The 224,863-nt window shown below is 65.9% G+C and carries 220 protein-coding genes, 3 tRNA genes, 12 pseudogenes and 1 riboswitch (2 of these 236 running past the window's edge); of the genes and pseudogenes, 108 read left to right on the top strand and 127 right to left on the bottom strand.

Translation table 11 applies throughout. From position 1 onward, the window contains the following. On the bottom strand, positions 1–640 hold the 5' portion of the coding sequence (locus tag QM789_RS17885; RefSeq protein ID WP_420353172.1) for an N-formylglutamate amidohydrolase. 224 nt of this gene lie to the left of the window's left edge; only the first 640 of its 864 coding nucleotides appear in the window; it begins with the start codon at positions 638–640; its stop codon lies beyond the left edge, outside the window. A 130-nt stretch (positions 641–770) separates the two neighbouring features. Between QM789_RS17885 and QM789_RS17880 the strand changes: the two genes are divergently transcribed. From QM789_RS17880 to QM789_RS17870, 3 genes are all read left to right on the top strand, one after another. Continuing rightward, positions 771–845, top strand: a tRNA-Val gene (locus QM789_RS17880). Between the two features lie 68 nt (positions 846–913). After that, entirely contained in the window at positions 914–1,039 is a 126-nt protein-coding gene (gene ykgO, locus QM789_RS17875; protein WP_013069105.1) for a type B 50S ribosomal protein L36, read from the top strand. A 244-nt stretch (positions 1,040–1,283) separates the two neighbouring features. Continuing rightward, the gene (locus QM789_RS17870; protein WP_420353171.1) at positions 1,284–2,156 is read left to right on the top strand and encodes an arginase family protein; all 873 of its coding nucleotides are present in this window, start codon (positions 1,284–1,286) and stop codon (positions 2,154–2,156) included. A gap of 251 nt (positions 2,157–2,407) precedes the next feature. On the opposite strand, the gene QM789_RS17865 is transcribed toward QM789_RS17870, so the two are convergent. From QM789_RS17865 to QM789_RS17830, 8 genes and pseudogenes are all read right to left on the bottom strand, one after another. Continuing rightward, positions 2,408–3,625, bottom strand: coding sequence for a phenylacetate--CoA ligase family protein (locus QM789_RS17865; protein ID WP_420353170.1), 1,218 nt, complete (start codon positions 3,623–3,625; stop codon positions 2,408–2,410). A gap of 11 nt (positions 3,626–3,636) precedes the next feature. Next, a complete protein-coding gene (locus QM789_RS17860) occupies positions 3,637–4,458 on the bottom strand; it encodes an ABC transporter ATP-binding protein (RefSeq protein ID WP_420353169.1) in 822 nt (273 codons plus the stop codon). A 46-nt stretch (positions 4,459–4,504) separates the two neighbouring features. Next, positions 4,505–5,782, bottom strand: a complete 1,278-nt coding sequence (locus QM789_RS17855) for an ABC transporter substrate-binding protein (RefSeq protein WP_420353168.1) — start codon at positions 5,780–5,782, stop codon at positions 4,505–4,507. Between the two features lie 65 nt (positions 5,783–5,847). After that, positions 5,848–6,924 (bottom strand): branched-chain amino acid ABC transporter permease, encoded by a 1,077-nt coding sequence (locus QM789_RS17850; protein ID WP_420353167.1) that lies wholly within the window; start codon positions 6,922–6,924, stop codon positions 5,848–5,850. 1 nt (position 6,925) lies between these two features. Further along, positions 6,926–7,912, bottom strand: a complete 987-nt coding sequence (locus QM789_RS17845; protein ID WP_420353166.1) for a branched-chain amino acid ABC transporter permease — start codon at positions 7,910–7,912, stop codon at positions 6,926–6,928. Positions 7,913–7,938: 26 nt separating this feature from the next. Beyond that, the gene (locus QM789_RS17840; protein WP_420353165.1) at positions 7,939–8,757 is read right to left on the bottom strand and encodes an ABC transporter ATP-binding protein; all 819 of its coding nucleotides are present in this window, start codon (positions 8,755–8,757) and stop codon (positions 7,939–7,941) included. Next, positions 8,754–9,269: a hypothetical protein gene (locus QM789_RS17835; protein WP_420353345.1), complete on the bottom strand. Its 516-nt coding sequence runs from the start codon at positions 9,267–9,269 to the stop codon at positions 8,754–8,756. The genes QM789_RS17840 and QM789_RS17835 overlap by 4 nt, the downstream gene beginning before the upstream one ends. Before the next feature lie 201 nt (positions 9,270–9,470). After that, positions 9,471–10,710: pseudogene (locus tag QM789_RS17830) on the bottom strand (AMP-binding protein); the annotation flags it as partial. A gap of 188 nt (positions 10,711–10,898) precedes the next feature. Here QM789_RS17830 and QM789_RS17825 point away from each other — a divergent pair. The 8 genes from QM789_RS17825 to phoB all read left to right on the top strand — a co-directional run bounded on the left by QM789_RS17825 (position 10,899) and on the right by phoB (position 19,716). After that, positions 10,899–12,809, top strand: a complete 1,911-nt coding sequence (locus tag QM789_RS17825; protein WP_420353164.1) for a PAS-domain containing protein — start codon at positions 10,899–10,901, stop codon at positions 12,807–12,809. Beyond that, positions 12,806–13,507 carry a response regulator transcription factor gene (locus QM789_RS17820; RefSeq protein ID WP_420353163.1) on the top strand — a complete coding sequence of 234 codons (702 nt, stop codon included), beginning with the start codon at positions 12,806–12,808 and terminating at the stop codon, positions 13,505–13,507. The genes QM789_RS17825 and QM789_RS17820 overlap by 4 nt, the downstream gene beginning before the upstream one ends. 106 nt (positions 13,508–13,613) lie before the next feature. Further along, positions 13,614–14,654: a PstS family phosphate ABC transporter substrate-binding protein gene (locus QM789_RS17815; protein ID WP_420353162.1), complete on the top strand. Its 1,041-nt coding sequence runs from the start codon at positions 13,614–13,616 to the stop codon at positions 14,652–14,654. Between the two features lie 54 nt (positions 14,655–14,708). Next, complete coding sequence (gene pstC / locus QM789_RS17810) at positions 14,709–16,169, top strand: phosphate ABC transporter permease subunit PstC (protein WP_420353161.1); 1,461 nt, start codon at positions 14,709–14,711, stop codon at positions 16,167–16,169. After that, positions 16,166–17,500 carry a phosphate ABC transporter permease PstA gene (gene pstA / locus QM789_RS17805; RefSeq protein ID WP_420353160.1) on the top strand — a complete coding sequence of 445 codons (1,335 nt, stop codon included), beginning with the start codon at positions 16,166–16,168 and terminating at the stop codon, positions 17,498–17,500. Before pstC ends, pstA begins: the two co-directional genes overlap by 4 nt. 12 nt (positions 17,501–17,512) lie before the next feature. Then, positions 17,513–18,310 carry a phosphate ABC transporter ATP-binding protein PstB gene (gene pstB / locus QM789_RS17800; RefSeq protein WP_420353159.1) on the top strand — a complete coding sequence of 266 codons (798 nt, stop codon included), beginning with the start codon at positions 17,513–17,515 and terminating at the stop codon, positions 18,308–18,310. Between the two features lie 11 nt (positions 18,311–18,321). Beyond that, on the top strand, positions 18,322–19,032 hold the full coding sequence (gene phoU, locus QM789_RS17795; RefSeq protein WP_420353158.1) for a phosphate signaling complex protein PhoU: 711 nt from the start codon (positions 18,322–18,324) through the stop codon (positions 19,030–19,032). A gap of 3 nt (positions 19,033–19,035) precedes the next feature. After that, entirely contained in the window at positions 19,036–19,716 is a 681-nt protein-coding gene (phoB, locus tag QM789_RS17790) for a phosphate regulon transcriptional regulator PhoB (RefSeq protein WP_420353157.1), read from the top strand. Here phoB and QM789_RS17785 read toward each other — a convergent pair. Then, positions 19,701–20,573, bottom strand: coding sequence for a ribokinase (locus tag QM789_RS17785; protein WP_420353156.1), 873 nt, complete (start codon positions 20,571–20,573; stop codon positions 19,701–19,703). The two genes, phoB and QM789_RS17785, sit on opposite strands and share 16 nt — an antisense overlap. Beyond that, positions 20,570–22,837, bottom strand: a complete 2,268-nt coding sequence (locus QM789_RS17780) for an NADP-dependent malic enzyme (protein WP_420353155.1) — start codon at positions 22,835–22,837, stop codon at positions 20,570–20,572. The genes QM789_RS17785 and QM789_RS17780 overlap by 4 nt, the downstream gene beginning before the upstream one ends. 108 nt (positions 22,838–22,945) lie before the next feature. Between QM789_RS17780 and mutS the strand changes: the two genes are divergently transcribed. Beyond that, positions 22,946–25,561 (top strand): DNA mismatch repair protein MutS, encoded by a 2,616-nt coding sequence (gene mutS, locus QM789_RS17775; protein WP_420353154.1) that lies wholly within the window; start codon positions 22,946–22,948, stop codon positions 25,559–25,561. 22 nt (positions 25,562–25,583) lie between these two features. On the opposite strand, the gene QM789_RS17770 is transcribed toward mutS, so the two are convergent. Then, on the bottom strand, positions 25,584–26,090 hold the full coding sequence (locus tag QM789_RS17770; protein WP_420353344.1) for a nucleotide exchange factor GrpE: 507 nt from the start codon (positions 26,088–26,090) through the stop codon (positions 25,584–25,586). Positions 26,091–26,115: 25 nt separating this feature from the next. Beyond that, positions 26,116–27,180 carry a heat-inducible transcriptional repressor HrcA gene (gene hrcA, locus QM789_RS17765; RefSeq protein WP_420353343.1) on the bottom strand — a complete coding sequence of 355 codons (1,065 nt, stop codon included), beginning with the start codon at positions 27,178–27,180 and terminating at the stop codon, positions 26,116–26,118. Between the two features lie 103 nt (positions 27,181–27,283). On the opposite strand from hrcA, the gene rph reads away from it, so the two are divergent. From rph to hemW, 3 genes are read left to right on the top strand one after another with little or no spacing between them, the layout of a single operon-like run. After that, on the top strand, positions 27,284–27,997 hold the full coding sequence (gene rph / locus QM789_RS17760) for a ribonuclease PH (protein WP_420353153.1): 714 nt from the start codon (positions 27,284–27,286) through the stop codon (positions 27,995–27,997). Continuing rightward, positions 27,994–28,602 (top strand): RdgB/HAM1 family non-canonical purine NTP pyrophosphatase, encoded by a 609-nt coding sequence (rdgB, locus tag QM789_RS17755; protein WP_420353152.1) that lies wholly within the window; start codon positions 27,994–27,996, stop codon positions 28,600–28,602. The genes rph and rdgB overlap by 4 nt, the downstream gene beginning before the upstream one ends. Next, on the top strand, positions 28,599–29,753 hold the full coding sequence (gene hemW / locus QM789_RS17750; RefSeq protein ID WP_420353151.1) for a radical SAM family heme chaperone HemW: 1,155 nt from the start codon (positions 28,599–28,601) through the stop codon (positions 29,751–29,753). The genes rdgB and hemW overlap by 4 nt, the downstream gene beginning before the upstream one ends. A gap of 6 nt (positions 29,754–29,759) precedes the next feature. On the opposite strand, the gene QM789_RS17745 is transcribed toward hemW, so the two are convergent. The 7 genes and pseudogenes from QM789_RS17745 to QM789_RS17715 form a co-directional block, all read right to left on the bottom strand. Then, positions 29,760–30,641: a ParB/RepB/Spo0J family partition protein gene (locus QM789_RS17745; protein ID WP_420353150.1), complete on the bottom strand. Its 882-nt coding sequence runs from the start codon at positions 30,639–30,641 to the stop codon at positions 29,760–29,762. 3 nt (positions 30,642–30,644) lie between these two features. After that, a complete protein-coding gene (locus tag QM789_RS17740; protein ID WP_420353149.1) occupies positions 30,645–31,460 on the bottom strand; it encodes a ParA family protein in 816 nt (271 codons plus the stop codon). Beyond that, a complete protein-coding gene (gene rsmG, locus QM789_RS17735) occupies positions 31,453–32,076 on the bottom strand; it encodes a 16S rRNA (guanine(527)-N(7))-methyltransferase RsmG (protein ID WP_420353148.1) in 624 nt (207 codons plus the stop codon). The genes QM789_RS17740 and rsmG overlap by 8 nt, the downstream gene beginning before the upstream one ends. Then, complete coding sequence (mnmG, locus tag QM789_RS17730) at positions 32,073–33,935, bottom strand: tRNA uridine-5-carboxymethylaminomethyl(34) synthesis enzyme MnmG (RefSeq protein ID WP_420353147.1); 1,863 nt, start codon at positions 33,933–33,935, stop codon at positions 32,073–32,075. The genes rsmG and mnmG overlap by 4 nt, the downstream gene beginning before the upstream one ends. Before the next feature lie 12 nt (positions 33,936–33,947). After that, positions 33,948–35,229 (bottom strand): annotated as a pseudogene (mnmE, locus tag QM789_RS17725) (tRNA uridine-5-carboxymethylaminomethyl(34) synthesis GTPase MnmE). Position 35,230: 1 nt separating this feature from the next. Next, positions 35,231–36,499 carry a transcription termination factor Rho gene (gene rho / locus QM789_RS17720; RefSeq protein WP_420353146.1) on the bottom strand — a complete coding sequence of 423 codons (1,269 nt, stop codon included), beginning with the start codon at positions 36,497–36,499 and terminating at the stop codon, positions 35,231–35,233. Positions 36,500–36,621: 122 nt separating this feature from the next. Then, positions 36,622–37,086, bottom strand: a complete 465-nt coding sequence (locus QM789_RS17715) for a CopD family protein (protein ID WP_420353145.1) — start codon at positions 37,084–37,086, stop codon at positions 36,622–36,624. A 393-nt stretch (positions 37,087–37,479) separates the two neighbouring features. Here QM789_RS17715 and QM789_RS17710 point away from each other — a divergent pair, with 393 nt between their 5' ends. The 4 genes from QM789_RS17710 to dnaQ are packed head-to-tail and all read left to right on the top strand — an operon-like array spanning position 37,480 to position 40,157. Then, positions 37,480–38,076: a Maf family protein gene (locus tag QM789_RS17710; RefSeq protein WP_420353144.1), complete on the top strand. Its 597-nt coding sequence runs from the start codon at positions 37,480–37,482 to the stop codon at positions 38,074–38,076. After that, positions 38,073–38,888 carry a shikimate dehydrogenase gene (locus tag QM789_RS17705; RefSeq protein ID WP_420353143.1) on the top strand — a complete coding sequence of 272 codons (816 nt, stop codon included), beginning with the start codon at positions 38,073–38,075 and terminating at the stop codon, positions 38,886–38,888. The genes QM789_RS17710 and QM789_RS17705 overlap by 4 nt, the downstream gene beginning before the upstream one ends. Then, complete coding sequence (gene coaE / locus QM789_RS17700) at positions 38,885–39,478, top strand: dephospho-CoA kinase (protein ID WP_420353142.1); 594 nt, start codon at positions 38,885–38,887, stop codon at positions 39,476–39,478. Before QM789_RS17705 ends, coaE begins: the two co-directional genes overlap by 4 nt. Then, positions 39,471–40,157, top strand: a complete 687-nt coding sequence (gene dnaQ / locus QM789_RS17695) for a DNA polymerase III subunit epsilon (RefSeq protein WP_420353141.1) — start codon at positions 39,471–39,473, stop codon at positions 40,155–40,157. Before coaE ends, dnaQ begins: the two co-directional genes overlap by 8 nt. Here the strand turns inward: dnaQ and QM789_RS17690 are convergent. From QM789_RS17690 to rsfS, 6 genes are read right to left on the bottom strand one after another with little or no spacing between them, the layout of a single operon-like run. Beyond that, positions 40,154–40,636: an RNA pyrophosphohydrolase gene (locus QM789_RS17690; protein ID WP_420353140.1), complete on the bottom strand. Its 483-nt coding sequence runs from the start codon at positions 40,634–40,636 to the stop codon at positions 40,154–40,156. The genes dnaQ and QM789_RS17690 overlap by 4 nt on opposite strands. Before the next feature lie 39 nt (positions 40,637–40,675). Then, positions 40,676–42,040: a S41 family peptidase gene (locus tag QM789_RS17685; RefSeq protein ID WP_420353139.1), complete on the bottom strand. Its 1,365-nt coding sequence runs from the start codon at positions 42,038–42,040 to the stop codon at positions 40,676–40,678. A 9-nt stretch (positions 42,041–42,049) separates the two neighbouring features. Further along, positions 42,050–43,180 carry a murein hydrolase activator EnvC family protein gene (locus tag QM789_RS17680; protein WP_420353342.1) on the bottom strand — a complete coding sequence of 377 codons (1,131 nt, stop codon included), beginning with the start codon at positions 43,178–43,180 and terminating at the stop codon, positions 42,050–42,052. Continuing rightward, positions 43,177–44,697, bottom strand: a complete 1,521-nt coding sequence (gene gpmI, locus QM789_RS17675) for a 2,3-bisphosphoglycerate-independent phosphoglycerate mutase (RefSeq protein WP_420353138.1) — start codon at positions 44,695–44,697, stop codon at positions 43,177–43,179. The genes QM789_RS17680 and gpmI overlap by 4 nt, the downstream gene beginning before the upstream one ends. Before the next feature lie 59 nt (positions 44,698–44,756). After that, positions 44,757–45,224, bottom strand: coding sequence for a 23S rRNA (pseudouridine(1915)-N(3))-methyltransferase RlmH (gene rlmH, locus QM789_RS17670; RefSeq protein ID WP_420353137.1), 468 nt, complete (start codon positions 45,222–45,224; stop codon positions 44,757–44,759). Between the two features lies 1 nt (position 45,225). Beyond that, positions 45,226–45,588: a ribosome silencing factor gene (gene rsfS, locus QM789_RS17665; protein ID WP_420353136.1), complete on the bottom strand. Its 363-nt coding sequence runs from the start codon at positions 45,586–45,588 to the stop codon at positions 45,226–45,228. Between the two features lie 431 nt (positions 45,589–46,019). Here rsfS and leuC point away from each other — a divergent pair, with 431 nt between their 5' ends. From leuC to leuB, 5 genes are all read left to right on the top strand, one after another. Further along, the gene (leuC, locus tag QM789_RS17660; protein ID WP_420353135.1) at positions 46,020–47,444 is read left to right on the top strand and encodes a 3-isopropylmalate dehydratase large subunit; all 1,425 of its coding nucleotides are present in this window, start codon (positions 46,020–46,022) and stop codon (positions 47,442–47,444) included. A 54-nt stretch (positions 47,445–47,498) separates the two neighbouring features. After that, entirely contained in the window at positions 47,499–48,023 is a 525-nt protein-coding gene (locus QM789_RS17655; protein WP_420353134.1) for an HdeD family acid-resistance protein, read from the top strand. Continuing rightward, positions 48,023–48,628: a 3-isopropylmalate dehydratase small subunit gene (leuD, locus tag QM789_RS17650; protein WP_420353133.1), complete on the top strand. Its 606-nt coding sequence runs from the start codon at positions 48,023–48,025 to the stop codon at positions 48,626–48,628. Before QM789_RS17655 ends, leuD begins: the two co-directional genes overlap by 1 nt. A 30-nt stretch (positions 48,629–48,658) precedes the next feature. Continuing rightward, positions 48,659–49,603 (top strand): endonuclease/exonuclease/phosphatase family protein, encoded by a 945-nt coding sequence (locus QM789_RS17645; protein WP_420353132.1) that lies wholly within the window; start codon positions 48,659–48,661, stop codon positions 49,601–49,603. Between the two features lie 67 nt (positions 49,604–49,670). Continuing rightward, positions 49,671–50,777, top strand: coding sequence for a 3-isopropylmalate dehydrogenase (gene leuB / locus QM789_RS17640; protein WP_420353131.1), 1,107 nt, complete (start codon positions 49,671–49,673; stop codon positions 50,775–50,777). A 39-nt stretch (positions 50,778–50,816) separates the two neighbouring features. On the opposite strand, the gene QM789_RS17635 is transcribed toward leuB, so the two are convergent. Together QM789_RS17635 and QM789_RS17630 are read right to left on the bottom strand one after the other, a co-directional pair. Then, positions 50,817–51,305: a hypothetical protein gene (locus tag QM789_RS17635; protein ID WP_420353130.1), complete on the bottom strand. Its 489-nt coding sequence runs from the start codon at positions 51,303–51,305 to the stop codon at positions 50,817–50,819. Positions 51,306–51,451: 146 nt separating this feature from the next. Beyond that, positions 51,452–52,246 (bottom strand): response regulator, encoded by a 795-nt coding sequence (locus tag QM789_RS17630; RefSeq protein WP_420353129.1) that lies wholly within the window; start codon positions 52,244–52,246, stop codon positions 51,452–51,454. 85 nt (positions 52,247–52,331) lie between these two features. Here QM789_RS17630 and QM789_RS17625 point away from each other — a divergent pair, with 85 nt between their 5' ends. The 4 genes from QM789_RS17625 to QM789_RS17610 are packed head-to-tail and all read left to right on the top strand — an operon-like array spanning position 52,332 to position 55,965. Further along, complete coding sequence (locus QM789_RS17625) at positions 52,332–52,490, top strand: NepR family anti-sigma factor (protein WP_420353128.1); 159 nt, start codon at positions 52,332–52,334, stop codon at positions 52,488–52,490. Further along, entirely contained in the window at positions 52,487–53,044 is a 558-nt protein-coding gene (locus tag QM789_RS17620) for an RNA polymerase sigma factor (RefSeq protein WP_420353127.1), read from the top strand. Before QM789_RS17625 ends, QM789_RS17620 begins: the two co-directional genes overlap by 4 nt. After that, positions 53,041–54,807: a sensor histidine kinase gene (locus QM789_RS17615; RefSeq protein ID WP_420353126.1), complete on the top strand. Its 1,767-nt coding sequence runs from the start codon at positions 53,041–53,043 to the stop codon at positions 54,805–54,807. The genes QM789_RS17620 and QM789_RS17615 overlap by 4 nt, the downstream gene beginning before the upstream one ends. 48 nt (positions 54,808–54,855) lie before the next feature. Then, positions 54,856–55,965 (top strand): hypothetical protein, encoded by a 1,110-nt coding sequence (locus tag QM789_RS17610; protein WP_420353125.1) that lies wholly within the window; start codon positions 54,856–54,858, stop codon positions 55,963–55,965. 96 nt (positions 55,966–56,061) lie between these two features. Here the strand turns inward: QM789_RS17610 and QM789_RS17605 are convergent, their stop codons facing one another. Together QM789_RS17605 and QM789_RS17600 are read right to left on the bottom strand one after the other, a co-directional pair. After that, positions 56,062–56,712 (bottom strand): ATP-binding cassette domain-containing protein, encoded by a 651-nt coding sequence (locus QM789_RS17605; protein WP_420353341.1) that lies wholly within the window; start codon positions 56,710–56,712, stop codon positions 56,062–56,064. 14 nt (positions 56,713–56,726) lie between these two features. Beyond that, positions 56,727–56,912, bottom strand: a complete 186-nt coding sequence (locus tag QM789_RS17600; RefSeq protein ID WP_420353124.1) for a hypothetical protein — start codon at positions 56,910–56,912, stop codon at positions 56,727–56,729. 408 nt (positions 56,913–57,320) lie between these two features. Between QM789_RS17600 and QM789_RS17595 the strand changes: the two genes are divergently transcribed. The 6 genes from QM789_RS17595 (at position 57,321) to QM789_RS17570 (ending at position 62,450) form a co-directional block, all read left to right on the top strand. Continuing rightward, positions 57,321–57,527, top strand: coding sequence for a hypothetical protein (locus QM789_RS17595; RefSeq protein WP_420353123.1), 207 nt, complete (start codon positions 57,321–57,323; stop codon positions 57,525–57,527). A gap of 199 nt (positions 57,528–57,726) precedes the next feature. After that, complete coding sequence (locus tag QM789_RS17590; RefSeq protein WP_420353122.1) at positions 57,727–58,071, top strand: hypothetical protein; 345 nt, start codon at positions 57,727–57,729, stop codon at positions 58,069–58,071. Between the two features lie 908 nt (positions 58,072–58,979). Then, the gene (locus QM789_RS17585; protein WP_420353121.1) at positions 58,980–59,273 is read left to right on the top strand and encodes a YggT family protein; all 294 of its coding nucleotides are present in this window, start codon (positions 58,980–58,982) and stop codon (positions 59,271–59,273) included. Beyond that, positions 59,273–61,333: a DNA helicase RecQ gene (gene recQ / locus QM789_RS17580; RefSeq protein WP_420353120.1), complete on the top strand. Its 2,061-nt coding sequence runs from the start codon at positions 59,273–59,275 to the stop codon at positions 61,331–61,333. The genes QM789_RS17585 and recQ overlap by 1 nt, the downstream gene beginning before the upstream one ends. A gap of 55 nt (positions 61,334–61,388) precedes the next feature. After that, positions 61,389–61,694 (top strand): DUF2218 domain-containing protein, encoded by a 306-nt coding sequence (locus QM789_RS17575; RefSeq protein ID WP_420353119.1) that lies wholly within the window; start codon positions 61,389–61,391, stop codon positions 61,692–61,694. A 120-nt stretch (positions 61,695–61,814) separates the two neighbouring features. Continuing rightward, on the top strand, positions 61,815–62,450 hold the full coding sequence (locus tag QM789_RS17570; RefSeq protein ID WP_420353118.1) for a DUF6778 family protein: 636 nt from the start codon (positions 61,815–61,817) through the stop codon (positions 62,448–62,450). A gap of 98 nt (positions 62,451–62,548) precedes the next feature. Here the strand turns inward: QM789_RS17570 and QM789_RS17565 are convergent, their stop codons facing one another. From QM789_RS17565 to QM789_RS17530, 8 genes and pseudogenes are all read right to left on the bottom strand, one after another. Further along, entirely contained in the window at positions 62,549–62,746 is a 198-nt protein-coding gene (locus QM789_RS17565; RefSeq protein WP_420353117.1) for a helix-turn-helix transcriptional regulator, read from the bottom strand. After that, entirely contained in the window at positions 62,743–63,111 is a 369-nt protein-coding gene (locus tag QM789_RS17560) for a hypothetical protein (RefSeq protein ID WP_420353116.1), read from the bottom strand. The genes QM789_RS17565 and QM789_RS17560 overlap by 4 nt, the downstream gene beginning before the upstream one ends. A gap of 288 nt (positions 63,112–63,399) precedes the next feature. Beyond that, positions 63,400–63,825, bottom strand: a complete 426-nt coding sequence (locus tag QM789_RS17555) for an EAL domain-containing protein (protein WP_420353115.1) — start codon at positions 63,823–63,825, stop codon at positions 63,400–63,402. Between the two features lie 31 nt (positions 63,826–63,856). Then, positions 63,857–64,861 (bottom strand): annotated as a pseudogene (locus QM789_RS17550) (diguanylate cyclase domain-containing protein); the annotation flags it as partial. Between the two features lie 142 nt (positions 64,862–65,003). Next, positions 65,004–65,600, bottom strand: a complete 597-nt coding sequence (locus tag QM789_RS17545; RefSeq protein WP_420353114.1) for a hypothetical protein — start codon at positions 65,598–65,600, stop codon at positions 65,004–65,006. Positions 65,601–65,634: 34 nt separating this feature from the next. After that, positions 65,635–66,003, bottom strand: a complete 369-nt coding sequence (locus QM789_RS17540; RefSeq protein WP_420353340.1) for an SET domain-containing protein — start codon at positions 66,001–66,003, stop codon at positions 65,635–65,637. Between the two features lie 16 nt (positions 66,004–66,019). Continuing rightward, on the bottom strand, positions 66,020–66,346 hold the full coding sequence (locus QM789_RS17535) for a hypothetical protein (RefSeq protein ID WP_420353113.1): 327 nt from the start codon (positions 66,344–66,346) through the stop codon (positions 66,020–66,022). A 122-nt stretch (positions 66,347–66,468) separates the two neighbouring features. Then, positions 66,469–67,665, bottom strand: a complete 1,197-nt coding sequence (locus tag QM789_RS17530; RefSeq protein WP_420353112.1) for an NAD(P)/FAD-dependent oxidoreductase — start codon at positions 67,663–67,665, stop codon at positions 66,469–66,471. A gap of 77 nt (positions 67,666–67,742) precedes the next feature. On the opposite strand from QM789_RS17530, the gene QM789_RS17525 reads away from it, so the two are divergent. Beyond that, a complete protein-coding gene (locus QM789_RS17525; protein ID WP_420353111.1) occupies positions 67,743–68,231 on the top strand; it encodes a peroxiredoxin in 489 nt (162 codons plus the stop codon). Between the two features lie 15 nt (positions 68,232–68,246). On the opposite strand, the gene QM789_RS17520 is transcribed toward QM789_RS17525, so the two are convergent. From QM789_RS17520 to smc, 4 genes are read right to left on the bottom strand one after another with little or no spacing between them, the layout of a single operon-like run. Beyond that, positions 68,247–69,401, bottom strand: a complete 1,155-nt coding sequence (locus QM789_RS17520) for a GNAT family N-acetyltransferase (RefSeq protein WP_420353110.1) — start codon at positions 69,399–69,401, stop codon at positions 68,247–68,249. 31 nt (positions 69,402–69,432) lie between these two features. Next, a complete protein-coding gene (locus QM789_RS17515; RefSeq protein WP_420353109.1) occupies positions 69,433–70,185 on the bottom strand; it encodes a glycerophosphodiester phosphodiesterase family protein in 753 nt (250 codons plus the stop codon). Continuing rightward, positions 70,182–70,640: a RidA family protein gene (locus QM789_RS17510; RefSeq protein ID WP_420353108.1), complete on the bottom strand. Its 459-nt coding sequence runs from the start codon at positions 70,638–70,640 to the stop codon at positions 70,182–70,184. Before QM789_RS17510 ends, QM789_RS17515 begins: the two co-directional genes overlap by 4 nt. Before the next feature lie 51 nt (positions 70,641–70,691). Further along, a complete protein-coding gene (gene smc / locus QM789_RS17505) occupies positions 70,692–74,138 on the bottom strand; it encodes a chromosome segregation protein SMC (protein WP_420353107.1) in 3,447 nt (1,148 codons plus the stop codon). A 174-nt stretch (positions 74,139–74,312) separates the two neighbouring features. Between smc and QM789_RS17500 the strand changes: the two genes are divergently transcribed. Together QM789_RS17500 and QM789_RS17495 are read left to right on the top strand one after the other, a co-directional pair. Further along, positions 74,313–74,672, top strand: a complete 360-nt coding sequence (locus tag QM789_RS17500) for a CidA/LrgA family protein (protein WP_420353106.1) — start codon at positions 74,313–74,315, stop codon at positions 74,670–74,672. After that, positions 74,665–75,378, top strand: a complete 714-nt coding sequence (locus QM789_RS17495; RefSeq protein WP_420353105.1) for an LrgB family protein — start codon at positions 74,665–74,667, stop codon at positions 75,376–75,378. The genes QM789_RS17500 and QM789_RS17495 overlap by 8 nt, the downstream gene beginning before the upstream one ends. A gap of 3 nt (positions 75,379–75,381) precedes the next feature. Here QM789_RS17495 and rnhA read toward each other — a convergent pair whose 3' ends face one another. The 3 genes from rnhA to ispH all read right to left on the bottom strand — a co-directional run bounded on the left by rnhA (position 75,382) and on the right by ispH (position 77,333). Beyond that, positions 75,382–75,837 carry a ribonuclease HI gene (gene rnhA / locus QM789_RS17490; RefSeq protein WP_420353104.1) on the bottom strand — a complete coding sequence of 152 codons (456 nt, stop codon included), beginning with the start codon at positions 75,835–75,837 and terminating at the stop codon, positions 75,382–75,384. A 150-nt stretch (positions 75,838–75,987) separates the two neighbouring features. Beyond that, positions 75,988–76,314, bottom strand: coding sequence for a DUF1330 domain-containing protein (locus tag QM789_RS17485; RefSeq protein WP_420353103.1), 327 nt, complete (start codon positions 76,312–76,314; stop codon positions 75,988–75,990). A gap of 71 nt (positions 76,315–76,385) precedes the next feature. Beyond that, positions 76,386–77,333, bottom strand: a complete 948-nt coding sequence (gene ispH / locus QM789_RS17480; protein ID WP_420353102.1) for a 4-hydroxy-3-methylbut-2-enyl diphosphate reductase — start codon at positions 77,331–77,333, stop codon at positions 76,386–76,388. Positions 77,334–77,515: 182 nt separating this feature from the next. Between ispH and QM789_RS17475 the strand changes: the two genes are divergently transcribed. Together QM789_RS17475 and QM789_RS17470 are read left to right on the top strand one after the other, a co-directional pair. Further along, positions 77,516–79,180, top strand: a complete 1,665-nt coding sequence (locus QM789_RS17475; RefSeq protein ID WP_420353101.1) for an acyl-CoA dehydrogenase family protein — start codon at positions 77,516–77,518, stop codon at positions 79,178–79,180. Between the two features lie 49 nt (positions 79,181–79,229). Continuing rightward, entirely contained in the window at positions 79,230–79,733 is a 504-nt protein-coding gene (locus tag QM789_RS17470; RefSeq protein ID WP_420353100.1) for a GNAT family N-acetyltransferase, read from the top strand. Between the two features lie 19 nt (positions 79,734–79,752). On the opposite strand, the gene QM789_RS17465 is transcribed toward QM789_RS17470, so the two are convergent. The 6 genes from QM789_RS17465 to QM789_RS17440 all read right to left on the bottom strand — a co-directional run bounded on the left by QM789_RS17465 (position 79,753) and on the right by QM789_RS17440 (position 86,915). After that, on the bottom strand, positions 79,753–80,724 hold the full coding sequence (locus QM789_RS17465) for a DUF6925 family protein (RefSeq protein WP_420353099.1): 972 nt from the start codon (positions 80,722–80,724) through the stop codon (positions 79,753–79,755). Then, the gene (locus QM789_RS17460) at positions 80,703–81,470 is read right to left on the bottom strand and encodes an ABC transporter ATP-binding protein (RefSeq protein ID WP_420353339.1); all 768 of its coding nucleotides are present in this window, start codon (positions 81,468–81,470) and stop codon (positions 80,703–80,705) included. Before QM789_RS17460 ends, QM789_RS17465 begins: the two co-directional genes overlap by 22 nt. Further along, positions 81,467–82,447 (bottom strand): FecCD family ABC transporter permease, encoded by a 981-nt coding sequence (locus QM789_RS17455; protein WP_420353098.1) that lies wholly within the window; start codon positions 82,445–82,447, stop codon positions 81,467–81,469. Before QM789_RS17455 ends, QM789_RS17460 begins: the two co-directional genes overlap by 4 nt. Further along, positions 82,444–83,247 carry an ABC transporter substrate-binding protein gene (locus tag QM789_RS17450; protein WP_420353097.1) on the bottom strand — a complete coding sequence of 268 codons (804 nt, stop codon included), beginning with the start codon at positions 83,245–83,247 and terminating at the stop codon, positions 82,444–82,446. The genes QM789_RS17455 and QM789_RS17450 overlap by 4 nt, the downstream gene beginning before the upstream one ends. Next, a complete protein-coding gene (locus tag QM789_RS17445) occupies positions 83,244–85,133 on the bottom strand; it encodes a TonB-dependent receptor plug domain-containing protein (protein WP_420353096.1) in 1,890 nt (629 codons plus the stop codon). Before QM789_RS17445 ends, QM789_RS17450 begins: the two co-directional genes overlap by 4 nt. A 128-nt stretch (positions 85,134–85,261) precedes the next feature. Next, positions 85,262–85,468: riboswitch (cobalamin riboswitch) on the bottom strand. Between the two features lie 52 nt (positions 85,469–85,520). Then, entirely contained in the window at positions 85,521–86,915 is a 1,395-nt protein-coding gene (locus QM789_RS17440) for a short-chain fatty acyl-CoA regulator family protein (RefSeq protein WP_420353095.1), read from the bottom strand. A 139-nt stretch (positions 86,916–87,054) separates the two neighbouring features. Between QM789_RS17440 and QM789_RS17435 the strand changes: the two genes are divergently transcribed. From QM789_RS17435 to QM789_RS17400, 8 genes are all read left to right on the top strand, one after another. Continuing rightward, on the top strand, positions 87,055–87,423 hold the full coding sequence (locus QM789_RS17435) for an acyl-CoA thioesterase (RefSeq protein WP_420353094.1): 369 nt from the start codon (positions 87,055–87,057) through the stop codon (positions 87,421–87,423). Continuing rightward, positions 87,410–88,915, top strand: coding sequence for a 2-methylcitrate dehydratase PrpD (gene prpD / locus QM789_RS17430; RefSeq protein ID WP_420353093.1), 1,506 nt, complete (start codon positions 87,410–87,412; stop codon positions 88,913–88,915). Before QM789_RS17435 ends, prpD begins: the two co-directional genes overlap by 14 nt. After that, positions 88,912–90,078, top strand: coding sequence for a bifunctional 2-methylcitrate synthase/citrate synthase (gene prpC / locus QM789_RS17425; protein WP_420353092.1), 1,167 nt, complete (start codon positions 88,912–88,914; stop codon positions 90,076–90,078). The genes prpD and prpC overlap by 4 nt, the downstream gene beginning before the upstream one ends. A gap of 4 nt (positions 90,079–90,082) precedes the next feature. Then, complete coding sequence (gene prpB / locus QM789_RS17420; RefSeq protein WP_420353091.1) at positions 90,083–90,997, top strand: methylisocitrate lyase; 915 nt, start codon at positions 90,083–90,085, stop codon at positions 90,995–90,997. Between the two features lie 210 nt (positions 90,998–91,207). Continuing rightward, entirely contained in the window at positions 91,208–92,383 is a 1,176-nt protein-coding gene (locus QM789_RS17415; protein ID WP_420353090.1) for an aminotransferase class V-fold PLP-dependent enzyme, read from the top strand. 68 nt (positions 92,384–92,451) lie between these two features. Beyond that, on the top strand, positions 92,452–93,543 hold the full coding sequence (folE2, locus tag QM789_RS17410; protein WP_420353089.1) for a GTP cyclohydrolase FolE2: 1,092 nt from the start codon (positions 92,452–92,454) through the stop codon (positions 93,541–93,543). An 8-nt stretch (positions 93,544–93,551) separates the two neighbouring features. Continuing rightward, on the top strand, positions 93,552–94,451 hold the full coding sequence (locus tag QM789_RS17405) for a DMT family transporter (protein WP_420353088.1): 900 nt from the start codon (positions 93,552–93,554) through the stop codon (positions 94,449–94,451). 56 nt (positions 94,452–94,507) lie between these two features. Then, positions 94,508–96,877 (top strand): ATP-dependent helicase, encoded by a 2,370-nt coding sequence (locus tag QM789_RS17400; protein ID WP_420353087.1) that lies wholly within the window; start codon positions 94,508–94,510, stop codon positions 96,875–96,877. On the opposite strand, the gene QM789_RS17395 is transcribed toward QM789_RS17400, so the two are convergent. After that, complete coding sequence (locus QM789_RS17395; RefSeq protein ID WP_420353086.1) at positions 96,874–97,707, bottom strand: EamA family transporter; 834 nt, start codon at positions 97,705–97,707, stop codon at positions 96,874–96,876. The genes QM789_RS17400 and QM789_RS17395 overlap by 4 nt on opposite strands. Before the next feature lie 223 nt (positions 97,708–97,930). Here QM789_RS17395 and ileS point away from each other — a divergent pair, with 223 nt between their 5' ends. Beyond that, positions 97,931–100,873 carry an isoleucine--tRNA ligase gene (gene ileS, locus QM789_RS17390; protein WP_420353085.1) on the top strand — a complete coding sequence of 981 codons (2,943 nt, stop codon included), beginning with the start codon at positions 97,931–97,933 and terminating at the stop codon, positions 100,871–100,873. Between the two features lie 247 nt (positions 100,874–101,120). Here the strand turns inward: ileS and QM789_RS17385 are convergent. After that, positions 101,121–101,205, bottom strand: a tRNA-Leu gene (locus QM789_RS17385). Positions 101,206–101,388: 183 nt separating this feature from the next. Here QM789_RS17385 and QM789_RS17380 point away from each other — a divergent pair. From QM789_RS17380 to mtgA, 6 genes are all read left to right on the top strand, one after another. Next, positions 101,389–102,375: a complex I NDUFA9 subunit family protein gene (locus QM789_RS17380; RefSeq protein WP_420353084.1), complete on the top strand. Its 987-nt coding sequence runs from the start codon at positions 101,389–101,391 to the stop codon at positions 102,373–102,375. A 2-nt stretch (positions 102,376–102,377) separates the two neighbouring features. After that, positions 102,378–103,178, top strand: coding sequence for an undecaprenyl-diphosphate phosphatase (locus tag QM789_RS17375; RefSeq protein WP_420353083.1), 801 nt, complete (start codon positions 102,378–102,380; stop codon positions 103,176–103,178). Positions 103,179–103,340: 162 nt separating this feature from the next. After that, the gene (locus QM789_RS17370) at positions 103,341–104,774 is read left to right on the top strand and encodes an NAD(P)-dependent oxidoreductase (RefSeq protein WP_420353082.1); all 1,434 of its coding nucleotides are present in this window, start codon (positions 103,341–103,343) and stop codon (positions 104,772–104,774) included. A 2-nt stretch (positions 104,775–104,776) separates the two neighbouring features. Continuing rightward, positions 104,777–105,493, top strand: coding sequence for a hypothetical protein (locus QM789_RS17365; RefSeq protein WP_420353081.1), 717 nt, complete (start codon positions 104,777–104,779; stop codon positions 105,491–105,493). Between the two features lie 13 nt (positions 105,494–105,506). After that, positions 105,507–110,045, top strand: a complete 4,539-nt coding sequence (gene gltB / locus QM789_RS17360; RefSeq protein ID WP_420353080.1) for a glutamate synthase large subunit — start codon at positions 105,507–105,509, stop codon at positions 110,043–110,045. Positions 110,046–110,109: 64 nt separating this feature from the next. After that, positions 110,110–110,847, top strand: a complete 738-nt coding sequence (gene mtgA, locus QM789_RS17355; RefSeq protein WP_420353079.1) for a monofunctional biosynthetic peptidoglycan transglycosylase — start codon at positions 110,110–110,112, stop codon at positions 110,845–110,847. 4 nt (positions 110,848–110,851) lie between these two features. Here mtgA and msrA read toward each other — a convergent pair whose 3' ends face one another. Continuing rightward, a complete protein-coding gene (msrA, locus tag QM789_RS17350; RefSeq protein WP_420353078.1) occupies positions 110,852–111,346 on the bottom strand; it encodes a peptide-methionine (S)-S-oxide reductase MsrA in 495 nt (164 codons plus the stop codon). Next, positions 111,343–111,792, bottom strand: a complete 450-nt coding sequence (gene msrB, locus QM789_RS17345) for a peptide-methionine (R)-S-oxide reductase MsrB (protein ID WP_420353077.1) — start codon at positions 111,790–111,792, stop codon at positions 111,343–111,345. Before msrB ends, msrA begins: the two co-directional genes overlap by 4 nt. A gap of 117 nt (positions 111,793–111,909) precedes the next feature. Between msrB and QM789_RS17340 the strand changes: the two genes are divergently transcribed. The 8 genes and pseudogenes from QM789_RS17340 to QM789_RS17305 all read left to right on the top strand — a co-directional run bounded on the left by QM789_RS17340 (position 111,910) and on the right by QM789_RS17305 (position 116,573). Further along, positions 111,910–112,524 (top strand): ribonuclease D, encoded by a 615-nt coding sequence (locus tag QM789_RS17340; protein ID WP_420353076.1) that lies wholly within the window; start codon positions 111,910–111,912, stop codon positions 112,522–112,524. Continuing rightward, positions 112,505–113,465 (top strand): annotated as a pseudogene (locus QM789_RS17335) (KpsF/GutQ family sugar-phosphate isomerase). Before QM789_RS17340 ends, QM789_RS17335 begins: the two are co-directional and overlap by 20 nt. Continuing rightward, positions 113,465–114,064: an LPS export ABC transporter periplasmic protein LptC gene (gene lptC / locus QM789_RS17330; RefSeq protein ID WP_420353075.1), complete on the top strand. Its 600-nt coding sequence runs from the start codon at positions 113,465–113,467 to the stop codon at positions 114,062–114,064. The pseudogene QM789_RS17335 and the gene lptC overlap by 1 nt, the downstream one beginning before the upstream one ends. Positions 114,065–114,071: 7 nt before the next feature. After that, complete coding sequence (locus tag QM789_RS17325; protein ID WP_420353074.1) at positions 114,072–114,398, top strand: LptA/OstA family protein; 327 nt, start codon at positions 114,072–114,074, stop codon at positions 114,396–114,398. 22 nt (positions 114,399–114,420) lie between these two features. After that, positions 114,421–114,555 (top strand): hypothetical protein, encoded by a 135-nt coding sequence (locus QM789_RS17320; RefSeq protein WP_420353073.1) that lies wholly within the window; start codon positions 114,421–114,423, stop codon positions 114,553–114,555. After that, positions 114,552–115,283: an LPS export ABC transporter ATP-binding protein gene (lptB, locus tag QM789_RS17315; RefSeq protein WP_420353072.1), complete on the top strand. Its 732-nt coding sequence runs from the start codon at positions 114,552–114,554 to the stop codon at positions 115,281–115,283. Before QM789_RS17320 ends, lptB begins: the two co-directional genes overlap by 4 nt. Positions 115,284–115,496: 213 nt before the next feature. Beyond that, positions 115,497–116,072, top strand: a complete 576-nt coding sequence (gene hpf / locus QM789_RS17310) for a ribosome hibernation-promoting factor, HPF/YfiA family (RefSeq protein WP_420353071.1) — start codon at positions 115,497–115,499, stop codon at positions 116,070–116,072. Between the two features lie 33 nt (positions 116,073–116,105). Next, on the top strand, positions 116,106–116,573 hold the full coding sequence (locus QM789_RS17305) for a PTS sugar transporter subunit IIA (protein ID WP_420353070.1): 468 nt from the start codon (positions 116,106–116,108) through the stop codon (positions 116,571–116,573). On the opposite strand, the gene QM789_RS17300 is transcribed toward QM789_RS17305, so the two are convergent. From QM789_RS17300 to fliF, 13 genes and pseudogenes are all read right to left on the bottom strand, one after another. Continuing rightward, on the bottom strand, positions 116,561–117,892 hold the full coding sequence (locus QM789_RS17300; protein WP_420353069.1) for a nodulation protein NodH: 1,332 nt from the start codon (positions 117,890–117,892) through the stop codon (positions 116,561–116,563). The genes QM789_RS17305 and QM789_RS17300 overlap by 13 nt on opposite strands. Before the next feature lie 6 nt (positions 117,893–117,898). Continuing rightward, positions 117,899–118,597: a hypothetical protein gene (locus QM789_RS17295; RefSeq protein ID WP_420353338.1), complete on the bottom strand. Its 699-nt coding sequence runs from the start codon at positions 118,595–118,597 to the stop codon at positions 117,899–117,901. A gap of 232 nt (positions 118,598–118,829) precedes the next feature. Then, positions 118,830–119,498, bottom strand: a pseudogene (locus QM789_RS17290) (beta-1,6-N-acetylglucosaminyltransferase); the annotation flags it as partial. Further along, a complete protein-coding gene (locus tag QM789_RS17285) occupies positions 119,495–120,484 on the bottom strand; it encodes a glycosyltransferase family 2 protein (RefSeq protein WP_420353068.1) in 990 nt (329 codons plus the stop codon). The pseudogene QM789_RS17290 and the gene QM789_RS17285, both read right to left, overlap by 4 nt. Then, on the bottom strand, positions 120,481–121,485 hold the full coding sequence (locus tag QM789_RS17280) for a glycosyltransferase family 2 protein (RefSeq protein ID WP_420353067.1): 1,005 nt from the start codon (positions 121,483–121,485) through the stop codon (positions 120,481–120,483). The genes QM789_RS17285 and QM789_RS17280 overlap by 4 nt, the downstream gene beginning before the upstream one ends. Position 121,486: 1 nt before the next feature. Continuing rightward, positions 121,487–122,474 (bottom strand): annotated as a pseudogene (galE, locus tag QM789_RS17275) (UDP-glucose 4-epimerase GalE). Between the two features lie 6 nt (positions 122,475–122,480). After that, on the bottom strand, positions 122,481–123,374 hold the full coding sequence (gene galU, locus QM789_RS17270; RefSeq protein WP_420353066.1) for a UTP--glucose-1-phosphate uridylyltransferase GalU: 894 nt from the start codon (positions 123,372–123,374) through the stop codon (positions 122,481–122,483). 160 nt (positions 123,375–123,534) lie between these two features. Beyond that, positions 123,535–124,422: a hypothetical protein gene (locus QM789_RS17265; RefSeq protein WP_420353065.1), complete on the bottom strand. Its 888-nt coding sequence runs from the start codon at positions 124,420–124,422 to the stop codon at positions 123,535–123,537. Beyond that, positions 124,419–126,320 carry a glycosyltransferase family 2 protein gene (locus QM789_RS17260; protein WP_420353064.1) on the bottom strand — a complete coding sequence of 634 codons (1,902 nt, stop codon included), beginning with the start codon at positions 126,318–126,320 and terminating at the stop codon, positions 124,419–124,421. Before QM789_RS17260 ends, QM789_RS17265 begins: the two co-directional genes overlap by 4 nt. Before the next feature lie 1,633 nt (positions 126,321–127,953). Then, positions 127,954–128,688 carry a flagellar type III secretion system pore protein FliP gene (fliP, locus tag QM789_RS17255; RefSeq protein WP_420353063.1) on the bottom strand — a complete coding sequence of 245 codons (735 nt, stop codon included), beginning with the start codon at positions 128,686–128,688 and terminating at the stop codon, positions 127,954–127,956. 2 nt (positions 128,689–128,690) lie between these two features. Further along, positions 128,691–128,975 (bottom strand): FliM/FliN family flagellar motor switch protein, encoded by a 285-nt coding sequence (locus QM789_RS17250; RefSeq protein WP_420353062.1) that lies wholly within the window; start codon positions 128,973–128,975, stop codon positions 128,691–128,693. Continuing rightward, positions 128,968–129,567, bottom strand: a complete 600-nt coding sequence (locus QM789_RS17245) for a hypothetical protein (RefSeq protein WP_420353061.1) — start codon at positions 129,565–129,567, stop codon at positions 128,968–128,970. Before QM789_RS17245 ends, QM789_RS17250 begins: the two co-directional genes overlap by 8 nt. Next, positions 129,564–131,174 carry a flagellar basal-body MS-ring/collar protein FliF gene (gene fliF, locus QM789_RS17240; RefSeq protein ID WP_420353060.1) on the bottom strand — a complete coding sequence of 537 codons (1,611 nt, stop codon included), beginning with the start codon at positions 131,172–131,174 and terminating at the stop codon, positions 129,564–129,566. The genes QM789_RS17245 and fliF overlap by 4 nt, the downstream gene beginning before the upstream one ends. Positions 131,175–131,296: 122 nt before the next feature. Here fliF and QM789_RS17235 point away from each other — a divergent pair, with 122 nt between their 5' ends. The 11 genes from QM789_RS17235 to QM789_RS17185 all read left to right on the top strand — a co-directional run bounded on the left by QM789_RS17235 (position 131,297) and on the right by QM789_RS17185 (position 140,638). Further along, positions 131,297–131,776: a flagellar basal body-associated FliL family protein gene (locus tag QM789_RS17235; RefSeq protein WP_420353337.1), complete on the top strand. Its 480-nt coding sequence runs from the start codon at positions 131,297–131,299 to the stop codon at positions 131,774–131,776. 9 nt (positions 131,777–131,785) lie between these two features. Next, positions 131,786–132,145, top strand: a complete 360-nt coding sequence (locus tag QM789_RS17230; protein ID WP_420353059.1) for a hypothetical protein — start codon at positions 131,786–131,788, stop codon at positions 132,143–132,145. After that, the gene (locus QM789_RS17225; protein ID WP_420353058.1) at positions 132,142–132,717 is read left to right on the top strand and encodes a MotE family protein; all 576 of its coding nucleotides are present in this window, start codon (positions 132,142–132,144) and stop codon (positions 132,715–132,717) included. Before QM789_RS17230 ends, QM789_RS17225 begins: the two co-directional genes overlap by 4 nt. A 44-nt stretch (positions 132,718–132,761) precedes the next feature. After that, the gene (gene motA, locus QM789_RS17220; protein WP_420353057.1) at positions 132,762–133,631 is read left to right on the top strand and encodes a flagellar motor stator protein MotA; all 870 of its coding nucleotides are present in this window, start codon (positions 132,762–132,764) and stop codon (positions 133,629–133,631) included. Further along, on the top strand, positions 133,628–133,975 hold the full coding sequence (locus QM789_RS17215; RefSeq protein WP_420353056.1) for a hypothetical protein: 348 nt from the start codon (positions 133,628–133,630) through the stop codon (positions 133,973–133,975). Before motA ends, QM789_RS17215 begins: the two co-directional genes overlap by 4 nt. Further along, the gene (locus QM789_RS17210; protein WP_420353055.1) at positions 133,968–135,827 is read left to right on the top strand and encodes a hypothetical protein; all 1,860 of its coding nucleotides are present in this window, start codon (positions 133,968–133,970) and stop codon (positions 135,825–135,827) included. The genes QM789_RS17215 and QM789_RS17210 overlap by 8 nt, the downstream gene beginning before the upstream one ends. 300 nt (positions 135,828–136,127) lie before the next feature. Further along, on the top strand, positions 136,128–137,414 hold the full coding sequence (locus QM789_RS17205; RefSeq protein ID WP_420353336.1) for an ABC transporter substrate-binding protein: 1,287 nt from the start codon (positions 136,128–136,130) through the stop codon (positions 137,412–137,414). After that, complete coding sequence (locus tag QM789_RS17200; RefSeq protein WP_420353054.1) at positions 137,415–138,293, top strand: branched-chain amino acid ABC transporter permease; 879 nt, start codon at positions 137,415–137,417, stop codon at positions 138,291–138,293. Next, positions 138,293–139,228, top strand: a complete 936-nt coding sequence (locus tag QM789_RS17195; RefSeq protein ID WP_420353053.1) for a branched-chain amino acid ABC transporter permease — start codon at positions 138,293–138,295, stop codon at positions 139,226–139,228. Before QM789_RS17200 ends, QM789_RS17195 begins: the two co-directional genes overlap by 1 nt. After that, positions 139,216–139,956, top strand: a complete 741-nt coding sequence (locus tag QM789_RS17190; RefSeq protein WP_420353052.1) for an ABC transporter ATP-binding protein — start codon at positions 139,216–139,218, stop codon at positions 139,954–139,956. Before QM789_RS17195 ends, QM789_RS17190 begins: the two co-directional genes overlap by 13 nt. Beyond that, positions 139,940–140,638 carry an ABC transporter ATP-binding protein gene (locus QM789_RS17185; RefSeq protein WP_420353051.1) on the top strand — a complete coding sequence of 233 codons (699 nt, stop codon included), beginning with the start codon at positions 139,940–139,942 and terminating at the stop codon, positions 140,636–140,638. The genes QM789_RS17190 and QM789_RS17185 overlap by 17 nt, the downstream gene beginning before the upstream one ends. Here QM789_RS17185 and QM789_RS17180 read toward each other — a convergent pair. Further along, on the bottom strand, positions 140,635–141,447 hold the full coding sequence (locus tag QM789_RS17180; protein ID WP_420353050.1) for a DUF6473 family protein: 813 nt from the start codon (positions 141,445–141,447) through the stop codon (positions 140,635–140,637). The genes QM789_RS17185 and QM789_RS17180 overlap by 4 nt on opposite strands. A 205-nt stretch (positions 141,448–141,652) precedes the next feature. Here QM789_RS17180 and QM789_RS17175 point away from each other — a divergent pair, with 205 nt between their 5' ends. Further along, entirely contained in the window at positions 141,653–142,528 is an 876-nt protein-coding gene (locus tag QM789_RS17175) for a 3-hydroxybutyryl-CoA dehydrogenase (RefSeq protein ID WP_420353049.1), read from the top strand. A gap of 37 nt (positions 142,529–142,565) precedes the next feature. On the opposite strand, the gene QM789_RS17170 is transcribed toward QM789_RS17175, so the two are convergent. Genes QM789_RS17170 through QM789_RS17145 form a run of 6 tightly spaced genes read right to left on the bottom strand, consistent with a single transcriptional unit; the run spans position 142,566 to position 146,883 of the window. After that, positions 142,566–142,838 carry an HPr family phosphocarrier protein gene (locus tag QM789_RS17170; protein WP_420353048.1) on the bottom strand — a complete coding sequence of 91 codons (273 nt, stop codon included), beginning with the start codon at positions 142,836–142,838 and terminating at the stop codon, positions 142,566–142,568. Continuing rightward, complete coding sequence (locus QM789_RS17165; protein ID WP_420353047.1) at positions 142,835–143,233, bottom strand: PTS sugar transporter subunit IIA; 399 nt, start codon at positions 143,231–143,233, stop codon at positions 142,835–142,837. The genes QM789_RS17170 and QM789_RS17165 overlap by 4 nt, the downstream gene beginning before the upstream one ends. Then, entirely contained in the window at positions 143,230–144,156 is a 927-nt protein-coding gene (gene rapZ, locus QM789_RS17160) for an RNase adapter RapZ (protein WP_420353046.1), read from the bottom strand. Before rapZ ends, QM789_RS17165 begins: the two co-directional genes overlap by 4 nt. Further along, the gene (locus tag QM789_RS17155) at positions 144,129–144,542 is read right to left on the bottom strand and encodes an HPr kinase/phosphorylase (RefSeq protein ID WP_420353045.1); all 414 of its coding nucleotides are present in this window, start codon (positions 144,540–144,542) and stop codon (positions 144,129–144,131) included. The genes rapZ and QM789_RS17155 overlap by 28 nt, the downstream gene beginning before the upstream one ends. Beyond that, positions 144,539–146,188, bottom strand: coding sequence for an ATP-binding protein (locus QM789_RS17150; protein WP_420353044.1), 1,650 nt, complete (start codon positions 146,186–146,188; stop codon positions 144,539–144,541). The genes QM789_RS17155 and QM789_RS17150 overlap by 4 nt, the downstream gene beginning before the upstream one ends. Before the next feature lie 2 nt (positions 146,189–146,190). Continuing rightward, entirely contained in the window at positions 146,191–146,883 is a 693-nt protein-coding gene (locus QM789_RS17145) for a response regulator transcription factor (protein WP_420353043.1), read from the bottom strand. 325 nt (positions 146,884–147,208) lie between these two features. Here QM789_RS17145 and QM789_RS17140 point away from each other — a divergent pair, with 325 nt between their 5' ends. Further along, positions 147,209–148,807, top strand: coding sequence for a phosphoenolpyruvate carboxykinase (locus tag QM789_RS17140; protein WP_420353042.1), 1,599 nt, complete (start codon positions 147,209–147,211; stop codon positions 148,805–148,807). A 180-nt stretch (positions 148,808–148,987) separates the two neighbouring features. Here the strand turns inward: QM789_RS17140 and QM789_RS17135 are convergent, their stop codons facing one another. The 8 genes from QM789_RS17135 to QM789_RS17100 form a co-directional block, all read right to left on the bottom strand. Further along, positions 148,988–149,419 carry a molybdenum cofactor biosynthesis protein MoaE gene (locus QM789_RS17135; protein WP_420353041.1) on the bottom strand — a complete coding sequence of 144 codons (432 nt, stop codon included), beginning with the start codon at positions 149,417–149,419 and terminating at the stop codon, positions 148,988–148,990. A 1-nt stretch (position 149,420) separates the two neighbouring features. Continuing rightward, positions 149,421–149,666 (bottom strand): molybdopterin converting factor subunit 1, encoded by a 246-nt coding sequence (gene moaD, locus QM789_RS17130; protein WP_420353335.1) that lies wholly within the window; start codon positions 149,664–149,666, stop codon positions 149,421–149,423. Continuing rightward, positions 149,662–150,291 carry a CDP-diacylglycerol--glycerol-3-phosphate 3-phosphatidyltransferase gene (pgsA, locus tag QM789_RS17125; protein ID WP_420353040.1) on the bottom strand — a complete coding sequence of 210 codons (630 nt, stop codon included), beginning with the start codon at positions 150,289–150,291 and terminating at the stop codon, positions 149,662–149,664. Before pgsA ends, moaD begins: the two co-directional genes overlap by 5 nt. A 9-nt stretch (positions 150,292–150,300) precedes the next feature. Further along, positions 150,301–151,356 carry a lysine-2,3-aminomutase-like protein gene (locus QM789_RS17120; protein WP_420353039.1) on the bottom strand — a complete coding sequence of 352 codons (1,056 nt, stop codon included), beginning with the start codon at positions 151,354–151,356 and terminating at the stop codon, positions 150,301–150,303. Positions 151,357–151,396: 40 nt separating this feature from the next. Beyond that, positions 151,397–153,286: an excinuclease ABC subunit UvrC gene (gene uvrC, locus QM789_RS17115; RefSeq protein ID WP_420353038.1), complete on the bottom strand. Its 1,890-nt coding sequence runs from the start codon at positions 153,284–153,286 to the stop codon at positions 151,397–151,399. Between the two features lie 296 nt (positions 153,287–153,582). Beyond that, a complete protein-coding gene (locus QM789_RS17110) occupies positions 153,583–154,353 on the bottom strand; it encodes an SDR family oxidoreductase (RefSeq protein WP_420353037.1) in 771 nt (256 codons plus the stop codon). An 11-nt stretch (positions 154,354–154,364) separates the two neighbouring features. Further along, positions 154,365–154,529 carry a hypothetical protein gene (locus QM789_RS17105; protein WP_420353036.1) on the bottom strand — a complete coding sequence of 55 codons (165 nt, stop codon included), beginning with the start codon at positions 154,527–154,529 and terminating at the stop codon, positions 154,365–154,367. Beyond that, positions 154,530–155,327: a S49 family peptidase gene (locus QM789_RS17100; protein WP_420353035.1), complete on the bottom strand. Its 798-nt coding sequence runs from the start codon at positions 155,325–155,327 to the stop codon at positions 154,530–154,532. It abuts the gene before it with no gap. 96 nt (positions 155,328–155,423) lie between these two features. Here QM789_RS17100 and fdhD point away from each other — a divergent pair, with 96 nt between their 5' ends. Continuing rightward, complete coding sequence (gene fdhD / locus QM789_RS17095; RefSeq protein ID WP_420353034.1) at positions 155,424–156,188, top strand: formate dehydrogenase accessory sulfurtransferase FdhD; 765 nt, start codon at positions 155,424–155,426, stop codon at positions 156,186–156,188. A gap of 332 nt (positions 156,189–156,520) precedes the next feature. Here the strand turns inward: fdhD and QM789_RS17090 are convergent, their stop codons facing one another. The 3 genes from QM789_RS17090 to ade form a co-directional block, all read right to left on the bottom strand. After that, positions 156,521–156,808, bottom strand: coding sequence for an HU family DNA-binding protein (locus tag QM789_RS17090; protein ID WP_420353033.1), 288 nt, complete (start codon positions 156,806–156,808; stop codon positions 156,521–156,523). 141 nt (positions 156,809–156,949) lie between these two features. Continuing rightward, positions 156,950–158,422: an AMP nucleosidase gene (locus QM789_RS17085; protein ID WP_420353032.1), complete on the bottom strand. Its 1,473-nt coding sequence runs from the start codon at positions 158,420–158,422 to the stop codon at positions 156,950–156,952. Further along, positions 158,419–160,221: an adenine deaminase gene (gene ade, locus QM789_RS17080; protein WP_420353031.1), complete on the bottom strand. Its 1,803-nt coding sequence runs from the start codon at positions 160,219–160,221 to the stop codon at positions 158,419–158,421. The genes QM789_RS17085 and ade overlap by 4 nt, the downstream gene beginning before the upstream one ends. Positions 160,222–160,286: 65 nt before the next feature. Here ade and QM789_RS17075 point away from each other — a divergent pair, with 65 nt between their 5' ends. Beyond that, complete coding sequence (locus tag QM789_RS17075; protein ID WP_420353030.1) at positions 160,287–160,571, top strand: SelT/SelW/SelH family protein; 285 nt, start codon at positions 160,287–160,289, stop codon at positions 160,569–160,571. Continuing rightward, the gene (locus QM789_RS17070; RefSeq protein WP_420353029.1) at positions 160,568–161,359 is read left to right on the top strand and encodes an SDR family oxidoreductase; all 792 of its coding nucleotides are present in this window, start codon (positions 160,568–160,570) and stop codon (positions 161,357–161,359) included. The genes QM789_RS17075 and QM789_RS17070 overlap by 4 nt, the downstream gene beginning before the upstream one ends. Here QM789_RS17070 and QM789_RS17065 read toward each other — a convergent pair. Further along, a complete protein-coding gene (locus QM789_RS17065; protein ID WP_420353028.1) occupies positions 161,332–162,588 on the bottom strand; it encodes an MFS transporter in 1,257 nt (418 codons plus the stop codon). The genes QM789_RS17070 and QM789_RS17065 overlap by 28 nt on opposite strands. Before the next feature lie 137 nt (positions 162,589–162,725). On the opposite strand from QM789_RS17065, the pseudogene QM789_RS17060 reads away from it, so the two are divergent. Next, positions 162,726–163,782: pseudogene (locus tag QM789_RS17060) on the top strand (dipeptidase). Here the strand turns inward: QM789_RS17060 and QM789_RS17055 are convergent. The 5 genes from QM789_RS17055 to QM789_RS17035 form a co-directional block, all read right to left on the bottom strand. Further along, positions 163,783–164,964 (bottom strand): TIGR03862 family flavoprotein, encoded by a 1,182-nt coding sequence (locus QM789_RS17055; RefSeq protein WP_420353027.1) that lies wholly within the window; start codon positions 164,962–164,964, stop codon positions 163,783–163,785. After that, positions 164,961–165,986, bottom strand: a complete 1,026-nt coding sequence (holA, locus tag QM789_RS17050) for a DNA polymerase III subunit delta (RefSeq protein WP_420353026.1) — start codon at positions 165,984–165,986, stop codon at positions 164,961–164,963. Before holA ends, QM789_RS17055 begins: the two co-directional genes overlap by 4 nt. Next, a complete protein-coding gene (gene lptE, locus QM789_RS17045; protein ID WP_420353025.1) occupies positions 165,983–166,477 on the bottom strand; it encodes an LPS assembly lipoprotein LptE in 495 nt (164 codons plus the stop codon). Before lptE ends, holA begins: the two co-directional genes overlap by 4 nt. Then, complete coding sequence (gene leuS / locus QM789_RS17040; RefSeq protein WP_420353024.1) at positions 166,464–169,001, bottom strand: leucine--tRNA ligase; 2,538 nt, start codon at positions 168,999–169,001, stop codon at positions 166,464–166,466. The genes lptE and leuS overlap by 14 nt, the downstream gene beginning before the upstream one ends. 65 nt (positions 169,002–169,066) lie before the next feature. Then, positions 169,067–169,540 carry a DUF3576 domain-containing protein gene (locus tag QM789_RS17035; protein ID WP_420353023.1) on the bottom strand — a complete coding sequence of 158 codons (474 nt, stop codon included), beginning with the start codon at positions 169,538–169,540 and terminating at the stop codon, positions 169,067–169,069. Positions 169,541–169,827: 287 nt separating this feature from the next. On the opposite strand from QM789_RS17035, the gene QM789_RS17030 reads away from it, so the two are divergent. Together QM789_RS17030 and QM789_RS17025 are read left to right on the top strand one after the other, a co-directional pair. Next, on the top strand, positions 169,828–170,841 hold the full coding sequence (locus QM789_RS17030) for a porin (RefSeq protein WP_420353022.1): 1,014 nt from the start codon (positions 169,828–169,830) through the stop codon (positions 170,839–170,841). 80 nt (positions 170,842–170,921) lie between these two features. Next, positions 170,922–171,575, top strand: coding sequence for a YggS family pyridoxal phosphate-dependent enzyme (locus QM789_RS17025; RefSeq protein ID WP_420353021.1), 654 nt, complete (start codon positions 170,922–170,924; stop codon positions 171,573–171,575). Here QM789_RS17025 and QM789_RS17020 read toward each other — a convergent pair. Both QM789_RS17020 and ribA read right to left on the bottom strand, forming a co-directional pair. Then, complete coding sequence (locus tag QM789_RS17020) at positions 171,566–172,075, bottom strand: L,D-transpeptidase family protein (RefSeq protein WP_420353020.1); 510 nt, start codon at positions 172,073–172,075, stop codon at positions 171,566–171,568. The two genes, QM789_RS17025 and QM789_RS17020, sit on opposite strands and share 10 nt — an antisense overlap. Before the next feature lie 2 nt (positions 172,076–172,077). After that, the gene (gene ribA, locus QM789_RS17015) at positions 172,078–173,145 is read right to left on the bottom strand and encodes a GTP cyclohydrolase II (protein WP_420353019.1); all 1,068 of its coding nucleotides are present in this window, start codon (positions 173,143–173,145) and stop codon (positions 172,078–172,080) included. A 140-nt stretch (positions 173,146–173,285) separates the two neighbouring features. Between ribA and QM789_RS17010 the strand changes: the two genes are divergently transcribed. From QM789_RS17010 to QM789_RS16995, 4 genes are all read left to right on the top strand, one after another. Further along, positions 173,286–173,972, top strand: a complete 687-nt coding sequence (locus QM789_RS17010; RefSeq protein ID WP_420353018.1) for a response regulator transcription factor — start codon at positions 173,286–173,288, stop codon at positions 173,970–173,972. 262 nt (positions 173,973–174,234) lie between these two features. Continuing rightward, positions 174,235–174,735 (top strand): molybdopterin-dependent oxidoreductase, encoded by a 501-nt coding sequence (locus QM789_RS17005; RefSeq protein WP_420353017.1) that lies wholly within the window; start codon positions 174,235–174,237, stop codon positions 174,733–174,735. 47 nt (positions 174,736–174,782) lie between these two features. Then, positions 174,783–176,081, top strand: coding sequence for a sensor histidine kinase (locus tag QM789_RS17000; RefSeq protein WP_420353016.1), 1,299 nt, complete (start codon positions 174,783–174,785; stop codon positions 176,079–176,081). Beyond that, the gene (locus QM789_RS16995) at positions 176,078–176,710 is read left to right on the top strand and encodes a response regulator transcription factor (RefSeq protein WP_420353015.1); all 633 of its coding nucleotides are present in this window, start codon (positions 176,078–176,080) and stop codon (positions 176,708–176,710) included. The genes QM789_RS17000 and QM789_RS16995 overlap by 4 nt, the downstream gene beginning before the upstream one ends. A gap of 2 nt (positions 176,711–176,712) precedes the next feature. On the opposite strand, the gene QM789_RS16990 is transcribed toward QM789_RS16995, so the two are convergent. After that, positions 176,713–177,948, bottom strand: a complete 1,236-nt coding sequence (locus tag QM789_RS16990) for a saccharopine dehydrogenase family protein (protein ID WP_420353014.1) — start codon at positions 177,946–177,948, stop codon at positions 176,713–176,715. Positions 177,949–177,995: 47 nt separating this feature from the next. Continuing rightward, the gene (locus tag QM789_RS16985) at positions 177,996–179,090 is read right to left on the bottom strand and encodes a carboxynorspermidine decarboxylase (RefSeq protein ID WP_420353013.1); all 1,095 of its coding nucleotides are present in this window, start codon (positions 179,088–179,090) and stop codon (positions 177,996–177,998) included. Positions 179,091–179,258: 168 nt separating this feature from the next. On the opposite strand from QM789_RS16985, the gene QM789_RS16980 reads away from it, so the two are divergent. Continuing rightward, on the top strand, positions 179,259–179,894 hold the full coding sequence (locus tag QM789_RS16980) for a ribonuclease HII (protein ID WP_420353012.1): 636 nt from the start codon (positions 179,259–179,261) through the stop codon (positions 179,892–179,894). Positions 179,895–180,037: 143 nt separating this feature from the next. Further along, complete coding sequence (locus QM789_RS16975; RefSeq protein ID WP_420353011.1) at positions 180,038–181,141, top strand: site-specific DNA-methyltransferase; 1,104 nt, start codon at positions 180,038–180,040, stop codon at positions 181,139–181,141. 64 nt (positions 181,142–181,205) lie between these two features. Here QM789_RS16975 and QM789_RS16970 read toward each other — a convergent pair whose 3' ends face one another. From QM789_RS16970 to QM789_RS16955, 4 genes are all read right to left on the bottom strand, one after another. Next, entirely contained in the window at positions 181,206–181,640 is a 435-nt protein-coding gene (locus QM789_RS16970) for a MarR family winged helix-turn-helix transcriptional regulator (protein ID WP_420353010.1), read from the bottom strand. Continuing rightward, complete coding sequence (locus tag QM789_RS16965; RefSeq protein ID WP_420353009.1) at positions 181,637–182,479, bottom strand: carbon-nitrogen hydrolase family protein; 843 nt, start codon at positions 182,477–182,479, stop codon at positions 181,637–181,639. Before QM789_RS16965 ends, QM789_RS16970 begins: the two co-directional genes overlap by 4 nt. A gap of 2 nt (positions 182,480–182,481) precedes the next feature. Continuing rightward, positions 182,482–182,730, bottom strand: coding sequence for a glutaredoxin 3 (gene grxC, locus QM789_RS16960; protein ID WP_420353008.1), 249 nt, complete (start codon positions 182,728–182,730; stop codon positions 182,482–182,484). Positions 182,731–182,801: 71 nt separating this feature from the next. Beyond that, positions 182,802–183,569, bottom strand: coding sequence for a ComF family protein (locus QM789_RS16955; protein ID WP_420353007.1), 768 nt, complete (start codon positions 183,567–183,569; stop codon positions 182,802–182,804). Between QM789_RS16955 and QM789_RS16950 the strand changes: the two genes are divergently transcribed. Then, a complete protein-coding gene (locus QM789_RS16950) occupies positions 183,568–184,401 on the top strand; it encodes a methyltransferase domain-containing protein (protein ID WP_420353006.1) in 834 nt (277 codons plus the stop codon). The genes QM789_RS16955 and QM789_RS16950 overlap by 2 nt on opposite strands. Positions 184,402–184,458: 57 nt before the next feature. Further along, positions 184,459–185,475, top strand: coding sequence for a ferrochelatase (gene hemH / locus QM789_RS16945; protein WP_420353005.1), 1,017 nt, complete (start codon positions 184,459–184,461; stop codon positions 185,473–185,475). A gap of 1 nt (position 185,476) precedes the next feature. Here the strand turns inward: hemH and QM789_RS16940 are convergent, their stop codons facing one another. After that, entirely contained in the window at positions 185,477–185,704 is a 228-nt protein-coding gene (locus QM789_RS16940; RefSeq protein ID WP_420353004.1) for a DUF6324 family protein, read from the bottom strand. Positions 185,705–185,817: 113 nt separating this feature from the next. Here QM789_RS16940 and QM789_RS16935 point away from each other — a divergent pair. Further along, a tRNA-His gene (locus QM789_RS16935) sits at positions 185,818–185,894 on the top strand. Between the two features lie 960 nt (positions 185,895–186,854). Here QM789_RS16935 and QM789_RS16930 read toward each other — a convergent pair. Further along, positions 186,855–187,181, bottom strand: coding sequence for a hypothetical protein (locus QM789_RS16930; RefSeq protein ID WP_420353003.1), 327 nt, complete (start codon positions 187,179–187,181; stop codon positions 186,855–186,857). Between the two features lie 99 nt (positions 187,182–187,280). On the opposite strand from QM789_RS16930, the pseudogene QM789_RS16925 reads away from it, so the two are divergent. Beyond that, positions 187,281–188,086 (top strand): annotated as a pseudogene (locus QM789_RS16925) (IS5 family transposase). Positions 188,087–188,193: 107 nt separating this feature from the next. On the opposite strand, the gene QM789_RS16920 reads toward QM789_RS16925, so the two are convergent. From QM789_RS16920 to folK, 18 genes and pseudogenes are all read right to left on the bottom strand, one after another. After that, positions 188,194–189,291 (bottom strand): flagellar basal body P-ring protein FlgI, encoded by a 1,098-nt coding sequence (locus tag QM789_RS16920; protein WP_420353002.1) that lies wholly within the window; start codon positions 189,289–189,291, stop codon positions 188,194–188,196. Next, positions 189,291–189,851 (bottom strand): flagellin, encoded by a 561-nt coding sequence (locus QM789_RS16915; protein ID WP_420353001.1) that lies wholly within the window; start codon positions 189,849–189,851, stop codon positions 189,291–189,293. The genes QM789_RS16920 and QM789_RS16915 overlap by 1 nt, the downstream gene beginning before the upstream one ends. Beyond that, positions 189,781–190,305, bottom strand: a complete 525-nt coding sequence (locus tag QM789_RS16910) for a hypothetical protein (RefSeq protein ID WP_420353000.1) — start codon at positions 190,303–190,305, stop codon at positions 189,781–189,783. Before QM789_RS16910 ends, QM789_RS16915 begins: the two co-directional genes overlap by 71 nt. A 1-nt stretch (position 190,306) precedes the next feature. Further along, positions 190,307–190,402, bottom strand: a complete 96-nt coding sequence (locus QM789_RS16905) for a flagellar basal body rod C-terminal domain-containing protein (protein ID WP_420353334.1) — start codon at positions 190,400–190,402, stop codon at positions 190,307–190,309. Positions 190,403–190,535: 133 nt separating this feature from the next. Next, positions 190,536–191,750, bottom strand: a complete 1,215-nt coding sequence (flgK, locus tag QM789_RS16900) for a flagellar hook-associated protein FlgK (RefSeq protein WP_420352999.1) — start codon at positions 191,748–191,750, stop codon at positions 190,536–190,538. Positions 191,751–191,779: 29 nt separating this feature from the next. After that, entirely contained in the window at positions 191,780–193,057 is a 1,278-nt protein-coding gene (locus tag QM789_RS16895; protein WP_420352998.1) for a flagellar hook protein FlgE, read from the bottom strand. 98 nt (positions 193,058–193,155) lie between these two features. Beyond that, positions 193,156–193,992 carry a flagellar motor protein MotB gene (locus QM789_RS16890; protein WP_420352997.1) on the bottom strand — a complete coding sequence of 279 codons (837 nt, stop codon included), beginning with the start codon at positions 193,990–193,992 and terminating at the stop codon, positions 193,156–193,158. 66 nt (positions 193,993–194,058) lie between these two features. Continuing rightward, entirely contained in the window at positions 194,059–194,784 is a 726-nt protein-coding gene (gene recO, locus QM789_RS16885; protein ID WP_420352996.1) for a DNA repair protein RecO, read from the bottom strand. A 36-nt stretch (positions 194,785–194,820) separates the two neighbouring features. After that, positions 194,821–195,153 (bottom strand): DUF1491 family protein, encoded by a 333-nt coding sequence (locus QM789_RS16880; protein ID WP_420352995.1) that lies wholly within the window; start codon positions 195,151–195,153, stop codon positions 194,821–194,823. Then, complete coding sequence (gene era, locus QM789_RS16875; protein ID WP_420352994.1) at positions 195,153–196,064, bottom strand: GTPase Era; 912 nt, start codon at positions 196,062–196,064, stop codon at positions 195,153–195,155. Before era ends, QM789_RS16880 begins: the two co-directional genes overlap by 1 nt. Further along, positions 196,060–196,747: pseudogene (gene rnc / locus QM789_RS16870) on the bottom strand (ribonuclease III); the annotation flags it as partial. The gene era and the pseudogene rnc, both read right to left, overlap by 5 nt. After that, positions 196,744–197,559 (bottom strand): signal peptidase I, encoded by an 816-nt coding sequence (lepB, locus tag QM789_RS16865; protein ID WP_420352993.1) that lies wholly within the window; start codon positions 197,557–197,559, stop codon positions 196,744–196,746. The pseudogene rnc and the gene lepB, both read right to left, overlap by 4 nt. 52 nt (positions 197,560–197,611) lie before the next feature. Then, positions 197,612–198,013, bottom strand: coding sequence for a holo-ACP synthase (acpS, locus tag QM789_RS16860; RefSeq protein ID WP_420352992.1), 402 nt, complete (start codon positions 198,011–198,013; stop codon positions 197,612–197,614). Then, the gene (locus QM789_RS16855; RefSeq protein WP_420352991.1) at positions 198,010–198,750 is read right to left on the bottom strand and encodes a pyridoxine 5'-phosphate synthase; all 741 of its coding nucleotides are present in this window, start codon (positions 198,748–198,750) and stop codon (positions 198,010–198,012) included. Before QM789_RS16855 ends, acpS begins: the two co-directional genes overlap by 4 nt. A gap of 33 nt (positions 198,751–198,783) precedes the next feature. Further along, complete coding sequence (locus QM789_RS16850; protein ID WP_420352990.1) at positions 198,784–199,422, bottom strand: DUF2062 domain-containing protein; 639 nt, start codon at positions 199,420–199,422, stop codon at positions 198,784–198,786. Positions 199,423–199,450: 28 nt separating this feature from the next. Next, on the bottom strand, positions 199,451–201,571 hold the full coding sequence (locus QM789_RS16845; RefSeq protein WP_420352989.1) for a RelA/SpoT family protein: 2,121 nt from the start codon (positions 201,569–201,571) through the stop codon (positions 199,451–199,453). Between the two features lie 22 nt (positions 201,572–201,593). Further along, a complete protein-coding gene (gene rpoZ / locus QM789_RS16840; protein WP_420352988.1) occupies positions 201,594–201,947 on the bottom strand; it encodes a DNA-directed RNA polymerase subunit omega in 354 nt (117 codons plus the stop codon). Positions 201,948–202,017: 70 nt separating this feature from the next. Then, positions 202,018–202,602 (bottom strand): 2-amino-4-hydroxy-6-hydroxymethyldihydropteridine diphosphokinase, encoded by a 585-nt coding sequence (gene folK, locus QM789_RS16835; protein WP_420352987.1) that lies wholly within the window; start codon positions 202,600–202,602, stop codon positions 202,018–202,020. 158 nt (positions 202,603–202,760) lie between these two features. Between folK and QM789_RS16830 the strand changes: the two genes are divergently transcribed. From QM789_RS16830 to rnr, 3 genes and pseudogenes are all read left to right on the top strand, one after another. Then, positions 202,761–203,327 carry an NYN domain-containing protein gene (locus QM789_RS16830; protein WP_420352986.1) on the top strand — a complete coding sequence of 189 codons (567 nt, stop codon included), beginning with the start codon at positions 202,761–202,763 and terminating at the stop codon, positions 203,325–203,327. A 104-nt stretch (positions 203,328–203,431) separates the two neighbouring features. Continuing rightward, positions 203,432–204,575, top strand: a pseudogene (dapE, locus tag QM789_RS16825) (succinyl-diaminopimelate desuccinylase). 45 nt (positions 204,576–204,620) lie between these two features. Then, complete coding sequence (gene rnr, locus QM789_RS16820; RefSeq protein ID WP_420352985.1) at positions 204,621–206,870, top strand: ribonuclease R; 2,250 nt, start codon at positions 204,621–204,623, stop codon at positions 206,868–206,870. Here the strand turns inward: rnr and QM789_RS16815 are convergent. Then, positions 206,867–207,643, bottom strand: a complete 777-nt coding sequence (locus tag QM789_RS16815; RefSeq protein ID WP_420352984.1) for a uracil-DNA glycosylase — start codon at positions 207,641–207,643, stop codon at positions 206,867–206,869. The two genes, rnr and QM789_RS16815, sit on opposite strands and share 4 nt — an antisense overlap. A 97-nt stretch (positions 207,644–207,740) precedes the next feature. Between QM789_RS16815 and QM789_RS16810 the strand changes: the two are divergent. The 5 genes and pseudogenes from QM789_RS16810 to QM789_RS16790 all read left to right on the top strand — a co-directional run bounded on the left by QM789_RS16810 (position 207,741) and on the right by QM789_RS16790 (position 211,679). Then, positions 207,741–208,704, top strand: a pseudogene (locus QM789_RS16810) (aspartate carbamoyltransferase catalytic subunit). A gap of 8 nt (positions 208,705–208,712) precedes the next feature. After that, on the top strand, positions 208,713–209,333 hold the full coding sequence (locus tag QM789_RS16805; protein WP_420352983.1) for a hypothetical protein: 621 nt from the start codon (positions 208,713–208,715) through the stop codon (positions 209,331–209,333). Then, the gene (gene pyrC / locus QM789_RS16800; protein WP_420352982.1) at positions 209,330–210,607 is read left to right on the top strand and encodes a dihydroorotase; all 1,278 of its coding nucleotides are present in this window, start codon (positions 209,330–209,332) and stop codon (positions 210,605–210,607) included. Before QM789_RS16805 ends, pyrC begins: the two co-directional genes overlap by 4 nt. 12 nt (positions 210,608–210,619) lie before the next feature. Continuing rightward, on the top strand, positions 210,620–211,231 hold the full coding sequence (plsY, locus tag QM789_RS16795; RefSeq protein WP_420352981.1) for a glycerol-3-phosphate 1-O-acyltransferase PlsY: 612 nt from the start codon (positions 210,620–210,622) through the stop codon (positions 211,229–211,231). A gap of 43 nt (positions 211,232–211,274) precedes the next feature. After that, positions 211,275–211,679 carry a DUF805 domain-containing protein gene (locus tag QM789_RS16790; protein WP_420352980.1) on the top strand — a complete coding sequence of 135 codons (405 nt, stop codon included), beginning with the start codon at positions 211,275–211,277 and terminating at the stop codon, positions 211,677–211,679. Here QM789_RS16790 and QM789_RS16785 read toward each other — a convergent pair. The 3 genes from QM789_RS16785 to QM789_RS16775 are packed head-to-tail and all read right to left on the bottom strand — an operon-like array spanning position 211,673 to position 214,319. Next, positions 211,673–213,037: a glutamate--cysteine ligase gene (locus tag QM789_RS16785; RefSeq protein ID WP_420352979.1), complete on the bottom strand. Its 1,365-nt coding sequence runs from the start codon at positions 213,035–213,037 to the stop codon at positions 211,673–211,675. The genes QM789_RS16790 and QM789_RS16785 overlap by 7 nt on opposite strands. A gap of 35 nt (positions 213,038–213,072) precedes the next feature. Beyond that, a complete protein-coding gene (locus QM789_RS16780; protein ID WP_420352978.1) occupies positions 213,073–213,594 on the bottom strand; it encodes a hypothetical protein in 522 nt (173 codons plus the stop codon). After that, positions 213,594–214,319, bottom strand: coding sequence for a 16S rRNA (uracil(1498)-N(3))-methyltransferase (locus QM789_RS16775; protein ID WP_420352977.1), 726 nt, complete (start codon positions 214,317–214,319; stop codon positions 213,594–213,596). Before QM789_RS16775 ends, QM789_RS16780 begins: the two co-directional genes overlap by 1 nt. A gap of 12 nt (positions 214,320–214,331) precedes the next feature. Between QM789_RS16775 and ubiA the strand changes: the two genes are divergently transcribed. The 9 genes from ubiA (at position 214,332) to QM789_RS16730 (ending at position 221,664) form a co-directional block, all read left to right on the top strand. Then, a complete protein-coding gene (gene ubiA / locus QM789_RS16770; RefSeq protein WP_420352976.1) occupies positions 214,332–215,282 on the top strand; it encodes a 4-hydroxybenzoate octaprenyltransferase in 951 nt (316 codons plus the stop codon). A 65-nt stretch (positions 215,283–215,347) separates the two neighbouring features. Then, a complete protein-coding gene (locus tag QM789_RS16765) occupies positions 215,348–215,671 on the top strand; it encodes a hypothetical protein (protein WP_420352975.1) in 324 nt (107 codons plus the stop codon). A 1-nt stretch (position 215,672) separates the two neighbouring features. After that, complete coding sequence (locus QM789_RS16760) at positions 215,673–217,343, top strand: OmpA family protein (protein ID WP_420352974.1); 1,671 nt, start codon at positions 215,673–215,675, stop codon at positions 217,341–217,343. Between the two features lie 13 nt (positions 217,344–217,356). Further along, positions 217,357–217,686, top strand: coding sequence for a hypothetical protein (locus QM789_RS16755; protein ID WP_420352973.1), 330 nt, complete (start codon positions 217,357–217,359; stop codon positions 217,684–217,686). A gap of 148 nt (positions 217,687–217,834) precedes the next feature. Continuing rightward, entirely contained in the window at positions 217,835–218,812 is a 978-nt protein-coding gene (mbfA, locus tag QM789_RS16750; RefSeq protein ID WP_420352972.1) for an iron exporter MbfA, read from the top strand. A gap of 31 nt (positions 218,813–218,843) precedes the next feature. After that, positions 218,844–219,764, top strand: a complete 921-nt coding sequence (locus QM789_RS16745) for an AEC family transporter (protein WP_420352971.1) — start codon at positions 218,844–218,846, stop codon at positions 219,762–219,764. Between the two features lie 10 nt (positions 219,765–219,774). Further along, complete coding sequence (gene fghA, locus QM789_RS16740) at positions 219,775–220,605, top strand: S-formylglutathione hydrolase (RefSeq protein WP_420352970.1); 831 nt, start codon at positions 219,775–219,777, stop codon at positions 220,603–220,605. Then, positions 220,602–221,054 carry a YaiI/YqxD family protein gene (locus QM789_RS16735; RefSeq protein WP_420353333.1) on the top strand — a complete coding sequence of 151 codons (453 nt, stop codon included), beginning with the start codon at positions 220,602–220,604 and terminating at the stop codon, positions 221,052–221,054. Before fghA ends, QM789_RS16735 begins: the two co-directional genes overlap by 4 nt. Continuing rightward, positions 221,047–221,664, top strand: coding sequence for an HAD family hydrolase (locus QM789_RS16730; RefSeq protein ID WP_420352969.1), 618 nt, complete (start codon positions 221,047–221,049; stop codon positions 221,662–221,664). Before QM789_RS16735 ends, QM789_RS16730 begins: the two co-directional genes overlap by 8 nt. Here QM789_RS16730 and QM789_RS16725 read toward each other — a convergent pair. From QM789_RS16725 to QM789_RS16715, 3 genes and pseudogenes are all read right to left on the bottom strand, one after another. Further along, the gene (locus QM789_RS16725; protein ID WP_420352968.1) at positions 221,661–222,209 is read right to left on the bottom strand and encodes a YagU family protein; all 549 of its coding nucleotides are present in this window, start codon (positions 222,207–222,209) and stop codon (positions 221,661–221,663) included. The genes QM789_RS16730 and QM789_RS16725 overlap by 4 nt on opposite strands. A 115-nt stretch (positions 222,210–222,324) precedes the next feature. Further along, positions 222,325–224,226 (bottom strand): 1-deoxy-D-xylulose-5-phosphate synthase, encoded by a 1,902-nt coding sequence (dxs, locus tag QM789_RS16720; RefSeq protein ID WP_420352967.1) that lies wholly within the window; start codon positions 224,224–224,226, stop codon positions 222,325–222,327. 7 nt (positions 224,227–224,233) lie between these two features. Further along, positions 224,234–224,863: pseudogene (locus QM789_RS16715) on the bottom strand (polyprenyl synthetase family protein) (it continues 227 nt past the right edge of the window).

Here is a 224,863-nt window from a genome sequence, read left to right as displayed (position 1 = left end):
CCCGCAGCCCCAGGCCCGCAAAGACCGCATCCACCGCTGCCGTCGTGTCCGCGCGCGACGAAGCGCCATACCGATCCCCCAGCACGATATCGGGCCGCCGGGCACCCATCTGGTCGATCGCCTCGGAGGGCATCGAATGCACGTCGAACAGCACCGCCCGCCCGAACCGCCGCCGCGCCTCGCCGACAAGGCCCGCGAGCGCGATATGCCAGGGCCGCCAGATCCCGGCAATGCGGGCCTCGGCCTCGGCCCGCGTGATCTTGCCCGAATAGATCGCCCGGTTGCCCGCGACCACGCGCGGAATCACCCCCAGCCCCGCCATCACGCGCGGCCCCCGCGGGCCCCGTGGCAGCCCCTCGATCAGCGCGGGGTCGAGTTCGTCCTCCGCCCGGTTCAGATCGACCCAGGCGCGCGGAAATCGCGCCGTCAGTACCGGCGCCCCCGCCTCCGGCGCCGGGGCCAGCAGCCGGTCCACATAGGCATCTTCCGAAGAGCGCAGCCGACGGCTGTCCAGCCCCGAACGGCCGCGCAGATCCGCCGGATACTCCCGGCCGGAATGCGGCGAAGAAAACACCACGCCCGTCGTCACCTTCTCCGGCCGGATCAGCCGGTAGGGCTTGTCATCCTGTGCAGGGGGCATCGCGTCTCCTTCTTCCGGGGCCAGACTACACCGATTTGTTTTCCCGCCAAAAGCCTCTTGCAAGGGAAACCGAGTCCTTTTATAGACCCCCAAACCCAAGTGGTTCCCGTCAGGGGATCGCGAAGGTGACGGGCGGTTAGCTCAGCGGTAGAGCACTACGTTGACATCGTAGGGGTCACTGGTTCGATCCCAGTACCGCCCACCATTCACCGCTCCCTCCGGGGGGCAGATCTGTTTCAAGGCGCACGCGCGCCGCGACCAGGAGGAAGACCGATGAAGGTCCGCAACTCGCTCCGCTCGCTCAAGCAGCGTCATCGCGATTGCCAGATCGTGCGCCGCAAGGGCCGCGTCTACGTGATCAACAAGACGCAGAAGCGCTTCAAGGCCCGTCAGGGCTGATCCGCTTCGGGCAAGCAATTCCAAGGCCGCGCAGGGAAACCCGCGCGGCCTTTTCCATTGCGCCCCACCCGCACGGCGAATCGCCGGTTGCCATGCGGGCATGGGGTGGGGCTTGGCGTTAGATCCCGCTCATTTTGGGATTTCGCGACACATTGCCAAACATCGGCCTCAGATGTGGCGCGGCGCGATCCGGTTCCTATATGTGTCAGGCCGAAGGCCATCATCGTCAGCTATAGGTCACATTATGAGCGACAGAAAATCCATCCGTTTGGTCATCCCTCAATGGCAGGGAGGCGATAACCCGGCATACAGCTTGGGCTCCAGGATGCTCGATTGGCTCGCCCCCGAAACCAACATGCCGGTTTTCCATGTGTCGGTGAGGGAGCCGAATGGGCCTCTCGCTAAAGAGGATGGGATACCCGGCCGGAGCGACATCAACAGCCAGCTTGCCGAAACATGGGACATCCTCAAAGAACAGGAGCCGCAGCGTATCGCGACGTTCGGCGGCGATTGTCTGGTTTCGCTCGCGCCGTTCGCGTGGCTCAGCGAGAAATATGGCGAAAAGCTCGGCGTTCTCTGGATCGACGCCCATCCTGATGTGCAGACGGCCGACCAATATGCGAATGCTCATGCGCATGTCTTGGGCGCGCTGCTGGGCAACGGGGATGCGGACCTGACAAAAATGGTCGCTCGACCGCTGGACCCCAGGAAGGTGATGATCGCCGGTATCCATCACCCCTTGGAGCACGAGCAAAAATTTCTGTCGGAATGGGGCATCCGGACCTGCTCGCCGGAAGACGTCAAAAACGGCGGGGATGCCGTGATGGACTGGATCGAGGCAAACGGGATCGCGTATCTTGCCATACACTTCAACCTCGATGTTCTCGACCCGCGCAATTTCCGCTCTGTCCTGTTCGCGCGGCCGGGGCGTGGCGCGCATGATTTCGGGGACGTGGCCGAAGGCCAGATCGACATTCCCGACGTTTTGAACCTGATTGAGCAGGCTGGTTCCAAAGCCGAGATTGTCGGCCTGACGATTGCAGAACACCTGCCTTGGGACGCCCTCAACCTGAAAGCCATGCTGGAGCGTCTGCCGCTGGTCGGAAGTCGAACGTAGCCGAGGGGCTTGTCGCGAAAATCCTGGAATCCGCGACAGATCGTCGGTGCCCTGAAGATCAGGGCTTTCTGTGCCGCAGGTCTTTGTCGCCTCCGCCACTTGCGACATGATGTGCGACGGGGCTGCCCGGGGTGGGCAACGGCCTGGTCCCGCAAAGCGACGCTGCTTATGGACGATTCGGCATCACCACAAGCCGTTGCCGGTTCAAACCTCCACGGACGCGCGCGAAGGCTGCCACCGTGGCTGGCGCCTCAGTCATAGCGGCGCAGGTCTTCGATCACCTTGCCGTCGTTCGGCAGGCTGCCCGGCGCCACCAGCTCGATCGTGCCCTTGAGCTTCAGCGCCTCGACCACGCCGGGGGTGTAGCGGGCGGGATCCCGGGCCTCGGTCTCGATCCGGATCGTCATCGCATCCATCTCGCCGTCCCGGGTGGCGATGACGCGGGCGCGGGTCACCTCCGGATGGGCGGCAACGAAGGCCGCGACCTGTTCGGGGCGGACGAACATGCCCTTGATCTTCGTGGTCTGGTCGGCGCGGCCCATCCAGCCCTGGATCCGCCGGTTGGTGCGGCCGCAGGGCGACAGACCCGGCAGGATCGCGCTCAGATCCCCGGTGGCGAAACGGATCAGCGGATAGTCCGGGTTCAGCGTGGTCACCACGACCTCGCCCACCTCGCCATCGGGAACCGGATCGCCGGTGCCGGGGCGGACGATCTCGACGATCACGCCTTCGTCGAGGATCATCCCCTCCATCGCCGCGCTTTCATAGGCGATATGGCCCACATCCGCCGTGGCATAGCATTGCCGACAGGCGATGCCGCGATCCGCGTAATCCTGCCGCAGGCTGGGGAACAGAGCGCCGCCGCTGACTGTGGCCCGGGTGATGGCCAGCGCGACGCCCATCTGTTCGGCCTTGTCGAGGATCACCTTCAGGAAATCCGGCGTGCCCGCATAGGCGGTGGTGCCGATATCAGCCGCCGCGCGGACCTGAAGCTCGGTCTGGCCGGTTCCGGCGGGAAGGACCGTCGCCCCCACCGCCCGCGCGCCCGATTCGAACATCATCCCCGCCGGCGTCAGGTGATAGCCGAAGCAGTTCTGCACGATATCCCCCGGCCCCACGCCCGAGGCGAACAGGAACCGGCCCAGCCGCCACCAGTCCCGCGTGACATCGCCCGGTTCATAGATCGGCCCGGGCGACTGGAACACATGGGCAAAACCCGACGCGGGCTTCGCCGTCAGCGCGCCGAAGGGCGGGGCCTTCTTCTGCGCGCCGCTCAGATCCGACTTGCGCAGCACCGGCAGCCGCGCCAGCGCCGCCCGGCTGTCGATCGCCGCCGGATCGAGCGCGCCCAGATGCGCCGCCATCCCCGGCGCCGTCAGCGCCCGTGCCACCGCCTGCGGCAGCGCAACCGCAAGCGCCGCCTCGCGTTCATCCCCCGATCGGGTTTCCAGCGCGTCGTAATGGGTCATTCGCTCTCTCCTCAGGCCAGCCAGCGCTTGCGGCGGCGGTAGCTGCGCACCTCGCGGAAGGACTTGCGCCCCTCGTCCGACATGCCCAGGTAGAATTCCTTCACATCCGGGTTCTCGCGCAGCGCGGCGGCGGGACCATCCATCACCACACGGCCCGATTCCAGAATGTATCCGTAATGCGCGTAACGCAGCGCGACGTTGGTGTTCTGCTCGGCCAGCAGGAAGGTCACGCCCTCGCCCTCGTTCACCGCCTTCACGATCTCGAAGATCTGCTCGACCAGTTGCGGCGCAAGGCCCATCGACGGTTCGTCGAGCAGGATCATTTCGGGCCGGGACATCAGCGCGCGGCCCATCGCCACCATCTGCTGTTCCCCGCCCGAGGTATAGCCCGCCTGACTTTTGCGCCGCTCCTTCAGCCGGGGGAAATAGGCATAGACCATCTCCAGATCGCGCGCGATCGCGGCGCGGCCATCCGTCCGGGTATAGGCGCCGGTGAGCAGGTTCTCCTCGACGGTGAGGTGCTCGAAACAGTGGCGCCCCTCCATCACCTGGATCACGCCCTTGCGGACCAGATCGGCGGGGGCCATGTCCTGCACCCTGTCGCCGCGATAGACGATAGTGCCCTTCGTCACCTCGCCGCGCTCGGAATGCAGCAGGTTGGAGATCGCCTTGAGCGTCGTCGTCTTGCCCGCACCGTTGCCGCCCAGAAGCGCGGTGATCCCGCCCTTCGGCACGGAAAGGCTGACGCCCTTCAGCACGAGGATGACGTGGTTGTAGATCACCTCGATATTGTTCACTTCGAGCAGCGGTTCCGTTTTTGCGGCGTCGAACATGTCATCCTCCCCGGTGGCGCCCCGGCCCGAAGGCCGGGGCCGTTGCTCAGTTGCAGCGCTCGGTGATTCCGGCTTCCTTGGCATAGGCGGCGGAATCCTCGGCGATCAGCGGGTCGAGCACCTCCTTGTCGGGCGCGATGAAGTCGGTGAGGATGGTCCACTTGCCCGCCGTCGCGTCCCATTGCTGGATCATCGCGCCGCCCGGGCCGCCGTGGTCGGCGCAGGTGGCGGCGAAGGCCTGACCGAAGCCCTTGAGGCCCAGCTCCTCCATCCGCGCATCGGTGATCTCCAGCGCCTCGAACCCGTCGCGCAACTGCACCGGGGTGATCGTCGGAGTGCCCGCCATTTCCTGCGCCTTGCGGATCGCCTCGGCGATGACGAGCGCCGCATACATGCCGCGCGAATAGACCACCGAACCGATCTGATCGCCCGCGCCCGATGCCTTGCCCGCGTCATAAACGTATTTCTTCAGGTCGCCATAAATCGGATAGTCCGTGCCGACCCCGTGGAAGGCCAGCGCCTTATAACCGTTCGCGCCCTTGCCCGCGGGTTTCACGTCGTTTTCCGATCCCGCCCACCAGTTGCCGATGAAATGGTCCATCGGGAATTTGATATTCGCCGCTTCCTGAATCGCGACGGAGTTCATCACCCCCCAGCCCCAGAACACAACGTAATCCGGCTTGTCGCGGCGGACCTGAAGCCATTGCGACTTCTGTTCCTGGCCGGGGCTGTCGACGGGCAATTGCGTCAGCTTGAAGCCGTGCTTCTTCGACAGTTCCTCAAGCGTGCGGATCGGCTCCTTGCCATAGGCGGAGTTATGATAGATCAGCGTGACCTTCTTGCCCTCCAGAGAGCCTTCCTGCTCCAGCATGTATTTCACCGCGACAGAAGCGCCGTCCCAGTAATTCGCCGGGTAGTTGAACACCCATTCGAACACCTTGCCATTGGCGGCCGAGGTCCGGCCATAGCCGGGGGTATAAAGCGGGATCCTGTCCTGCGTGACCTTGGGGATAAGCTGATAGGTGATGCCCGTGGACAGCGGATTGTAGACCAGCGCCCCCTTGCCCTTTGTGCTTTCGTAGCACTCCACGCCCTTTTCGGTGTTATAGGCGGTTTCGCATTCCGGAACCTGAATCTTCTCGCCACCGATGCCACCGTCGCGTTCGTTCAGCAGCGTGAAATAGTCGTTGAAGCCATCGGCATAGGGGATGCCCCCCGCCGCGAAGGGCCCGGTGCGGTAGCTGAGGTTCGGCACGACCAGATCCGCAAGGGCCGGCCCCGCCGCGATCGTCACTGCCACCAGTGCCGCGAAAGTCTTCTTCATTTCGGTTCTCCTCCCAGAGACGTATTGGCCAAGGATGTCGGGGTGCCTCCTCGCACCCCGGGGCGTCAGTGCGGAAACGGCCAGAGCCGCAGCTTTTCCTTCGCCACGCGCCACAGTTGCGCGAGGCCATGCGGCTCTGCGATCAGGAACACCACGATCAGCGCGCCGACGATCATCAACTCGATATGCGCCGCAAGGTCGGTGGGCCAGCCAAGCGTGCCGACCAGCAGGTTCTTCAGCAGCACCGGCAGCAGCACGAGAAACGCCGCCCCGGCGAACGAGCCGAAGATCGAGCCCAGCCCACCGATGATGACCATGAACAGGATCAGGAAGCTCTTGTTGATGCCGAAGGCCTCGCCCACCTCCGCCGCGCCCAGATAGACCGCGAAGAACAGCGCCCCCGCGATCCCGATGAAGAAGGACGACACGGCGAAGGCGGTGATCTTGGTGGTCAGCGGGTTCACCCCGATGATCTCGGCCGCGATGTCCATGTCACGGATCGCCATCCATTTCCGCCCCACCGTGCCCCGCGTCAGGTTCCGCGCCACCACGGCGACCAGCGTCAGCATGACGAGGCAGAACAGGTATTTCGCCGCCGCCGTGGTCTGCGCGCCGGTGATGTAGACGCCGAACATCGTGCGGTCGGGCGCGGTGATCTGGCCCGAGGCCGAGTAGTTGTAGAACCACGGCACCTTGTTGAAGAGCCAGACCAGGAAGAACTGTGCCGCGAGCGTCGCCACCGCCAGGTAGAACCCCTTGATCCTGAGGGACGGCAGGCCGAACAGCACGCCCACCGCCGCAGTGATGCCGCCCGCGATGATCACATGGATCATGAACGGCACCTCGGGGAAGGCGGTCATCAGCTTGTAGGCCGCATAGGCGCCCACCGCCATGAAGCCGCCGGTGCCCAGGCTGACCTGCCCGGCAAAGCCCACCAGCACATTCAGCCCGATCGCCGCGATCGCATAGATCAGGAACGGCACGAAGACCGCATTCGCCCAGTAGTCGTTGATCAGGAACGGCACCACCCCATAGGCCACCGCCAGCACGGCATAAAAGCGCCAACGGTCGAACTTGATCGGGAAGGTCTGGTTATCCGCCCGGTAGGTGGTCTTGAAATCGCCGGCTTCACGGTAGAACATCTCAGACCCTTTCGATGATCCGCTCGCCGAACAGGCCCTGCGGACGGAAGACGAGGAAGAGGAGCGCGAGGACATAGGCGAACCAGTTTTCCGTCGCGCCGCCGATCAGGGGGCCCGCGAAGAACTCGAACAGCTTCTCCCCCATGCCGATGATCAGCCCGCCGACGATCGCGCCCGGGATCGAGGTGAACCCGCCCAGCATCAGCACCGGCAGCGCCTTGAGCGCGATCAGCGAGAGCGAGAACTGCACCCCGGATTTCGAGCCCCACATGATCCCGGCGACCAGCGCCACGAACCCCGCGATGGACCAGACCAGAACCCAGATGAAGCGCAGCGAGATGCCCACCGACAGCGCCGCCTGATGGTCATCGGCCACCGCCCGCAGCGCCCGGCCCTGCTTTGAATACTGGCTGAACAGCGTCAGCGCCGCGACCAGCGCCACCGCGACCAGCGTTGCCACCACATCGAGATTGTCGATGAAGAAGCCATAGCCGAACCATCTGTCGGTGACGGCTTCGATGGTTTCGTTGATCCCCTGCGGCAGGCCGACGTCCAGCGTCTTGATGTCGGCGCCCCACATCACATCGCCGAAACCTTCGAGGAAGTAGGCCAGCCCGATCGTCGCCATGAACAGGATGATCGGCGGCTGCCCCACCAGATGATGCAGCACCAGCTTTTCGATCACGATCGCCAGCAGCACCATCACCGCGCCCGTCAGCACGATCGCGATGACCGAGGGCACCGTCCAGCCGAAATGCGTCACATGCAGGCCGGTGACCGCGTTGATCAGATGGGCGAAGGGCACCTGCCCCTGCTGGATCCCCACCAGCGTCAGCGCGGCAAACAGCGCCAGCACCCCCTGCGCATAGTTGAAGATCCCGCTGGCCTTGTAGATCAGCACGAAGCCCAGCGCGACGAGCGCATACATCACCCCGGCCATCAGACCGTTGAGCATGACCTCCAATGCGTAAAGAAGCTGGTCAGGCATCGGAGCCTCCTGCAAACAGAATGAAATCAGCCATGCGCCACCCCCAGATAGGCGTCGATGACGTCCTGGTTGTTGCGCACCTCCTCGGGCGGGCCGTCGCCGATCTTGCGGCCGTAATCCATCACCACCACCCGGTCGGACAGATCCATCACCACGCCCATGTCATGTTCGATCAGAACGATGGTGGTGCCGAATTCGTCGTTCACATCGAGGATGAAGCGGCACATGTCCTCCTTCTCCTCGACGTTCATCCCCGCCATCGGTTCGTCGAGCAGCAGGATCTTCGGTTCCGCCGCCAGCGCCCGGGCCAGTTCCACCCGCTTTTTCAACCCATAGGGCAGCCGCCCGACAGGGGTTTTCCGGATATTCTGAATTTCAAGAAAGTCGATGATCTTCTCGACTTTCTCGCGGTGTTCCTCCTCTTCGCGCTGCGCCCGGCCCCACCACAGCGCCTGCGCGAACAGCCCGGATTTCATCAGCGTCAGCCGCCCGGTCATGATATTGTCCAGAACCGACATCCCGTCGAACAGCGCGATGTTCTGGAACGTCCGCGCCAGGCCGAGCCCCGCCACCTGATAGGGCCGCATCTGCGGGCGGCGCGCGCCGCGGAACCAGACCTCGCCCTCGGTCGGAATGTAAAATCCGGAGATGACGTTGAGCATGGACGATTTACCCGCCCCGTTCGGCCCGATGATCGCGCGGATCTCGCCCTCGCGGATGTCGAAGGAGATGTCCTTGATCGCCACCACGCCGCCGAATTTCAGCGTGATGTTCTGCAACTGCATCAGCACCGGGCCGATCCTGCGGCCGTCCGCCGTCACATAGCCCTCCGCCATGTCCTTCATGCCGCCGCCTCCCGGTCATGCGTCACCGTGGCATCGGCCAGCCGCAGCGTGGCCTTGATCGCGCCCTTGCGGCCGTCTTCGTAGGTGACTTCGGTTTCGGTGTAGATGCTGTCCTTGCCCGCATAGAGCGCGTCGATCAGGTCGGCATATTTCTCGGCGACGATATTACGGCGCACCTTGCGGGTGCGGGTCATCTCGCCGTCGTCGGCATCAAGCTCCTTGTGCAGGATCAGGAAGCGGTGGATCTGACAGCCCGACAGCATCGGATCGCGCGCAACCGAGGCATTCACCGCGTCGATATGGCCCCGGATCATCTCATAGACCTTCGGATGGCCCGCCAGTTCCTGATAGGAGGCATAGGCGATGTTGTTGCGCTCGGCCCAGTTGCCCACCGCCGTCAGGTCGATGTTGATGAAGGCGGTGCAGCGGTCGCGGCCATTGCCGAAGACCACGGCCTCCAGGATCGTCGGATAGAACTTCAGCTTGTTCTCGACATATTTCGGCGCGAACATCCGCCCGTCGGCGAGCTTGCCCACATCCTTCGCCCGGTCGATGATCCGCAGATGGCCCGTTTTCTCCTCGAAGAACCCGGCGTCGCCGGTGGCGACCCAGCCTTCGGGATCCTTGGTCGAGGCGGTGCTTTCGGGATTGTTGTAATATTCCACGAAGGTGCCCGGAGAGCGGTAATAGACCTCGCCATTCTCACCGATCCTGACCTCGACCCCCGGCGAAGGCACCCCCACGGTATCCGAGCGCACCTCGCCATCGGGCTGCTGGGTGATGAACACGGTGGCCTCGGTCTGGCCGTAAAGCTGCTTCAGATTGATGCCCAGCGAACGGTAGAAGTCGAAGATCTCCGGCCCGATCGCCTCGCCCGCGGTATAGCCCACGCGGATCCGGCTGAAGCCCAGCGTGTTCTTCAGCGGCCCGAAGATCGCGAGTTCCCCCAACGCATAGCGCAGCCGCTCCACCGCGCCCACCGGCTTGCCGTCCAGAACCCGCGGCCCGATCCGCCGCGCCAGCGCCATGTAATGGTCGAACAGCCATTTCTTGAACCGGCCCGCATCCTCCATGCGGATCATCACCGAGGTCAACTGCCCCTCGAACACGCGCGGCGGTGCAAAGAAGTAGGTCGGCCCGATTTCACGCAGGTCGGTCATCATCGTCGCCGCGCTTTCGGGGCAGTTCACCGTGAAGCCCGCCCAATAGGCCTGACCGATCGAAAAGATGAAATCGCCCACCCAGGCCATCGGCAGATAGGCCAGAACCTCTTCGCGATGCGTCAGCCCGTCGAAGCCGCAGGTGTTCCTTGCCGTTTCGGATGACATTGCGGTTCGACAGCACCACGCCCTTCGGCTTGCCCGTCGTGCCGGAGGTATAAAGCATGACGCAGGTCGAATCGTAATCCAGTTCCGCGATCCGCGCGTTCAGTTCGGCCTCGTAGCGGTGATGCCCGGCGCGGCCTTCGGCGATCACATCGGCCATCGCGTTCATGCGGCTGTGGTCGTATTTCCGCATGCCCCGCTTGTCGGTATAAATCACATGGCGGATCGCATGCAGCCGGTCCTCGATCTCGACGATCTTGTCCACCTGCTCCTGATCGCCGCAGACGACATATTTCGCACCGCAGTTGTCGAGCACATAGGCCATCTCCTCGGCCACCGCGTCCTGATAAAGCGGCACCGGCACCGCGCCGCACATCTGCGCCGCCACCATCGCCCAGTAGTGCATCGGCCGGTTGCGCCCGATGATCGCGATATGGTCGCCCCGCTCCACGCCCAGGCTGAGGAACCCGAGCGCCAGTGCCCGGATCTCCTCGCTCGCCTGCGCCCAGGTCCAGCTTTGCCAGATCCCGAATTCCTTTTCCCGATAGGCCGGTGCGTTCCCGAACCGTGCGACATTCCGCGCCAGAAGCGCCGGAATCGACTGTTCTGCCGCCGTTGCGTCAGCCATGTGTCCTCCCCCGTGCCGGTCCGCCCCGGCGCCCCGATGCAGCGCGGGCTCCTCTTCCCCCGTTGCGTCGCCCCGAGTCATGGCCGCGAAACTTTGCCTGAGTTTTGCGGGAATCTAACGAATCCTTTCCGCCATCGCCCCTTTGCGGATCGGGGCCGGGGTGCTACCCATGGCCGGGGAGGAACGGGATGGAAGACCAGCGCGAGAGGCTGACGCAGGCCGGGCTGAACCTGATCGGCCAGGCCCTGTCGATCTTTGACAGCGGGCTGCGGCTGGCGGTCTCGAACCGGCCCTATCAGGTGATGTTCGACCTGCCCGATGCGCTGGTGCGACCGGGAACCCCGTTCGAGGAAACGATCCGCTATCTGGTGACCCGGGGCGAATATGGCCCGGTCGAGGATATCGGAGAGGCGATCCGCACCCGGGTCGAAGCCGCCCGGACCTTCGCACCGCATTACATGGAGCGCACGCGCGCGAACGGGCGGGTGATTTCGGTCGAGGGGGCGCCGCTGCCGCAGGGCGGCTGGGTCACCGTCTATACCGACATCACCGCGATCAAGGCGCAGGAGGCGCTGCTGCGCACCCGGTCCGAGGAACTCTCGGGGCAGCTTCTGGCCCATGCCGAGCGGCTGGCGACGGCGAACCGCGAACTCGCCGCGCTGAACGCCGCGTTGCAGGAGGCGCAGCGTGAACTGACGGCGATCGAGGCCCGCACCCGGCAGGTGACCGAGATGATGCCCGCTCATATCGCCCATATCGACCGGGATATGGTCTATACCTTCTCGAACCGGCGGGTGACCTCGGTGATGCCCGGATCGCAGGAGGATCCGGTGGGCAAGACGCTGGCAAAGGCGCTCGGCCACGATACCGCGCGCCGGATCCGGCCGCATCTGGAGCGCGCGCTGGCGGGCGAGGCGCAGGTGTTCGAAATCACCCATACCCCCTCCGGCCGGCGGATCCGGATCGCGCTGACGCCCGATGTCGCGGCGACGGGTGAGGTGAGCGGGGCCTATGTCCTTTCGACCGACGTGACGCATGAGGCACAGGCCCGCGCCGCCATCACCCAATCCGCCAAGCGCGAACTGGCCTCGCAGCTGACATCGGGGCTGGCGCATGACTTCGCCAATCTGCTTACCGTGATCCTCGGCCTTCAGGGGCGGATCGAACGCCGCGCCGACCTGCCCCCGGACGTCACCGAAGCGGTGCGGGCAACGCTGGCCGCGGCGCGGCGCGGGGGCATGCTGCTCGACCGGATTTCCGCGATTTCCGGAAAACGCGAAATCCGCCCGCAGGCGGTGGAGATGCGTCCGCTGATCGAGGATCTGGCCGCGATGGCGCTGCCCGCGCTTGGGCCGAACGTACGGCTGGAAACCTTTGTCGGTGGGCTCGACGCGCCGGTGCTGCTCGACCCGGGGCAGGTGCAGGACTGTTTGCTGAACCTGCTGCTGAACGCACGCGACGCGATGGGCCCGGCGGGCGGCACGATCCGGATCGAGGCGCATGCCCTGCGCGACACCTGGATCCAGATCTCCGTTTCCGACACCGGGCCGGGGTTTACGCCCGAGGCGCTGGCCCGCGCGCTGGATCCGTTCTTCACCACCAAGGGTGGCGAGGGATCGGGCCTCGGCCTGTCGATGGTCTACGATCAGACGAAACTGGCGGGGGGCAGCGTGCGGCTGAAGAACACCGACGAAGGGGCGCGGGTGACGCTGCGCCTGCCGCTGCGGCTCGCCACCGTGCGGGCGGAGCCGCTGCTGATCCTGCTGGTCGAGGATAACGGCGATATCCGCGCCGAGGTGCGAGAACGGCTGCGCGCCCTTGGCCACAGCGTGATCGAGGCGTCCACGGCCGAAGAGGCGCTGACCCTGACCGCACTGCCCGGCATGGGTCCGGCAATCGGCTTCGTGCTGTCGGATATCCAGTTGGGCGGGATGACCGGGCTCGATCTGGTGCGCAGCCTGCCGCCCGGCGTGCCCGCGGTGCTGATGACCTCGCTGCCACCCGGCGATCCGCTGCGGGCGGCGGCGCCCTGCCCGGTGCTGCACAAGCCGTTCTCCACCGCGGAACTCTCCGCCCTGATCGCCGGAGCGCGCGCATGACACAGCCTCTCGTCGCCATTCTCGATGACGAAGCCGAAATCCGCCGGATGCTGTCGGACGCACTCGAAGAGGCGGGCTTCCGCACCACCGCCTATGGCCGCGCGACGGAATTCGAGGCCGGGCTGAAGCGGTGCCAGCCCGATGTCTGCCTCGTCGATCTGGGCCTGCCGGACCGCGACGGGCTGGCACTGGTGCATCGGCTGGCGCTCGAATCAGGGGCGACGATCATCATCATCTCGGGCCGGGCACAGGTGCAGGACCGGGTGACGGGGCTGGAACTCGGGGCGGACGACTACATCATCAAACCCTTCGACCCGGCGGAGGTGGTGGCCCGGATCCGCGCCCGCCTGCGCAAGCCGCGCACCGAGGCCCCGGCGCAGAATGTGGCCGCCTTCGCCGGGATGCGCGCGCAGTTCGACCGCTATGTCCTGATCGACGCGGCGGGCCGCGAAACCCCCTTCAGCCATGCCGAGGGCGAGGTGTTGCGGCTGTTCCTGGAAAGCCCCAACAGGTTGATTTCCCGCGCACAGATGCAACAGACGCTTGGCGGCGTCGCGGGCGAGAGTTTCGACCGCGCGATGGATGTGCGGATCTCGCGGCTGCGCACGAAGCTCGGCGAGGATCCGAAGAACCCGAAGCTGATCAAGACGATCTATGGCGCGGGCTATATCTTCCTGAGCGATGTCAGCTGGTCGTGAACCATGTCATGGAACTGTCACATGAGTTTTGCATAAGCGTCACCGTCGGAGCCTAGCAAGGCGCCGAGGCCGCAGCGGCCCGCTTTTGTCAATTCGGGAGTGATCCATGAATACCGTGAAACTCGGCGTCTCCGCCCTGGCCCTGCTGGCCGTTTCGGCCTCGGGCGCGCTGGCGCGTGATCAGATCCAGTCGGCCGGTTCCTCGACCGTGCTGCCCTATGCCACGATCGTCGCCGAGGCCTTCGGCGAAAACTTCGACTTCCCGACCCCGGTCGTGGAATCGGGCGGTTCGGGCGCGGGCCGCAAGAAGCTGTGCGAAGGCGTGGGCGAAAACACCATCGACATCGCCAATTCCTCCTCGCGGATCTCGCAGTCGGACATCGACACCTGCAAGGCGAACGGCGTCAACGAAATCATGGAAGTGCGCTTCGGCTATGACGGCATCGTCTTCGCCAGCGACATCAACGGCCCGGCCTTCGCCCTGACCCCCGGCGACATCTATGGCGCGCTGGCCGCGAAGGTCGCGAAGGACGGCAAGCTCGTGGACAACACGAACAAGACCTGGAAGGACGTCAAGGCCGACTTCCCGGCGCAGGATCTGCTGCTGTTCATCCCGGGCACGAAGCACGGCACCCGCGAAGTGTTCGACGAAAAGGTGATCGTCGAGGGCTGCAAGTCCACCGGCGCCTTCGACCTGTTCGCGACCGAAAACAACGGCGACGCGAAACAGGCGGCCAAGGCGTGCAACGACCTGCGCAAGGATGGCGTCTCGGTCGACATCGACGGCGACTATACCGAAACGCTAGCCCGGATCGCGGCGAACAAGAACGCCGTCGGCGTCTTCGGCCTGTCCTTCTACCAGAACAACACCGACAAGCTGCGCGTCGCCACGATCGACGGCGTGACCCCTTCGGTCGAGACGGTGGCGAAGGGCGAATACCCGGTCTCCCGCCCGCTCTACTTCTATGTGAAGAAGGCGCATATCGGCGTGATCCCGGGCTTGCAGGAATACATCGACTTCTTCGTCTCGGACGACATGGCGGGGCCCGAAGGTCCGCTCGCTGCCTATGGCCTGGTTCCCGATCCGGAACTCGCCAAGACCCAGGAAGACGTGAAGAACAACGTGGCCATGGGGCCGCTGAACTAAGATCCCCGGGTGGCGCCTTCGGGCGCCGCCTTTCCTTTTGATGCGGAAAGTCCCATGAGTGTCGGTCTCCTTTCCCTGATCGTGATTGCGCTGGCAGTCGCCGGATACATCGCGGGGCGGCAGATTGCCGTTTCCAAGGTGCAAGGCGACGTCCGGCGGCTGCATTCGCTGCCAAGCTATTACGGACAGACGGTCTTCCTGTTCACCGCCGTTCCGGCCCTGCTTCTGCTGGCGGGCTGGCTTCTGGCGCAGCCCACCTTCATCGAATCGCGCATCACCGCGATGATCACCGCCGCGGATGTGCCCGAGGGCTCTTCGGTCGGGCTGGTGATGACGGATGTGCGTCGCATCGCCTCGGGGCTCGACCAGATCCTCGCACAGGGCAAGCTGTCCGAAGCGAACCTGACCGCGATGCGCGCCGATGTCACCGATGTGCGCGGCCGCCTGGCCGAGGTCGGCGTGGCGCTCGGCTCCAACGTGAAGCCCTCGGTCTTCGAGGCGGCGAAATCCTATCGCGCGATGGCGACGACGAGCCACATAGCGATGGTCTTCGCGGTTCTGGCGCTGGCGCTGGCGGGCTTCGTCTTTGCCGTGTCGCGGATCCGGCCGGAGTTCCGCGCGCGCAACGTGTCGGAAACCTTCGTGCGCTGGCTGCTGATCGGGGCGTCGTGCATCGCGATCCTGACCACGGTGGGCATCGTGCTGTCGCTGGTGTTCGAGACGATCCACTTCTTCCGCGTCTATCCGTTCAAGGACTTCTTCTTCAGCCTGACCTGGAACCCGAAATTCGGCGGCGGATCCGACCTCGGCATCTGGCCGCTGATCTGGGGCACGCTCTACATCTCGCTGATCGCGCTCCTGGTCTCGGTGCCGGTGGGGATTTTCGCCGCGATCTATCTGGCGGAATATGCCTCGAAAAAGGTCCGCGCGGTGGCAAAGCCCCTGCTCGAAGTCCTCGCGGGGATCCCGACCATCGTCTACGGTCTGTTTGCGCTGATCACCGTGGGGCCGGCGCTGCGCGACTGGTTCGCACAGCCGCTGGGGCTTGGGTCGTCGTCGTCTTCGGTGATGACGGCGGGCGTGGTGATGGGGCTGATGCTGATCCCCTTCGTGTCCTCGCTGTCGGATGACATCATCAACGCGGTGCCGCAATCGCTGCGCGACGGCTCCTATGGGCTGGGCGCGACGCAATCGGAAACGATCAAGCAGGTAATCCTGCCCGCCGCCCTTCCGGGCATCGTCGGTGCGGTGCTGCTCGCGGCCTCGCGCGCCATCGGCGAAACGATGATCGTGGTGATGGGCGCGGGCGCGGCGGCGAAGATGTCGCTCAACCCGTTCGAGGCGATGACCACGGTGACGGTGAAGATCGTCAGCCAGCTGACGGGCGACACCGAATTCGCCTCGCCCGAAACGCTGGTCGCCTTTGCCCTCGGCCTGACGCTGTTCGTCTTCACGCTGGGGCTGAACATCCTCGCGCTCTATATCGTGCGCAAGTATCGGGAGCAGTATGAATGACTGCCGAAGCCACAAACGTTCCGAAATCGCTTTACGCCGCCGATCCCCGCACCCGCCGCCGCAATGCCGCCGAAGCCCGGTTCCGCACTTACGGCATGGCCGCGGTGGCCTTCGGGGTGCTGGCGCTGGTGGTGCTGCTCAGCTCGGTGCTGGGCTCCGGGCTCGGCGCCTTCCGGCAGACCCGGATGGTGATGCAGGTTCCGGTCGATGCCGCGGTGGTGGACCCCTCGGGCGCCCGCGACCCGGCCGCGATGGGCAAGGTGACCACCATCGCCTATGGCAAGATGCTCGAACAGGCGCTGATCGCCGAGGTGAGGGCGAAGGGCCTTGCCACCGAAGGCATCTCCGACAAGGAAATCGCCGGGCTGATCTCCAAGGAAGCGCCCGCGCAACTGCGCAAGCGGGTGCTGGCGGATCCCTCGGTCATCGGCACCACGATCAGCTTCAACGCGCTGGCGGGTGGCCGGATCGACGGCTACTTCAAGGGCCGGGTGACGATGGAGAGCGCGGAGCTCGACAGCAACGTCTCCCCCGCGCAACTGAAACTGGCGCAGGCGATGCGCGATCAGGGGCTGATCTCCCTGCCGTTCAACTGGGACTTCATCACCGCGCCCGACGCCTCCGAAGTGCGGCCGGAGGCGGCGGGCCTCGGCGTCGCGATCCTCGGCTCGCTCTACATGATGCTGATCGTGCTGGTGCTGTCGCTGCCGCTCGGGGTTGCCGCCTCGATCTATCTTGAGGAATTCGCGCCGAAGAACTGGTTCACCGACCTGATCGAGGTGAATATCGCCAACCTCGCCGCGGTGCCCTCCATCGTGTTCGGCATCCTCGGTCTCGCGGCCTTCATCAACTTCGGCGGCCTGCCGCAATCCTCGCCCATCGTCGGCGGCCTCGTGCTGACGCTGATGACCCTGCCCACGATCATCATCGCCACCCGTGCCGCGCTGAAGGCGGTGCCGCCCTCGATCAAGGATGCGGCGCTCGGCGTTGGCGCGTCGAAGACGCAGACGATCTTCCACCATGTCCTGCCGCTCGCCATGCCGGGCATCCTGACGGGAACGATCATCGGCCTGGCGCAGGCGCTTGGCGAAACGGCGCCGCTGCTGCTGATCGGCATGGTGGCCTTCGTGCGCGACTATCCGGACGCGCCGCCCGAGGGCTTCATGGATCCGGCCTCGGCGCTGCCGGTGCAGGTCTACAACTTCACCCAACGGGCGGACCCCGCCTATATGGAACGCGCTTCCGGTGCCATCATCGTGCTGCTGATCTTCCTGGCGGTGATGAACATCCTCGCGGTCATTCTGCGCCGCAAGTTCGAGCGCCGCTGGTAAGGATTGACGATCATGAACGACATGAGACTGACGGAGAGAGTCGTGGACGCCACCAAGGTCAAGATCGCTGCGAAGGATGTGCAGGTCTATTACAGCACGACCCATGCGCTGAAAGATGTCAGCATCAACATTCTCGACAAGACGGTCACCGCCTTCATCGGGCCGTCGGGCTGCGGCAAGTCGACCTTCCTGCGCTGCCTGAACCGGATGAACGACACCATCCCGGTGTGCCGCGTCGAGGGGCAGATCCTGCTGGACGGCGAAAACATCTACGACAGGAAGGTCGACCCGGTGCAGCTGCGCGCCCGCGTCGGCATGGTGTTCCAGAAGCCGAACCCCTTCCCGAAATCCATCTACGACAACGTGGCCTATGGCCCGAAGATCCACGGCCTGACCCGCAACAAGGCGGAACTGGACGAGGTTGTCGAGGCATCGCTGCGCAAGGCCGCGCTGTGGAACGAGGTGAAGGACCGTCTGGACGCGCCGGGCACCGGCCTGTCGGGCGGCCAGCAACAGCGGCTGTGCATCGCGCGCGCCGTTGCCACCTCGCCCGAGGTGCTGTTGATGGACGAACCCTGTTCGGCGCTCGACCCGATCGCGACGGCGCAGGTCGAGGAACTGATCGACGAACTGCGCTCGAACTTCTCGGTGGTGATCGTCACCCACTCGATGCAGCAGGCCGCGCGGGTCAGCCAGAAGACCGCCTTCTTCCACCTCGGCAACCTGGTTGAGTTCGGCGAGACCGCGACCATCTTCACCAAACCCTCGGACCCCCGGACCGAAAGCTACATCACCGGCCGGATCGGCTGACGGAGGAACACATGGCTCAACACATCCTTTCCGCATTCGACCGCGACCTGGAAACGGTTCAGGCGCTGGTCGTGAAGATGGGCGGGCTGGTCGAGGCGCAGATCGTCGATGCGGCGACCGCGCTCGAAACCCGCGACGACGATCTGGCGCAGTCGGTGCGCAAGCGCGACAGGGCCGTCGATGCGCTCGAAGAGCAGATCAACGCCGAGGCGGCGCGGCTGATCGCGCTGCGCGCGCCGGCGGCCTCCGATCTGCGGGTCGCGCTGTCGGTGATCAAGATCTCGGGCAGTCTGGAACGCGTCGGCGATTATTCCAAGAACATCGCCAAGCGCTCGCAGGTGCTGATGCAGATGCAGCCGATCAACGGCTCCACCGGCGCGATCCGCCGGATGGCGCAGGCGGTCGAAGGCATGCTGAAGGACGCGATCGACAGCTACATCCAGCGCGACGAGAAGCTGGCCGCCGACGTGCGCGCCCGCGACATCGAGATCGACCAGATGTATAATGCGCTGTTCCGCGAATTCCTGACCTACATGCTCGAAGATCCGCGCAACATCACCGCCTGCATGCACCTGCATTTCATCGCGAAGAACATCGAGCGGATGGGCGACCTGGCGACCTCGATTTCCGAACAGGTGATCTATCTGGTGACCGGCGAGATGCCCGACGACGAGCGCCCGAAATCCGACAGCGTGACCCCGTTCGACAAGGTGGAGGACTGACCGATGCAGCCCTGCGTGCTGGTGGTCGAGGATGAATCGGCCCAGCGTGAAGTCCTGCAATACAACCTTGAGGCCGAAGGGTTCCGCGTCGTCATGGCGGTGAATGGCGACGAGGCGCTGTTGATGGTGCGGGAGGAGAAGCCCGACCTGATCGTGCTGGACTGGATGCTGCCGAATGTCTCGGGCATCGAGATCTGCCGCCGGGTGAAGGCCAATCCGGAGACCCGCGCGATCCCGATCATCATGCTCTCGGCGCGGTCGGAGGAATCCGACCGGGTGCGCGGGCTGGAGACCGGGGCGGATGATTACGTCGTGAAGCCCTATTCGGTGGTGGAGCTGATGGCCCGGCTGCGCACGCAGCTGCGCCGTACCCGGCCCGCCACGATGGGCGAGCGGCTGGTGTTTCAGGACATCATCCTCGACGCGGGCGAACACAGGGTCTTCCGCAGCGGCCAGCCGCTGAAGCTCGGGCCGACCGAGTTCCGGCTGCTGTCCACGCTGATGGAGAAACCCGGGCGGGTCTGGACCCGGGACCAGTTGCTGGATCGGGTCTGGGGGCGGGACATCTATGTCGATACCCGCACGATCGACGTGCATGTCGGGCGGCTGCGCAAGGCGCTGATGGCGCATGGCGGGGGCGATCCGGTCCGCACCGTGCGCGGCACCGGCTATTCGCTGGGCTGAGCCGCCAGGAAGGCATCGACCTCATCGCGGGCGGGGATGGCATCGGCCGTTCCCGTCCGTGTCACCTTCAGCGCCGCCGCACCGGAGGCAAGACGCAGCGCCTCCCGCGGCGAAAACCCCTGCGCGAGCCCCGCCAGCAGATAACCGGCGAAAGTATCCCCCGCCCCGGTCGTATCCACCGACCGGACCCGGAACGCGGGCACCCGGATCACCTGCCCGTTTTCGTGCCATTCGGCACCCTGCGCGCCCAGCGTCACCACCATCTGCGGCACTGGCGGCGCGCCCCCGAAATCGCGGCGCAGGGCCTCGGCCTCCCCCTCGTTCACGATCAGCAGCGTGACACCGGGCAGAACCGCCCGCACCGCCGCCGCATCGAAGGGCGCTGCGGAATAGGCCACCCGCAGGCCACGCGCCCGCGCCTCGGCCACCGCTTCGGACAGGGCCGAGGTCTCGTTCTGCGTTACCAGCCAGTCGCCCGGCGCGGCCCCGGAAAGCACGGCCCGGACGGCATCGGGCGCAATCGCCCGGTTGGTCCCGGCGAACAGCAGGATCGCATTCTCGCCCGCCGCATCGACCTCGATGATCGCATGGCCGGAGGCGCCGGGCAGCACCGCGACATGGGTGCAATCGACCCCCGCCGCGCGCATCCGCGCCACCATCCACAGCCCATCCGCCGCAACGGCACCGATATGGCGCACATCCGCCCCGGCCCGCGCCAGCGCCACCGACTGGTTCGCGCCCTTACCGCCCAGGCCAACGGCATAATCCGCTGCGGCCAGCGTCTCCCCCGGCTGCGGCAGATGCGGCAGCCGGTAGAAGTGATCCGCGTTGATCGAGCCGAGGTTCCAGACCGTCACTTGCGCTGACCCATCCGGCAGGCGGCGATCGACGCCATGTTCAGGATGTCGTTCACAGTCGCGACGGTGGAACAGATCTGGATCGGATCCGCCACGCCGGTGAGGATCGGGCCGATCACCGTCGCCCCCGCCATTTCCTGCATCAGCTTGGTCGAGATCGAGGCCGCATGCCGCGCGGGCACCACCAGAACGTTCGCCGGGCCGGTCAGGCGGCAGAACGGATAGCTCTTCATCTGATCCATGTTCAGCGCGACATCGACGGTCATTTCGCCGTCATATTCGAAATCGACACCGCGGCTGTCCAGCACCTTGGGCGCCAGATACATCTTCGTCGCGCGCTCCGACACCGGATAGCCGAAGGTCGAGAACGAGGCGAAGGCCACCCGGGGTTCCAGCCCCAGCCCGCGCGCGACCATCGCGCCCGCCTGCGCGATGTCGGCCAGATCCTCGGGCTCGGGCCATTCATGCACCAGCGTGTCGCCGATCAGCACCACCCGGCCCTTGTGCAGCAGCGCCGTGATCCCCACCGCGCCATCCGAGGGCTTCACGTCATAGACCTTGCCGATCCGTTCGAGGATATGCGCCGATTTCCGCGTCGCCCCCGTCACCATCCCGTCGGCATGGCCATGCGCCAGCATCAGCGCGGCGAAGATGTGCCGGTCGCGGGTGGTCAGCTTATGCACGTCCTCGCGGTCGTAGCCCTGCCGTTGCAGGCGGGCATAGAGGAAATCCTTGTAGCTCTCGACATGCTTGCTGTTGAGCGAATTGACCACGGTCAGTTCGCGATAGGCATCGCCCAGCCCGACGGACTCCAGCTTTTCGCGCACATCGGCCTCGCGCCCGACGACGAGCGCCTGCCCCATGCCGCCGCGCTGATAGGCCACCGCCGCGCGCAGCACGCGCGGATCGTCGCCTTCGGAGAAGATCATCCGCGCCTGCGCCCGCCGCGCCCGCGCCTGTATCCCCTGAAGGATCGAGGCGGTCGGGTCCATCCGCGCCGCAAGACTGCGGGCATAGCCGTCGATGTCGATGATCGGGCGGCGGGCAACGCCGGTATCCATCGCCGTCTTCGCCACGGCGGGCGGGATCACCCGGATCAGCCGCGGGTCGAAGGGTGCCGGGATGATATAGTCGCGGCCAAAGGTCAGCTTGCGGCCATAGGCCATCGCCACCTCGTCCGGCACATCCTCGCGCGCGAGTTCGGCCAGTGCCCGGGCACAGGCGATCTTCATTTCCTCGTTGATCGCGCGGGCATGCACATCCAGCGCGCCGCGGAACAGATAGGGGAAGCACAGCACATTGTTGACCTGGTTCGGATAATCCGACCGGCCCGTGGCCACGATCGCATCCGGGCGCACGGCATGGGCCTCTTCGGGGGTGATCTCCGGATCCGGGTTCGCCATGGCGAAGATCACCGGGTTGTCGGCCATCGAGGCCACCATCTCCGGCGTCACCGCGCCCTTGGCGGACACACCGAGGAACACATCCGCGCCCCGCATCGCATCTTCGAGCGTGCGGGCATCGGTGTCGGCCGCATGGGCGGATTTCCACTGGTTCATGCCCTCGGTACGGCCCTTGTAGATCACGCCCTTGGTGTCGCACATGATGCAGTTGTCATGCCGCGCGCCCATCGCCTTGATCAGTTCGAGGCAGGCGATCCCCGCCGCCCCCGCGCCGTTCAGCACGATGCGCACATCCTCGATCCGCTTGCCGCTGAGCTCCAGCGCATTGATCAGCCCGGCGGCACAGATCACCGCGGTGCCGTGCTGGTCATCGTGGAACACCGGAATGTCGCAGATCTCCTTCAGCCGGCTTTCGATGATGAAACATTCGGGCGCCTTGATGTCTTCGAGGTTGATCCCCCCGAAGGTCGGCGCCATCAGCTTCACCGCCTGGATGATCTCGTCCGGGTCTTCGGTGTCGAGTTCGATGTCGATCGCGTTCACATCGGCGAACCGCTTGAACAGCACCGCCTTGCCTTCCATCACCGGCTTCGACGCCAGCGCGCCGAGGTTGCCAAGGCCAAGGATCGCCGTGCCGTTGGAGATGACCGCCACCATGTTGCCCTTGACGGTATAGTCATAGGCGGTTTCGGGCCGTTCGGCGATCGCCTGCACCGGCACGGCGACGCCCGGGCTATAGGCCAGCGACAGGTCGCGCTGCGTCGTCATCGGCTTAGACGCGATGATGTCGTATTTGCCGGGCTTCGGGTCGAGGTGATAGGCCAGCGCCTCTTCGGGCGTGACGCGGTTCTTCGTGGTCATGGGGCTCCTCCGGGTTACCAGCTTCTTAGCGTTCTGCCGGGCGGGCCTCAATGGATTTGCAGCCGGGGTTGGCCTTTTGTAGGGTCGCGCCGAACACAGGAGACGGGAATGAGCGAGCCGCAAGTCACGCCGATGATGGCGCAATATCTGGCGATCAAGGAAGCGAACCCCGGCGCGCTGCTGTTCTACCGGATGGGCGATTTCTACGAGATGTTCTTCGACGATGCCATCGCGGCGGCGGCGGCGCTCGACATCGCGCTGACGAAGCGGGGCAAGCATCTGGACGAGGACATCGCGATGTGCGGCGTGCCGATCCATGCCGCCGAGGGCTATCTGCTGACGCTGATCCGCAAGGGCTTCCGCGTCGCCATCGCCGAACAGATGGAAGACCCGGCGGAGGCCAGGAAGCGCGGCGCGAAATCGGTGGTGAAGCGCGAGGTGGTGCGGCTGGTCACCCCCGGCACGCTCACCGAAGACAGCCTGCTGGAGGCGCGGCGGAACAACTTCCTTGCCGCCTGGGCCGAGGTGCAGGGCGAAGGCGCGCTGGCCTGGGTCGATATTTCCACCGGCGAATTCCGGGTGATGCCCTGTGCGCTGAACCGGCTCGGGCCGGAACTGGCGCGGCTCGCTCCGCGCGAGGTTCTGGTGAGCGAGGCGCGGGAGGGCGACTGTGCGCCGATCGTCGCCGATATGCGCGCCGCGCTGACCCCCCTGCCGCGCGCCGCGTTCGACAGCCAGGGCGCGGAACAGCGGCTGCTGTCGCTTTATGCGGTCGGCTCGCTGGATGCCTTCGGGGCCTTTGCGCGGCCGGATGTATCGGCAATGGGGGCGATCGTCGATTACCTGAACCTGACGCAGCGGGGGAAACTGCCGCTCTTGCGCCGTCCGGTGCGGGAGGAAGCGGGCAGCCTGATGCAGATCGACGCCGCCACCCGGCGCAACCTCGAACTGACGCAGGCGCTGTCGGGTGGGCGCGAGGGGTCGCTGCTTTCGGCCATCGACCGGACGGTAACGGCGGGCGGCGCGCGGCTGCTGGAGCGGCGGATTTCGGCGCCGTCGCGGGATCTGGCGCTGATCCACGCGCGGCATGAATCGGTGCGTTTTCTGCTGGAACAGAGACGTTTTGCCGAGGATCTGCGCGCCGATCTGAAGCGCGCGCCGGACATGGACCGCGCGCTTGGGCGGATCGCGCTCGACCGGGGCGGGCCGCGCGACATGGTGGCGATCCGCGCCGCGCTCACACAGGCCGGGCGGATCGCGGCCAGCGTTCCGGCGGACAGCCCCGCGCTGCTGTCGGAGGCCGGCCGCGCCCTGACCGGGCATGGCGATCTGGTCGCGCTGCTGGATGCCGCGCTGGTGGCTGAGCCGCCGCTGCTGATGCGCGACGGCGGGTTCATCGCGCCGGGCTATGACGCCGAACTGGACGAAACCCGGCGGCTGCGCGACGAAGGGCGCGGCGTCATCGCCCGAATGCAGGCGGAGTTCATCGAGGAAACCGGGATCGCCTCGCTGAAGATCAAGCACAACAACGTGCTGGGCTATTTCATCGAAACGACGGCGATCCATGCCGAGAAGATGATGGGCTCTGCGCGGTTCATCCACCGCCAGACCACGGCCAATCAGGTGCGGTTCACCACCGTGGAACTGAGCGAGCTTGAGACCCGGATCCTCAACGCCGGGGCGCATGCGCTGGACATCGAAAAACGTCTCTATGACAGCCTGAAACGCGCGATTCTGGCCCATTCCGGCCCGATCGGAGAGGCCGCGCGGGCGCTTGCCGAGATCGACCTGACGGCGGCTTTTGCCGATCTGGCGGCGGGGGATGGATGGGCCGCGCCCGTGGTCGATAATTCCCGCGCGTTCGAGGTCGAGGCCGGGCGGCATCCGGTGGTGGAAGCCGCACTGAAACGGCAGGGCGAGCCCTTCATCGCCAATGACTGCGGCCTGACAAGCGGCACGACCCCGGCGATCTGGCTGTTGACCGGGCCGAACATGGCGGGGAAATCCACGTTCCTGCGGCAGAATGCGATCATCGCGCTGCTCGCGCAGGCGGGGAGCTTCGTGCCCGCCCGGCGCGCGCATATCGGGCTGGTGAGCCAGCTGTTCAGCCGGGTCGGCGCGGCGGATGACCTTGCGCGGGGGCGGTCGACCTTCATGGTCGAGATGGTCGAAACGGCGGCGATCCTGAACCAGGCGGATGACCGCGCGCTGGTGATCCTGGACGAGATCGGCCGCGGCACGGCGACCTATGACGGGCTGTCGATCGCCTGGGCGGTGCTGGAGCATCTGCATGCCACCAACCGCTGCCGCGCGCTGTTCGCCACGCATTACCATGAGATGACCGCGCTGTCGGCAAAGCTGGACGGGGTGGAGAACGCCACCGTGACCGTCAAGGAATGGGACGGCGAGGTGATCTTCCTGCATGAGGTGAAGAAGGGCGCCGCTGATCGCAGCTATGGCGTGCAGGTCGCGCGGCTGGCGGGCCTGCCGGAGAGCGTCGTCGCCCGGGCGCGGGTGGTTCTGGACGCGCTGGAAACCGGCGATCGGGAAAGCGGGTCGAAAAAGAAGATGATGATCGACGATCTGCCGCTGTTCGCCGTGGCGCCACCGCCGAAACCCGCAACCTCGCCCGTCGAAGACCGGCTGCGGGCGATGCACCCGGACGAGATGACCCCGAAACAGGCGCTCGAAGCGCTTTATGACCTGCGGGCGCTGTTGAAATAGCGGGGGGATCACCCCCCGCCGTTCACTTGGGCACCGAACTCACGCCGACCTTGGCCGGGCGCAGAAGCCGGTCGTGCAGCATGAAACCGTCATCCATCACCTGGATGATGTCGCCCGCCGTGGTGCCGGGCACGGGCGCCTCGAACATCGCCTCGTGATGCTGCGGGTCGAACTTGTCGCCGACCTTCGGCATGATCGCGATGATGCCGTGACGCTTGAACACGTTGAGCAATTCGCGCTGCGTCAGTTCCACCCCCTCGATCAGCGCGGGGGCCGCCGCACGGACTTCCTCGCTCGCCGCATCCAGCGCGCGCTTCAGCGCATCGAACACCGGCAGCATGTCGCGCGCCAGCTTCGAGCCGCCATAATTCTCGGCCTCGCGCCGGTCCCGGTCGGCCCGCTTGCGGGCGTTTTCGGCATCGGCCAGCGCCCGTATGAAACGGTCCTTGTAATCATCCCGCTCGGCGCGCAGCGCGTCCAGTTCGGGATCCGCAAGCGGATCGCTCAGCGCGTCCAGATCCTCAGGCATGTCTTCTTTATTCTCAGTCATCTTCCTACCCTTTGCCCCTGCCGGACAGAACCCGTCCGACCAGTTGCGCCGTATAATCCACGATCGGAACGATCCGGCCGTAGTTCAGCCGCGTGGGCCCGATGACCCCGATCGCCCCGATGATCTTGCGTTCCGCGTTCATATAGGGAGAAACGACGACAGAGGAACCCGAAAGCGAAAAAAGCTTGTTCTCGGAACCGATAAAAATGCGCACACCGTCGCCCTGTTCGGCCAGATCCAGGAATTCGGCGATGTCGCGCTTGCGCTCCAGATCGTCGAACAGGCTGCGGATCCGGTCCAGATCGCCCTCGGTATCCAGCAGGTTGGACTGCCCGCGCACGATCAGCCGCTCGGTCGACTCGCCGTGATCGGCCCATTGCGCCAGCCCGCTTTCGACCAGCGCCGCCGCCAGCGTATCAAGCTCCTGCCGCCGGGAGGCGATTTCCGCCGCCACCTGCCCCCGCAGATCGCCCAGCGTGCGCCCCTCGGCAATGGCATTGATGAAATTCGCGGCCTCGCGCAGCGAAGACGGCGTTTGCCCCACGGGCGGGGTGAACACCCGGTTTTCCACCTGCCCATCGGCAAAGACCAGCACCACCAGCGCCCGATCCGGCCCAAGCCCGACGAATTCCACATGGCGGATCGGCGCTTCGCGCTTCGGCGCGAGAACGATGCTCGCGCCATGCGTCAGGCCCGACAGCGCCCCGCTGACCCGATCCAGCAGCGTGCCCACATCGGGTTCGTTCACGCCCAGAACGTCCAGCGCCTGCCGGTCGGCCGCGCGCAATTCGCTGACCTCCATGAAGCCGTCGACGAACATCCGCAGGCCCAGTTGCGTCGGCACCCGGCCCGCCGAGACATGCGGGCTGCCCAGAAGCCCCATGTATTCGAGATCCTGCATCACGTTGCGCACCGTCGCCGCCGACAGCTTTTCCGTCATCTGCCGGGTCAGCGTGCGCGATCCCACCGGATCGCCGGTTTGCAGATAGCCCTCCACCACCCGCCGGAACACCTCGCGGGAGCGGTCATTCAGTTCGGCCAGAAGCCGGTTCTGCGCATTCTCGTCCATCCCCGGAATTAAAGCCCGACCCGCGCGCAGGTCAACGTGCTTTGGGGATTGCATCATGCGGCACGGCGTCTCAAATGACGCAAACTTCAGGAAAGGACCGACCATGCGACCCTCCGGCAGGAAACTCAGCGAAATCCGCCCGATCTCGATCGAAACCGGCATCACCAAACATGCCGAGGGATCGTGCCTGATCAAGGTCGGCGATACCCATGTGCTGTGCACCGCGACGCTTGAGGAAAAGGCACCCTCCTTCCTGAAGGGCACGGGGCTCGGCTGGGTCACGGCGGAATATGGCATGCTGCCGCGCGCCACCAACTCGCGCACCCGGCGCGAGGCGGCGGCAGGCAAGCAATCGGGCCGCACGCAGGAGATCCAGCGGCTGATCGGGCGCGCGCTGCGCGCGGGCGTGGACCGTTCGGCCCTGGGCGAGCGGCAGATCGTTGTCGATTGCGACGTGATTCAGGCCGATGGCGGCACGCGCTGCGCCGCGATCACGGGGGGCTGGGTCGCGCTGCGGCTGGCGGTGAACAAGCTGCTGAAGGCGCGGCTGATCACCTCGGACCCGATCATGGACCATGTGGCAGCGATGTCCTGCGGGATCTATGCCGGTCAGGCGATCGCCGATCTGGACTATGCCGAGGATAGCGAAGCCGGTGTGGACGGCAATTTCATCATGACCGGCGCGGGCAAGCTGGTCGAAGTGCAGATGACGGCGGAGGGGGCGACCTTCTCGCGCGATCAGATGAACGCGCTGCTTGATCTGGCCGAAGCGGGGATCGCGGAGCTGGTCGCGGCACAGAAGGCGGCCGTGGCATGAGGATATTCGACGGGAAAAAGCTGCTGTTCGCCACGCATAACGCGGGCAAAGTGGCCGAGATGCGCGCTCTGCTGGCACCCTGGGGGATTGAGGTGGTCAGCAACGCGGATTTCGGCCTGCCGGAGCCTGCGGAGACCGGGACGACCTTCATTGAGAACGCCCGGATCAAGGCCCATGCGGCGGCGAAGGCCACCGGCCTGCCCGCCCTGTCCGATGACAGCGGGATCGAGGTCGACGCGCTGGACGGTGCGCCGGGCGTTTATACCGCCGATTGGGCGGAAACCCCGAACGGGCGCGATTTCGTCAAGGCGATGACCCGGACCTGGGAAGAATGCGCGGCGAAGGGCGCCGCCCTGCCCTACACGGCACGCTTTCGCTCGACGCTGGTTCTGGCCTGGCCCGATGGTCATGACGAGGTGTTCGACGGCAAGGTCGAGGGTCAACTGGTCTGGCCGATGCGCGGCACGCAAGGCCACGGCTACGACCCGATGTTCCAGCCGGACGGCTACGACATCACCTTTGGCGAGATGGCGCCCGAGGAAAAGAACCGCATCAGCCACCGCGCCTATGCCTTCCGCAAGCTGACGCAGGCGCTGCGCGGATGACCGAAGACTGGCGGCACGGCGGATTCGGGCTCTATCTGCACTGGCCGTTCTGTGCCGCCAAATGCCCCTATTGCGACTTCAACAGCCATGTTTCGGCGCAGATCGACCAAGCCCGCTGGGCAAGGGCCTATCTGGCCGAAATCGACCGGATCGCCGCGGAAACCGGGGATCGGATCCTGAACACGGTGTTTTTCGGCGGGGGGACACCCTCGCTGATGGATCCCGATCTGGTGCAGGCGATTCTGGACCGGATCCGGTCGCGGTGGCGGCTGGCGAATGATCTGGAAATCACATTGGAGGCCAATCCGACCAGCATCGACGCAGGCCGCTTCCGCGCCTATTCCGAGGCTGGCGTGAACCGGATTTCGATGGGGATGCAGGCGTTGAACGACGCCGATCTGAAACGTCTCGGGCGGATGCACAGCGCGGCGGAAGGACGCCGGGCCTTTGACATCGCGCGGCGGCATTTCGACCGGGTGAGCTTTGACCTGATCTATGCCCGGCAGGATCAGGATCTGACCGCCTGGGAAGCTGAGTTGCGCGAAGCGGTGGCGATGGCGGTGGATCACTTCTCGCTCTATCAACTGACCATCGAGGAGGGCACGGCCTTTGGTGCGCGGGCGGCGGCGGGCAAGTTGCGCGGCCTGCCGGATGACGATCTGTCAGCCGATATGTATTTGAAAACACAGGAAATTTGTGATTCGGTGGGGCTGCCCGCCTATGAGGTTTCCAATCATGCGCGGCCCGGAGCCGAATGCCATCACAACCTCGTCTACTGGCGGTATGGCGATTATGCGGGGATCGGCCCCGGTGCGCATGGTCGCCTGACGCTCGGCGGACAGCGGCATGCGACCGAGGCGCCGAAGTCCCCCGCGCTTTGGCTGGATATGGTGGAGCGCGGCTGTGGCGAACTGCCGCGCATGGCTTTGCCGCGCGATGAACAGGCGGTGGAATTCCTGTTGTTCGGGCTGCGGTTGAGCGAAGGGATTGATCCGCTGCGCTATGCCGCGCTGGCGGGGGAAACGCTTCCGGCAGGGAAGATCGAAGATCTGACGGCGATGGGTCTGTTGCGGCAAACAGACGATCGGATCGCGGCCACCGCTCAGGGCCGCGCCGTTCTGAACGGGATCATCCGCGAACTGATGCCCTGAAGCCGCTCAACTGACGCTGAGTGCCTGACAGATCCGGTCCAACTCCTCCAGATCCGCATAGCTGATGACAACCTGCCCGCTCTGCGCCGTCTTCGGCATGATCGAAACCCGCAGGCCGAAGGCGGCGCTCAGATCGTTCTCCAGCGCAACGGTATCCGCATCCTTCGTCCTGGACTGGGCCGGGCGGGCAGCCGGTTCACGCGGTTTCTGCGCCAGACGTTCGACTTCACGCACAGAAAGTCCCTTGCTCACCGCGTCATGTGCGAGTTTGATCGGATCGGCAGAAGTAATCATCGCCCGCGCGTGACCCGCCGTCAGCTTGCCATCGCGAAGATAATCCTGAACCTCGGTTGGCAAGTTCAACAATCGCAACTGATTCGCGATGTGGCTGCGGCTTTTCGACAGAGCTTCAGCCAGCTTTTCCTGCGTATGGCCAAAGCGCTCCATCAACTGGCGGTAGCTCAGTGCCTCTTCCAGCGGATTGAGGTCGGCGCGCTGGATATTCTCGATGATCGCGACTTCGAGGACTTCGGTGTCGCTCAGATCCCGGATGATTACCGGAAGTTCATGGAGTTGCGCGATCTGCGCGGCGCGCCACCGACGCTCCCCGGCGACGATTTCGTAATGCCCTTCCTTATGCGGATGATTGCGCACGATCAGCGGCTGAATCACGCCCTTTTCGCGGATAGAAGCGGCCAATTCCTCAAGTTTTTCAGGTTCGAAGGTGCGCCGCGGCTGATCCGGATTGGGCTCGATGAACTCGATCGGAACATGGCTCTCCGCTCGACGCGGTTCGGAACCCGCCTCCGGCGAAGTCAGATAGGTGTCCGCCATGAGGGCGGAAAGGCCCCGCCCCAATCCGCGACGTTCCGGCTTCCTGTCGTTCATCCCTCAGCTCCGCTGTTTGACCGCCCGGTGGCGGGTCAATAGTTCTTCTGCCAAGGCGCGATAGGCAACCGCCCCGCGCGATGACGAGTCATAATTCAACACAGGCATGGCATAAGATGGTGCCTCCGACACGCGAACATTGCGCGGAATCATCGTCCGAAAGACGAGATCCCCAAGCGTCGCGCGCGCGTCGGCCTCGACCTGTTGGGAGAGATTGTTGCGAACGTCATACATCGTCAAGACCACGCCTTCGATGCGCAAATCCCGATTGGCGCTCTGCCGCACCTCTCGCACCGTCAGCATCAGTTGTGACAGCCCTTCGAGCGCGAAAAATTCCGCCTGAAGCGGGACGAGAACCGAATGAGCCGCAACCATCGCATTGATCGTCAACTGGCTCAACGATGGCGGACAGTCGATCAGGATATAGTCCAGATCGAACTGGTCGATGGCAGGTTGCCGCAGCACATCATGAAGAAGGAAGCTGCGCTTTTCGTTCGAGACCAGTTCCATATCAGCGGAAGACAGATCCGTCGTGGCTGGACAGATAAGAACCCCTTCAATCCGCGTCGGACGAATGACCTGCGCAATCGGCGCGTCGTCGAGGAGCAGATCATAAGTGCTGAAATCGCGGTCATCCGCTTCGATTCCGATCCCGGTCGACGCATTTCCTTGCGGATCGAGGTCAATCAGAAGAACACGGCAGCCGCGCTCCCCAAGCGCAGCTGCAAGGTTGATCGACGTTGTGGTTTTGCCGACCCCGCCCTTCTGGTTCGCCACCGCGATGATTTTGGCCCCGGCGGGCCGGGTCGGATCAGACACGCTGCGCTCCCATAATCTCCAAAACAACGGCATTATCTTCTGTCAGACTGGGCTGGGCCGTATAGTTGAAACGCCAGGCCGCATGCGCAGCAGTGATTTCATCCTGCCAATGCGCGCCTTTTGGAAAAATACAGATCCCGTCCCCCGACAGATGCCGTTCCGCATATTCCAAAAGGACTGAGAGCGGCGCCAGAGCGCGTGCGCTCAGAACATCCGCATTCTGCGGCACGACAGCCTCGATCCGCTTGGCATGAATGGTGACATCGACATCCATCGCACGGGCGGCGGCAGCAAGAAAAGCTGCCTTGCGCGTATCGCTTTCGATCAGTGTCACACGAAGGTCGGGCAGGCTTTCCTTGGCCAGAGCCGCCACGACCAATCCCGGCAGACCGCCCCCGCTTCCGATATCCACCCAAACCCGTGCCGCTTTTGGGCAAAGAGTAAAGATCTGAGCCGAATCAAGAAAATGACGTGTCCAAATCTGCTGCAAACTGGAAGCAGAAACCAGATTAATCGCCCCATTCCACTTTGTCAGGATGGCTTCAAACGTTTCCAGCCGAAGCAATGTTTCACGTGAAACATCCATCTGCTGGCAGAATTTTTCCTTGCCAGTCATGCTGTTGCCGAACGCTGACCGTGACGGAGCTTTGCAAGAACAAGTGCAAGCGCCGCCGGCGTTACACCGTCGACACGCCCCGCCTGTGCCAATGTCCCAGGTCGTGCCCGCGACAGCTTCATCTTCAGCTCATTGGAAAGCCCCGGAAGGGCATCAAAGTCAAAATCCTCCGGAATCGTCCAGTTTTCATCCCGCTTGAGCGCCGCAACATGATCTTCCTGACGCGCGATATAGGTCGCGTAGAGGGCATCATAGGAGAGTTGCATCGCAATATCGGACGGAAGATCGTTCAGTTCCGGAAAAATCGCCGCTATATCCGAAAACGTAATATCGGGGAAAGACAGCAGAGCGAAGGCTGAACGCCTTGACCCATCCTGGTTAACGCGCAAGCCATGCGCCTGCGCCTCCTTCGGGGTCAGAGACAACGAATCCAACAACGCCCGACCACTGTTGAGCGCATCCATTTTTTTCTGAAAGGCTTGCCTGCGCGGCTCAGCAACACATCCCAGTTCAGTTCCCATCGCGGTCAGACGCTGGTCCGCATTATCAGCGCGCAGGGACAGTCTGAATTCCGCCCGCGATGTGAACATCCGATAGGGTTCGCTAACGCCGCGATCGACAAGATCGTCGATCATCACGCCGATATAGCTGCTCGCGCGCCCGAAGATTACCTGATCCCGACCCTGTGCCGCCAGAGCCGCGTTCAGGCCAGCGACCAACCCCTGCGCTGCCGCTTCCTCATACCCCGTCGTTCCGTTGATCTGTCCCGCCAGATAGAGCCCCGGTTGCTCCTTCAGTTCCAGCGTCGCGCGCAGTGACCGCGGATCAACAAAGTCATATTCGATTGCATACCCCGGCTGAAGGATCCGCACCGCTTCCAGTCCCTTGATCGAGCGGACATAGGCTTCCTGAACGTCCTCGGGCAAAGAGGTCGAAATTCCGTTGGGATAGATCGTGTCATCGTCCAGCCCCTCCGGTTCCAGAAAAATCTGATGCGATTCCTTATCCGAAAACCGGACAACCTTATCTTCGATCGACGGACAGTAGCGCGGCCCCACCCCTTCGATATGACCGCCATACATCGCCGAGCGCGACAGATTATCCCGAATAATCTGATGGGTTTGGCCGTTTGTGTGCGTGATGCCACAGGAAATCTGCCGAACAAACGGCTTATGATTCAGAAAACTGAACAGCACGGGGTCTTCGTCACCCGGTTGGCTGTCCAGGACATCCCAATTAATCGTTTTTCCGTCCAGGCGGGGCGGAGTCCCCGTTTTCAACCGGCCCAGAGAAAGGCCCATGTCCCGCATCCGATCCGCGAGCTTGACCGAAGGGCGATCCCCCATCCGCCCGCCGGGAGACTTTTGATCCCCGATATGGATTACACCATGAAGGAATGTCCCGGCTGTCAGCACCACGGCGCCGGCGTCGATCCGCGTTCCGTCGGCAAGGATAGCCCCAGCCACGCGATCACCGTCCATAACCAGATCGGCGACTTCGCCTTCAATAACGTCGAGATTTTGCTGACCTTCCGTCAGTTCGGCCATGGCCTGCCGGTAGAGTTTGCGATCCGCCTGCGCGCGCGGCCCTTGAACCGCCGGACCCTTACGACGATTCAGCAGCCGAAACTGAATACCCGCGCGGTCCGCAGCCCGCGCCATCACACCGTCAAGCGCGTCGATTTCGCGAACCAGATGCCCTTTGCCAAGACCACCGATCGCCGGATTGCAGGACATCACTCCAATGGCATCCCGCCGAAGGGTCACCAGTGCAGTGCGTGCCCCCATGCGTGCCGCAGCATGCGCCGCCTCGGTCCCCGCATGGCCGCCGCCGACAACGATGACATCAAAATGTTTCACGTGAAACACTCCCTACTTGCCGATGCAGAAACTCGCAAAGATCTCATCGAGAAGATGCTCCACATCCACCCGCCCGACCAGCGATTTAAGTGCCCGGCTTGCCTCGCGCAACCCTTCAGACACAAGCTCGGCCCGTTCGGACCCGCGCAATACCTCATTTCGCGCCGAATCCAAAGCATCAAATGCGCGTGACATGGCAATCCGATGCCGTTCCCGCGTCATGACACCGGCGCCGCTGGCCCGCCCTTCAAGCCGCGCCGCAATCGCGGACACCAGCTCATCCAGTCCCGCACCTGTTTTCCCGGAAACCGACAACCCTTCCCCGGGTTTCAGATCGGACTTACCATGAACCACCAGATCCTCAGGCAGAGGCTCGATCAGCGGAACCTCGCCGCCATCGAGAAGGAATATCCGAAGATCTGCCGCCCGTGCGCGCATCAGTGCCCGCTCGATCCCAATAGATTTCGACCTGATCTTCGGTATCGCGCAGACCGGCGGTATCCAGAAGCGTCACCGCCAGCCCGGAAATATCCATCCGGACTTCAATCACATCCCGCGTTGTCCCCGCGACCTCGGAGGTGATCGCAGCCTCGCGACCGGCCAGGGCATTCAGCAATGTCGATTTTCCGGCATTCGGGCGGCCGACGATTGCAACCTCGAACCCTTCCCGCACCCGTTCCGCCACGCCGACGCGGCCAATCTCTCGCCGCAGATCCACCAGTACATCGTTGATCAGCCCGATAACTTCAGGCGTCACATCGACGGGAACATCCTCATCCGCGAAATCAATCGTCGCTTCAACCAACGCCGCCGCGCGGATCAGCTTACGTCGCCAGGCTTCAACAACCTTGCCAACCGCGCCGGACAGAACTGCAAGAGCTTGTTTTCGTTGTGCTTCTGTCTCTGATTCGATCAGATCGGACAGCCCTTCGACCTGCGCAAGGTCAAGTCGGCCATTCTCCAAGGCCCGCCGGGTGAACTCCCCGGGCTCGGCAAGCCGCAATCCCAATCCCGCCAGCGCACGCAGAACCGCGGCAACCGTCGCCATCGCCCCATGAACGTGAAGCTCCGCGACCTGTTCACCGGTGAAACTCGCCCGCGCCTCGAAACACAGCACAACCGCTTCGTCCAGCGTCTCGCCATCCAGCCGCAGGCGGCGCAATCCTGCCTGCCGCGGCGCGGGCAATGTCCCCGCAAGCGCCGACGCGGCCTCCCACGCCCTGGGCCCGGACACGCGGATGACGGCGACACCCGCCTTTCCGCGCGCCGTCGCCTGGGCGTAGATCGTATCCATCTCAGCCGTTCATGGAATCGAAGAATTCGCCGTTCGATTTCGTCTGCTTCAGCTTCGAGATCAGGAACTCGATCGCATCCGTCGTGCCCATCGGGTTCAGGATGCGGCGCAGCAGATAGGTCTTTTGCAGATCCTTCGAATCGACCAGAAGATCTTCCTTCCGCGTGCCGGATTTCAGAATATCCATCGCCGGGAAGACCCGCTTGTCCGCAACCTTCCGGTCCAGCACGATTTCGGAGTTGCCGGTGCCCTTGAACTCTTCAAAGATCACCTCATCCATCCGCGAGCCGGTGTCGATCAGCGCCGTCGCGATGATGGTCAGCGAGCCGCCCTCCTCGATGTTCCGCGCGGCGCCAAAGAACCGCTTCGGCCGTTGCAGCGCGTTGGCGTCAACACCGCCCGTCAGCACCTTGCCCGAGGACGGTACGACCGTATTGTAGGCCCGGCCCAGACGCGTGATCGAATCGAGCAGGATCACCACGTCACGCTTGTGCTCGACCAGCCGCTTCGCCTTTTCGATCACCATTTCCGCTACCGCAACGTGGCGCGAGGCCGGTTCGTCGAAGGTCGAGGACACAACCTCCCCCTTCACCGAGCGCTGCATATCCGTCACTTCTTCGGGCCGTTCGTCAATCAGCAGCACGATCAGGTAGCATTCCGGGTGATTGCTGGCGATCGAATGCGCGATGTTCTGAAGCAGAACCGTCTTCCCGGTGCGCGGCGGCGCCACGATCAGCGACCGCTGCCCCTTCCCGATCGGCGCAACCAGGTCGATGATCCGGGCCGAGCGGTCCTTGATCGTCGGATCTTCGATTTCCATCTTCAGCCGCTCATCGGGATAGAGCGGCGTCAGGTTGTCGAAGGCCACCTTGTGGCGCGCGCGCTCCGGTTCCTCGAAGTTGATCCGCTCGACCGAGGTCAACGCGAAATACCGCTCGTTCTCACCCGGCGCGCGGATGATCCCCTCAACCGTGTCGCCGGTCCGCAGGCTGTATTGCCGGATCATGTCCGGGCTGACGTAAATATCATCCGGACCGGGCAAATAGTTCGCCTCGGTCGAGCGCAGGAAGCCGAAACCGTCCTGCAACACTTCCAGAACGCCATCACCGCCGATTTCCACGCCTTCCTCGGCATGTTCCTTCAGCAGCTGGAACATCATCTCGCCCTTACGCATGGTCGAGGCGTTTTCGATCTCCCAGTCCTCGGCCATCGCCAGCAGGTCTTTGGGGCTCTTCGCCTTGAGATCGGAAAGGTTGAGACGTTCGGTCATGGGCTCACCGCAAATGGCACCCGTTCCCGGGCGCGGAAGTCATCTATGAATGCTGAAACCGGGCGGCCGGACGGCCGGGGCTGACCCCGCAGATAAGCCCTGTGGCCCTGTGAGTCAACGGATCAGTATTTCACGATCACCGCGCTGACGATCAGCACCATCAAAACAGTGGGCAATTCGTTCATCATCCGCCATTGCCGCCCGGTCAGCCGGTTCTGTCCCATGACGAACGCCCGCCGCGCGCGTGCCAGCGCCATGTGAAACACCGTCATGCCGATCACGGCGACCGCCTTGACCCATGCCCAGGCGCTGCCCCAGTCGACGATCCCCGGCGTGGCCACCAGCATCAACCCGAAAATCCACGTCGCGATCATTGCCGGGTTCATGATCGCCCGCAAAAGCAGCCGTTCCTGATGTTGGAACAGCAGATCCATCTCCGACCCACGGGCAACGCCGCGCTTTGCCAGCCCCTCGACATGGTAAACGTAAAGCCGCGGCAGATAGAACAGGCCCGCCATCCAGGCCAGGACCGACATCACATGGAACGCCTTTATCCAGGCGTAATGGATGGAAAGAAACTCGATCATGGCGGCTCCGGCTACTGACATCTTCTTAAAGAATAAAAGAAAAAAGAAAAGATGATGATGATTTAGGGCCTGTGGATATTGTGGATTACGGGTTTTTCCCGGATTTATCCGCAGCCGGGACAATACTTCCACGATTCATGGAATTTCTGTGGATAATCTTAAAAAATTACTTGAAATCAAAAAATTACAAGATCAAACGCAGTGGATACTCCTGCGGATGGTCACGGAATGTTCGTGTGGGATGGGAAAACTGTCCCGACCCTGTGGATAACCGCTTCGACAGGTGTGGAATCCGCTTTCGTTCCTTGACAAACCTGGGTGGAAACGGGGAGGAACCGTTTCTACCGGAGTTGTCCGGCAGTTGATCCTGCTGTTGTCCTAGGAGTTATCCCCATGCCGGATCTGGTTCTTGCCTCGTCCTCCACGATCCGGGCGCAGCTGCTGCGCAACGCGGGCTTCACGGTGGATATGGTCCCCGCGCGGATCGACGAAGAGGCCATCCGCGCCGCCTTGCAGGCCGAAGGCGCCGGGCCGCGCGATGCCGCCGATGCGCTGGCCGAGATGAAGGCCGCCAAGGTCTCCGCCCGCCATCCCGGGGCGCTGGTGCTGGGCGCGGATCAGGTTCTGGACCTGAAGGGCCGGATCTTCGCCAAGCCGGAGACGCCCGAAGACGCCATGGCCCATCTGCGCGCCCTCTCCGGCCAGACCCATCACCTGCTGAGCGCGCTGGTGGTGTTCCGCGATGGTGCCCCGCTGTGGCGCCATGTCGCGGAGGTGCGCCTGACCATGCGTCCCCTGTCCGAAGCCTTCATTAATGAGTATGTGACCCGGACCTGGGACAGCATCCGCTGGTCCGTGGGCTGCTATCAGCTTGAGAATGAGGGCGTGCGGCTTTTCTCGGCGGTCGAGGGGGATTACTTCTCGGTTCTGGGGCTGCCGCTGCTGCCCTTCCTGAACTGGCTGCATGCGAGAGGAGAGCTGAAGACATGAACATTCCTCTGGCGGGGGTGATCGGCGCGCCGATCGGGCATTCCCGGTCCCCTGCCCTGCACGGCCACTGGCTGCGCCATTACGGCCTGCGCGGGCATTACATCCCGATGGAGATCGCCGGAGCGGATCTCGAACAGGTGCTCAGGGCGCTGCCGAAGGCCGGGTTTGTCGGCTGCAACGTGACGATCCCGCATAAGGAAGCGGCCCTGCGCTTGGCCGACCGGGTTTCGGATCAGGCCCGGCGGATCGGGGCGGCGAACACGCTCAGCTTCGATGAAAACGGGATATTTGCCGATAATACCGATGGTTACGGCTTCATCACCAATCTGCGGCAAGGGGCGCCGGGCTGGGATCCGCTGGTCGGGCCGGCGGCGATCATCGGCGCGGGCGGCGCGGCACGCGCGATTGTCGTCGCGCTTATCGAGGCCGGCTGCCCAGAGATCCGCATCACCAATCGCAGCCCCGCCCGGGCCGAGGCGCTTGCCGCCGAATTCGGCCTTGATCCCGTCGGCTGGCAGGCGCGGGGCGAGATGCTGGACGGCGCGGCGCTGGTGGTGAACACCTCGGCCATGGGCATGGTGGGTCAGGATCCCTTCGATGTGCCGCTCGACCGGCTGTCGCCTTCCGCTGTGGTGACCGATATCGTCTATACGCCGTTGCAGACGCCGCTTCTGATCGCCGCCGCCGCGCGGGGTTGCGTGACGGTGGACGGGCTGGGCATGCTGCTGCATCAGGCCGTGCCGGGGTTCGAGCGATGGTTCGGCCTGCGTCCCGAGGTGACGGATGACCTGCGCCGGGCGGTTCTGGCATGAAACCCTTTCTGCTGGGGCTCACCGGGTCGATCGGTATGGGGAAATCGACCACCGCGAAGATGTTCGCGGAGGAAGGCATCCCCATCTGGGATGCCGATGCGACGGTGCATGACCTTTACGCCCGGGGTGGCGCAGCGGTTGCGGCGATCGAGCGCGCTTTCCCGGGTGTCGTCGTTGACGGTGCGGTGGATCGCGCCCGGCTGCGCGCGGCGCTTGGCGGCGAAAAACAGGCTCTATCCTTGCTGGAATCCATCGTTCATCCGCTGACCACCGCCGCGCGCGCGGCGTTCATCGCCGCCCATCCGGAGGCCGATCTGATCGTGCTGGACATCCCGCTGCTTTATGAAACCGGGGCCGAAACACTGTGTGATGCGGTGCTGGTGGTCAGCGCCCCGGCCGAGGTACAGCGCGAACGCGTGCTGTCGCGCGGCACGATGGACGCGGCGCAGCTGGAGTTGATCCTGTCGCGCCAGCTTCCCGATCCGCATAAACGCGCGCGGGCGGATCACGTCGTCGAAACCCTGACCCTTGAGGAAACCCGGGCTGCCGTGCGACAGTTGATCGAGCAGATCAGGAGCCGTGATGCGTGAGATCGTCCTCGATACCGAAACCACCGGGTTTGAACCCTCGGAAGGGCACCGCATCGTCGAGATCGGCGCGGTCGAGCTGTTCAACCACGTTCCCACCGGCAAGACCTATCACCAATACATCAACCCCGAGCGCGACATGCCGACCGAGGCGTTTCAGGTCCACGGCATCAGCGAGGAGTTTCTGCGCGACAAACCGGTCTTCGCGCTGATCGCACAGGAATTTCTGGACTTCATCGGCACGGATTCCAAGCTGGTGATCCACAATGCCGCCTTCGACATGAAATTCCTCAATGCCGAACTGTCCTGGGTCCGCAAGCCGCTGATCGCGGCGGATCGGGCGGTCGATACGCTGATGATGGCGCGGCGCAAGTTTCCGGGCTCGCCCGCCTCGCTCGATGCGCTTTGCCGCCGGTTCGGGATCGACAATTCCTCGCGCACGCTGCACGGGGCGCTGCTCGATTCCGAAATTCTGGCCGAAGTTTATCTGGAACTGATCGGCGGGCGGCAGCCGGGGTTTGGTCTGAACATCGAAACCCGCGCGAAAACCGATGTGGTGAGCGAGGACTGGCGCCCCCGTCCCCGTCCGCAGCCCCTGCCCGCGCGCCTGACCCAAGCAGAGGCCGAAGCCCATGCCGCCTTTGTCGCGAAGATGGGGGAGAAGGCGATCTGGCTGCGTTAACGCAGCCAGTCGCGGAATTCGTCGAACACCTCGGCATAGACCGCGCGCTTGAACGGTACGATGCTGTCCAGCACCTCGGTATAGGGCTTCCACGCCCAGACCGAGAATTCCGGATGTTCGGTGACAATATTCACGTCGCTGTCCTCGCCCAGGAAGCGGAACAGGAACCATTTCTGCTTCTGGCCCTTGTATTTGCCCTTCCACACCTTGCCGAGCAGTTCAGGCGGCAGGTCATAGGTCACCCAATCCCTGGTCTTGGCGATCTTCTCGACCAGATCGGCGCGGATGCCGGTTTCCTCCCACAATTCGCGCAGGGCGGCCTGTTTCGGCTTTTCGCCCGCGTCGATCCCGCCTTGTGGCATCTGCCAGGCGGGCACCGGATTGTCGATGCGCTGGCCGGTGAAAATCAGCCCGTCGCGGTTCAGCAGCACGACCCCGGCACAGGGGCGGTAAGGCAGGGATTCAAGATCCGTCATCATCGTCTTCCGTGAAAAAGGGGGCCCGAAGGCCCCCGCTCCTCATTTCTTCTCAGGCGCGGCCGGGGTATCGGCACTGTCCTTGCCAAGGACCGACATCCCTTTGATGATGTCGATCGCATAGGCCAACTGATAGTCGTCCTGCCGCAGTTTCGCGGCGGCTTCGGCCTTTTCCTGATCTTCCTTGTATTGTTTCTTCTCTTCCTCGGTCATCGAATTGTTCGACAGGATGCCGCGCAGATCGGCTTCGGAGCGGGTCTTCACCGCATCCTTTTCCTGATCCTCCTCGCTCGCCGGGGCGGCTTCGGGTTGCTGCACCACGATGTCGGGTGCGATGCCCAATGCCTGGATCGACCGGCCCGAGGGCGTGTAATAGCGCGCCGTGGTCAGCCGCATTGCCCCTTCACCCTTGATCGGGATCACCGTCTGCACCGAGCCCTTGCCGAAGCTCTTGGTGCCGACGACGATGGCGCGGTGATGGTCCTGCAACGCCCCGGTGACGATTTCCGAGGCCGAGGCCGAGCCGCCGTTGATCAGCACCACGATCGGCTTGCCCTCCGCGAGGTCGCCCGGCGTGGCGTTCATCCGCTCGCTGTCCTCGGGCGCGCGGCCACGGGTCGAAACGATTTCTCCCTTGTCCAGGAAGGCATCCGATACCGCGATCGCCTGCGTCAGCAGGCCGCCCGGGTTGTTGCGCAGGTCGAGCACGATGCCGTCGACCTTCTCCATCCCGCCCGCGTCGGCAACGGCCTTCTTCAGCTGTTCCTGAAGGTTCGGGAAGGTCTGGTCGTTGAAGGTGGTGATTTGCAGCACGACGGTCTTGCCTTCCACCCGCCCCTTCACCGCAGTGAGCTTGATCGTGTCGCGGGTCATGGTCACGTCGAACGGATCCTGCGTGCCCTTGCGCGCGATGGTCACGGTGATCTCGCTGCCGACGGGGCCGCGCATCTTGTCCACCGCCTGGTCGAGCGACAGCCCCATCAGGCTTTCGCCGTTGACCTGCGTGATATAGTCGCCCGACTGGATCCCGGCCTGCGCGGCGGGTGTGCCGTCCATCGGCGACACGACCTTCACCACGCCGTCTTCCTGCGTGACCTCGATGCCAAGCCCGCCGAAGGAGCCGCGCGTCTGCACCTTCATGTTGTCGTAGTCGTCGGGTGGCATGTAGCTCGAATGCGGATCGAGCGAGCTGAGCATGCCGTTGATCGCGGCCTCGATCAGCTTCTTGCTGTCGGGTGCCTCGACGTAATCCTGCCGGATCCGCTCGAACACATCGCCGAACAGGTCGAGTTGTTCATAGACCGAGGCGCTCTTGGCCGCGTCCTGCGCCAGAAGCGGCGCGACCTGCGTCGAGATCAGCACCCCCGCAACGGTGCCGCCAAGCGCGGCCATGACGAATTTTCTCATTCCGAACCTTCAGTCTTTCGTCTGGGTGAACCACTGGGAGGGGTCCACGGGCGTCTTGCCCTTCCTGAGTTCCAAGTAAAGCGTCTCCGTGCGGTCGGCGCCACTGCCATTCTGTGCGGCTTTTACGAAATCCGCTCCGAATTCCTGTGCCGCGGGTTCCGTGCCGCCCATCAGGCCGACGGGCGTGCCCTTGTCCAGCACGTCGCCGACCTCACCATAGACCGCACCGAGCCCCGCAAGAACCAGAAGATAGCCCTGCGCGGGTTCAAGAATTATCACATTTCCGTAGTCGAGCAGCGGCCCGCGGTAGCGCACCGTCGCGGGCCAGGGCGTGGTGACCAGCGTCGCGGGCGCGGTGGCGATCACCAGGCCCGGGCGCCGGATGCCCGCCGCATCGGCTTCGTTGAACTTGCGCAGCACCGATCCCATCACCGGCATCGGCAGCGTGCCTTTCGCCCCGGCGAAATCCTCCATCGGCGCGCCGATGTCACTGTCCAGTGCCGCGATCCCGGTGGCGAACCCTTCCAGCGTATCGGCGCTTTCGACCAGCCGGCGCAGTTCCTCCGGCTGTTCCAGATAGCGTTTCGGCAGGGCGCTGCGGTCGGAAATCGCCTGCGCCAGCGCCGTGCGCGCCGCCTGAACCGAGGCGAGCCCGCCTTCGAGAACCGAGGCCGCGCTGGCCTGCACCGCGCGCAACTGCCGGATCTCCTCCAGCGAGGCGCGCATCTTCTCGGCCTCGGCCTGAAGCGCCGGGGTCACCGCCCCCGTCACCATGCCCGAGCGGGCCGATCCCGCCGCCCCGGCGGGATGCAGCAGCAGCAGCGGCCCTTCGGATTGCTGCATCGTGCTCATCACACCCAAGAGCCGCCCGACCTGCGCGCGCTTGGCATTATAGCCCTTCTCGATCTCCTGTTCGCGGATCGCGGCGCGGCGCAGCCCGTCGCGCAGCGCGGCGAGCCCCTTTTCATAGGCGGTGATCGTGGTGGTCAGCGCGGCCACCCGGTCGCCCCGGGTCCGCGCCGCGTCGAGCTGTGTGATCGCATCGCGCAGCCCGTCCGCCGCCTTCAGCGCCGCATCCGTCGCCGGATTGGCCGCCGCCAGCGTGGCCGACAACAGCCAGATCGCAACCGCCCGCATCAGCGCCGGATCAGCGTCGTGCCGGTCATTTCGGGCGGCACCGGCAGTTGCATCAGGTCGAGCAGCGTCGGCGCCAGATCGGCCAGCCGCCCTTCGCGCAGGGTGACCCCCTCCGGCCCATTGACCAGCGCCACCGGAACCAGGTTCGTCGTATGCGCGGTGTGCGGCTTGCCCGTCACCGGGTCGATCATCGTTTCGCAATTGCCGTGGTCGGCGGTGACGATCATCGCCCCGCCCGCCTTTTTCAGCGCGTCGATCACCCGGCCCATGTCGCGGTCGATCTCCTCGCAGGCCGCAATCGCCGCCGGCAGGCTGCCGGTGTGGCCCACCATATCCGGGTTGGCGTAGTTGATGATGATCAGGTCATAGCCCTTTTCGATCGCGCCGATGAAATGCTCGGTCACCTCGGGCGCGCTCATTTCCGGTTGCAGGTCATAGGTCGCGACCTTGGGCGATTTCGGCATGAACCGGTCTTCGCCCGGCCAGGGCGTTTCCTTGCCGCCGTTCAGGAAGAAGGTGACATGGGGGTATTTCTCGGTTTCGGCACAGTGGAACTGGCTCAGCCCCTGTTTCGACACCCATTCGCCCAGCGTGTTGACCAGATCCCGCTTCGGATAGGCGGTGGTCATGTAGTCGTTATGGGCCGCCGAATATTCGACCATGCCCAGCATTGCCGACCACTCGGGCCGGCCGGAAACGTCGATCTCGTGGAACCCCGGTTCGGCCAGCGCGCGCAGGATCTCCCGCGCGCGGTCGGCGCGGAAGTTGAGGCAGAAGAACCCGTCGCCATCCTCGGCCCCGGCGTAATCGCCGATCACCGTCGGCTGGATGAATTCGTCCATCTCCTTGAGCGCATAGCTTTGCGCCACGGCTTCGGCCGGAGTGTCCGCGCTCAGCCCCTCGGCATCCACGATCGCCTCATAGGCACGTCCCACCCGCTCCCAACGGTTGTCGCGATCCATCGCCCAGTAGCGCCCGATCACCGTGCCCACGGTGCAGCCCTTCGGCATCCGCGCCACGAAATCGTCGATGAAGCCCGCCGCCGAATCCGGCGCCACGTCGCGCCCGTCGGTGATCGCATGGACGACGACCGGCACGCCCGCATCTGTCACCGCCTTGCAGGCCGCAAGGACGTGTTCGATATGGCCATGCACGCCGCCGTCGGAGATCACGCCGAACAGATGCGCCCGGCCCTTTGCCTTTTTCACCTTCGCGATGAAATCGTTGAGCGCCTCGTTCCCGAAGAACGATCCGTCCTCGATCGCCAGGTCGATCTGGCCCAGGTCCATCGCCACCACCCGGCCCGCGCCGATATTGGTGTGGCCGACCTCGGAATTGCCCATCTGCCCGGTCGGCAGGCCGACATCGGGGCCAAAGGTGATCAGCGTGGATTTCGGGCAGGTCGTCCATACCTTGTCGAGGTTGGGCGTATGCGCGAGCGCGGGGGCATTGCCCTCGGTTTCGGCGCGCTCGCCCCAGCCGTCGAGAATGCACAGAACCACGGGTTTCGGACGGGTCATGGGGGGCCTCCTGCGATGCTTTGCCCCCTTTTACGCGCGCCCGCGCCGCATCACAACGGCTACGCGCGATGATAGGGCGTTCCGGCCAGAATTTGCCCCGCGCGGTAGATCTGTTCCGCCAGCATCACCCGCACCAGCATATGCGGCCAGACCATCCGCCCGAAGCTGAGCGACCAGTCCGCCCGGGCGCGCAGGCCCGGCGCGATACCGTCTGCGCCGCCGATGACGAAGGCCACATCCCGCGCCGCATCGCGCCAGCCACCCAGCCGCGCCGCGAAATCGGGCGAGGTCACAAGGTCGCCGCGCTCGTCCAGCGTCACCAGCACCGCGCCCGCCGGAATCGCCCGGTCGAGCAGTGCCGCCTCCGCCTCCATGCCGAGGTTCTTCTTGTCCTCGACCTCGGTGATGGCCGCGGGGCCAAGCCCCATCGACCGGCCCGCCCGGTTGAACCTGTCGAGGTAATCCGCGATCAGCTCGAACTCCGGGCCCTTGCGCAGCCGCCCGACCGCGCAGATCGTCAGCTTCATCTCAGACGGTGCTGCCCGTGGGCATCCACATCTTTTCGAGTTGGTAGAATTCGCGCACCTCGGGGCGGAACACATGGACGATGACGTCCTGCGTGTCGATCAGAACCCAGTCGCCCTGATCCTTGCCCTCGATCTTGCAGTTGCGGCCGAAGTCTTCCTTCAGCCGTTCCACCAGCTTTTCCGCGATGGCGCCGACCTGACGCGACGACCGGCCCGAGCAGATCACCATGTAATCCGCGATCGACGACCGGCCCTTGAGGTCGATCGTGACGATCTCTTCCGCCTTGTCGTCGTCGAGAGAGGAAAGCACGCGCGCGAGGATCTGGTCGCTCGTCGCCTCGACACCCGCCAGTTCGGCCGTCATGGGTGCCGCCTTTGCGCCCGAAACAGCGGACGCGGTTGAGAGATGTGACAGGACATTGTCCTCCAGGTGTTCACCGCGCCGTCTCCACCCCCGGCGCGAGGGATATGCGAAATGTAGCATTGCGCAGGCTGAATCTCAACCGCACAGCCACAAGCGATCCGCCCGCTTGCGCGACCACGCGCCGAATGTCAAGGGCGGCGCGCAGTAGGTCAGCAGCGCTGCCGCGAACAAATCTTGCGCGAAATCGGCGCGCGGCCTATATCCGGCATATGACCATGGTGTTCGATATCGTTGAACGCGTCCGGCTGTCGGAACGCTTCATCGGCGAAAGCCGCTCCGCCCTCGCCCGACTTTGACGTTGTGCGGGGCCCGTGCCCCATGATGCCCGGCCAAGGCCGGATCCCCTTTCAGAGCCATCGAGAGAGAGAGCCATGTCTGCTCCGAAAACGCTTTACGACAAGATCTGGGACGCGCATGTCGTCTCGCGCGATGAGGACGGCACCTGCCTGCTGTATATCGACCGCCACCTCGTCCATGAGGTGACGAGCCCGCAGGCCTTCGAGGGCCTGCGGATGGCGGGCCGCAAGGTGCGCGCGCCGGAACGCACCATCGCCGTGCCCGATCACAACGTTCCCACCACCGAGGGCCGCGAGGATCACATCGACAACGAGGAATCCCGGATTCAGGTCGAGGCACTCGACAGGAACGCCCGGGAATTCGGCGTGAACTACTATCCGGTGAGCGATATCCGTCAGGGCATCGTGCATATCGTCGGGCCGGAACAGGGCTGGACCCTGCCCGGGATGACCGTGGTCTGCGGCGACAGCCACACCGCGACGCATGGCGCCTTTGGCGCGCTGGCGCATGGCATCGGCACCTCCGAGGTGGAGCACGTTCTGGCGACGCAGACGCTGATCCAGAAGAAATCGAAGAACATGAAGGTGGAGATCACCGGCCAGCTGCGCCCGGGCGTCACCGCGAAGGACATCACGCTTGCGGTGATCGGCAAGACCGGCACGGCGGGCGGCACCGGCTATGTCATCGAATATTGCGGCGAGGCGATCCGCGCGCTGTCGATGGAAGGCCGGATGACGGTGTGCAACATGGCGATCGAGGGCGGCGCGCGCGCGGGCCTGATCGCGCCCGACGAAACCACCTTTGAATATGTCAAGGGCCGCCCCCATGCGCCGAAGGGTGCGCAATGGGAGGCCGCGGTGACCTGGTGGAAGACGCTCTTCACCGACGAAGGCGCGCATTTCGACAAGGTGGTGACGATCCGTGGCGAGGATATCGAGCCGGTCGTGACCTGGGGCACCTCGCCCGAGGATGTGCTGCCGATCACCGGCGTCGTCCCCGCGCCCGAGGATTTCACCGGCGGCAAGGTCGAGGCCGCGCGCCGCTCGCTCGAATACATGGACCTGACGCCGGGGATGAAGCTCACCGACATCAAGATCGACGCGGTGTTCATCGGCTCCTGCACCAACGGCCGGATCGAGGATCTGCGCGCCGCGGCCGAGATCCTCAAGGGCCGCCACATCGCGCCGGGCGTGCGCGGCATGGTGGTGCCGGGCTCGGGCCTGGTGCGGTTGCAGGCCGAGGAAGAGGGTCTCGACAAGATCTTCACCGATGCCGGGCTGGAATGGCGTCTGGCGGGCTGCTCGATGTGCCTTGCGATGAACCCGGATCAGCTGTCCCCGGGCGAGCGCTGCGCCTCGACCTCGAACCGCAACTTCGAGGGGCGGCAGGGGCGCAACGGCCGCACCCACCTCGTCAGCCCGGCGATGGCGGCGGCGGCGGCGGTGACCGGCCACCTGACGGATGTGCGCGAACTGATCGGGTCTCCCGAATTCGCGTGACCTCCCCACGGTTTGGCGTAACCTGCGCCAAACCGTCAACGCAGGAGAAAAGCCATGAAAGGCACGACTGTTCTGATCATCTCGGGGGTGCTTGCCCTTCTGGGCGGGTTCGCGGCGCTGGTCTTTCCGTTGCCGGCCTCATTCGCCGTTACCGTTTTCGTCGGCTGGGCGTTCCTGATTTCGGGCGCGCTCGGGCTCTGGGCGGCGTTTTCCGACAAGGACATGCCGCATCGCGGCTGGTCGGGCTTCTTCAGCCTGGTCGACCTGATCGTCGGCGTCTGGATGCTGGCGCAGCCGCTTCCGGCGATGATTTCGCTGACGCTGGTGATCGGCGCGCTGGCCCTCGCTTCGGGGATCGTGCGGCTTTACCTTGCGCTCACGCAGTTCCGCGGCACCGACATGTTCTGGATGATGATCCTGTCGGGCTTGATCTCTGCGGGGCTGGGGCTTTTCGTCATGTTCCGCCTGCCGGAGGCCAGCCTCGTCCTGCTCGGCACGTTGTTCGCGATCGAACTGGTCGTGATCGGCACAACCCTTCTCTCGCTGGGCCTTGCGCTCAGGAAAACCGGAAAATTCTGATGGACAAATTCACCACCCTGACCGGGATCGCGGCGCCGATGCCGCTGGTCAATATCGACACCGACATGATCATCCCGAAGCAGTTCCTGAAGACGATCAAGCGTTCGGGTCTGGGCGTGCATGCCTTCGATGAAATGCGCTATGATGAAAACGGCAATGAAAACCCGGATTTCGTGCTGAACAAGCCGCAGTATCGCAAGGCGGAGATCATCGTCGCGGGCGACAATTTCGGCTGCGGCTCGTCGCGCGAACATGCGCCCTGGGCGCTGGCGGATTTCGGGATCAAGGCGGTGATCTCCACCTCCTTCGCCGATATCTTCTATAACAACTGCTTCAAGAACGGGATGCTGCCGATCAAGCTGCCGCAGGAGCAGGTCGATATCCTGATGAAGGATGCCGAGCGCGGCGCCAATGCGCGGATGACCGTGGATCTGGAGGCGCAGGAGATCACCACCTCCGACGGGCAGAAGATCCCGTTCGAGATCGACCCGTTCAAGAAGCACTGCCTGCTGAACGGTCTCGACGACATCGGCCTGACGCTGGAGAAGGTTTCCGCGATCGACAGTTTCGAGGCCACCGCCGCGCAGTCGCGGCCCTGGGTCTGATGCAAAGGCCGCCTTCGGGCGGCCTTTTTCATGATGAGAGTTCTGGCCCTTCTCCTGTTCCTCCCTTTTGCCGCGCAGGCCGAAACGCTGCGCGTGGCGGTCTGGTCCGCGGATCTGACCCGTTCCGGCCCCGGCCTTCTGCTGCGCGATATCGAGGGCGGGCGGGACAAGCAGATCGCCGCCGCGGTGCAGGCGATCGACGCGGTTCACCCCGATGTCCTGCTGCTGACCGGGTTTGACTGGGATTATCAGGGGGTGGCGCTCGCGGCCTTTGCGGCGCGGCTGGGTCCGGATTATCCCCACCGCTATGCGCCCCGGCCGAATACCGGCATGGCGACGGGGCTCGATCTGGATGGCAATGGCCGCATGGGTCAGGCGCGGGATGCGCAGGGCTATGGCCGGTTCGCGGGCGAAGGCGGGATGGCGCTGCTGTCGCGCCTGCCGCTTGGCGAAGCGCGGGATTTCTCGGCCTTCCTCTGGGCCGATCTGCCGGGGGCGCAGGTGGCGGGTCAGCCGCCCGAGGTGCTGAAGATCCAGCGTCTTTCGACCACCGCGCATTGGGATGTGCCGGTGCTGACGGCCTCCGGCCCGCTGCACCTGCTCGCCCATGCCGCGACCCCTCCGGCGTTCGAGCCGCGCAACATCGCGCGCAACCATGACGAAACGGCCTTCTGGCTGCGGTATCTGGACGGCGCGCTGCCGGTCAAACCCGCGCCGGGGCCGTTTGTCGTGCTGGGGCAGATGAACCTGGATCCGGACAAGGGCGCGGGGGATCGCGCGGCGCTCACCACGCTCCTGTCGCGGGTGCGCGATCCCCTGCCCGGCCGCGATACGGTGGATTACGGCAAGCCGCCCGGCGCGCTGCGCACGGATTACGTCCTGCCCTCGCCGGATCTGACCGTCACCGGCGCCGGAATCGGGCCGCTGGGCGGGTCGCGGCATCATATCGTCTGGGTCGATATTTCCCTGCCCTGATGGGCTGCGCTTGACCCCGCCTGCCCCTTTGGCTACGCCAATCGCGACCCATCCGGAGGAAATACGCATGGCCAACCCTTCCCTTCTCATCCTCGCTGGCGACGGCATCGGCCCCGAGGTCATGGCCGAGGTGAAAAAGATCATCGGCTGGTATGGCGACAAGCGCGGCCTGGCCTTTGACGTGTCCGAAGACCTCGTGGGCGGCTGTTCCTATGACGCCCATGGCACGCCGCTGACCGATGCCGCGATGGCAAAGGCGCAGGCGGTGGATGCCGTCCTGCTGGGCGCCGTCGGCGGGCCGCAATATGACGATCTCGATTTCGCGCTGAAGCCCGAGCGGGGCCTTTTGCGGCTGCGCAAGGAGATGGACCTCTATTCCAACCTGCGCCCGGCGCAGTGCTTCGATGCGCTGGCGGATTTCTCCTCGCTGAAGAAGGACGTGGTGGCGGGGCTCGACATCATGATCGTGCGCGAACTCACCTCGGGCGTCTATTTCGGCGAGCCGCGCGGCATCTTCACCGAAGGCGGCGAGCGCGTGGGCATCAACACCCAACGCTATACCGAAAGCCAGATCGTCCGCGTCGCGCGTTCGGCCTTTGAACTGGCGCGGCGCCGGGGCAACAAGGTCTGTTCGGTCGAAAAGGCCAATGTGATGGAATCGGGCGTACTCTGGCGCGAGGTGGTGACGAAGGTCCGCGATGCGGAATATCCGGATGTCGCGCTGAGCCATATGTATGCCGACAACTGCGCGATGCAGCTGGTCCGCAACCCGAAGCAGTTCGACGTCATCGTGACCGACAACCTGTTCGGCGACATCCTGTCGGATTGCGCGGCGATGCTGACCGGATCGCTGGGGATGCTGCCCTCGGCCAGCCTTGGTGCGCCGATGGCGAATGGCCGTCCGAAGGCGCTTTATGAACCCGTTCACGGGTCGGCGCCGGATATTGCGGGGCAGGGCAAGGCGAACCCGATCGCCTGCGTGCTGAGCTTTGCCATGGCGCTGCGCTACAGCTTCGATCAGGGCAGCGAGGCGGATCGTCTGGAAAAGGCGGTCGAGAAGGTGCTGGCCGATGGTGTGCGCACCGCCGACCTGATGGGCCCCGAAGGCGGCGTGCCGGTCACGACCAGCGAAATGGGCGACAGGATCATCGCCGCGCTCGACGCGAGCCTGTAAGATCAAGGGCGCGGGGGGGCTGCCCCCGCGCCGCTGCCGTCATTTCAGATGGGTGACGACATAATCGGCGAAAGCATTGATCAGCGCCTGATAGTAGACCGGCGCATCCTTGGTCAGTTCGCCCGCATCGGCGCCCTTCGGCACGAAGGCCACAGCATCCGGATAGGCGATCGTCAGGGTGTAATTGTCGAATTTCGTATTATTGGTGTCCGACGTCACGTTGACCACCCCTTTCAGCTTCGACTGAGACAGGTCGGCAAGGTTCGCCCAGGTGCTGGCCAGTTCCACTTCGTCGATGTCGATGTTGATCTTCGATCCGCCCTCCGTCACCAGATGATCCGGCGCAAGGCGCGCGGAGATCGCGGCTTCGAGATCGGCGGGCAGGTTGGCGAAGACGGCGGCCGCCTCGGGATTGTTGATCGCGGTCAGATCGGCGTCGACGTCGATTTCCTGCACCTTCACATCGGCAAAGGCGGCGGCGGACAGGCCGAGCGCCGAAACGCCGGCAAGGATCAGGGTGCGGATCATGTGGTCCTCCATCGTTGATCGCATGTCGCGGGACTGTGGTTCCGCGATCCGCAATGACAACGCGGGCGGGCGGCATGGGTTCCCTGATGCCAAAAAATCCTTTTGTTTTCAGGAAAATACCCCGGCGCCTGGCCGGGGCATCGGGGTCAGGCGGCGAGGGTCTCGGTCGAGGCGAAGAACATCGCCTGGCTGACCGCGGATTGCACCTGCGTCTCCGTATAGGGCTTCGTGATCAGGAAGGCGGGCTCCGGACGCTCGCCGGTGAGCAGCCGTTCCGGGAAGGCAGTGATGAAGACCACGGGCAGATCCTCGAACTGCTCCAGAATGTCGTTCACCGCGTCGATGCCCGAGGAATTGTCGGCAAGCTGGATGTCCGCGAGGATCAGGTCCGGCTTTTCACCCGCCGCCAGCGCCACCGCCTCGGCCCGGGTGCGGGCGATGCCGGTGACGCGGTGGCCCATCTCCTCGACGATCGAGCGGATGTCGAGCGCGATAATCGCCTCGTCCTCGATCACCATGACCTTCCCGGCGACGGAAACCTCCATCTCGCGCAGCGCGATATCGACAAGTGCGCCCGCCTCCGCCTCCTCGACCTGCATGATCCGCGCGACATCCGAGAAGGGGAACCCCTCGATCGTGTGCAGAAGCAGGGCCTCGCGCGTGTTGGGCGTCAGCCCGGCCATATGCGCCTGTGCGCGGGCCGAGAGCGTATCGTCGGGCTCGCCCAGCGGCGCCCCGGCCGAACGCCAGACGAGGTGGAACGCCTCGAACAGCGCGAGTTTCGGATCCGCCGCCTCGAACCCCGAGGGATCGACGAGGATCGCCTCCAGCGTCGCCGAAGCGAAGCGGTCGCCCGTGTCCTGCGACCCCGTGAGGGCCCGCGCGTAGCGCCGCAGATAGGGCAGGTTCGCCCCGATGGATCCTGCAAGATCGGCAACCATGTATTCTCCCCCGGTCCGGTTCTTTTCGTGGAACCCAACGCGGAACGCGGCGTTAGGTTCCCGAAGAGGCAGCGGGACCGGTAACATGTTGGAAGAGTCGCAAGAAGACAGGGCACAGGCAAACCTCCGGGAGCAGATCAACGAAAACCTGAGGCGCGCCTATGAGGATGCGCTGAAGGAAGAGGTTCCGGATCGTTTTCGCCTGCTTCTGGAGCAATTGCGGGAAAAGGAGCGGCGGACATGACGGGATGCGACCCGCGCGACGAACTCCCCGGCCATCTGCCCGCGTTGCGGGCCTTTGCGATGTCGCTGACGCGCGATCCGGCGGCGGCCGATGATCTGGTGCAGGACACCATCGTCAAGGCCTGGAGCAATATCGACCGGTTCCAGCCCGGCACGAACCTGCGCGCCTGGCTGTTCACCATCCTGCGCAACACTTTTTATTCCGACCGGCGCAAGCGCAAGCGCGAGGTGCCGGACCCCGAAGGCGTTCATGCCGCCCGGCTGAGCGAGAAGCCCGCGCATGACGGGCGGCTGGCGATGAGCGATTTCCTGCGCGCCTTCGACCGGCTGTCGCCGGAGCATCGCGAGGTGCTGGTGCTGGTCGGCGCATCGGGCTTTGCCTATGACGAAGCGGCGGCGATGATGGGGGTCGCCGTGGGCACGGTGAAAAGCCGCGCGAACCGGGCGCGCGCGCGGCTGGCCGAATTGTTGCAGCTTGAGGATGGCGAGGAGCTTGTGACCGAGGATGCGAATGCGCTCGCCGTCATCGGGCGCACGGGCATTGCCGCCGCATGACGCGCATCTGGGCGTTGTTCGACCGGCTGGGGGCGCGGCTGGCGCTGGTGCTCGCGATCGCGCTGTTTCCGCTCCTCCTGCTTTCGGTGGTGCAGTCGCGCTCGATGGCCCGCGAGGCGCAGGCCCGTTCCGAAGCCGCCCTGATGGGCGAGACCCTGCGCGCCGTGTCGGTGACCACGCGGCTGATCCAGCAGGCCGAGGCCGAGACCCGGCTTCTGGCTTTCCGCCTGCCGATGATCGCCGCCGATCCGCGAACCTGCAATGCGGTGATGCGCGATGCGAAGGCGGCCAATCCCCACGCGTCTTTCGTGGGCTTTGCCCGGACGGACGGCCTGCTGACCTGCTCGTCCGAGGGGAAGGTGTTGAATGTCGCCGGATCCCCCCGGTTCGAGGCTCTGATCCGCGAGGACGGCCCCGCCTATGCGGTTTCCGAACTGGGCTATGTGTCGGAAACATCGGTGCTGACGATTTCCTATCCGGTGCGGGACAAGGACGGGCAAAGGATCGGAATCGTCGGGATGTCGCTGCCGCATGACGGGATCGTGCGGCTGGGCGAGGCGCCGCGCCTGCATGCCTCGGACAGCGACAAGCCGCTTGCCATTCTCACCTTCGACCGCAACGGCACGATCCTGACCGCTTCGGGCGGGATGGAGGAGGGCGCGAAACAGGTGCCCGTGACGCCTTTGAACAGTTTCCATGGCCGTCTGGCGCGCACCTTCATGGCGCAATCGGTGAGCGGCCAGCCGCGGATCTATTCCGTCGTCGATCTGATCCCCGATCAGCTTTATGCCCTCGGCAGCTGGCCCGCGGATGAACCGCTGCCGTTCGGGCCGGCGGCGCGCTTCCCGCCGAGCCTCGTGCCCGCGCTGATGTGGGCGGCCTCGCTGTTCGTGGCCTATTTCGCGACGCAGAAGATGGTGACCGGTTATGTGAAGCGGCTCGGGCGGGCGCTGCGCAGCTTTGCCTCGGGGAACCGCATCGTGGCCGACCTGGGCGTGGAGGGCGCCCCGCGCGAGATCCGCGATCTTGCCGAAACCTATGAAAAGATGACCGAAACCATCCTGCACGACGAGGCCGAACTGGAGGACACCATCCATCACAAGGAGGTCTTGCTGCGCGAGGTCCACCACCGGGTCAAGAACAACCTGCAACTGATCGCCTCGATCATCAACATGCAGGTCCGCCGCGCCCGGACGCCCGAGACGAAGGCGATGCTGAAGGGGTTGCAGGAGCGGGTGATCGGCCTCGCCACCGTGCATCGCGGGCTCTACATGACCTCGGGGCTGACCGATATCAACGCGAACGAACTGATCCGCGACATCGTGCGCCAGCTCATGCGGGCGACCACCGGCCCCGACCGCAAGATCCTGACCGAAGTTTCGATCGAGCCGATCCAGTTGACACCGGATCAGGCGGTGCCCCTGTCGCTGCTGCTGACGGAGGCGATGACGAATGCGGTGAAATACGCCTCGGCCGATACCGGAACGCCCGCGCTTGCGATCGGGCTGAACCGTCTTTCCGAGGGGCGGGCGCGGCTTGAGATCCGCAACAGCCTGGCGGCTTCGGGTCCGCATCGGGATGCGACCGCGGCGGGCGCGGGGGAAACGGGTCTCGGTTCGCAATTGCTCAACGCTTTCGTTCAACAATTGGGCGGGGTGCTTCGTGTCGATACCTCGGCGGGAACCTATGCCGTGGTGGTCGAGTTCGATATCCGGTCGCTGAAGGAGGGTGAGTTGCGTCATGAGGAGGCAGAGAGTGCCTGATGACGATACCACGGGGCGCGCCGCCGCTCTGTCGGGCAGGCGGTCATCATGGAACGAATGAAGAAAGCCGGGATCATCGCCCGTGGCCGCATCGACTGTTTCACCGAGCGCGCCGCCGGTCTGGCCGTGCTTGAGGAAGCTGTTCTGGATGCGCGCGGCCAGATCCGGGCCGCGCTGACGGATTTCGACCCGGATCTGCCACTCGTCTCGCCACGCGGGCGGCGGATCGGGCGGAGTTGGTTCGACCTGATCCTGCACACATTGGTGCGCGGGGTTTCGGTCTCCCTCACGCTCGGGGATGCCGGCCGGGCGGGGATGCTGGCGGCGCTGATGCAACGGGTCGATGCGGAACCGCAGGCCCGTCGGCGCCGGGGCGCGCTGTCGCTTCAGGCATCGGGGCGGCCGGGGGGCCATCCGTCCTGCCGGATGAATGTCGCCGCGGTGGATGACAAGGTGCTGTTCGTCGCGCGGCAGGGGCTGGTTCCGGGCGCGGCGCGGGATCTGACGATGATCGCGCATGGCCCGGTGGTTGCCGAGGGGGTGAATTTCCTGGCCAGCCATGCGCAGATCTGTGCCGGGACGGCAGAGGCGGCACCGGCGCGCCGGTTGTTGCGCACCCTGTCGCGTCCCGCGCATGGGATCGGTTCGCTGCTCGGGCCAAAGACCATCGCGAATGAAATCGAATCCGCCCATCACATGCTGATCCGCCGCGCCGCGCGTCTGATCTATATCGAGACGCAGCGGTTCGACAGCCCGGCCTTCGCGGAACATCTTGCGCGCCGGGCCGGTGTCGCCCCCGACCTGAACCTGATCCTGATCCTGCCGGGCCCGCCCGAAGGTCGGCGGGCGGTTCAGGGTGTCAGGCTGCTTGGCCGGAGTTTCGGGCCGCGCTTTCTGCTTGGCCTTGCGTCGGGCGGCTGCACGAATGTCTCGGTTTTCGATGATCAGCTGGCGATCGGCGGATCGGCGGATCTGGACCTCTGGGGATTGCGGGTGGATGCTGGGGTTTCGCTTTACCTCCGGGCGTCGGATGGTGTCGCGGCGCTGCGGCAGCGTCTGGCGCAGCACTGGATACCGGGCATCGCCGCCGGGGCAGGGGCGGCGGAGTGGCGCAAGACCCTGCAAGAAACCGTATCGCCCCTGCTGCGGCCGCTTTAGCGTTCCCCGGGCCGGTTCGGCGTTTGCGTCATCCGGAGAGGGCTGGTCGGGCGATCACCTCGCCCGGACTGACGACATCCGCCTGCCGCCGCAGGGCTACGGCGCAGGCATGAATTGGCGGGAAGGCGCGGGCAGGAATGTTGTCCTCGATGACGACCGGCACCCAGGCGAGCAGCGGATCCTCTCCGCCGCCTGCACAAGCACACCGGCGGCATGCGCGCTCAGCGCCGGATTGCGTTTCGCAACACGCTCCAGGGCGGCTCTGGCCACAGGTGAAATGGGTCTCCATGCAGGGATCCGGAACGTGGGGAACCACCTCGCGGATCTCGCAGGTCGGTTCGTTGCGCGCATCGCCGTCGCCGATCGACAGTTCGGCGCTTGACCACGAAGGAAACCGCCAGCCGCGCCTCCGGGCCAGCAGGGCGTGGCGGTGGAGCTGATGAAATCGCGCTCAGACGGATCGGCGAATTGCTCCATCCGCACCAGCGACAGCACCTCCGCGACGGGTGCCGCTGTGTCGGCCTTTGTCCGTCCCCGCGCGCGCAGGCCGAAGGCGAGGTTCCCGGCCACGGTCAGATGCGGGAACAGCGCGTAGTTCTGAAACACCACCGAGACATTGCGCCGGTGCGGCGGCAGGGCGGAAATGTTGCTCACCGACCCGTCATCCGCCGCCATCAGCTTGGTCTTGCCGCCGCCGGACGGGCCCGGGAGCGGGACCAACTCGCCTCTGCCCATCCGGAGGTTCATCCCGTCCATGACGGTCACGCCCCGGAGGGCCTTGCGCGCCGCCACCACGTCCAGAGGCGGCTGTCGGCCTGGCCCGTCATCCCGGCGGGCATCTTCGGCTTCAGCTCGCCCAGCTTGCCGAAGGCGGCATCCACTTCGTATTGCGCTTCGGAGAAGGGCTCGCCGGTGGCCAGCATTCCCGCGACGAACAGCGCCCACATGCCTCCGGTGTTCTGGAGCGACGGAATGGACACCCGGCCCTTCGCCGCAGGCGTCCGGAGATCGGTCCAGGAGGCCAGTTACAGGCCACGGTCCGCCCGGGGCTGTACATAATTCGTCCATATGCACCGCATCGGGGCGCAGCCCACGACCAGTTCGCCCGCATCGGCCCCGCGCAGGATCTGCGGCCGGGCGAGAGTGTCGGCCGCAAGGGCCGGTACCTTGAGCAGGGAGCGGCGGGTGAAGCGGGCCATGTGGGGCTGGGCAGGGTTGGTTTCCCTCTATTTTACCTGCATTGCGAGAGTGGACGGCAACGACAAGGAGCGCGCCCGCCGCATCCGGAAGGATCCCGGAATGGGCGAATTCCTGAGTGCGTAAACGCGCGCATTGCTGAAGTGGAGCGCAGTTCCATGCCGGAAATGGGATTCCGTCCGCAAAACATCCGCCTTCTTTCCGGCGATCCGCTGTTCGGCCCGGTTGTCGATCTGGAACTGCGCGCCGGGTTGATCGCCCGGATCCGGCCGCATGGCATGCCGCCCGAGGCCACGGTGAGGTGCGACGGTCGGGGCGCGCCGGTCATTCCCGGACTGGTGAACGGCCACACCATTCGTCGCTGATGATCGTGCGCGGAATGGTCGAGGATCTGGGCTTCGCCCCGGCGTGCCGACGGGGCACTGGCTGTCGGAGGAAGTGAGCCCGGCCTGGCGTGATGGAAATGCCGATGGCGGGCGCGACGATGATCATCGACTATTCCCGCAGGCCCGATGCGCTGGCGCGCGGCGGTGGACCTGGGCGCTGATCGGATGGGGGCGCTTCGTGCATGACCCCGCGCTGGGCGCGGCGACCTTGGCCGATGCGCGCGATGTGATGGCGCGGCTTGGCCGCAACCGCATGGTGTTGGCACATGCGCCGATCGGCAATGCGGGTTTCGGCGCGCTGGCCGCAGCCGGTGCGCGGATCGCGCTTTGCCCCGACACCAGATCCGCCTTGGCGCACCGCCGGGCGGGGATGGAATTCGTTCTGGACGCGCGGACGGTCTTCGGCTGGGCTCCCACTGCGGGGGCGCGCGGCCACCGGAACCATCGCCGAAGGCGGGCCGGTGGATGCCTGACCCGGAGGCGCCGAACCTGCGCCCGGTCATCGACGGCTACGGCATCGTGATACATTCGGACTCTGCCGCGAATGTGCGGATGGTGGTTTGTGATGGCCGGGGTGGAGCCTGCCGGGGTCATCGCCACGGCGCGGCTTTGGCAAAGGGTGGGGGCGTGATCCTGGCCTTCCGTTTCGCTCGGCCAGCGTCCGGCCCGTATGCCGTAGATGCGTCGTCCAGATCGGCGCCCGCAGGGCCTGCATCGCCCACCGCGCCCAGCGTTCCCGGGCTCATGATCGCCATAGAGCGGCCCCGCCGCGCCATCTGCATGATGGGATGCCCGAGCCGGATCGCCGCAGGCCCGAACGATCAGGTCATGCGCCGCCGAATTGGCTTCGAAATAGGGGGCGATCTGCGAGCGGTGATCGTGGAACAGGATCCCTCCAGCCGACCCATCGCTTCCGTCGGAGCCTGAGTGGCGATCACCTCGAACAGGTCCAGCGCCTCGGTCGGTCACCCGCGCGCCCTTGTTGCATGAGCCCGTCCGCCTGGAGCAGCTTCGGCGCCGCGCACACCGGTGTGCGCGAAACGTCGAGTTCCGCCGATACCCTGCGCTCGACGATCCGCTCGCGCAGAATATTGGCCACCCGGATCGCCGCCGCATGGGTCGTGGCATGCGGGCCCGAAGGATCAGATGTGCTCACGTCAGTGCAGGAATGGCATGCCATCGGACTACATTTCCCCCGCGCGTCAACGCTTCGGCGGCGGATCGTGAGCGTCGACCGAACACCAGCGAGAAACTCCTCGGCGGGGCCGCGATCTTTCCAACCGGGTTTTCGACGGGCTGACCGCCGCGATGGCGGATCTGCGGGCGCCGGGGACCGCGCGGACCCCTGGATGACCCCGGCCGATGTCGCGGCAGGTTGCAACGGGGGCCGGGGTGGCTTACCTCTGGCATCGCACCAACCGGAGGTCCCCCATGGTCACCCTGTATCAGGCGCTGAACCTGATCCTGAACGTCGTCTGGTTCGTCATGATCGTGCAGATCATCATGAGTTGGCTGATCAACTTTCAGGTGCTGAACCTGCGTCAGCCGCTGGTGGCGCAACTGTGGTATGGGCTGAGCAACCTGCTGGAGCCGGTCTATGCGCCGATCCGCCGGTTCTTGCCGAATACGCCGGGGCTCGATCTGGCGCCGCTGGTGATGTTCATCGTCATCATCATCCTGCAACAGGCTTTGCGCAACAACGCAGGCTTTTTCTACAGTTTCTGATGCGCGACACCACCGCCCCAGAGCCGGAGGCGCTGCTCGCCTCGATCTTCGGATTCCGGTCGTTCCGGCCGGGACAGGAGGAGATCGTGCGTGCCGTTCTGGCCGGGCGCGATACGCTCGCCATCATGCCCACGGGCGGCGGCAAGTCGCTGTGCTTTCAGCTTCCGGCGCTGTGCCTGCCGGGGCTGACGGTGGTGATTTCGCCCTTGATCGCGCTGATGCGCGATCAGGTGCGGGCGCTGCGCGAGGCGGGGGTGGATGCCGGGGCGCTGACCTCGGGCAATACCGACGAGGAAACCGAGGCGGTGTTTCAGGCGATCGACGATCACCGGCTGAAGCTGCTGTATATCGCGCCGGAACGGCTGGCCTCGGCGGCGACGGTGGCGCTGTTGAAACGCGCGGGCACCGGGCTGATCGCGGTGGACGAGGCCCATTGCGTCAGCCAGTGGGGCCATGATTTCCGCCCCGATTACCTGCGCATCGGCGAGTTGAAGCGCGCGCTGAACGTGCCCTTGGCCGCCTTTACCGCCACGGCGGACGAGGAAACCCGGGCCGAGATCGTCACCCGGCTGTTCGCGGGGCGGGCGCCGGAAACCTTTCTGCGCGGCTTCGACCGGCCCAATATCCATCTCGCTTTCGCGCCGAAGGACAGCCCGCGCAAGCAGATCCTCGACTATGCCGCCGCGCATCGGGGGCAGTCGGGCATCGTCTATTGCGCCGCGCGGGCGCGCACCGAAAGCCTGGCGCAGGCGCTGCGCGAGGCGGGGCATCCGGCCTGCCACTACCACGGCGGGATGGAGGCCGAGGACCGCCGTCAGGTCGAGGCCCGGTTCCAGCGCGAGGATGGGCTGATCGTGGTGGCGACGATCGCCTTCGGGATGGGGATCGACAAGCCAGATATTCGTTGGGTCGCGCATGCCGATCTGCCGAAGTCGATCGAGGGTTATTATCAGGAAATCGGCCGTGCGGGTCGCGACGGGGCGCCCGCCGAGACGATGACCCTTTACGGCCCCGACGACATCCGCCTGCGTCGCGCCCAGATCGACGAAAGCCCGGCCCCGCCGGACCGCAAGGCCGCCGACCATGCCCGGCTGAACTCTTTACTGGGTCTGGCGGAGGCGACGTCGTGCCGCCGGCAGAAGTTGCTGGCCTATTTCGGCGAAGCGTCTGCACCCTGCGGCAATTGCGACCTGTGCGACAACCCGCCCGATCTGTTCGACGCCACCGATGCCGTGCGCAAGGCGCTCTCCGCTGCGCTGCGCACGGGCGAGAGTTTCGGCGCCGGGCATCTGATCGACATCCTGACCGGCACCGCGACCGACAAGATCCGCCAGCGCGGGCATGATGCCCTGCCGACCTTCGGCGTCGGGCGCGACCTCAGCCGCCCGCAGTGGCAGGCGGTGTTCCGGCAGATCCTGGGTCATGACCTGATGCGCCCGGACACCGAACGCCACGGCGCGCTGGTGATGACCGAGGCCGCCCGCCCGATCCTGCGCGGGGAGGAGCGGATCACGCTGCGGCGCGACCTGATCCAGCGGGCGAAGGCCAAGCCGGTGGTGCGGGCGCTGGTGTCCGAGGAGGATGCGCCGCTGATGTCCGCGTTGAAGGCGAAGCGGCGCGCGCTGGCCGAGGCCGCGGGCCTGCCGGCCTATATGATCTTCCCCGACCGCACCCTGATCGAGATGGCCGAAACCCGGCCGCAGACGCTGGACGAGATGGCGCGGGTGAACGGGGTGGGGGCGAAAAAGCTCGAAAGCTATGGCGCGGCCTTTCTGGCGGTGATCGCCGGGGCGGTCGAGGAGCTTCACCCGGCGCGGCGCAAGCTGGCGGGGCGTGGGGCGGGCGACCTGTTCGACCGGCTGCTGGCGGCGCAGAACGCCTTGGCGCGCGGGGCCGATGGGTTCGACCGTTATCTGAGTTGCACCCACACCACGCTGGCGAAGATCGCGGAAACCAGGCCGCGTGATCGGGACGGGCTTGCGCGGATTCAGGGGATGGGGGAAGCCAAGGTCGCGCGCTTCGGCGAGACATTCCTCGCGCTGATCGACGAATTCCGCTAGCGCCCCTCCGCCTGCGCCGATAGTTTGGCGAAACACTCAGATTTCGGGAGCATCCATGTATATCGCCACGGCCTTTTATCCGACGGTGCATGCCTCCAAATACATCGGGCAGCTGTGCAAGCATTTCGCGCATAAGGTCGAGGTGAGCTGGGACGAGACGACGGGCCATGCCGCGCTGCCCTCCGGGCCCGCGCTGCTGACCGCCACGCCGGAGGGCCTGAGCGTGCGGGTCGAGGCGCAGGACGCCAAGGGCATCATCCACGCCCGGTTCGTGATCGACAGCCATCTGGTGAATTTCGCGCATCGCGAACAGTTCACCGGGCTCGACTGGACCCTGGAGCGGACCGGCGACCCTGTTTAAGCCTCGGCGCTTAAGGCTTCGGCAAGGATAATCGGACAGTCTGCCGAACGGCATCCCTGCCGGGGGCCGGGTTTTTGGCGAAAATGGATTCGCCCGCGCGAGGCGGGCAGGAGGATGATCATGGGTCGGATATCGGGATTCGGGCGCCGCGATGCGCTGCGGATCGGCGTGCTGGGCGGTGCCGTGCTGCTCGCGGGATGCGGTGCCGGGTGGCGGGTGGACTATCCGCAGGCGCTCGATCCCGCTGTGACGCGCGGCTGGCGGGTGGCCGATGTGCGGGTTGCGGTGCCGGAGACGCTGACGACCTCGGATGTGAATAGCTGGACGCCCGATTACGATATCGTCTGGCATGGCGATCCGCCCGGGGACCGGCACGCCCAGGTCAAGGCGGTCATGACCTCGGCCATCGCCGCCGGCGCGGCCGACCTGAAGGGGAAGCAGCCGGTGATCCTGAACGTGACGATGCAGCAGTTCCACGCGATCACGCCCAAGGTCGAGGAATACCTGAATTTCTCGGGCGTGCATGACATTCGCTTCGTGATGCAGATCCTGGACGCCCGCAGCGGCAAGCCCCTGACCGAACCGACGCAGATCGCGGCGGATACCCCGGCTTTGGTGGGCAGGGCAGCGCGGGACGCCCGCGCGCGCGGCTATACGCAGAAGCAGGAGGTCATCGACGGGGTGGCGAAGGTCATCCGCGGGTATCTGGGGACCGGGCCGGACCCGCGCCACAAGTTTTCGCGGATGGGTCGCTGAGGATCTGATACGGCGCAATCAGCGGGGCGAACCCTCGCCGATTGCCTGCTGGTTTTCCACCGGTCGGGCTGTGGCATCGTCGGCTTCGGCTGGGGTCTTCACCCCTGTTCCGGCTGGAAAATCTCTTCGATCGCCCTCCCGAACAGCCGCGCGATGCTGAAGGCGAGCGGCAGGCTGGGATCATACCGCCCGCGTTCCAGGGCGTTGACCGTCTGCCGCGAGACCTTCAGATGGGCGGCGAGATCCGCCTGCGACCAGCCTCTTTGTTGCCGGAGTTCCTGAATGCGGTTGTTCATTTGAAGCGGAGCCGCTGGAGCATGACGCCGATGAACCAGAGCGCCCCCATCAGCGGCCACACGGCAAACATCGAGATTCTGGGAAATCCTTCCCCTTCGAGAAAGCCATACCCGAAGGTCACCAGGGCCGTTCCCGCAAAGGACAGGGCAAGCGCTTCGAACTGAAGCCTGCGTTGCATTTCGTCCAGATGCCGGAGGCTGCGAACCACCACCGCGCAAATGAACGCGGCGGGCAGCATCGGGCCGAGAGCGATGAGAATCCGGAGGGGTCGGGCTTCGATCCCGCCCGCGAGGATCCGCTGAGAAACGATCAGAGTTGCGGCATAGGCGGTCAACCCGGCCAGGAAGAGAAGAAATCCACGCATCGCTGCCCCCATCGACATGTCAAGATCGCTTTACATTTCGTCGGAAGACAGCCTTATGCCAAGCACACTTTACACCCGTGGGGAAATGGCTTGTCGGATTGCGGGAAAGATCATGATTCCGCTTCCGCCGGAACACCTTCCCTGATCAGGCATCGAAACGACGCCTGTCGCGGGGAATTTTCTGGCGGAGGGAGAATATTCCCCAACTGGCGACGGGAAGGCCGCTTTTTCAGTCGCCTGTTGATACTCTCCCGGTCCCGGAAGATCAGGCGCAGGTGGGTCGCGTCGTCACGCCCCGCGGCGTGTCGCGGAAGCGATCCATGTCATGTTGCTCTCGTTGACCTGGACGGTTTTCGGCGAGGGACGGTCAAGATCGAAGCGCAGCGCAAGGCTGCCGACCCGTTCGGGCCGCCCGAACAGGAAGCCCTGCACATAGCGGCACCCGATCGAGCGCAGCCAGGCCAACTGGCGCTCCGTCTCTACCCCTTCGGCGATGATTCCCTTGCCCATCGAATCGGCCAGCGACACGATTGCGGACACAAGACAGTAATCGTCCCTCAGCACCTCGCTGCCCGAAATGAACGATTTGTCGATCTTGATCGCGTTGAACGGAATCCGGCGGATATAGCTGAGCGACGAAAACCCGGTGCCGAAATCGTCGAGCGAGATCGAGAAACCATAGTTCTTCAGCCGACGAACTTCGTCGATTGCCATCGAAATCGCCGGAAATGGCCAGTGTTTCGGTCAGTTCGATGTCGACCCGGCTGCAATCGACGCCATGCGCGCTCACCCGCGCGAAAAGCTCGTCGACGAAGCCCGGCGCCACAAGCTGGACCGGCGACACGTTGATGCTGACATTCAGGCCGGGGAAGGCGGCCAGATCCTTGCAGATCAATTCAACCAGAAGCCAGCCCAGGGACACGATCAGGCCGGTCTGTTCGGCCACGGGGATGAACCGGCTGGGTGAAACGTCGCCCAGCAGCGGGCTGTGCCAGCGCGCCAGCGCCTCGGCCCGGACCATCGTCTCGCCGTTCGCGCAGTCGATGATCGGCTGGTATTCGATGAAGAATTCGTCGGTGTTGCGCAGGGCGTAGCGCATCGCCTTTTCAATGGCGTTGCGGGCCTGATCCCCGGCGGACATCATTTCGTCATAAAGCACGAAGTCCGAAATCTGGTGTTGCTTCGCGTGATACATCGCCCGGTCGGAACGCCAGACCACATCCTCGATCGGGTCGTTGGGCGCGGTTTTCAGCGCGACCCCGATGGAGGCCGACAGGTCGAAATAGAGCCCCCCGCAATGGACGGGATTCAACAGCATCTTTTCCAGTTCGCGCAGCTTGGCCCGCCAGAATTCGCTGCCCCCCGCGGTGCTGGAACAGATCACGACGAATTCGTCCCCGCCGACGCGCGCAACGAAGGTGTTCGCATCCTTCAGCTTGGCCAGACGTTCCGAAAACTGGCAGATCAGTTCGTCGCCGCCCGCATGCCCGATCACGTCATTGACCTGCTTGAAGCGGTCCATGTCGATCTGGATCACCGCGACGTCGATATTCTTCCTGCGGTCCATCTCCTCGCAATATTCCGCAAAGGCCAGGCGGTTCGGAAGCTGACTCAGGTGGTCGGTGCGGGCCAGACGCGTGGCCTCCGCCTCCTTGCGGATCAGGGTCGCCGCATTCACATGCGCCTGTCGGGCGATGAAAATCCCGGCCGACAGGAAGAGCGCATTGACGGCCAGCAGGATCGGCAGCATGCGCGTCAGCAGGTCTGAGCCGGGCTTCGCCGGGCTCCAGACAAGATAGGCGATCGGTTTTCGTTCGTAGTCGAGCAGCGGGATGCTCGGCTCAGCGGAATCCGGCGCCTCCTTTTCCAGCCGCAGGCTGCTCAGGCTCAGTTCATGCGCAACGGCGTCGAGCTTTGACTGCTTCAGGATCTTGCCGATGGCGGAGGCGGGGAAATTCGAGATCGGCGTGCCGCGCACCTTCGACACATCCTCGGGCAGCAGCAGCGATGCGCTGAACATCACCAGTTCGTCGTTGACCTCGGCCACGAAATCGAAGGTGCTGCGATAGCCGATCGGCAGAAGTTCCGATTCCGCGCGGATCTTTTCCAGGGCATCCAAGGGAAGGAAGCATTCGACGGGGTTGAGCCCGACGGCCCGCGGACCAGGCGATCGGCTGTCTGAAGGGGCCGTCGAAGATCACCGCATATTCAAAGACATCGCCCCGCGCGGCGGTGATGCCGTAGTTGTCCGAGATGAACTGGATATCCTCGTTCTCGACCGCCCAGTAGACGTCGTTCCAGTTGTTGTAGTCCGAGGTGATGAGCCGGACCTGTTCCTTGAGCGAGCTCACCCGGCTTTCGACGGCGGCGACCGAATCGTTGAAGGATTTCCGGTTCATTTCGTCGATGACGGAAATCACCGAGGTCCAGAGGACCGCAGAAAACAGGAGGACGCCGCCGACGGTAAGGCCGATGATCTGATAAAGCACCCGTCTTCCGCGCATGATCGCTCCAATCCCCCCGCTAACCACCGGAGAAGCCGAGAACCTTCACCACCTGATAGTCGCAGGTGAGTTCCTCGCCCGGCAGAATGGTTCGGGCCGCATACATCGCGGTGCCCGCATCAATGAGCGATGGCTGATCGCTGTGGTTCATGAAGATGTCGGCATCATTTCCCAGAATGAAGGAATTGCTGGAGGCGACATATTCGGCATGATTGAAGACCGTTTCGCGATCGGCCTCCACGAAATGTTCTACCAGATCGAAGGGGATTTCGACGTCGAACTGTGGATCATAGCGCCAGACGAGTTCATCCTTCTCGATCTTGCGGGAGGCAAAAACTCCCAGGCCGTGAATGGCGCTTCTTGCGACGAAATGAGGAACGACGAGCATCACCACCGAGTCCCGGTCAGGTCACGAGCCAGATCGACGCGATCGCTGCGGCGATTCCGGCAAGCTGCTTTGGATTCACCTTCTCCCCGAACATGAAGACGCCGAGCGCGGTCAGGATGAGGATCGTGGCCGAACTGTAGATGACGCCGATCTGGGCGAGGGAATATTCCCGCATCAGCAGCAGCCATCCGATGGCGGGCAGCCCATAGAGGATGATCCCCGACAGGAACTGCCAGGAGGTGAAGGGATCCGCTCTTCCGGAGGCATGTTTGATCGCGAAATCACCGGCTGCGGTCAGGGCGATGATCGCTATGAGGATCGCGGTCCTCTCCGCCAAAGTCATAATTCCCTCGTGGATGTGTGGGCGAATAATCGCGTTAACACTGCGCCCAAGAGGTTAACATTCTATTAATAAACGTTAGCCCGGCCCGGTCTTTTCGCGTTATGGGCGAGTGCCGCGGCGGGTCACCGCAGCAGTGCCTTCAGGTCCGCTGCGCCCGCAACCTGCTCTGGCGTCACGGATTTTTCGCTCTCGATCAACCGCTTGCCGACCATATAGGCGCGTGGATCGTTCAGTGCGTCCACGGCCAGAAGCGCGCCCTCGCGGAAATACCAGAACGACTCGCCCTCGCCCGCGCGGCTCACCACCCTGTCGTAGCCGGTGTTCAGCCCGGCGATCTGCAACTTGGCGTTGAACTGATCGGACCAGAACCAGGGCCGTGCCTGATAGGCCCGCCCGGCGCCGAGCATGTTGTCCGCCACGGTTTCGCCCATGTCGATCGCATTGCCGACGCTTTCGAGCCGCAGCCGCTCCCGCCCCCAGGGGAAGGCGGCGCAATCCCCCGCCGCCCAGATCGCCGGGTCCGAGGTCCGGCAGAAGGCATCGACCGCGATCCCGTTCGCGATCGTCAGCCCCGCCGCCTGCGCAAGCCCGGTTTCCGGCGCGACGCCGATGCCGACGATGGCGAAATCGGCGGCGATCCGGCGCCCGTCCATCAGCTCCGCGCCATCGACATGCGCCGTGCCGGTCAGCCGCCGCAGGCCGGTGCCCTCAAGGATCGTCACCCCATGCGCCGCATGCAGCCGGCGGATCGCATCGGCGGTTTCCGCACAGGCAACCCGGCCGAGGATGCGCGGCGCCGCTTCGATCAGCGTCACCTCCAGCCCGAGTTTGCGCGCCACCGCCGCCGCCTCCAGCCCGATATAGCCGCCGCCGATCACCGCCAGCCGCCGCCCGGCGCGGAATTCGGGCGCCATCGCATCCACATCGGCCAGCGTGCGGACGGTGAACACCCCCGCGAGCGTGCCGCCCACCGCCTCGGGCAGGGTGCGCGGCGTGGCTCCGGTGCACAGCGCAAGCTGGTCATAGCCGATCTCGCCCCCCGCGAACCGCACCCGCCGGGCGGAACGGTCGATCGCCTCGACCCGCGTGCCGGTCCGCAACGTGATGCCGTTTGCCGCCCACCAGTCATCGCCGCGCAGCGTCAGCCGGTCGAGCGGCATCTCTCCCAGCAGGTAGCCCTTCGACAAAGGCGGGCGCTGATAGGGCGGCACCGGCTCCGCGCCCAGAATCGTGACCGCGCCCACATAGCCCGATGCCCGCAGCCTGGCCGCCATCGAGGCCGCCGCCTGCCCGCCACCGACAATCACGATCCCCGCCATGTCATTCCTCTCTGGTCGTCCCGCGCCATCAGCCTATATCCTGCGCGCAATCCTGTGCAACGCGAGAGGGACAAGACATGAGCGTGGAAAAGGGAGACGTCCTGCCGGGGGCGACGCTGCTGCGGCTGGGCGACAACGGGCCGGAGGCGGTCAGCCTCGGCGACAAGATGAAGGGCCGCAAGATCGTGATCTTCGCCGTGCCCGGCGCCTATACCGGCGTTTGCACCACGGCGCATGTGCCGAGCTTCATCCGCGTGATCGACGCGCTGAAGGCGAAGGGCGTTGAGGAAGTGATCTGCATCGCCGTCAACGACCCCTTCGTGATGAAGGCCTGGGGCGAGGCGACCGGCGCCACCGCGGCGGGTATCACCATGCTGGCGGATGCCGAATCGGCCTTCACCACGGCGCTCGGGATGAATTTCTCGGCCCCGCCCGCGGGCCTGATCAACCGCTCGCAGCGCTATGCGATGGTGGTTGAGGATGGCGTCGTGAAGGTGCTGAACAAGGAAGAGACCCCCGGCGTCTGCGACATTTCGGGCGGCGAGACGATCCTCGAAGCCGTTTAAATCGGCGGGCTGGGCCTATCCGCCGCGGCGGAACGGGCCCAGCTCCTCCAGCGCGGCGACCTCTTCGGCCACGGCGCGGCGTTCCTCCTCCAGATAGCTGGACACTGCGCGCCGGAACGACGGGTTCGGGATCCAGTGCAGCGAATGGGTCACCACCGGCAGATAGCCGCGCGCGAGTTTGTGTTCCCCCTGCGCGCCCGCCTCGACCCGGCTCAGGCCATGGGCGATCGCCCAATCGACAGCCTGATGGTAGCACAGTTCGAAATGCAGGAAGGCGTGGTCTTCGAGACAGCCCCAGTAACGGCCGAACAGCGTATCGCGTCCGATCAGGTTCAGCGCCCCGGCCACCGGTTCCCCGTCGCGTTCGGCAAGGATCAGCAGCACATCGCGGCGCATCCCGTGCAGCGTATCGAAGAACCCCCGCGTCAGATAGGGCCTGCCCCATTTGCGGCTGCCGGTGTCCTGATAAAAGGCCCAGATCGCATCCCAGTGCCGGGGCTCGATCTGATCGCCGCTCAGCGCCCGGATCGTGCCGCCGAACCCCTGTGCCCGGTCGCGTTCCTTGCGGATCGCCTTGCGCTTGCGCGAGGCGAGATCGGCGAGGAAATCGTCGAAGCTGGCATAGCCGCGATTGGTCCAGTGGAACTGCTCGCCCTCGCGCAGCAGCCAGCCCCGGTCGCGCGCGGCGGGAATTTCCTCCGCCGGGCAGAAGGTGATGTGGGCCGAGGACAGCCCGGCCTGTTCGGTGACCTGCGCGATGCCGTCGAGCAGGGCGGCGCGGCCTTCGGTCTCATGCCCTGGGCGGATCAGCAGCCGCCGCCCGGTCACCGGGGAAAACGGCACCGCGCATTGCAGCTTCGGATAATAGCGCCCGCCCGCGCGCTCCCATGCCTCGGCCCAGCCGTGATCGAAGACATATTCGCCCTGGCTGTGGGATTTCAGGTAGAGCGGCGCGACCGCGATCACCTGCCCGGCGCGTGTGGCCACCATCGGCCGCGGGGTCCAGCCGGTGCCCGGCCCGACCGAGCCGGAGCGTTCCAGCGCGCTGAGGAAGGCATGGGTGGTGAACGGGTCCACCGGCCGGCCCGGCTCCGGGCAGGCGCAGGCGTTCCAGTCGGCCGGGGCGATGGCGGCGACGCCCTCGGCCAGGGTGATTTCGATGGCGCTCATGGCCCGCATGGTGCCGCGCCGCGCCGGGACGTCAAGCGGGGATCGCGGCGGGATAATTTTCGAAGGTCACATTCACGGCAACCTCGCGCGCCTTTGCCTCGGCCTCGGGGGAGCGGATCGTCCAGCACAGGATCGCCGCGCCCTGCGCCTTTAGCGCCGCGATGCGGGGGGAGTGCAGGTCGGCCGCCTCGTGCGAGACGAAGGCGCAGCCCAGCCGGTCGAAATCCGGGATCCCGCGCAGTCGCTCCCGGATCGACGGGGTGAGAGCCGTCCAGTCCGGGCCAAAGGCGGAGGTGGTCAGGCCGACCGTCACCCCGGGGGCGGCGCGGCGGAAGGCCTCGACCGCATGGGGGTTGAAGGACATCACCGCCACCAGGCCGGGGTAGGCGGCGATGACCCGCGCGGCGGCGGCCTCAAGCCCGCCGTCCGTCGGCCCCATGCCGCCGTCCTGATCCTTGATCTCGATCAGCAGCGGCACCCGCCCGGCGACCAGATCCAGCGCCTCGGTGAGCGTCGGGATCCCCTCGTCGCCGCCCAGAAGCACGGTTCGGCGCAATTCGTCCGCCGTGCGGCTGTTGATCTTGCCCGCATGCCCCGTCAGCCGCCGCAGGTCGTAATCGTGGAACACCATCGGCACGCCATCCGATGACGGCTGAATGTCGCATTCGATCGCATAGCCCGCCGCGATCGCCGCCCGCATGGCGGCGAGGCTGTTTTCGGGGGCGCCCGCGCCGTGATAGCCGCGATGGGCGACGGGCAGGCGCAGGAAATCCGGGTGCATCATTCGACCTCGAAGATCGCCTCGATTTCCACCGCGACGCCGAAGGGCAGCGAGGCCGCCGAGACCGCCGAGCGCGCATGCCGCCCGGCATCTCCGAAGACATCGACCATCAGGTCCGAACAGCCGTTCACCACCTTCGGCTGATCGCCGAATTCCGGCGTGGAATTGACGAAGCCCACCAGCTTCACCACCCGCTTGATCCGGTCGAGGTCGCCCACCGCGGCCTTCGCCTGTGCGATCAGCGACAGCCCGCAGCGGCGTGCGGCGGCGGCGCCCTCTTCCGCGCTCAGCCCGGCGCCGAGCTTGCCGGTGATCAGCCCGTCCGGCCCCGCCGAAACCTGGCCCGACACGAAGAGCTGCGCCCCCGTCAGCACATAGGGCACATAATTCGCCGCCGGGGCAGGGGCGGCGGGCAGTTCGATCCCCAGTTCCTTCAGGCGTGCTTCGATCCGGCTCATCTCGACCTCCATCATGGTTCGGACGGAGGCTAGGCCGGGCCGGGCCGCGCTTCAAGCCACCAGTTGCTCCGCCCGCTTCAGATCGACGGAAACCAGCTGGCTGACGCCCTGTTCCTGCATCGTCACGCCGAACAGCCGGTCCATCCGGCTCATCGTCACCGCGTGGTGGGTGATGACGAGGAAGCGCGTGTCGGTGCGGCGGGTCATTTCGTCCATCATGTCGCAGAACCGGGTGACGTTGGCGTCATCCAGCGGTGCGTCCACCTCGTCCAGCACGCAGATCGGCGCCGGGTTCGCCAGGAACACCGCAAAGATCAGCGCCAGCGCCGTCAGCGTCTGTTCCCCCCCGACAGCAGCGAGAAGCGTCGACAGTTTCTTGCCCGGCGGCTGGCACATGATTTCGAGCCCGGCTTCCAGCGGATCGTCGGATTCGACCAGCATCAGCTTCGCCTCGCCGCCGCCGAACAGATGGGTGAAGAGCGTGCGGAAATTCTCGTTCACCTGCTCGAAGGCGGTCAGCAGCCGTTCGCGTCCCTCCTTGTTCAGCCCGGCGATGCCGGAGCGCAGCTTGCGGATCGCTTCTTCGAGGTCGGTCTTCTCCTGCGCCAGCGTATCGTGTTCGGTCTGCACCGCGCGGGCGTCTTCCTCGGCGCGCAGGTTGACCGCGCCAAGCGCCTCGCGCTGCCGTTTCAGGCGGGCGACCTCGGTTTCCAGATCGGCGACCGAAGGCGCGATCCCGCTGTCGCCCAGTTGCGCGCGCAGCTTTTCGGGTGTCATCTCCACCGCCTCGCGGATCCGTTCGGCGGCACTGTCCTGCGCCGCGCGGGCGGCTTCCACCCGGGCCTCGGCGCGGGCGCGAGCCTCGCGCGCGTCACCCGCCAGCCGTTCGGCCTCGCGTTCGGCGAATTGCGCCTCGCGCAGCGCGGTTTCGGCCTCGGCCAGCCGGTCGGCGGCCAGCTCACGCCGGGCTTCCGCGGCCTCGATCGCCTCGGCGAGTTCCTCGCGTTTCGCGGCGAGCTCCTCGGGCGCCTCGGCGGCCTCCGCCAGTTCGGCGATCGTCTCCGTCCGGCGTTCGGTCAGTTCGGCACTGCGCTTTTCGGCGGTCTCCAGCCGGTGACGCCAGCCCGAAAGCTCCTTCGTCACCTCCTGCCGCCGCTTCGTCCGCGCCTCGCCCTCGCGGCGGATTTCGTCATGCACGGAGCGGCGGGTGAGCATGGTGATCCGCGCGGCCTCGACCGTCATCTTCACCGCATCCACCTCGGCACGGGCGCTGTCCAGATCGGGCAGGGCCTGCAACTGCCCCTCCGCCTCGGCCAGGGCCAGCCGCGCGGCACTGGCCGCTTCGGCGTGGCGCTTCACCGCCAGCCGTGCCGCCTCCAGCCTGCCGCCGGAAATCGACCGCTCCGCCTCGGCGCGCGACAGCGCCCGCCCGGCATCGGCCAGCCGCTGATCCGCCGCCCGGCGGGCCTCGCGCGCCCGGGTATCCGCCGCCGTCGCATCCGCGAGCGCCCGGCTCAGCGCCTCATGTGCCGCGCGCCCGGCCTCGGCCCGGGCCTCGGCCTGCGCCAGATCGCGGCGCAATTCGGCCAGCCGGTTGCGCTGTTGCAGCCGCAGCGCGGCGGCCGAGGGCGCATCCTCCGCCCCGGCGCGGAACCCGTCCCACCGCCACAGGTCGCCGCGCAGCGACACCAGCTGTTGCCCGCGCCGCAGGAGCGGTTGCAGCCGCGCCGCCTGTTCCGGCTCCACCAGTCCGATCTGCGCGATCCGCCGCGCCAGAACCGGCGGCACGGTGACATGATCCGCCAGCGGCGCCGTCCCTTCGGGCAGGGGCTGCGGCGTGTCGTAATCGGGCAGCCGTGCCCAGCCACTGCCTTCCTCGGTTTCCGGTGCGCGCAGATCATCGGCCAGCGCCGCGCCGAGCGCCGCCTCATAGCCCGGCGCCACCTCGACCTGATCGAGCAGCTGCGCCCCCCCCGACGCATCACGCTCCACCAGCCGGGTCAGCGCCGCCACTTCGGCGCGCAGGGCCCCGGCCTCGCCCTCGGCCTCGGAACGCGCCGCGCGGGCGGCGGATTCGCGGTCCTGAATTTCGGCGCGGGTGTCCTCGGTCGCGGTCAGCGCCTCATCGGCGGCCTCGGTCCTCTCCTGCGCCTCTTCCTGCGCGGCCCGCGCGGTCTCGAAGGCCTCGGCGGCCTGGTCCAGCGCTTCGCCCGCCTGATCGGCAGCCTCCTGCGCCTTTGCCGCCTCGGCCTCGGACCGCTCCGCCGTGGTGCGGCTGTCCGCCAGCAGCCGTTGCGCCGCGCCGTGGCGGGCGGCCAGCCGCGCGACGTCCTCGGTCATCTCCGACAGCATCGCCTCGCGTGCGCGCAGCACCTCCGCCGCCTCGGCCGAAGCCTCCGCCGCCGCGCCCAGCTTGTCCTCATGCCCCTCGGTCGCCTTCGCCAGTTGCTCCAGCTCCCAGTCCAGCCGCGCGATCGTTTCCCCCGCATCGCGGTTCAGCCCGGCCTCGCGCTCCATGTCGCGGTCGAGTTGCGCGATCCGGCCCTTCAGCGTCCCGATCCGCGCCAGCGCCACGCGTTCCTGATCCGACAGGGCGTCGCGCTGGATCGTCAGCCGTTGCAGGATCGCGCCCGCAACCGCCTCTTCCTCGCGCAGCGGCGGCAGGGCGGTTTCGGTCGCGGCGCGGGTCTGTGCGGTGGCCCGGGCCTGCGCCTCGGCCTGCGTGGCGGTGGACGCCAGTGCCTGCAACGCGGCCTCCGCCTCGGCGCGCAGGGCCTCCGCCTCGCGCCAGCGGGTGAACAGCAACAGCCCCTCCGCCCGGCGCAGATCGTTGCCGATCTCGCGGTAGCGCGCCGCCTGCTTCGCCTGCCGGGCGAGCGTGGTCAACTGCCCGGCCAATTGCTCCAGCACGTCATCGACCCGCAGCAGGTTCTGCTCCGCCCCGTTCAGCTTCAGCTCCGCCTCGTGGCGGCGCTGATACAGGCCGGAAATCCCCGCCGCCTCCTCCAGAATGCGCCGCCGCGCCTTGGGCTTGGCGTTGATCAGTTCCGAAATCTGCCCCTGCCGCACCAGCGCCGGGCTATGCGCCCCGGTCGAGGCATCGGCGAACAGCATCTGCACATCGCGCGCCCGCACGTCCTTCGCGTTCACCTTGTAGGCCGAGCCCGCGTCGCGGGTGATCCGGCGCACGATCTCCACCACGTCCTGATCGTTGAACCCGGCGGGGGCCAGCCGTTCGGTATTGTCGATGCTCAGCGACACTTCGGCGAAATGCCGGGCGGGCCGGGTGGCGGCGCCGGCGAAGATCACATCCTCCATGCCCCCGCCCCGCATCGCCGAGGCGCGCGTTTCGCCCATCACCCACCGCAGCGCTTCGAGCAGGTTCGACTTGCCGCAGCCGTTCGGCCCCACGACACCGGTCAGCCCGTCATGGATGACCAGATCCGTCGGATCGACGAAGCTCTTGAAGCCGTTCAGGCGCAGCCGGGTGAAACGCAATCGGGAACCTTTCCGCGAAAAAGACCGGGGATTTTCGGCCGAAGCCGGGGCCAAGTCAACCGCGCGCCCCCGCCGGGCGGGATTCAGCCATGCCCTGACAGCGCTTGCACCCCCGCGCGATCCGGGTAGGTTCCCGCAATCCAAGCCGCCGCAATCCAAGCCAAGGAGGCCGTGATGCTCGTTCCGGCTTTTGCCATCATCCTGTTGTTCCAGCTCGTCGGCGAGGTGATCTCGCGCGCGCTGCATCTGCCGTTGCCGGGGCCGGTCCTCGGCATGATCGGCATGGTCGTCGCGCTGACGGCCTTTCCCAGACTGTCCGCCATCGTCGCCCCGGCGGGGCAGGGGCTGTTGCGCAATCTGTCTTTGCTGTTCGTGCCGGTGGGCGTCGGCATCGTCGCCAACCTGCACACGATCGAGGAACACTGGCTGGCGATCTCCGCCTCGGTGCTGATCTCGACGCTGTTCGCCATCGTGGTGGGGGCTTTCACCTTCACCTGGGTCGCGCGTCTGACCGGGAGCAAGGCCGATGACTGACGCCTTTCAGATCTGGTCCTATCTGACGCAGCAACCGCTGCTGTGGCTGTGCGCCACGCTCTTCGCCTATTGGATCGGCGAAACGCTCTTCGTGAAATCCGGGCGCAATCCGCTGGTCAATGCGGTGGTGATCGCGGTGGCGTTGCTGGCCGCGATGCTGGAACTGACCGGGACGAGCTACGAGAAATATTTCGCCGGGGCGCAGTTCGTGCATTTCATGCTCGGCCCGGCGACGGTGTGCCTGGCGATCCCGTTGCAGGCGAACATGATGGCGATCCGGCGCGCGATCCTGCCGATCGCGGCGGCGCTGGTTGTGGGGTCGGTGGCGGCGATCGGATCGGCGCTCGGGATCGCCTGGCTGCTGGGCGCGGATCACGCGCTGCTGGCGACGCTCGCGCCGAAATCGGCGACGGCGCCGGTGGCGATCGGGATTTCGCAGGGTCTGGGCGGGCAGCCCACGCTGACGGCGGTGCTGGTGATCCTGACGGGCATGGTGGGGGCGATCTTCGTCACGCCGATGCTGAACCTGCTCGGGCTGACCGATTGGCGCGCGCGCGGGCTGGCGACCGGGGTCGCGGCGCATGGCATCGGCACCGCGCGGGCGTTCCAGATGAACGACACCGCGGGGGTCTTCGCCTCGATCGGGATGGGGCTGAACGCGGTGCTGACGGCCTTTCTGGCGCCCCTGGTGATGAGCCTGTTCTAGGGCTCATTTCCCCTTGAAGGGCGCCATGCCCTCGCGTGCGAGTTCGTCGGCGCGCTCGTTCTCGGCATGGCCCGCATGGCCCTTGATCCATTTCCACGTCACCCGGTGGCGGGCCTGCGCGGCATCCAGCCGCTGCCACAGGTCCACGTTCTTCACCGGCTTCCTGTCCGCCGTCTTCCAACCGTTCTTCTTCCAGCCGTGGATCCAGCCGGTGACGCCGTTCTTCACATAGGCCGAGTCGGTGGTGATGGTGATCGCCGTGTCCCGCGTCAGCGCCTCCAGCGCGTTGATCGCGGCCAGAAGCTCCATCCGGTTGTTGGTGGTGTCGGGCTCGCCGCCGTTCAGGGTGCGCTCCTTCAGGACGGCCTCGCCCTCCATCGCGCGCATCAGCACGCCCCATCCCCCCGGCCCGGGGTTCCCCGAACAGGCCCCATCCGTCCATGCGTAAAGTTCAGTCATCAAGCCCCACATATCCCGGCAGCGTAGTCCAGCGGGCAATGCCCGGGATGGCCCCGTTTGCCCACCGTATGGGTATAGCCATACAGGCGGGGATCGGCGAGGTTCATCGTATCCCCCGCCGGTCATGCGCCGAAAGCCGCCGCTCTCGGCTCAGGGTTTGCCCAGATAGGGGATCGCCCCGGCCAGGTCGGTGTCGTCGATCAGGCGGAAGTGGCTCACCGATCCGGCCTGCCGCGCCTGCGCAAAGCGCGCATAGGCGGGGTCGTTCACGAAGGCCAGCGCATCGGTGCGGCTGGGAAACTGCACCAGCGCGATCAGTGTCACATCGGTGGGTGCGCCTTCCAGCGTCTCGATGGCCCCGCTGCGCGACAGGTAGCGCCCGTTGTGCCGGGCGGCGATGTCATGCACATGCGCGGCGTAATCGGGGATCCAGGCGTCATCGGTAACCTTCACCTCGGCGATCAGATAGACGGTCATGTGGTCCTCCCTTTGCTGTGGGGAAGCGTAGGGGCGACCGATCCTTTGGGCAATGCGCCGAAGGTCGGGGGTCAGCCAGCTTCCCGCAGCACCTTGGGAACCTTGAATTCGATGTCCTCGCGCGCGGTTTCCACCAGGTCCACGGTGACCTCGTAGCGGTCGCGGAAGGCGTCGATCACCTCGTTGATCAGCACCTCGGGCGCCGAGGCCCCGGCGGTGACGCCGACGGCGCGGATCCCCTCGATCGCGCGCCAGTCGATCTCGTCGGCGCGGCCCACCAACTGGCTGTAGGCGCAGCCCGCCGCGCGGCCGACCTCGACCAGACGACGTGAATTGGAGCTGTTCGGCGCGCCGATCACCAGAAGCGCGTCGATCTTCGGCGCGATCGCCTTCACCGCCGTCTGCCGGTTGGTGGTGGCATAGCAGATATCCTCGCGCCCCGGCCCGATGATGAAGGGGAAGCGGTCGCGCAGCGCCGCGACGATCCCGGCGGTGTCATCGACCGAAAGCGTGGTCTGGGTGATGAAGGCGAGCTTTTCCGGATCGCGCGGGGTGATCTGCGCCACATCCGCGACCGTCTCGACCAGAAGCACCTCGCCCTCCGGCAGTTGCCCCATGGTGCCCAGCGTCTCGGGGTGGCCGGCATGGCCGATCATCACCATCTGAAGCCCGTTCGCATGGTGGCGCGCGGCTTCGTTATGGACCTTGGTCACCAGCGGGCAGGTGGCATCGACCTGGATCATGTTGCGCCGCAACGCCTCGGCCGGAACCGCCTTCGGCACGCCATGGGCGGAAAAGATCACCGGCCGGTCGTCCGGGCACTCGTCCAGTTCCTCGACGAAGACCGCGCCCTTTTCGCGCAGCCCGTCGACCACGAATTTGTTGTGCACGATCTCGTGGCGCACATAGACCGGCGCGCCCCATTTTTCGAGCGCCATCTCGACGATCTTGATCGCGCGGTCCACACCGGCGCAAAATCCGCGCGGGGCCGCGAGGTAGAGTGTCAGGGCAGGTTTCATCGCGCTCTCCTTGGCCCTTTCCACCTAATGCGCCACGGCCCGCGCGTCCAGTCCACAGCGGGGCGCAAAATCAACGCGGACATATTCGGTCTTGCGTTGTGCTTTAGACGAATTTTTATTGCGCAACGGATTGCGATGTCCTAGGCACGATGCAACCGCAGCATAACCGAGGGAGCCGACTCATGGCCCACGACGGCGCCGATCTGTCCGCCACTGTCCTTCTGCCCGATCTCCTGTCGCTGACGCAGGCGGCGCTGCCCGAGGTGGCGGCGCTGGTCGCACAGGCGACGGCGGCGCTCAGGGCGCGTGTCAGCCGCGAGGGCAAGGTGTCGGCCCGGGCGCTGGAGGCCGATCAGTTCGCGGCCCATGCGCTTTCGTGGCTGGCGACCTATGAGCAATCGCTGGCGCAGTTGCGCGGCTGGGCGGGGCGGGTGGCGGAAGCCGGGAATTTCGGCGCGATGGAGGGGCTGATTCTGCAAATCGGCTTCGGCGAATACCTGAACCAGATCGCGGGCGGCATCCCGATGTCGCAAGGCGAGATCGCGCGGCTGTCGGACCTTGGCCTGAGCTGGACGCCGGGGCCGGAGGCCGCCGCACTGATGGCCGAGGGCAATACCCCGGCGGCGCGGATGGCGCTGGTCGCGCTGATGCAGGACAATCAGGGCCGGGCGCTGTTCGGGGCCTCGGGGCTGGACGAAGACCTGGAAATGATCCGCGACCAGTTCCACCGCTATGCGGAGGAGCGGGTGATCCCGAACGCTCATGAATGGCACCTGAAGGACGAGCTGATCCCGATGGAGATCATCGAGGAACTGGCCGAACTCGGTGTCTTCGGCCTGACGATCCCGGAGGAATACGGCGGGCTCGGCCTGTCGAAGGCGTCGATGGCGGTGGTGACGGAGGAGTTGTCGCGCGGCTATATCGGGGTGGGCTCGCTCGGCACGCGTTCGGAAATCGCCGCCGAACTGATCCTGTGCGGCGGGACCGAGGCGCAGAAGCAGAAATGGCTGCCGGGCCTTGCCTCGGGTGAAATCCTGTCCACGGCGGTGTTCACCGAGCCGAACACCGGCTCCGACCTCGGCAGCCTGCGCACCCGCGCGGTGAAGGAGGGCGACGACTGGCTGGTGACCGGCAACAAGACCTGGATCACCCATGCGCAGCGCACCCATGTGATGACCCTGCTCGCCCGGACCGAGCCCGAGACGACCGATTACCGCGGCCTGTCGATGTTCCTTGCCGAAAAGACCCCGGGCACCGACGACAACCCGTTCCCGACGCCCGGCATGACCGGCGGCGAGATCGAGGTGCTGGGCTATCGCGGCATGAAGGAATACGAACTCGGCTTCGACGGTTTCCGGGTGAAGGGCGAGAACCTTCTGGGCGGCGAGACCGGCAAGGGGTTCAAGCAGTTGATGGAGACCTTCGAGAGCGCCCGGATCCAGACCGCCGCCCGTGCCGTCGGCGTGGCGCAGGCGGCCTGCGAGATCGGCATGCGCTATGCCATCGACCGCAAGCAGTTCGGCCAGCCGCTGATCGCCTTCCCGCGCGTGGCCGGGAAGCTCGCGATGATGGCGGTGGAAATCATGATCGCGCGGCAGCTGACCTATTTCTCGGCCTGGCAGAAGGACCACGGCACGCGCTGCGACCTTGAGGCCGGGATGGCGAAGCTCCTGGGTGCGCGCGTGGCCTGGGCGGCGGCGGACAATGCCTTGCAGATCCACGGCGGCAATGGCTTCGCGCTGGAATACACGATCAGCCGGGTGCTGTGCGATGCCCGGATTCTGAACATCTTCGAGGGCGCTGCCGAGATTCAGGCGCAGGTGATCGCGCGCCGGCTGCTGGGCTGACTTGCATCCGCCGCGCGTTGGATCATGGTGGGCGAAAACAGGAGCCCCCATGATCCGAGACGCCACCCCCGAGGATGCCGCGGCCATCGCCGCGATCTACAACGATGCCGTGGTCCATTCGACCGCGATCTGGAACGATGTGCAGGTCGATGCGGCGAACCGCGTCGCCTGGATGCAGGCGCGGCAGGAGCAGGGCCTGCCGGTTCTGGTGCTGGAGGAGGCGGGCGAGGTCACGGGCTATGCGAGCTACGGCCCGTTCCGCGCCTTTGACGGCTACCGCGAGACGGTGGAGCATTCGGTCTATATCCGCACCGACCGGCGCGGCGGCGGGCGGGGCCGGGCGCTGATGGAGCAACTGCTGGCCTATGCCCGGGCGCGCGGGCTGCATGTCATGGTGGCGGCGATCGAGGCGGGGAATGCCCCGTCGATCGCGCTGCACCGCAAGCTGGGGTTCGAGGATATCGGCGTGATGCCGCAGGTCGGGCAGAAATTCGGCCGCTGGCTGGATCTGGCGCTGTTGCAGATCGTGCTGGACGACCGCGCCGCGCCCTGATTTTGCGACAGGCGCCGCATTAGCCGCCTTCGGCGCCCTCCTCGGTCTTGTCGAAGGTCTGGCGGTAGCGGTCGAGCAGGGCGGAGGGATTCGTCCGGGCCGCCTGCCGCAGGGCGACGCGCAGCGCGACCCGGCCGAAACGGTCGCCGGGCGGGGTGAAATCCTCGGGCGCGATCCTTCGGGCGAGCGCGTCGCGGGTGGCGGTCTTGACCGCCAGCGTCTCCGGATCGCCCCATTGGTCGAGCAGGGCGGCGAAGGCATCGAACCGCGCGCGGTCGAAGGCGCGCGGCTGGCCGAGCGGATCGCTCACCGCGCTTGCCGGATGGAGCCCCGCGACCGGGATCCAGCCCGCCGGGATCGGCGTATTGGCGGAATGGGTCCGGCCGCTGCGCATCAGTTGCGGCAGCAGATGGGTATGCGGGCCGATGGGCGAGGCGCCGCCCGTCTCCGGCCCGCCGATCTTCTGATAGACCTCGATCCGGCCGATCCGGCTCAGCGCGATCCGCGCCGGGTGACGGGAGAGGATCGCGGGCATCGCCGGGCAGCCCGGCGCGAAGACCGAGGTGCCAAGCGCGCCGCGCAGCACCGCGATCAGATCGGGATCGTTGGTGCGGATGCAGAAATCGACCTGCGCCTGAGCAAGGCCGAGGTCGAAGAGGATCGCGCCGCGGTCCGTGTCGCGCAGCGCGCCGTCATCGGGGCCGAGTTCGGTCAGCACGTCGCGCGTGGCCATCGCGTAACCGCCTTCGGGCAGGCAGAGCGACACGCCCTGTTGCCAGCGGGTGGCGTCGCGGCTCAGCGCCTCCCAGGCGACGGGGCGGACCTCCTCCAGCCGGTCGAGCCGGATCCCGCCGCGCGCGGTGACCATGCGGCACCCCGGCCCGGCGGCGGGCATCGGGTCGCCCGCGACATGGTGGAACTCGCAGATCGCGCCGAAGGAGCCCATCGACCAGCCGGCCTCGGGATCGGTCAGGAAGGTGTCGAGCTGCATGGCGGTCTCCTCAGGGTGTCGAGCGGTTGGAAGATGAAGCCCTCGGGCGTCAGCGCGGCATGGGCGGTGATGCCAAAGACCCGGGCCATGTTTTCGGCACACAGCACCGGGATCGGCGGGCCGTCGGCGACGATCCCGCCCTCGTGCAGCAGGATCAGCCGGGTGCAGTGCCGCGCCGCAAGGCCGAGGTCGTGGAGCGAGGCCAGCACCGCGCCGCCCCGTTCCGCCAGCCCCGCGAACAGCCGCATCGTCGCGATCTGCGCGGCGGGATCGAGCCCGGCGGCGGGTTCGTCGGCGATCAGCAGCGGGGCTTCCTGTGCCAGCGCGCGGGCGATCAGGACGCGGGTCTGCTCGCCCCCGGAAAGCGCGGTGGCCGGGCGGTGGCGGAAGGGTTCCAGATCCAGCGCGGCGATGGCGCGGTCCACCGCGGCGCGGTCGGTCGGGCCGGGCCAGGGGGTGCGGCCAAGCGCCACCAGCGCCTCGACCGGCATCGGCCAGGCGATGTCACGCCCCTGCGGCAGGAAGGCCGCCGCCCGCGCCCGGGCCGTGGCGGAGAGGGCGGCGAGGGAGGAATGACCGCTCGCGGGCAGCAACCCGAGCGCCGCGCGCAGCAGCGTCGTTTTCCCCGTGCCATTGGGGCCGAGCAGGCCGATGAATTCGCCCGGCCGCACGGTCAGGTCGATATCCTTCAGGATCTGTCGCCCGTCACGCCGGACGCCAAAGCCGCGCAGGTCGAGCAGGCTCACCATCCACCCCTCCGCGTCCTGACGATCATGTGCAGGAAGAAGGGCGCGCCAACCAGCGCGGTGACCACGCCGAGCTTCAGATCCCGATCCGGCAGGATCAGCCGCACCGCGATGTCGGCCGCGAGGATCACCGCCGCCCCGCCAAGCGCCGAGGCGGGCAGGAGCCGCACCGGATCCGCCCCCACCGCGCGGCGCAGCAGATGCGGCACCACCAGCCCGACGAAGCCCACCGCACCCGCCACCGCCGTCGAGGCACCCACCAGCGCCGCCGTGCCGCACACCAGCATCAGCCGCAGCCGGGGCAGCCGGACGCCCATCGTCGCGGCGGCATCCTCGCCCAGCGTCAGGGCGCCAAGGCCGCGCCCGCAGGGCAGGATCAGCGCCGCGCCGAGCACGATGAAGGGCAGGGCGGTCCAGACATGCACCATCGAGCGGTCGGCGAGCGAGCCCATCATCCAGAACACAATCTCGTTCGCCGCGAAGGGGTTGGGCGAGAGGTTCAGCACCAGCGACGTTGCCGCCCCCGCGAGCGCCGAAATCGCCACCCCCGCGAGGATCAGCGGCAGCGCCCCGCCGCCCGCCCCCGCCAGCGCGAGGATCAGGAGCACCGACAGCATCGCCCCCCCGAGCGCCGCCAAGGGCAGCGCGAGCGGAGCCAGCGCCGCAAGCCCGGTATGGATCGCCAGCACCGCGCCAAGCGCCGCCGAGGCCGATGTCCCGATCAGCCCCGGTTCCGCCAGCGGATTGCGCAGGAATCCCTGCATCGCCGCGCCCGCAAGGCCAAGGCTCGCCCCCACGATCACGCCGAGCAGCGCGCGCGGCAGGCGCAGTTCCTGCATCACGATGGCGATCAGGGTGTCGCGCGGGCCGAACAGGGCCTTCAGGCTGGTGATCGGGTCGAGCGCGGCGGGGCCGATCAGCAGCGAGGCGGTGAACAGCCCCAGCACCAGAACACCAAGCGCAAGAAACAGCTTCATCCGAGGCTCCCGGCAGGTGGCACGGCGCGGATCGCACGCAGGATATGGGGCGTGCCGCAGACCCAATCGCGATCCGTCATCGTGCCGGTGGCCGCGTACTGGCGCAAGGCCGCGATGGCGGGATGGTCGAGCACCTCCTGCGCCCGGGCCGCGCCGGGATAGCGCCGCCCGAGGATCAGCAGATCGGGACCGGCCAGCACCAGTTGCTCGACCGGCAGGATACCGCCCTGAGGGATGCCCAGTTCGGTGGCGATATTGGCATAGCCCGCGGCGGCAAGGATCTGCCCGGCAAGGCTCTGGTCGCCCGAGGTATAGCCGTTCGCGGAATACAGCGCGGCGCGCGGGCGCGTCCTGGGCGGCGGGGGCAGGGCGGCCAGATCGGCATCGAATTGCGCCACCACCGCCTCGGCCTGCGCCGCGCGGTTCAGCACTTCGCCCATCCGGCGCAGATTGGCGCGAATGCCGTCGAAATCGCTCTCCGGATCGAAGACGACGACGGGAATGCCGAGCCGGCGCAGCATGGCGACGGTGGTCAGCGTGGTGTAGCGCCCGGCCAGAACCAGATCGGGGCGCAGCAGGTAGATCTCCTCGGCCAGCCCATGGTTGACCGGCAGATCCGTCACCATCGGCGCGGTCGCCGGATCGTGGGACAGATAGGAGACCGAAACCAGCTGCCCCGGCGCCGCCAGCATCAGCGCCAGCTGATCGGTGCACAGGTTCATCGACACCACCCGCGCGGGCCCCGCCATGGCGGGAAGCGCCAGCCCGAGGGCCAGCGCCAGCCCGAGGGCGCGGATCACCACTTCGCCTCGACCCCGGCATAGACGGTGCGCCCCTGCGAGGCATAGCCCCAGACGTCCGAATAGCCCTTGTCGAACAGGTTCACGACCCGTCCGGTCAGGCGCAGGTTCTCCGTCAGGTCATAGCCCGCCGCGAGGTTGAGGGTGGCATAGTCGGGCAGTTTCGCCTTGGCGTAGCTGCCCCACCACTGGCTGTCGTAGTTGTCCGCCACATAGCGGACATCGGCGGACACCGTGCCGCGCCCGTCCATGAACCCGAGCGATGCCGTCAGGCCCAGTTCATGGCGCGGACGGCGCACGGCAACCGTCTTGTCGGCGTTCTTCGCATCCAGATAGGTGTAGGTGCCGCTCAGCAGCAGGTCGTCCGTCGCCTGGAACCGGCCCGAGACCTCGACCCCCTGACGCGGGCTGTGGCCGTGCTGGTTGCGATAGGAGAAGGTCGAGACCCCGCCCTCCGCCGAGGCAAGATAGCTGGTGATCTCATCCTCCAGCTTCTGGTTGAAATAGGTCACGTCGACCAGTGCCCGGCCGTCAAGGAACTCCGCCTCGACGCCGATGTCATAGCCGCGGTTCTTCTCTGGCTTCAGATGCGGGTTGCCCTTGTAGACGCTCGACCCATAATCCGCATTGGCGTAAAGCTCGAAATAGGACGGGTTCACGACGCCCTTGCCCGCCGAGGCATGGAGCCGCAGCCCGGTTTCCGGGATCCGCCAGGACAGGCCGAGGTTCCAGCTGTTGTCATCCTCGAAGACCTTGTTGTCGTCATGCCGGATGCCCGCCTGCACATCGACGCCATTCGGCAGCGACCCCCGGTATTCCAGCGCAAGGGAGGTCATCTCGCGTTCGTAATCCGGCGCGCTCGACGAACTGTCCTTCTGCTTTTCCGCCAGCAGGTTGAGCAGATGCGCGCTGTCCGCCACCGCCCGGCCATCGAGCCCGTAGCTCAGCCGGTATTTCAGCTTCTCGGTCTCGCCCCGGGTATAGTCGCCGTCGTTGTAGTTCTGCTTGAAGACCGAATCCTGATAGTCCAGCCGATGCGTCAGCCGCCCGTCGAGCATGGCGAATTCCGCCCAGAGGCCGCCGGTGAACTCCTGCCGGGTGCTGTGCGGGAAGCGGTCGTCCACCACATAGCTTGCGGCATCGGTCGCCATGTAGCTGGTGGAATCGTGGCGGTATTTCTCCTTTGCCCGGCGCAGGGTGAAGCCGAGGGTCAGATCCTCGGTCGCCTTCCAGTCGCCCGAAAGGGTCGCGGTGCGCCGGTCGGTGCCGTCGCGCTCGCCGCCGTCGCCCGACTCGTCATAGCCCTTGTCGTGCCGCCCCGAGAGGTTCAGCGCGATGCTGCCGCGTTCGCTGCGGTGCGAGGCATGACCCGAGACGGCGAAGCCGTTGCCATATTCGACCGAACCGCCGTAATGCGTGCCGATTTCGCCCTTGCGGGTGATGATGTTGATGACCCCCGCCGAGGCGTTCGAGCCGTAATAGACCGATTGCGGGCCGCGCAGCACCTCGATCCGGTCGATGTTCGCGGTCTCCAGCCCGCTCAGGATATATTCGTCCGCGCCGCCGGTGGCCTCGATCCCGTCGATCAGGATCAGCGTGTGGTTGGCCTCGCCGCCCCGGATCCGGACCTGGGTATAGCTCGACCCGGAGCCGTTGACCGATACCCCGGGCACCGCGCGCAGGGCGTCCTGCACCGTGGCGATGCCGCGTTTCTCGATCTCTTCGCCGGTCAGCACGGTATAGGCGCCGCCGTAGGCGCCGGATTCGATCGGCGTCAGCCCGCCCGAGACGATGATCGTGTCGAGCGTCACTTCGTCCTGCGCCAGTGCAAGCGAGGGCAGCAGCGCCGTCAGCGCGAGAATGGAGATATGCGTGGGCCGGATCATGCCGTGGCCTCCCGTAGGCAGGCAGCGCCCGCCGATTGCAGATCGGGTCCGGCGGAAGGCCATCGCCCCCGCAGACCAATGACGGTCACCGCTGCGGGGATGCCGCTCCCCTGGCGCGCCCCGCACCGGGAATGGGTGAATGCCTCGGCAGGTCTCCTGACTTGCGGGTCATCGCTCGGGCCGGTCTTCCCGGGGGAACCCCAGTGACTACGGTCGGCCGTCGCTCGCCGCTTACAGTTGCGGGGGCAGCCGCGGATTCGTCCCGGATTGCCGCGACTCACCGCTGTTCCCTTTTCATCCGGCGATGGGCCGGAACCGAAGCCCCCTTGGCTTGCCGTGCGGGGGAGCCGCTGTCAAGCGCCTTGATGCCGGAAACGTGATCCGGGATCAGGCGGTTTCGGCGCCGGGGGAATAGGGCGCGAACCGGGCCTCGGTCTCGCGGATCGCAAGGGGGCGGCCCACCATCGGAAAGGCGCGCTGCGGGCAGCCGTTGCGTTCGCAGACCTTGCAGCCCGGGCCGATCCTGATGGCAAGATCCGGGCCGCGCAGGTTCAGCCCCCGGCCATAGACCAGCCGCTCCGCATGGGCGAGGTCGCAGCCGAGCGCGACGGCAAAGGTCTTGTCCGCCGCGCCGAAACCGCCCAGCCGGTGGCGCACCATCCGCGCGATCCACAGGTAGCTGCGCCCGTCCGGCATCTGCGCCACCTGGCGCAGGATTTCGCCCGGGCGGGCGAAGGCTTCGTAGACGTTCCACAGCGGGCAGGAACCGCCGATCCGGGCAAAGTGGAAATCCGTCGCCGATTGCCGTTTGGAGATATTCCCCGCCCGATCCACCCGCACGAAGAAGAACGGCACGCCGCGCGCCTCGGGCCGTTGCAGGGTCGAGAGCCGGTGGCAGGTGGTCTCGAAACCCACGCCGAAGCCGCGCGCCAGAAGGTCGATGTCATAGCGCAGTTCCTCGGCGGTTTGCAGGAACCGGCCATAGGGCAGGATCAGCGCTCCGGCGAAGTAATTCGCCAGCCCGATCCGCAGCAGCGCCTGCGCCTCCGGCGCCAGTTCCGCATCGCCGGAGAGCCGGTGCAGGATCTCGCCCTGTTCCAGGAAAGCGATCTGGGTGGCGATCTGGAAACATTGCTGGCCCGGCGTCAGATGCCCCGCCAGCCGCAGGATCCGGTCCGACGGGTCGAAGCTGCGCAGCGCCTCGCCGCCGGTGCTGCGGGCGATGCGGATGCCGTGGCGCCCGGCCAGCCGGTCGATCAGCCCGGGCAGCATCCGCCCGGGCGGCAGCGCGGCGCCGATCGCCTCGGCGGCCTCGTCGAGTTCGGCGACATAGTTGCGCCGCTCGTAGAACCAGTCGCGCACCGATTCAAAGGCCGCCGGCGCGCTTACCGGCGCGGCGGTCAGCCGCCCGGCCAGAAGGTCCGCCCGTTCGGCGGTGTCGCGCAGGCGGCGGTGCATGGCGACGATCCCGCCCGCGATGGCGGGCATGTTGGCGGCCAGGTGGCGCACCTCGGCCAGCGTCGCCCCGGTGCCCTGATCGGCCAGCGCGGCGCGCAGGTCGGTGATCAGCCGCGCCTCCTCTTCGTCGGAGAACAACTGCACGTCGAGGCCGAAGACGGCGTTCAGCCGCAGCAGTACCGGCACCGTCAGCGGGCGTTGGTTGTGCTCGATCTGGTTCAGGTAGCTCGGGCTGATGTCGAGCGCGCGGGCCAGATCCGCCTGGGTCATGCCGCGATCCTCGCGCAGCCGCCGCAACCGCAGGCCCATATAGGTCTTTGCCATCTTCGCAACCTTCGCAATTTACACGGCGATCCTTAACAAGATACCGCAATTTCAGTGGTTTATGATGATCTCGGCCTGTGAATATCTGGTTTTGCCAATCTTGTGAAGCCCACGGTCCCCGATGCAGCCCGATGTTGTCATGGTCGAAATGATCTTTCCCGAACAGGCGAACCATTACGGAACGCTGTTCGGCGGCAATGCGCTGTCGCTGATGGCGAAGGCGGCCTTTGTCGCGGCGACGGCGCATGCGCGGATGCCGGTGGTGATGGCGCGCTCCGAGCGGGTGGATTTCGCGACGCCGGTGAAGGTGGGCGAGATCCTCGAACTCCGGGCCTCGGTGATCCGCACCGGGTGCACGTCGATGACGGTGGAGGTCAGCGGCGTGGTGGGCGCCGGGCGGCGCGCGCTGAACGGCCGGTTCGAGATGGTGGCGGTCGATGATGCGGGGCGTCCGCGGCCGGTCGCGCGTGAATTGCAACAAAAGGGAAGAGACGATGAAAACGCATGAGGTGCGGACGTATAAATCCGCCGAACACCTGCCGCGCGAAGACCAGTTGGCGTGGAAGATCGCCGAGGTGGCGGCGGATCCTGTGGCGGTGCTGCCCGAGGTGACGGAGATGATCATCAACCGGATCATCGACAATGCGGCGGTGGCGGCGGCCTCTGTCGCGCGCCGTCCGGTGGCCTCGGCCCGGGCGCAGGCTTTGTGCCATCCCTACACGCCCGGCGCGACGGTCTTTGGCGTGACGGAGCGGGTCAGCCCGGAATGGGCGGCCTGGGCGAATGGCACGGCGGTGCGGGAGCTCGACTTCCACGACACGTTCCTTGCCGCCGAATATTCGCATCCGGGCGACAATATCCCGCCGATCCTGGCCGTGGCGCAGCATTGCGGGCTGTCGGGCAACGATCTGATCCGGGGGCTGGCGACGGGCTATGAAATTCAGGTCGATCTGGTGAAGGGGATCTGCCTGCATGAACACAAGATCGACCATATCGCGCATCTCGGGCCGTCGGCGGCGGCGGGGATCGGCACGGCGCTGAACCTGCCGACCGACATCATCTATCAGGCGGTGCAACAGGCGCTGCATGTCACCACCACCACCCGCCAGAGCCGCAAGGGCGAGATTTCGTCGTGGAAAGCCTATGCCCCCGCCTTCGCGGGCAAGATGGCGGTGGAGGCCGTGGACCGGGTGATGCGCGGCGAAGGCGCGCCGAGCCCCGCGTGGGAGGGCGAGGATGGCTTCATCGCCTGGCTGCTCTCCGGCCCCGAGGCGCGCTATTCCGTACCGCTGCCGGAGACGGGCGAGCCGAAGCGCGCGATCCTCGACACCTATACCAAGGAGCATTCGGCGGAATACCAGAGCCAGGCCCTGATCGACCTTGCGCGCAAGATGGGGCCGATGATCGGTGACCTGCGGCAGGTGGACAGCATCGTCATCCACACCTCGCATCACACGCATTATGTGATCGGCACCGGCGCGAACGATCCGCAGAAGATGGACCCGAAAGCCTCGCGCGAGACGCTGGACCATTCGATCATGTATATCTTCGCGGTGGCGCTGGAGGATGGCGGCTGGCACCATGCGAAATCCTATGCCCCCGACCGCGCCGCGCGGCCGGAAACCGTGGCGCTGTGGCACAAGATCAGCACGCTGGAGGATCCGGACTGGACCCGCCGCTACCACAGCCGCGATCCGAAGGAGAAGGCGTTCGGGGGCCGTGTCGTGGTCACGCTGAAGAACGGCCGGGTGATCACCGAGGAACTGGCGCTGGCCGATGCGCATCCGGACGGCGCCCGGCCGTTCCGGCGCGAGAACTACCGGCAGAAGTTCCTGACGCTTTCGGAAGGGGTGATCGCCCCGGTGGAGCAGCAACGGTTCCTGACGGCGGCGGAAAGCCTGCCGGATCTCGCGGATCTGACGGAGCTGAACTTCGTGGTGGATGCGGGCCTGCTCGGCGCGCCGCGTCCGCATGGCATCTTCGACCGGGGGGCGAAATGAGCGACGTCAGGAAACCGAAGAAGTCGGTGGCGCTGTCGGGCGTGGTCGCGGGGAATACCGCGCTGTGTTCGGTGGGCCAGAGCGGGAACGACCTGCATTATCGGGGTTATGACATCCTCGACATCGCGGAGACCTGCGAATTCGAGGAGATCGCGCATCTGCTGATCCACGGCAGCCTGCCGACGGCGGCGGAACTGAGTGCCTACAAGGCGAAGCTGAGGGCGCTCAGGGGCCTTCCGCAGGCGGTGCGCGCGACGCTGGAGGCGATCCCGGCGGCGGCGCATCCGATGGATGTGCTGCGCTCGGGCGTCTCGGCCATGGGCTGCGCGCTGCCGGAGGCCGCCGACCACAACACCCCCGGCGCGCGTGACATCGCCGACCGGCTGATCGCGGCGCAGGGCTCGATGCTGCTCTACTGGTATCATTATAGCCAGAACGGGCGGCGGATCACGGTCGAAACCGACGACGACAGTATCGCGGGGCATTTCCTGCATCTGCTGCACGGCCACCCGGCCACGCCCGCGCATGTGAAGGCGATGCACACGACGCTGATCCTCTATGCCGAGCATGAGTTCAACGCCTCGACCTTCACCGCGCGGACCATCGCCGGCACGGGGTCGGATGTCTATTCCTGCGTCGCAGGTGCCATCGGCGCCTTGCGCGGGCCGAAGCACGGCGGCGCGAACGAAATGGCCTTCGAGATCCAGAAGCGCTACCCCACCCCCGACGCGGCCGAACAGGACATCCGGCGGCGGGTAGAGGCGAAGGAGGTGGTGATCGGCTTCGGCCATCCGGTCTATACCGTCGCGGACCCGCGCAATGTCGTCATCAAGCGCGTCGCGCGGCAACTGGCCGAAGAAGCCGGGTCGATGAGGATGTTCGACGTGGCCGAGCGGATCGAGGCCGTGATGTGGGACGCGAAGCAGATGTTCCCGAACCTCGACTGGTATTCCGCCGTTTCCTATCACCTGCTGGGCGTGCCGACGGCGATGTTCACGCCGATCTTCGTCATCTCCCGCACGGCGGGCTGGGGCGCGCATGTGGTGGAACAGCGGCTCGACAACAAGATCATCCGGCCCTCGGCCCATTACATCGGGCCGGAGGATCGCAAGTTCCTGCCCATCGCGCAGCGCGGCGGCCTGCTGACCGCCCATCCGGAGTGAGACCATGCCCTATCTGATCGGTTCCGATCTTCCGAACGTCCCGGCGGGCCAGCGGTTCAGCAATGCGCTGTCCCGCCCCGGCATCCTGAAGCTGCCCGGCGCGCATAACGGGCAGGCGGCGCTACAGGCGAAGGCCGCCGGGTTCGATGCGCTTTACCTCTCCGGCGCGGCGATGACGGCCAGCATGGGGATCCCGGATCTGGGGATCATCACGGTGGACGAGGTGGCCTTCTTCATCCGGCAGATCGCGCGGGCCTCGGGCCTGCCGCTGCTGGTCGATGGCGATACCGGCTATGGCGAGGCGCTGAACGTCATGCACATGGTGCGCAGCTTCGAGGATGCGGGCGCGGGCGCGGTGCATCTGGAGGATCAGCTCCTGCCGAAGAAATGCGGCCATCTGAACGACAAGAAGCTGGCCCTGGCCAGCGACATGGCGGCGAAGGTGGCGGCGGCGGCGCGGGCGCGGCGCGATCTGGTGATCATCGCGCGGACGGATGCGGCGGCGCGCGAGGGGATCGAGGGCGCGGTGGCGCGGGCGCGGCTGTATATCGAGGCCGGGGCCGATGCGATCTTCCCCGAGGCGCTGACCTCGGTCGAGATGTTCAGGGAGGTCCGCGCCGCGCTTCCGGGGGTGAAGCTCCTCGCCAACATGACCGAATTTGGCCGGACGCCCGCGCTCACGGCACAGGAGTTTCAGGATCTGGGCTATGACATGGTGATCTGGCCGGTGTCGTCGCTGCGCGTGGCGAACAAGGCGCAGGCAAGGCTTTATGCCACGCTCGCGCGCGACGGCGCCACCACGGCGATGATCCCGGAGATGCAGACCCGGGCCGAGCTTTACGACACCATCGGCCTCAGTGCCTTCGAGGCGCTGGACAGTTCGATCGCGGCCTCCGTCGCGCCGGACTGGACGGCCTGAGCCGGGGCGGGCCAGCCACGGCTCCGTGGCGCGGGGCGGCCCTCTCCCCGCGCCACGTTCCGTCCGTCTCGCGGCATTGCTGCGGTTGCGTCCAGTTGGCCCAAGCCAGCCGGGCGGTTCATTCGCTTTGTTGAATGGAAACGCCCCCGGTTGACTTTCGGGCGCGCGCGGCGCTAGGCCGGGTCACCTTGCAGCCAGGAGGCAGTTCCAATGACCCAGGATTGGAAAACCCGGACGAAGCTCGTGCATGAAGGCATCCGCCGCAGCCAGTATGGCGAAATGGCGGAGGCGCTCTTCCTCACCCAGGGCTTCGTCTATCCTTCCGCCGAGGTCGCCGAGGCGCGGTTCGTTTCCTCGGGACCGGACGAATTCATCTATGCGCGCTACGGCAACCCGACGACCCGGATGTTCGAGGACCGGATGTCCGCGATCGAGGGCACCGAGGATGCCTTTGCCTGTGCCTCCGGCATGGCGGCGGTGAACGGGGCGCTGATGTCGCAGCTCAAGGCGGGCGATCATGTCGTCGCCGCGCGGCAGATGTTCGGCTCCTGCCTGCATGTGCTCAAGGTGCTGGGCCAGTTCGGCGTCGACGTCACGCTGATCGACGGCGCCGTGCCCGATAACTGGGCGCGCGCGGTGAAGGCGAACACGAAGGTCTGCTTCTTTGAAAGCGTGTCGAACCCCGGGCTTGAGGTGATCGACATTGCCGCCGTGGCGAAGGCCGCGCATTCGGTCGGCGCGAAGGTGGTGGTGGACAATGCCTTCGCCTCGCCGATCTTCTCGAAGGCGGCGGAACTGGGCGCCGATGTCATCGTCTATTCGGCGACGAAGCATATCGACGGCGGCGGGCGCGCACTTGGCGGCGTCGTTCTGGGCACGCATGAGTTCATCCGCGGCCCGCTGGAGACCTATGTGAAACATACCGGCGGCGCGATGAGCCCGTTCCACGCCTGGATCATGCTCAACGGGCTGACCACGCTCGACCTGCGGGTCCGGGCGCAGGCGGCGAATGCGCAGGCGGTGGCCGAGGCGGTTCAGGGTCATGCCAAGGCGCGGGTGATCTATCCGGGGCTCAAGACGCATCCGCAGCATGATCTGGCGATGGCGCAGATGGGCTCGGGCGGCACGCTGTTCTGTCTGGACCTTGCGGGCGGGAAGGAAGCCGCGTTCCGGTTCCTGAATGCGATGCGGGTCATTTCGATCTCGAACAACCTCGGCGATGCCAAGTCGATCGCGACGCATCCGCCGACCACGACGCACAAGAACCTGACCGAGGAAGAGCGCGCCCTGATCGGCATCACCCCGGGCATGGTGCGGGTGTCGATGGGGATCGAGGATAGCGCGGACCTGATCGGCGATGTGCTGGGCGCGCTGGACGCCGCCTGATTTCCGCTTGGAAAACGAATGCGCCCGGCCCATATGGTGCCGGGCGCCGTCTTTTCGCGAGGATCCCGATGAACATCCGCACCCGCCTGCCCGACAGCGACGAAGCGAAAGCGGCGCTTGAGGTGCTGCGGGCCTGGGCCGAGGCCGCCGATCCGGCCGAGGTGGCGCGGCTGGATCCGGCGATCGCGCGGCTGCTACCGGGGCATGTGCTGTCGAATTATCCGGACCTCAGCCGGCAATATGACCCGGATTTCCCGGTCGATGAAGCCTATCGCGCCACGCTGCCGGATTTGCAGAACGGCCCGGCCTCGCTGATCGTCGGCGCGCGGACGCGGATCGAACATGTCGGCATCTCGAACTTCCGCCTGCCGATCCGCTACCGGACGCGGGACGGGGGGGATCTGACGCTTGAAACCTCGGTCACCGGGACGGTGAGCCTTGATGCCGGGAAGAAGGGCATCAACATGTCGCGGGTGATGCGCTCCTTCTACGCCCATGCCGAACAGCGGTTTTCGTTCGAGGTGATGGCGGCGGCGCTTGACGACTACAAGGACCACCTGGACAGTTTCGATGCCCGGCTGATGATGCGGTTCTCCTTCCCGACCCGGATCGGCAGCCTGCGGTCTGGCCTGTCCGGCTGGCAGTATTACGACATCGCGCTGGAAATCGTGGATACGGCGGGGGCGCGGCTGAAGGTGATCCATCTGGATTACGTCTATTCCTCGACCTGCCCCTGTTCGCTGGAACTGTCGGAACACGCCCGGCGCACACGCGGGCAGCTTGCGACGCCGCATTCGCAGCGGTCGGTGGCGCGGATCTCGGCGGTGCTGAACGAAGACGGCGGGCTGCTGTGGTTCGAGGATCTGATCGACATTGCCCGCGCCGCCGTGCCCACCGAAACCCAGGTGATGGTGAAGCGCGAGGACGAGCAGGCCTTCGCCGAACTCAACGCCGCGAACCCGATTTTCGTCGAGGATGCGGTGCGCGCCTTTGCGGGCGGGCTTCTGGCCGATCCGCGGGTGGGGGATTTCCGCGTGGTGGTGAGCCATCAGGAAAGCCTGCACAGCCATGACGCCGTGGCCCTGCTGACCGAGGGGCCGACCTTCGCGAGCCAGAGCCTCGACCCGCGGCTGTTTGCCTCGCTGGTCCATGGGGGCTAGGTCATTTCATGACACCCACGCGGCCGGTTTTCGGCGTTCTGGCGGGGCTGGTGACGCTGGCGATCTGGACCAGCTGGATGGTCGGCACCCGGGTCGCGGTGGGCGGGCCGGGGTATTTCACGCCCTCGGTGCTGATCCTGATCCGGTTCGGCTTTACCGCGCTGCTGTTGCTGCCGGTGCTGTGGCGGATGCGGCTGGTGCCGCGCGCGGTGGGCTGGCCCGCGCGGATCGGACTGTTGTTTTCCGGCGCGCCCTATATCTTTCTGGTGGGCGCCGGGTTGCGCCATGCGCCGGTTGCCGATGTCGGGCCGCTGTTGCCGGGGACGGTGCCGCTGTGGGTGGCGGGGCTGTCGGCGCTGATCTTTGGCGAGCGGTTCGCGCCCGCGCGCAGGCTGGGCCTTGCGCTGATCGCGGCGGGGGTGGTGCTGATCGTCGCCACCGGTACGGGCGGCGCGGGGAACCGGCTTTTGGGCCATGCGCTGGTTCTGGCGGGGGCGCTTTCCTGGGCGGTCTATACCATCAGCCTGCGCGCCAGCGGCCTGAGCGGGATCGAGGCCACCGCCTATGTCGCCTTCTGGTCGCTGGTGCTGGCGCTGCCGGTGATGGCGCCGGGGCTGCCCGACGATCTTGCCCGCGCGGCGCAGGCGCCCCTGCCGCTCTGGATCGCGCAGATCCTGATTCAGGGGGTGCTGGCGGGCTTCGTCGCGCTGCTGACATTCGCCATGGCGGTGCGGATCATCGGCCCGTCGAAGACCGCGGCGATCACCGGGCTGTCGCCTGTCACCGCGATGCTGGTGGGGATTCCCGTCACCGGCGAGGTGCCGGGGCCGTTCCAGATCATTGCCTGCATCGGCATCGTTGTGGGGGTGGCGCTGGTGACCGGGGCGCTGCCTCTGGGGCGGAAGTGATCGAACGGAAAGGGAACATCCTTGGCTTCCGTGCTTTGGGTGGCTAGATTGCGCGCATGAGTGATTTTGACGATCCTTTCGAAGGGGCGGTGAGCCTCTCGCAACGCGCGATGGCGGCGCGGCCCGCGCCCTATCTGGACGGGCTGAACGAGGCGCAGCGCGCGGCGGTCGAGGCGCTGGATGGCCCGGTCTTGATGCTGGCGGGGGCGGGCACGGGCAAGACCCGGGCGCTGACGGCGCGGATCGCGCATCTGATCCACACCGGCAAGGCGCGCCCGAACGAGATCCTTGCCGTGACCTTCACCAACAAGGCCGCGCGGGAGATGAAGGACCGCATCGGCCGCCTGCTGGGCGATTCGGTCGAAGGGATGCCGTGGCTCGGCACCTTCCACTCGGTCTGCGTCAAGCTGCTGCGCCGCCATGCGGAGCTGATTTCGCGCGATGTGGGCGGGCGGGCGGATGATCTGGTCGAAACCGGCCATACCGCCACGCTGCGGCCGAATTTCACCATTCTGGATACCGACGACCAGATCCGGCTGATGAAGCAGTTGATCGTCGCCGCGAATATGGATGAAAAGCGCTGGCCCGCGCGCACGCTCGCCGGGCTGATCGACGGGTGGAAGAACCGCGCGCTGACGCCCGAAAAGGTGCCGTCATCGGAGGCGGGGGCCTTCAACCATCGCGGGACCGAGCTTTATGCCGCCTATCAGGACCGGCTGATCACGCTCAATGCGGTCGATTTCGGCGATCTGCTGCTGCATATGGTGACGATCTTCCAAAGCCGCCCGGATGTGCTGGAACAGTATCAGCGCTGGTTCCGCTATATTCTGGTGGACGAATATCAGGACACCAATATCGCGCAATACCTCTGGCTGCGGCTGCTGGCGCAGGGGCATCGCAACATCTGCTGCGTGGGGGATGACGACCAGTCGATCTATGGCTGGCGCGGCGCCGAGGTGGGCAATATCCTGCGCTTCGAGAAGGATTTTCCCGGCGCCAAGGTGGTCCGGCTCGAACAGAACTACCGCTCGACCGAGCATATCCTCGCGGCGGCGTCCCGGCTGATTTCGGCGAATGCGGGGCGGCTGGGCAAGACGCTCTGGACCGAGGCGAAGGGCGGCCAGAAGGTGCGCCTGATCGGCCATTGGGATGGCGAGGAAGAGGCGCGCTGGATCGGCGAGGAGATCGAGGCCCTGCGCCACGGCGCCCATGGCCTGCCGCCGATGCGGCTCGACGATCAGGCGATTCTGGTGCGCGCCTCGCATCAGATGCGGGCGTTCGAGGACCGCTTCCTGTCGATCGGCCTGCCCTATCGGGTGATCGGCGGCCCGCGCTTCTACGAGCGGTTGGAAATCCGCGATGCCATGGCCTATTTCCGGCTGGCGGTCTCGCCCGATGACGATCTGGCCTTTGAGCGCGTGGTGAACACGCCGAAGCGCGGCCTGGGCGAAAAGGCGCAGCAGGCGATCCAGCGCGTCGCGCGCGAGGCGGGCGTGGGGCTGGTCCTCGGCGCGCGGGGCGCGGTGCAGCAGGGCGTGATCTCGGGCAAGGCGGCGGGGCATCTGCGCGGCCTGGTCGAGGGGATCGGGCGCTGGCACGCGGCGGTGCTGGAGGGGGAAGACCATATCCGGCTGGCGGAGACCATTCTGGAGGAATCCGGCTACACCGAGATGTGGCTCAACGACAAGACGCCCGAGGCGCCCGGCCGGCTCGAAAACCTCAAGGAGCTGGTGAAGGCGCTGGAGCAGTTCGAGAACCTTCAGGGCTTTCTCGAACATGTCGCGCTGATCATGGACAATGACAGCGGCGAGGGCGAGGACAAGGTTTCGATCATGACTTTGCACGGGGCGAAGGGGCTGGAATTTCCGGTGGTCTTGCTGCCCGGCTGGGAGGATGGCCTGTTCCCGAGCCAGCGCGCGCTGGACGAGGGCGGGCAGAAGTCTTTGGAGGAAGAACGGCGGCTGGCCTATGTCGGCATCACCCGGGCGGAGCGGCTGTGCACCATTTCCTTTGCCGGTAACCGGCGGGTCTATGGTCAGTGGCAGTCGCAGATGCCGTCGCGGTTCATCGACGAACTCCCGGCGCGGCATGTCGATGTGCTGACGGCGCCGGGGCTTTATGGCGGGGGGATGCGGTCGAGCGGGATCGAGGAGCGCGCGACCCAGGCCGATGTCTACAATTCGCCGGGCTGGAAGCGGATGCAGTCGCGCGGCCCCGCCACGCCCGCGCGCAAACCCGTGGTGGTCGATGCCGAGCCGGTGCCGTTCCAGATCGGCGACCGAGTGTTTCACGTGAAATTCGGCTATGGCGAGGTGATGGAGGTCGATGGCGATACGCTGGTGATCGAATTCGACAAGGCCGGGCCGAAGCATGTGAAGGCCGGGTTCCTGAAACCCGCCGATCATGCAGATGACGTGCCGTTCTAGACCCGTGTCATCATCACCCCCGCCACGATCAGCCCGGCGGCCAGCGCCTTGCCGGGTGTCATCCTCTCGCGGAACACCAGCCAGCCGATCAGCACCGCGAACAGGATCGAGGTCTCGCGCAGCACGGCGACCAGCGCGATCGGCGCCCGCGTCATCGCCCAGACCGGCACGGCATAGGCGATATAGGAGATCAGCGCCGCCCCCACCGCCATCACCCATTCTCGCGGCACGGCGCGCAACAGGGTGGGGCGGTGCAACGCGGTGGCGGCGGAAAAGCTCGCGCCGCTGAACAGCAGAAGCCAGCCGACATAGCCGATGACATCGCCCGACACCCGCCCGCCGATCCCGTCGATCAGCGTATAGCTGGCGGTGGCGACGGCGGAGCCGAGCGCGAAGGGCAGCATCCGCAGACCCTCGCCGGTGCGGAAACTGTCGCGCGCCATGAACAGCAACCCGATCCCCAGCAGGCCGATCCCCAGATACCCCCCGGCCGAGATCTGGTCGATCGCGAACAGGGCGGAGACCAGCGCGACCAGCATCGGCGCCGTGCCGCGCGCCAGCGGATAGACCCGGCTGAGGTCGCCGCGCTGATAGGCCTGCGCGAGGCAGAATTTATAGGCCATCTGCGCGACGGTGGTGGCCGCGAGCCATTTCCACGCCGCCGGATGCGGCAAGGGCCGGCTGAGCGCGATCGCCGCGCCGATGCCCATTTCCGCCACCGACATCAGCGCCATCGTCCGCACCTTCGACCCGCCCCGGCGCAGGAGCGCGTTCCACACCGCATGCAACAGCGCGGCGCCCATCACGGCAAGAAAGACGGGAAGCGACATGACCCCTCCGGGACGGTGGATCCGTCTTCGCTATCCGGGGCGGGCGCGGCAGGCAAGAGCCCGCTTGCCGCGCACCGGCCCCTTGCCTATAAGGCGCGCATGATCCGGCACGCGCATATCCATCGAATTACCGGCCCGGCGCTCTGACGCGTCAGGGTTGCCGGGAGATGTGAGCCAGAAGCCAGGGGCGCCGGATTGCGCCCGTTCCCTACAGGACCATCCGATGACCAGCGAAACCACCACTGAAACGGGTGTCGACTACCGCGACACCGTTTTCCTGCCCGAAACCGATTTTCCGATGCGTGCCGGTCTGCCCGTGCGCGAACCCGAATGGCTGGCCCGCTGGGCGCGGCTCGACATCTATGGCCAGTTGCGCGCCAAGGGCGGCGCCCGCGCGCCCTTCGTGCTGCATGACGGCCCGCCCTATGCCAACGGCAACCTGCACATCGGCCATGCGCTGAACAAGACGATCAAGGATATCGTCGTGCGCTCGCATCAGATGATGGGGCATGATGCGCGCTATGTGCCGGGCTGGGACTGCCACGGCCTGCCGATCGAATGGAAGATCGAGGAGCAGTACCGCGCCAAGGGCCTCAACAAGGACGAGGTGGACAAGGTTGCCTTCCGGCAGGAGTGCCGCGCCTTCGCGCAGAAATGGGTGGGGATCCAGCGCGAGGAATTCAAGCGCCTGGGCGTGATCGGCAACTGGGACGATCCCTATCTGACGATGGACTACCACGCCGAGGCGGTGATCGCCGGGGAGTTCATGAAGCTTTTGATGAACGGCGCGCTCTATCAGGGCTCGAAGCCGGTGATGTGGTCGCCCGTCGAAAAGACCGCGCTGGCCGAGGCCGAGATCGAATATCACGACCACACCAGCCACACGATCTGGGTGCGGTTCAAGGTCGCCTCCGCCGGGACTTTCCCGGAACTGGACGGCTGCATGGATACGCAGCTGCTGCAATCCTCGGTGGTGATCTGGACGACGACGCCCTGGACCATCCCGCAAAACCGCGCGGTGGCCTATAGCGCGGGCATTGCCTATGGCCTGTATCGCGTCGATGCGGTGGATGAGAAATCCACGGCGGTCGTGGGCGAAACGCTGGTTCTGGCCGATGCGCTGGCCGAAAACGTCAAATCCGCGGCGAAGGTCACGGAATGGACCCGGCTGCGCGACGTGTCGCCCGCGGAATTCGAGGGCACCATTCTGGCGCACCCCTATCGCGGGGTGGAAGGCGGGAATGGCGAATGGGATTATGACGTGCCGATGCTGCCGGGCGAGCATGTGACGGATGATGCCGGGACGGGCTTTGTCCATACCGCGCCGTCGCATGGCGATGACGACTATCAGCTTGGCGTCAAATTCCACCTGCCGATGACCTATAACGTCGAGGCCGATGGCAGCTATCGCAAGGATCTGCCGATCTTCGGGGGCGAGGCGATCCTTGACCAGAACGGCAAGGAAGGCCCGGCGAACGTCTCGAACATCAAGCAGCTGGCCTATGCGGGTGCCCTGCTGGCGAAGGGCAAGATCAAGCACAGCTACCCGCATTCGTGGCGCTCGAAGGCGCCGGTGATCTATCGCAACACGCCGCAATGGTTCGCCGCGATCGACTTCGGCCTGCATGACGGCAAGGGTGAATACGGCGACACGATCCGCAAGCGCGCGCTGCGCTCGATCGAGGAGCTGGTGAAGTTCACCCCGCAATCGGGCCGCAACCGGCTGCATTCGATGATGGAAACCCGGCCCGACTGGGTGCTGAGCCGTCAGCGCGCCTGGGGCGTGCCGCTGGCCTGCTTCACCAGAAAGGGCGCGAAGCCGACCGATCCGGACTTCCTGCTGCGCGATGAGACGGTCAATGCCCGCATCGTCGCCGCCTTCGAAAAGGACGGCGCCGATGTCTGGTATGTGCCGGGCTTCAAGGAGCAGGTGCTGGCGGGTGTCGTCGATCCGGCGGGCTATGAGCAGGTGTTCGACGTGCTCGACGTGTGGTTCGATAGCGGCTCGACCCATGCCTTCGTGCTGCGCGACCGGCCCGATGGCACGCCGGACGGGATCGCGGATGTCTATCTTGAGGGCACCGACCAGCATCGCGGCTGGTTCCATTCCTCGATGCTGCAAGCCTGCGCCACGATCGGCCGCGCGCCCTATCGCAATGTGGTGACACATGGCTTCACGCTGGACGAGAAGGGCATGAAGATGTCCAAATCGCTTGGCAATACCGTCGCGCCGCAGCAGGTGATCGACGAATACGGCGCCGATATCCTGCGGCTCTGGGTGGCGCAGACCGATTACACCGCCGATCAGCGGATCGGGCCGAAGATCCTGAAGGGCACCGCCGACAGCTACCGGCGGCTGCGCAACACGCTGCGCTTCATGCTCGGCGCGCTGAAGGATTTCGACGAAGCCGAACGCCTGCCGGTGGCCGGGATGCCGGAACTGGAACGCTGGGTGCTGCACCGTCTGGCGGAGCTGGATGCGCAGGTGCGGGCGGATTACCGGGCGTTCAACTTCGCGGGGGTGTTCCAGGCGCTGTTCAACTTCTGCACGGTGGATCTGTCCTCCTTCTGGTTCGACGTGCGCAAGGATGCGCTGTATTGCGATGCGCCCGACAGCCCGCGCCGCCGCGCCGCGCGGACGGTGATGGACCTGCTGTTCCACCACCTGACGACCTGGCTCGCGCCGATCCTGCCCTTCACGATGGAAGACGTCTGGCTCAGCCGTTTCCCGTCGGAGGATGGCTCGGTGCATTTGCAGGATTTCGTCCCGGTTCCGGCGGAGTGGCGCGATGCCGCGCTTGCCGCGAAATGGGAGGGGATCCGCCGCGCCCGCCGCGCCGTCACCGCCGCGCTGGAGGTACAGCGCACGGCCAAGGTCATCGGTGCCTCGCTTGAGGCCGCGCCGGTGGTGCATGTCGAGGATGCCGATCTGGCCGGGGCGCTGCGGTCGGCGGATTTCGCCGATCTGTGCATCACTTCGGGCCTGACGCTCAGCACCGATCCCGCTCCGGCGGAGGCCTTCCGCCTGCCCGAAGTGCCGGGAGTCGCGGTGGTCTTCGAGCCCGCGCAGGGCGAGAAATGCGAGCGCTGCTGGAAGATCCTGCCCGATGTGGGCACGCACCGGCACCCGCATACCTGCGCGCGCTGCGACAGCGTGCTGGGCTGATCCTTCGCGAACGGGCGCCCCTGCGGCGCCCGTTTGATTTTGGCGCATCGGTGACACCCTATCCCCGCCCGTGGAACACCAGCCGGGGCGACCGCTCCCGATTTTCAATCCCCGCGCCTGTGGGCGGCGCGGCCCGTAGTCGGGCAGGCGAACGCCATGCGGGGCGGCGCTATTGTCGGGGGCGATGTCAGGGCCGGAAAAGACGAAGGCCGCCCGACCCGAGGGTCGAACGGCTTTTCGCGGGATTTGGTGCCCAGAAGAGGACTCGAACCTCCACGCCTTGCGGCACACGGACCTGAACCGTGCGCGTCTACCAATTCCGCCATCTGGGCGTCTTCGTGAGCCGGGGTTTACCGGGGCGCTTGGGGAGTGTCAACAGCCATACCGACGATTTTTGCGCAATCTTTTCGCGCCTTCGGAACGCGATCGTGCGAATTGTCCCATCCCCCTTGTTCCAACAGGGGGTTGGCGGTAATCAGGGAAGGATTTCAAGGCGACCGAGGGGTCCGGAACCGATGTCCAAACTTGTCACGATCTACGGCGGCAGCGGCTTTCTGGGCCGCTACATCGCGCGGCGGCTGGCCCGGGAGGGCTGGCGCATCCGCATCGCCTGCCGCCGTCCGAACGAAGCCCTGTTCACGAAGCCCTATGGCGCGGTCGGCCAGGTCGAGCCCGTGCTGTGCAACATCCGCGATGCCGCAAGCGTGCGCGCCGCGATGCAGGGGGCCGATGCGGTGGTGAACTGTGTCGGTATCCTGGCCGAAAGCGGCAAGAACCGTTTTGACGCCGTGCATGTCGAGGGCGCGCGCCTGATCGCGCGGACCGCGGCGGAACTGGGTGTCGCGCGGCTGGTCCATGTCTCCGCGCTCGGCGCGGATGCGGAGTTGTCCAGCGCCTATGCGCGGTCCAAGGCGGCGGGCGAGGCCGCGGTGCGCGGCGCCTTCCCGTCGGCGGTGATCCTGCGGCCTTCGGTGATGTTCGGCACCGAGGACCATTTCTTCAACAAGCTCGCCGCGCTGTCCCTGATCGGGCCGGTGATGGCGGTCGTGGCGCCGAAGACCCGGCTGCAACCGGTCTATGTCGATGACGTGGCGCGGGTGGCGGTGCTGGCGCTCGACGGCGGGGTCGAGGGCACCTGTGAACTCGGCGGGCCGGATGTGGATACGATGCGCGGCCTGGCGACCCGGATGCTGGGTGTGATCGAGCGGCGCCGTGGCGTGATCGGCCTGCCCGGTTTTGTCGCCGCGATCATCGCGACCCTCGGCGACACGGTGCAGGGCGCGACCTTCGGGCTGGTCAGCAACAAGCTGCTGACGCGCGACCAGCTCCGCGGGCTGAAGGTGGACAACATCGTCTCGCCCGATGCGCAGAGCTTCGATACGCTCGGCATCGTGCCGACGGCCATGGGCGCGGTGCTGCCCGATTATCTGTGGCGGTTCCGCAAGAGCGGCCAATATGAGGCGATCAAGGCCTCGGCGAAAAACCTGCGTAAGACACTCTGATCATGAACGATACCATCGTAGCGGGTATTCTGGGGCTTCTTGAAGGCCTTACGGAATTCCTTCCCGTCTCCTCGACCGGCCACATCCTGTTGGCCGGTCATTTTCTTGGCTTCCATTCGACCGGCAAGACCTTCGAGGTGGTGATCCAGCTCGGCGCCATCTTCGCGATCGTCGGCGTCTATGCAAAGCGGCTGGCCGCCGTCTTCGCCGCCGCGCCGCATGATCCGCAGGCCCGGCGGTTCATCCTGTCGATCTTCCTGGCCTTCCTGCCGGCGGTGGTGATCGGCGTGCTGGCGCATGGCTTCATCAAGACGGTGCTGTTCGAGACGCCGATGCTGATCGCGGTCATGCTGATCCTGGGCGGTTTCGTGCTGCTGTGGGTCGACCGGATGAAGCTCACGGTGCGCCATGACGATGCGATGCGGCTGCCGATTTCGGCCGCGGTGAAGATCGGCTTCTTCCAGTGCCTCGCGATGGTTCCGGGGGTGTCGCGCTCGGGGTCCACCATCGTGGGCGCCATGCTTTTGGGCGTTTCAAAGCGCGCTGCCGCGGAATTCAGCTTTTTCCTGTCGATGCCGACGATGGCGGGCGCTTTCGCCTATGATCTTTATAAAAACCGTGATGCGCTGAATGCGGGCGACATGAACCTGATCGCGGTCGGGTTCGTTGCGGCCTTCATCGCGGCGGTGATCGTGGTGCGGGGGCTGCTCGGGTTCGTCAGCAAGCATGGCTACGGCCTGTTCGGCTGGTGGCGAATCATCGTCGGAACGATTGCGCTGTTCGCACTTCTGGCGGGCTACTGACAGATAGGTAATACAAGCTGTCCTACATTTCCGATCCGCCGGATGCAATTCTTCCGGCGGATTTGTTTTTTACCGTATTTGGGTCAGTATTGATGACTTTTAATTGGTTTTGAAGCGGTGTAGGTGTGTCGCACCCACACAGGCATCCTGGGAGGCGCAGCCATGGCTCAGCAACGCATGCTCAAATTCGTTCACACCGCGCGGGAAACCCCCGAAAAGCGCGATGCCACGGCGAGGTCGCATGATTTCCATGAGATCTACCGCGAATTTGCGGATGCGAAGGCGGCCGAGCAGGCCAGCCGGTGCAGCCAGTGCGGCGTGCCCTACTGCCATACGCATTGCCCGCTGCATAACAACATCCCGGACTGGCTGCGCCTGACCGCCGAGGGGCGGCTGGAAGAAGCCTATGCGATCAGCCAGGCGACGAATACCTTCCCGGAAATCTGCGGCCGGATCTGCCCGCAGGACCGGCTGTGCGAAGGCAATTGCGTGATCGAACAATCGGGCCACGGCACGGTGACGATCGGCGCGATCGAGAAATACATCACCGATACCGCCTGGGACATGGGTTGGGTCAAGCCGATCCGGCCGGGTGTCGAGCGTGCGGAGAGTGTCGGCATCATCGGCGGCGGCCCGGGCGGCCTGGCGGCGGCGGATGTGCTGCGCCGCGCGGGGGTGCAGGTGACGGTCTATGAACGGTCGGACCGCGCGGGCGGGCTGCTGACCTATGGCATCCCCGGCTTCAAGCTGGAAAAGGACATCGTGATGAGCCGCGTGAAGCAGCTCGAAGAGGGCGGTGTGGAATTCGTGCTGAACTGCAATGTCGGCGTGGATCTGTCCTTTGACGCGATCCGGGGCAAGCATGATGCGGTGCTGATCGCGACGGGGGTTTACAAGACCCGCGAGCTCACCGATCCGGGTGCGGAGGCGGCGGGGATCGTGCGCTCGATCGACTATCTCACCGCGTCGAACAAGAAGAGCTTCGGCGATGACGTGCCGGAATTCGAGGATGGCACCCTGAACGCCGAGGGCAAGCGCGTGATCGTCGTCGGCGGCGGCGACACGGCGATGGACTGCGTGCGCACCGCGATCCGGCAGGGCGCGACCTCGGTCAAATGCCTTTACCGCCGCGACCGGGCGAACATGCCGGGTTCGCAGCGCGAGGTGCAGAACGCCGAGGAAGAGGGCGTCGAATTCGTCTGGCTCGCGGCGCCGAAGGGGTTCAGCGGCAATCCGGTCTCGAAAGTGTCGATCCAGAAGATGCGCCTTGGCGCGCCGGATGCCTCGGGCCGCCAGTCGCCCGAACCGATCGAGGGCGGGATCTACGAGGAAGAGGCCGATCTGGTGATCAAGGCGCTCGGCTTCGAGCCCGAGAACCTGCCGCAGATGTGGGGCGTCGATGCGCTGGAGACCACCCGTTGGGGCACGGTCAAGGCCGATTTCGGCACCCATGCGACCTCGCTGCCCGGCGTTTACGCGGTGGGCGACATCGTGCGCGGCGCTTCGCTGGTGGTCTGGGCGATCCGGGACGGTCGCGAGGCCGGAGCGGAGATCGTCAGATACCTCGACGGCGCGGGACGCGTCGCGGCCGAGTGAGGATGGCGATGCTTGTGCGCGCGGCACTGATTGCGATCGTGGCGGGGGCCGGCCCCGCCGCAGCCGGGGCGGCGTTTCAGCCGCCGCGCGGCTGCACGCTGGACGTCACGGTTCAGAGCCATTCCTGCCAGGTGGCGAATCTGTATCGCTGTTCCGGCGATCCGGCGGGGGACCGCTGGATTTCCTATGCGGATGGCGAGGGGGAATATTTCCGGACCCATATCGACCGCGAAACCCGCTGGCTGGAAAGCATCGACCTGAATACCGGAACGGTCGATCTGCTGGATCCGGCGAGCTCTGCGGATGCGGCGTCCTTCTCCACGCTGCTGGCGACGGGGCGGGACGACTATGATTTCGTCACCCTGTCGAACATGGGGGATGTGCGGCGCTATGTCGGCCATGACCGGCTGACGGGGCGGGTGCAGACCATCGACAAGGTGCCGCTGGAACAGACGGAATTCGAGCTGAAGGTGCTGGATGCGGAGGGCAACCTGATCGCCACCCGCACGGGCACGCAGTTCATCAGCCGCGAGATGCGGGTGTTCTTCGGCGACCGCGAGACGTTTGAAAACGCGCAAGGCGACAGCGTTTCGACCTTCGAGGCGCCGGTGAGTTTCGCCTTTCCCGGCGACAAGGGTTTTGGCGCGGCCAAACCCGACCATGACTGCGACATGATGATGACTGGCGTGTCGCCCATCCCGACGCAACCCACTCTCTGAGGAGGCACTAGACATGACGAAATACGACGAGGCCTGGGTCGCCGCAGAGGAAGCCAAGCGCAAGTGGATGGCGGAGCATTCGCTGTTCCGCGAGGAGGACGAGCATGCTTCCTGCGGTGTCGGGCTGGTGGTGTCGCTCGACGGCAAGGCGAGCCGCAAGGTCGTCAATTCCGGGATCGAGGCGCTGCGCTCGATCTGGCACCGCGGCGCGGTCGATGCGGATGGCAAGACCGGCGACGGCGCGGGCATCCATGTGCAGATCCCGGTGCCGTTCTTCTACGATCAGGTTCGCCGCACCGGGCATGAGCCCGACATGGACAAGCTGATCGCGGTCGGTCAGGTCTTCCTGCCGCGCACGGATTTCGGCGCGCAGGAACGCTGCCGCACGATCGTGGAAACCGAAGTGCTCCGCATGGGGCATTACATCTACGGCTGGCGCCACGTTCCGGTGAACACCGACGTTCTGGGCGAAAAGGCCAATGCCACACGGCCCGAAATCGAACAGATCCTGATCCGCTGCGAAAAGGACATCGACCCGGAGGCCTTTGAGCGCGAGCTTTACATCATCCGCCGCCGGATCGAGAAGGCCGCCATCGCGGCGCAGATCTCGGGGCTGTATATCTGTTCGCTGTCCTGCCGCAGCATCATCTACAAGGGGATGATGCTGGCCGAACATGTGTCGGAATTCTATCCGGACCTGAAGGACGAGCGGTTCGAGAGCGCCTTCGCGATCTATCACCAGCGCTATTCCACCAACACCTTCCCGCAATGGTGGCTGGCGCAACCGTTCCGCATGCTGGCCCATAACGGCGAGATCAACACGCTCAAGGGCAACATCAACTGGATGCAGTCGCACGAGATCCGCATGGCCTCGACGGCCTTCGGCGACATGGCCGAGGACATCAAGCCGATCATCCCCTCGGGTTCGTCCGATACCGGCGCGCTGGATGCGGTGTTCGAGGTGATGGTGCGCTCCGGGCGGTCCGCGCCGATGACGAAGACGATGCTGGTGCCCGAGGCCTGGTCGAAGGCCACCACCGACATGCCGAAGAAGTGGCAGGACATGTATGCCTACTGCAATTCGGTGATGGAGCCCTGGGACGGCCCCGCCGCGCTGGCGATGACGGATGGCCGTTGGGTCTGCGGCGGGCTCGACCGCAACGGGCTGCGGCCGATGCGCTATGTCATCACCGGCGACGGGCTCCTGATCGCGGGGTCGGAGGCCGGGATGGTTCCGGTCGACGAAATGAACGTGCGCGAAAAGGGCGCGCTCGGGCCGGGGCAGATGATCGCCGTCGACATGCGCGAGGGCAAGCTCTACCACGACCGCGAGATCAAGGACCGGCTCGCCAACAGCCAGCCCTTCGGCGAATGGGTCGAGAATGTGGTCGATCTGAACGCGATCATGCGCGACGTGCCGGAGAAGCACATCTTCAGCGGTGCCGAACTGCGCAAGCGGCAGATCGCGGCGGGCTATTCGGTGGAGGAACTGGAACAGATCCTCGCGCCGATGGCGGAAGACGGCAAGGAGGCGATCGCCTCGATGGGCGACGACACGCCGCCCGCGGTACTCTCGAAACAATACCGCCCGCTGAGCCATTTCTTCCGGCAGAACTTCTCCCAGGTCACCAACCCGCCGATCGACAGCCTGCGCGAAAGCCGGGTGATGTCGCTGAAGACGCGGTTCGGCAACCTGAAGAACGTGCTCGACGAAGACAGTTCGCAGACCGAGATCCTGATCCTCGAATCGCCCTTCATCGCGACGGCGGAATACGAGCAGATGCTCAAGGTCTTCGGCGAGGCGGTGACGGTGATCGACTGCACCTTCCCGGCGGGCGAGGATAACGAATCGCTGCACCGCGGGCTGGAACGGATCCGGGCCGAGGCGGAGGATGCCGTCCGTTCGGGCGCGATGCACCTTGTCCTGACGGATGAATTCCAGTCGCCGGAAAAGGTCGCGATGCCGATGATCCTCGCGACCAGCGCGGTGCATTCGTGGCTGACGCGCAAGGGGCTGCGGACCTTCACCTCGGTCAACGTGCGCTCGGCGGAATGTATCGACCCGCATTATTTCGCGGTGCTGATCGGCGCGGGGGCGACCACGGTGAACCCCTATCTGGCGCAGGATTCGATCGCCGACCGGATCGAGCGCGGGTTGCTGTCGGGCTCGCTCGTCGACAACATGCGCCGCTACCGCGATGCGATCGACGCGGGCCTGTTGAAGATCATGGCGAAGATGGGGATCTCGATCATCTCCTCCTATCGCGGCGGGCTGAACTTCGAGGCGGTGGGCCTGTCCCGCGCGATGGTGGCGGAATATTTCCCCGGCATGCATTCGCGGATTTCCGGCATCGGCGTGCATGGGATCCAGCACAAGCTGGAGCAGGTCCATGCCAAGGGCTGGAAGGGCGGGCAGGACGTGCTGCCGATCGGCGGCTTCTACAAGGCGCGGCGCACCGGCGAAAAGCACGCCTGGGAAGCGCAGACCATGCACCTGTTGCAGGCCGCCTGCGACCGGGCGAGCTATGACCTGTGGAAGCAGTATTCCGCGCTGATGCGGGCCAATCCGCCGATCCATCTGCGCGACCTTCTGGACATCAAGACGCTGGGCAAGCCGGTGCCGATCGAGGAGGTGGAGAGCATCACCTCGATCCGGAAGCGGTTCATCACGCCCGGCATGTCGCTCGGCGCGCTGTCGCCCGAGGCGCACAAGACGCTGAACGTCGCGATGAACCGGATCGGCGCGAAATCCGATAGCGGCGAGGGCGGCGAGGATCCGGCGCATTTCGTGCCCGAACCGAACGGCGACAACCCGTCGGCGAAGATCAAGCAGGTGGCTTCGGGCCGGTTCGGCGTCACGGCCGAATACCTGAACCATTGCGAGGAACTGGAAATCAAGGTCGCGCAGGGGGCGAAGCCCGGCGAGGGCGGCCAGCTTCCGGGCATGAAGGTGACCGAACTGATCGCGCGGCTGCGGCATTCGACCAAGGGCGTGACGCTGATCTCGCCGCCGCCGCACCACGACATCTATTCGATCGAAGACCTCGCGCAGCTGATCTATGACCTGAAGCAGATCAACCCGCGCGCCAAGGTCACGGTGAAGCTGGTGTCGATGTCGGGCGTCGGTACCATCGCCGCCGGGGTGGCGAAGGCGAAGGCGGATGTGATCCTGATCTCCGGCCACAACGGCGGGACGGGGGCCTCTCCGGCGACCTCGATCAAATTCGCGGGGCTGCCGTGGGAAATGGGCCTGACCGAGGCGCATCAGGTTCTGGCGATGAACAAGCTGCGCGAGCGGGTGACGCTGCGCACCGATGGCGGGTTGCGCACCGGGCGCGATATCGTCATGGCGGCGATGATGGGGGCCGAGGAATACGGCATCGGCACCGCCGCGCTGATCGCGATGGGCTGCATCATGGTGCGGCAATGCCAGTCGAACACCTGTCCGGTGGGCGTCTGCGTGCAGGATCCGGTGCTGCGGGCGAAATTCGCCGGCACGGCGGACAAGGTGGTGAACCTGATCACCTTCTACGCGCAGGAGGTGCGCGAGATCCTCGCCTCGATCGGCGCGCGCTCGATGGACGAGATCATCGGCCGGGCCGATCTGCTGACGCAGGTCAGCCGCGGGTCCGCGCATCTGGACGATCTGGACCTCAACCCGCTGCTGATCACCGTCGATGGCTGGGACAAGATCGTTTACGATCGGTCGAAGCCGCGTAACTTCGTGCCCGACACGCTGGATGCCGAAATCGTCAAGGACGGCGCGCGGTTCTTCGAGGATGGCGAGAAGATGCAGCTGTCCTACGCCGTGCGGAACACCTCGCGCACCATCGGCACCCGGGCGTCGAGCCATATCGTCAAGAACTTCGGGATGCGCAACGCGCTGCAACCCGACCATCTGACGGTGAAGCTGACGGGCTCGGCGGGGCAGTCGCTCGGTGCTTTCGCGGCGCCGGGGCTGAAGATCGAGGTCTCGGGCGATGCCAACGACTATGTGGGCAAGGGGCTTTCGGGCGGCATCATCGTGGTGCGTCCGGCAATGTCCTCGCCGCTGGTGGCCTCCGAGAACACGATCATCGGCAATACGGTGCTTTATGGCGCGACGGATGGCTATCTGTTCGCGGCGGGCCGGGCGGGGGAACGCTTCGGGGTGCGGAACTCGGGCGCCAAGGTGGTGATCGAGGGCTGCGGCACCAACGGTTGCGAATACATGACCGGCGGTGTCGCGGTGATTCTGGGCCGGATCGGCGCGAATTTCGGCGCCGGGATGACCGGGGGCATGGCCTATCTCTATGATCCCGAAGGCGTCGCCGTGGATTACATGAACCTGGAAAGCATCGTCACCAACCCGATCGGCCATCCGCATTGGGAAGCGCAGCTGAAGGGCCTGATCGAGCGCCACGCCAAGGAAACCGGGTCGCGCAAGGCGCAGGACATCTTGCAGAACTGGGAGGCGGAGCGGGCGAATTTCCTTCAGGTCTGCCCGAAGGAAATGCTCGCGCATCTGCCCTTCCCGCTCAGCGATGCGCCGCAGGCGGTGCCCGCGGAATGATCCGGGGGCGGGGCCACGCGGCCCCGCCCTTTTCCGTTTGACCTGCCCCGTCCCGGCATGACTTATGGCCCGCATGGCAGAGCGCAAGACATCCCCTTCCCGATCCCCCGTCCGGGCCGCTGCGGCGGGCCTGCTGGCACCGTGGCGCTGGCTGCTGCGCCGGGTGGCGCGGGTTGCGCTGATCGCGGCGGCGGTCGTGCTGGCGCTGGTGCTGCTGTTCCGCTTCGTCAACCCGCCGATGAATTACTACATGTGGTCGGAATCGCGCCGGCTGGGCGGGATCGACCAGAACTGGGTGGGGATGGAGGATATTGCGCCGGTGCTGGCGCGTTCCGTCGTGGCCGCGGAGGACGCGAATTTCTGCCGCCACTGGGGGTTCGACATGCGGGCGATCCGGCAGGCGATGGAGGCGGGGGGCGAACGCGGCGCCTCGACCATCACGCAGCAGGTGGTGAAGAACGTCTTCCTGTGGCAGGGCCGAAGCTGGCTGCGCAAGGCGGTGGAGGCGGGCCTGACCCCGGTGGTCGAAATCCTGTGGCCGAAGCAGCGGATCCTTGAGGTCTACCTGAACGTCGCGGAATTTTCCGAAGGGGTGTTCGGCGTGGATGCGGCGGCCTACCACTATTTCAAGACCTCGCCCGACAAGCTCACGCCCCGGCAGGCCGCGCTTCTGGCGGCGCTGCTGCCCGATCCGAAGGGGCGCTCGGCGTCGAAGCCCTCGGGCTTCGTCAGCCGCCGCGCCCATGCGATTCAGGATGGCGCGGCGACGATCCGGCGCGATGGCCGCGCCGGCTGTTTCTGACCGCTCAGCGTTTCGGCAGCACCCAATCGGGCCGGATCCGGTGGCAGGTATAGCCGTCGGGGATCCGCTCCAGGTAATCCTGATGCTCGGGTTCGGCCTGCCAGAACGGCCCCGCGGGGGCGAGCTCGGTCACCACCTGCCCGGGCCAGAGGCCGGAGGCATCGACATCGGCGATGGTATCCTCGGCCACCGCCTTTTGCGCATCGTCCGTGTAGAAGATCGCCGAACGGTAGGAGGGGCCGATGTCATTGCCCTGCCGGTTCGGCGTGGTCGGGTCGTGGATCTGGAAGAAGAATTCCAAAAGCCGCCGGTAGCTGATCCGCGCCGGGTCGAAGGTGATCTCGATCGCCTCGGCATGGGTGCCGTGGTTGCGGTAGGTGGCGTTCGGAACCTCGCCCCCGGTATAGCCGACGCGGGTCGCAACCACGCCGGGCAGCTTGCGGATCAGATCCTGCATGCCCCAGAAGCAGCCGCCCGCCAGAATCGCCTTTTCCATCATTCATCCTCCAGAAGCGGCAGGAATTCGCCGTAACCCTCGGCCTCCATCCGGTCCTTCGGGACGAAACGCAGGCTGGCCGAGTTGATGCAGTAGCGCAGCCCGCCGCGTTCCGGCGGCCCGTCCGGGAAGACATGGCCCAGATGGCTGTCGGCGAATTTCGAGCGGATTTCGACCCGGTTCATGCCATGGCTCAGGTCGCGATGCGCCGAGACCATCTCCTGTTCGATCGGCTTCGTGAAGGAGGGCCAGCCGCAATGGCTGTCGAACTTGTCGGCGGAGGTGAAGAGCGGCTCCCCCGACACGATATCGACATAAAGCCCGGGGGCGTGGTTGTCGGTATATTCCCCGGTAAAGGCGCGCTCGGTGCCGCTTTCCTGGGTGACATGATACTGCTCGGGCGTCAGCTTCGCCAGCGCCTCGGGGGTTTTCGCATAGGTCTTGGCCATCGCGCCTCTCCGTAAGGGTCCGGACACACATTTGGCCTGCCGCGCGGAAAAATCCAGATGGTGGCAAAGCCCGGAGGGAGAGCGTATATGACGGCAGGACCACAGGGAAGGGCGCGCATGACCATCCATCTGCACAGGGGCGACCTGCCCGAAGGGCTGGATCTTGGCCCGATCGTCGCGATCGACACCGAGACGATGGGCCTTGATCCGCGACGCGACCGGCTGTGCCTGGTGCAGCTTTCGGCCGGGGATGGCGATGCGCATCTGGTGCAGATCGCGCGGGGGCAGCGCGAAGCACCGAACCTGTGCCGCCTGCTCGCCGATCCGGCGGTGGAGAAGCTGTTCCATTTCGCGCGGTTCGACATCGCCGCGCTGTTCAATGCCTTTGGCGTGGTGACGGCGCCAGTGTTCTGCACCAAGATCGCGTCGAAAATGGTGCGCACCTATACCGACCGGCAGGGCCTGAAATACCTGCTGTCGGAACTGATCGGGGTGGATATCTCGAAGCAGCAGCAGACATCGGACTGGGGCGCGCCGGAATTGACGCAGGCGCAGCTCGAATATGCCGCCTCGGATGTGCTGTATCTGCACCGAGCGCGGGCGGTTCTGGCCGAGCGGCTGGAGCGCGAGGGCCGCAGCGCGCTGGCGCGGGCCTGTTTCGATTTCCTGCCCGCACGGGCGCAGCTCGATCTGCTGGGCTGGGAGGAGCCGAATGACATCTTCCACCACTGAGAACTATCTGGATACCGCGCGGCAGGTGATCGCCGACGAGGAAACCGGCCTGCGGCTCTTGCGCGAGGGGCTGGGCAACAGCTTCGTCGCCGCGGTCGAGGTGATCCTGAAGGCGCGGGGCCGGGTGATCGTCTCGGGCATGGGTAAGTCGGGCCATATCGCACGCAAGATCGCGGCGACCTTCGCCTCTACCGGCACGCCCGCGCAATTCGTCCATCCGGCCGAGGCCAGCCACGGCGATCTGGGCATGGTGACGCCGGAGGATGTGGCGCTGGTGCTGTCGAATTCGGGGGAGACGCCGGAGCTTGCCGACCTCATCGCGCATACCCGGCGGTTCGCGATTCCGCTGATCGGGGTGGCGTCGAAGGCGGAGTTCGACGTTGCTGCGGCAGTCGGACGTGGCGCTGGTCCTGCCAAAGGCGCCGGAGGCGGATGGCTCGGGCGTGGTGCCGACGACCTCGACCACGATGACGCTGGCGCTTGGCGATGCGCTGGCCGTCGCGCTGATGCGGCATCGCAAGTTCACGCCCGAGGATTTCCGCACCTTCCATCCGGGCGGCAAGCTGGGCGCGCGGCTGTCGAAGGTCTCCGACCTGATGCACGCCGACATGCCGCTGGTATCCGAGGCCACGCCGATGTCTGAGGCGCTGCTGGAAATCAGCCGCAAGGGCTTCGGCGTCGTCGGCGTGACGGATGCCGGGGGGCGGCTGATCGGGATCATCACCGACGGCGACCTGCGGCGCCATATGGAGGGGCTGCTCTCCCATACCGCCGCCGAGGTGATGACCCGCAACCCGCGCTCCATCGCGCCCGATGCGCTGGCCGAAGCCGCCGTCGCGGTGATGAACCAATACAAGATCACCTCGCTTTTCGCCGTTACCGATGGCCTGCCGCGGGGGATCGTCCATATCCATGACTGTCTGCGCGCCGGGGTGGTCTGATGGTCTATGACAACCGCCATTCGCGTCTGGTCGCGCTGGCGAAGCTGGTGCTGCCGCTGGCGGCGCTGGCGCTGTTGTCGACGCTGTTTCTGGTGTCCGAACGGGTCGATCCGTCGCTGGCCTCGCTTTATGCCGATGTCGATGTGGACGAACTCGCGCGCGAACAGCGTATCGGCACGCCGCAATTTGCGGGGATGACCGAGGATGGCGCCGCCGTGATGGTGCGCGCGAGTGCCGCCCTGCCCGATGTGGACGCGACCGGCGCCACCGCGCGGGACATGGTGGCGCGGATCGAGGCGAAGGACGGCCTGAGCGCCGACATCATCGCGAAGACCGGGCGGATCGACCCGGCCGGAGGGCAGGTGCTGCTGTCGGGGGGCGTGGCGATGCAGACCTCGACCGGCTACCGGATGCACACGCCGGAGATGACGCTCCGGACGGATCGCAGCCGGGTTACCGCGCCCGCGAAGGTCCGGGCGGAGGCGCCCTTCGGCACGATCGACGCGGGGGCGATGGAGCTTTCCCGCCCGTCGGCGGAAACCCCTTACGATCTGGCCTTCAAAGATGGTGTGAAGCTGATATATCAGCCGCAGGAATGAGGTTTTCATGCGCTTCTCCCCAATTCTCGCCCTCTTCGTCCTGCTGGCCGCGCCGGCCCTTGCGCAGCAGGTGGCCTTTGGCGGGCTGAAGGCCGATGCCAAGGCCCCGGTCGAGGTCACGGCGGACAGCCTCAACATCAATCAGGCCGATGGCACCGCCGTGTTCAGCGGCAATGTGCTGGTGGTACAGGGCGGCATGCGGATGCAGGCGGCGGCGATCCGCGTGGGCTATGCGCTGGACGACCGCACGAAGATCCAGACGATGACGGCGACCGGCGGCGTAACGCTGGTTTCTCCGACCGAGGCCGCCGAATTCGAAGGAGGCGGTCTATGACGTCGCGGGCGGGTCGGTGGTGATGACGGGCGATGTGGTGCTGAAACAGGGGCCGAATGTGATGTCGGGCCAGAAACTGATGGTCGATCTGCGCTCGGGCACCGGGCGGATGGATGGCCGGGTGCGGACGATCCTGCAACCGGGATCGGCGCGATGAGCAGCGGCGGGCTGCGCGTCACCAAGCTGCGCAAGAGCTACAAGAAGCGCATGGTGCTGCGCGATGTCGGGCTGGAGCTGAACCGGGGCGAGGTGGTGGCGCTTCTGGGCCCGAACGGGTCGGGCAAGACCACCTGCTTCTATGCGATCGCCGGGCTGATCCAGCCCGACGCCGGGCAGGTGCTGATCGACGGGGTGGAGGCGACCGGCCTGCCGATGTATCGCCGCGCGCGGCTCGGCATCGGCTATCTGCCGCAGGAGGCGTCGATCTTTCGCGGGCTGACGGTCGAACAGAACATCATGGCGGTGCTGGAAATCGCCGTGCCCGAATCGCACCGCCGCCGCGAGCGGCTGGAGGAGTTGCTGGGCGATTTCTCGATCGAATACCTGCGGCAGGCGCCCGCGCTCGCGCTTTCGGGCGGCGAGCGGCGGCGGGTGGAGATCGCGCGCTGCCTGGCGGCCGATCCGAAATACCTGCTGCTCGACGAACCCTTCGCCGGGGTCGATCCGATCGCGGTGAACGAGATCCGCACCCTGGTCAGCCACCTCAAGGAACGCGGCATCGGCGTGCTGATCACCGACCACAACGTGCGCGAGACGCTCGATATCGTCGAGCGCGCCTATATCCTGCACGATGGCCATGTGCTGATGTCGGGCACCGCCGAAGAGGTGGTGCGGGACGAAAACGTCCGCCGCGTCTATCTGGGCGAGAACTTCCGCATCGGCTGAGTGCCGCAGTGCAGCGACAGTCCCCCGTTGACTTCCGCGGCAATCCGTTCCCACACTGGCACATGCGTAAACACCGCCCCCTTCCCCGGACGACCGCGCAGGCTGCTTTCGTGGCCCCGCCGTCCTGTGGCGGTGGTGCGCGCAAGGCCCATTCCCGAAAGGGTCAACCAGCCTGCCGCCTTCGCGGCGGGTCTCTGACGTGAAGGAGAAGTCATGCGTTACCAGATCAGCGGGAAACAACTCGACATCGGTGAGGCGCTGCAAAGCCATGTGAAGACCGCGCTTGGCGAGACGGTCGACAAATACATGCAGCGGCCGACGGATGCGACGGTCGTCTTCTCGAAGAACGCGCATGAATATGTCTGCGAAGCGACGGTTCATCTGTCGACCGGGCTGACGGCCTCGGCTTCGGGGCGCGCGGGCGAGATCTATCCCGCCTTTGAAGCCTGCCGCGAAAAGATGGACAAGCAGCTGCGCCGCCACAAGCGCCGCCTGAAGGACCATTCGCGCGAACGTTCGCAGCCGGTTGAATTCGGCTCCGCCGACCTGTATGTGCTCGCCGCGGACGAAGACGAGACGCAGGATCAGGCCGACAGCCTTTCGCCGGTCATCGTCGCCGAGATGGAGACGCGGGTGCCCACGCTCTCGGTCGGCGAGGCGGTGATGCAGATGGAACTGGCCGGCAAGCCGCTCCTTGTCTTCCGCAACGAGAAACATGGCGGGGTGAATGTGGTCTACAGCCGCGATGACGGGCACGTCGGCTGGATCGACCCGCGCAACAGCAAGTGAGCGTCTGACATGGCGGACGCGGAAAAAGGACAGATGGATCTTTCCAACCTGCTCAAGCCGGATGCGGTGAAGGTGCTCTCCACCGTGACCAGCAAGAAGCGTCTGTTTCAGGACCTCGGTGACATCGCGCATTCAGCCTACGGGCTGGATGCGATCCAGACGGTCGATGCGTTGCAGGAGCGCGAGGCGCTCGGGCCGACCGGCGTCGGCCATGGCGTCGCGCTGCCGCATGCGCGGCTGCATGGGCTGAAATCGGTGGTGGGCGTGTTCCTGCGGCTGGAAAAGGCGCTGGATTTCGATGCGGTCGACCGGCTGCCGGTGGATCTGGTCTTCGCGCTGTTCGCGCCGAAGGATTCGGGCGTCGATCACCTGAAGGCGCTGGCGCTGGTATCGCGCACGATGCGCAACGCCGAAGTCTGCGCCAAGCTGCGGGCGAATACCGATCCGGCGGCGCTGCATGCGGTGCTGACCGCGGCGGCGGGCGGCGTTCAGGCCGCCTGATACTCCCCGAAACCGAACTGCATGAAGTCGCGCGGGTAAGCCTCCCGCGCGGCTTTTTGCAACGCGGGCGTGGGGATCAGCGCGGGTACCGGATCGGGCAGGGGGGTGAAGGCGGGCGCCCCGGGGGCGAGCCAGCCCAGATCGCGCGGCAGATCCTCTTCGCGTGCGATCAGGTCGGGCGTCGCGAATTGCCCGAGCCCCTGCATCAGCGCCGATTGGCTCGCCCAGAGCGGCGAGACCGGCAGGCTGGTCTGCCCGTTCAGGTTCGCCTTGATCCAGCCGAGGAACGGCTCCAGCGCCTCCGGCCCCAAGGCCAGGCGGTAGCTTTCGCGCAAGACGTCGCGCACATGGCCCATGTCGTCGCGCGTCAGCACCGCATGCAGCGCCAGATGCGCGCGCAGCAGCGGATGGCGCAGCACGGTGAAGCTGCGATGGCCGGGATGGCGGCGCTTCCACTGCCGCAGGGTCTTTTGCGAAAAGCCGCGCTCGACCGGGCCGAGCCCCGCCAGCCACTCCGCCACGCCCGGCACATCGGGCCGCAGCGGCATGTAGAGCAGCCCGCCCGCCGCGAGGAAGCCGGGCACGTTCGGCCCCCGGCGCGGCTCGAAATTCGGGGTGCGCGACAGGTTGAACCGGTCGAGCCGCGCCAGCGCCGCCGACATCTGCGCGAAATTCCCGACCTTGGCCTCGATCGGCTCGGGGTTCTGCACCACCAGCGAATCGGGCAGCGCCGCGAGCCGCCCTTCCACCCCCAGCCAGGCGGCGAGACCGTTCAGCACCTCCAGATCCTGAAGGTCGTCGTAATCGACATAGAAGGCCGACTGGCCCGAGGTCTGAAGCCCGTGCAGGATGTGGATCTGGAACCCCTGCACCGCGGCCAGATGCGCCTCGAACCCGGCGGGGTCGAACTCCGCACGGACGGATTTGCGGTTGCGCGCATCGCCCAGCTTCCACTGCCCGGTGGCGCGGGCGATTTGCAGGCTGACATAGCTTTCGACCGGATTGCGGGTCAGTACGATCTTCGCGCAGGCCGGATCCGCCAGCATCGGCGCCAGCAGGCGGGGGTCATGGTCGTGGAAATAGCGGCAGCCGTTCAGCCCCGGCGCCGCCTTGATCCGCGCCCAGAGCGCCAGCGGATCGGCATCCCGTTCGGCCCGCGTCATGCCCAGCAACGCGCTCCGCTTCGGATAGCCGATCAGCGCGGGGTTGAATGCCTCGCCATGGCAGGTCACGCCGGGGAGCGCGTTCAGCGCCGCCTCCAGCAGGTTCGACCCGGTGCGCATCCCGGCCAGAACGACGAAACTTTCGAAATGCGGCATGGTCCCTTACCCGATGCGGCCAGCGCCGCCCCTCTCTTCGATGACATGGAAATCCGGCTGCATCCCGGCATCGCGCAGATCTTCCAGAAACCCGGAAAGCCCCGCAAGATCAACCGGCTCCGGCAGCGGCTGATCCGTGATTTCGGCCAGCGGCGCGGGATCGGCAGCGGCTTCGGCCAGCGTCCAGATCCGCACCCGCGCCCGGACATGGGGCGAGCGCAGGATCTCCAGTTGCTGCCGCTCCGTCCGCTGAAGCCGGGCGGCGGTTGACCGCAGCGATGCGGCGGGGATACCTGCGCGGAACAACGGCACCGCCCAGGCGCCGCTGATGACGAAGATCCGCGCATTCGGATCGCTCGCTACGGCCCAGTCGATCAGCGGCCGGTCGCGGGCCGAGGACATCAGGCATTGCTCCACCCCGCCCGCATTCCAGAGCAGATTGCGCAGGAAAGCCCGTGGGTTATAGTCGCGCAGCGGGGCCGCATCGCTCAGGCAGCCCGCCGCCATCGTCGCGCCATCGGCGAATTCGGCCCGTTCGGGCGCGAACAGGTGCCCATGCACCGGCCCCGGCATCTGCTGCGCCAGCCAGCGCTGGAAATTCGGGAACAGGTCGGTGAAGCCGTGAAAGATCGTATAGGGGCCGCGCGTGCCCTCTCCGGGAAAGCGGCTCTGCATCTCCAGACCGGCGCGGCCCCTGCGCCGCAGGTGGTCGGCGCGGTCGAACAGGCGGTTCAGCGCGGCAGGTTGCGGCGCGGCCCCCCCCCCGCCCCGGCGCGGGGGCGAGAAAGGCGCGATACAGCCCCTCCGCCCGGGGCCAGATCTTGCGGGCGACGAAACAGCCGGACTCGCGCAGGAGCGTTTCGTGATCGTCGAAGAACATCTGGGGCCGACCGCTGTCGTTGAAGCGCGAGAAGGTCAGCGACTGGCTGCGGATCTTGCGGGCGTGGCGGCGGGCGAGGGTCTGGAAGTAACTTTCATCCGGAATCCAGGTGCTGCGGAAGTAGCGGTCGAATTCGCGCCGCCGCGGATCGTTCAGGATCGCGGTGAGGGTTTCGCGTGTCAGGCACCACCACTGGCTGCCCAGATGCGGCTCGATCCCCTCGGGCAGGCTGCGGGAAAGGCCCAGGCGCCGTTGCAGCGCGACCCAGCCGTCGAACAACCCGCGTTGCGTCCGCCACGAAAACGGGAAGCGCAGGGTGAACCGCTCCATCCCCAGCCCGCCGACGGTCCAATCCGCATCGGCGCAGGCGACGCTTTCGATGAAATCGGTACCGGGCTGCGTGGTCAGAAAGGCGTTCAGATCGGCGACCGGGCGCAGGGGCAGGCAACTGCCCGAAGCGAGAAAGACATGGCTCACCTCGGGCCGGGCCAGCAGCATCGCCGCCGCCTCCTGCGTCGCGGCGACGAGCGACCATTGGCCCCAGGTGCAGCGCCGCCTGCGGCAGAAGGCGACGTCGAGCCCCGCCAGATCCGCCCGCAGATCGGAAGCGGGCACGCGCGCATCGAGATGGATCACCACCGGCGCCCCGCCCTCGGCCCAGAACCGCGCCACCTGTGCGGCGCGGTCGAGCGCGGTGTGGCACAGCAGGACAACGCCGACGCTCATGCCCAGCCGCCGCGCGACATCAGGCCCAGCTCCTCCAACTGCCGCCAGTCGCGGTAGCGGGTGGAGAATTCGGTCCACAGATCCTCTCCGGCCAGATCGCCATAGGCCCGGTATTCGCGGGACTGCGCATAATGTTCGCCCCGGTGCAGTTCCTCACCGATCTTCGCGGCAAGAGGCGACAGGAACTTTGCATGCAGCAGACAGCCCGCCGCGCCCTCGCCACCGTCATAGGTGATGTTGAGGTGACGCGGCAACAGCACATGCGTCGAGGACCGATAGACCGTCCCGCGATCCCACCGCACCAGCGGGATCTTGTTCAGGGCGGGCGCCGCGCGGGGGTCATCGGCGAAGAAACACCGCGCCCGGGGTCCGCCCTGAATCCACAGGTTCTTCAGCCAGGGATTGCGGCTGATGGTGTAATTCCCGGCGTCGAACCAGCAGGCGATCTCGAACGGATCCTGCCCGGCGCGATAGGGCTGCGCGCCGATCGGCCCGCGCGGATACATGTCGAGCAGCATCGCCGGAAACGTCCGCGCGCCGTCATTGTCGAGCCAGTCGGTCAGCGCCCGCAGCGGCCGGATGTCGCAGAACGGATAGACCAGGAATTCGTCCGGATCGACGGTCAGCACCCAATGCCCCGAAGCGTTGTGGCGCAGCACATGGTTCTGCCAGTCGATGCCGAACTGCGCGGCGCGGTAACTGCCCCGGGCATGCCACAGCGTCACATCGGGTTCGGACCGGAGCAGATCCGCCGAACCATCCGTAGACTCATTGTCGATCATCAGGAAATGATCGACGCCCAGCCGGCGATAGTAATCCAGAAAATACGGCAGGCGGACGGCTTCGTTGCGCAGCGTGACACAGGCGAGAATCGCCCCGGGCGCGATTGCGCGCCGGTCGGAAATCCGCCGCAACTGAGGCGAGCGGATCAGGCCGCGCAGCTGTTGCAACCGGCGCTCGCGCCTCAGGCGGAGCCGGGTGATCATGTCCAGCCGCCCCGGGTCATCAGGCCAAGCGCCTCCAACTGTGCCCAGTTTTCATAGCGCTGCGACTGCGGATGCCACAGGACCGGATCGGCGATTACCCGGTCATAATAGCTGTCATACAGATCGACCTCGGTGAAATGTTCGCGGCGGCACTTTTCCTCCCGCGCGTGGGGGATCGGCTGGTCGAGGAATTTCGTATGCAGCAGCACCCCCGTCGGCTGGTTGCGGCGGGCGTCGAACCCGGTGTTCAGGCGCGGCGGCAGGGCGATATGGGTCGAGCTGACATAGACATGGCGGCGGTTCCAGCGGATCAGCGGCGTCTTGTGCAGATGCGGCGCCTGCTGTGGCCGGTCGGCGAAAAACACCCGCTGCCGCGGCCCGCCCCGGATCGAGATGTTCCCGAACCGTGGCTGATATTGCCAGTCGTAACCCCAGGGGTCGAACCAGCTGTCGGTGAGCGGATCCAACCGCGCCGTGGACAGGGGGCCCTGTGGGTAAAGGTCGAGCATCAGGGCGGTGACCGCTTCGATCCCCCGGCTGTCGAGCCATGCCGTCAGGTCACGCAGCCCCCGGGTTCCGTGATGCGGCAGGACCAGAAGTTCATCGGCATCGACCGTCAGGCACCAATGGCCATGCCCGTGACGGATCATCAGCCACGTCAGCCAGTCCATCCCGAACCGGGAGTCGCGATAGCTGTGCCCCGTGGTCCAGAGCGAGACATCCGGCTGGGTGGCCAGCAGTTCCGCCGTGCCATCCCGGCTGGCATTGTCCACGATCAGGAAGTGATCGACCCCAATCTTCCGGTAATGCTCCAGAAAAGCGGGCAGGCGGCGGGCTTCCGCCCGCACCGTCGCGAAGAGCAGGATGGCCCCGGGCCGGATCTGCCCGGAGCGATCGGCCATGGGCGTCAGATCCCGACGGTGCCGGAAGGCGCGCAACAGCAGCAATTGCCGTTTGCGGCGGAGCCGATAGCGCGCCTTCCAGTCCGTCAGGAACGCCATCTCAGCTGTCGTAGTGGCCCGTCTGGTGCCAACGCCAGGCATCGGCGATCATCGTCTCCAACTCCGGCCGTTTCGGTTTCCAGCCAAGCTGTTCCACCGCCTTGGTCGAGCCGCAGACCAGAACCGCCGCATCGCCCGGGCGGCGTTCACCCTCGACGATCGGAACCTCGCGGTTGGTCACCGCACGGGATTTCGCGATCACCTCGCGCACCGAGAAGCCGGATCCGGTGCCCAGGCAGAACACGTCCGAATCCTTGCCCGCCAGCAGCGTTTCCAGCCCCAGCACATGCGCATCGACCAGATCCGAGACATGAACATAGTCGCGGATGCAGGTGCCATCTTCCGTCGGATAGTCGGAGCCGAACACCGTCAGCGCCGGGCGCCGCCCGTCGATCGCATCGAGCATCAGCGGAATCAGGTGCGTTTCGGGGCGGTGGAATTCGCCCACTTCCGCATCCGGATCACAGCCCGCCACGTTGAAATAGCGGAAAATCACCGATTTCAGGCCATGACTCGCGCCGAAATCGCGCAGCATGTCTTCGATCGCGCGTTTCGAGCCACCATAGGCGTTGATCGGCATCTGCCGGGTGTTTTCGTCCAGCACGACGCCGTCCTGGTCGCCATAGGTTGCGCAGGTCGAGGAGAACACGAAGTTCATGCAGTTGGCCGCGATCGCCGCCTCGATCAGGTTCAGGGCGCAATTGACGTTGGTGCGCCAGTATTTGCCCGGATCCTTCATCGAATTCGCCGACAAGGCTCAGCGCCGCGAAATGCATCACCGCAACCGGCTTCCACTTCGCGAAAACCTCGTCCAGCCGGGCCCGGTCGAACAGATCGCCTTCCTCAAGCGGGCCGAATTTGACCGCCTCGCGCCAGCCGGTGTTGAAGTTGTCGAACGTCACGGGAACATATCCCGCGTTCCGCAACGCCTTGCAGGCGTGCGAGCCGATATAGCCCGCACCCCCCGTCACCAATACATGTTTTGTCATCTGCCCTTATTCCGCCGCCGCGCGCATCGCCATGATATCGCCGAGGAAATGCTCGAACTCGTCGCGCAGATCCTCGCGGCCAAGGCCGAAGGCCACGGTCGCCTGAAGGAAGCCCGCCTTCGAGCCGCAATCGTAGCGCTGACCCCGGAAGCGGCAGCCGTAGATCGGGTTGCCCTTCGTCAGCTCTTCCGCGATCGCATCGGTGAGCTGGATCTCGCCGCCGGCGCCGGTCTTGAGCTGGTTGAGGTTTTCCATGACCGCATTGGTCAGGATGTAGCGGCCGATCACGGCGAGGTTCGAGGGCGCATCCTCGGCCTGCGGCTTCTCGACCATCCCCTTGACGGAGACGAGCGACCCCATGTCTTCCTTGACGTCGAGGATGCCATAGGAGGAGGTCCGCTCGCGCGGCACTTCCATCGCGGCCACGACATTGCCGCCGGTTTCCTCATAGGCTTCCATCATCTGCGCGAGGCAGGGCTTGTCCGCCATGATCACATCGTCCGTCAGCAGCACGGCGAAGGGTTCGTCCCCGATCAGCTTGCGCGCGCACCATACCGCATGGCCGAGGCCGAGCGGGCGGTTCTGGCGCACATAGGCGATCTCGCCCGAGTGCATCTTCGTCATCTCCAGCAGCTTCAGCAGATGCGCCTTCGACGGCTTGTTGAGGGCTGCTTCGATTTCGGGCGCGTCATCGAAATAATCTTCGAGCGCCGACTTCCCGCGCGACGTGACAAAGATGAAGTCGGTAATGCCCGCAGCGCGTGCCTCATCCACCGCATACTGGATCAGCGGCCGGTCGACCAGAGTCAGGATTTCCTTCGGAATCGCCTTGGTGGCGGGCAGGAATCGGGTCCCGAGTCCGGCGACAGGAAAAATCGCTTTCGTGACCTTGCGTTTCATAAAGCACCTTTGGTTGTGAGCCTTTTGGCTCGTTTGTGGGCGTCGGGCATTCTCCCCCGAAAACGGGGCGGGCTCAAGCACTGTGCCTCTGATCCGTAAACCTTCGGTATAAAATGGCACAATTGCGCCGAGAACCTCACAAATCTACCTTGAATTGCATTCAAACGCTGCGATTCACGCATCGTTTTCGCGGTTGCCAAGCAGGGCACGCAGGGTATCCGCATCTTCGGCAGGCAGCGCGGGCAGGATTCGGCGCAGTCGGCCCGGGCTGTAACGCTGTGGATGGCCGCTGTCCGCCTGCGCGCGGATGCGGTCGAACACCTCGTCCCGGCTCAGGACCGGATGGGCCACGCAGCCCGTGCGCCCCTCCATCGCCTCGCGTAGAATTCGGCGGATTCGTCGCGAACCAGTGCGGCGAAAACACCTCGGGCGCGACCGTATAGAGATCCGCCATCATCCAGCCGGACGCCGCGCCCAGATTGGCCACCATCGCCTCGTCGTTCGGCATCTTGCGCTTCTGCCCCGCCAGGGCCGCGACCACCGCGCGCCGCGCCGTCCGCAGCGCCGCGATCCGCCCTCCCGCCAGCCGGTTCAGCGCGAAGATACAGCCCCATTCGGCGGTGGGCAGCACGAGCGTCACCGCCTCGGCGATCGGCTTGACCTTCTTGCGGCGCAGGTCGCAGGCCAGAAAATCGGCCTCGATCGCGCCCAGCCGGGTAAAAATCTCCGCCGCATCGGGGGGCAGATAGACATCGCTTTCCACCAGCCATTGCCGCGCTTTCGGCCCGAAACTCTCCGCCACCGCCATGTGGCACAGATCACCCATCCGCCAGCCCCAGTCGGGCGGCAGCGGCCCGCCCACCAGCGCCTCCGCCCGCGCGGGGGTCAGCGCGGTCTTCGGCCAGCGCCCGGTGCCCACCGGCCCCCGGCTTTCATCGACGCAAACCGCCACGTTCCCGGCGCCAAAGGTCCGTTCCAGCCGCTGCGCCAGAAGGTCTTCGGCGGGGCCGAAGCGGGTGGTGCGGATGAAGGCGAAATCCCCGGTCACTGAAGCCGCTTCAACCGCATGGCGGTGCGGAGATCGAGGGGACGAAGCTCCTCCATCTGTTCCGCATACCCCGGCATAGCCCGCAGCCGCACCAGCTTTTCCTGCCGCCGCTCCTCGACCAGCGCCAGCGCGGCGCCCACCCCGGGCAGGGCCGCCAGCCGCGCCATACAGGCCCGCAGCCCCGTGACCCGCGGCGGATCCGCCACCTCGTTGCGGTCGAACAGGCCGAAATATTCCGCATCATATTTTGAATGATTGTCCAGAACATCGCCCCGCATCCGGCGGAACAGATATTCCTCGCGCGACTTCACGCCGTAGTGGTTCAACTGCACCAGCGCATAGCCCGTCTCCCCCGACCGCAGCCGCCAGCGGATGTTGCGCCCGTTGATCGGCAGGCCGCTGCCGTTGAGCCAGGGCAAGGGATAGTCCTGCCCCTCCGGGCTGCGCGCGAACCGCATCCGCAGATAGGGCCGGTGGATCGCCATCTCCAGATTCGGATCGTTGCGGTAAAGCGTCTTGATCCCGTAGCCCTTGGCGTAATCCTCGGGCGCGGCGCGGGTCATGCGTTCGGTCACTGGCTCGGGCGTGAATTCCCTCAGCCCGTTCGAGCCGAAGAACCGCCAGGTGCAGCAGATCGCCGTCGCCCCCCGCGCCGTCACCGTGTCGAGCAGATCATCGACCCCGCCGTCCCGAATGCTCAGGAATTCGTCGAAATCCATCACCATCAGCCAGTCGGACGCCCGCACCAGCGGGTTCTCCGCCGCCCAGTGCAGCGCGCGCGACTGCGGCGGCTTGTCCTTCCACGGCGCATTCTCCAGCCGCGTCACCAGCCCATGCGCGGCCAGCGCGTCCAGCAGTTCATCCGTGCCATCCGTGCAATCGTTGGTATAGACGAGAATATCGGTGAAGCCGAGCAGGTGGTGCCAGGCCACCCATTCCAGCACATAGGGCCCTTCGTCCTTGGCCATGGTGACGATCGTCACCCGCCCGTGGCGCGACACATTCGGCCCGCCCGGAACCCGGGTGCGGCGCTGTTCCAGATCCGCCAGGAAATCCCCCTTGTCGCGCGGCGGCGTATCGTAATTCCCTATGCCATGTGCCGCGCACCACCGGCCCAGCCAGCTGTCGCGCGGCGGCCAGCCATCGGGCGTGCGGGCGCAGGCCTTGCGCAGCCAGCGGGAATAAAGGTGGACGCAAAGGCTCTGCGCGGCTTCGATCGTGGCGGCGACCTCATCGGCGCGCTTCGGGTCGATCAGCGCCTTGCGGTCCTGAAACGACACCGGGAAGAAGGTGCCGGTCGGCTGCGCCCGGTTGATCTCGCCCGTGGTTTCGGCAAACTGGGTCAGCGCGCGCGGGCCAAAGGTACCCCAGGCCATGTCCCCCGGCGCGACGGGCTGCCCGGCCCCTGCCTGACGGCGCAGCTTCTCCTGCTGCTTTTCGGGCCACCACGGCGGGATCGGCGCCGGATCGGTCAGGAAGGCATGCAGCCCCGCAAGCGTGCGCGACTCCGGCGGCAGGCCGAAGATCGCGTAGCCCAGTTCCAGCTTGTCCGTCCGTTCATGCCCGAAATACCAGCCCAGATCGCGGCGAAAGGGGCGCAGCGCGATGATGTCCGTATCGGCCCAGACCCGACCCGTTTGCTGCACCATCCGCACACGGAAGAGGTCGGAATGGAGCGCCGGGCTGCCCGATTTCTGGTGGGTGACGATGCCCGGGCTGTCCCAGACCTCCCGCGCGTCGGCCAGCCGGGCGCCTTCGGGCAGGTTCGGCACTGGATCATAGCTGTAAAGCACATAATCATGGCCGAGATCGACAAAGCTACGGATCGAGGCGATTTCCAGCCACGACAGCGGGCCGCCGATCCAGAGGGAGCCGATGGGCATCAGGTCGCCGTTCATCCGAATGTCCCGCCACAGGCCCCCGCGAAGTTACCTGAGACTAGGCAACGGCGGAATCTGCGTCAAGGAAGGCGCGTGGAGGGGCGCGGATTTCTCCCCAACTCCGGCGGAAAATACAAAGAATGCCCGGTATTTCGTTGAGCGTCACCGCGTTCGGGCGGAAGATCGTCGCGGCGTTCTGGGATTCTCTGCCCGTCTTGGGCGCGCGGTGCCCGGGGGGCGGTGAAAAAGTTGTGGATGGCGACGGGTCGGAATCCGCCGTTCTGCGGATGGTGGGATGAAATGGCGGCTGGGCATGGCCCGCCCACTTTGCCTGTGAACGAAAGGAACCAGCGATCCGCCGCACCATGTCCCGCCAATTCGAGTGGGGACTTCCGCTGAAGCGGAGACGGATTTCAAGCCGCCGACCGATCCATGCCGCCAAACAAGGGAGCACGGCGAAATGGGGATAGAATTGCCCGGTTTGTGGCCCCTGTTCGCGCCGTCCTGTTCGGCGAGAGCCGTTGATCGGGCCGGATTCGACGGATTTTCTGGATCCTTGACGGAAGCGGTCTTCCGCATCCCGCCTGGCGGCGGGGGCGGATCCGTTTGCCAAGGAGCAGGGCGCGCTCGGGCCGTCTTGGGGTAACTGTGGCGGGTCGGGCAATGTTCAACGATTTCGTCGGGCGGAATCCCATGTCCGGCTGCGTGGCCCGCCGGTCGATTGGCATGATGGTAGTCTTCGCCGGGTGCGTGCCGCGGTTTTCGGGGACGGGATTCTGAGGATCCGTTACTCACGAGGCTCGAACGGGCCCGCTTCCCGGAACGGGCGGCCCCGCCGGAGCGGAAAACTCTCTACGGAAACCGCGAAGCTGAGGCGGCGAAGCGTGCGGGCGGTGGTCCTGCCGGTACCGTTTCCACGCCTGACGACGGAACGCGGGTCTTCGGGGCGCCCAATCCGTTTTCGGTCAGCAATGCGGCAGTGTTCGATCCGAGGATGTTCCGGATCATCGGGCGCGCGGGGAAGATCGGGGTCGCGGCGCTCCGGGGTTTGGCCGCCCGGGAGACTGTCGGCATTCTGGCGCGGAATCCGGCACTTGCCAACATGCTTGCGGATCCGATTGCCGGGAGCAGGCTGTTTGGCCTTTATACGGATCCTGAACTGTCTCGGTTAGCGCCCGGCGCGCTTTCCGCCGCGGTTACTCGCGAGGGTGCGAGGAAAGGCGGTGTCCCTCCGGACCATCGGCGCCATCGCTCGCCGAACCGGGCATGTTTGAGCCCGGACAGGGAGCGAACCCCGGTCCTTGCCGCCCGCTGCGTTCGGAGGCTCCTGTCCGGATTTTCGTGTCATCGGGCATAGACAGGATCCGGCTGGCGGAGGGTGGAGAGGTCTCGCGCTCCTCTCCGAAGCGCGGTTGAGGGTGCCGCAGAGATTCCCCCGGCGCGGTGGCTGGAAAGGCTGGCGTAGATGCAATGGCGACCGGAGTGGCGTTGGCGGACAGTGCCCGCAGGATCTGCGGGCGGGGGGCGAGCACTGGCAAGATGAACGGCCTCGCGATGGGCTTTCCGTGGGGTGTTGTCCTGGCAGTATCGCGTAAGGGCGGCGATTTCAGATCATGGGGGCCTACCGGTGTTGAAACGGAGGGATCGTTTTTCACATGTAGCTTCGGACCAGAGCGCCCGAAACCAGCGACCAGCCATCCGCGACAACGAAAAATGCCAGTTTGAATGGCAGGGCAACCGCCGCCGGCGGCACCATCATCATACCCATCGACATGAGAATTGCCGAGACGACGAGGTCGATGATGAGAAACGGCAGATAGACCAGGAAGCCGATCTCAAAGGCGCGCGACACTTCGGAAAGCATGAAGCTCGGAACCAGCAGGGAAAGCGGAGCGCTCGCGATCCCGCCTTCATGAACAGAATTCGGGCGCAGCGCTGCCATCTGGTCGAACGTGGCCGGGTCGATTCGGGCCGCCATGAAGAGCCGGAACGGGTCCACGCTGCGGGCGAAGGCAATCTGGACATCGAGCTGCCCGTCGAGAAAGGGGCGAATACCGTCATTCCAGCTCTGCATCATGGTTGGTTCCATCACGAACCAGGTCAGGAACAATGCCAGGCTGATGATCAGCATGTTGGGGGGCGCGGCCTGCAAGCCGAGCCCCTGCCGCAGGATGGACAGGACGGTCACGATGAACGGAAAACAGGTGACCATGATCGCGAGGCCGGGCGCGAGGCTCAGCAATGTGATTGAGGCGAGAAGCAGCATCGACCTGCCGGCAAGGCTTTGGTCACCGCCCAGATCCAGGGATATCTGTTGCGCGCAGACGGGCCCGGCGGCCAGCAGCAAGAATGCCGATAGGAGCGTGACCTGGCGACTGCGACGCATGTTTACAATCCGTTCTGAAGGTCGACCACTTCGGTCAGGCGCACCGCGAGCGTGCCGTTCGCATCGTCGCCGGTTTCGGTCAATTCGCCGCGCGCGATCAGCTTGTCGCCCACATAAAGCTCGACGGGATCCTCGACGCGGCGATCGAGCGTCAGCACCGAATCCCGCTTGAGGCGCAGCAGGTCGCGGACAAGGGGGCGCGCCTTGCCCACCGAGATCGTGATCTCGATCGGAACGAGCGAAAACGGATTCGAGGCCTGAGCTTCGGCCGGGGTCGGGTCATCCATGGGTGGCCTCCTGAGGGTTTGCGCTGAAATATGTGTCGACAGCCGAAGCGATGCGCGAGATCACGTCGTCGAGATCAATCCGCGTCTCCGTTTCGGGGAATTTGATATAGGCCTGCCCTTCGCTCAGCGCCGGATCGGCAAGGAGAGTCACAGGCAGACCGGCCCGATCCTCCAGCATGGTGTGGATCGCCGTCATGCAGGCAGGATTGGCCGATACCGTGATGGGAAGGTCGGTAAGGGTCTGCGCGGTTTCGCGGATTTGCTCCGCGATCAGCTGCGGCAAGGAGGCGCGGGCCGCGGAAGGGAGGATCTTTTCGACCATCGCGACGATGAGCGGCCGGAGCGATTCGAGCAGGTGATGGCGCGCTTCGTGATATGTGAAGGACATCTCCTGAAGCGACTGGCCCACCGCCGCCCTGAGCCGGGCCTCTTCGGCTTCGCGCGTGGCGCTCGAATCCTCCCACCCGGCGGAGTAGCCCTTCTCGAAGGCCGTCAGCCGATCTTCCTCAAGTTCCGCGAGGGTCTTCACGATATGTTCGGCACGTTCAGACGCGGTTTCAAACGATTCGAGTTGCAAGCGGCTGTATTTCACGTCCGGCCCTCGCTCTTTTCCATCCAGTTCCGCAAGATCTCGACCGATTCGCCCTGACGTTGCTCGATCAGGCGTTTGAGGCGGGTCACCGGATCGGTGGTCTCACCCTCCGCCGCAGCATCGGTTTCTCCGGGCATCTGAATGTCATAGGGGGCGACGACCGGAACGATGGTCGGCGTCGGGGCGGGTTGCTGGACATCTGTCGGCAGCGCGATCGTGTTTTCGCCGGGCAGCGCGGGCACGGTTTCTCCGGCAGGTTTATGACGTTGCGACAGAAGCGGCCGCATCACGAACAGGCCGAGAATCAGGGCCACGACCACCAGCGATGCAAGCTGCGCCAGCTTCATCACGTCGATTGCCTGGCTCGCGAAGAGGCCCGCGCTGACTTCCGTGCCCCCCTGGGTGGCGACCTGCTGGAATGGCATCGACCGGATCGTCACCACATCGCCGCGCGACTCGTCGAACCCGACGGCCGAGGCCACGAGTTCCTTGAGCGATTCCAGTTCCTCCTGCGACCGCGGCACCATCGCCGTCTGTCCTTTCGCATCCGTCCCCTCGACGCCATCGACCAGGACCGCGACGGTGATCCGTTTGATGTCGCCGGGATTCCTGACGATCTCCCGCGTGGTTTCGGAGACTTCGTAATTCGTGCGTTCACGCGATTCGGTGGCCTGGCTTTGCGATTGCCCGCTGTTGTTCGCGGCGTTTCCATCGGGAAGGTTCGAGGCGACGGTGACGGAACTGCCGCCCTTGGTCGAATCGGCCTTCTTTGACGTTTCGGTGGAATCGACCGAGATCGCGACGCGGCTCTGCGGATCGAAGCGCCGTTCCGTGATTGCCTCGCGCTCCGAAACGGTCTGAACCGACACCTCGACAACGGCATTGCCGTAACCGACCCGCGCTTCCAGAAGCCGTTCGACATTCTTGCGCAGGTCCGCCGACCGATCCTCTCCGATCTGGCCGGGCGCGGTGCTTCCCGTGCTGATGAGCCCTGCCGCACTGTCAATCACGGACACATCTTCGGCCTTCATGCCGGCGACCGCCGAAGCCACGAGAAACTGAAGGGCTTTCGCCTGCGATGGGGTCAAGGCGCCCTGATTCATCGTGACCGTCACCGAAGCGGTCGGCCGTGTGTTTCCACGAAAGGACGCCCCGCTCTCCGCCGCGATATGCACGCGGGCGGAACGAATCGCCGAATTCGAGAGGATGGTCCGGGCAAGTTCGCCCTCCTTCGCGCGCCAGTAAGCGGCGTCGAACATCTGCGACGTCGTGCCGAACCCGGACAGCGAATCGAGCAGTTCGTAGCCATTCCCACCGCTTTTCGGGAGGCCTTCGGACGCCAGGGTCATCCGCAGCTGGTCGCGCTGCGCCGCATCGACATAGAGCGAATCGCCCCTGACCTCATAGGCCGCGCCGCGCTGATCGAGCGCGGCAATGATTTCGCCCGCCTGCGACGGGTCCAGACCCGCATAGAGCAGGGCCTGGGTGGGCCGTGATGCCATACCGGACAGCGCCAGTATCGCCGCGAAAACGAGTATTGTCGCTCCGGCCACGATAGTGCGGCGACGTGTATCTAGTGCCCCCCACGAGGCGAGGATCTGTTGCAAGGTGCACCTCCAACCGTTGGACTTCTGCCCGGTCTGCGATGTCGATAATTCCGGTTTCCGCTTAAGAAACGGTTAGTCGAATTGGGCCTATAGCTTTTTCATCGAAGAACTCGGTGACGCTCATGGCTCAAATGGACGCGGCGCTCGAAGCGCCGAAGAAGAAATCTCTGCTGCCCCTTCTGATCGGGATCGTGCTGATGCTCGTTCTTGGCGGTGGCGCATTCTATGCGGTCTACTCCGGCCTGGTGCTTGGCGGGCACGAATCCGCCGCCGGGGAGAGGCCCAAGGCACAGAACGGACAGCCTCCGGTCAGTTTCGTCGCGCTGGATCCCATGGTGATCTCGCTTGGCGAATCGGGAGCGCGGCATCTGCGCTTCTCTGCGCAACTCGAAGTCGAGCCCCGGCGCGCGGCCGAGGTGGAACTGCTGAAACCGCGGGTGATGGATGTACTGAATGGATACCTGCGGGCGGTGGACATCACTCAGCTGGAGGATCCCTCCGCGCTGATTCGCCTGCGGGCGCAGATGCTGCGGCGAATCCAGATCGTTACCGGAGAGGGGATCGTGCGCGACCTCCTGATCATTGAATTCGTTATGAACTGAGGATTCTCCATGCAGATTTTCGCCGACGCCTTGATGGGAATGGCCACGCTTGGGGCCGCAATCTACTGCTTCGTCCTCTCGCGCAGGCTGAAGCGGTTCAATCAGCTGGAAAGCGGCATGGGCGGGGCGATCGCGGTTCTGTCCGCACAGGTGGACGACATGACCAAGGCGCTCAACCGGGCGCAGGCGACCGCGGCCGGATCGGCGCAGCAGCTCGGCGCGGTGACGGAGCGTGCCGAGCAGGCCGCGCAGCGTCTGGAGATCATGCTGGCCTCGCTCCATGACCTCTCGGACGAAGATGCCGAGGCCCGCCGTCACCGCACCGTGCGGCGCCGCGCGCGTCCGGCGAATGTGGAGGCTGCGGAATGACGGCCAGCCAGGATCGTCCGCGGCGCAAGCGCGTGCGCGGCAGCCTGTTGCTGATCGCGGGGCTGTTCGTGGTTTCGGCAACCATTCGCTTCGGCGAGGGAATCAGCCTGGCCTTCGCCGCGGTTGGAGAGGGGAGTTCGGCGCCCGAATCCTGTGCCCCCTCGGAGGATACGATCGCGCTGCTGCGCGCGGTCCAGGAGCGCGAGCGCGGGGTTGCCGAGCGGGAAGGGAAGCTGGCCGATCGGAAGCAGGCGCTTGATCTCGTGGAGAAGCGTATCCAGGACCGCCTTGCCTCTCTGGTCGCAGCCGAGAACGAGCTGTCGAAAACCGTCTCGATCGCGGACAAGGCCGCCGAACAGGATATTCAGCGCCTGGTCACCGTCTACGAGAACATGAAGCCCAGGGAAGCCGCTCCGCTTTTCGAGGCAATGGCGCCCGACTTCGCCGCGGGTTTTCTGGCCCGCATGCGTCCGGAATCCGCGGCCGCCGTCATGGCCAACCTGAATCCAGAATTCGCCTATTCCATCAGTGTCATCGTTGCGGGCAGGAATGCCCGTGCTCCCTCCAACTAGGGCCTGACGCCTGGGCTTTGTAAAAAAGTTACCGGAGATCTCGAATGATTGGTATCATCGGCATTATCGTCATTTTTGTCATGGTTTTCGGCGGTTATGTCGCTGCTGGCGGCCATATGGGCATCATCCTGCATTCGCTGCCGTTCGAGATGATGATGATCGGCGGGGCGGCGGTGGGGGCCTTCGTGCTGTCGAACGACATCCCCGCGATCAAGCACACGATGCGCGACATGAAGAAGGTCTTCAACGGGCCGAAATGGAAGCCCGCCGACTATCGGGATCTGCTGTGCCTGCTGTTCGAGATCATCCGTCTGATGCGCCAGAACCCGGTCGCGATCGAGGAGCATATCGAGGATCCGGAAAAATCCTCGATTTTCGGGAAATATCCGAAAATCCTGAAAGATCACGATGCGGTGGACATGATCTGCGACACGCTGCGGTCTGCGTCGATGAACTACGACGACCCTCATCAGGTCGAAGAGGTTCTCGACAAGCAGATCGAGGCGAATTACCAGCACGCACTGCACCCAAGCCATGCGATGCAGACGATCGCCGATGCCTTGCCGGCCCTCGGGATCGTCGCGGCGGTCCTCGGCGTGGTGAAAACGATGGGGGCGATCGACCAACCTCCGGAAATCCTGGGCAAGATGATCGGCGGCGCGCTCGTCGGCACCTTTCTGGGCGTGTTTCTGGCCTATGGTTTCGTCGGCCCCTTCGCGACGCGGATGAAATTCGCGGTCGATGAGGACAACCACTTCTACAAGCTGATCCGAGAGGTGCTGGTCTCGAATCTTTACAACCACGCGACGAATATCTGTATCGAAGTCGGCCGCCAGAACATGCCGCACCATGTCCGGCCGAGCTTCACGGATCTTGAGGAGGCCCTGAAGGGCGTCCGGTCGGAGGCCGCATGAAGGTCCGGTTCGCGCTGACGGCGCTGCTGTTCCTTTTCCCGGCGCAGGTCGGTTGGGCGCAGCAGCTCATAGTTCGCTCCGGCGAGCATGGCAGTTTTTCTCGCCTGGTCATCCCTTATCCACAGGGCACGGTCTGGAAAGTCGACCAAGGCCCCGAGGGCATCGTCCTCGCCCCCGAGGGCACGACGTTCCAATATGACGTGGCGGAAGTCTTCCGCTTCATCCCGAAGGGCAGGATCACTGCGGTACGCACACAGGTCGGCACTTCGGATCTGATCATCGAAACGAGCGGCACCGTGCATCCCAAGAGCTTCCAGCTTCTCGAATGGGGCCGTCGTGCTTGATGTGGTCGACGGGCCGGGAGAGGCGGGGTCGAGCCCGGTGGTCACCCGCAAAGACAGCCAGGACGCTTCTGCCATGCCGTCCCTTGGAGCCTATTGGACCAGCAAGGTGCTTGAGGAAGATCGGGACGGGCGGCAAGCCCCGCCGGACACTGTACGCGTCCCGGCGGTGCCCGCGTCCCGGGTTGCGGAGGCCGAGCAGAAACTTCTGGAAAGCCTCAGCCGTGCCACCGCGCAGGGGATCTTCAGCGTGGACATGACCCGGAAGGGCGCGCGCACCCCGGGGAACATCACGCTGACGGCGCGGCCCGCCGGAGAACCTTCTGACGAAGAGGAATTGGCCGTCCGGTCGCAGACTGTCATTGACCGCGATCTCGATCTTTCCGGCGACGAGCCGCGTATTCTGCTGAGCGGTCAGCGCTGCATGCCGGACGCGCTGTTCGACCTGCAATCCTGGCGCACGGATGCCCCTGTCCCCGATCAGATCGCGGCGGCGCGCGCTGCGCTGGTTGGTGAATTCGACCGGCCCGATCCGGATGCCGCAGTCGCGCTGGCGCGGCTCTATCTGGCGCTCGGCTTCGGAGCGGAGGCAAGGGATGTGTTGCGCGGGTTCGATCTGCCACCACGCACCGCCGCCGCATATGCTTATATTGCGGGGCTTCTGGAGGAAACCGGCCCCACCGGGGAGTCCCCGATAACCGCCATGACGGGATGCAACGGCAAGGTCGCGTTGTGGGCGTTGCTGGGTGCCACGCCTTTGCCTGCGATGGATCAGATCGACCTGCAAGCGGTTCAGGCTGCATTCTCCGGCCTGCCGCCCGACATTCGCAATATGCTGGGGCCTGATCTGGTGGATCGCCTTCTGGCCGTTGGTGCGCGCGATGCGGCCCATGCCGTGGTGAACTCTCTTGGCAGAAGCCCCGATCCGCGCGGCGCGGCGCTGGCGATCGCGCAGGCGCGCATCGACCTGGACCGGGGGCAGCCGGAGGCGGTCGAAAAGGGGGTGATGCCGATCGCACGGTCGAATGATGCCGCGGCGGCGCGCGCGCTGATCATGGCGATCGACGCGCGACTGGAGCGAAATCGCCCTGTCGATCGCGAAAGCGTGGAGAATGCCGCTGCTCTGGCACAGGAACTCGGGGCGAGTCAGGAAGGGCTTCTGTTGCGCCGGGCCACCGCCTTGGGCGAAGGGTCTGTTGGCGCGTTCAACCCCGCCTTCGCGGCATTGGACAACTGGCCTCGGGATGCGTCGCCGGATTTGCAACTCAAGGCCAGGCGCGAGCTTTATGCGCAACTGGCTCTGGTCCCGGATGATGAAATTTTCCTGAAGCAGTTCCTGCGTCGCGAAGCCGATGCGATACAGGTGGGGCTTCCGCCGAAACTGCAACTCGCTCTGTCGGCGCGGCTTGCGGCGGCGGGATTCGCCCGTCAGGCCGCGGCGATCCTCGCGGATACGACAAAGGCCACGGCGGATGGCCGGTTCGCGCTCGCCCGTGCGGCGCTTGCCGAACCGGATCCGGCGGCGGCGGTTTCCCATCTTGAGGGGCTGGACGGCGAACAGGCGGAACGTCTGCGGGCCAAGGCGCTGGCCCGGCTTGGGGAACATGCCGTGGCGGCGCAGATCCTGGCCGCGAGCGGGGACGCTCAGGGCGCGGGGAGAGAGGCATGGCGTGCCGGCGATTGGTCCCTTGTCGATCAATATGGCTCCGAGGTGCAGAAACAGGCGGCCCGGCTTCTGGCCCGTGCGGGGGATGGGGATGCCGCTGTCCCGCCGGGATTGCTCGCCCGCTCAAACCAGTTGCTTGAGCGCAGCCAGGAGGAACGGCGCCTGTTCGACGCGTTGCTGTCCCAATAGGCCGAGGCGTCATCCCAAGGGGGCAGGGCATGCAATTCCGTCTCGACACGACAGGCAAATCCCACTTGCGGCATTTCGGTGATTGAAACCGACGCCTTCGCAAGCTACCAGCCATAGGCGGGGACTGGCGCGCATGGCGTTGAGACAGCCCAGATCCCCGAAACGGGACGCAGGGAGACGTGGCAGCCATGTATGGGTGCATCCCCTTTTCTCTCGCGGTTTGCACCCCGCGCTGCGGCGCCCGGGGAACCCGTTGGTTGCCTGCCGCAATATGGCTTTTGATCACACGACAGGGAATGCCTGATGAAACAGACTGCCCTCCCCCTTCCGCGCCGCGTGGTTCTGCGCGGCCTGACCGCGGGCGCCGCGCTGCTGACCGCGCCCGGTATTGTCGGCCGGGCCCGGGCGCAGGCCGGTGACGCGATCCGCCTGGGCGCGCCCTTCCACCGCACCGGCATCGGCGCTTCCTATGGCCGCTGGTATGAACGCACCGCCAATGCCGCGCTGAAGGTGATCAACGACCGGGGCGGCATCAACGGCCTGCCGGTCGAGTTGATTGTCGAGGATGACGGCACCGACCCGAAGCGCGGCGTCGAGGTGATCGAGAAATTCGCGACCGAATACAAGGTGGATGCGGTCTTCGGCCATCTGTTCTCGCATGTCGTGGCCGCCTGCGCGCCGCGGGTGGGGGAGCTGAAGATGCCCTATTTCCTGTGCTCCGAAGGCCATGCCCTCGCCGCCGGGAGTTTCAACCGCTACTGCTTCCAGCCCTCGATCACCGATGTCAAAAGCCAGATCCGCTCGATGGGCCCCTGGATCGCCGCGAACCTCGGCAAGAAGGTGGCGCTGGTCTATCCGGACTATGCCTTTGGCTACGACCACCGCGACAACATGACCGCCGCGATCGAGGCGCAGGGCGGCAAGATCGTCGCCTCCATCGCGATTCCGCCGACGGAGACCAGCTTCACCCGCTACCTGCCGCGCATCCCCTTCGATACCGAGGTGATCTATCACGTCATGGTCGGCCCCTCGGTGCTGACCTTCGTGAAGGAACTGGGCGAGCATCTCGGCTCGAAACGGCCGGAGATTTTCGGCTTCATCGACAGCCTTGAGGCCGTGGACATGAACCAGCCGCAACTGGCCTTTCTGGAGGGCACCTATTTCTGGGAGGCGATGCCGCGCTATGCGCAGCCCGACCAGACCGATTTCGACAAATTCTATCGCGCACAGATCGGCATCGACGAGAATGGCGCGGCGGTCGGCGACCGGAAGGATGTCTCGACCTATTCGCACATGTTCTGCGTCTGGGAGACGCTGTTCGCCATGAAACAGGCGATGGAAATGGCGGATTACCGCGGCCCGGCGCAGAAGATCGCGATGCTGGAGGCGATGGAGTCGATCACCGGCTTCGCGGAATCGAACGAATTCCCGCAGGGCGCGAAGATTTTCAACGGCAGGACGCACCAGTCCTTCGGCCATCAATATGTCTCGAAGTTCGAGGGCGGGCGGCTGAACGTGCTGCACAAGACCTCGATCGAGGACACGTTCTATCCCGACGAGACCGACTACACCAAGATGTCGTTCTGAATGGACATCGCCCCCTACCTTCTGCTCGCCACGCTCGAAGGACTGGTGCAGGCCTCGGTCTTCATGCTGACCGCGCTTGGCCTGTCGCTGGTCTTCGGCGTGATGCGGGTGGTGAATGTCGCGCATGGCGAGTTCTTCACGCTCGGCGCGGTGGGGGCCTGGGTCTGCGCGGGGCTGATCCCGGATCCGGCGCTCGCCTTCGCGGCGGCGCTGGTGCTGGCGCCACTGGCGGTGGGGGTTCTGGCCTGGGTGGTGGATCGCGGAATCCTCGCCCGGATCGGCTATGACCCGGAGGCGACGATCATCAGCACCATCGGCCTGATGTATATCCTTCAGCAATTGGTGCTGATGGGCTTCGGCCCCGATGCGCGGGCGGTCGATCCGCCGTTCTGGGTGACACTGCGCTTTCCGTGGTTCGGCTGGTCGGGCTACAAGCTGTTCATCATCGGCGTTGCGGTGGTGCTGGTCGCCGCGCTGTGGCTCGCGATGACGCGCACCCGCTTCGGCCTGATCATGCGCGCGACGCAATGGGACCGCGAAACGGCGCAGAATTTCGGCATCCCGGTCGGGCGGGTCTATGCGGCGGTCTTCGCGGTCGGCGCGGGGATGGCGGCCATCGCCGGGGTGCTGGTGGTGCCGAACCAGCAGGCGCATTACCTTATGGGGCATGACCCGCTGCTGATGTCCTTCGTCGTGGTCATCGTTGGCGGGCTCGGCTCGCTGCCCGGCACGGTGGCGGCGGCGGTGCTGATCGGCATGTCGGACGGCTGGCTTTCGGTCTTTTTCTCGCCGACGCTGGCCAAGATCTTCTCGACGCTTCTGGTCGCGCTGGTGCTGGTGTTTCGTCCGGCGGGGCTGTTCGGCAAGGTGCGGGCCTGATGCGGGCGGGGCTGTGTCTTGCGGTGCTGGCCGTTCTGGCGGTGGTGCCCTTCGTGATCGGCGGCTATCCGGTTCTGGCGCTGACCCGGGTGCTGATTCTGGCCGTGTTCGCAATGGGTTACAATATGCTGATGGGCTACACCGGCCTTGTCAGCCTGGGCCATGCGCTGTATTTTGCAGCGGGCATGTATGCGGCGGGATTGGCGAGCCATTATGGCGGGGTCAGCCTGCCTTTGGCCTTTGGCCTCGGCATTCTGGGGGCGGCGGCGGTGTCGCTGGTCACCGGGCTGCTGGCGCTGCGCACGCAAACCGTGTCCTTCATGATCGTCACGCTGATGTTCGCGCAGGTCGGCTATCTGACCACGCTGCATTTTTCCCCCATCACGGGCGGGGATCAGGGGCTGAGCCTGAAAAGCCGCAGCTTCACCCTGTTCGGCCATGTCTTTGACATGACACAGGAAAGCACCCGCTACGGGCTGGCGTTCGGGCTGTTTGCGGTGGCGCTGGCAGTGACCTTCGCGCTGACGCAGGGGCGGCTCGGGCGGCTGTTCGCGGCGGTGCGCGGCAATCCGGAACGCACCCGCATGCTGGGCTATGACGTGGACCGGATCCGGCTGGCGGCCTTTACCGTGTCGGGCACGCTGGCGGGGGCGGCGGGGGCGCTTTACGGGCTGATGTTCGGCTTCATCGGTTCGTCCTTCGCGGAATTCCGCACCTCGATCGAGGCGCTGCTATACACGCTGGTGGGCGGCCCCGGCACGCTGCTCGGCCCGCTGCTCGGCACCGCGCTGATGACCGCGTTGATCGACCGGCTGAGCGGCGTGACCTCGGCCTATCTGGTCATCGTCGGCGTGCTGCTGGTAGTGCTGACCCTGTGGTTTCCGAAGGGCATCCTCGGCACGATCCGCGACAGGTGGGCGCCATGGCTGAGGTGATTCTGGAGACGAAGGGGCTGTCGCGCCGGTTCGAGGGGCTGATGGCCGTCGATGCCGTGGATTTCCGGCTGGAACAGGGCGAGATCCGGGCGATCATCGGGCCGAACGGAGCGGGCAAATCCACCTTCGTCGGGCTGATCGCGGGCCGGATCGCGCCCACCTCCGGCACCGTGGCCTTCCGGGGGCGAGACATCACCCGGTTGTCGGCCCCGGCGCGGGTGCGGCTGGGCATTGCCTATACGTTCCAGATCACGAATATCTACGCCGAAATGACGGTGGCCGAGAACATCGCCATCGCCGCGCAGAGCCGCCGCGGCCTGTTCGGGCCGGAGGCCGTGATCCGCGAGGCGGTGGCCCGCGCGGCGCAGACGGTCGGCCTGTCCGACCGGCTGAGCGACACGGCGGGGGTGCTGTCCTATGGCCATCAGCGGCTGCTCGAAGTGGCGATGGGGCTGGCGCTGGATCCGGAGCTGCTGATCCTCGACGAGCCGACACAGGGCCTGTCGGACGGCGAGATCGACGGTTTCGTCACGCTGGTGCGGCACCTTGCGGAAACCGCGACGGTTCTGCTGATCGAGCACAATATGGATGTGGTGATGGCGCTGGCCCGCCGGATCACGGTGATGGAGCGCGGCCGGATCCTGGCCGAGGGCACGCCCGCCGAGATCACCGCGAACCCCGCCGTGCAGGACGCCTATCTGGGAGGCATGAGTGACCCTTCAGGTTGAAGCGCTCGACGTTTTCCACGGCGCGGTCCGGACCCTGCGCGACGTCAACCTGAGCGTCGCGCGGGGGGAGATCCTGTGCCTGATGGGGCGCAACGGCGCCGGGAAAACCACGGTGCTGCGCACGATCATGGGGGTGCTGCGGCCCGCCGCCGGGCGGGTGCGGCTGGATGGGCGCATCCTTTCGGACCTGCCCGCGCATGACATCCCGCGCCTTGGCATCGCGCATGTGCCGCAGGGGCGGCGGCTGTTTTCCGACCTCACCGTGCGGGAGAATCTGGAGATCGGGCTGATGGTCCGCAACAGTCCGCAGCGGGTGCTGGATTTCGCGCTCGGCCTGTTTCCGCTGCTGGCGGAGCGGATGGGGCAGCGGTCGGGCACGCTGTCGGGGGGCGAGCAGACCATGCTTGCGGTCGCGCGGGCGATCTGCGCCGAACCCTCGGTGATCCTGCTGGATGAGCCGACGGAGGGGTTGATGCCTTCGGCCATCGCGACGATCCGTTCGGCCTTGCTGCGGCTGCGCGGGGAAGGGGTCGCGGTCCTGCTGGTCGAACAGCGCGCGGAGGCGGTTCTGGCGATGGCGGATCGGGTGGCCTTTCTCGACCGTGGCCATGTCGTCGCTGAAACGCCGGTCGACGGGCTGCGCGCCGACCGGACTTTGCTGCGCCGCTACGCCGGAATTTAGGCCAGAATCTTGCGCATCGCGGGCAGCAGCGCCGCGGCGATTTCGGCATGCACGCCCGGCCCCGGCATCGCGGCGGCGGCGGGCGCCTCCATCGGGGCGAACTGCATCCCCTCGGTGCCCTGCGCCCGCACCTCTGCCGAAGGCGTGACCCGGACCAGCCCCGCCGCATGGCGCGCCACCTCCGCGATCATCTCCGGCGTGACAAGAACGGGTTCGTATCCAAGCGCATCGTCGCGCGGCATGTCGATCCACAGCAGCAGCACCCGCCCGCCCAGCCGTTTGACGAAGCGGGTCATCTGCCGCATCCAGACCGCCTTGAGTTCGGCCTCAAGCACCCTGAACGCTTCCCGATCCCGCGCGCGCAGCAGGCCAAGCATGTGCCAGGTGGAGGTGAATTCGCTGAAATCCACCTTCGGGAACAGGTCGCGCATCCGCCCGGTTTCGGTCAGGAAGCGGTCGTTGCGGCGGGGGTGGACGTAGTAGAAGCTGTTCGACAGATTCGCCGCCCCGACCATCTGCACCACGGAGACCTTCGCCATCCGGCCCAGTCGCGCCAGAACGTCTTCCTGCACGAAGGTATCCGCCCCGGCATTGAGGCAGCCGAAATTGATCACGGGCAGATCCAGAGAGGCTTCGAGCCGACCCGGCCAGGGATCCGGCACGAAGCGGCCATAGGTCTCCGACCCGCCGAAGGCCGCGATATAGTCGCGGTCCAGAGCGCGCGACGGACCGCGGAACATCAGCCGCGAACCGCCATAGCGGCAGGGAGAATAGTCGAGGGCGCCGTTGCCCGAATCTACGAACGCCATCGGCGGCCCCGAAAACGAATTGTTGCAGAACGATTTCACGCCATGTTGCATGGCAACCCTTGCCAAATGGCTAATACCGCCCGCCGGGGGCGCCGCGACACGATCCGCCTTTGGTCTTGCGCCATTCGCTGCGGCGCAGCATAGTGGCATCGGCCATTTCGGCCTCGGGCGCCTGACATTCTCCGGGCAGTCAAGGGAAAGCGACATGACGATCGAAACAGTCGGGATCGTGGGGGCCGGGCAGATGGGCAATGGCATTGCCCATGTGTTCGCGCTTGCCGGTTATCAGGTGCTGTTGAACGATATCAGCCAGGACAGCCTCGACAAGGCGCTGGTGATCATCGGCAAGAACATGGACCGGCAGATCTCCCGGGGCAAGCTGACGGAGGCCGACAAGGCCGAGGCGCTTGGCCGGATCAAGACCACGCTGTCGCTGCCCGATATCGGCCCGACCGACCTGATCATCGAGGCCGCGACCGAGCGCGAGACCGTCAAGACGGCGATTTTCGACAGTCTTTTGCCGTATCTGAAGCCGGATACGATCCTTTCGTCGAACACCTCGTCGATCTCGATCACGCGGCTGGCATCGCGCACGGACCGCCCCGAGAGGTTCATGGGCGTCCACTTCATGAACCCCGTGCCGGTGATGCAACTGGTCGAACTGATCCGCGGCATCGCCACCGACGACGCGACCTATCAGACGATGCTGGCGATCGTCGAACGGCTGGGCAAGACTGCGGCTTCCGCCGAGGATTTCCCGGCGTTCATCGTGAACCGGATCCTGGTGCCGATGATCAACGAGGCGGTCTATGTCCTCTATGAAGGTGTCGGCAGCGTGCAGTCGATCGACCTGGCGATGAAGCTCGGGGCGAATCACCCGATGGGGCCGCTGGAACTGGCGGATTTCATCGGTCTCGACACCTGCCTTGCGATCATGAACGTTCTGCACGACGGGCTTGCGGATACGAAATACCGGCCCTGTCCGTTGCTGACGAAATATGTCGAAGCGGGCTGGCTGGGCCGCAAGACCGGGCGCGGTTTCTACGATTACCGTGGCGAAAAGCCGGTTCCGACGCGCTGATTTCCCCGGCGGTTGCCCCCCGGGGGTGGCCGCCGCGCTAGTTTTCCTCGCCGAACCTGTCGCCGACCAGATCCTGCAACGCATCGGCCAGCGCACCAGCCTGTGCGCCCGAGGTCGTGACCTGGATCGAGGTTCCGCGCGAGGCGGCCAGCATCAGCAGCCCCATGATGGAATCGCCGGACACCGCCATACCGTCCTTTTCCACCTCGGCCCGGGCGTCGAACTGTTCGACCACCTCCACGAAACGCGCCGAAGCCCGCGCGTGCAGGCCCTTTTCATTGACGATTTTCAGGACTCTGGTGACGCTCACTTGTCGCTTCCGTAGACTGAGTAGCTGTTGATGTATTTTCGCCCGGCGTCGAGGGCGGCGGCCACGGCGGCATGCACCCCGAGGCTGCGCGATTTCGCGAGCTTGATCAGCAGGGGGAGATTCGCGCCATAGATGATTTCGCGTTCGCAGGTCTCGCAGGCGAGCAGGCTGAGGTTCGAGGGCGAGCCGCCGAACATGTCCGTCACCACGACCACGCCGTCCCCCGAATCCACCGCATCCACGGCGGCCCGGATTTCGGCCTGCTTGGCGCTCCGGTCATGGTCATCTTCGATGGTAATGGCGCGGATGCCATTTTGCGGGCCCACGACATGCTCCACCGCGGCGAGATACTCGCGCGCCAAGCCCCCATGTGCCACGATCACGATTCCGATCACGCGCCGCTTCCCGTTTTCACCCCGGGCGGGACAATTGCCCGCCGTTCCAGTTCCCTATGACGTTTAGACACTTGCCAGCCCGCATCCGCAAGGGCTTTGGTAACTACTTCGTTAACAGCGACCGAACGGTGTTGCCCGCCGGTACAGCCGAAACCCACAGACAGGTGGCTCTTGCCCTCGGCCACATGTGCAGGCAGCAGGAACAGCAAGAGCCCCGTCACCCGCTCGATGAATTCGCCATAGCGCGGATCCGAGGCGACATAGGCCGCCACCTCCGGGTCCAGCCCCGTCAACCCACGCAGCGCAGGCACCCAATAGGGATTGTTCAGGAACCGGCAGTCGAACATCATGTCGAGCCCGCGTGGCACGCCGCGTTTGTAGCTGAAACTGTGCAGCGACACCGCCAGCCGGGCGATGTGGCTCATGTCGAACCAGCGCGCCACCTCCGCGCGCAGGTCATGCGGTGTCATCGACGAAGTGTCGATCAGCACATCCGCCCGCGTCCGGATCGGCACAAGAAGGTCGGTCTCCAGCCGGATCCCCTCCAGCGGTGCATCCTCCGGCGCCATCGGGTGACGGCGGCGGGTTTCGGAATAACGCCGGATCAGCACGTCGGGCTGCGTGTCGAGATAGAGCAGGTCGAGCTTCAGCTTCGGGTCGCGGGTCAGCCGGTCGATCAGTTCGATCAGGCGCGCGGCCGAGAAATCCCGGTTGCGGACATCGACCGCCAGCGCCAGCGGCCGGTCCAGCGGACCATCCAGCAGGCGCGGGACAAGGCTCAGCGGCAGGTTGTGGATCGTCTCGTAACCGAGATCCTCCAGCGCCGCGAGCGCGGTCGTCCGCCCGGAGCCCGAGGGCCCGGTCACCAGAACAATGCGGCTGGCCCCCGTTGACGTCACGCTACCCTCCCGCCTTTCAGCCATTGCAGGACTGCCACGTCAAGATGACCACGTTGCAGCCGCAGCACAAGGGGAAGGCGCACGCCCAGCAGCTCATGGACGCGCTGCGGTGGCAGGCGTTCGGTCTCGGTCCGGTCGAGATCCACGACCAGGACGATCCGCGCCGAGGGCAGGGGATCCGCGCGCAGGATGCCCACGCCGCGCATCTCGATCATGCCGGAAATCGTGGCGGGCGCCCGGGCCCATACCTCGCCGTCGCGCGCGGTCAGGTCCACCCGGTCATCCGCCACGAGCCGCGCGCCATAGGCCATCAGCCGCAGCGCCAGTTCGGATTTCCCCGCGCCGGCGGCCCCCAGGATCAGCACCGCGCGCCCCGGATTCAGCGCCACCGCCGTCGCGTGAATATTCATGCCGGCAGCCCCACCACGAAACGCGCGCCGAGTGGCGGCGACAGGGGATCCGCGTCCGGCGGGCGGATGTTTTCGGCCCAGATCACGCCGCCATGCGCTTCGACGATCTGCTTCGAGATCGCGAGGCCGAGGCCGGAATGGTCGCCGAACTGCCCCTCCGGCCGTTGCGAATAGAAGCGGCGGAACACGCGGGTCAGCGCCTCTTCGGGGATGCCGGGGCCGGTATCCTCGACCACGACGACCACCCGGTTGTCGCGCCTGCGTACCCAAACCCGCACCGTGCCCCCCGCATCGCAGAAGCTGAGCGCATTGGTGATGAGGTTGACGAAGACCTGCGCCAGGCGCCCCTCCAGCCCGCTGATCCCGATCCTGTCTTCGGGAAGGTCAGCGATGAAGGAAATGCCGTGGTCCTGCGCCTGTTCGGCGAAATAGGCGCACAGGTCCGAGACCATCCGCACCAGGTCGAAGATTTCCTCCTCTTCCTTGACCAGTTCGCTGTCGAGCCGCGAGGCATTGGAAATGTCGCTGACCAGCCGGTCGAGCCTGCGCACGTCGCTGTCGATCACCTGTAGCAGGCGCGCGCGCTGATCCTTTCGCGTTACCCGGTCGAGGGAAGCCACCGCCGAGCGCAGCGAGGCCAGCGGGTTCTTGATTTCATGCGCGACATCGGCGGCGAACTGTTCGTTCGCGTCGATTCTCTCGTAAAGCGCATCGACCATTCTCCGCATCGCCTCCGACAATCGCCCGATCTCATCCGCGCGGGCGCGCAGATCGGGGATCCGCACCCTTGCCGATGTCATTCTGCGGGCCTTCGGATCCTGTCCCGCCTCCGCCGCCCGCGCCAGTTCGGCAAGCGGGGTGGCGATCGCGGAGGCCAGGATCAGGCTGAGCCCGATGGATACGATGATCGCGATCACGAAGACCTGCAACACCTGCTCGCGCTCGATCCGCACCAGATCGTCGATCTCGCCCGCCGCGCTGGTCAGGGCGAGAACCGCGATGATCTGCCCTTCCCGCTCGATCGCGCGGGCGACGGAGAAGATCGTCGCCCCCGAGGCATCGCGGCTGGTCGTCGCCGCGGCGCCCCCGTCCTGTAGCATATCGGCCAGCGCGCGCGCGACGGAGAGCGTATCGCGTTTCGGCAGCTCCTCCCGCCGCAGCAGATGTTCCGACAGCCAGCCCCAGATTCCGGTCAGGAAATCCATCATCACCGTGGAGCGGTCCTGTGTCGGCAGCCGGGCAGGAGGCTCGGCATTCTCGCTCTGCCCCAGCAGCCGCCCCGCCGGGTCAAAGGCATAGAGCGCCGCCCCCGCCGACAGCCGCACCCCCTGGATCGCGGCCCCGGCGCCGGACCCGCCATCGGCCAGCCGCGCCTCCGTCAGGTCGGAAATCAGCACCATTTCCCGCAGCATGGCGGTTTCGCGCTGGATCACCAGGCTGTCGCGGAACGGGTTGAGATGGAGCACCCCCGCGACCATCACCAGGATCGCGGTGATGTTCAGGACGATGATCTTGCGGGCCAGCGGCGAATGCCCGAAGGAGATCTGGATCCGGCCGCCCCGGACGCGCCAGAAATCCCCGCCCCGCAGCCCCCGCGCCCGGGCCGAGGCGATCGTCGCCTCCGCCCCTTCAATCCTGTCCGCCATGGCTATTCTTCGTTGTAGCGGTAGCCGATGCCGTAAAGCGTCTCGATCGCGGCGAAATCCTCGTCCACGGCGCGCATCTTCTTGCGCAGCCGCTTGACGTGGCTGTCGATCGTGCGGTCGTCGACATAGACCTGATCGTCATAGGCGACATCCATCAGCTGATCGCGCGATTTCACAAAGCCCGGGCGCTGCGCGAGCGCCTGCAACAGCAGGAATTCGGTCACCGTCAGCGTGACCTCCCGGCCTTTCCAGACGACCGAATGGCGCATCGGGTCCATCGACAGGTTGCCGCGCACGATCGCCTTGCCGCTCTCCGCCTCCGCCCCGGTGGCATCCTGACGGCGCAGCAGGGCGCGGATCCGCTCGACCAGAAGCCGCTGGCTGAACGGTTTTTTCACATAGTCATCCGCCCCCATCCGCAGTCCCAGAACCTCGTCGATCTCATCCTCCTTCGAGGTCAGGAAGATCACCGGCATCGTCGCGCTGCGCTGCCGCAGCAGGCCGAGAAGCTCCATCCCGTCCATCCGCGGCATCTTGATGTCGAGCACCGCCATATCGGGCATCCGCTTGCCGAAGGCGTCAAGGGCGGATTGCCCGTCGGTAAAGGTCTCGACCGCGTATCCCTCCGCCTCCAGCGTCATCGCCACGGAGGTCAGGATATTGCGGTCGTCATCGACCAGTGCGATTCTGGACATGGAGGAAATCCTTTCCATCAAGGGTTGCCGGGGCCGAATCACCCCCCGCATTGCCACACATCCAACCCGGAAAAGGCGAAGGATTGCCTAATTTTCATGATGCGGGCACAATTCGGCGTAACCCCCGGTTAATGACGATTGGAATGGTTGCGCTAAAGACCGCCGTGGTTGCGCTAACTGCGACATCGGCGCCTGTTCCTTCACGGAATCGTCGTGCTATAGGGGCGCATCCGACGCGGCCCGCTGCGCCGGATCGGCATTCCTATTGGTCCGGGATGCCGGGAGGAACCCACAGGACGCCGACATTCGGCATCGGGAGCGACACATGAGCATCGGACGCGTGAACCCGGCGAAACGCCTGGAAGATCAAGGCATCACTGGTCTCGGCACTGTCTATTACAACCTGCTGGAGCCCGCGCTGATCGAAGCGGCGCTGAAGAACGGCGAAGGCACGCTGGGCAAGGGCGGCGCGTTCTACTGCACCACCGGCAAGCACACCGGCCGTTCGCCGAAGGACAAGTTCGTCGTCCGCACCCCCTCGGTCGAGGATTCGATCTGGTGGGAAAACAACAAGCCGATGGACCCGGCGAAGTTCGACGTGCTCTATGCCGACATGCTCGAACACATGAAGGGCAAGGACTACTACGTCCAGGACCTGTTCGGCGGCGCCGATCCGGAGCATCGTCTGGACGTGCGTCTGGTCACGGAACTCGCCTGGCACAACCTGTTCATCCGGCACCTGCTGCGCCGTCCCGAGCGCCATGAGCTGGACAGCTTCGTCCCGGAATTCACGATCATCAACTGCCCGTCGTTCAAGGCGGATCCGGAGCGGCACGGCTGCCGTTCGGAAACCGTGATCGCGCTGAACTTCGACAAGAAGATCATCCTGATCGGCAACACCCAATATGCGGGTGAAAACAAGAAGTCGGTCTTCACGCTGCTGAACTACATCCTGCCCGGCAAGGGCATCATGGCGATGCACTGCTCGGCCAACCACGCGATCGGCAATGTCGAAGACACCGCGATCTTCTTCGGCCTGTCGGGCACCGGCAAGACCACGCTCTCGGCCGATCCGTCGCGCATCCTGATCGGTGACGACGAACACGGCTGGTCGGACAAGGGCACCTTCAACTTCGAAGGCGGCTGCTACGCCAAGACGATCAACCTGTCGAAGGAAGCGGAGCCGGAAATCTACGCGACCTGCTCGATGTTCGGCACCGTGGTCGAAAACATGACCTTCGATCCGGAAACCTTCGAGCTGAACTTCACCGACAACTCGATCACCGACAACATGCGCTGCGCCTATCCGTTGGAGTATATCTCCAACGCATCGCCCAGCTCGCTCGGCGGCCAGCCGAAGAACGTGATCATGCTGACCTGCGACGCCTATGGCGTTCTGCCGCCGATCGCGCGGCTGACCCCGGCTCAGGCGATGTATCACTTCCTGTCGGGCTTCACCTCGAAGACCCCGGGCACCGAAGTCGGCGTGACCGAACCGATCCCGACCTTCTCGACCTGCTTCGGCGCGCCCTTCATGCCGCGTCGTCCGGAAGCCTATGGCAAGCTGCTGCAAGCGAAGATCAACGCGACCGGCGCGAGCTGCTGGCTCGTCAACACCGGCTGGACCGGCGGCGCCTATGGCGTGGGCAAGCGGATGCCGATCAAGGCAACCCGCGCGCTGCTGACCGCCGCGCTCGACGGTTCGCTGAACAACGTCGAATTCGTCAAGGATCCGAACTTCGGCTTCGAAGTTCCGGTTGCCGTGCCGGGCGTCGACACCACGCTGCTGAACCCGCGCGACACCTGGGCCGACAAGGCCGCCTTTGACGCGCAGGCGGCGAAGCTGGTGAAGATGTTCGCGGACAATTTCGCGCAATATGTCCCCTATATCGACGAGGACGTGAAGGCCGCCGCGATCGGCTGAGTCTTCGGACAGTGAATAGGCCAGGGCCCGCCGTTTCGGCGGGCCTTTGTCATGGGGCCGCTCTCCGTTTTGACCGGCGGGATATCCTAAAGGGCTTCAGCCCTGTGTCGGATGGAATGACGCAGAAAACGCCGTCCCTTGCAGAAGAAACAGCCCCCATTGCGGGCCGCCATGGTGGCGTTACCAGCGCTTCAGCGCCTCTTCGTCGGCCTGCCTTGCCGCGACCCAGCTTTCGCCCTCCGGACCGATTTCCTTCTTCCAGAACGGCGCGCGGGATTTCAGGTAATCCATCAGGAACTCCGCCGCGTCAAAAGCCGCCTGCCGGTGGCGCGCGGCTGTGGCCACCATCATGATCGCCTCGCCCACCGGAATCCGGCCATGGCGGTGGATCACGGTGACATCCGTCAGGGCAAAGCGGTGCAGCGCGTCGCGCGTGATTTCGGTCATCGCGCGTTCGGTCATGCCGGGGTAGTGTTCCAGTTCCAGAGCCTGCATCCGGCCGCCGTCGTCGCGCACGATCCCGGTGAAGGTGACGACGGCGCCGGAGCCCGCGCCGAAACCGTGCAGTTCCGCGGCCATGTCGAAGGGCTCGGCCTGCACGATCACGCGCATCTCAGCCCCCGGTCATCGGCGGGAAGAACGCCACCTCGCGCACCCCCGCGAGCGGCGCGTCGAAATCGGCCAGCTCCTGATCCAGTGCGACGCGCAGCGCGGAAATATCGGCGAAGGCGGCGGCATAGCGCGGTTCCCGCGCGCTCAGTTCCGCAACCAGATCCCGCGCTGTCCGGGCCGATGTCTCCACCCGTTCGCGCGGCAGCCCGATGCGCTCGCGCACCCAGGCGAAATAGACCACCTCAATCACGCTCGTGATCCCGCAGGAAGGGCAGCGCCTTGCGGAAATAATCCCAGCCCGTCACCGCCGTCAGCACCGCCGCCACCCAGATCAGTGCCAGCCCGACATGATTCGCCATATCGGCCAGCCCCACTCCCGTGGGCAGATCGCCTTCGCCCGCCCGCGGCGCGCGCCCCTTTTCCAGATAGTCGAGCCCGGTGCCCAGGAACAGCACCGCAATCGCCACCATCTGCGCCGTGGTCTTCCACTTGGCGAGCTTGGTGACCTTCAGCAGCTTCGCATCCGCGCCCAGATACTCGCGCAGGCCGGAGACGAAAACCTCCCGGAACAGGATCACCGTCGCGGGCAGGATCAGCCAGGGGTTCATGCCGGAATAGCCGGTCAGCACCATGATCGCGATCACCACCATCGCCTTGTCGGCGATCGGGTCCAGCATCGCGCCGAATTTCGATTCCTGCTTCCATAGCCGCGCCAGATAGCCGTCGAAATAATCGGTGATCGCGGCGCCGATGAACAGCGTCAGCGCCAGCCAGTCGGCCCAGGGGCGGTGGAAATACAGAAACATCACCGCTACGCCCGGAGCGGCGAGCAGTCGGAGCACCGTGAGCGTATTCGGCAACGTCCATTTCATGCCCGCACCCTAGCCGCGCTCAGGCACAAGGGGAAGGGGGTCGGCGTAATCATGCACGCGGTCCTGCCAATCCGTGACCTTCCAGGTGCCGGGCGTGGGGCCGGGGGTGAAATGATCCGCCGTGACCGGCACCTTGCCGAAGCCGCCGGGAATATCCAGCACATAGGTCGGCACCGCCGCCCCCGACAGATGTCCGCGCAGCCCCCGCATCAGCGCCCGGCCCGCCGCGATCGTGGTGCGGAAATGCGAGGTGCCGCGCGCCAGATCGCAATGATGCAGGTAATAGGGCTTCACCCGGTTGTCCTGCAACGCGCGGAACAGATCGACCAGCGCCTGATGACTGTCGTTCACCCCGCGCAGCAGCACGGATTGCGACAGCATCGGAATACCATGGTCAACCAGCCTGGCGATGGCGGCGCGCGCGGCTTCGGTCATCTCCTGCGCATGGTTCGTATGCAGCACCACCCAGACCGGCAGCCGCAACCCCGCCAGCAGATCGGCCAGTGCCGGGCCGATGCGTTCGGGCGCCACCACTGGCACGCGGGTATGGATGCGCAGCGTCGTCACATGCGGGATTTCCGCCAGCCGCCCCAGCACATCCCCCAGCCTGCGTGGCGAGAGCGTCAGCGGATCGCCCCCGGTCAGGATCACCTCCCGGATCGCGGGGGTGCGGGCGATATAGGCCAGCGCCTCGCTCAGCGCGGCCTCGGGCAGGGGGCCGGTCTCGCCCACCGTTTCGCGGCGGAAGCAGAAGCGGCAATAGACGTCGCAGGTCTTGGTGACATGCAGGATCACCCGGTCCGGGTAGCGATGCGTCAGACCGGGCACCGGTGAGCGCACGACATCGCCGATCGGGTCGAGCATCTCCTCGGGCCGGGTCAGCAGTTCGGCCAGGGTCGGCACGAATTGCGCCGCCACCGGATCGCCCGGCGCCGCGATCGCCGCCTGCATCGCCGGGGTCACCCGGATCCGGAACTCCGCCGCCACCGGGGCCAGCGCCCCGGGCGTGTCGGGGCTCAGCCCGGCGGCACAAATCTCGGCGGGGGTGGTCAGGGCATGGCGCATGGGCGTGCTATCCTCCCGTCCGGGTGGCCTGTCAATCGGCTCAGCCCTTGTCGTTGAAGAAGTTCCAGATCGTTTCGGCCATCGCCGCCGAAATACCGGGCGCCTCCATCAGGTCCGTCACCCCGGCGCGGCTGACCGCCTTGGCTGAGCCGAAATGCTGGAGCAGCGCGCGCTTGCGGGTGGCGCCGATGCCGGGGATCTCGTCCAGTGGGTTCGCCATCTGTGACTTCGCCCGCTTCGCCCGATGTGCGCCGATCGCCCAGCGGTGCGCCTCGTCGCGCAGCCGCTGGATGTAATACAGCACCGGATCCTGGCGCGGCAGGGCAAAGGGCCGCTGGCCGGTGCGGTGGAATTCTTCCTTGCCCTGATCGCGGTCGATCCCCTTGGCGACGCCGACCATCGGGATGTCGACGCCCATCCTGTCCATGATTTCCCGCACCGCCGACACCTGCCCGGCGCCGCCGTCGATCAGCAGCAGGTCGGGCCAGTTTTCGCCCCTGTGCTCCGGATCCTCCTTCAGCAGGCGGGCAAAGCGGCGGGTCAGCACCTCTTTCATCATGCCGAAATCGTCGCCCGGGGTCAGTTCGTCGCCGCGGATGTTCCATTTGCGGTATTGGCTCTTCAGGAAGCCCTCCGGCCCCGCGACGATCATCCCCCCCACCGCATTCGTGCCCTGAATGTGGGAGTTGTCATAGACCTCGATCCGCGCGGGTGGGGCGGGCAGGTCGAAGGCCTCCGCCACACCCTTCAACAGCCGCGCCGTGGCGGCGGATTCCGACATCCGGCGCCCAAGGCTTTCGCGCGCGTTGCGCAGCGCATTTTCCACCAGTTCGGCCTTTTCGCCCCGCTGCGGCACGGCGATCTCTACCCGGTGGCCCGCCTTGCCCGCCAGCGCCTCCTGCATCAGGTCGGCATCCTCGATCGCATGGCTGAGCAGGATCAGGCGGGGCGGTTCCTTCGTATCGTAGAACTGGCCGAGGAAGGCTTCCAGAATCTCCGGCTCCTCCGCGCCCGATCCGGTCTTCGGGTAAAAGTCGTGGTTGCCCCAGCTTTGATGCGCGCGGATGAAGAAGACCTGCACGCAGGCCTGCCCGCCCTCCATATGCACCGCGATCACATCCGCCTCGGACACGCCGCGCGGGTTGATGCCCTGCGATTGCTGCACCGTGGTCAGCGCCTGGATCCGGTCGCGCAGCGCGGCGGCGCGCTCGAATTCCAGCGCCTCCGACGCGGCCATCATCTCCTCTGCCAGTTCCTTCTGGATCGCCGTGGTCTTGCCCTGAAGGAACCGTTCCGCATCATCCACCGTGCGCTGATAGTCCGCCTCGCCGATCTTGCCGACGCAGGGCGCCGAGCAGCGCTTGATCTGATATTGCAGGCAGGGGCGGGTGCGGCTGGCGAACATCGCATCCGAACAGTTGCGCAGCTGGAACACCCGCTCCAGATGGTTCAGCGTCCGGTTCACCGCCGAGGCGCTGGCGAACGGCCCGAAATAGGCGCCCTTCACCGTGCGCGCGCCGCGATGCTTGCGGATTTCCGGAAAGGGCGTGGTCTTGTCGATCAGGATATAGGGGAAGCTCTTGTCGTCGCGCAGCAGCACGTTGTAGCGCGGCTTCAGCTGTTTGATCAGGTTCTGTTCCAGAAGCAGCGCCTCGGTCTCGGTGCGCGTGGTCAGGAACATCATATGGGTGGTTTCGTGGATCATCCGCGCGATCCGCGCCGAATGCCCGGTCGGGCGCGCGTAATTCGACACCCGCGCCTTCAGGTTGCGCGCCTTGCCGACATAGAGCACTTCCTGCTTGTCGTTCAGCATCCGGTAGACGCCGGGCGAACTGTCCAGCCGCGAGACGTAATCCGCGATCAGCGCAGCGCCGCGCAGGCGCCGGGGCGCCGGGTCTTCGGTCTGCACGGGAGGCTGGGGATCAGTCATCGCTGCGGCTTGATTCTTAACGGTTGCTGCACTCTTGGCGGCGGGAGTTCAAGGGTAAAGGCATCCACCGTTTCTGTGGATAACTCTGTTGGAAAGTTTTGGAGAGATCGGATTTTTCCTTGGATTCTGAGGTCTTCCTTAATCGGCCCATTTTTTGGGCACTTTTCCAAACCTTTGAAATTTCTTGGAAAAAATAAATCGTTAAAACAAACCCCTGAAACCATTGGAAGATTCCTGACAGTTTTGCGACGGTGCGGCGGCAAGTGGACAACTTGCCGCGCCCAGGGCCCCGGGCGCTACTCGATTCCCAGAACATCGGGGGTTTTCCAGCCCAGATGCTGGCCGCCATCGACACAGATCAGCTGCCCCGTCACCGCCACCGCATCCAGCAGATAGCCGAGCGCGGCGCAGATGTCCTGCGGATCCGCGCCGCGTTCCAGGATCGTCGCCGCGCGCTGCCGGGCGAAATGGCTGTCGCTCTGGCGCGCGCCTTGCAGCGTTGGCCCCGGGCCGATCGCATTGACCCGTATCTCCGGCGCCAGCGCCTGTGCCGTGGTCCGGGTCAGCGCCCAGAGCCCGGCCTTCGCCAGGCTGTAGGTGATGAATTCCGGCGTCGGCTTCAGCACGCGCTGATCGACCATGTTGACGATCAGCGATGTGGCGCGCGGCTCGCCGGTGCTACGGTCGGCCTTCGGCGCCTGCCGGGCGAATTCCTGCGTGAGCACGAAGGGCGCGCGCAGGTTCGATCCGATATGCCGGTCCCAGCTATCGCGGGTCGCGGTGCGGATATTGTCATAATCGAAGATCGAGGCGTTGTTGATCAGCACATCCAGCGGCCCGCCAAGCGCCTCGGCCGCGCGGGGGATCAGCGCGGCGGTCTGCGCCTCGTCCAGCAGATCGGCCCGCAGCACAGCCGCCCGCACGCCCAGGGCGCGCGCTTCGTCGGCCACCGCTTCGCCCTCGGACCCGTGGCAATGGATCGCCACATCATGGCCCCGCCCCGCGAGATAGAGCGCCATCGCCCGGCCAAGCCGTTGCGCCGATCCGGTCACCAATGCCCGCGCCATGCTCTTCCCCCTCAGCGTTTCCGGCCGCAGGGGCAGGGCCCCGGCCCGATCCTTGGCCGCCCGCAGGCGGGACAGGCCCCCTTCGCGCGGCGCCGCGCGGGCGGATACCAGAACCGCGCAAAGACCGCGAGCCCGGCCATCGCCGCCAGGAACAGGATCATGATCTTGATCAGCATCTACAGCCCGTAACGTGCCCAGAGGGCGCGCTCCTCGATCGTGTCGACCATCGCGCCCGCGGCCTCCGCCCCGAACCGGCGCAGCAGGCCGCGGCGCGGGCCATAGGGGATCACGCGGACCTTCGCGCCGTAGATCTCCTTCAGCGTGGGGATGGCGTGGCCGATCCCGTCGATCAGCCCGGTCTCCACTGCCTGCCGCCCGGTCCAGACCTCGCCGGTGAACAGATCGCCCGACAGATGCGGGCGGCGGCTGCGCACCCAGTCCTGAAAGGTGACGTGCATGTCTTCGAGCAGCCGGGTCAGGCGCGCGACATCCTCGGGCTTTTCGGGGCGGAACGGGTCGAGGAAGCTCTTCGAGCCGCCCGCGGTATGGACGCGGCGCTCGATCCCGTGCCTGCCGATGAAACCGTCGAGCCCGAAGCCCGCCGAAATCACCCCGATCGAACCGACGATCGAGGTGGCATCAGCGCGGATGTCATCCGCCGCGCAGGCCAGCCAATAGCCGCCGGAGGCCGCGACATCTTCGACAAAGGCATGGACGGGAAGGTTCCGTTCCACAGCCAGCCGCCGGATCCGCCCGGCGATGAGCGAGGATTGCACCGGCGAGCCGCCGGGCGAATTGATCAGCAGGGCGACGGCGGCGGGGCGGCCCTTGCGGAAGGCGCGCTCGATCACCGGTGCCAGCGCGGCATCCGACAGGCCCGCGCGACCGGTGCCGATCATGCCTTGCAGGCGGATCAGGGCGACGCGCGCCGGGCGGCGCAGGAACGGGGCGGGGAGCAGGCTGCGGAGATCCATGCCTCCGATGTAGGCGGCTGCGGCGGTGGGGGCAAGGGCGGCTCGACTTTCGCGGCAAAGGGCGGCAGGGTCTGTAGCGAAACAGGAGGTTCGCCGATGTCCCTGCCCGCCGGAGCGATTGCTGTCACCCTGCCCGATGGGGCCGGGGAAATCCTGCCCGAGGAAGTCCCCGTCGCGCTGGTCTATGACGGGGTGACGCAGGCGGTGATGATGGCGACGCCCGCTGATCTGGAGGATTTCCATCTGGGCTTCGCGCTGACCGAGGGGCTGATTTCCGATCCGGCAGAGGTTCAGGGCGTGGAGGTGCTGCGCCAGCCCCGGGGGATCGAGGTGCGCGGCTGGCTCTCGGCGCCCGCCGGAGCGCGGTTCATCGAGCGGCGGCGGCTGATGGCGGGGCCGGTCGGCTGTGGGCTATGCGGGATCGACAGTCTGGAACAGGCATTGCGCCCGCTGTCGCGGGCGCCCGCGGGCGCGGCGGGTGCCGGGCTGACGCCCGGCACCGCCGCGCGGGCGCTCGACGATCTGCGGGCGGGACAAGTGCTGAAGGATGCCTGCCGCGCGACCCATGCCGCCGGGTTCTGGGCCGATGGCGCGATGGTCGCGGTGCGCGAGGATGTCGGGCGGCACAATGCGCTCGACAAGCTGGTGGGGGCGCTGTGGCGGGGGCAGGTGGATCTGGCGCAGGGCGCGGTGGTCATGACCTCGCGCGTGTCGGTCGATCTGGTGCAGAAGGCGGTGCTGGCCGGGGCCGCCTGCCTGATCGCGCCTTCGGCGCCGACGGCGCTGGCGGTCGAACAGGCCCGGGCGGCAGGGCTGCGGCTGATCGCGCGGGCGGGGCGGGAGCTGGCGGTCTACGGCTGAGGCCCGGGCGGCCTGCGGTCAGCTGCGCGGGGGCGTTGAGGCTCAGCGGCTGCGGCGCGGGACCGGGTGGTTTATGGCTGGGGCCTGCATCTGTCAGGGCAGGGGGTGTGTGGGGGCGACGCCGTATGCCCTTCGCGCCGGGGGGGGCAGAGTGGTGAAAAGCCGGTGCGGGCGATGCCGCTTGTATACTGTTCCCCGGATGAATTCCCGGGATGACTCCCGCCCGCCGGGCCTTTCGGAACGGTGCCGGGGGCTGCGCTCCTCTGATCCGTGAAACACAAAGGCCGCCGCGATCTCTCGCAGGCGGCCCGGAACGATCGAACGGTCGGAGATCAGACGTTCACGCTGTCCTTCAGAACCTTCGCCACGGTGACCTTGACCTGCTTGTCGGCGGGCTTGGTCATGGTTTCGCCGGTCGCCGGGTTGCGGACCTGACGCTCCGGACGGGCCTTGCACGAAACCTTGCCGATCCCCGGCAGCGTGACGGCGCCGCCCTGAGCCACTTCCTTCGCGACGACTTCGGCAATGGCATCGAGCGCGGCATTCGCGGTCTTCTTGTCCGAGCCCATGACCTCGGCGAGGGCCGCCACGAGTTGGGTCTTCGTCATCGGTTTCGACATCTCAAATCCTCTCATACGCCCCGGTGGCCCAGGGTCATTGTCCGCCGCAGCGGTTTTCAGACTGCCTTCTAACACACGCTTTTGCCTAACAAGGCAAGAGGCATCGTGAACAATTGCAGGCAGACGGCGGGTTTTCACCCGTCACAGGAAAGCGGTCTCCTCGAAGCTGCGCAGCTTGCGGCTGTGGATCCGTTCGAGCGGCATCGCGCGCAGCTTCTCCATCGCGCGGATGCCGATCCGCAGGTGGTTCGCGACCTGCGTGCGGTAGAATTCCGTCGCCATTCCGGGCAGCTTCAACTCGCCATGCAGCGGCTTGTCCGACACGCACAGCAGCGTGCCATAGGGCACCCGGAAGCGGAACCCGTTCGCCGCGATCGTGGCGCTCTCCATGTCCAGCGCCACCGCCCGCGACAGGCTGAGCCGGTGGACCGGGCCGGACTGGTCGCGCAGCTCCCAGTTGCGGTTGGCGATGGTGGCCACGGTGCCGGTGCGCATGATCCGCTTGAGTTCGTAGCCTTCCAGCCGCGTGACCTCGGCCACTGCCTCCTGCAACGCGATCTGGATTTCCGCCAGCGCCGGGATCGGCACCCAGACCGGCAGGTCGTCGTCCAGAACGTGATCCTCGCGCAGATAGGCATGGGCGAGGACGAAATCCCCCAGGCTCTGCGAATTCCGCAGCCCGGCGCAATGCCCCACCATCAGCCAGGCATGGGGCCGCAGCACGGCGATATGGTCGGTCGCCGTTTTCGCATTGGACGGGCCGACGCCGATATTGACGAGCGTGATCCCCGCCCCGTCCGGCCGCTTCAGGTGATAGGTCGGCATCTGCGGCAGCTTGGCCAGCGGCGGGATCGGCGCGTCGGAGGCGGTGATTTCCACATTCCCCGGCGCGACGAAGCTGGTATAGCCCGAGGCCGGATCGGCCAGCATCTCCCGCCCGATCTTCTCGAACTCGTCCACATAGAACTGATAGTTGGTGAACAGGACGTGGTTCTGGAAATGCTCCGCCGCCGTCGCCGTGTAATGGCTCAGCCGCGCCAGCGAATAATCCACCCTCTGCGCGGTGAAGGGCGCGAGATGCCCCGATCCATCCGGATTCGGCCCCGCCGTGCCGTTGACGATATCGTCGTTCATCGTCGCCAGATCCGGCACATCGAAGACATCGCGCAGGCTGAAGTCCAGCACGCCCTCCTGCGGCACCATCACGCCGGGCTGCGCCGCCACCGCGAAATGCACCGGGATCGGCGTGGCGGAGGGGCCGATGCTCACCGCGACCTGATGGTTTTTCATCAGCAGGCCGATCTGCTGCACCAGATAGTTGTGGAACAGGTCGGGACGGGTGATCGTGGCGACATAGGTGCCGGGCGTCGAGACATGGCCGAAACTCAGCCGGCTGTCGGCCTTGACATGCGAGGCCACGGTGATCCGCACCTCGGGGTAAAAGGCACGGTAGCGCGCGGGCGCCCGACCCTCGGCCAGAACGGTGTTGAAATGCTCGATCAGATAGCCGGTCGCCTCGGCATAAAGCGCTTCGAGCCGGGCGACGGCGGCTTTGGCATCGGTGAACAGCTCCGGCGCCGAGGCCGGGCTGAGCGTGACAAGAGGGGCGTTCATTCAAACAGATCCGTCAGTTCAAAGCGCGTCACATCCACCAGCCCAAGGTCGGAGATCCGGATTTCCGGGATCACCACCAGCGCCAGCAGGGAATGCTGCATGTAAGCGTTGTTGAGCGTGCAGCCGCACTCCGCCATCGCCTGTACCATCCGCGCGGCGCGGGCGGCGACGTCGGCTGCCGGGTCGTCGGACATCAGCCCGGCGATGGGCAGCGGCACGCAGGCGATTTCAGTGCCGTCCTTCCACACCGTGATGCCGCCGCCGATCTCGCCCAGCCGGTTCGCCACGGCGGCCATGCTCTCGCGGTCGGTGCCGACGACGATCATATGGTGGCTGTCATGCGCGACGGTCGAGCCGATCGCCATCCGGCCGCTGTAGCCAAAGCCCGAGACGAAGCCGTTCACCACATGGCCGGTGCCGCGGTGCCGCTCGACCAGCGCGATCTGGGCGAGGTCGCGCGCCGGGTCAGCGGGGACCAGCCCGTCCACCACTGGCATTTCGGCGGTGAGGGCCTTGGTCGGCGCCTGGTTCTCGATCACGCCGATGACGCGGGCGGTGACGGTATTCGCCCCCTCGGGCGCGCGGATCGCGAAATCCGTGGCCGTCAGCGCGCGGCCCAGGTTCACCGTCCGCCGCGCCCGCTCGGGCCAGTCGTAATGCGGGCAGTCCACCAGCAGCGCGCCGTCCCGCGCCACCAGCCGCCCGCGCGCGATCACCTGTTCGACCGGCAGCGTGACCAGATCCGAAGTCAGGATCACATCTGCCCGCCGCCCCGGCGCGATGGAGCCGAGTTCGCGTTCCAGCCCGAAATGCGTCGCCGTATTCACCGTGCACATCTGCAACGCCACCAGCGGATCACAGCCGCAGGCGACCGCATGGCGATAGACCCGGTTCATGTGGCCTTCGTGCACCAGCGTGCCGGAGTGGCAATCATCGGTGCACAGGATGAAGTTGCGCGGATCCAGCCCCCGTTGCGTCACCGCGGTGATCTGCGTCTCGACATCATGCCAGGCCGAGCCCAGCCGCATCATCGAGCGCATGCCGTTGCGGACCCGGGCGATGGCGTCTTCCTCGCGCGTGCCTTCGTGATCATCCGCCGGGCCGCCCGCCAGATAGGCCCGGAACGGCGCGCCCTTGTCCGGGCTGGCGTAATGGCCGCCGACCGTCTTGCCCGCCGCCTGCGTCGCGGCGATTTCGGCCAGCATCTGCGGATCGCCCTGAATCACGCCGGGGAAATTCATCATCTCGCCCAGGCCGATGATGCCGGGCCAGGTCATCGCCTCGGCCACATCCCCGGCGCTGATCTCGTATCCCGTGGTCTCCAGCCCCGGCGCCGAGGGCGCGCAGGACGGCATCTGCGTATAGATGTTGACGGGCTGCATCAGCGCCTCGTCGTGCATCATCCGCACCCCCTCAAGCCCCAGCACATTGGCGATCTCATGCGGGTCGGTGAACATGGTGGTGGTGCCGTGCGGGATCACGGCGGCGGCGAATTCGGCCGGGGTCAGCATGCCGGATTCGATGTGCATATGGCCGTCGATCAGGCCGGGGATCATGTAACGGCCCCGGGCCTCGATCACCTCGGTCTGCGGCCCGATGGCGGCGGAGAGGTCCGGCGCGATGGCGGCAAAGCGCCCCTCCGCCACGGCGATGTCGTAGCCGTCCAGCACCTCGCGCGACTGGACGTTGACCCATCTGCCGCCCCGGATCACCAGATCGGCGGGCGCCCGCCCGGCGGCGACGGCGATCAGGCGCGCCGCGGCCTCGGGCCATGATTTCAATGCGTTGACCTTTTCCATGGCTCAGCGTGCCATTCCCCGCCCGGCCTTGCAAGTGACGTTGTGATGACCGTATCCTGCGCACCATGGAAAACGACGGCAAACCCCAGGTGACGATCACCTATTGCACCGGATGCAACTGGCTCCTGCGGGCCGGATGGATGGCGCAGGAACTGCTTCAGTCCTTCGGCCAGTCTCTGGGGGCGGTGACGCTGATCCCGGGCTATGGCGGGGTTTACGAAATCCGGCTGGACGGCGCCCTGATCTGGGAGCGCAAGCGCGACGGTGGCTTCCCCGAGGCGAAGGAGATCAAGCGCCGCATCCGCGACGTGATCGAACCGGGCCGCGACATGGGGCATATCGACCGATGATCCTGCTGTCCATCGGCCACGGCTATTCGGCACAGGCGCTGGCGCGGCGGATCGCGCCCGCGCGGGTCATCGGCACGTCCCGTTCGGCAAAGAAGGCGGGGGCCTTCGGCGGGCTGGTCTGGCCGGGGCAGGATCTGCCGATCGAGGAGGCGACGCATCTGCTGTGCTCGGTCGCGCCGGATGCGGCGGGGGATCCGGTGCTGCGGGCATTCGGTGAACGGATCGCGGCGCGGAACTGGGACTGGATCGGTTATCTGTCCACGGTCGGGGTTTACGGCGATACCGGCGGTGCCTGGGTCGACGAAGACAGCCCGACCGATCCCGGCACGCAGCGCGGGCAGGAGCGGCTGGCGGCGGAGGCGGAGTGGCGCGCGCTTGGCGCCCATGTGTTCCGGCTGGCGGGAATCTACGGGCCGGGGCGCGGTCCGTTCGAAAAGGTGCGCTCGGGTCAGGCGCGGCGGATCGTCAAGCCGGGGCAGGTGTTTTCGCGCATCCATGTGGAGGATATCGCGCAGGTTCTGGCGGCCTCGATGGCGCGGCCCGATCCGGGCCGGGTCTATAACGTCTGCGACGATGAACCCGCCCCGCCGCAGGACGTGCTGGCCCATGCGGCGGATCTGCTGGGCCTGCCGCGCCCGCCGGAGGTGGCCTTTGACGAAGCCGAGATGAGCCCGATGGCGCGCAGCTTTTACGCCGCCAACCGCCGGGTGCGGAACGACCGGATCAAGACCGAACTCGGGGTGCGGCTGCTGTATCCGGATTACCGCGCTGGGCTGGCGCTGGGCTGAAGCCCCTCGACCAGCGGGCGTTCCCGCACCGGCAGGTGGATGATCGCCGAAAACGCCCCCACCGCGACGCCGACCCACCACACGGCGGTGTAATTGCCGTAAAGGTCATAGAGCCGCCCGCCGAGCCAGACCCCCAGAAACGCGCCGATCTGATGGCTGAGGAAGACGAAGCCATAAAGCGTGCCCATGTAGCGCAGCCCGTAGATATAGGCGACCAGCCCCGAGGTCAGCGGCACCGTGGCGAGCCACAGCGCCCCCATCACCAGCGAGAACACCAGCACGCTGGCGGGTGTCATCGGCAGCATGATGAAGACCGCCGCCGCCACGGTGCGCAGCACATAGATCCCGGCCAGCAGATATTTCTTCGTCCAGCGCCGCCCCGCCCAGCCCGCCAGGATCGACCCCGCGATATTCGCCAGCCCGATCACCGCGATCGAGGCGGCGCCAAGCGCCGATTGCGTCCTGATTCCGATCGCGGCCAGCATGCCGGACGGGTCGATCGCGCCGCACATCTCGGTCACCATCGCGGGGAAATGGGCGGTGATGAAGCCCAGCTGATAGCCGCAGGAGAAGAAGCCGAGGAAGATGAAGGTATAGGTCGGGTCGCGGAAGGCGCGGGCCAGAACCGTGCCCATGCTTTCGGCAAGCTCCGCCCGCCCGATATGCGCCGTGCCGCGCAGCAGCGGCAGCGCCAGCAGGCTGGCCATGATCAGCGCGGCGAAAATGACGAACACGCCCTGCCACGGGAACCAGACGAGCAGCAACTCCGCCAGCGGCGCCCCGAACACCTGCCCCGCCGATCCGGCCGCCGTGGCCACGCCGAGCGCGAGGGAGCGGTTCTCATCCGTCGCCGCCCGGCCGACCACCGCCAGCACGACGCCGAAACCGGTGCCCGCGATGCCGAAGCCCACCATGAATTCCAGCAGGTCGTGCTGCCACGGATGCACCGACAGCGCCGACAGCACCAGCCCGAGCGCATAAAGCACCGCGCCCAGCACGATCGCCTTGCGGTCGCCGAACCGTTCCGCCAGCGCGCCGAAGATCGGCTGGCCGATGCCCCAGGCCAGGTTCTGGATCGCGATCGCCAGGCTGAACTCGGCCCGGGGCCAGCCGAATTCCTGCGCGATCGGGATCTGGAACACCCCGAAGGACGCGCGGATCGCGAAGTTCAGCAGCAGGATGATACAGCCGCCGACCAGGATCGGCGTGAACAGGCGGGCGTTCTGCATGGGGCCTCCTTCGGCACGGGCGATCAATTCGCCACGGCGCGGGGGCGGCGTCAATCACGGCTTTGTGCCGGGAACAATCCCTTGCACCCGCCGGGGCGAAGTGGTCCTGTCGCGCGGTCAACATGCGAGGGACAGACATGGGCACGCAAGTTCCCGTCTTCGACGGCCATAACGATTTTCTGCTGCGCCTGCTGCGGGCGCCCGAACGGCGCGCGCAGATCTGGCTGGAGGGGGACGGGACGGGGCAGCTCGACCTGCCGCGGATGCGGGCGGGGGGCTTTGCCGGTGGGTTCTTCGCGATCTGGGTGCCCTCGCCCGGGCCGGACGATCTGGCGGAACTGGACCGGCAGATGCGAAACCCGCCCTTCGTCATGCCGCTACCGCCCGAAATCCCCTGCGCCGAGGCGCTGCCGGTGGCGATGGCCGAGGCGGGGCATCTGTTCTGGATGGAGCGCACGGGGCATCTGAAGATCTGCCGCTCGGTCGCCGATATCCGCGCCGCGATGGCCGAGGGCAAGATTGCCGCGATCCTGCATATGGAGGGGGCCGAGGCGATCGCGAACCTCGATGCGCTGCATGTCTGGCACGCGGCGGGGCTGCGCTCGCTCGGGCCGGTGTGGTCGCGCCCGACGGCCTTCGGTCATGGCGTGCCCTTCGCCTTCCCGTCCGCGCCCGATACCGGAGACGGGCTGACCCCGGCGGGCAAGGATCTGATCCGCGAATGCAACGCGCTGCGGATCATGGTCGATCTGAGCCACCTGAACGAAAAGGGGTTCAACGATGTCGCGGCGATTTCCGATGCGCCGCTGGTGGCGACGCATTCGAACGCCCATGCGGTCACGGCCTCGTCGCGCAACCTGACGGACCGGCAGCTTGCGATGATTTCGCGACAGTGACGGCATGGTCGGGCTGAACTATGCGGTGGGGTTCCTGCGTCCCGACGGGCTGGGCACGCCGTTCACCGGCTGGGATCCGGTGCTGCGCCATCTGGATCACCTGATCGGGCAACTGGGCGAAGACCGCGTTGGGCTGGGCTCGGATTTCGACGGGGCGGAGATGCCCGCCGATCTGGGCGATGTGGCGGGCCTGCCGCGGCTGCTCGATGCGTTGCGGGCGCATGGGTTCGGCGAGGAACTGGTCGAAAAGATCGCCTGGCGGAACTGGCTCGCGCTGCTCGGGCGGGTCTGGGGCTGATCAGCCCAGCCGCCGCGCCGCCGCCAGCCCGGCATGGCGGCCGGTGGCAAGGCAGCCGGTCAGCAGATAGCCGCCGGTCGGCGCCTCCCAATCCAGCATTTCGCCTGCGACGAAAGTGCCGGGCAGGGCGCGCAGTTCGAGGTCATCCGTCACCGAACCATCGGTGACTCCGCCCGCCGAGGAGATTGCCTCCGCCAGCGGGCGCGGGCCGCCATGTGGCACCGGAAGCGCCTTCAGCCGCCGCGCCAGCGCCAGCGAATCGGTGGGCAGGGGCCGCGCCCATTCATGCAGCAACGCGAGCTTCACCCCGTCGAGCCGCAGCGCCTTGCGCAACCGGTTCGTCAGGCTTTCGCGCGCGGGGCTGCGGGCAAGACGGCGGGCGATTTCATCCGTGTTCAGCCCGGGCGCAAGGTCGAGGGCCAGCGGGCTGCCGTCACGGACATCGGCGGCCACGGCATAGACGCCGCCCCCCTCGATCCCGGCGGCGGAAAGCACGAATTCCCCGCGCGAGACGGAGCGGTCCGTGACCAGGGCCGCGCCTTTCACCGGGGTGCCGAAATGTTCTTTCATATGGTCTGACCAGGTGATCCGGAAGCCCATGTTGGCGGGGCGGAACGGCGCCACCTCGACGCCCTTGTCACGCAGCCACGGCACCCAGGCGGCATCCGAGCCGAGCCGGGGCCAGCTTGCGCCGCCAAGCGCCAGGACCGTCACATCGGGCCGCCCCTCGGCGCGGCCGTTCGGGGTGTCGAACACCAGTGACGTGCCGGAAAACCCCTGCCAGCGCCAGCGGGTCCGGACCTCTACCCCAAGACCCGCCAGCCGGGCGAGCCAGGCGCGCAGCATCGGCGAGGCCTTCATGCCGACCGGAAACACCCGGCCGGTCGAGCCGGTGAACAGGTCCACCCCGAGGCCGCGGCTGAAGGCCATCACCTCCGCCGGGCCGAATTCCGCGACGATGCCGCGGATCCTGTCGCTGCGATAGGCGGCCAGGAAATCTGCGGGCGCCTCGTCCCGCGTCAGGTTCAGCCCGCTTTTGCCCGCCATCAGGAACTTGCGCGCGGGGGTGGGATTGGCCTCGGTCACCACGACGCGGTGCCCGGCCTGCGCCAGTTGTTCCGCCGCCATCAGGCCCGCCGGGCCCGCGCCGACCACCATCGCAAGGGTGTCGTGCGCCGTCATGTATGCCGCGCCATCATCGCAAGGCGCAGGAAGGCGCGCTCCACCAGCGCCATCTGCGGCGCTTTTGATGCTGAGCGCAGCGTCAGATCGGTTTCGACCAGCACCTTCAGCGCCTCCTCCAGCCGGAACATGCCCCATTTCGACGCTTGCGCCTGCATCCGGTCCCGCCTTGGGCCAAAGACCGGCGGCCGCAGCCGGCCCAGCCCCGCGCCCGGCCCGCCGGGATCCGAGGCCGCCGCGTGCAGCGCCCGGAAATGGCGCAGGACGGAAATCGCCAGCGCGACCGGCTGCACGCCCTGCCCTTCGATCCGCCGCATCATCGGGCCCAGCTCCTGCGCCCGGCCCTCGGCGACGATGTTCAGCACGTCATCCACATCCGCCTCGATCGTGACGGGGGCATTCGCCGCGACCTCGGTGGGTGTCAGCGGTGCGGAATCGCCCCATTTATACAGCGCGATCTTCTCCACCGTCTGGCGGAAATCGCCGGGGTCCAGGCTGCGGGCCAGCGCCAGCAGGTCGGTCATCGCGGCGGGGGCGATGTCGCGCAGCCCGGCGCGGTGCAGGATCTCCTCGATCTCCTCGCGGCTGGGCGGGTCGTCGTAGATGCCGATCGCATAGGCATTCGGATGGGCCTCGAAGATCTTGCGCAGGGCGGATTTCGCGGTGAGCGACCCCGCCGTCACCACCAGTTGCGCATCCCCGGGCCGCCAGTCCTTCAGCGCCGCGGTCACGGCGGGGGCGGCGGTGTCACTCGCATCCTCGACGAAAACCACGCGCGCGCCGGGGAAGAACCCCACCGCCTTCATTGCATCGGCCAGCGCCGCCGGATCCTTGCGCAGCCCGGCGGCGGGAAGGCGGGTCAGCCGCATCTCGCCCTCGCCCTCCGGGCCGATCAGCGCGGCGATCACCTCCTGCCGCCGCAGCGCGACCCGCATCCCGTCGGCGCCAAAGATCAGCAGCCCGGTGCGATCCGGCTCGGGCCGGGCGAAATAGCGGCTGGCGGCGATGCCCGACAGTTTCATTGCGGCAGCGAAGCCGCCTGTGCGGTCAGCTTGGTCACGATCTGATCGGCAAGGATCGTCATCAGCCGGCGATGCGCGTCTTCCTCGGCGGTATCGGTGGCGACGACGGTGCCCGAGGCGGACCAGGAGGTGAAGGACGCCACCCGCCCGGTCAGCAGCACCGCATCGCTGTCGATGGCGCGCAGCGTGTAGTCGACGTTCCCGGTCAGTGAATAGCGGGTCGTGGCATTGTCCGGCGTGATCGCCTGCCCGATGGCTCTGGTCCGGACCTGATAGGACAGCCGGTAGCGCGGCGTTCCGACCGGGCCGAGCCTTTCGCTCAGCCTGCGGGTCAGGGCGAATTCCTCCCGTGTCGTCGGGGTGTCGGTCTGGACCCCGTTCAGGAATCTTGCCGCCCCGCCCGAAGGCGCATAGGCCGGGGTGAAGCCACAGCCCGCCAGCGCCGTAAGCGCGGCGAGCCGCAGGAAGGTTCTCCGGTCAGATGACCACATTGACGATACGCCCCGGCACGACGATGAGTTTCTTCGGCTGACTGCCCGCCAGCACCTTGAGAACAGTCTCATCCGCCAGCACCAGCTTTTCAACCTCTGTGGCAGGCATATCTTTCGGAACCGTTACCTCGGACCGTTTCTTGCCGTTGATCTGGATCGGCAGGGTCACCGAATCCTCGGCCAGAAGCGCCGGATCCGCCTTCGGCCAGGGCGCGCGCACGACGAAGCCTTCGCCGCCCAGTAGGTGCCAGATGTCCTCGGCCAGATGCGGCACCATCGGCCCCATCAGCTGCGCCATCAGCTTCATCGCGTCGCGCCGCGCCGCGTTCGACGCCTGCGTCCGCGCGAGCGTATTCGCCAGGCCATAGATCGCCGCCACCGCCTTGTTGAAGGCGAAACCGTCGATGGAGCGGGTCACCTCATCCACCGCCTTGTGCACGGCCTTCATCAGCGCCAGATCCTGCGCCGCATCGCCATCCGCCCCTTCGGCGATTTCCGAGGCGATCCGCCAGACCCGCGCCAGGAACTTCGACGTGGCCTCCGCCCCGGCGGCGGTCCATTCCACGTCGCGCTCGGGCGGGCTGTCCGACATCACGAAGAAGCGCGCGGTATCGGCGCCGAAGGACGCGATGATATTCATCGGATCGACCACGTTCTTCTTCGATTTCGACATCTTGGCCGAGGGGATGATCTCCACCGGCGTGCCGTCGGCCAGCTTGCCGTCCGTCACCTCCTCGGGCAGGTGATAGACCGGGCGGCCGTTCGCATCCCGGGTCATGTAGATCTCATGCGTCACCATGCCCTGCGTGAACAGCGCGTTGAACGGCTCGACCGCCTTCGCGGGAAGGTGGCCGGTCTTCTGCATCGCCCGGGCGAAGAAGCGCGAATAGAGCAGGTGCAGGATCGCATGTTCGATGCCGCCGATATACTGGTCGACGTTCATCCAGTAGTCGGTTTCCGCCGGATCGGTGGGCGTGGTCGCGCGCGGCGCGGTGAAGCGCGCGTAATACCAGGACGAATCGACGAAAGTATCCATCGTATCCGTCTCGCGCAGCGCCGCCGCCCCGCAGTTCGGGCAGGTGGTGTTGCGCCAGGTCGGATGCCGGTCCAGCGGATTGCCCGGCTTGTCGAAGCTCACATCATCGGGCAGGCGGACGGGCAGGTTCGCCTTCTTCTCCGGCACGACGCCGCAATTCGGGCAGTGCACCACCGGAATCGGGCAGCCCCAATACCGCTGGCGGCTAAGCCCCCAGTCGCGCAGCCGGTAATTGGTCACGCCCCGGCCGATGCCCTTCGCCTCGCAGAACGCGATCGCGGCGGCGATGGCCTCTTCGCCAGTCTGCTCTTCGGCTCCGGCATAGTCGCGGATGTAGCGCACCTTTTCCGTCTTCGGCGGCACGAATTCGCCCGCCTCCGCCTCGCCCGACAGCGGCACGAAGACCGGGTTGATCGGCAGGTGGTATTTCGTCGCGAATTCATGGTCGCGCGCGTCATGCGCGGGGCAGCCGAAGATCGCCCCGGTGCCGTAATCCATCAGGATGAAGTTCGCGATATAGACCGGCAGTTCCCAGGCCTCGTCCAGCGGATGGCGCACCCGGATGCCGGTATCGCGGCCCAGCTTCTCGGCGGTCTCGATCGCCTCTTCGGTGGTGCCGCCCTTGCGGCATTCGGCGATGAAGGCGGCCATCTCGGGGTCCGTCTTCTCCAGCGCCTTGGCGATCGGGTGATCGGGCGAAATGCCGACGAAGCTCGCCCCCATCAGCGTGTCGGGCCGGGTGGTGTAGCATTCGATCCGGTCGAATCCCTCGGGCGCATTCACCGTGCCAAAGGCGAATTGCAGCCCGCGCGACTGGCCGATCCAGTTCGCCTGCATCAGCCGCACCTTCTCGGGCCAGTCCTTCAGCCCGTCCAGCGCCTCCAGCAGTTCCCCCGCGAAATCCGAGATCCGGAAGAACCACTGCGTCAGTTCCTTGCGCTCGACCAGCGCGCCCGAGCGCCAGCCGCGCCCGTCGATCACCTGCTCGTTCGCGAGAACCGTCATGTCCACCGGGTCCCAGTTCACCACCGCGTTCTTGCGATAGACCAGCCCGGCCTCCAGCATGTCGAGGAACATCGCCTGCTGCTGGCCGTAATATTCCGGGTCGCAGGTCGCGAATTCCCGCGTCCAGTCGAGCGAGAATCCCAGCGGCCGCAACTGCCCCTTCATCTCGGCGATATTGCCATAGGTCCAGTCCTTCGGATGCCCGCCGCTCTGCATCGCGGCGTTTTCCGCGGGCATGCCAAAGGCGTCCCAGCCCATCGGATGCAGCACCGAAAACCCGCAGCTCATCTTGTAGCGCGCGACGACATCGCCCATCGTATAGTTGCGCACATGCCCCATGTGGATGCGCCCAGACGGATAGGGGAACATCTCCAGCACATAATATTTCTGCTTCGAGGGATCGTGCTGCGCGGTGAAAACACCGGCCTTGTCCCAGGCGGCTTGCCACGTCTTTTCGGTTTGGGCGGGTGCATACGGCGTCATGGCGTCCCTCTGGCGGAATTCTGCGAGAGGCTTGCTACACCGTCAGGGGGCGCAAGGCCAGCGTATTACCGCTGGGAATCGGCAACGCGCAGCTGCCGCGCGCGGGTCAGGATCGCATCCTCCACCGCCTTCACCGTCTCCGGCGAGACCGCGCCACCCTTCGTCTCCAGCGCGACCTTCAGGCTGCGCGCGTCGAGCGCGGGATCCGTGATGTGGATCGACGCGCGATAGGCGCGCCCGCCGCCCGGCGGCGTGCCATAGCCCGTCACGATCAGGCCGGAGAACGGATCGACAGACTGCACCGGCAGGAAGTTCAGCACTTCGAGCGAGGCATTCCACAGGTATTTGTTGACCGCGATCTTCACGTTCGGGTCTTGCCGGTTGGAAAACAGATCCCACACCGATGTGTTCCGCGCCGCCGTCTGGTTCGGCGACTGGTCCATGGCAGAGACGTTTTCCTCACCGCTTATATGCGAATACTGAGTCGCGTCGGGATAGGCGCGCTTTTCGGTTCCGCCGCAGGCCGCCAGCACGATCATTCCGCAGATCAGGCTTCCTGTGCGCACAGAGTGTCGGATCGTCATTCGGAACTGTCCCCGGGGCCTGCTTGAACTCCCTCCGTCTCTATCCGATGCCCCGCGAAGCGACAAGGCATTTCCCCCGCGCCGGGCGGGGAAGGACTGTGGCAAGACTGCACCATGCGCCCGGTCAATCGGCGGGGTGGGGCCGATTCCGTTGCAATGCGGGGCGTCCGGCGCGAAATATCCACCATACCCAATTCGGATTCCCCTGAGTTGGGGCTCCTTAGATACAATGAGGGAAAACGATGAAAAAGGTTCTCTTCGCGACGACCGCCCTGGTCCTCTCGGCTGGCGTTGCCGCTGCTGAAGTCGCGGTTTCGGGCACGGGTCGTCTGGGTGTCGTCTACAACGGCGAAAACACCTGGAACTTCAACAGCCGCGCTCGCGTGATCTTCGATCTGTCGGGCCAAACCGACAACGGTCTGGAATTCGGCGGCTCGTTCCGTGCTGACCAGTCGGGCAAGGCCAACAAGGGCGGCGCTGGCTCGGTCTTCATCTCGGGCGCCTTCGGCAAGATCGAAATGGGTGATACCGTTTCGGCTCCGGAAGCTCTGTTCGGCGACCTGCCGGAAGTCGGCTACTCGGATCTGACCGCCTCGGAAGGCGACGTCAAAGGCTTCGCCGGTCTGAACGGCCAAGGTCTGCTCGAAAACGACATCCCCTACCTGACGGGTGATGACAGCGGCGTTACCGGTGAGAACAACCCGGTCGTTCTCTACACCTACTCAACCGGTCCGTTCTCGATCGCGACGTCGTTCTCCTCGGGCGTCAAGTCCGATACCGACAACGCCTATGGCGGTCACGACAAGAACGCCGATCAGGAATATGCGCTGGCCGCGGCCTACACCTTCGACGCTTACACCGTCGGTCTGGGCTATGAAGTCAAGGACTACGCGAAGGTTAACGGCGTCGCTCCGGAAAAGGCTGCGCAAGGCGAACTCGCCGGCACCGCGACCTTCGGCAACACCGACCTGAAGGCCTACTACGCCTGGGGCAACCAAGGCAACCCGGTGGACAAGGCTTACGGCCTCGGCTTCGCGTCGAAGTTCGGTGCGACCTCGGTCATGGGCTATGTCCAAAAGGTTGACTTCGAGAATGATCTGGTTGTCAACAATGTGACCGTTGACGGCGCTGTGTGGTGGGGCCTCGGTGCTGCCTACGATCTGGGCGGCGGCGCCTCGGTTGTTGGCGGTATCTCGGATGCCGACCTGGATGGCTCGGACGTCACCGCCGACTTCGGTGTGAAGTTCAAGTTCTGATCCTTCGGGACTGGAATGCGAAGAGCGGGCCTTGCGCCCGCTCTTTTCTTTTGGCTTTCTCGCAGCCGATGGAGGATGCCATGCCGCTCGAAGACATCGCGCGCCGCGTCGCGCAGGCCGAGGCCGCCGCGGGCCGCGCCCCCGGTTCCGTGCAACTGATCGCCGTTTCAAAGGTTCAGCCCGCCGTGCGGGTCGAATCCGTCCTGCGCGCCGGGCACCGCCTGTTCGGCGAGAACTATGTGCAGGAAGCCGCCGGAAAATGGCCCGCCTGGCGGGCGGAGTTTCCGGGCGTTGCCGTCCACATGATCGGCCCGCTGCAAACCAACAAGGCCAAGCTGGCGGTGGATCTGTTCGACGCGATCCATACCGTGGACCGCCCCTCGCTCGCCGAAAAGCTGGCCCGTCTGGCACAGGCCCGTGGCGCCAGCCCGGACCTGTTCGTGCAGGTCAATACCGGCGCCGAGCCGCAGAAGGCCGGGGTGCTGCCCGAGGGGGTCGATGCCTTCGTCGCCGCGCTCCGGGCGATGGACCTGCCGCTCGCCGGGCTGATGTGCATCCCGCCCGAGGGCGAGGATCCGGCGCCGCATTTCGCCCTGTTGGCCGCGATGGCCGGGCGCAACGGCCTCACCGGTCTGTCGATGGGCATGAGCGCCGATTTCGAGACCGCGATCGCCCATGGCGCCACCCATGTCCGCGTCGGTTCCGCAATCTTCGGCGCGCGCAGCTACGCCTGAGCGCCCCGGAACGCGGCCAGCGGCGGGATCAGGATTTCGTCGCCCTTCCGCACCCGCCGCGCCAGCCGGATCAGATCCGCCCGCCGGAGCGCGAGGCACCCCGCCGTCGGCGCGCCGAGCCGCCGCCGCTGATGCACGAAGATCGCCGATCCGCGCCCGGGCGTGGCCTTCGGATAGTTCCAATCCGTCACCAGCACGATGTCATACAGCGGATCGGCGCGGCGCATCCGCTCGTGGCTGGCGGCAAAGGGCGCGCGCACGGGCTGATTATAGGCCGGATGGTCGGGCGCGTCGCACCACAGGTCGCGCGGCCCGATCGGACGCGCCCAACCGGCAGGGCGGGGCAGCCGGTCCGCGCGCCACAGCAGGCCAAGGATCCGCAGCCGCCCGACCGGCGTCGCCCCGTCGCCCTCGCGCTTGTCGCGCGCAAGGCCGCCGCGCCCGATCTGCACCGGCAGCCTGCGGCCGCGCACCAGCAACCCGCCCGGAGTCAGCCGCATCTTCACAGGATATGCCCCGACTTCGCCGCCTTCGTCGCCAGATAGGCGGCGTTGTGGCGGCTGAGCCCGACCTTGAGCGGCACGCGCTCCACCACCTCGATGCCGTGGGATTGCAGCATCCGCACCTTCGCGGGGTTGTTGGTCAGAAGCCGGACCCGCGAAAACCCGAGCCGCCGCAAGAGCGCCGCGCCGATCCGGAAATCGCGCTCGTCATCCTCGAACCCCAGCCGGTGGTTGGCCTCCACCGTGTCGAACCCCTGATCCTGAAGCGAATAGGCGCGCATCTTGTTGGCAAGGCCAATCCCGCGCCCTTCCTGATTGAGGTAAAGCAGCACCCCCGCGCCTTCGTGCCCCATCTGGGTCAGCGCGGCGTCAAGCTGCGGCCCGCAATCGCATTTCAGCGAGCCGAGCACATCGCCGGTAAAGCAGGCCGAATGCAGCCGGGCCAGCACGGGCAACGACCGGTCGGGAGAGCCGATTTCGACCGCGTAATGCTCTTCGCCGCCATCCTCGGGGCGAAAGACATGCAGCCGCCCGCGTTCGGCCGCGCGCATCGGCACCCGGGCGGCGGAAACCGGCAGCAGCACCCCTTCGGCCGACATTTCGCGCAGCGCCTCGGCGGCATCGAGACAGGTCAGCCCCTCGGGCGCCGGGCCGGACACGGCCACCAGCAGCGCGGCGGGCAGCAGATGCGCCGTCTTCGCCAGCCCGATCGCCGCGCGCGCCACGGTGGCATCGCCCTCGCGCAGGGTGGCAAGCGGCCCCTTCATCGGCATCCGCAGGTCATCTGCCGGATCCGCCAGCGCCCGCAGCCAGGCCAGATCCGCCCCCTCCGGCACGCGGATCCGGGCGAGGTCGGTGTCATAGACCCGGGCCTTCAGCGTTTCGGCCCGCCACGAGGTCAGCACGATCACCGGCGCGCCGAGCCCGCGCAGCGCCGCCAGCCGCTCGGGCGTGAGGGTCTCGACCGCCGCGGCCAGATGACCGGACAGCACGACGGGCAGGCCCATGCGCAGATCGGCACGGGCGCGGTTCAGACGTTCGGCGGGGGTTGGGCCAAGCGGTTCCATGGCCCACAGATAGCGATGCCTGAAACAAATTGAAACACAGCGCCGCCTTCCGACACGTCCGCGTGAGAAAGATTTCACCCGCCTTGCCGGGCGCGTGATGGCGCGCCAGCTTTGGCCGAGCAACGCACGGAGGCCCCCAAATGGCTGGATTGAAGAAAATTCTTCTGGTGGATGACGAAGAGGACCTGCGCGAGGCGCTGGCCGAGCAACTGGTCGCGACCGAGGATTTCGAGGTGTTCGAGGCCGGTTCCGGCGCCGAGGCCGTGGAAAAGGCGAAGGCGGGGCTGTTCGATCTGGTCGTTCTGGACGTCGGCCTGCCCGATACCGATGGGCGCGAGCTGTGCAAGAAGCTGCGCAAGCAGGGCGTGAAATGCCCGATCGTGATGCTGACGGGGCATGACACGGATGCGGATACCATCCTGGGGCTCGATTCGGGCGCGAACGACTATGTGACGAAACCGTTCAAGTTCCCGGTTCTGCTGGCGCGTCTGCGGGCGCAGTTGCGCACGCATGAACAATCCGAGGATGCGGTGTTCCAACTGGGGCCGTATACGTTCAAGCCGTCGATGAAGATGCTGATCGACGCCAAGGACCGCAAGATCCGCCTGACCGAGAAGGAAACCAATATCCTGAAGTTCCTGTATCGGGCGACGGATGGCGTGGTGCCGCGCGATGTGCTGCTGCACGAGGTCTGGGGCTATAATGCCGGGGTCACGACGCATACGCTTGAAACCCATATCTATCGGCTGCGGCAGAAGATCGAACCCGATCCGGCCAATGCCCGGCTGCTGGTGACCGAATCGGGCGGCTACCGGCTGGTCGCCTGACAGCCGGACCCCCCTAGTTTTCGGGAATGGCCTGCGGGGCCGGGAGGCGGCATGATCTGAGGCGGGGAAAAGGAAATGGGTGGGCTTTCGGTGCAGGATCCCTTTGGGGCAAGCATCGGCACTCTCTTCAGACCCGTTTTAGGTAATGAGTTTATTGGCCAACCGGCAACAGTCATTTTATTACGGAAGGCGCGGGTGCCCCAGGTGCCCGCGCTGACTCTGTTGCCGAAGGGACGAAGCGACCGTGTGAGGAGGCCACTGCATGACGCATCTGCCGGATCTGCGCCGCCGGGGTCTCCTGATGTCGCTGGCCGCCATGGCCCTGCCGGGGCGGGCGGGGGCCGAAGGGCCCGTGATCCTGACGCTGGTCGGTCCGTCGGGGCAGGTTCACGCCCTGGACGAAGATGCTTTCGCCGCCCTGCCGCAGCATGAACTGACAACCCACACCGTCTGGACCGATGGCGCCCAGACCTTCGCGGGCGCGCGGCTGTCCGATGTTCTGGCCCTTGCCGGGACGGAGGAGGCGCTGCGCGACCGGGATCTGCTGCTCAAGGCGCTCAACGACTATACCATCCGGATCCCCGCGGCGGATGCCTGGGACTATGGCGCCCTGCTCGCCCGCCGACAGAACGGAACGGCGCTGCTGCGGCGGGACAAGGGGCCGCTGTGGCTGGTCTATCCGCGCGACAGTTTCGATACGCTGCACGACCAGCGCTATGATTCCCGCTGGGTCTGGCAACTGTCAGAGATCGTTATCAGGTGATCCGCTCCCGCGCCGTTTTTCTGGCCGCTGTGTCGATCGGGTGCTTTGTGCTGTTGTTCTCTTATGCGGTCGTGCAACTGGTCATGATCGACCGGGTGCTGCGCTTCAACGTGGGGGAGAACATGCTCTGGGCGGTGACCCAGGCGAACCGCGAGGCGCAGCGGCTTCTGCTCGGCATGGCGCGGGACGATGCGCCCGAGGCGCTTTCGCTGCGGTATGACATTCTGCACAGCCGGGTTCTGCTGCTGACCGAGGGGCCGCAGTACAGCTATTTCGCCATGCTGGGGCTTGAGGATCAGACGCACAGGATCACCGCCCTGCTGGACCGCATTGGTGCGATGATCGACCGGGACACGCCATCGGATGACGCCACGCTACAGGCTGCGGTGGCGGAGCTTGACGAGGCCTTGCGCCTGATGTCGAATGATACCGTCGTGGCCGAACGCATGCTGCGCGGCGAGAAGCACGATCTTCAGCGCGGGGCGATGCAGATCCTGCTGCTGGCGGTGCTGGGGGCGGCCTGTTCGGGGGCGTTCATGTCGGGGCTGCTGCTGCGCACGCTGCAACAGTCGATACGGGCGCAGCGCGCGCACCGGGCCCTGCTGGAAGAGACCGTCGCGCAGCGGACCCGCGAATTGCAGGACGCGCTGGCCTCCGAACGCCGGGCGAAGGAGGTCTATCGCAGTTTCATCGTCACCGTGCCGCATCAGTTCCGCACGCCGCTGTCGGTGATCCTGATGATCGCACAGCGGCAGTTACGCAGGCCCGACCTCGATTCGCAGACCTTGCAGCGCAAGTTCCGGCGTATCGTCGAGGCGGCGCAGCGGCTCAATCGGCTGTTGGGCGGCGTGATGTCCGTGGTGACCATGGATGCGCGCGAACTCACGCGGCACCGGGTCGATCTGAACGCCGTGGTGGGGCCCGCCTTGCAGCAGGTGCGGGAGGAAAACCCGGATCGGGAGATCCGGAGCGACCTGTCCGAGGCGCCGCTCTGGATCGAGGCCGATGCGGTGCTGCTGGAACAGGTGGTGCTGAACCTGCTGACGAATGCGGTGAAATATTCGGGCGCCGAATCCCCCGTCGTCCTGCGCACGGGCCGGAAGGGCAGCGGCGTTTTTTGCAGCGTGACCGATTACGGGGTGGGCATTCCGGATCAGGCGCAGGCCACGATCTTTGAACGGTTCTACCGCGCGCCCAATGTTCACCATCTTCCGGGCATGGGCGTCGGGTTGAGCTTGTCACGCGATATCGTCACGATGCACGATGGCACGATCGACTTCACATCCGCCGAGGGACAGGGATCGGCCTTCACGATCACTTTCCCCGCCAGGGAGGAAGGCCAATGACGGAGGGCATACCGGCTGGAACGATCCTGTGCGTCGAGGACGAGGAAGCCCTGCGCGAGGAGCTGTGCGAGGAACTGAGCAGCATGGGCTATGCCGTTCACGGCGCGGCCGACTGCGCCGAGGCGCAGGCGCTGCTGTCCGGGGTGCGCCCCGATGTCATCCTGTGCGATGTGATGATCCCCGACATGAGCGGGTTCGACTTCCTGCGCCGGCTGCGCGATGACGGCAAGCTGCCACGGACGACGGCCTTCATCTTCATGACGGCGCTGTCCTCGCGCGATATGCGGCTGGAGGGGCTGAACAGCGGCGCGGATGATTACCTGACGAAGCCGGTGGACCTCGACCTGCTGCATCTGAAGATCCGCAACCGGCTGGACTTCGTGCGCCGGGTGCAGTCGTCCGGGGCCGCGCCGATCACCGCGCATCTGTCGCCGCGCGAGGAACAGGTTCTGACCCATCTGGGGCTGGGGGCGCGGACCACGGCCATCGCCCATGCGCTGAGCATTTCGGAATATACCGTCAACCAGTATATCAAGGACATCTACCGCAAGCTGGGAATCAGCAACCGGGCCGATGCGGCGCGCGCGGCGATCCGCATCGGCCTCGTGCGGCCGGACCAGATGGGCTAGGTTCAGATCGCGTGTTCGACGCCCTGCGGATCGACGACGAAGGACGGCAGGCCGATCTTGCCCAGCAGTTCAAGGAAGGGCCGGGCGGGCAGTTCCTCGACATTCGCCATCTTCTTCACGTCCCAGGTGCCCTCGGCGATCAGGATCGCGGCGGCCACGGGCGGCACGCCGGCGGTATAGCTGATGCCCTGCGAGCCGACCTCTTCATAGGCTTCCTTGTGATCGGCAACGTTGTAGACGAAGACCTCGACCTCCTTGCCGTCCTTCGTGCCCTTCACGAAATCGCCGATGCAGGTCTTGCCGGTGTAGCCGGGCGCGAGGCTCGCCGGATCGGGCAGCACTGCCTTCACCACCTTCAGCGGCACGACCTCCAGCCCCTCGGCGGTCTTCACCGGCTGCTCCGACAGCAGGCCGAGGTTCTTCAGCACGGTAAAGACATTGATGTAATGGTCGCCAAAGCCCATCCAGAACCGGATATCGGCATCGGGGTAATTCGCCGACAGGCTGTGCACCTCGTCATGGCCGGACAGATAGGCCTTCTGCTTGCCCACGACGGGCAGATCCCATTCCTTGCCCACCTCGAACATGGCGTTTTCCTGCCACTTGCCGCCCTGCCAGGAATAGACCGTGCCGGTGAATTCGCGGAAGTTGATCTCGGGGTCGAAATTCGTCGCGAAGTACCGGCCATGCGAGCCTGCGTTGATATCGACGATATCGACCGAGGTCACCTTGTCCAGATATTCATCTGCCGCGAAGCGCACATAGGCATTCACCACGCCCGGATCGAACCCGGCGCCCAGAATCGCGGTCACCCCGGCGGCTGCACAGGCATCGCGCTTTTTCCATTCGTAATTGCCATACCACGGCGGGGCTTCGCAGATCTTGTTCGGTTCTTCGTGGATCGCGGTGTCGATATAGGCGACGCCGGTGTCGATACAGGCATCGAGAACGTATTTGTTCACGAAGGCCGAGCCCACATTGATCACGATCTGCACACCGGTTTCACGGATCAGCGCGGCCACCGCGGCACTGTCCATCGCGTTGACCGCATGGGCCTTGAACGTGCCCGGCACCTTCATCGCATCCTTTTCCAGAACCGAGGCGATGATCGCATCGCATTTGGCCTTCGTGCGCGACGCGATATGCAGGTCACCCAGGATGTCGTAGTGTTGCGCGCATTTGTGGGCGACCACTTGCGCCACACCGCCGGCACCGATGATGAGCACGTTCTTTTTCACTTCAACTGGCTCCTTTCACGAGCAGGGGAAGGGGGGCGTTCAACCCCTCAGGACAGGGACGAGGCGTAATCCTCATAGGAAAATTCGCGGATCAGGTCGATTGCGCCATCCGCGCGGCGAATCGCGATCGACGGCATCTGGACGCCGTTGAACCAGTTTTTCTTGACCATCGTATAGCCCGCCGCGTCGCGCACCGAAATCCGGTCGCCGACCCTGAGCGGCACCGGAAAGCGCGCATCACCGAAGACATCGCCCGCAAGGCAGGATTTCCCGGCGATCTGATAATGATGATCGCCCTCCTGCGGCAGTTTCGCGGTCTCGCGGTAGATCAGCAGGTCGAGCATATGCGCCTCGATGCTGCTGTCGACGATGGCGATCTGCTTGCCGTTGTCGAGCAGATCCAGCACCGAAACCTCCAGCGTGGTGGATTGGGTGATCGCGGCCTCGCCCGGTTCCAGATAGACCTGCACGCCGAACCGGTCCGAGAATTTGCGCAGCCGTTCGGCCAGCGCCTCGATCGGATAGCCCTCGCCGGTGAAATGGATGCCGCCGCCCAGGGAAACCCAGTCGAGCCGTTGCAGAAGCGGCGCGAATTCCTCTTCGATCCGGCTCAACTGCTGATCGAACAGCGAAAAATCGCGGTTCTCGCAATTGTAGTGGATCATCACGCCGGAGATCAGATCGCCCACCGCCAGCAATTTTGAAATATCCCATTCGCCCAGCCGCGAGAACGGCCGCGCCGGGTCCGCCAGGTCGAAACCGCTGGTCGAGAAGCGCGGGTTCAGCCGCACGCCGCGCCGGATTTCGGCCGATTGCGCCTCGAACCGCTGCAACTGGCCCACGGTGTTGAAGATGATCTTGTCGGCATAGCCACAGGCTTCGTCGATCTCCCGGTCGGACCAGGCGACGGAATAGGCGTGGGTTTCCTTGCCGAATTTCTCATGCCCCAGCCGCAGCTCGAACAGCGACGACGAGGTGGTTCCGTCCATATGGGGACGCATGATGTCGAAGGCTGACCATGTTGCGAAACATTTCAGCGCCAGCAGCGCCTTCGCCCCCGACGCCTCGCGCAGAAAGGCGATCTTGCGCATGTTCTCCAGAAGCCGGGCTTCGTCGATCAGGTAGAAGGGTGTCGGAATCATGGGCCCCCCCAAGCGGCAAAGTGAAGCCGCGATATAGGCCCCCCACCTGCGCAAGGCAAGGATGCTTCTCCGGAGCGCAGCGCATCGCAGGCTAGGACCGGAATGTGAAGCGTGCATGACGATCGGCTTTTCCGTTGCACGCCCGCGCGGGCGCAGGCACAGGAAGGCATGACACAGATCCCGGACTTTTCCTTTGAACGCGCCGCGCTGAGCCGTGGCCTGACCCGAATCGCAGGCGTGGACGAGGTGGGCCGTGGACCGCTGTGCGGGCCGGTCGTCGCGGCGGCGGTGGTGCTGGACCCGGCGCGCATCCCCGAGGGCCTGAACGATTCGAAGAAGCTCAGCCCGAAACGCCGCGCCGTGCTCGAATCGCTGATCAAGGACAGCGCCGACTGGTGCGTGGCCGAGGCGAGCGTGGCCGAAATCGACACGCTGAACATCCTTCAGGCCAGCCATCTGGCGATGTGCCGCGCCATTGCCGGGCTGCGCCGCCCGCCGGATCACGTCCTGGTGGACGGCAACCGCCTGCCGAAGGCCCTCACGGTCAGCGCCGAGGCGGTGGTGAAGGGGGACGGGCGGTCGGTGTCGATCGCGGCGGCGTCGATTCTGGCGAAAGAGGCGCGCGACCGGCTGATGGTGGATTTGGCGCAACAATATCCGGGCTACGGCTGGGAGAAGAACGCCGGGTACCCGACGCAGGACCATCTGAGGGCGCTCCTAAATCTGGGGATAACCCCTGTGCATAGGCGTTCGTTTCGCCCCATCCACAACATCTTGTGCCAAGGGGTTTCTATAACCCGTTGATTCAAAAAAGAATTTGACGACGACTCCATCCTGACTCATTTTAACCACCACGAGATCGGCACAAGCCGGCACGAAACGAGCAGTCAACGACCAGACCCGAAAACGGGCGGTTTCCGGATCAAACCGGGCAGAACGAGGCAGAGATGACGAAAACGACTACGCGGGCTGCGCAGGCGGCACTGCCGCTCAACCAGATTTTGGCAGGCGATTGCGTCGAGGTGATGAACTCCCTTCCGGAGTCCTCCGTCGACCTGATTTTCGCCGACCCGCCCTATAACCTGCAACTGAAGGGCGAGTTGCACCGGCCGGACAATTCCCGCGTCGATGCGGTGGATGATGCCTGGGACCGGTTCGGCTCCTTTGCCGAATACGACCGCTTCTGCCGCGACTGGCTGGCGGCGGCGCGGCGCCTGCTGAAGCCGAACGGGGCGATCTGGGTGATCGGTTCCTATCACAACATCTTCCGGCTGGGCGCGGAGTTGCAGAACCAGGGCTACTGGATCCTGAACGATGTGGTCTGGCGCAAGTCGAACCCGATGCCGAACTTCCGCGGCAAGCGGCTGACCAATGCGCATGAGACGCTGATCTGGGCGTCGAAGGCCGAATCGTCGAAATATACCTTCAACTACGAGGCGCTGAAGGCGCTCAACGAGGGCACGCAGATGCGCTCGGACTGGGTGCTGCCGATCTGCACCGGGGGCGAGCGGCTGAAGGATGCGGCGGGCGACAAGGCGCATCCGACGCAAAAGCCGCAATCGCTGCTGCACCGGGTCATCGTCGGCACGACCAATCCGGGCGATGTGGTGCTGGACCCGTTCTTCGGCACCGGCACGACGGGCGCGGTGGCGAAGATGCTGGGCCGCGATTTCATCGGCATCGAGCGCGAGCAGGATTACCGCGAGGTCGCGCAGCGCCGGCTGGACCGTGTGCGCCGTCTGGACCGGGAGGCGATCGAGGTCACCGGCTCGAAACGCGCCGAGCCGCGCGTGCCCTTCGGCCAGCTGGTCGAGCGCGGCATGCTGCGCCCGGGCGAGGAGCTGTATTCCATCGGCAACCGCTTCAAGGCCAAGGTCCGCGCCGATGGCACGCTGATCGGGGATGATGTGAAGGGCTCGATCCATCAGGTCGGCGCCCGGCTGGAAGGCGCGCCGTCGTGCAACGGCTGGACCTACTGGCATTACATTCGCGAAGGCAAGATGGTGCCCATCGACATGCTGCGCCAGCAGATCCGCGCCGAACTGAACTAAGGTTTCCGCCAGTGCCCGGGCTGCCCGGGCACCCCTTGCCCCGCCGGTCTCCGGCGGGGTCTTTTCAATTGGCGTCAAGGCGTTGGCGCAACTCGCGCAGCACCGGCAGGGTGGTGCGCACCCGGTCCGGCCCGATCGCGCGCACGACATCGGCGATCACCGGCATGAAGGAGGCGAAGGCCGCATCGCGGGCCTGTCGCCCGGCGGGCGAGATCGAGACGAACTTGCGCCGCGCATCGTCCCAGTCCGGGCGGATATGGACATGCCCGGCCCATTCCAGCTTCGACAGGGTGTTGGTCATCGCGCCCCGCGTGACATGGAACGTCGCCGCCAGTTGCGCGGGCGTGCGTTCCTCGCCGATATGGGCGAGGTGGTTCAGCACCGAGAAATGCGAAATCTCCATGCCTTTCGGCAGCGCCCGGCTGACCAGGTTGCGGGCCAGCTGATCGACCATGAAGACCTCGGCAAACAGGCTTGCGGCGAGGGGGTCGGTGCTCATGGCCCCTCGAAATCGCGGTCGTGGGTCAGCGACGGCACACGCCCGCGCGCCTGCGCCACGCGCGCAAGGTCAATGTCCACCACCGTCACCCCGGGCTCCGTGCCGCCATCGGCCAGAATTTCGCCCCAGGGCGCAACCGCAAGGCTGTGGCCCCAGGTGCGGCGGGGCCGTTCGGGCGCGTTCGGGCTGTGGGCCACATGGGCGCCGCATTGCGCGGGGGCCAGCACGAAGGCCGTGTTCTCGATCGCGCGGGCGCGGATCAGCGTCTCCCAATGCGCGGCGCCGGTGGTGTCGTTGAAGGCCGCGGGCTGCGTCAGGATCTGCGCCCCGCCCTGCGCCAGCCGCCGGAACAGATGCGGGAAGCGCAGGTCGTAGCACACCGCCATGCCGACCTTGCCGAACTCCGTATCCGCCACCACGGCGCGGTCGCCGGGGCGATAGCCCTCGGATTCGCGGTATTTTTCCGTCTCGGACACCGTGACATCGAACATATGGATCTTGTCATAGCGCGCGGCGATCTGCCCCTTCGGCCCGATCAGGAAGGACCGGTTGGCGAAGCGCCCGTCCGCGTCATGCGTCTTCAGCCCGATCGAGCCGATCAGCAGCCAGATCCCCAGTTCCTGCGCCTCGGCACGCAGGTCGGCCAGCGTGGGATCGTCCTCCTCGTGGTAAAGAACCTCCTGCTGATAGGCGCGGTCCGAAGACAGCAGGTTGGTACATTCCGGCGTCAGGACGAAACGCGCCCCGCGCCCCGCCGCCTCGCGCAGGAAGGCCACCGTCACCGGCAGGTTCTTTGCCGGATCGTCGGTCACGTTGAGCTGAACCAGTGCCGCCTTCATGATCAATCCTCCAGCATCGCGTCGAGCCTGCCCGCCGCGTCGAGCGCGTGCAGATCGTCGCAACCGCCGACATGCTGCCCGCCGATGAAGATCTGCGGCACCGTGCGCCGCCCGCCCGCGCGCGCCATCATCGCGCTGCGGTCGCCCGAAACGTCGGTTTCCTCAAAGGCGACGCCCTTCTTGCGCAGCAGCGCCTTCGCGGCCAGGCAATAGGGACAGGTGGGCGTGGTGTAGATTTCGACGGTCTTCATGGCATTCCCCTTGGCTCATCCGACTATAGGGATTTAGGGCCGCGGCGCGACCTGCGCCAGTGTTTTGACGGTCAGACGTCGCGTGACACCCGGGCGAGCGCGGCCACATGGACATGGCTGGCCCCGGCCGCCAGTGCGGCCTCGGTCGCGGCGGCGAGCGTGGCGCCCGAGGTGAGCACGTCATCGACGATCAGCACCGGGCGGCCGAGGATCTCGGGAACCCGGCGCGGGTTCACCCGCAGCGCGCCGGAGAGGTTGGCGAAACGTTCCTCCCGGTCCTTGCCCTCCTGGCTCGGGGTGGCGCGGATGCGCTCGAACAGGTCGGGGATATGGGGGATCCGCGCGCTCCGCCCGATCTGCCGCGCGAGCAGGGCGGATTGGTTGTAGCGCCGTTTCAGCAGCCGCAGCCGGTGCAGCGGCACCGGGGCGACGACCATGCCTTCCTCGATGATCGGCGCCACCGCGCGGGCGAGCCACTCCCCCAGGGGCCGCGCCAGATCGAGCCGGTCGCCATGCTTGAATGCCAGCACCAGTTTCCGCCCGGTCCCGGCATAGCGGATCGCGGCGCGGCCGCGCTTCCACGGGCGGGGCGTGTGCAGGCATTCGTCGCAGATCGCGCTGTCGTCCTCGCCGGGCAGGGGGGCGCCGCAGCAGTCGCAGGCGAGGCCGGTGATGAAGCCGGTTTCGCGCCAGCACTCGCCGCACAGGCCGAAATCCGTGCCGACCGGCGCGCCGCAGCCGATGCAGCGCGGCGGGAACAGCACATGCAGCGTCTGCGTCGCGACGAGGTTCAGCACTTCTGGCGCCCGCCGCCAAAGCGCCCTATCTTCGCCGATCATGAGCACGCCCCCGAAACTGACCGATACCGAAGCACTGGCCCGCCACCGCGCCCGCGCCGCCCGCAACCCCGCGCTGTTCCTGCATGAGGACGCCGCGGATGAGCTTCAGGAAAGGCTGCTTGAGGTTAACAGAACGTTTACGAAACCGGCCCTGGTGACGAATTTTCCCGATCCCTTCGCCGCCGTGCTGCCCGGCGCGAAGGTGGTGGCGGATTCCGAGGTGCTGGATCTGGAACCCGGCGCGCATGATCTGGTGGTGCATGCGATGTGCCTGCACTGGGCGAACGATCCGGTGGGGCAGATCGTGCAGGGCGCGCGGGCACTGGCGCCCGACGGGCTGTTCGTCGCGGTGCTGTTCGGCGGGCAGACCCTCTCCGAGCTGCGCGCCGCGCTGGCGGAGGCGGAAATCGCCGCGACCGGGGGGCTTAGCCCGCGTGTGCTGCCGATGGGGGAAATCCGCGATCTGGGCGCGTTGCTCGCGCGGGCGGGGCTGGCGCTGCCGGTGGCCGATGCGGTGCGGCGCAAGGTGACCTATGCCGATCCGCTGCGGCTGATGGCGGATCTGCGCGCGATGGGCGAGGCCAATGCGCTCGACACCCGGCTACGGCGGTTCACCCGGCGGGGCGTGATCCTCGATGCCGCGCGCCGCTATGCCGAGGGCTTCGCCGAGCCCGATGGCCGGATCCGGGCGACCTTCGACATGGTATGGCTGACCGGCTGGAAACCGCATCCGAGCCAGCAGAAGCCGCTCAAACCCGGCAGCGCCGCGCATCGGCTGGCCGATGCCCTGCATACGGTCGAAACCCCGGCGGGCGAAAAGCCGGGCAGATGACGCATTGACCGGCGGCGCAAAAGCGTTACCTCGGGGGCAGTCAGAACAGGATCCGCCATGACCGAACGCCCAGACCAGCCCGCGCCGAAGATCGGTCTCCTTTTTGCCAATCTAGGCACGCCCGACGGCACCGATTACTGGTCGATGCGGCGCTATCTGAACGAATTCCTGTCCGACAAGCGGGTGATCGACTATCCGTCCTGGAAATGGCAGCCGATCCTGCAACTGATGGTGCTGACGAAGCGGCCGTTCACCTCCGGCGCGAATTACCGCTCGATCTGGAACACCGAGCGGAACGAAAGCCCGATGATGACCATCACCCGGGCGCAGGTCGCGGCGCTGGCCGAGGCGGCGGCCCGGCAGTGGGGCGACAGGGTGATGGTCGATTTCTGCATGCGCTACGGCAACCCCTCGACCTTCGATGTGGTGGACCGGATGGCGGCGGCGGGCTGCGAACGGATCCTGTTCGTGCCGCTTTATCCGCAATATGCGGGCGCGACGACGGGCACCGCGAACGATCAGTTCTTCCGCGCGCTGATGCGGCTGAAACGGCAGCCGGCGGCGCGCACGGCGCCGGAATATTACGCGCGGGTGTCCTATATCGACGCGCTGGCGCAATCGGTCGAGCGGGTCTATGCGGGGCTGGAACGGCGGCCCGATGTGCTGGTCGCCTCCTATCACGGCATGCCGCAGCGCTATGAGCGCGAGGGCGACCCCTACCATGGCCAGTGCCGGGAAACGACGCGGCTGCTGCGCGAACGGCTGGGCTGGGCCGAAGGGGCGATCGACACCACCTTCCAGTCGGTCTTTGGGCCGGAGGAATGGCTGCGGCCCTATACCGTCGAACATGTCGCCGAACTGGCGAAGGCCGGGAAGACCAATATCGCCGTTATGTCCCCCGCCTTTTCCGCCGATTGCATCGAGACGCTGGAAGAGATCAACGGCGAGATCCGCGAAGCCTTCCTGCATGCGGGCGGCGAGAGCTTTACCTATATCCCCTGCCTGAACGACGATCCGGCGCATATCGCCGCGCTGATGGATCTGGTCGGAGAGAATCTGGCGGGCTGGGTCTGAGCTATTTCTTCGGGCGCTTGGGCTTTTGCGCCCGGGCGCCGCGGTCGGCAATCTCGCGCGCGGCTTCGGCGGCGGCCATCAGCTCCTCGGCAATGTCCTCGGCCTCTTCCGGCTCGAAATCGAACGGCAGTTCAAATCCGTCGCCCGTGACGTAGATCCGCACCATCCCGATCGAGGTCGGCCCGATCTGGAGATCGCCGGTGACGTCGCTTTCCTTGTCGATGCTCATGCCTGCCTCCGGATGTGAGAGGGCTGGGTAACCCGAAGCGCCCCCTGAGGCAACGGGATTCGCGCGTTTCACCCTTGCATTCCCGCCGTCATACCGCTAAATGCCCCCTTAGTGCCGCCTTAGCTCAGCTGGTTAGAGCACCAGATTGTGGATCTGGGGGTCTCCCGTTCGAACCGGGAAGGCGGTACCATTCATCGTTTCTTTGGTTCTTGATCTGCCGCTCGGGGAGCAGCGGCGTGCAACAGCCGTTTCCGCTGTGGTCAACGCAGAATCGTGGCCCTCGATGGCCCTGGGCTGGACCGGATAATGCCGGTTGCAGGGACAGGGGGTTACCAGGTTAGGGTAGTCCTCGAACCGGATGGGGCTGATGCCCGGGTTTGGAATGCCGTCTGCGCAGGTGGTCGAAACCCTCTATGTCGTTGAGCACATCGACAACGGGCTCCATCGCGGGTTCGATAAACCTTGCGGGCCTGGCGTTCTGGCTTCAGCGCGGAATTGTCCCACATGTTGCCTGTCTGGCCCAGGCAACGCTCTGTCAAGCGGATCGGCTGCGACATGACCTGCCACGGGATTTTTCCTCCTGCGTCGATTAGAGCGTTTTACCGTCAATCGGCCTGCTATCCTTCGGCCTTGAAGTCGTTCCGGTATTCGTCGGGATCGACGATGTGCCAGACTTGGCCGTCGGCTGCCGATAGGTGATCGCAGGTTCGCTTTCCTGCTCAGCGACTTCCGTTCTGAGAACGCCATTTCCGTGGGTTCAGCGGCTGTATGGCGGCAGGAAGACGACGCTGCGGCATCGGGGTTCCTGTGGCTGGACAGGGGGCCGAGAATGATCACATCGCCGGGACGCAGGATCGGCGCAAACCGGGTTACGATATAACTAGCAACATCTCGGCGTGCATCGCTCCGTCGATGACCCAAGGGGTATCGGTCATGGCGCAGGGCCGCGACAAAGGTCTGGGGCCAGTGGCCGGACGGCGCGCGATCGACAAGGCGTTGGCCGCAGGGCGCCCAACGGATGGGCTTGGCTAGGTGGGTCTTGACGGATGTTTTGTCTATAAATATTAATCTTTCCAATGGTATTGCCATGCAAGGCTGACGTTCCGCGATCCCGATGCGCCGTGGATCGGCCACATCCTTGTGCTTCCGCTCAAGCGCTTGCAGGTCTTTTGTGCATCAGCCCGAGGCCGCGCAGGACGGTGCTGTCATAGGTCTCGGAGAACTCTGCTGCCAACTCATCAAGCGTGATTCCGCTCGTCACATCGACCAGCCCGCCGCCGTTGCCTTGGCGCGGCGCCAGCGATCCGGTTTCACGCCGCAACCTGACCAGACCGTTGACGAATTTCGGTGAAACACGGAAGTGACGCGCTGCGATGCCCTCGTCAACAGACGCAACGACCCGCGTCCGAAGCTCCGTCGGATGCGGCCTGACCATCTCGCCCCCCATAGCTGCCTCAACAGCCGGGAGGCACAGCATGACAAATTCCGGAACCCTCTAGCGGATGGCTCGGTCATGTTAAAAATAAGGATTTCCCTGCGCGGTCGGCTGTGTTTCAAGGCCATCCCTATGTGGGATGTGACCTTGGCATGCAACCTGATGTCCGGCGACGAATGGGCATTCCTTGGGGGCTTCATCCGAGCCGTCCGGCATTCGAACGGGCGCAAGCCTGCGGACCATCGACTCGTTCTGTGGCATTTCTGGGTCGCGCGGAGCAGTGCACCCTGGCGGGACCTGCCAGAGGAGTTTGGCAGGTGGTCCTCCGTCCTCCGTCCGCCGGCAGTTCCGGCGCGGGGCGCTCGCCGGGCTGTGGGGGGACACCTGGATGCTTTGAACCACGCTGGTGTTGCGCCCGACAAGCTCCAGGTGATCGACAACCCCGTGATCAGGGCCCACCCTCATGCGGCCGGCGCAGTTTGAGGCAAAGAAACGCCCGGTGGGCGCTTCGACCCGATAACGGGGATTCCGAAAGAGGCTCTTGGCCATTCAAGAGGTGGGTTCTCGACCAGGATCCATCTCCGCGTCAACGGCGCGGACCTCCCGATGAGGACCGAGAACACGCCCGGACAGGATTCCGACTACACGGGCCATGACCTGGTGATGGCCGGAAACCTGCCGTGTTGGTCGCCGGCAGGGGCTACGCCGCTGCTGAAATTCGAGAAGACATCGAGAGCCGTAATGCACTGCCCATGATCCCGATGCAAAAGAACCGCAAGGTGATCGACATGACGATCTATACGCCGCGCAACATGGTCGAACGGTGCTTCAACAAACTCAAGAACAGTCGCCGCCTGGCAGCCCGCTATGACAAAACCTCAGACAGTTTCCTTGGCTTCATCGACATCGCCTGCAGTAGGCTATGGCTTCGAAATTGGTCAAAATGACCTAGGCGAAGTTTCTAGGATCTGTATCCTGCCAAGGAATGCCACAGATCGGGTGTTCCGAGTAATTCCCGCAGCCCGAAAGGTTTCCATAATTGTGGAGAATAGATTTAATTTACAATAAATTCAGCATGCAGGGCCCCTGCGGAGTTTATTGACTTTAAGATGTCAATCATATCGCGTGGGCTAACGCCGAGCGCGTTAAGTCCAGCCACCACATCCGATAATGAACTTGTTTCCGCTACTTCTGCCATTTTCAGCCCAGGTTCGTTTTCCAAAGATACCCCAGTCCTTGGAACAACAACTGTATCTCCTCTCGAAAATGGATTTGGCTGAACGGCCATCGGTTGCTCTTGAACTCTCAACGTTAGATTTCCTTGACTTACAGCCACCCTCGAAATCCGCACATCTTCTCCCATCACGATAGTGCCGGAGCGTTGATCGACAACGACGCGGGCACGCTGTTCGGGCTCAACATCCAGATTTTCTATCCGGCCAAGAGCATGCGCGGTTGATGCGATATTTGCTGTGGCTAGATCTAACGTTACGGTTCCTGAATCATTCATCGTTGCGATACGAGCGCCAAATTCACGATTGATTGCTTTTTCAATGCGGCCCGCCGTTGTGAAGTCCGGATTCTTGAGTGCCAAGCGAACCGTGCGTAAGCTGCTAAGATCGAACGCCACTTCACGTTCGACTCTGGCGCCGGCCGGAATTGATCCTGATGTTGGCACGCCCTGAACAATAGACGCAGCTTGGCCCTGAACAGAAACGCCTCCGGAAAGAATTGTGCCTTGAGCTACGGCATAAATCTCACCGTCCGCAGCATTTAACGGCGTCATGACAAGTGTGCCGCCCAGTAGGCTTTTTGCATCACCAATTGCTGAGACGGTGACGTCAATTTGGCTTCCTGCACGTGAAAATGGCGGAAGGGTCGCTGTAACGAATACTGCGGCAACATTCTTGGGGCGTAACTGCTCACCCGATACGTTTACGCCCAGCCGCTCCAAGACGTTGGACATTATTTCTTCAGTGAAAGGGGTATTCCTAAGGCCATCACCTGTTCCGTTTAGCCCAACGACCAAACCATAGCCAACTAGATCGTTGCCGCGAACGCCATCAAAATCAACAAGATCTTTGATGCGGATCGCAGCAGCTGATGTGAGGGATGGGAAAATTATTAATATTAGTATCCAGAGAATACGCATCAGATGTAATCCGTCAAAGACAGGTCTGAAAGACGTGCTGTCAGCGTATATAGGGTCTTCATTTGAGATTCGACAGCTTTGAGTGCAGTAGCCGTCTCATATTCGTCGACGTTGACCAATTCTGCTCTGGCCAATCCAAGTGCCGTCTCTTCGTTCTTGTTTGCTGTTTGTGCGTTAGAGATTTTCGCTTCGGTGACACCTACGCTCGCCCTGAGATGAGACAGGTCATCGTCAGACGCGAGAAGCTGTGTGCCGGCAGTTTTGACCAGAGATTGCCGTAAGGCTGGATCGGTTGGCACTAGATCGCGTGCGATCAGAGCCGTGATAGCAAATCCTTTCAGCGTGTTTCGCAACGCGTCATCTGCGGCAGTAGCGGGCAGGGTTACTTGTTCGTCATCCGAGACGATCAAACCGGAGAGATGCTCGATGCTGCCCGAGTATGCAGTATCAAGAAATCCGCCGGAGCCCTTTCCTGCAGAAAACCATACATCAACAGCCGAAACAATATCTTCGGCAGTCGTCTTTCCACTTACGACAGCGGAAAGCTCCGACAGGATCATGTCGCCAGATCCGACAGGCTGCGTCGTCGCCGCTATTCCTGAAAAGAGATAACGACCGGAGGTTTTTGTATTGAGAAGAGAGATGATAGAATTCGAAGTTCTGCGACGCGGTTTCGGTCGCAGTATCAATGGATGCGGAGGCGATGTTCGATGATGCTGTCAGTAGGGCACTGCTGGAGCTTCTAACCTTATTTTGTATTGCTTCAAGGACCGCTTGCGTGGATGAAGTAAAAATAGAGGCCAGATTCGAACTTTGCGAGTAGCTTTTGAGGCGTGTCAGAGATGAATCAATTGACGTCAGTGCACGAAAGTCACCGTTCACCGCTTTGCCAAGGTCGCTCTTGATGCCTGTCGTCGTTTCCTCAGTCAGGGTTGTCATCATTTTCTTGATTTGTGTGCTATGGCGACGCAGTTGGTAGGTTTGAGCCATGTCACCGACGGACAGATAATTCATCTCACAACTCCAGAATCTCTTGAAGCATTTGATCTATGGCGGAGATAACTTTGGCATTCGCGGTGTAGGCCGTCTTGACCTGTAGAAGTATCTCCATCTCCCGGTCAGTATCGACGCCTTGCGCCAAGAATTGCTGCGAAGCTGTTTCCTGTCTGGCTGCGGCGTAGCTCTCCGTAGCTTCCGCGCTTTGTCGGGCCGTAGACGCGATGGACAGAAGTTGAGCGGCAAAATCACCTGCTCCAGCAGGCGTGGAGCCGTAGCGTCCTGTCACAGCTACGATATCGGCATTCAATGCATTTTTGTAGGCATTGAGAAGGGTTGCGTTCCCTGCCGTTCCCTCTGTTGCTGCTCCAATTCCGTCGCGCAGCCGCCACGCGTGGCCACCCGTATTCGGATCTACGGCCGCATTGATACGTATGCGTCCAGCGAGTTCCCACCTCTTTTGCCGGATCTGACACCTTCCCATTGTCAGTGAAAAGGCCTGCGTCACCTGCCGCCACGCTCTGATCGACGGCAGATCCCTCGAAACGCTCAATCAGATTGCGAGCCAGAGCATCGACATCTGCCTGTGCCGTCGGTGCCAGCTCGTCGCGAATCGCAAAGGTTGCCCCAAGCGTTCCGCCACCCATCATATCGTTGTCTTGGGTCGATACCATTAGGCCGTTCACCGTCAGCCCGGACAGAGCGCCTGATTGCAGCGTCATGTCAGGAGTAATCGTGCCGACAGCCGAAAAGCCGACTTTGGCCGCAGTGCGGTCAAGTAATGCCAGGCCTCCCGTGGTATAAATGGCGACTTGATTGCCATCGCGCGAGACAGTTTGCACTGGCACGATCGTGGCGATTTCGTCGATCAGGATCTGCCGTTGATCCTGTAATGCGTTGGCATCGCCCCCTGTCGAAATCGTACGCGTTATCGACTTGTTCAGGTCTCCGACGCGAGACAATGCCTCGTTCAATTGGTCAACTTGCGACGCAATCGACTGATCTGCATCCTGTCGCGTCTTTTGCAGGTCGTCAGAAATGGCGTTCAACTTCTCGCTGACGGATTTCGCCGCCGAGACGGCGGAATTCAATGCAATGGTATTTTCCGGCGAAGCCGACGCAGTGATCAACGCGGCATCGAAACCTGAAAGCGCGTAACCCAGCGATCCGGCCTTGTCCGCTGTTCCGATCATTTTTTCCAGTCGCGAATGGAATTCGGTTCGCGTGGAAGCATTGGCGGCCGCGGCTTCGGCAAGCCGGTTCTCCTTTACGAGGGCTTCGCTCACCTGCCGCGCGACGCCATTGACGCGAACGCCACCGAATGGCGACGACGACAGGGAAACCTCGCGTCTTGCATAGCCATCGGTCAGGGCATTCGCGGTATTGGACGATACCGTTTCGGCCCTGCGCGATGCCGCGGACAGGCCGGAGACTGCGTTGTTCAGCGCGTTCGTGATACTCATTCAGGCAGCCTCCTTGTGCGGCGATTGTCTCAGCGCTTGATATTCGTCGTTTCCTGAAGCATCTCGTCGACGGTCTGAATGACCTTCGCGTTCGAAGAATAGGCGCGCTGCGTCTGGATCAGGTTGGTCAGTTCTTCGGCGACATCCACGGTCGAGCCTTCCCGGGCATTGCCCTGGACGGTGCCGGTGGGGCCGTCACCCGCGTTCCAGAGATAGAACGAACCGGATTTGGCAGAAATCTTGAAGGTTTGGCTGTCCAGAGACGTCAGGCCGTTCGGGTTGGCCATATCGACAAGTGGGATCTGATATAGGGTCTTTACGAAGCCAGTGTCATAGGTGGCCTGTAGGTAGCCGTTCTCGTCGATTGCCAGGCCACTGAGGTTCCCCACCGGCGAACCATTCTTGGCGATTCCCTTTGGATCGTAATTACTCGACAGTTGGCGCATCGGGGTCTGAGATCCGGGTTTGCCGATGTTGATCGTCAGCGGGCTCTGCGCGTCTCCGCCGAGGTTGAAGGTCAGGTTCCCGGTGCCTGCGTCGTAGCCGCCCCCGCTGGCCGATGCGAGGTTACCGCCGCTGCCACGTGTCGAATCGAAAGTCAGGTTGCAGGTCGCGGTTGTCCCGGAGGGATCCGTGATCGTCATTTGCCAGGCATTCGGGGTCGTCGCCGACGGAACGTAATTGATCGTCAGATTCTGCCGGGCGCCCAGGTTGTCGTAATACTCCACGGTGGTGGTGTAGCCGCCGGGTTTAGGATCCTCCGCAGGCAATGTAACGCCAAGCGTGATGGCCGTTGTCGGATCGGCCGCCGTCTGGTTGGCGTTGATCACCACCGGCTGCAATCCACCAACCGAGTCGCGAATCTGTGTGGATTCCTCGATCTTGCCGTCGGCATTGGCGGGCCAGCCCAGCAGCACGAGCCCCGATTTCGTTCGCAGAACACCATTCTTGTCGGTCTCGAACGAACCCGTCGTGGTCATCAGCAGATCGTCATTGTCATTGGCCATCGAGGTGCTGGTGGTCACCGGCAGGAAGCCGCGGCCGTTGACGGCAATGTCCGTTGCGTTGGACGTGGGCACGAGCGGACCGTTTTCGCTGATCATTCGCCCCGTCTTCGCGATCACGCCTCCGGCCGAATAGGTTCCGGAGCTGCGGTTCTGGTTCAGCACCATGCTCTCGAATTCGGTCGTGGCCTTCTTGTAGCCGTATGTGCTCGAATTCGCGATGTTGTCGGAGATGGTGGCAAGACGGGTCGAATTCGCCGCGAGCCCGGCCACACCGGCACTGAGCGAAGAGGAGATGGACATATGAGCGCCTTTCTGCTGCTGGTGTCCCGATGTACAGAGCATGGGACAGGTGTTGTTAAAATCAGCCTAACGACGGCAGGACAGGTTCCGCCGCGGGCTCAGCGATCCCGCCGCAGCAGGATCACCTCGATACGATTGTTGCGAACGGACATCGGCGCCTGCGCGGCGGGTTTGCGATCCGCATATCCGGTCACCCGCTGCACCCGCTTTCGGTCGAATCCCTCTGATTCCAGGAGTTCGCGTACCTTTTGCGCGCGTTTGGCCGACAGATCCCAGACCGGATCGACCCGCAGCACCTCGGGGTAGGAGCGCACATATCCATTGATCGCAACCTGGTTGTCGACAATGGCGAAGACCCGAATCACCATCTTGGCGATCTCTTCCATCACCGGCTCGGGATCGGCGGAATCCGGGGCGAACAGCGGCTCATCCTTCAGATCGAAGAATTCGACGATCAATCCCTCATCGGTGACGCGGGTCACGATGCGCCGCGCAAGGCGGTCGCTGGCCATTGATTCGCCCCCGAATCCGCTCAGCGTGCGGTCGATTTCATTCGCGACGGCGCGCAACTCCTCCCCGGTCTGCGCGCCATCCTCCGCACCGCTGGACTGGTGCTTCGGGGACGCGTTCCGGAAAACGGCTCCGGTGCCGGTCTGGGACAACTTGTCCTCCGAGAACATCGAATCGCCGCCAAAGGCACCATCGCCGCCACCCGAGATCCGGTTTATCGGAATGGTCGGGTTGAAATAATCGGCAATGCCTTTGCGTTGCTTTTCCGTGGTCGCGTTCAGCAGCCACATCAGCAGGAAAAAGGCCATCATGGCTGTCACGAAGTCCGCATAGGCCACCTTCCACGCGCCGCCGTGGTGACCGCCGCCCTCGATAACGGTCTTGCGCTTGATGATCACCGGCGCCGCATTGTCGTTCTTTGCCATCCGTCCACCCGCTGTCTGGGCCCGTTGTCTCTCATCGGGATATAGCGGCAGGGGCTTAATGTCGGTTTAAGGCGAACCCTCCCGCGCGATGGCGTCGATCAGGCGGTTGCGCGCCTCGGGCAGACGGCGATGATGGTCCCGGGCGAAGGCCGCCAGGAAATGGCCCGTCAGGCGCAGCCCCGCCACGATGTCATCCCAGCTCGCCGGCCCCTGTCCCAGCAGGCACACCGGTAGCGGCAGCAGCCGGGGCGCCCAGTCGCCCGCGCCCGCGCGGCTGACGGCGCGGCCGGTGCGGGGGGAGACATAGGCCAGATCGTCGCGCGTCCCGGTGACGGCGCAGCGGCTCAGGTCCAGCCCGTAGCCGAGTTCGTCGAGCAGCGAGACCTCCCAATGCAGATAGTCGAGCGGCCAGCCCTCCACCGCCTGCCCGATCACGTCGAACAGCGGCTCCGTCGCGGCATAAAGGCCGGGCTGCGGCGCGCGCTCGGGCAGGGCAAACCCCACCATCGCGCAGACCGCGTTCAGCCCGAGCAGCGCCATCCGGTCCGCCATCGCCCCCGCGCGCGAGGCGAGCGGCTCGACGGTAAAACTGCCCAGATGGTCCTCCAGCCGCGCGCGCCAGCGCAGCGCCACATGGCTGCCCGGTTGCAGCATCGCCGCCATCCGGCGCGACACGCCGCCCCGCACCACGCCCGCCTGCCGCCCATGCCGCGCCGTGAAGGCATCGACGATCACCGAGGTTTCGCCATGGGGTCGGGTGGAGAGGATCGTGCCTTCGTCTTGCCAGTCCATCGCCATCCTCCCCGGCCAGACCCGGAGCCGGAATGCTCACGACAGCCCCGGTTCGTCCAGCAGCGTCCGCCCGCTGCGCGATTCGATCTCCACCACCCAGAGGTCGGGATCAAACCCGCGCTGCCTGCGGATCGAAGCGTCGATCTCGGCCTCCGGCCCGTCATGCAGCACACGCCAGAGCCGCGTGCCCGTGGTCAGGTCATAGCCATGTTCCCACAGCGCGGCCCGCCCGTCGAGCGTCGCGCATTTCACCATCACCGCACCCGAGGTCGCATCGCCATGCGCGGTGACATAGGCCGGGATATGCGCCAGTTCCAGCCGTTTCAGATAGGCCCGCACCCACAGATCGGTGGCAAGCCGGGCCTGCATCAGTCGCCGTCCTTGAAGTCGAGCCCCATTTCCGAATAGCGCTCGGCTTCCTCAAGCCAGTTCGGCCGCACCTTCACCTGTAGGAACAGATGCACCGGACGGCCCAGGAATTCCGCCATCTCGGCACGGGCGGCGGTGGAGATCGCCTTGATCGTCTCGCCGCCCTTGCCCAGAACGATGCCCTTGTGGCCCTCGCGCATCACATAGATCAGCTGGTCGATCCGGGTGGAGCCGTCCTTGCGGTCCTCCCATTTCTCGGTCTCCACCGTCAGTTGATAGGGCAGTTCCTCATGCAGACGCAGGGTCAGCTTCTCGCGCGTGATTTCCGCCGCGATCTGGCGCATCGGCAGGTCGGCGATCTGATCCTCGGGGTAATACCACGGGCCCACCGGCAGTTCGCCCGCCAGCCAGTCGCGCAGATCCGCGACGCCATAGCCCTTTTCGGCGGAAATCATGAAGGTCTTGACGAAAGGATAGGCCTCGTTCGCCTCATGCGCCAGCGCGAGCAGACGTTCCGCGGGCAGCTTGTCGATCTTGTTGATCGCCAGCGCGACGGGCTGCGTGCCCTCCCGCGCCTTCAGCGCCGCGATGATCGCCTTCGCCCCCTCGGTCAGGCCGCGGTGCGCCTCGATCAGCAGCACGACGATATCGGCATCCGAAGCCCCGCCCCAGGCCGCCGTGACCATCGCGCGGTCCAGCCGGCGCCGGGGCCGGAAGATGCCCGGCGTGTCGACGAAGACGATCTGCGTCCGGTCCGCCATGCAGACGCCCCGGATCCGCGCCCGCGTGGTTTGTACCTTATGCGTGACGATCGAGACCTTCGCCCCCACCATCGCATTCAGCAGCGTCGATTTCCCGGCATTCGGCTCGCCGATCAGGGCGACGAATCCGGCGCGTGTGGTCTCGGTCATGGCGTGCCCTCCAGGCGTTTCAGCAGCGCTGCGGCGGCGGATTGCTCGGCCTGGCGCTTGGCCCCGGCCTTGGCGCGTTCGCTCTCGCCCGAGGCGAGCCGCACCTCGATGGTGAAGACGGGTGCATGGTCCGGCCCCTCACGCGCGATCGTCTCATAGCCGGGCGGCGGCAGGCCACGGCCCTGTGCCCATTCCTGCAACGCGGTCTTCGCATCGCGGGCGTCTTCCTCGACCTGATCTATCCGCGCGCCCCAGAGCCGCAGCACCAGCCCGCGCGCCACCTCGAACCCGGCGTCCAGATAGACGGCGGCGATCACCGCCTCCATCGCATCGCCGAGCAGTGCCTCCTTGCGGCGCCCGCCCGACATCATTTCCGACCGGCCGAGCTTCAGCACCGCGCCCAGATCGATCTGCCGCGCGACATCGGCGCAGGTCTCCTTGCGCACCAGCGCGTTGAACCGCGGCGCCAACTGGCCTTCGGAGGCGGCCCGGTCGGCCTTGAACAGCGCCTCTGCCATCGACAGGCCCAGAACCCGGTCGCCCAGAAATTCCAGCCGCTGGTTGTCGGGCCGTGTCGCCGAGCCGATCGAACTGTGGGTCAGCGCGCGCAGCAGCAGTTCGGGCTTCTCGAACCGATGTCCGAGCCGGGTCATGAAGGCGTCTATGTCGGCGCCGACCTTCACTGGATCGCCTTGAAGAAGCGGTCCGCCCGCCAGGTCCAGAAGTAGAACAGCGACTTGCCCGCCGAGGAGAAGATCACCCGATCCGCCCGCCCGACCAGCATTTCCTTCGGCACGAAGCCAAGGCCCCCCGCCGCCGCCGGGAAGCGGCTGTCCTCGGAATTGTCGCGGTTGTCGCCCATGAAGAAATATTCGCCTTCGGGCACGGTGAAGACGGGCGTGTTGTCCACCACCCAAGCATCGGTGATGTTCAGCGTCGAATGGGTCACCGGCGGATCATTGGGCGTGTTGCCGGGCAGGGTTTCAAGCTGGCGTTGCTTGATGCAGGTGCCGCCGAGGCCCACCGGATCGTTCGTGCAGCGCGGCATCAGGCCCTGCGAGCCCTGCGGCTCCTTGATCTCCTCGAAGGTGCCGCCATCGGCGATCTTGATCGGCGTGCCGTTGATGTTCAGCACGCCGTTGACCATCTGGATCCGGTCGCCCGGCAGGCCGATCAGCCGCTTGATGAAATCGACATTCTTCGTCGGATGGCGGAACACCACCACGTCGCCGCGCTGCGGCTCCGACCCGAACAGCCGCCCCTCGATCGGGCAGGGGCTGAACGTGGACGAGGAGAACGGGCAGGAATAGCGCGAATAGCCATAGGCCATCTTGTTGACGAACAGGAAGTCGCCGATCAGCAACGTGTCCTTCATCGACCCCGACGGGATCCAGAACGGCTGGAAGAACAGCGTGCGGAACACGCCCGCGATCAGCAGCGCCCAGAAGATGGTCTTGAACGTCTCGACGATGCCGCTTTCGGATTTTTGGGCCATGATCCGCCTTTTCATAGAATTCTGCCTTCCTTGGCGCGGGGGGACGCACAAGTCAAGGAATCGGACGCGCCTCGATCACCACGAAGGCCTGTGCCCAGGGGTGATCGTCGGTCAATGTGACGTGAACGACCGCCTCGTGCCCCGCGGGCGTCATCTGCCGCAGCCGTTCCGCCGCCCAGCCGGAGAGCGCCATGACCGGCTGTCCGGTGGGCAGATTCGTCACCCCCATGTCCTTCCACGAAATCCCCATCCTGAGCCCGGTGCCGAGCGCCTTGGAACAGGCCTCCTTCGCAGCCCAGCGTTTCGCATAGGTGCCGGCCTTGTCCGCGCGCCGCTCCGCCTTGGCGATTTCCGTGTCGGTGAAGACCCGGGTGCGGAAGCGGTCGCCGAACCGGTCGAGCGTTTCCGCGATCCGCTCGATGTTGCACAGGTCGCTGCCGATGCCGAGGATCATCGTGCCGTATCCATCAGCGCGCGCATCTGGATGATCGCGTCCTTCAGCCCGAGGAATACCGCTTCCGCGATCAGGAAATGGCCGATGTTCAACTCGCGGATTTCCGGGATCGCGGCGACCGGGGCAACGGTCTCAAAGGTCAGCCCATGGCCCGCATGGACCTCCAGCCCGAGCGAGCGGGCATAGGCCGCGCCCGCGCGCAGGGCATCCAGCTCCAGGTCGCGTTCGGCAAAGCGGCCTTCATAATGCAGGTCGCAATAGCGCCCGGTATGCAGTTCCACCACCTGCGCACCCACTGCGGCCGAAGCCTCGATCTGCGCCGGGTCGTGGCCGATGAACATCGACACGCGGATCCCGGCCTGTGCCAGCGCGCCCACATAATCGGTCAGCCGCGCGGCATCGGTTGCCACGTCCAGCCCGCCCTCGGTGGTCACCTCCTCGCGCCGCTCCGGCACCAGGCAGCAGGCATGGGGCCGGGTGGCCAGCGCGATCCGGGCCATTTCATCCGTCGGCGCCATCTCGAAATTCAGCGGGATTCTCAGCCCGGCCTTCAGCTCCGCCATGTCGGCATCGCGGATATGGCGGCGGTCTTCGCGCAGATGGGCGGTGATGCCCTGCGCTCCGGCGGCTTCGGCCAGCTTCGCCGCGCGCAGCGGCGAAGGATAGGCCGTGCCGCGCGCGTTGCGCAGCGTGGCAACGTGGTCGATATTCACACCAAGACGGATGGGATGGGGCATTCTCGGTCTCCGGTCGAAGGCACGGAACGGGGGTCAGGACGCGGCAATCCGGGCCCGCGCCGCATCGAGCCGCGCCCGCAGCCGGGCACGACGCCGGTTTTGATAGGCCGAGATCAGCGGCAGGGCAAGACCGTAGCCCAGCAGCCCGCACACCGTGCCCACCGCGAGCCCGCCCACCAGATAGGGCAGGAACAGCCCCTCGAAGAACCGTTCCAGCCCGGCCCAATGCGGCGTGTCCCCGGTGAACAGCGCCATCAGGTTGTGGCCAAGGTCGCCAAAGGCGCCGGAGAAGGTGGCGCTCAGCCCCTCGACCTGCGCCGGCGCATAGCGGCTGCCCAGGAGCCAGTGCCCGAGCCGGATCGAACTCAGCGCGATCAGCGGAAAGGTCAGCGGATTGCCGACGAAGGTCGCCAGCAGCGCCGCGACGAGATTGCCGCGCAGCACCCAGGCCAGCCCCGCCGCCAGCAGGAAATGCGCCCCGAACAGCGGCGTGAACGACACCAGGATCCCCACGAAGATCCCCCGCGCGATCCGCTCCGGCCGGTCCGGCAGGCGGTTCAGCCGCAGCCGCAGATAGGACAGCGCGCGCGACCAGCCACCGCGGGGCCACAGGGCCTCGCGCAGGGCCACCGGAAGGGGCCGTCTATCGCGCCGCTTGAATACCACAACCATCCTTCCGCCCGGCGGCGAAGGGATCGCCTCAGGGCTTGCGTGAAATATCCCGCCATCTCTCGACCTGCGCAACATCGCTCTCGGCTTCAAGGGCCGTCAACAATGTGTGAAGGTGCTCCACATCCCTTAGCTCGACTTCGACAACAATCGAATAAAAGTCGGGCTTCCGATCCATGAAATGCAGGTCGGAGATATTCGCCTTCTGATGCCCGATCAGGGTGCAGATATGGCCCAGAACCCCGGCGTCGTTCGAGATCGTCACCTTGAGCGAGGCGGTATAGACCGGTGGATGCTCCCCCGGCTGCCAGTGCAGATCGACCCAGCGTTCGGGCTGATCCTCGAATTCCTCCAGCGCGGGGCAGTCGATCGCATGGACCACCACGCCCTTGCCGCGATAGGTGATGCCGACGATCCGCTCGCCCGGCAGTGGCTGACAACAATCCGCGCGGCGGAAACTCTGGTCGGCCTCAAGGCCCAGCACCGCCTGTTCGGGCTTGATCGTCACCAGACCGGGCTTCTTCGCCAGTTCCGGATAAAGCACCGCCACCATGTCGCGCGCCGTCAGTTCCGCAGAGCCCAGCCGCGCCAGCAGTTCCGTCTCGTCCGGCAGGCCCATCGTCTTCGCCGCGGTGCGCAGCGCCTTGTCCGAGACCTTGCGCCCGACATGTTCGAATGCCACCCGCGCCAGTTCCGCCCCCAGCTTGACGAAGCGCGAGCGGTCCTCCTCGCGCAGGGATTTGCGGATCGCGGCCTTCGCCCGCCCGGTCTGCACGATGTCGAGCCAGGTCGCCTGCGGGCGCTGCCCGGCGGCGGTGATGATCTCGACCGACTGGCCGTTCTTCAGCCGGGTCCAGAGCGGCACGCGGATCCCGTCGACCTTGGCGCCGACGCAGCTGTTGCCGATCCGGGTGTGGATCGCATAGCCGTAGTCGATCGGCGTCGCACCCTTCGGCAGCTTGATCACGTCGCCCTTCGGCGTGAAGCAGAAGACCTGATCGGAATACATTTCGAGCTTCACGTTTTCGAGAAACTCGTCGTGGTCGCCCTCCGCGAACCGTTCGGTCAGCGAGGCGAGCCATTTCGCCGGATCCACCGCAAAGGGGTTCTCCGCCGGTTCGCCGTCCTTGTAGGACCAATGCGCGGCCACGCCCGCCTCGGCCACCTCGTTCATCTGCCGGGTGCGGATCTGGATCTCCACCCGTTTGCCGTCGCGCCCGGTGACGGTGGTGTGGATCGAGCGGTAGCCGTTGGTCTTCGGCTGGCTGATGTAATCCTTGAACCGCCCCGGCACCGCGCGCCAGCGGCCATGGACGAGGCCCAGCACGGTATAGCATTCCTCGACCGTGCCGGTGATGATGCGGAAGCCGTAGATGTCCGACAGGCGGGAGAAGGCGAGCTGCTTCTCCTCCATCTTGCGCCAGATCGAATAGGGGCGTTTCGCGCGGCCGAACACATCGGCGTCGATACCGGCCTTTTCCAGCAGGGTGCGGATGTCGGCAGTGATCTTCGAGATCACATCCCCCGATTCCTTTTGCAGCGACACGAAGCGGCGGATGATCGAGGTCCGCGCCTCGGGGTTGAGAACCTTGAAGGACAGATCCTCCAGTTCCTCGCGCATCCACTGCATGCCCATCCGCCCGGCCAGCGGCGCGAAGATCTCCATCGTCTCGCGCGCCTTCTGCACCTGCTTTTCCGCGCGCATCGACTTGATCGTGCGCATGTTGTGCAGCCGGTCGGCGAGCTTGACCAGAAGCACCCGCAGGTCCTTCGACATCGCCATCAGCAGCTTGCGGAAGTTCTCGGCCTGTTTCGAGGCGGTCGAGGCCAGTTGCAGGTTGGTCAGCTTGGTGACGCCATCGACCAGTTCGGCCACGTCATGGCCAAACAGTCCCTCGACCTCGGAATAGGTCGAGCGGGTGTCTTCGATCGTGTCGTGCAACAGCGCGGTGACGATGGTCGCATCGTCCAGACGCTGCTCCGTCAGGATCGCCGCCACCGCCACGGGATGGGTGAAATAGCTCTCGCCCGATTGCCGGAACTGCCCCTCGTGCATCTTCATGCCGTAGGCATAGGCCCGGCGGATCAGGTCGGCATCCGTATGCGGATTGTAATTGCGGACCAGCGCGATCAGGTCTTCGACGTCGATCATCAGCGGTGGCCCCGCGCGCTTCTCAATCGCGGCCCTGCGCGTCCATGAGCGCGCGCAGCATACGCTCCTCGTCCATGTCGTCGGCCTTCGGACGATCCACATCCCCGGACATCAGCAGGGCCATCGAATCTTCTTCGGGTTCATCGACCTCGATCTGCGTCTGGTTCGATTCGATCAGCCGCTCGCGCAGGTCATCGGTCAACTGGGTTTCCTCGGCGATTTCGCGCAGCGCGACGACGGGGTTCTTGTCGTTGTCGCGGTCCACGGTGATCGCGCCGCCGGCGGCGATCTCGCGCGCCCGGTGCGCGGCCAGCATCACCAGCTCGAAGCGGTTCGGAACCTTGTCAACGCAATCTTCAACCGTCACGCGGGCCATCGGCATCTCCAGTCAGACATGGGAGGTGTGAGCCGCCTGTGTATTCCCTGCGGCGCCCCTTGACAAGCGCTCAATCTTCGCTGAACGGCGCGTCAAGCGGCACCAGCGCCCGTTTTTCGGCCTCCGGCAGCATGTCGGCCAGTTCGGCGACAGTCTGCCCCAGCACGGGATGACGCCAGCCGGGCGCGATCTCGGCCAGGGGAATCAGCACGAAACCGCGCTCGTGCATCCGCGGATGCGGCACAATGGGCTGCTGCGGCGCCTCTTGCAACTGGCGTTCCGGCGGCAGCGCGGCCCAGTGCCGCCAGCCCTCCGGTCCGGGCAGCACCTCCTGCCCGAAGGCGATCAGGTCTAGGTCGATCCCGCGCGCCTGCCAGCGCCCGCTGCGCACCCGGCCGAAGTCACCCTCGACCCGGTGCAGCGCGTCCAGGACCGCGCCCGCCGCCATCCCCGGAGCGGCGATCCGGGCGCAGGCGTTCACATAGTCCGGACCCGACCCGGCGGGGAAGGCCGGGGAGCGGTAAAACCGGCTCGCGGCCAGGACGGAAAGCCCTTCGGCGGAAAGTCGCTCAAGGGCGGCGGCAATCGTCCGGGCCGGAAAACCGAACGAAGACGGGAGGTTTGCCCCCAGAGCAATCAGGATTATGTTACCCATAACATGCCTGCGATGAATTCAGTCCACTTCACACTATACTCTTATCCGCCCCGACGGATTAATGGGCAGCGTGACGTATTAGGCAATTGATGTCGGCGTCACAACCACTCACGAACCGCTCTTGATCCCGGCCGCAAGGCCGGTGAAAGGAACACCCTATGTTTTACAAGGACGAACGGCTTGCGCTGTTCATCGACGGATCGAACCTCTATGCGGCTGCGAAGGCGCTCGGGTTCGATATCGACTACAAACTTCTCAGACAGGAATTCGAGCGCCGCGGCAAGCTGGTGCGGGCCTTCTACTACACGGCCCTGTTGGAGAACGACGAATATTCCCCGATCCGGCCGCTGGTCGACTGGCTGCATTACAACGGCTATGCGATGGTGACGAAGCCCGCGAAGGAATACACCGATGCGATGGGCCGCCGGAAGGTGAAGGGCAACATGGACATCGAGCTTGCGGTGGATGCGATGGAACTCGCGCCGCGGCTGGATCATGCGGTGCTGTTCTCGGGCGATGGCGACTTCCGCCCGCTGGTCGAGGCGCTGCAACGCGCGGGCGTGCGCGTTTCGGTGGTGTCGACGATCCGGTCGCAGCCGCCGATGATCGCGGATGAGCTGCGCCGTCAGGCCGACAATTTCATCGAACTCGACGCTTTGCGCGACGTGATCGGCCGTCCGCCCCGCGAAACCCGCGAAGTGGAACACGGCAAGGTCGAGGCCTGAGCCGCAGGGGCATGGGCCGGGGAAATTTCCGCCCCGGCCCTCGCCGCCGCCATGGATTTCGGGGAAAGATGCGTCTAAGCCTTGCGCAAACGCAGGAGCTTTCGATGACGCTCGACCCCGTGGACCTTTCCGCCCGCCTGATCCGCTGCCCCTCCGTCACGCCCGAGGAGGGCGGCGCGCTTGCCCTTCTGGCGGCGGAACTCTCCGCTGTGGGGTTCGCCTGCACGCGGGTGGACCGCAACGGCGTGCCTAACCTCTTCGCCCGCTGGGGCGCGAAGGGGGCGAAGACCTTCGGTTTCAACGGTCATACCGATGTAGTGCCGGTGGGCGATCCGGCGGACTGGAGCCACGACCCCTTCGGCGGCGAGATCGCGGAGGGTATCCTGTGGGGGCGCGGCGCGACCGACATGAAGACGGGCGTCGCGGCCTTTGTCGCGGCGGCGGTGGATTTCGTGCGCGAGACCCCGCCCGAGGGTGCGATCATCCTGACCCTGACCGGCGACGAGGAGGGCCCGGGCCGCGACGGCACCCGCGCGCTGCTCGACTGGATGGCGCAGGAGGGGGAGGCGATGTCGGTCTGCCTCGTCGGTGAACCCACCAGCCAGCAAACCCTGGGCGACATGATGAAGATCGGGCGGCGTGGCTCGGTCACGCTCTACATCGCGGCGCAGGGTGTGCAGGGCCATGCCGCCTATCCGCACCGGGCGAAGAACCCGCTCCATGCGCTGATCGGCCTGTTGTCGCGGATGACGGATGAGCCGCTCGACACCGGCACCGCGCATTTCGACGCGACGACCCTTCAGGTCACCACGATCGACTGCGGCAATCCGGCGAACAACGTGATCCCGGCGCGGGCCACGGCCACGGTGAACATCCGCTTCAACGATGCCCATGACGGCGCCGGGCTGATCCGCTGGGCGCAGGGTCTGGCCGATGCCGTCACGGCGGAGACGGGCGTCACCTTCACCCTGCGCGGCGAGATTTCGGGCGAGAAGCTTCCTGACCCCGCCCGGCGCCTTCGTCGATCTGGTCGCGCGCGCGGTGCAGGCGGAAACCGGGGTGGCGCCGGAACTCTCCACCTCGGGCGGCACTTCGGACGCGCGCTTCGTCAAGGACCATTGCCCGGTGCTGGAATTCGGGCTGTGCGGCAAGACGATGCACAAGGTCGATGAACAGGTCGAGGTGGCGCAGATCATCCGGCTGAAGGCGATTTACGCCCGGATCCTGCGGGACTATTTCGCCGGGTGATCCGGCCCGCTAGGAAAGCCCGCGCGGGCGTGGTAGGCAGGGGCCATGAACCAGATCCCCACCAAGGAACAGATCCTCGCCTGGCTCGCCGATCATCCCGGCGCCGGGGCGAAACGTGACATCGCCAAGGCCTTCGGCATCAAGGGCGCGGCGAAGATCGAGCTGAAGCGCCTCCTGCGGGAGATGGCCGAGGATGGCCTGGTGGAGAAGCGCCGCCGCAGCTTCCGCGATGCGACGAAGCTGCCACCGGTCTCCGTGCTGCGGGTGACGGGGCCGGACGGGTCGGGCGACCTCTGGGCACAGGCGCTGGAATGGGAGGGCGAGGGTGAAGGCCCGTCGATCCTGATCGTGCCGAAGAAGGGCGATCCGGCGCTTGGCGAAGGCGACCGGATCCTGGCGCGGATGACCGAGGTCGGCACCGGTTACGAGGCGCGGCTGATCCGGGTGATCGGCCAGTCGGCGCAAAAGATCGTCGGCATCTTCCGCAAGACGGCGGAGGGCGGGCGCATCCTGCCGATCGACAAGGGCGACAGCAAGGAATGGCTGATCCCGCCGGGCGCCACGCTCGACGCGCGCGATGGCGAATTGGTCGAGGCCGAGCAGCAGGGCCCGAAGGGGCGGCTTGGCCTGCCCCGCGCGCGGGTGGTGGAGCGGCTGGGCGATCCGACGGCACCGCGCGCGGTCTCGTTGATCGCGATCCATCAGCACGGCATCCCCGACGATTTCCCCGATACGGTGATGACCGAAGCCGATGCCGCGCGGCCCGCGCCGTTCGACCATCGCGAAGACCTGACCGCTCTGCCCTTCGTCACCATCGACCCGGGTGATGCGCGCGACCATGACGACGCCTGTCTGGTGATCCCGGATGACGATCCGGCGAACGAGGGCGGGTTCCTGCTCTGGGTCGCCATTGCCGATGTGGCGCATTACGTCACGCCCGGCTCCGCGCTGGACCGGGAGGCGCGCAAGCGTGGCAATTCCACCTATTTCCCGGATCGCGTGGTGCCGATGCTGCCCGACCGGCTGTCGGGCGACCTGTGTTCGCTGCACGAAGGCGTCAGCCGCCCGGTGATCGCGGTGCGGATGAAGATCGGCTCGGCGGGCAACAAGATCGGCCATCGGTTCACGCGCGGCATGATCCGGTCGGTCGCGTCGCTGGAATATGGTCAGGTGCAGGCGGCGCAGGATGGCCGGCCGGACGCGCAATGCGAACCGCTCATGGCGGAGGTGATCGCGCCGCTTTACGCCTGTTACGATGCGCTGACCCGGGCGCGGGCGGCGCGGCAGCCGCTGGACCTCGACCTGCCGGAGCGGCAGATCGTGATCGGCGAGGATGGCAAGGTCGCCTCCGTCCGGTTCAAGGAGCGGCTGGATGCCCACCGGCTGATCGAGGAATTCATGGTGCTCGCCAATGTGGCGGCGGCGGAGGAGCTGGAACGGCTGCGCCGCCCGCTGCTTTATCGCGTCCACGAAGAGCCGAGCCCCGACAAGATCGAATCGCTGCGCGAGGTGGCGCAGGCTTCGGGCTTCACGCTTGCCAAGGGGCAGGTGCTCAAGACCGCGCATCTGAACCGGCTTCTGGCGCAGGCGGAGGGGTCGGAGTTCGACGACCTGCTGAACATTTCCACCCTGCGGGCGATGACGCAGGCCTATTACGCGCCGAACAACCTTGGCCATTTCGGGCTGGCGCTGCGGTCCTATGCCCATTTCACCAGCCCGATCCGGCGCTATTCCGACCTGATCGTGCATCGGGCGCTGATTCTTGGCCATCACTGGGGCAAGGACGGGCTCAGCCCGGCGGATATCGAGATGCTGGACGAGACCGCGCAGCATATTTCGGACACCGAACGGCGCAGCATGACGGCGGAGCGCGACACCACGGACCGCTATCTGGCGGCCTATCTGTCGGAGCGGGTCGGGGCGGAATTCGCGGGCCGGATCAGCGGGGTGCAGAAGTTCGGCGCCTTCGTGAAGCTTGATGAAACCGGGGCGGACGGGCTGATTCCGGTGCGTTCGATCGGGCGGGAATTCTTCCATTTCGATCCGGACAACCAACAGCTTGTCGGCGCCGACAGCGGCATGGTGATCGGCATCGGGCAACGGGTGCGGGTGCGTCTGGCGGAGGCGGTGCCGCTGACCGGGGGGCTCGAACTCGAACTGCTGGAGGTCGAGGGCGCCACGATGCCCGCGCCGGGCAAGGGCAAGCGCAAGGGCTTCAAACCCGGGCGGCGGATGGCGGCGCTCAAGGCGCGCGAACGCGGCGTCGCGCGCAAGGTGAAGCGCACCCGCCGCTAGGCCAGCCGGTCCAGCCGCGCGCGCAGCGACAGCAGATCCGCCCAGGCCTCGCGCTTCGCCTGCGGCTGGCGCAGCAGATAGGCGGGGTGGGTCATCGGCAGGGCGGGGCGCCCGAACGCCTCGGCCCATTTGCCGCGCAGCCGCAGGATTCCGCGCTGACCAAGCGCCGCGGTGCAGGCCGCATTCCCCATCAGCACCAGCACATCCGGATCGGCGAGTTCCACATGGCGTTGCAGGAACGGCAGCAGCATCGCGATCTCGGCGGGTTCCGGATCGCGGTTGCCGGGCGGGCGCCAGGGTAAAACGTTGGTGATGTAGAACGCCCGGTCCGGGTCCGGCGTGGTGCGCGACAGGCCGATCGCGGCGAACATCCGGTCGAGCAACTGCCCCGCCCGGCCGACGAAGGGCTTGCCCTGAAGGTCTTCGTCCCGGCCCGGGGCTTCGCCGATGATCATCACCCGCGCCTTTGGATTGCCATCGGCAAAGACGGTGTTGCGCGCGCCCTTCTTCAGCTCGCACAGGTCGAAGGCGGTGACCGCATCGCGCAGATCGTCCAGCGTTTTCGCCGCATTGGCCGCACCGCGCGCCACCGCCACCGGATCCGTCACCTCCGCCACCGGGGCCGGGGCGGCGGGTTTTGGCACGGCCAGATGATCGGGCAGCGCATAGGCATCGACCGGCGCATCGCCCACGGCCGCATCCACGCCCAGCTCGATCAGCCATTCGAGCGCGGCGCGGGCGGCATCTGGGTCAAGATCGGTGTCGGGCGTCATGGCGCAGACCCTATGCCGCGCCGCGCGCCGGGTAAAGCCGCTGGACGCGCGCCCGCCCGTTTGTCATAACGCGCGCGGACAACATCGGGGGCAGGTCATGGCGTTCCGCGCGCGGCATCTTCTGGGCATCGAACATCTGGCGCCGGAGGAGATCGTGACCGTTCTCGACCTCGCCGACCGTTACGTCGAACTGAACCGGCGGACGGTGAAGCGCACCGATGCGCTGGCGGGGCTGACCCAGATCAACATGTTCTTTGAAAACTCGACCCGCACGCAGTCGAGCTTTGAACTCGCGGGCAAGCGTCTGGGCGCCGATGTGATGAACATGTCGATGCAGACTTCCAGCGTGAAGAAGGGCGAGACGCTGATCGACACCGCGCTGACTCTGAACGCGATGCACCCGGATCTGCTGGTGGTGCGGCATGCGTCGTCGGGGGCGGTGGACCTGCTGGCGCAGAAGGTGAACTGCGCGGTGGTCAATGCGGGCGACGGCAAGCATGAACATCCGACGCAGGCGCTTCTGGATGCGCTGACGATTCGCCGCGCCAAGGGCCGGATCCAGGGGCTGACCGTGGCGATCTGCGGCGATGTCGCGCATAGCCGGGTGGCGCGGTCGAACATGCTGCTTCTGGGCAAGATGGAGAACCGCATCCGTCTGGTCGGGCCGCCGACGCTGATGCCCTCGGGGATCTCCGAATTCGGGGTCGAGGTCACGGACGACATGCGCGCGGGGCTGAAGGGCGCCGATGTGGTGATGATGCTGCGGCTGCAAAAGGAACGGATGGACGGCGGCTTCATCCCCTCCGAACGCGAATATTTCTTCCGCTACGGGCTCGATGCCGAAAAGCTTCTCGCATGCCAAACCCGATGCGATCGTGATGCACCCCGGCCCGATGAACCGCGGGGTGGAGATCGACGGCACCATCGCCGACGACATCACCCGCTCGGTGATCCAGGAACAGGTGGAGATGGGCGTTGCCGTGCGGATGGCGGTCATGGACCTTCTGGCGCAGAACCTGCGCGTGGAACGCGGCCGGGCGGCCGTGGGCACATTGATCTGAGGCCGCCCGTGAGCGACAGGCCGGACAAGGATGCGCTGCGCGACGAAGACCCGGTTCAGCTGGACCGTGGCACGGAGATCCCTTCGGTGCGCCGCGAACCGCCCCGCCGGGAGCCGCCCGCCTTCTGGCAGGGAATCATCGGGCCGGGCGAAACGGTCCTGTGGTTCGGCGCGCCGGATCCGGCGCTGGCGCGGGAGATCGGGCGCAAATGGCCGCCGCTGATGCTGGCGCTGTTCGCGCTCGGTGTCGTGCTGGGCATGGGGCTTCTGCTGCGCGAGGGCGAGTTTCCGCAAAAGGTGCTCGGCATGGCGATGGTCGTGCTTTGCGCCATGCAGATCGTGCGGGCATTTCAGCCACCCCGGCGCGACATCGGCTATCGCCATTACCTGCTGACCGACCGCGCCGCCTATGAAGCGCTCGTCCGCCCGGGCGCGACCCCCCGGGTCCGGCGCGAGGAAATCACCGCGCAGATGCCGCTCAGCGCGACGGAGACCTCCGTCACCCTCCGGGTCCGTGTCAGGACCAGCCGGGACCGTGCGGATGAGCCGGTCCTGTTTGCATTCAACCATATCCACGACGCGGCTCAGGTGCGCTCGCTGATCCGTGGCATCCAGAAGGCGAATCCATGACCCTGTTCCTTGCAAACGCCCGCCTGATCGACCCCGCCGCGCAGACGGAAACGCGCGGCAATCTGCTGGTGGAGGACGGCCTGATCCGCGAAGTCGGGCTGACCGAAGTGCCCGAGGGCGCGGGGGTGATCGACTGCGGCGGCATGTGCCTCGCGCCCGGGATCGTCGATTGGGGTGTGAAGATCGGCGAGCCGGGCGAGCGCCACAAGGAGAGCTTCCGCTCCGCCAGCCTCGCGGCGGCGGCGGGGGGCGTGACCACCATCATCGCGCGGCCCGATACGCTGCCCGCCATCGACGCGCCCGAATCGCTCGAATTCGTCACCCGGCGGGCGGGCGAGGCGCAGGTGAACATCCGCCACATGGCCGCGCTCACCAAGGGCCGCGCCGGGCGCGAGATGACCGAGATCGGCTTCCTGATGGATGCGGGGGCGATCGCCTTTACCGATGTGGATCATGTCGCGACCGATGCCAAGGTGCTGAGCCGCGCCTTCACCTATGCGCGGGCCTGCGGGGCGCTGGTCGTCGGCCATCCGCAGGAGCCGGGGCTGAGCCATGGCGCGGCGGTGACCTCGGGCAAGTTCGCCGCGCTGCGCGGCCTGCCGGGGGTCAGCCCGATGGCTGAACGGATGGGGCTGGAGCGTGACCTCGCGCTGGTCGAGATGACGGGCGTGCGCTACCACGCCGATCAGGTCACCGCCGCCGCCGCGCTGCCCGCGCTGGAACGGGCGAAGGCGGCGGGGCTCGATGTGACGGCGGGGGTGTCGGTCCATCACCTGACGCTGAACGAATTCGACGTGGGCGATTACCGCACCTTCTTCAAGTTGACCCCGCCCCTGCGCGCGGAACAGGACCGGCTGGCGGTGATCGCGGCGGTGGCCTCGGGGCTGGTCGACGTGATCTGTTCGATGCACACCCCGGCGGATGAGGAATCGAAGCGGCTGCCGTTCGAGGAAGCCGCCGCCGGGGCCGTCGGGCTGGAGACGCTGCTGCCCGCCGCGCTGCAGCTGGTCCATGCGGGGCATCTGAGCCTGCCGCAGCTGTTCCGGGCGCTGTCGCTCAACCCGGCGCGGCGGCTCGGCCTGCCGCAGGGGCGGCTGGAGGCGGGGGCGCCGGCGGATCTGGTGCTGTTCGATCCGGACGCGCCCTTCGTGCTGGACCGTTTCGCGCTGCATTCAAAATCGAAGAATACCCCCTTCGACGGCGCCCGGATGCAAGGAAAGGTTCTTGCCACGATCGTCGCGGGCGTGCAGGTATACAATAACAACAACAAATAAAACGAGGCAAACATGCCGGGGGCAGAGAGCGGGGCCATCATTCTGGCCGCGGTGGCGGTGCTGGGCTATCTGCTCGGCTCCATTCCTTTTGGCGTCGTGCTCACACGGATGCTGGGGCTTGGGGATCTGCGCCAGATCGGTTCGGGCAATATCGGCGCGACGAATGTGCTGCGCACCGGCAACAAGGCCGCCGCGCTGGCGACGCTGATTCTCGACGGGGCGAAGGGCGCGGTGGCGGTGTGGCTCGCGCGTGCGCTCCTCGGCAACGAGATGGCGGCGGCCATTGCGGGCGGGGCGGCCTTCATCGGGCATCTCTATCCGGTCTGGCTCGGCTTTCGCGGCGGCAAGGGGGTGGCGACCTTCCTCGGCACGCTCCTGGCGCTGGCCTGGCCGGTGGGGGTCGCGGCCTGTCTCGCCTGGCTGCTGACGGCGGTGGTGTCGCGGCTGTCGTCGCTCTCGGCGCTGGTCGCGGCGGCGGCTTCGGTGCCGCTGGCGATGATGCTCGGCCACCGCGAGCTGATGCCGCTTTTGACGATCATGGCGGTGCTGATCTTCTGGCGCCACCGGAGCAACATCCAGCGCATCGCCCAGGGGCGCGAACCGAGGATTGGCCAGAAGGGTTGATTTTCGCGGCCCTCCGGCGCCTGATGGCGCAAAGGAGTTCACCATGGGTTTTCAGGACGCCGTTCGCAAATGTTTCCGCGATTTCGCCACCTTCCGGGGCCGCGCGCCACGGTCGGAATTCTGGTGGTTCATGCTGTTCATTTTTCTGGGCCAGATCGTCTGCGCGGCGCTGGACCGGATGATCTTCGGCTCCGGCACCTTCGTCACCGGCACCGGATTCGCCTATTACGCCAGCAACGGCGGCCCGCTGGGGACGATCTTCACGCTGGTCTGCCTGCTGCCTTCGATCTCGGTGGGCGTGCGGCGGCTGCATGACACCAACCGCTCCGGCGGCTGGCTGTTCATCACGCTGATCCCGCTGATCGGGTCGCTGATCCTGCTGGTCTTCTTCACCCAGAGGGCGCCCGACGCCCCGCGCGAGCCGAATCGCTTCGGCCCGGCTCAGTAGCTGTAATCGCCGTAGATCCGGGACAGATCGCCCTGCCAGTCGCCTTCGTAGCGGGCAAGGAGTTCGTCCGCCGGGGTGCGGCCCGATGCCAGCGATTCGGCCACCGGATCCAGGAAACAGCTTTCATCCGCGATCACGCCATCCGCGCGGCCCCGCGCCACCAGACCGGCCCGCGCGATCTCTACCGCCTGTGCCGCGAGGTCACGCATCCGCACGCCGTTCGCCTCTCCGGCCAGCGCCTGTTTCGCCGCGACCCGGCGCAGGCCCTCGCGCGTTTCCGCATCCCAGCCCTTCACCAGATCCCAGGCCGCATCCAGCGCGCCGCCGTCATACATCAGCCCGACCCAGAACGCCGGAAGCGCCACCAGACGCCGCCACGAGCCGCCATCGGCGCCGCGCATCTCGATGTATTTCTTCACCCGCGCCTCGGGGAAGACGGTGGTCATGTGGTCCGCCCAATCCGAAAGCGTCGGCTTTTCGCCGGGCAGGGCGGGGAGTTCGCCCTTCAGGAAATCGCGGAACGACTGCCCGAGCGCGTCGATATATTTCCCGTCACGGTAGACGAAATACATCGGCACATCGAGAACATAATCCACATAGCGCTCATATCCCGCGCCGTCTTCGAACAGGAAGGGCAGCATGCCGGTGCGCGCAGCGTCGAGGTTCTGCCACACATTCCCGCGCCACGACCGGAAGCCGTTCGGCTGGCCGTCGAGGAAGGGCGAATTGGCGAACAGCGCCGTCGCCACCGGCTGCAAGGCCAGCGCGACGCGCATCTTCTTCACCATGTCCGCCTCGGAGGCATAGTCGAGATTCACCTGCACCGTGCAGGTGCGATACATCATCGTCTTGCCCATGGTGCCAACGCGGTCCATGTAATCCGTCATCAGCCGGTAGCGACCCTTCGGCATCATCGGCATCTGGTCCTGCGTCCAGATCGGTGCCGCGCCAAGGCCGAGGAACTTCGCCCCGAGCGGATCGCCAATCGCCGCCACCTCGCGCAGATGCCGGCCCAGTTCGGCATTCGTCTCGTGGATCGTCTCAAGCGGCGCGCCCGACAGTTCGAGCTGCCCGCCGGGTTCCAGGCTGACATTCGCGCCGTCGCGGGTCAGGCCGATGATATGGCCCTGCTCCAGCACCGGCTCCCAGCCGAACCTGTCGCGCAGCCCTTCGAGCATGGCGCGCACCGAGGTCGCGCCTTCATAGGGCAGGGGCAGCAGGGTCCGGGCATCGTAGCCGAATTTCTCATGCTCGGTGCCGATCCGCCAGTCCTGTGCGGGTTTCTCGCCCGAGGCGATATACTCGGCCAGTTGCTCGAACCGCTCGATCGGGCCGCCGCCCTGCTGGGGAATGGACATGTGCCCTCGCTTGGTTGTGGCGCCCACAGGTGGCGCTATCGTGCGTCCCTGTCAAGATGGCCCGGCCCGGGACGGCTCCACAGGCTCTGTGCGACCTCTTCGCGTTCCAATGCGTCGGCGAGGCGGCGCATGTCGATGCCGGGCAGGCTGGCGAAGGCGTCGAACAGGCTCTCCGCCCCCGAAGCGCCGGTCGGGATCAGGATTGCCTGCCCGTCCCCGGTCTTCAGCCGCCAGTAGCGGGCCGAGCGCAGCCGCAGCATCCGGATCTCGCTCAGATCATCGAGCGCGACATGCCCGCCAAGCGCCGCCCCCGCGCCGAAATAGGCGATCCGGCGTTCGTCCACCTCGACCAGACCGGGATCGGTGACCGGGCGGCTGAACCGGGTCCGGCGTAGCGCGGTGGCGCCCCAGACCAGCGCGACCATGGTCAGGCACAGCCCCACCGCCAGCAGGAACCACCCGCCCAGCACCGCGATCCAGATGCCGAGCGCCGCCGTCAGCCCCGCCGCGATCGTCTCGCCATGGCGGTGCAGCGCGGCGCGCAGCTCGGGCCGCATCAGCGCCAATCCCCAAGCGCCGCCTGCCACAGCGTGATCGCCGCGCAGGCCGCCGTATCCGCCCGCAGGATCCGGGGGCCGAGCGACACCGGCGTGACGAACTCCAACCCCCGCAGCCAGGTGCGTTCCGTTTCGGAAAACCCGCCCTCCGGCCCGATCAGCACCGCCCATGGCCCCGGCGCCAGCCCCGCCAGCGTTTCCGCCGGACCGGCAAGGCTTTCATCCGCCCACAGGATCCGCCGTGCCGGATCCCATCCGGCGATCAGCCGCCGCAGCGGGGTCAGGTCGGTGACTTCGGGGACATAGGTGCCCAGGCATTGCTCCGCCGCCTCCAGCGCATGGGCCTGTAGCCGGTCCTGCCGGATCCGCTGCGAATTGGTGAACTCCGTCTGCACCGGCACGATCCGCGCACAGCCCAACTCCGCCGCCTTTTCGACGATGAAATCGGTGCGCTCCTTCTTGATCGGCGCGAAAAGCAGCCACAGGTCCGGCGGGTCCAACTGCGGCGCGGCCTGTTCCAGACAGGCGAGCGTGCCGCCCTTCTTCGCCGCCGCCGCCACTTCGGCGGTCCATTCGCCATCGCGCCCGTTGAACAGCGCGACGCGCGTGCCCACCCCTTCGCGCATCACCGCGAACAGGTAATGCGCCTGATCCGGCGTCAAAGGCACGGCTTGCCCCGGGCGCAGGGGGTGGTCTACATGAAGTCTGATCTTGGCACGTTCCATGAGGCGCAGGTTATGCAAGGCACCCGTCAAACGCCAGAGGGCACCGTGGCCGATGCGGTTCGCGGCAATTGGGTGGACCGGCTGGCCCCGCCCGCAACGCGGCCCTATCTGCGGCTGAGCCGCGCGGACCGGCCGATCGGCACCTGGCTGCTGCTTTTGCCCTGCTGGTGGGGGATCGCGCTGGCGGCGGCATCCGATGCGCCGCGGTGGGTGGATCTGTGGCTGGTTATCGGCTCCGCCGCGGGCGCGTTTCTGATGCGCGGGGCGGGCTGCACCTGGAACGACATCACCGACCGCGACATTGACGCGGGCGTGGCGCGCACCCGCTCGCGGCCGATCCCCTCGGGGCAGGTGTCGGTGAAACAGGCGCTCGGCTGGCTGGTGGCGCAGGCGCTGGTCTCGGCGCTGATCCTGTTCAGCTTCAACGCGGCGGCGATCTGGCTTGGCGTGGCCTCGCTGATCCCGGTGGCGGTCTATCCCTTTGCCAAGCGGTTCACCTGGTGGCCGCAGGTGTTCCTCGGCATCGCCTTCAACTGGGGGGCGCTGCTGCTCTGGGCGGCGCACAAGGGGTCGCTGGGCTGGCCCGCCACGGTGCTGTGGCTGTCGGGCCTGATCTGGACGCTGTTCTACGATACGATCTATGCCCATCAGGACAAGGAAGACGACGTGCTGATCGGGGTGAAATCCACCGCCCGGCTGTTTGCCGAAAAGACGCCGCAATGGCTGGCGGGGTTCCTGGTGGTTTCCGTCCTGCTGATGGAGCTGGCGGTGTTCCTGGCGGTGCCGGCGGGGCCGGGGCTGTGGGTGGCGGCGCTGGCACCGCTGGCCTTTGGTGCGCATCTGGTGTGGCAGATGACCCGGCTCGATATCGACAACCCGGACACCTGCCTGAGGCTGTTCCGCGCGAACCGCGATGCCGGGCTGATCGCTGCGCTGATTCTCGCCGTTGCCGCGATCGTGTGATTGCCCCCTGCCGTCGGCCCGCTTAAGACGTCCGGAACCTGAACGGCCGTGAGGAGCCCCGACGCATGAGCGCCCGCACGAAGATCCTGACCACCGTCGCTTTCGCCTCCGCCGCCGTCATCGCGGCCTTTGTGGCGGGGGGCGCATCGACGGTGATCGAGGTGCGCTCCCGCAAGGCGCTGCAACTGGCGATGGAGACCTATGGCCATAGCTGGGTCGAGGTGCAGACCGATGGCTTGCAGGCGATCCTGCTCGGCACCGCGCCTTCGGAGGCCGAACGTTTCCGCGCCATCACCCGCGCCGGAACCGTGGTCGAATTCGAACCGAATCGTCGACAATACCGATGTCGAGAACACGCAGACCGCCGCGCCGCCGGAATTTTCGCTTGAGATGCTGCGCAACGATGACGGGATTTCGCTGATCGGGCTGGTGCCCGCCACGACCGACCGCGAAAAGCTGGTCGCTTCGCTGCGCGCCGCGATCGGGGGGACGGTTGTCGATATGCTGGAGACCGCCGATTACCCGGCCCCCGCCGGTTGGGACCGGGCGATGAACTTCGGGCTGGAGACGATCCGCACGCTGCCGCGCTCGAAGATTTCCGTCGATCCGGGACGGGTCGCGGTGCAGGCGATCGCTGACAGCCCGGCGGACAAGGTGCGGATCGAAACCGCGCTCGCCCGTCGCCGCCCCGCCGATCTGGAACTCGCGCCCGAGATTTCGGCGCCGCGCCCGGTGATCACCCCCTTCACCCTGCGCTTCGTGATCGACGGGGAGGGCGCGCGTTTCGACGCCTGTTCCGCCGATACCGAGCGCGCCCGCGACCGGATTCTGACCGCCGCGCGCGAGGCCGGGGCCGAGGGCGCGCAGGGCTGCACCATCGGCATGGGCACGCCCTCGCCGCAATGGGCGGATGCGGTGGTGATGGCGCTCGGCGCGCTGAAGGGGATGGGGCAGGGCACGCTGACCTTTTCCGATGCGGACATCAGCCTGGTGGCCGCGCCCTCGGTTGCCGCCGAGGTCTATGACGATACGGTCGGCAGGCTGGAATCGAACCTGCCCGCGGTGTTCTCGCTGAAGGCCGAACACGAAAAGCCGGAGCAGGAAGCCACCGCCCAGCCGCAGTTTTCGGCGCTGCGCGGCGAGGATGGCAAGGTCGATCTGCGCGGCCGCCTGCCCGATGCGCGGGCGCGCACGGCGCTCGAAAGTCTGGCGCGGGCACGGTTCGGCGCGGATGCTGTCCGGGGCGCGACGCGGCTGGACGAAACCTTGCCGAACGGCTGGCAGGTGCGGACGATGGCCGCGCTGGAGGCGCTGGCTGCGCTGTCGCGGGGATCGGTCACCGTCACGCCCGACCTCGTGCGGGTCAGCGGCGTCACCGGTAATCCGCAGGCCTCGGATACCGTCGCGCGCCTGCTGGCGCATCGGCTGGGAGAGGATGCGCCGATCTCGCTCTCGATCCGCTATGACCGGCGGCTGGATCCGGTTCTGGGCCTGCCGGACGGGCCGGAATGTGTCGAGCGGCTGAACGGCGTGCTCAAGGCGCGCAAGATCACCTTCGAGCCCGGCTCCGCCGTCATCGACAAGGGCACCAGCGGCACGATGGATGCGCTGGCCGCCGCGATGAAGGATTGCGAGGATTTCGGCATGGAGATCGCGGGTCATACCGACAGCCAGGGCCGCGACGAAATGAACCTCGCGCTCAGCCAGAGCCGGGCGGATGCCGTTCTGGCGGGGCTGGCCGAACGGCGCGTGCTGACCGGCAACCTGACCGCGAAAGGCTATGGCGAGACCCAGCCGATCGCCGACAACAAGACCGAAGCCGGGCGCGAGGAGAACCGGCGGATCGAATTCGTCCTGCTCGACGCGAACCCCGTGGTGACCCCGCCGCCCGCGGACCCGCCCGAAAACCCCAGGGAGGATGAACCGACCGGGGCGCCGATGGGCGAGGAGGGCGAGCTTCCGCCCGAGCAGGATCCGGCGATCGCGATTCCCGTCGCCCCGGCGCAGGAGTCCCCCGCCCAACCCGAACAGCGCCCCGACGGGCTCCAGACCCAGCCCTGAGCCGAGGACCGATATGAACCGCACCGAATTCATCACCGCCACCGCGATCATCCTGTTCCTGTTCTTCTGTCTGGGCTGGTTCGCCTGTTGGCTGATGCACCGGCTGACGCGGGTGTCGAAGGCGGATATGGGCGAACTGGAGCAGATGGCGCAGGCCCTGCACGAGGCCGAGGAGGGCCGCGACGAGGCGCTGGCCTATCTGGAAAGCCGGGAGGGCGCCCTGGGCAACCAGCTCGCGCAGACCGAGGCGGAATTGCGTGCCGCGATGGACGGCCTGCGCGTGGCCCGGCGCGAGGCGACGGAACTGCGCGCAGAGCTGGAACGGGCGCGCTCCGGGCACTGACCCCTTCGGTCCCCCGCAGGTTTGCGGAAGGAACCCCGCCGCCTGTCTTCGATCGGCGCCCTGTTGCGTGGGCGGTTTCATCCGCGCGGCATTGAAACTGCCTGGCGAAGGGTCTAGTTTAGAACTGTTCTAAATTCTAGGTATCCCGATGTTCTCCGCCCTCGCCGCGCGCCGCCGTTTCTCCGATCTCAGCGAACAGGAAGTGCTCGCGCTGGCGATTTCATCCGAGGAGGATGACGCCCGGATCTATCGCACCTACGCGGAGCGCCTGCGGGTGCAGTATCCGGCCACGGCGGCGGTTTTCGAGGGCATGGCGGCCGAGGAGGACGAACACCGCCGCATGCTGATCGAGCGTCATCAGGCCCGGTTCGGCGAGGTGATCCCGCTGATCCGGCGCGAACATGTGGCGGGGTATTACGCGCGCAAGCCGGTCTGGCTCGCGGCGAATCTCTCGCTCGACAAGATCCGGGCCGAGGCCGAGGCGATGGAACGCGATGCGGCCAGTTTCTACATCCATGCCGCGCAGCACACGCAGGATGCGGCGACGCGCAAGCTTCTGGGCGATCTGGCCGAGGCGGAGCAGGATCACGAAAAGCGGGCCGAGGAACTGGAGGCCACGAACCTTACCCATGATGCAAGGGACGAGGAAAACCGCGCCGCCTATCGGCAGTTCATCCTGACCTGGGTGCAGCCGGGGCTGGCGGGGTTGATGGATGGGTCGGTGTCCACCCTCGCGCCGATCTTCGCCACCGCTTTCGCGACGCAGAACAGCCATACCACGCTGCTGGTGGGGCTGGCTTCGGCGGTGGGGGCGGGGATTTCGATGGGCTTCACCGAAGCCGCGCATGACGATGGCGTGATCTCGGGCCGTGGCAGCCCGATCAAGCGCGGGCTTGCCTCCGGGCTGATGACGGCGGCGGGGGGGCTTGGCCATGCGCTGCCCTATCTGATCGCGGATTTCTGGACCGCGACGATGGTGGCGGTCATGGTGGTCTTCGTCGAACTCTGGCTGATCGCCTGGATCCAGAACAGATACATGGAAACCCCTTTCCTGCGCGCCGTGGTGCAGGTGGTGATCGGCGGCGTTCTAGTTTTCCTCGCGGGCACGCTGATCGGTGCCGGCTGACAGCGCGCGCCGGGCGTGCTAGCCCTGCGTCATGCTGGCGATCTTTCTCAGGACACTTCCCTTTTTCGCGCTGATCGGGCTGGGCTATGGCGCGGGCCGGGCGCGGTTCTTTCCGCCGCAGGCGACCGCCGCGCTGACGAAATTCGTGTTCTACTTCGCGCTGACGGCGATGCTGTTCCGGTTTTCGGCAACGCTGCCGATCGGGGAGCTGTTCGATCCGGCGTTTCTGGCGGCCTATCTGACGGGTTCGGTTCTGGTCTGGGCCATTGGCTTCGCGGTCGCCCGGGCGCGGGGCCTGCCGCTCGCCGAAGCGGCGATGGAGGCGCATGCCTGCATGACCGGCAACACCGGCTTTCTGGGCGTGCCGATGCTGGTGGTGCTGCTCGGGCCACAGGCGGCGGGGCCAGTGCTGATGGTGCTGACGGCGGATATGGTGGTGTTCTCGACGCTGATCACCGTGATCGTTACCGCCGCGCGGCAGGGCAGGGTCGCGCCGGGGCCGATCGCGCTTGGCCTGTTGCGCAATCCGATGATCGTGTCGATGGCGGCGGGGCTGGCCTGGTCCGGGCTGCACCTGCCGATGCCGCAGGCTTTCGCGGATTTCCTGGCGCTGCTCGGCGCGGCGGCGACGCCCGGCGCGCTGTTCGCGATCGGCGCCTCGCTCGCGGCGACCTCGGCGGAACGGCCCGGCCCGGCGGCCTGGCTGTCCTTCGCCAAGCTCGTGCTGCATCCGGCGGCGGTGGCGGGGATGGCGCTGTGGCTGTTTCCGGTCGAGCCCTTTGCCGCGGGGGTGATGATCGCCGCCGCGGCCTTGCCCGTGGCGGGGAATGTCTACATTCTGGCGGCGTATTTCGGGATCGCGATGCAGCGGGTGTCTTCCGCCATCCTGATCTCGACGGCGGTCAGCATCCTGACCATCCCAGGCGTCATCGCTTGGGTCACGCATCACTAAGGAGGGCGCCATGCGCACGATTTCGGAAAACAGGTGCTTCGGCGGGATGCAGGGGGTCTATGCGCATGCGTCGGAGGTCACCGGCTGCGAAATGACTTTCGGCCTGTTCCTGCCCGCCGAGGCGATCGAGCGCCCGGTGCCGGTGCTGTGGTATCTGTCGGGCCTGACCTGCACCCATGAAAACGCGATGGTGAAGGCGGGCGCGCAGCGGTTTGCCGCCGAACAGGGCATCGCGCTGGTCTTCCCCGATACCTCGCCGCGCGGGCCGGGGGTGGCGGATGACGCGGCCTATGACCTCGGTCAGGGGGCGGGGTTCTACGTCAATGCCACGCAAGATCCGTGGGCGCCGCATTTCCGGATGTGGGATTACCTCGCGCAGGAGCTGCCCCGCGTCGTCACCGCGGGCTTCGAGATCGCCGAGGACCGGCAGGCGATCACCGGCCATTCGATGGGCGGGCATGGCGCGCTGACCCTCGCGATGAGCCTGCCGGGGCGGTTCCGCTCGGTTTCGGCCTTCGCGCCGATCGCGAATCCGACGGGCAGCGACTGGGGCCGCAAGCAGTTCGCGGCCTATCTGGGCCCGGACGAAAGCCGCTGGCGGGCGCATGACGCCTCGGTGCTGATGGCGGAGAGGGGCTTTGACGGCGAGGTGCTGATCGACCAGGGCGCCTCGGATCAGTTCCTCGACCTGCTCCGCCCCGAGGCGCTGGCACAGGCGATGGCGGTGCGGCGGCAGCCCGGCGCCTTCCGGATGCAGAAGGGCTACGACCACAGCTATTTCTTCGTCTCGACCTTTATCGAGGATCACATCGCCTTCCATGCCGAGGCTTTGTGGCGGTGATTTGGGTCGATGCCGATGCCTGCCCGGTGAAGGACGAGGCCGAGCGCGTGGCCACCCGGCTGCGCGTGCCGCTGTCCTTCGTGTCGAACGGCGGGCTGCGGCCTTCGGCCAATCCGTTGGTGAGCATGGTCTATGTCGCGCAGGGCCCGGACGAGGCGGACAAATACATCGCCGACCGCGCCGGGCCGGGCGATGTTGTGGTGACGAATGACATCCCGCTTGCGGCGAAATGCGTGGCGGCGGGGGCGCGCGTGCTGCGCCCGGATGGCGAGGCGCTGACGCCCGCGAATATCGGCAACGTGCTGGCGACGCGCGACCTGATGGCGGATCTGCGCGCGGCCGATCCGTTCCGGCAGGGCGGCGGGCGGGCGTTCAGCCGCGCCGACCGCTCGCATTTCCTGGATGCGCTGGACCGCGCGGTGCGCGCGGCGGGGAGGGAGAATGGTTGAGGCGGTGATCTTCGACATCGGCAATGTGCTGATCGAATGGCAACCCGAACGGCATTACGACAGCATCATGCCGCGTGTCGCGCGGGAGGCGATGTTCGCCGAGGTCGACCTGCATGCGATGAACGACGTGATCGACCGGGGCGGGCCGTTTCGGGAAACCGTCGCCGCCTGCGCCGCGCGCTATCCGCGCTGGCGTGACGCGATCCTGCGCTGGCACGACGACTGGCTGCACATGGCCGCGCCAGAGATTCCGCAGTCGGTCCGGCTTCTGCGGGCGTTGCGGGCGCGGGGCGTGCCGGTGTTCGCGCTGACGAATTTCGGGGTCGAGACCTTTGCGCTGGCACAGGAGCACTACCCCTTCCTGCGCGAATTCGACCGGGCCTTCGTGTCGGGGCATCTGCGCATCGCGAAGCCCGATCCGGCGATCTACGAGCGGGTCGAGGCCGAGACCGGCCTGACCGGTGCGCGGATCCTGTTCACCGACGACCGGGCGGACAATATCGCCACCGCCCACATCCGGGGTTGGAAGACGCATCGGTTCGAGGGGCCGGAGGGTTGGGCGGCGCGGCTGGTGGCCGAGGGGTTACTGGCCGCGCAGGACGCAGATTAAGCGACCCAGTTGCCCTTGATCGGACGGCCCAGATAGGCGAGCACCGCGATCATGCAGACCTCGATCGACACCGACCAGTAGATATGGCCGAGGATCTCGCTCGACAGTTCCGCCGCGTTCAGGTTCCAGATCCAGCCCTTCGCGCCATCGGCATACACCGGGTTGCGGAAACCCAGCAGCGGGATCAGGAAGCCGTGCATCACCACCGCGATGACCAGCCCGTAAAGCGCGCCGAACCACAGCCGGATCTGCGGCCACCAGATCGACCCCGCCACATAGACGAAGGCGAAGGCAAAGCTGAACAGCCAGTGATAGAGCGTGATCGCCCCCGAGACCGTCGCGCCCTGATAGACGTAATCGAGCGAATGCGAATTGACCCCGAGCCAGCCGAGCCAGGCGTCGATATGCGCGCCGGGCGGGGAGACTTCGCCCGGAACCCGCGGCGGCATGTTGACCTCGGATCCCCATTTGACCAGCGAACTGAAGAATCCGCCGACAAGGGTGGTCCAGAGGATGACCTGGCGGTTGACCTTGTTTTGCAGCATTTCCGTTTCCTTTCGAGAGCCAGGCGACTCACCCGGCGGTGGCAGCGTTAACGCAAACCGTCGGAGGAAACAGGGGCTATGGATTCAGGTTTGCGCGCCGCGCATGACGGGGTTGTCAGGCCCGCCGCGCCACCGCCACGCCAAGCAGATCAAGCACCTTCGCCTCGATATCCGCGGCGTTCATCCGGGCGGAGGCATACATGTCCTCGGCATTCGCATGGTCGATGAAGGTGTCGGGCAGGATCATGGAACGGAACCGATAGCCCCGGTCGAACACGCCCTGATCGTGCAGGAACTGCTGCACATGGCTGCCGAAGCCGCCGATGGCGCCCTCTTCGATGGTGATCAGCGCCTCGTGCTCCGCCACCAGTCGCAGGATCAGATCGGTATCCAGCGGCTTGGCAAAGCGCGCATCGGCGATGGTGGGGGTGATGCCGCGCGCGACCAGCGCCTCGCGCGCCTTCAGCACCTCGGCCAGACGGGTGCCGAAGGACAGGATCGCGACGCGCGTCCCTTCGACCACCACCCGGCCCCGGCCGATTTCCAGCACGCGGCCTTCATCGGGCATCTCGACGCCCATCCCCTCGCCGCGCGGATAGCGGAAGGCGATCGGCCCTTCGTCATGCGCCGCCGCGGTGGCGACCATATGGACCAGTTCCGCCTCATCCGCCGCTGCCATCACCACCATGCCCGGCAGCGAGGACATGAAGCCGATGTCGAAGGCCCCGGCATGGGTCGCGCCATCCGCGCCCACCAGCCCGGCCCGGTCGATCGCGAAGCGCACCGGCAGGCGCTGGATCGCGACATCATGCACGACCTGATCGTAGCCGCGTTGCAGGAAGGTGGAATAGATCGCGCAGAACGGTTTCATCCCGCTCGCCGCCAGCCCGGCGGAAAAGGTCACCGCGTGCTGTTCCGCAATGCCCACGTCGAAACAGCGGCGGGGGAATTCCTTGGCAAACAGGTCGAGCCCGGTGCCATCGGGCATCGCGGCGGTGATCGCGACGATCTTTTCATCGCGCTGCGCCGCGCGGATCAGGCTTTGCGCAAAGACCTTGGTATAGCTCGGCGCGTTCGACGGCGCCTTGACCTGCGCCCCGGTCGCCACGTCGAACCGCGCGGTGGCATGGCCCTTGTCGGCGCGGGCCTCGGCGGGGGCATAGCCCTTGCCCTTCTTGGTCAGCGCATGGATCAGCACCGGCCCCTTCGCCCGCGCCTTGAGCGTGCGCAAGAGCGGCAGCAGCGTGTCCAGATCATGCCCATCTACCGGGCCGACATAGGTGAATCCCAGCTTCTCGAACAGCGTGCCGCCGACCGCCATGCCCTTCAGCAGATCCTTCGCCCGGCGTGCGCCTTCCTGGAACGGTTCGGGCAGCAGGCTCACCGCGCCCTTGGCGACGGCCTTCAGATCCTGCATCGGCGCCTCGGCATAAAGCCGGGTCAGATAGGCCGACAGCGCGCCGACCGGCGGGGCGATCGACATTTCATTGTCGTTCAGCACGACGAAAAGCCGCTTGCCCAGATGGCCTGCGTGGTTCATCGCCTCGAACGCCATGCCGCCCGACATCGCCCCGTCGCCGATCACGGCAATCGCATCGCCGGTTTCCGCGCCCAGTTCGCGCCCCATCGCAAAGCCCACCGCCGCCGAAATGGAGGTGGAGCTATGCCCCGCGCCGAACGGGTCATAGGGGCTTTCGGAGCGTTTGGTAAAGCCCGACAGCCCGCCCTTCATCCGCAGCGTGCGGATCCGGTCGCGCCGCCCGGTGAGGATCTTGTGCGGGTAGCACTGGTGGCCCACGTCCCAGATGATCTTGTCGCGCGGCGCATCGAACACGGCATGCAGCGCCACGGTCAGTTCGACCACCCCCAGCCCCGCGCCCAGATGGCCGCCCGTTTCCGAAACGGCGGCAATCGTTTCCGATCGCAATTCGGTTGCCAGCCGCTTCAGGTCGGCATCCGACAGCGCCTTCATGTCCGAAGGCAGATGCACGCGGTCGAGGGTCGGGGTCTGGCTCATCGCTGGCTCACTTGTCGCGGGCGATCACATAGCGCGCCGCCTGTTTCAAGGTTTCGGCCTTTTCGCCATACGGGCGCAAGGGCGGCTTCGGCCTCGGCCACCAGTTCGGCGGCGCGGCGCTTGGCCCCGTCGAGCCCGAGGAGCGAGACGAAGGTCGCCTTGCCCGCCTCCGCATCCTTGTGCAGCCGCTTGCCGGCGGCTTCCTCGGAGCCCTCGACATCCAGAATATCGTCCGCGATCTGGAACGCGAGCCCGAGCGCGCGTGCATACTCCGCGAGCGGCGCCCGCTCCGCCCCGGCCAGAATCGCCCCTGCCTGAGCGGCAAAGGAGATCAGCGCCCCGGTCTTGCCCGCCTGCAACCGGGTGATTTCCGCAAGGGTCAGCGGCTCAGGCGCGGTTTCCGCCGCAATGTCCAGCATCTGGCCATAGACCATGCCGCGTGCGCCCGATGCCCCGGCCAGCGCCGCGACCAGCTCCACCCGATGCGGGCCGAGCGCGGGATCGGTGCAAAGCTCGAAGGCCAGCGTTTGCAGCGCATCCCCCGCCAGAACCGCCACCGCCTCATCCCATTTCACATGGACCGTCGGCAGGCCCCGGCGCAGGTCATCGTCATCCATGCAGGGCAGATCGTCATGCA

Origin of the sequence: Paenirhodobacter sp. (assembly GCF_047600745.1) — a bacterium.
In the GTDB taxonomy this organism is placed as follows: Bacteria; Pseudomonadota; Alphaproteobacteria; order Rhodobacterales; family Rhodobacteraceae; genus Rhodobacter.
This window is presented reverse-complemented; position numbering and strand designations above follow the sequence as displayed.

Coding starts and splice junctions, on each gene's coding strand:
- lptC (WP_420353075.1), top strand. CDS start 113,465: ATGGTCTATGACAACCGCCATTCGCGTCTGGTCGCGCTGGCGAAGCTG.
- QM789_RS17870 (WP_420353171.1), top strand. CDS start 1,284: ATGAGCGACAGAAAATCCATCCGTTTGGTCATCCCTCAATGGCAGGGA.
- QM789_RS16965 (WP_420353009.1), bottom strand. CDS start 182,479: ATGAAGGCGGCACTGGTTCAGCTCAACGTGACCGACGATCCGGCAAAG.
- pstC (WP_420353161.1), top strand. CDS start 14,709: ATGAGTGTCGGTCTCCTTTCCCTGATCGTGATTGCGCTGGCAGTCGCC.
- gltB (WP_420353080.1), top strand. CDS start 105,507: ATGACGAAATACGACGAGGCCTGGGTCGCCGCAGAGGAAGCCAAGCGC.
- QM789_RS16855 (WP_420352991.1), bottom strand. CDS start 198,750: ATGCCCCATCCCATCCGTCTTGGTGTGAATATCGACCACGTTGCCACG.
- QM789_RS17770 (WP_420353344.1), bottom strand. CDS start 26,090: ATGCCTGAGGATCTGGACGCGCTGAGCGATCCGCTTGCGGATCCCGAA.
- hpf (WP_420353071.1), top strand. CDS start 115,497: ATGCGTTACCAGATCAGCGGGAAACAACTCGACATCGGTGAGGCGCTG.
- QM789_RS17280 (WP_420353067.1), bottom strand. CDS start 121,485: ATGGCGTTCCTGACGGACTGGAAGGCGCGCTATCGGCTCCGCCGCAAA.
- QM789_RS17300 (WP_420353069.1), bottom strand. CDS start 117,892: ATGCCGCATTTCGAAAGTTTCGTCGTTCTGGCCGGGATGCGCACCGGG.
- QM789_RS17415 (WP_420353090.1), top strand. CDS start 91,208: ATGACCCAGGATTGGAAAACCCGGACGAAGCTCGTGCATGAAGGCATC.
- QM789_RS17400 (WP_420353087.1), top strand. CDS start 94,508: ATGAGTGATTTTGACGATCCTTTCGAAGGGGCGGTGAGCCTCTCGCAA.
- QM789_RS17020 (WP_420353020.1), bottom strand. CDS start 172,075: ATGCGGCTGACTCCGGGCGGGTTGCTGGTGCGCGGCCGCAGGCTGCCG.
- QM789_RS17440 (WP_420353095.1), bottom strand. CDS start 86,915: ATGGCAAAGACCTATATGGGCCTGCGGTTGCGGCGGCTGCGCGAGGAT.
- QM789_RS16790 (WP_420352980.1), top strand. CDS start 211,275: ATGGGTTTTCAGGACGCCGTTCGCAAATGTTTCCGCGATTTCGCCACC.
- QM789_RS17285 (WP_420353068.1), bottom strand. CDS start 120,484: ATGATCACCCGGCTCCGCCTGAGGCGCGAGCGCCGGTTGCAACAGCTG.
- ispH (WP_420353102.1), bottom strand. CDS start 77,333: ATGAAACCTGCCCTGACACTCTACCTCGCGGCCCCGCGCGGATTTTGC.
- QM789_RS17560 (WP_420353116.1), bottom strand. CDS start 63,111: ATGCGTGGATTTCTTCTCTTCCTGGCCGGGTTGACCGCCTATGCCGCA.
- QM789_RS17225 (WP_420353058.1), top strand. CDS start 132,142: ATGACGGCCAGCCAGGATCGTCCGCGGCGCAAGCGCGTGCGCGGCAGC.
- rsfS (WP_420353136.1), bottom strand. CDS start 45,588: ATGACGGCCGAACTGGCGGGTGTCGAGGCGACGAGCGACCAGATCCTC.
- phoU (WP_420353158.1), top strand. CDS start 18,322: ATGGCTCAACACATCCTTTCCGCATTCGACCGCGACCTGGAAACGGTT.
- QM789_RS17685 (WP_420353139.1), bottom strand. CDS start 42,040: ATGAGAAAATTCGTCATGGCCGCGCTTGGCGGCACCGTTGCGGGGGTG.
- QM789_RS16780 (WP_420352978.1), bottom strand. CDS start 213,594: ATGCGGCCCGAGCTGCGCGCCGCGCTGCACCGCCATGGCGAGACGATC.
- QM789_RS17340 (WP_420353076.1), top strand. CDS start 111,910: ATGACCATCCATCTGCACAGGGGCGACCTGCCCGAAGGGCTGGATCTT.
- QM789_RS16850 (WP_420352990.1), bottom strand. CDS start 199,422: ATGGTTGTGGTATTCAAGCGGCGCGATAGACGGCCCCTTCCGGTGGCC.
- rnr (WP_420352985.1), top strand. CDS start 204,621: ATGAACCAGATCCCCACCAAGGAACAGATCCTCGCCTGGCTCGCCGAT.
- QM789_RS17585 (WP_420353121.1), top strand. CDS start 58,980: ATGGTCACCCTGTATCAGGCGCTGAACCTGATCCTGAACGTCGTCTGG.
- gpmI (WP_420353138.1), bottom strand. CDS start 44,697: ATGACCCGTCCGAAACCCGTGGTTCTGTGCATTCTCGACGGCTGGGGC.
- QM789_RS16970 (WP_420353010.1), bottom strand. CDS start 181,640: ATGAGCACCGACCCCCTCGCCGCAAGCCTGTTTGCCGAGGTCTTCATG.
- QM789_RS16905 (WP_420353334.1), bottom strand. CDS start 190,402: ATGGAGATACTTCTACAGGTCAAGACGGCCTACACCGCGAATGCCAAA.
- QM789_RS17840 (WP_420353165.1), bottom strand. CDS start 8,757: ATGAAGGACATGGCGGAGGGCTATGTGACGGCGGACGGCCGCAGGATC.
- rpoZ (WP_420352988.1), bottom strand. CDS start 201,947: ATGGCCCGCGTGACGGTTGAAGATTGCGTTGACAAGGTTCCGAACCGC.
- galU (WP_420353066.1), bottom strand. CDS start 123,374: ATGAAACGCAAGGTCACGAAAGCGATTTTTCCTGTCGCCGGACTCGGG.
- msrB (WP_420353077.1), bottom strand. CDS start 111,792: ATGGCCAAGACCTATGCGAAAACCCCCGAGGCGCTGGCGAAGCTGACG.
- QM789_RS16995 (WP_420353015.1), top strand. CDS start 176,078: ATGACGGAGGGCATACCGGCTGGAACGATCCTGTGCGTCGAGGACGAG.
- QM789_RS17235 (WP_420353337.1), top strand. CDS start 131,297: ATGGCTCAAATGGACGCGGCGCTCGAAGCGCCGAAGAAGAAATCTCTG.
- QM789_RS17445 (WP_420353096.1), bottom strand. CDS start 85,133: ATGATCCGGCCCACGCATATCTCCATTCTCGCGCTGACGGCGCTGCTG.
- QM789_RS17645 (WP_420353132.1), top strand. CDS start 48,659: ATGATGAGAGTTCTGGCCCTTCTCCTGTTCCTCCCTTTTGCCGCGCAG.
- QM789_RS16725 (WP_420352968.1), bottom strand. CDS start 222,209: ATGCTGCAAAACAAGGTCAACCGCCAGGTCATCCTCTGGACCACCCTT.
- pgsA (WP_420353040.1), bottom strand. CDS start 150,291: ATGAAATGGACGTTGCCGAATACGCTCACGGTGCTCCGACTGCTCGCC.
- QM789_RS16755 (WP_420352973.1), top strand. CDS start 217,357: ATGAACCGCACCGAATTCATCACCGCCACCGCGATCATCCTGTTCCTG.
- QM789_RS17065 (WP_420353028.1), bottom strand. CDS start 162,588: ATGCAGAACGCCCGCCTGTTCACGCCGATCCTGGTCGGCGGCTGTATC.
- QM789_RS16745 (WP_420352971.1), top strand. CDS start 218,844: ATGCTGGCGATCTTTCTCAGGACACTTCCCTTTTTCGCGCTGATCGGG.
- QM789_RS17860 (WP_420353169.1), bottom strand. CDS start 4,458: ATGTTCGACGCCGCAAAAACGGAACCGCTGCTCGAAGTGAACAATATC.
- QM789_RS17260 (WP_420353064.1), bottom strand. CDS start 126,320: ATGAACGGCGACCTGATGCCCATCGGCTCCCTCTGGATCGGCGGCCCG.
- pstB (WP_420353159.1), top strand. CDS start 17,513: ATGAACGACATGAGACTGACGGAGAGAGTCGTGGACGCCACCAAGGTC.
- mbfA (WP_420352972.1), top strand. CDS start 217,835: ATGTTCTCCGCCCTCGCCGCGCGCCGCCGTTTCTCCGATCTCAGCGAA.
- QM789_RS17325 (WP_420353074.1), top strand. CDS start 114,072: ATGCGCTTCTCCCCAATTCTCGCCCTCTTCGTCCTGCTGGCCGCGCCG.
- QM789_RS17815 (WP_420353162.1), top strand. CDS start 13,614: ATGAATACCGTGAAACTCGGCGTCTCCGCCCTGGCCCTGCTGGCCGTT.
- hrcA (WP_420353343.1), bottom strand. CDS start 27,180: ATGGACGAGAATGCGCAGAACCGGCTTCTGGCCGAACTGAATGACCGC.
- QM789_RS17090 (WP_420353033.1), bottom strand. CDS start 156,808: ATGTCGAAACCGATGACGAAGACCCAACTCGTGGCGGCCCTCGCCGAG.
- QM789_RS17530 (WP_420353112.1), bottom strand. CDS start 67,665: ATGGCGGGGATCGTGATTGTCGGTGGCGGGCAGGCGGCGGCCTCGATG.
- QM789_RS17010 (WP_420353018.1), top strand. CDS start 173,286: ATGGCTGGATTGAAGAAAATTCTTCTGGTGGATGACGAAGAGGACCTG.
- QM789_RS17600 (WP_420353124.1), bottom strand. CDS start 56,912: ATGTGGGCGCTGTTCGTCGCGGGAATGCTGGCCACCGGCGAGCCCTTC.
- QM789_RS17630 (WP_420353129.1), bottom strand. CDS start 52,246: ATGGTTGCCGATCTTGCAGGATCCATCGGGGCGAACCTGCCCTATCTG.
- rdgB (WP_420353152.1), top strand. CDS start 27,994: ATGAGGATATTCGACGGGAAAAAGCTGCTGTTCGCCACGCATAACGCG.
- fliP (WP_420353063.1), bottom strand. CDS start 128,688: ATGCGTCGCAGTCGCCAGGTCACGCTCCTATCGGCATTCTTGCTGCTG.
- lepB (WP_420352993.1), bottom strand. CDS start 197,559: ATGGCCCAAAAATCCGAAAGCGGCATCGTCGAGACGTTCAAGACCATC.
- QM789_RS17715 (WP_420353145.1), bottom strand. CDS start 37,086: ATGATCGAGTTTCTTTCCATCCATTACGCCTGGATAAAGGCGTTCCAT.
- QM789_RS17520 (WP_420353110.1), bottom strand. CDS start 69,401: ATGAGCGCCATCGAAATCACCCTGGCCGAGGGCGTCGCCGCCATCGCC.
- acpS (WP_420352992.1), bottom strand. CDS start 198,013: ATGATCCTCGGCATCGGCAGCGACCTGTGCAACATCGAGCGGATCGCG.
- QM789_RS17780 (WP_420353155.1), bottom strand. CDS start 22,837: ATGACCACGAAGAACCGCGTCACGCCCGAAGAGGCGCTGGCCTATCAC.
- QM789_RS17105 (WP_420353036.1), bottom strand. CDS start 154,529: ATGCTGATCAAGATCATGATCCTGTTCCTGGCGGCGATGGCCGGGCTC.
- QM789_RS16955 (WP_420353007.1), bottom strand. CDS start 183,569: ATGATCGGCGAAGATAGGGCGCTTTGGCGGCGGGCGCCAGAAGTGCTG.
- QM789_RS17075 (WP_420353030.1), top strand. CDS start 160,287: ATGGAAAACGACGGCAAACCCCAGGTGACGATCACCTATTGCACCGGA.
- QM789_RS17005 (WP_420353017.1), top strand. CDS start 174,235: ATGACGCATCTGCCGGATCTGCGCCGCCGGGGTCTCCTGATGTCGCTG.
- pyrC (WP_420352982.1), top strand. CDS start 209,330: ATGACCCTGTTCCTTGCAAACGCCCGCCTGATCGACCCCGCCGCGCAG.
- QM789_RS17845 (WP_420353166.1), bottom strand. CDS start 7,912: ATGCCTGACCAGCTTCTTTACGCATTGGAGGTCATGCTCAACGGTCTG.
- QM789_RS17605 (WP_420353341.1), bottom strand. CDS start 56,712: ATGAACCTCCGGATGGGCAGAGGCGAGTTGGTCCCGCTCCCGGGCCCG.
- QM789_RS16930 (WP_420353003.1), bottom strand. CDS start 187,181: ATGCTGTGCCTCCCGGCTGTTGAGGCAGCTATGGGGGGCGAGATGGTC.
- QM789_RS17035 (WP_420353023.1), bottom strand. CDS start 169,540: ATGATCGTGCTGGCGGCCTGCGGCGGAACCGAAAAGCGCGCCTATCCC.
- QM789_RS17085 (WP_420353032.1), bottom strand. CDS start 158,422: ATGAACGCCCCTCTTGTCACGCTCAGCCCGGCCTCGGCGCCGGAGCTG.
- QM789_RS17070 (WP_420353029.1), top strand. CDS start 160,568: ATGATCCTGCTGTCCATCGGCCACGGCTATTCGGCACAGGCGCTGGCG.
- QM789_RS17140 (WP_420353042.1), top strand. CDS start 147,209: ATGAGCATCGGACGCGTGAACCCGGCGAAACGCCTGGAAGATCAAGGC.
- QM789_RS17655 (WP_420353134.1), top strand. CDS start 47,499: ATGAAAGGCACGACTGTTCTGATCATCTCGGGGGTGCTTGCCCTTCTG.
- QM789_RS17320 (WP_420353073.1), top strand. CDS start 114,421: ATGACGGGCGATGTGGTGCTGAAACAGGGGCCGAATGTGATGTCGGGC.
- QM789_RS17145 (WP_420353043.1), bottom strand. CDS start 146,883: ATGTCCAGAATCGCACTGGTCGATGACGACCGCAATATCCTGACCTCC.
- QM789_RS17110 (WP_420353037.1), bottom strand. CDS start 154,353: ATGGCGCGGGCATTGGTGACCGGATCGGCGCAACGGCTTGGCCGGGCG.
- QM789_RS17485 (WP_420353103.1), bottom strand. CDS start 76,314: ATGACCGTCTATCTGATCGCCGAGGTGAAGGTTACCGATGACGCCTGG.
- QM789_RS17250 (WP_420353062.1), bottom strand. CDS start 128,975: ATGGATGACCCGACCCCGGCCGAAGCTCAGGCCTCGAATCCGTTTTCG.
- QM789_RS16730 (WP_420352969.1), top strand. CDS start 221,047: ATGGTTGAGGCGGTGATCTTCGACATCGGCAATGTGCTGATCGAATGG.
- leuS (WP_420353024.1), bottom strand. CDS start 169,001: ATGACGCCGTATGCACCCGCCCAAACCGAAAAGACGTGGCAAGCCGCC.
- QM789_RS16980 (WP_420353012.1), top strand. CDS start 179,259: ATGACACAGATCCCGGACTTTTCCTTTGAACGCGCCGCGCTGAGCCGT.
- QM789_RS17150 (WP_420353044.1), bottom strand. CDS start 146,188: ATGGCGGACAGGATTGAAGGGGCGGAGGCGACGATCGCCTCGGCCCGG.
- QM789_RS17435 (WP_420353094.1), top strand. CDS start 87,055: ATGGTCGAAATGATCTTTCCCGAACAGGCGAACCATTACGGAACGCTG.
- plsY (WP_420352981.1), top strand. CDS start 210,620: ATGCCGGGGGCAGAGAGCGGGGCCATCATTCTGGCCGCGGTGGCGGTG.
- QM789_RS17510 (WP_420353108.1), bottom strand. CDS start 70,640: ATGAGCCGGATCGAAGCACGCCTGAAGGAACTGGGGATCGAACTGCCC.
- QM789_RS17380 (WP_420353084.1), top strand. CDS start 101,389: ATGTCCAAACTTGTCACGATCTACGGCGGCAGCGGCTTTCTGGGCCGC.
- prpB (WP_420353091.1), top strand. CDS start 90,083: ATGCCCTATCTGATCGGTTCCGATCTTCCGAACGTCCCGGCGGGCCAG.
- QM789_RS17835 (WP_420353345.1), bottom strand. CDS start 9,269: ATGTTCGCGCCGAAATATGTCGAGAACAAGCTGAAGTTCTATCCGACG.
- QM789_RS17540 (WP_420353340.1), bottom strand. CDS start 66,003: ATGCTCGTCGTTCCTCATTTCGTCGCAAGAAGCGCCATTCACGGCCTG.
- ykgO (WP_013069105.1), top strand. CDS start 914: ATGAAGGTCCGCAACTCGCTCCGCTCGCTCAAGCAGCGTCATCGCGAT.
- QM789_RS16845 (WP_420352989.1), bottom strand. CDS start 201,571: ATGATCGACGTCGAAGACCTGATCGCGCTGGTCCGCAATTACAATCCG.
- QM789_RS17625 (WP_420353128.1), top strand. CDS start 52,332: ATGTTGGAAGAGTCGCAAGAAGACAGGGCACAGGCAAACCTCCGGGAG.
- QM789_RS17635 (WP_420353130.1), bottom strand. CDS start 51,305: ATGATCCGCACCCTGATCCTTGCCGGCGTTTCGGCGCTCGGCCTGTCC.
- QM789_RS17745 (WP_420353150.1), bottom strand. CDS start 30,641: ATGAACGACAGGAAGCCGGAACGTCGCGGATTGGGGCGGGGCCTTTCC.
- ribA (WP_420353019.1), bottom strand. CDS start 173,145: ATGGAACCGCTTGGCCCAACCCCCGCCGAACGTCTGAACCGCGCCCGT.
- hemW (WP_420353151.1), top strand. CDS start 28,599: ATGACCGAAGACTGGCGGCACGGCGGATTCGGGCTCTATCTGCACTGG.
- QM789_RS16830 (WP_420352986.1), top strand. CDS start 202,761: ATGTTTTACAAGGACGAACGGCTTGCGCTGTTCATCGACGGATCGAAC.
- folE2 (WP_420353089.1), top strand. CDS start 92,452: ATGAACATCCGCACCCGCCTGCCCGACAGCGACGAAGCGAAAGCGGCG.
- rsmG (WP_420353148.1), bottom strand. CDS start 32,076: ATGACTGGCAAGGAAAAATTCTGCCAGCAGATGGATGTTTCACGTGAA.
- QM789_RS17500 (WP_420353106.1), top strand. CDS start 74,313: ATGCTCGTTCCGGCTTTTGCCATCATCCTGTTGTTCCAGCTCGTCGGC.
- recO (WP_420352996.1), bottom strand. CDS start 194,784: ATGGACTGGCAAGACGAAGGCACGATCCTCTCCACCCGACCCCATGGC.
- phoB (WP_420353157.1), top strand. CDS start 19,036: ATGCAGCCCTGCGTGCTGGTGGTCGAGGATGAATCGGCCCAGCGTGAA.
- QM789_RS17120 (WP_420353039.1), bottom strand. CDS start 151,356: ATGCGCCATGCCCTGACCACCCCCGCCGAGATTTGTGCCGCCGGGCTG.
- QM789_RS17195 (WP_420353053.1), top strand. CDS start 138,293: ATGCGGGCGGGGCTGTGTCTTGCGGTGCTGGCCGTTCTGGCGGTGGTG.
- QM789_RS16815 (WP_420352984.1), bottom strand. CDS start 207,643: ATGACGCCCGACACCGATCTTGACCCAGATGCCGCCCGCGCCGCGCTC.
- QM789_RS17025 (WP_420353021.1), top strand. CDS start 170,922: ATGCCGCTCGAAGACATCGCGCGCCGCGTCGCGCAGGCCGAGGCCGCC.
- QM789_RS17375 (WP_420353083.1), top strand. CDS start 102,378: ATGAACGATACCATCGTAGCGGGTATTCTGGGGCTTCTTGAAGGCCTT.
- QM789_RS17690 (WP_420353140.1), bottom strand. CDS start 40,636: ATGATGACGGATCTTGAATCCCTGCCTTACCGCCCCTGTGCCGGGGTC.
- fdhD (WP_420353034.1), top strand. CDS start 155,424: ATGTCCCTGCCCGCCGGAGCGATTGCTGTCACCCTGCCCGATGGGGCC.
- coaE (WP_420353142.1), top strand. CDS start 38,885: ATGAAACCCTTTCTGCTGGGGCTCACCGGGTCGATCGGTATGGGGAAA.
- QM789_RS17570 (WP_420353118.1), top strand. CDS start 61,815: ATGGGTCGGATATCGGGATTCGGGCGCCGCGATGCGCTGCGGATCGGC.
- QM789_RS16890 (WP_420352997.1), bottom strand. CDS start 193,992: ATGGCAAAGAACGACAATGCGGCGCCGGTGATCATCAAGCGCAAGACC.
- msrA (WP_420353078.1), bottom strand. CDS start 111,346: ATGATGGAAAAGGCGATTCTGGCGGGCGGCTGCTTCTGGGGCATGCAG.
- QM789_RS17620 (WP_420353127.1), top strand. CDS start 52,487: ATGACGGGATGCGACCCGCGCGACGAACTCCCCGGCCATCTGCCCGCG.
- QM789_RS16975 (WP_420353011.1), top strand. CDS start 180,038: ATGACGAAAACGACTACGCGGGCTGCGCAGGCGGCACTGCCGCTCAAC.
- QM789_RS17180 (WP_420353050.1), bottom strand. CDS start 141,447: ATGGCGTTCGTAGATTCGGGCAACGGCGCCCTCGACTATTCTCCCTGC.
- QM789_RS16950 (WP_420353006.1), top strand. CDS start 183,568: ATGAGCACGCCCCCGAAACTGACCGATACCGAAGCACTGGCCCGCCAC.
- QM789_RS16915 (WP_420353001.1), bottom strand. CDS start 189,851: ATGATCCTGTCGGAGCTTTCCGCTGTCGTAAGTGGAAAGACGACTGCC.
- ileS (WP_420353085.1), top strand. CDS start 97,931: ATGACCAGCGAAACCACCACTGAAACGGGTGTCGACTACCGCGACACC.
- QM789_RS17305 (WP_420353070.1), top strand. CDS start 116,106: ATGGATCTTTCCAACCTGCTCAAGCCGGATGCGGTGAAGGTGCTCTCC.
- QM789_RS17575 (WP_420353119.1), top strand. CDS start 61,389: ATGTATATCGCCACGGCCTTTTATCCGACGGTGCATGCCTCCAAATAC.
- QM789_RS17230 (WP_420353059.1), top strand. CDS start 131,786: ATGCAGATTTTCGCCGACGCCTTGATGGGAATGGCCACGCTTGGGGCC.
- QM789_RS16910 (WP_420353000.1), bottom strand. CDS start 190,305: ATGAATTATCTGTCCGTCGGTGACATGGCTCAAACCTACCAACTGCGT.
- QM789_RS17825 (WP_420353164.1), top strand. CDS start 10,899: ATGGAAGACCAGCGCGAGAGGCTGACGCAGGCCGGGCTGAACCTGATC.
- ubiA (WP_420352976.1), top strand. CDS start 214,332: ATGCAAGGCACCCGTCAAACGCCAGAGGGCACCGTGGCCGATGCGGTT.
- QM789_RS17615 (WP_420353126.1), top strand. CDS start 53,041: ATGACGCGCATCTGGGCGTTGTTCGACCGGCTGGGGGCGCGGCTGGCG.
- folK (WP_420352987.1), bottom strand. CDS start 202,602: ATGGGTAACATAATCCTGATTGCTCTGGGGGCAAACCTCCCGTCTTCG.
- QM789_RS17610 (WP_420353125.1), top strand. CDS start 54,856: ATGGAACGAATGAAGAAAGCCGGGATCATCGCCCGTGGCCGCATCGAC.
- QM789_RS17820 (WP_420353163.1), top strand. CDS start 12,806: ATGACACAGCCTCTCGTCGCCATTCTCGATGACGAAGCCGAAATCCGC.
- QM789_RS17405 (WP_420353088.1), top strand. CDS start 93,552: ATGACACCCACGCGGCCGGTTTTCGGCGTTCTGGCGGGGCTGGTGACG.
- QM789_RS16940 (WP_420353004.1), bottom strand. CDS start 185,704: ATGAGCATCGACAAGGAAAGCGACGTCACCGGCGATCTCCAGATCGGG.
- QM789_RS17705 (WP_420353143.1), top strand. CDS start 38,073: ATGAACATTCCTCTGGCGGGGGTGATCGGCGCGCCGATCGGGCATTCC.
- rapZ (WP_420353046.1), bottom strand. CDS start 144,156: ATGGCTGAAAGGCGGGAGGGTAGCGTGACGTCAACGGGGGCCAGCCGC.
- uvrC (WP_420353038.1), bottom strand. CDS start 153,286: ATGACTGATCCCCAGCCTCCCGTGCAGACCGAAGACCCGGCGCCCCGG.
- mutS (WP_420353154.1), top strand. CDS start 22,946: ATGAGCGAGCCGCAAGTCACGCCGATGATGGCGCAATATCTGGCGATC.
- QM789_RS17595 (WP_420353123.1), top strand. CDS start 57,321: ATGCCGGAAATGGGATTCCGTCCGCAAAACATCCGCCTTCTTTCCGGC.
- QM789_RS17215 (WP_420353056.1), top strand. CDS start 133,628: ATGAAGGTCCGGTTCGCGCTGACGGCGCTGCTGTTCCTTTTCCCGGCG.
- leuD (WP_420353133.1), top strand. CDS start 48,023: ATGGACAAATTCACCACCCTGACCGGGATCGCGGCGCCGATGCCGCTG.
- rph (WP_420353153.1), top strand. CDS start 27,284: ATGCGACCCTCCGGCAGGAAACTCAGCGAAATCCGCCCGATCTCGATC.
- dnaQ (WP_420353141.1), top strand. CDS start 39,471: ATGCGTGAGATCGTCCTCGATACCGAAACCACCGGGTTTGAACCCTCG.
- QM789_RS17190 (WP_420353052.1), top strand. CDS start 139,216: ATGGCTGAGGTGATTCTGGAGACGAAGGGGCTGTCGCGCCGGTTCGAG.
- QM789_RS17395 (WP_420353086.1), bottom strand. CDS start 97,707: ATGTCGCTTCCCGTCTTTCTTGCCGTGATGGGCGCCGCGCTGTTGCAT.
- QM789_RS16880 (WP_420352995.1), bottom strand. CDS start 195,153: ATGCAGGCCCGGCTTGCCACCGATCTGTGGGTGCGGGCCTATCTGAAA.
- QM789_RS17865 (WP_420353170.1), bottom strand. CDS start 3,625: ATGACCCATTACGACGCGCTGGAAACCCGATCGGGGGATGAACGCGAG.
- QM789_RS17370 (WP_420353082.1), top strand. CDS start 103,341: ATGGCTCAGCAACGCATGCTCAAATTCGTTCACACCGCGCGGGAAACC.
- prpD (WP_420353093.1), top strand. CDS start 87,410: ATGAAAACGCATGAGGTGCGGACGTATAAATCCGCCGAACACCTGCCG.
- rnhA (WP_420353104.1), bottom strand. CDS start 75,837: ATGACTGAACTTTACGCATGGACGGATGGGGCCTGTTCGGGGAACCCC.
- prpC (WP_420353092.1), top strand. CDS start 88,912: ATGAGCGACGTCAGGAAACCGAAGAAGTCGGTGGCGCTGTCGGGCGTG.
- lptB (WP_420353072.1), top strand. CDS start 114,552: ATGAGCAGCGGCGGGCTGCGCGTCACCAAGCTGCGCAAGAGCTACAAG.
- hemH (WP_420353005.1), top strand. CDS start 184,459: ATGACCGAACGCCCAGACCAGCCCGCGCCGAAGATCGGTCTCCTTTTT.
- leuB (WP_420353131.1), top strand. CDS start 49,671: ATGGCCAACCCTTCCCTTCTCATCCTCGCTGGCGACGGCATCGGCCCC.
- QM789_RS17475 (WP_420353101.1), top strand. CDS start 77,516: ATGGCCCACGACGGCGCCGATCTGTCCGCCACTGTCCTTCTGCCCGAT.
- QM789_RS17535 (WP_420353113.1), bottom strand. CDS start 66,346: ATGACTTTGGCGGAGAGGACCGCGATCCTCATAGCGATCATCGCCCTG.
- QM789_RS16765 (WP_420352975.1), top strand. CDS start 215,348: ATGAGCGCCCGCACGAAGATCCTGACCACCGTCGCTTTCGCCTCCGCC.
- QM789_RS17200 (WP_420353054.1), top strand. CDS start 137,415: ATGGACATCGCCCCCTACCTTCTGCTCGCCACGCTCGAAGGACTGGTG.
- ade (WP_420353031.1), bottom strand. CDS start 160,221: ATGGAAAAGGTCAACGCATTGAAATCATGGCCCGAGGCCGCGGCGCGC.
- rho (WP_420353146.1), bottom strand. CDS start 36,499: ATGACCGAACGTCTCAACCTTTCCGATCTCAAGGCGAAGAGCCCCAAA.
- lptE (WP_420353025.1), bottom strand. CDS start 166,477: ATGTGGTCATCTGACCGGAGAACCTTCCTGCGGCTCGCCGCGCTTACG.
- mtgA (WP_420353079.1), top strand. CDS start 110,110: ATGGCCCGCATGGCAGAGCGCAAGACATCCCCTTCCCGATCCCCCGTC.
- flgK (WP_420352999.1), bottom strand. CDS start 191,750: ATGAGTATCACGAACGCGCTGAACAACGCAGTCTCCGGCCTGTCCGCG.
- grxC (WP_420353008.1), bottom strand. CDS start 182,730: ATGAAGACCGTCGAAATCTACACCACGCCCACCTGTCCCTATTGCCTG.
- QM789_RS17495 (WP_420353105.1), top strand. CDS start 74,665: ATGACTGACGCCTTTCAGATCTGGTCCTATCTGACGCAGCAACCGCTG.
- QM789_RS17365 (WP_420353081.1), top strand. CDS start 104,777: ATGGCGATGCTTGTGCGCGCGGCACTGATTGCGATCGTGGCGGGGGCC.
- QM789_RS17055 (WP_420353027.1), bottom strand. CDS start 164,964: ATGACGGCGCACGACACCCTTGCGATGGTGGTCGGCGCGGGCCCGGCG.
- rlmH (WP_420353137.1), bottom strand. CDS start 45,224: ATGAAGCTGACGATCTGCGCGGTCGGGCGGCTGCGCAAGGGCCCGGAG.
- QM789_RS17515 (WP_420353109.1), bottom strand. CDS start 70,185: ATGATGCACCCGGATTTCCTGCGCCTGCCCGTCGCCCATCGCGGCTAT.
- pstA (WP_420353160.1), top strand. CDS start 16,166: ATGACTGCCGAAGCCACAAACGTTCCGAAATCGCTTTACGCCGCCGAT.
- QM789_RS17710 (WP_420353144.1), top strand. CDS start 37,480: ATGCCGGATCTGGTTCTTGCCTCGTCCTCCACGATCCGGGCGCAGCTG.
- fghA (WP_420352970.1), top strand. CDS start 219,775: ATGCGCACGATTTCGGAAAACAGGTGCTTCGGCGGGATGCAGGGGGTC.
- QM789_RS17850 (WP_420353167.1), bottom strand. CDS start 6,924: ATGTTCTACCGTGAAGCCGGCGATTTCAAGACCACCTACCGGGCGGAT.
- QM789_RS17155 (WP_420353045.1), bottom strand. CDS start 144,542: ATGAATATTCACGCGACGGCGGTGGCGCTGAATCCGGGGCGCGCGGTG.
- holA (WP_420353026.1), bottom strand. CDS start 165,986: ATGAAACTGTCGGGCATCGCCGCCAGCCGCTATTTCGCCCGGCCCGAG.
- QM789_RS17855 (WP_420353168.1), bottom strand. CDS start 5,782: ATGAAGAAGACTTTCGCGGCACTGGTGGCAGTGACGATCGCGGCGGGG.
- QM789_RS17100 (WP_420353035.1), bottom strand. CDS start 155,327: ATGGATCTCCGCAGCCTGCTCCCCGCCCCGTTCCTGCGCCGCCCGGCG.
- QM789_RS16920 (WP_420353002.1), bottom strand. CDS start 189,291: ATGCGTATTCTCTGGATACTAATATTAATAATTTTCCCATCCCTCACA.
- QM789_RS17525 (WP_420353111.1), top strand. CDS start 67,743: ATGAGCGTGGAAAAGGGAGACGTCCTGCCGGGGGCGACGCTGCTGCGG.
- recQ (WP_420353120.1), top strand. CDS start 59,273: ATGCGCGACACCACCGCCCCAGAGCCGGAGGCGCTGCTCGCCTCGATC.
- QM789_RS17470 (WP_420353100.1), top strand. CDS start 79,230: ATGATCCGAGACGCCACCCCCGAGGATGCCGCGGCCATCGCCGCGATC.
- QM789_RS17555 (WP_420353115.1), bottom strand. CDS start 63,825: ATGGCAATCGACGAAGTTCGTCGGCTGAAGAACTATGGTTTCTCGATC.
- QM789_RS17565 (WP_420353117.1), bottom strand. CDS start 62,746: ATGAACAACCGCATTCAGGAACTCCGGCAACAAAGAGGCTGGTCGCAG.
- QM789_RS16775 (WP_420352977.1), bottom strand. CDS start 214,319: ATGGAACGTGCCAAGATCAGACTTCATGTAGACCACCCCCTGCGCCCG.
- dxs (WP_420352967.1), bottom strand. CDS start 224,226: ATGAGCCAGACCCCGACCCTCGACCGCGTGCATCTGCCTTCGGACATG.
- QM789_RS17175 (WP_420353049.1), top strand. CDS start 141,653: ATGACGATCGAAACAGTCGGGATCGTGGGGGCCGGGCAGATGGGCAAT.
- leuC (WP_420353135.1), top strand. CDS start 46,020: ATGTCTGCTCCGAAAACGCTTTACGACAAGATCTGGGACGCGCATGTC.
- QM789_RS17455 (WP_420353098.1), bottom strand. CDS start 82,447: ATGAAGCTGTTTCTTGCGCTTGGTGTTCTGGTGCTGGGGCTGTTCACC.
- QM789_RS17135 (WP_420353041.1), bottom strand. CDS start 149,419: ATGCGCGTGATCGTGCAGGCCGAGCCCTTCGACATGGCCGCGGAACTG.
- QM789_RS17465 (WP_420353099.1), bottom strand. CDS start 80,724: ATGCAGCTCGACACCTTCCTGACCGATCCCGAGGCCGGCTGGTCGATG.
- QM789_RS16895 (WP_420352998.1), bottom strand. CDS start 193,057: ATGTCCATCTCCTCTTCGCTCAGTGCCGGTGTGGCCGGGCTCGCGGCG.
- QM789_RS16985 (WP_420353013.1), bottom strand. CDS start 179,090: ATGATTCCGACACCCTTCTACCTGATCGACGAAGCCCGGCTTCTGGAG.
- motA (WP_420353057.1), top strand. CDS start 132,762: ATGATTGGTATCATCGGCATTATCGTCATTTTTGTCATGGTTTTCGGC.
- QM789_RS16785 (WP_420352979.1), bottom strand. CDS start 213,037: ATGTCCATTCCCCAGCAGGGCGGCGGCCCGATCGAGCGGTTCGAGCAA.
- QM789_RS16760 (WP_420352974.1), top strand. CDS start 215,673: ATGCTGCGCAACGATGACGGGATTTCGCTGATCGGGCTGGTGCCCGCC.
- era (WP_420352994.1), bottom strand. CDS start 196,064: ATGACCGAGACCACACGCGCCGGATTCGTCGCCCTGATCGGCGAGCCG.
- QM789_RS17030 (WP_420353022.1), top strand. CDS start 169,828: ATGAAAAAGGTTCTCTTCGCGACGACCGCCCTGGTCCTCTCGGCTGGC.